The organism is Chitinophaga sp. W2I13 (genome assembly GCF_050434005.1).
Lineage (GTDB): Bacteria > Bacteroidota > Bacteroidia > Chitinophagales > Chitinophagaceae > Chitinophaga.
Map to the genome: position 1 here is coordinate 3,228,256 of NZ_JBNPWD010000001.1, position 186,745 is coordinate 3,415,000.

At 46.6% G+C, this 186,745-nt stretch carries 159 protein-coding genes and 4 tRNA genes (2 of these 163 running past the window's edge); 96 read left to right on the forward strand and 67 right to left on the reverse strand.

Going from position 1 to position 186,745, the window contains the following annotated elements; translation table 11 throughout:
• The 3 genes in view from QFZ48_RS13345 to QFZ48_RS13355 are tightly spaced (at most 21 nt apart) and all read left to right on the forward strand, a layout consistent with a single transcriptional unit that may run on beyond the window.
• Positions 1–1,104: the 3' end of a SusC/RagA family TonB-linked outer membrane protein gene (locus QFZ48_RS13345; RefSeq protein WP_429062593.1), read on the forward strand. 2,253 nt of this gene lie to the left of the window's left edge; the window shows 1,104 of its 3,357 coding nt (coding positions 2,254–3,357); its start codon lies beyond the left edge, outside the window; it ends in the stop codon at positions 1,102–1,104.
• A 20-nt stretch (positions 1,105–1,124) separates the two neighbouring features.
• Positions 1,125–2,669: a RagB/SusD family nutrient uptake outer membrane protein gene (locus QFZ48_RS13350; RefSeq protein ID WP_429062595.1), complete on the forward strand. Its 1,545-nt coding sequence runs from the start codon at positions 1,125–1,127 to the stop codon at positions 2,667–2,669.
• Positions 2,670–2,690: 21 nt separating this feature from the next.
• Complete coding sequence (locus QFZ48_RS13355; RefSeq protein ID WP_429062596.1) at positions 2,691–4,412, forward strand: metallophosphoesterase; 1,722 nt, start codon at positions 2,691–2,693, stop codon at positions 4,410–4,412.
• A 45-nt stretch (positions 4,413–4,457) separates the two neighbouring features.
• Here the strand turns inward: QFZ48_RS13355 and QFZ48_RS13360 are convergent, their stop codons facing one another.
• The 4 genes from QFZ48_RS13360 to QFZ48_RS13375 form a co-directional block, all read right to left on the reverse strand.
• Entirely contained in the window at positions 4,458–5,201 is a 744-nt protein-coding gene (locus QFZ48_RS13360) for an RluA family pseudouridine synthase (protein WP_370908442.1), read from the reverse strand.
• Positions 5,202–5,216: 15 nt separating this feature from the next.
• The gene (locus tag QFZ48_RS13365) at positions 5,217–6,875 is read right to left on the reverse strand and encodes a pseudouridine synthase (RefSeq protein ID WP_429042242.1); all 1,659 of its coding nucleotides are present in this window, start codon (positions 6,873–6,875) and stop codon (positions 5,217–5,219) included.
• 57 nt (positions 6,876–6,932) lie between these two features.
• Positions 6,933–7,976: a 23S rRNA (adenine(2503)-C(2))-methyltransferase RlmN gene (gene rlmN, locus QFZ48_RS13370; RefSeq protein WP_370908440.1), complete on the reverse strand. Its 1,044-nt coding sequence runs from the start codon at positions 7,974–7,976 to the stop codon at positions 6,933–6,935.
• Between the two features lie 149 nt (positions 7,977–8,125).
• A complete protein-coding gene (locus QFZ48_RS13375) occupies positions 8,126–10,054 on the reverse strand; it encodes a hypothetical protein (protein WP_429042239.1) in 1,929 nt (642 codons plus the stop codon).
• A gap of 201 nt (positions 10,055–10,255) precedes the next feature.
• Between QFZ48_RS13375 and QFZ48_RS13380 the strand changes: the two genes are divergently transcribed.
• Positions 10,256–11,455 carry a thiolase family protein gene (locus QFZ48_RS13380; RefSeq protein ID WP_429062598.1) on the forward strand — a complete coding sequence of 400 codons (1,200 nt, stop codon included), beginning with the start codon at positions 10,256–10,258 and terminating at the stop codon, positions 11,453–11,455.
• Between the two features lie 292 nt (positions 11,456–11,747).
• Here QFZ48_RS13380 and QFZ48_RS13385 read toward each other — a convergent pair whose 3' ends face one another.
• Positions 11,748–12,329, reverse strand: coding sequence for an RNA polymerase sigma factor (locus QFZ48_RS13385; RefSeq protein WP_235015960.1), 582 nt, complete (start codon positions 12,327–12,329; stop codon positions 11,748–11,750).
• A gap of 286 nt (positions 12,330–12,615) precedes the next feature.
• Here QFZ48_RS13385 and uvrA point away from each other — a divergent pair, with 286 nt between their 5' ends.
• Positions 12,616–15,435: an excinuclease ABC subunit UvrA gene (uvrA, locus tag QFZ48_RS13390; RefSeq protein ID WP_429042231.1), complete on the forward strand. Its 2,820-nt coding sequence runs from the start codon at positions 12,616–12,618 to the stop codon at positions 15,433–15,435.
• A gap of 71 nt (positions 15,436–15,506) precedes the next feature.
• On the opposite strand, the gene QFZ48_RS13395 is transcribed toward uvrA, so the two are convergent.
• Positions 15,507–15,947, reverse strand: coding sequence for a DUF4293 domain-containing protein (locus QFZ48_RS13395; RefSeq protein WP_079471035.1), 441 nt, complete (start codon positions 15,945–15,947; stop codon positions 15,507–15,509).
• 145 nt (positions 15,948–16,092) lie between these two features.
• Here QFZ48_RS13395 and QFZ48_RS13400 point away from each other — a divergent pair, with 145 nt between their 5' ends.
• The 12 genes from QFZ48_RS13400 (at position 16,093) to QFZ48_RS13455 (ending at position 36,596) form a co-directional block, all read left to right on the forward strand.
• Positions 16,093–18,405 carry an NADP-dependent malic enzyme gene (locus tag QFZ48_RS13400; RefSeq protein WP_429062599.1) on the forward strand — a complete coding sequence of 771 codons (2,313 nt, stop codon included), beginning with the start codon at positions 16,093–16,095 and terminating at the stop codon, positions 18,403–18,405.
• 219 nt (positions 18,406–18,624) lie between these two features.
• Positions 18,625–19,656, forward strand: a complete 1,032-nt coding sequence (locus QFZ48_RS13405; RefSeq protein WP_370908434.1) for a hypothetical protein — start codon at positions 18,625–18,627, stop codon at positions 19,654–19,656.
• 62 nt (positions 19,657–19,718) lie between these two features.
• Positions 19,719–20,462: an MlaE family ABC transporter permease gene (locus tag QFZ48_RS13410; protein WP_370908433.1), complete on the forward strand. Its 744-nt coding sequence runs from the start codon at positions 19,719–19,721 to the stop codon at positions 20,460–20,462.
• Between the two features lie 2 nt (positions 20,463–20,464).
• Positions 20,465–21,280: an ABC transporter ATP-binding protein gene (locus tag QFZ48_RS13415; RefSeq protein ID WP_429062601.1), complete on the forward strand. Its 816-nt coding sequence runs from the start codon at positions 20,465–20,467 to the stop codon at positions 21,278–21,280.
• A gap of 226 nt (positions 21,281–21,506) precedes the next feature.
• Complete coding sequence (gene sucD, locus QFZ48_RS13420; RefSeq protein WP_370908431.1) at positions 21,507–22,394, forward strand: succinate--CoA ligase subunit alpha; 888 nt, start codon at positions 21,507–21,509, stop codon at positions 22,392–22,394.
• A 146-nt stretch (positions 22,395–22,540) separates the two neighbouring features.
• Positions 22,541–28,573 carry an alpha-2-macroglobulin family protein gene (locus QFZ48_RS13425; protein WP_429062602.1) on the forward strand — a complete coding sequence of 2,011 codons (6,033 nt, stop codon included), beginning with the start codon at positions 22,541–22,543 and terminating at the stop codon, positions 28,571–28,573.
• 72 nt (positions 28,574–28,645) lie between these two features.
• Positions 28,646–29,680 carry an NAD(P)/FAD-dependent oxidoreductase gene (locus tag QFZ48_RS13430; protein ID WP_429042217.1) on the forward strand — a complete coding sequence of 345 codons (1,035 nt, stop codon included), beginning with the start codon at positions 28,646–28,648 and terminating at the stop codon, positions 29,678–29,680.
• Between the two features lie 144 nt (positions 29,681–29,824).
• Positions 29,825–31,576 (forward strand): aspartate--tRNA ligase, encoded by a 1,752-nt coding sequence (gene aspS, locus QFZ48_RS13435; RefSeq protein ID WP_429062604.1) that lies wholly within the window; start codon positions 29,825–29,827, stop codon positions 31,574–31,576.
• Positions 31,577–31,870: 294 nt separating this feature from the next.
• Positions 31,871–32,446, forward strand: a complete 576-nt coding sequence (locus QFZ48_RS13440) for a glucosaminidase domain-containing protein (RefSeq protein ID WP_429042212.1) — start codon at positions 31,871–31,873, stop codon at positions 32,444–32,446.
• Positions 32,447–32,466: 20 nt separating this feature from the next.
• On the forward strand, positions 32,467–33,867 hold the full coding sequence (locus QFZ48_RS13445; protein WP_429042209.1) for a hypothetical protein: 1,401 nt from the start codon (positions 32,467–32,469) through the stop codon (positions 33,865–33,867).
• Entirely contained in the window at positions 33,839–35,125 is a 1,287-nt protein-coding gene (locus QFZ48_RS13450; RefSeq protein WP_429062606.1) for a GDSL-type esterase/lipase family protein, read from the forward strand. The genes QFZ48_RS13445 and QFZ48_RS13450 overlap by 29 nt, the downstream gene beginning before the upstream one ends.
• Entirely contained in the window at positions 35,112–36,596 is a 1,485-nt protein-coding gene (locus QFZ48_RS13455; RefSeq protein ID WP_429062608.1) for an MBOAT family O-acyltransferase, read from the forward strand. The genes QFZ48_RS13450 and QFZ48_RS13455 overlap by 14 nt, the downstream gene beginning before the upstream one ends.
• Positions 36,597–36,602: 6 nt before the next feature.
• On the opposite strand, the gene QFZ48_RS13460 is transcribed toward QFZ48_RS13455, so the two are convergent.
• On the reverse strand, positions 36,603–37,523 hold the full coding sequence (locus QFZ48_RS13460) for a helix-turn-helix transcriptional regulator (protein WP_429062610.1): 921 nt from the start codon (positions 37,521–37,523) through the stop codon (positions 36,603–36,605).
• Between the two features lie 172 nt (positions 37,524–37,695).
• On the opposite strand from QFZ48_RS13460, the gene QFZ48_RS13465 reads away from it, so the two are divergent.
• Positions 37,696–39,024: a porin gene (locus QFZ48_RS13465; RefSeq protein WP_429042193.1), complete on the forward strand. Its 1,329-nt coding sequence runs from the start codon at positions 37,696–37,698 to the stop codon at positions 39,022–39,024.
• Between the two features lie 5 nt (positions 39,025–39,029).
• Here QFZ48_RS13465 and QFZ48_RS13470 read toward each other — a convergent pair whose 3' ends face one another.
• Together QFZ48_RS13470 and QFZ48_RS13475 are read right to left on the reverse strand one after the other, a co-directional pair.
• On the reverse strand, positions 39,030–40,079 hold the full coding sequence (locus tag QFZ48_RS13470) for a sensor histidine kinase (RefSeq protein WP_168771500.1): 1,050 nt from the start codon (positions 40,077–40,079) through the stop codon (positions 39,030–39,032).
• A gap of 173 nt (positions 40,080–40,252) precedes the next feature.
• Complete coding sequence (locus QFZ48_RS13475) at positions 40,253–40,936, reverse strand: response regulator transcription factor (RefSeq protein WP_079471020.1); 684 nt, start codon at positions 40,934–40,936, stop codon at positions 40,253–40,255.
• 379 nt (positions 40,937–41,315) lie between these two features.
• Here QFZ48_RS13475 and QFZ48_RS13480 point away from each other — a divergent pair, with 379 nt between their 5' ends.
• The 11 genes from QFZ48_RS13480 (at position 41,316) to QFZ48_RS13530 (ending at position 53,451) form a co-directional block, all read left to right on the forward strand.
• Positions 41,316–43,514 carry a hypothetical protein gene (locus QFZ48_RS13480; protein ID WP_429042189.1) on the forward strand — a complete coding sequence of 733 codons (2,199 nt, stop codon included), beginning with the start codon at positions 41,316–41,318 and terminating at the stop codon, positions 43,512–43,514.
• Positions 43,515–43,647: 133 nt separating this feature from the next.
• Entirely contained in the window at positions 43,648–44,247 is a 600-nt protein-coding gene (locus QFZ48_RS13485) for an ABC transporter transmembrane domain-containing protein (protein WP_429062612.1), read from the forward strand.
• Between the two features lie 4 nt (positions 44,248–44,251).
• Positions 44,252–45,409 carry an ABC transporter ATP-binding protein gene (locus QFZ48_RS13490; protein WP_429062614.1) on the forward strand — a complete coding sequence of 386 codons (1,158 nt, stop codon included), beginning with the start codon at positions 44,252–44,254 and terminating at the stop codon, positions 45,407–45,409.
• 238 nt (positions 45,410–45,647) lie between these two features.
• The gene (gene atpB, locus QFZ48_RS13495) at positions 45,648–46,796 is read left to right on the forward strand and encodes a F0F1 ATP synthase subunit A (RefSeq protein ID WP_370908418.1); all 1,149 of its coding nucleotides are present in this window, start codon (positions 45,648–45,650) and stop codon (positions 46,794–46,796) included.
• A 93-nt stretch (positions 46,797–46,889) separates the two neighbouring features.
• Positions 46,890–47,147 carry an ATP synthase F0 subunit C gene (atpE, locus tag QFZ48_RS13500; protein ID WP_079471016.1) on the forward strand — a complete coding sequence of 86 codons (258 nt, stop codon included), beginning with the start codon at positions 46,890–46,892 and terminating at the stop codon, positions 47,145–47,147.
• 126 nt (positions 47,148–47,273) lie between these two features.
• On the forward strand, positions 47,274–47,768 hold the full coding sequence (gene atpF, locus QFZ48_RS13505; protein WP_370908417.1) for a F0F1 ATP synthase subunit B: 495 nt from the start codon (positions 47,274–47,276) through the stop codon (positions 47,766–47,768).
• A gap of 55 nt (positions 47,769–47,823) precedes the next feature.
• The gene (atpH, locus tag QFZ48_RS13510) at positions 47,824–48,384 is read left to right on the forward strand and encodes an ATP synthase F1 subunit delta (RefSeq protein WP_370908416.1); all 561 of its coding nucleotides are present in this window, start codon (positions 47,824–47,826) and stop codon (positions 48,382–48,384) included.
• Positions 48,385–48,466: 82 nt separating this feature from the next.
• On the forward strand, positions 48,467–50,044 hold the full coding sequence (gene atpA, locus QFZ48_RS13515; RefSeq protein ID WP_370908415.1) for a F0F1 ATP synthase subunit alpha: 1,578 nt from the start codon (positions 48,467–48,469) through the stop codon (positions 50,042–50,044).
• A 188-nt stretch (positions 50,045–50,232) separates the two neighbouring features.
• Positions 50,233–52,389: a TonB-dependent receptor gene (locus QFZ48_RS13520; protein ID WP_429062616.1), complete on the forward strand. Its 2,157-nt coding sequence runs from the start codon at positions 50,233–50,235 to the stop codon at positions 52,387–52,389.
• Positions 52,390–52,400: 11 nt separating this feature from the next.
• Complete coding sequence (locus QFZ48_RS13525) at positions 52,401–53,051, forward strand: hypothetical protein (RefSeq protein WP_429042177.1); 651 nt, start codon at positions 52,401–52,403, stop codon at positions 53,049–53,051.
• Between the two features lie 103 nt (positions 53,052–53,154).
• Complete coding sequence (locus QFZ48_RS13530; RefSeq protein WP_370908411.1) at positions 53,155–53,451, forward strand: winged helix-turn-helix domain-containing protein; 297 nt, start codon at positions 53,155–53,157, stop codon at positions 53,449–53,451.
• Position 53,452: 1 nt separating this feature from the next.
• Here the strand turns inward: QFZ48_RS13530 and pdxA are convergent, their stop codons facing one another.
• The gene (gene pdxA, locus QFZ48_RS13535; RefSeq protein ID WP_370908410.1) at positions 53,453–54,514 is read right to left on the reverse strand and encodes a 4-hydroxythreonine-4-phosphate dehydrogenase PdxA; all 1,062 of its coding nucleotides are present in this window, start codon (positions 54,512–54,514) and stop codon (positions 53,453–53,455) included.
• Positions 54,515–54,631: 117 nt separating this feature from the next.
• Between pdxA and rsmA the strand changes: the two genes are divergently transcribed.
• The 4 genes from rsmA (at position 54,632) to QFZ48_RS13555 (ending at position 57,445) form a co-directional block, all read left to right on the forward strand.
• On the forward strand, positions 54,632–55,387 hold the full coding sequence (gene rsmA / locus QFZ48_RS13540) for a 16S rRNA (adenine(1518)-N(6)/adenine(1519)-N(6))-dimethyltransferase RsmA (RefSeq protein ID WP_429062617.1): 756 nt from the start codon (positions 54,632–54,634) through the stop codon (positions 55,385–55,387).
• The gene (locus QFZ48_RS13545) at positions 55,384–56,313 is read left to right on the forward strand and encodes an NAD(P)-dependent oxidoreductase (RefSeq protein WP_429062618.1); all 930 of its coding nucleotides are present in this window, start codon (positions 55,384–55,386) and stop codon (positions 56,311–56,313) included. Before rsmA ends, QFZ48_RS13545 begins: the two co-directional genes overlap by 4 nt.
• A 185-nt stretch (positions 56,314–56,498) precedes the next feature.
• A complete protein-coding gene (gene greA, locus QFZ48_RS13550) occupies positions 56,499–56,972 on the forward strand; it encodes a transcription elongation factor GreA (protein ID WP_370908407.1) in 474 nt (157 codons plus the stop codon).
• Positions 56,973–57,055: 83 nt separating this feature from the next.
• On the forward strand, positions 57,056–57,445 hold the full coding sequence (locus tag QFZ48_RS13555; RefSeq protein WP_429062619.1) for an HIT family protein: 390 nt from the start codon (positions 57,056–57,058) through the stop codon (positions 57,443–57,445).
• 3 nt (positions 57,446–57,448) lie between these two features.
• Here the strand turns inward: QFZ48_RS13555 and QFZ48_RS13560 are convergent, their stop codons facing one another.
• On the reverse strand, positions 57,449–58,144 hold the full coding sequence (locus QFZ48_RS13560) for a response regulator transcription factor (protein WP_111579992.1): 696 nt from the start codon (positions 58,142–58,144) through the stop codon (positions 57,449–57,451).
• 186 nt (positions 58,145–58,330) lie between these two features.
• Entirely contained in the window at positions 58,331–58,891 is a 561-nt protein-coding gene (gene ruvC, locus QFZ48_RS13565) for a crossover junction endodeoxyribonuclease RuvC (protein WP_370908405.1), read from the reverse strand.
• Between the two features lie 154 nt (positions 58,892–59,045).
• Between ruvC and QFZ48_RS13570 the strand changes: the two genes are divergently transcribed.
• The 3 genes from QFZ48_RS13570 (at position 59,046) to QFZ48_RS13580 (ending at position 61,539) form a co-directional block, all read left to right on the forward strand.
• Complete coding sequence (locus QFZ48_RS13570; protein ID WP_429062621.1) at positions 59,046–59,912, forward strand: lysylphosphatidylglycerol synthase domain-containing protein; 867 nt, start codon at positions 59,046–59,048, stop codon at positions 59,910–59,912.
• Between the two features lie 9 nt (positions 59,913–59,921).
• Positions 59,922–60,713 carry a DUF3108 domain-containing protein gene (locus QFZ48_RS13575; protein WP_370908403.1) on the forward strand — a complete coding sequence of 264 codons (792 nt, stop codon included), beginning with the start codon at positions 59,922–59,924 and terminating at the stop codon, positions 60,711–60,713.
• A 124-nt stretch (positions 60,714–60,837) separates the two neighbouring features.
• A complete protein-coding gene (locus QFZ48_RS13580; RefSeq protein WP_429062622.1) occupies positions 60,838–61,539 on the forward strand; it encodes a response regulator transcription factor in 702 nt (233 codons plus the stop codon).
• A gap of 202 nt (positions 61,540–61,741) precedes the next feature.
• On the opposite strand, the gene ruvB is transcribed toward QFZ48_RS13580, so the two are convergent.
• Positions 61,742–62,785, reverse strand: a complete 1,044-nt coding sequence (gene ruvB / locus QFZ48_RS13585; protein ID WP_429062623.1) for a Holliday junction branch migration DNA helicase RuvB — start codon at positions 62,783–62,785, stop codon at positions 61,742–61,744.
• A gap of 87 nt (positions 62,786–62,872) precedes the next feature.
• Between ruvB and QFZ48_RS13590 the strand changes: the two genes are divergently transcribed.
• The 4 genes from QFZ48_RS13590 (at position 62,873) to QFZ48_RS13605 (ending at position 67,511) form a co-directional block, all read left to right on the forward strand.
• Positions 62,873–65,284, forward strand: coding sequence for a TlpA family protein disulfide reductase (locus tag QFZ48_RS13590; protein ID WP_429062625.1), 2,412 nt, complete (start codon positions 62,873–62,875; stop codon positions 65,282–65,284).
• An 8-nt stretch (positions 65,285–65,292) separates the two neighbouring features.
• The gene (locus tag QFZ48_RS13595) at positions 65,293–65,739 is read left to right on the forward strand and encodes a hypothetical protein (protein WP_429062626.1); all 447 of its coding nucleotides are present in this window, start codon (positions 65,293–65,295) and stop codon (positions 65,737–65,739) included.
• Positions 65,740–65,747: 8 nt separating this feature from the next.
• Positions 65,748–66,608 carry a M20/M25/M40 family metallo-hydrolase gene (locus QFZ48_RS13600; RefSeq protein ID WP_429062628.1) on the forward strand — a complete coding sequence of 287 codons (861 nt, stop codon included), beginning with the start codon at positions 65,748–65,750 and terminating at the stop codon, positions 66,606–66,608.
• 141 nt (positions 66,609–66,749) lie between these two features.
• Entirely contained in the window at positions 66,750–67,511 is a 762-nt protein-coding gene (locus QFZ48_RS13605) for a hypothetical protein (protein ID WP_429042154.1), read from the forward strand.
• Between the two features lie 79 nt (positions 67,512–67,590).
• On the opposite strand, the gene QFZ48_RS13610 is transcribed toward QFZ48_RS13605, so the two are convergent.
• Together QFZ48_RS13610 and QFZ48_RS13615 are read right to left on the reverse strand one after the other, a co-directional pair.
• Positions 67,591–68,442, reverse strand: coding sequence for an endonuclease/exonuclease/phosphatase family protein (locus tag QFZ48_RS13610; RefSeq protein ID WP_429042152.1), 852 nt, complete (start codon positions 68,440–68,442; stop codon positions 67,591–67,593).
• 69 nt (positions 68,443–68,511) lie between these two features.
• On the reverse strand, positions 68,512–69,123 hold the full coding sequence (locus QFZ48_RS13615) for an RNA polymerase sigma factor (protein WP_429062629.1): 612 nt from the start codon (positions 69,121–69,123) through the stop codon (positions 68,512–68,514).
• 262 nt (positions 69,124–69,385) lie between these two features.
• On the opposite strand from QFZ48_RS13615, the gene QFZ48_RS13620 reads away from it, so the two are divergent.
• From QFZ48_RS13620 to QFZ48_RS13630, 3 genes are read left to right on the forward strand one after another with little or no spacing between them, the layout of a single operon-like run.
• Positions 69,386–70,393, forward strand: a complete 1,008-nt coding sequence (locus tag QFZ48_RS13620) for a FecR family protein (protein WP_429062630.1) — start codon at positions 69,386–69,388, stop codon at positions 70,391–70,393.
• Between the two features lie 26 nt (positions 70,394–70,419).
• A complete protein-coding gene (locus tag QFZ48_RS13625) occupies positions 70,420–73,992 on the forward strand; it encodes a SusC/RagA family TonB-linked outer membrane protein (protein ID WP_429062632.1) in 3,573 nt (1,190 codons plus the stop codon).
• A 25-nt stretch (positions 73,993–74,017) separates the two neighbouring features.
• Positions 74,018–75,412 carry a RagB/SusD family nutrient uptake outer membrane protein gene (locus tag QFZ48_RS13630; protein ID WP_429062634.1) on the forward strand — a complete coding sequence of 465 codons (1,395 nt, stop codon included), beginning with the start codon at positions 74,018–74,020 and terminating at the stop codon, positions 75,410–75,412.
• Positions 75,413–75,471: 59 nt separating this feature from the next.
• Here QFZ48_RS13630 and QFZ48_RS13635 read toward each other — a convergent pair whose 3' ends face one another.
• Entirely contained in the window at positions 75,472–76,158 is a 687-nt protein-coding gene (locus tag QFZ48_RS13635; RefSeq protein WP_429042143.1) for a peptidoglycan DD-metalloendopeptidase family protein, read from the reverse strand.
• Between the two features lie 66 nt (positions 76,159–76,224).
• Here QFZ48_RS13635 and QFZ48_RS13640 point away from each other — a divergent pair, with 66 nt between their 5' ends.
• Genes QFZ48_RS13640 through QFZ48_RS13650 form a run of 3 tightly spaced genes read left to right on the forward strand, consistent with a single transcriptional unit; the run spans position 76,225 to position 78,662 of the window.
• Entirely contained in the window at positions 76,225–76,983 is a 759-nt protein-coding gene (locus tag QFZ48_RS13640; protein ID WP_429062635.1) for a prolipoprotein diacylglyceryl transferase, read from the forward strand.
• Complete coding sequence (locus QFZ48_RS13645; protein WP_429062637.1) at positions 76,976–78,385, forward strand: radical SAM protein; 1,410 nt, start codon at positions 76,976–76,978, stop codon at positions 78,383–78,385. The genes QFZ48_RS13640 and QFZ48_RS13645 overlap by 8 nt, the downstream gene beginning before the upstream one ends.
• A gap of 10 nt (positions 78,386–78,395) precedes the next feature.
• Complete coding sequence (locus QFZ48_RS13650; RefSeq protein WP_370913385.1) at positions 78,396–78,662, forward strand: hypothetical protein; 267 nt, start codon at positions 78,396–78,398, stop codon at positions 78,660–78,662.
• A gap of 683 nt (positions 78,663–79,345) precedes the next feature.
• On the opposite strand, the gene leuS is transcribed toward QFZ48_RS13650, so the two are convergent.
• The gene (gene leuS / locus QFZ48_RS13655; protein WP_429062639.1) at positions 79,346–82,111 is read right to left on the reverse strand and encodes a leucine--tRNA ligase; all 2,766 of its coding nucleotides are present in this window, start codon (positions 82,109–82,111) and stop codon (positions 79,346–79,348) included.
• Between the two features lie 261 nt (positions 82,112–82,372).
• Between leuS and QFZ48_RS13660 the strand changes: the two genes are divergently transcribed.
• From QFZ48_RS13660 to QFZ48_RS13670, 3 genes are all read left to right on the forward strand, one after another.
• Positions 82,373–83,245, forward strand: coding sequence for a cell division protein FtsX (locus QFZ48_RS13660; RefSeq protein ID WP_429042136.1), 873 nt, complete (start codon positions 82,373–82,375; stop codon positions 83,243–83,245).
• Between the two features lie 36 nt (positions 83,246–83,281).
• Complete coding sequence (locus QFZ48_RS13665; protein ID WP_079473553.1) at positions 83,282–83,557, forward strand: DUF3098 domain-containing protein; 276 nt, start codon at positions 83,282–83,284, stop codon at positions 83,555–83,557.
• Between the two features lie 75 nt (positions 83,558–83,632).
• On the forward strand, positions 83,633–84,433 hold the full coding sequence (locus tag QFZ48_RS13670) for an undecaprenyl-diphosphate phosphatase (protein WP_429042134.1): 801 nt from the start codon (positions 83,633–83,635) through the stop codon (positions 84,431–84,433).
• A gap of 179 nt (positions 84,434–84,612) precedes the next feature.
• Here the strand turns inward: QFZ48_RS13670 and QFZ48_RS13675 are convergent, their stop codons facing one another.
• Positions 84,613–85,830 carry an alanine dehydrogenase gene (locus QFZ48_RS13675; RefSeq protein WP_079473555.1) on the reverse strand — a complete coding sequence of 406 codons (1,218 nt, stop codon included), beginning with the start codon at positions 85,828–85,830 and terminating at the stop codon, positions 84,613–84,615.
• Positions 85,831–85,872: 42 nt separating this feature from the next.
• The gene (gene tsaE, locus QFZ48_RS13680) at positions 85,873–86,289 is read right to left on the reverse strand and encodes a tRNA (adenosine(37)-N6)-threonylcarbamoyltransferase complex ATPase subunit type 1 TsaE (RefSeq protein ID WP_429065500.1); all 417 of its coding nucleotides are present in this window, start codon (positions 86,287–86,289) and stop codon (positions 85,873–85,875) included.
• 227 nt (positions 86,290–86,516) lie between these two features.
• On the opposite strand from tsaE, the gene QFZ48_RS13685 reads away from it, so the two are divergent.
• Together QFZ48_RS13685 and QFZ48_RS13690 are read left to right on the forward strand one after the other, a co-directional pair.
• Positions 86,517–88,619: a heavy metal translocating P-type ATPase gene (locus QFZ48_RS13685; RefSeq protein ID WP_429042130.1), complete on the forward strand. Its 2,103-nt coding sequence runs from the start codon at positions 86,517–86,519 to the stop codon at positions 88,617–88,619.
• 245 nt (positions 88,620–88,864) lie between these two features.
• The gene (locus QFZ48_RS13690; RefSeq protein ID WP_429062641.1) at positions 88,865–90,772 is read left to right on the forward strand and encodes a RecQ family ATP-dependent DNA helicase; all 1,908 of its coding nucleotides are present in this window, start codon (positions 88,865–88,867) and stop codon (positions 90,770–90,772) included.
• 254 nt (positions 90,773–91,026) lie between these two features.
• On the opposite strand, the gene QFZ48_RS13695 is transcribed toward QFZ48_RS13690, so the two are convergent.
• The gene (locus QFZ48_RS13695) at positions 91,027–92,073 is read right to left on the reverse strand and encodes a Gfo/Idh/MocA family oxidoreductase (RefSeq protein ID WP_429042126.1); all 1,047 of its coding nucleotides are present in this window, start codon (positions 92,071–92,073) and stop codon (positions 91,027–91,029) included.
• Positions 92,074–92,121: 48 nt separating this feature from the next.
• The gene (locus QFZ48_RS13700; protein WP_429062643.1) at positions 92,122–93,675 is read right to left on the reverse strand and encodes a helicase HerA-like domain-containing protein; all 1,554 of its coding nucleotides are present in this window, start codon (positions 93,673–93,675) and stop codon (positions 92,122–92,124) included.
• Positions 93,676–93,842: 167 nt separating this feature from the next.
• Here QFZ48_RS13700 and QFZ48_RS13705 point away from each other — a divergent pair, with 167 nt between their 5' ends.
• Together QFZ48_RS13705 and QFZ48_RS13710 are read left to right on the forward strand one after the other, a co-directional pair.
• Complete coding sequence (locus tag QFZ48_RS13705; protein ID WP_370913375.1) at positions 93,843–94,325, forward strand: DUF2975 domain-containing protein; 483 nt, start codon at positions 93,843–93,845, stop codon at positions 94,323–94,325.
• A 21-nt stretch (positions 94,326–94,346) separates the two neighbouring features.
• Positions 94,347–94,550: a helix-turn-helix domain-containing protein gene (locus tag QFZ48_RS13710; RefSeq protein WP_079473561.1), complete on the forward strand. Its 204-nt coding sequence runs from the start codon at positions 94,347–94,349 to the stop codon at positions 94,548–94,550.
• A gap of 83 nt (positions 94,551–94,633) precedes the next feature.
• Here the strand turns inward: QFZ48_RS13710 and QFZ48_RS13715 are convergent, their stop codons facing one another.
• The 9 genes from QFZ48_RS13715 to QFZ48_RS13755 all read right to left on the reverse strand — a co-directional run bounded on the left by QFZ48_RS13715 (position 94,634) and on the right by QFZ48_RS13755 (position 102,504).
• Entirely contained in the window at positions 94,634–95,014 is a 381-nt protein-coding gene (locus QFZ48_RS13715; protein WP_429042122.1) for a co-chaperone GroES, read from the reverse strand.
• 57 nt (positions 95,015–95,071) lie between these two features.
• Positions 95,072–95,911 carry an MBL fold metallo-hydrolase gene (locus QFZ48_RS13720; RefSeq protein ID WP_370913373.1) on the reverse strand — a complete coding sequence of 280 codons (840 nt, stop codon included), beginning with the start codon at positions 95,909–95,911 and terminating at the stop codon, positions 95,072–95,074.
• Between the two features lie 41 nt (positions 95,912–95,952).
• On the reverse strand, positions 95,953–96,699 hold the full coding sequence (locus QFZ48_RS13725) for an MFS transporter (RefSeq protein ID WP_429062645.1): 747 nt from the start codon (positions 96,697–96,699) through the stop codon (positions 95,953–95,955).
• The gene (locus tag QFZ48_RS13730) at positions 96,692–97,231 is read right to left on the reverse strand and encodes an MFS transporter (protein WP_429062647.1); all 540 of its coding nucleotides are present in this window, start codon (positions 97,229–97,231) and stop codon (positions 96,692–96,694) included. Before QFZ48_RS13730 ends, QFZ48_RS13725 begins: the two co-directional genes overlap by 8 nt.
• Before the next feature lie 46 nt (positions 97,232–97,277).
• Complete coding sequence (locus QFZ48_RS13735) at positions 97,278–97,895, reverse strand: ABC transporter ATP-binding protein (protein WP_429062648.1); 618 nt, start codon at positions 97,893–97,895, stop codon at positions 97,278–97,280.
• Entirely contained in the window at positions 97,879–98,679 is an 801-nt protein-coding gene (lpxA, locus tag QFZ48_RS13740) for an acyl-ACP--UDP-N-acetylglucosamine O-acyltransferase (protein WP_325643621.1), read from the reverse strand. Before lpxA ends, QFZ48_RS13735 begins: the two co-directional genes overlap by 17 nt.
• A gap of 5 nt (positions 98,680–98,684) precedes the next feature.
• Positions 98,685–100,100: a bifunctional UDP-3-O-[3-hydroxymyristoyl] N-acetylglucosamine deacetylase/3-hydroxyacyl-ACP dehydratase gene (locus QFZ48_RS13745; RefSeq protein WP_429062650.1), complete on the reverse strand. Its 1,416-nt coding sequence runs from the start codon at positions 100,098–100,100 to the stop codon at positions 98,685–98,687.
• Positions 100,101–100,140: 40 nt separating this feature from the next.
• Positions 100,141–101,190: a UDP-3-O-(3-hydroxymyristoyl)glucosamine N-acyltransferase gene (lpxD, locus tag QFZ48_RS13750; protein WP_429042108.1), complete on the reverse strand. Its 1,050-nt coding sequence runs from the start codon at positions 101,188–101,190 to the stop codon at positions 100,141–100,143.
• 69 nt (positions 101,191–101,259) lie between these two features.
• Positions 101,260–102,504, reverse strand: coding sequence for an HD domain-containing protein (locus QFZ48_RS13755; protein WP_429042107.1), 1,245 nt, complete (start codon positions 102,502–102,504; stop codon positions 101,260–101,262).
• Between the two features lie 345 nt (positions 102,505–102,849).
• On the opposite strand from QFZ48_RS13755, the gene QFZ48_RS13760 reads away from it, so the two are divergent.
• The 6 genes from QFZ48_RS13760 (at position 102,850) to QFZ48_RS13785 (ending at position 109,092) form a co-directional block, all read left to right on the forward strand.
• On the forward strand, positions 102,850–104,403 hold the full coding sequence (locus QFZ48_RS13760; RefSeq protein WP_370913368.1) for a response regulator: 1,554 nt from the start codon (positions 102,850–102,852) through the stop codon (positions 104,401–104,403).
• A gap of 26 nt (positions 104,404–104,429) precedes the next feature.
• Positions 104,430–104,753, forward strand: a complete 324-nt coding sequence (locus tag QFZ48_RS13765) for a hypothetical protein (RefSeq protein WP_370913367.1) — start codon at positions 104,430–104,432, stop codon at positions 104,751–104,753.
• A 25-nt stretch (positions 104,754–104,778) separates the two neighbouring features.
• Positions 104,779–105,540 (forward strand): MBL fold metallo-hydrolase, encoded by a 762-nt coding sequence (locus tag QFZ48_RS13770; protein ID WP_429042104.1) that lies wholly within the window; start codon positions 104,779–104,781, stop codon positions 105,538–105,540.
• Between the two features lie 70 nt (positions 105,541–105,610).
• Positions 105,611–106,645 (forward strand): helix-hairpin-helix domain-containing protein, encoded by a 1,035-nt coding sequence (locus QFZ48_RS13775; protein ID WP_429042103.1) that lies wholly within the window; start codon positions 105,611–105,613, stop codon positions 106,643–106,645.
• Between the two features lie 12 nt (positions 106,646–106,657).
• Positions 106,658–107,797: an acyl-CoA dehydrogenase family protein gene (locus QFZ48_RS13780; RefSeq protein ID WP_429042101.1), complete on the forward strand. Its 1,140-nt coding sequence runs from the start codon at positions 106,658–106,660 to the stop codon at positions 107,795–107,797.
• A gap of 419 nt (positions 107,798–108,216) precedes the next feature.
• The gene (locus tag QFZ48_RS13785) at positions 108,217–109,092 is read left to right on the forward strand and encodes a c-type cytochrome (RefSeq protein WP_429062652.1); all 876 of its coding nucleotides are present in this window, start codon (positions 108,217–108,219) and stop codon (positions 109,090–109,092) included.
• Positions 109,093–109,153: 61 nt separating this feature from the next.
• Here the strand turns inward: QFZ48_RS13785 and QFZ48_RS13790 are convergent, their stop codons facing one another.
• From QFZ48_RS13790 to QFZ48_RS13810, 5 genes are all read right to left on the reverse strand, one after another.
• A complete protein-coding gene (locus QFZ48_RS13790) occupies positions 109,154–109,441 on the reverse strand; it encodes a hypothetical protein (protein ID WP_079473575.1) in 288 nt (95 codons plus the stop codon).
• Positions 109,442–109,495: 54 nt separating this feature from the next.
• Positions 109,496–110,725 (reverse strand): ATP-dependent Clp protease ATP-binding subunit ClpX, encoded by a 1,230-nt coding sequence (gene clpX, locus QFZ48_RS13795; protein WP_429065503.1) that lies wholly within the window; start codon positions 110,723–110,725, stop codon positions 109,496–109,498.
• Between the two features lie 232 nt (positions 110,726–110,957).
• Positions 110,958–111,659 carry an ATP-dependent Clp endopeptidase proteolytic subunit ClpP gene (clpP, locus tag QFZ48_RS13800; RefSeq protein WP_370913362.1) on the reverse strand — a complete coding sequence of 234 codons (702 nt, stop codon included), beginning with the start codon at positions 111,657–111,659 and terminating at the stop codon, positions 110,958–110,960.
• Positions 111,649–113,028 carry a trigger factor gene (gene tig, locus QFZ48_RS13805; RefSeq protein ID WP_429062653.1) on the reverse strand — a complete coding sequence of 460 codons (1,380 nt, stop codon included), beginning with the start codon at positions 113,026–113,028 and terminating at the stop codon, positions 111,649–111,651. Before tig ends, clpP begins: the two co-directional genes overlap by 11 nt.
• Positions 113,029–113,245: 217 nt before the next feature.
• Positions 113,246–113,327, reverse strand: a tRNA-Leu gene (locus QFZ48_RS13810).
• Positions 113,328–113,558: 231 nt separating this feature from the next.
• On the opposite strand from QFZ48_RS13810, the gene QFZ48_RS13815 reads away from it, so the two are divergent.
• Both QFZ48_RS13815 and QFZ48_RS13820 read left to right on the forward strand, forming a co-directional pair.
• The gene (locus QFZ48_RS13815) at positions 113,559–114,788 is read left to right on the forward strand and encodes an ROK family transcriptional regulator (protein ID WP_429062655.1); all 1,230 of its coding nucleotides are present in this window, start codon (positions 113,559–113,561) and stop codon (positions 114,786–114,788) included.
• Between the two features lie 58 nt (positions 114,789–114,846).
• Complete coding sequence (locus QFZ48_RS13820) at positions 114,847–115,263, forward strand: VOC family protein (RefSeq protein WP_429062656.1); 417 nt, start codon at positions 114,847–114,849, stop codon at positions 115,261–115,263.
• 66 nt (positions 115,264–115,329) lie between these two features.
• Here the strand turns inward: QFZ48_RS13820 and QFZ48_RS13825 are convergent, their stop codons facing one another.
• A complete protein-coding gene (locus QFZ48_RS13825; protein WP_429062657.1) occupies positions 115,330–117,618 on the reverse strand; it encodes a hypothetical protein in 2,289 nt (762 codons plus the stop codon).
• Between the two features lie 130 nt (positions 117,619–117,748).
• Here QFZ48_RS13825 and QFZ48_RS13830 point away from each other — a divergent pair, with 130 nt between their 5' ends.
• Positions 117,749–119,164 carry a S41 family peptidase gene (locus QFZ48_RS13830; RefSeq protein WP_429042088.1) on the forward strand — a complete coding sequence of 472 codons (1,416 nt, stop codon included), beginning with the start codon at positions 117,749–117,751 and terminating at the stop codon, positions 119,162–119,164.
• A gap of 146 nt (positions 119,165–119,310) precedes the next feature.
• On the opposite strand, the gene QFZ48_RS13835 is transcribed toward QFZ48_RS13830, so the two are convergent.
• Positions 119,311–119,712, reverse strand: coding sequence for a response regulator (locus tag QFZ48_RS13835; RefSeq protein WP_429042086.1), 402 nt, complete (start codon positions 119,710–119,712; stop codon positions 119,311–119,313).
• 158 nt (positions 119,713–119,870) lie between these two features.
• On the opposite strand from QFZ48_RS13835, the gene QFZ48_RS13840 reads away from it, so the two are divergent.
• The 5 genes from QFZ48_RS13840 (at position 119,871) to QFZ48_RS13860 (ending at position 127,054) form a co-directional block, all read left to right on the forward strand.
• Entirely contained in the window at positions 119,871–123,881 is a 4,011-nt protein-coding gene (locus QFZ48_RS13840) for a response regulator (protein WP_429062658.1), read from the forward strand.
• Positions 123,882–123,886: 5 nt separating this feature from the next.
• On the forward strand, positions 123,887–124,267 hold the full coding sequence (locus QFZ48_RS13845; protein WP_429062660.1) for a response regulator: 381 nt from the start codon (positions 123,887–123,889) through the stop codon (positions 124,265–124,267).
• Positions 124,264–125,091, forward strand: a complete 828-nt coding sequence (locus tag QFZ48_RS13850) for a CheR family methyltransferase (RefSeq protein WP_429062661.1) — start codon at positions 124,264–124,266, stop codon at positions 125,089–125,091. Before QFZ48_RS13845 ends, QFZ48_RS13850 begins: the two co-directional genes overlap by 4 nt.
• Before the next feature lie 18 nt (positions 125,092–125,109).
• The gene (locus QFZ48_RS13855; protein WP_429042080.1) at positions 125,110–125,682 is read left to right on the forward strand and encodes a chemotaxis protein CheB; all 573 of its coding nucleotides are present in this window, start codon (positions 125,110–125,112) and stop codon (positions 125,680–125,682) included.
• Positions 125,683–125,770: 88 nt separating this feature from the next.
• Entirely contained in the window at positions 125,771–127,054 is a 1,284-nt protein-coding gene (locus tag QFZ48_RS13860; protein ID WP_429062663.1) for a hybrid sensor histidine kinase/response regulator, read from the forward strand.
• 53 nt (positions 127,055–127,107) lie between these two features.
• Here QFZ48_RS13860 and QFZ48_RS13865 read toward each other — a convergent pair.
• The 6 genes from QFZ48_RS13865 to QFZ48_RS13890 all read right to left on the reverse strand — a co-directional run bounded on the left by QFZ48_RS13865 (position 127,108) and on the right by QFZ48_RS13890 (position 132,812).
• Positions 127,108–127,180: transfer RNA gene (locus QFZ48_RS13865), tRNA-Ala, on the reverse strand.
• Positions 127,181–127,236: 56 nt separating this feature from the next.
• On the reverse strand, positions 127,237–127,656 hold the full coding sequence (locus tag QFZ48_RS13870; RefSeq protein WP_370913350.1) for a response regulator: 420 nt from the start codon (positions 127,654–127,656) through the stop codon (positions 127,237–127,239).
• On the reverse strand, positions 127,640–128,737 hold the full coding sequence (locus QFZ48_RS13875; protein WP_370913349.1) for a sensor histidine kinase: 1,098 nt from the start codon (positions 128,735–128,737) through the stop codon (positions 127,640–127,642). Before QFZ48_RS13875 ends, QFZ48_RS13870 begins: the two co-directional genes overlap by 17 nt.
• Before the next feature lie 18 nt (positions 128,738–128,755).
• Positions 128,756–130,906 (reverse strand): sensor histidine kinase, encoded by a 2,151-nt coding sequence (locus tag QFZ48_RS13880; RefSeq protein ID WP_429065506.1) that lies wholly within the window; start codon positions 130,904–130,906, stop codon positions 128,756–128,758.
• Positions 130,907–130,977: 71 nt separating this feature from the next.
• The gene (locus QFZ48_RS13885) at positions 130,978–131,628 is read right to left on the reverse strand and encodes a hypothetical protein (RefSeq protein WP_370913347.1); all 651 of its coding nucleotides are present in this window, start codon (positions 131,626–131,628) and stop codon (positions 130,978–130,980) included.
• Between the two features lie 86 nt (positions 131,629–131,714).
• Positions 131,715–132,812, reverse strand: a complete 1,098-nt coding sequence (locus QFZ48_RS13890; RefSeq protein ID WP_429062665.1) for a ThiF family adenylyltransferase — start codon at positions 132,810–132,812, stop codon at positions 131,715–131,717.
• A 447-nt stretch (positions 132,813–133,259) separates the two neighbouring features.
• On the opposite strand from QFZ48_RS13890, the gene QFZ48_RS13895 reads away from it, so the two are divergent.
• Positions 133,260–133,988 (forward strand): superoxide dismutase, encoded by a 729-nt coding sequence (locus QFZ48_RS13895; protein WP_429062667.1) that lies wholly within the window; start codon positions 133,260–133,262, stop codon positions 133,986–133,988.
• 212 nt (positions 133,989–134,200) lie between these two features.
• Here the strand turns inward: QFZ48_RS13895 and QFZ48_RS13900 are convergent, their stop codons facing one another.
• From QFZ48_RS13900 to QFZ48_RS13910, 3 genes are all read right to left on the reverse strand, one after another.
• On the reverse strand, positions 134,201–135,823 hold the full coding sequence (locus tag QFZ48_RS13900; RefSeq protein WP_429042069.1) for an ArnT family glycosyltransferase: 1,623 nt from the start codon (positions 135,821–135,823) through the stop codon (positions 134,201–134,203).
• Between the two features lie 63 nt (positions 135,824–135,886).
• Entirely contained in the window at positions 135,887–136,561 is a 675-nt protein-coding gene (locus tag QFZ48_RS13905; RefSeq protein ID WP_429062669.1) for a phosphatase PAP2 family protein, read from the reverse strand.
• A gap of 28 nt (positions 136,562–136,589) precedes the next feature.
• Positions 136,590–138,035 carry an LptF/LptG family permease gene (locus QFZ48_RS13910; RefSeq protein WP_370913342.1) on the reverse strand — a complete coding sequence of 482 codons (1,446 nt, stop codon included), beginning with the start codon at positions 138,033–138,035 and terminating at the stop codon, positions 136,590–136,592.
• 132 nt (positions 138,036–138,167) lie between these two features.
• On the opposite strand from QFZ48_RS13910, the gene QFZ48_RS13915 reads away from it, so the two are divergent.
• Positions 138,168–138,782: a hypothetical protein gene (locus QFZ48_RS13915; protein WP_370913341.1), complete on the forward strand. Its 615-nt coding sequence runs from the start codon at positions 138,168–138,170 to the stop codon at positions 138,780–138,782.
• Here the strand turns inward: QFZ48_RS13915 and QFZ48_RS13920 are convergent.
• The gene (locus QFZ48_RS13920) at positions 138,779–139,159 is read right to left on the reverse strand and encodes an START-like domain-containing protein (RefSeq protein ID WP_079473597.1); all 381 of its coding nucleotides are present in this window, start codon (positions 139,157–139,159) and stop codon (positions 138,779–138,781) included. The two genes, QFZ48_RS13915 and QFZ48_RS13920, sit on opposite strands and share 4 nt — an antisense overlap.
• 363 nt (positions 139,160–139,522) lie before the next feature.
• Between QFZ48_RS13920 and QFZ48_RS13925 the strand changes: the two genes are divergently transcribed.
• The 9 genes from QFZ48_RS13925 to QFZ48_RS13965 all read left to right on the forward strand — a co-directional run bounded on the left by QFZ48_RS13925 (position 139,523) and on the right by QFZ48_RS13965 (position 147,610).
• Positions 139,523–140,389 carry a sigma-70 family RNA polymerase sigma factor gene (locus QFZ48_RS13925; protein ID WP_079473598.1) on the forward strand — a complete coding sequence of 289 codons (867 nt, stop codon included), beginning with the start codon at positions 139,523–139,525 and terminating at the stop codon, positions 140,387–140,389.
• A gap of 254 nt (positions 140,390–140,643) precedes the next feature.
• Positions 140,644–141,969: a signal recognition particle protein gene (gene ffh, locus QFZ48_RS13930; protein ID WP_370913340.1), complete on the forward strand. Its 1,326-nt coding sequence runs from the start codon at positions 140,644–140,646 to the stop codon at positions 141,967–141,969.
• Between the two features lie 109 nt (positions 141,970–142,078).
• The gene (rpsP, locus tag QFZ48_RS13935) at positions 142,079–142,543 is read left to right on the forward strand and encodes a 30S ribosomal protein S16 (RefSeq protein WP_370913339.1); all 465 of its coding nucleotides are present in this window, start codon (positions 142,079–142,081) and stop codon (positions 142,541–142,543) included.
• A gap of 130 nt (positions 142,544–142,673) precedes the next feature.
• Complete coding sequence (rimM, locus tag QFZ48_RS13940; RefSeq protein ID WP_079473601.1) at positions 142,674–143,195, forward strand: ribosome maturation factor RimM; 522 nt, start codon at positions 142,674–142,676, stop codon at positions 143,193–143,195.
• 36 nt (positions 143,196–143,231) lie between these two features.
• Complete coding sequence (gene trmD, locus QFZ48_RS13945; RefSeq protein ID WP_429062671.1) at positions 143,232–143,903, forward strand: tRNA (guanosine(37)-N1)-methyltransferase TrmD; 672 nt, start codon at positions 143,232–143,234, stop codon at positions 143,901–143,903.
• Between the two features lie 119 nt (positions 143,904–144,022).
• A complete protein-coding gene (gene rplS, locus QFZ48_RS13950) occupies positions 144,023–144,370 on the forward strand; it encodes a 50S ribosomal protein L19 (protein WP_079473603.1) in 348 nt (115 codons plus the stop codon).
• A 190-nt stretch (positions 144,371–144,560) separates the two neighbouring features.
• Positions 144,561–144,815 (forward strand): Sec-independent protein translocase subunit TatA/TatB, encoded by a 255-nt coding sequence (locus QFZ48_RS13955; RefSeq protein ID WP_370913336.1) that lies wholly within the window; start codon positions 144,561–144,563, stop codon positions 144,813–144,815.
• A gap of 61 nt (positions 144,816–144,876) precedes the next feature.
• Complete coding sequence (gene gatA / locus QFZ48_RS13960) at positions 144,877–146,322, forward strand: Asp-tRNA(Asn)/Glu-tRNA(Gln) amidotransferase subunit GatA (protein ID WP_429062674.1); 1,446 nt, start codon at positions 144,877–144,879, stop codon at positions 146,320–146,322.
• A gap of 10 nt (positions 146,323–146,332) precedes the next feature.
• Positions 146,333–147,610, forward strand: a complete 1,278-nt coding sequence (locus QFZ48_RS13965; protein ID WP_429042053.1) for a lytic transglycosylase domain-containing protein — start codon at positions 146,333–146,335, stop codon at positions 147,608–147,610.
• Positions 147,611–147,690: 80 nt separating this feature from the next.
• Here the strand turns inward: QFZ48_RS13965 and QFZ48_RS13970 are convergent, their stop codons facing one another.
• From QFZ48_RS13970 to gap, 3 genes are all read right to left on the reverse strand, one after another.
• Positions 147,691–149,103: a cation:proton antiporter gene (locus QFZ48_RS13970; RefSeq protein WP_429042050.1), complete on the reverse strand. Its 1,413-nt coding sequence runs from the start codon at positions 149,101–149,103 to the stop codon at positions 147,691–147,693.
• 138 nt (positions 149,104–149,241) lie between these two features.
• Entirely contained in the window at positions 149,242–150,435 is a 1,194-nt protein-coding gene (locus tag QFZ48_RS13975; protein ID WP_429042047.1) for a phosphoglycerate kinase, read from the reverse strand.
• Positions 150,436–150,598: 163 nt separating this feature from the next.
• The gene (gap, locus tag QFZ48_RS13980; RefSeq protein ID WP_370913331.1) at positions 150,599–151,615 is read right to left on the reverse strand and encodes a type I glyceraldehyde-3-phosphate dehydrogenase; all 1,017 of its coding nucleotides are present in this window, start codon (positions 151,613–151,615) and stop codon (positions 150,599–150,601) included.
• 140 nt (positions 151,616–151,755) lie between these two features.
• Here gap and QFZ48_RS13985 point away from each other — a divergent pair.
• Positions 151,756–151,827 (forward strand) — tRNA-Glu (locus tag QFZ48_RS13985).
• A gap of 58 nt (positions 151,828–151,885) precedes the next feature.
• Here QFZ48_RS13985 and QFZ48_RS13990 read toward each other — a convergent pair.
• From QFZ48_RS13990 to QFZ48_RS14005, 4 genes are all read right to left on the reverse strand, one after another.
• On the reverse strand, positions 151,886–153,031 hold the full coding sequence (locus QFZ48_RS13990) for a C1 family peptidase (protein WP_429062676.1): 1,146 nt from the start codon (positions 153,029–153,031) through the stop codon (positions 151,886–151,888).
• Between the two features lie 7 nt (positions 153,032–153,038).
• Positions 153,039–153,473: a hypothetical protein gene (locus QFZ48_RS13995; RefSeq protein WP_429042042.1), complete on the reverse strand. Its 435-nt coding sequence runs from the start codon at positions 153,471–153,473 to the stop codon at positions 153,039–153,041.
• 90 nt (positions 153,474–153,563) lie between these two features.
• On the reverse strand, positions 153,564–154,010 hold the full coding sequence (locus QFZ48_RS14000) for a hypothetical protein (protein WP_429042039.1): 447 nt from the start codon (positions 154,008–154,010) through the stop codon (positions 153,564–153,566).
• Positions 154,007–154,570 (reverse strand): RNA polymerase sigma factor, encoded by a 564-nt coding sequence (locus tag QFZ48_RS14005; RefSeq protein ID WP_429042037.1) that lies wholly within the window; start codon positions 154,568–154,570, stop codon positions 154,007–154,009. The genes QFZ48_RS14000 and QFZ48_RS14005 overlap by 4 nt, the downstream gene beginning before the upstream one ends.
• A 276-nt stretch (positions 154,571–154,846) precedes the next feature.
• Here QFZ48_RS14005 and QFZ48_RS14010 point away from each other — a divergent pair, with 276 nt between their 5' ends.
• The 3 genes from QFZ48_RS14010 to QFZ48_RS14020 all read left to right on the forward strand — a co-directional run bounded on the left by QFZ48_RS14010 (position 154,847) and on the right by QFZ48_RS14020 (position 159,072).
• Positions 154,847–155,533, forward strand: a complete 687-nt coding sequence (locus QFZ48_RS14010; RefSeq protein ID WP_429042035.1) for a DUF1345 domain-containing protein — start codon at positions 154,847–154,849, stop codon at positions 155,531–155,533.
• A 111-nt stretch (positions 155,534–155,644) separates the two neighbouring features.
• Positions 155,645–155,716 (forward strand) — tRNA-Glu (locus tag QFZ48_RS14015).
• A gap of 158 nt (positions 155,717–155,874) precedes the next feature.
• Positions 155,875–159,072 carry a two-component regulator propeller domain-containing protein gene (locus QFZ48_RS14020; protein ID WP_429062678.1) on the forward strand — a complete coding sequence of 1,066 codons (3,198 nt, stop codon included), beginning with the start codon at positions 155,875–155,877 and terminating at the stop codon, positions 159,070–159,072.
• Between the two features lie 41 nt (positions 159,073–159,113).
• Here the strand turns inward: QFZ48_RS14020 and QFZ48_RS14025 are convergent, their stop codons facing one another.
• From QFZ48_RS14025 to QFZ48_RS14045, 5 genes are all read right to left on the reverse strand, one after another.
• Positions 159,114–160,517, reverse strand: a complete 1,404-nt coding sequence (locus QFZ48_RS14025) for an MBL fold metallo-hydrolase RNA specificity domain-containing protein (protein WP_429062680.1) — start codon at positions 160,515–160,517, stop codon at positions 159,114–159,116.
• A 136-nt stretch (positions 160,518–160,653) separates the two neighbouring features.
• The gene (locus tag QFZ48_RS14030; protein WP_429062682.1) at positions 160,654–161,061 is read right to left on the reverse strand and encodes a DUF4442 domain-containing protein; all 408 of its coding nucleotides are present in this window, start codon (positions 161,059–161,061) and stop codon (positions 160,654–160,656) included.
• Between the two features lie 7 nt (positions 161,062–161,068).
• Entirely contained in the window at positions 161,069–161,572 is a 504-nt protein-coding gene (locus QFZ48_RS14035; protein ID WP_429042026.1) for a thioredoxin family protein, read from the reverse strand.
• A 27-nt stretch (positions 161,573–161,599) separates the two neighbouring features.
• Positions 161,600–163,591, reverse strand: coding sequence for a polyphosphate kinase 1 (ppk1, locus tag QFZ48_RS14040; RefSeq protein WP_429062684.1), 1,992 nt, complete (start codon positions 163,589–163,591; stop codon positions 161,600–161,602).
• A 6-nt stretch (positions 163,592–163,597) separates the two neighbouring features.
• Positions 163,598–164,860, reverse strand: a complete 1,263-nt coding sequence (locus tag QFZ48_RS14045; protein WP_429042021.1) for a Pycsar system effector family protein — start codon at positions 164,858–164,860, stop codon at positions 163,598–163,600.
• 162 nt (positions 164,861–165,022) lie between these two features.
• Here QFZ48_RS14045 and QFZ48_RS14050 point away from each other — a divergent pair, with 162 nt between their 5' ends.
• Both QFZ48_RS14050 and QFZ48_RS14055 read left to right on the forward strand, forming a co-directional pair.
• Complete coding sequence (locus tag QFZ48_RS14050; RefSeq protein WP_429042019.1) at positions 165,023–165,871, forward strand: hypothetical protein; 849 nt, start codon at positions 165,023–165,025, stop codon at positions 165,869–165,871.
• Positions 165,868–169,521, forward strand: coding sequence for a BamA/TamA family outer membrane protein (locus QFZ48_RS14055; RefSeq protein ID WP_429062686.1), 3,654 nt, complete (start codon positions 165,868–165,870; stop codon positions 169,519–169,521). Before QFZ48_RS14050 ends, QFZ48_RS14055 begins: the two co-directional genes overlap by 4 nt.
• A gap of 72 nt (positions 169,522–169,593) precedes the next feature.
• On the opposite strand, the gene QFZ48_RS14060 is transcribed toward QFZ48_RS14055, so the two are convergent.
• From QFZ48_RS14060 to QFZ48_RS14070, 3 genes are all read right to left on the reverse strand, one after another.
• Positions 169,594–171,927, reverse strand: a complete 2,334-nt coding sequence (locus QFZ48_RS14060; protein WP_429042013.1) for a GAF domain-containing protein — start codon at positions 171,925–171,927, stop codon at positions 169,594–169,596.
• A gap of 222 nt (positions 171,928–172,149) precedes the next feature.
• Positions 172,150–172,752 (reverse strand): diaminopimelate decarboxylase family protein, encoded by a 603-nt coding sequence (locus QFZ48_RS14065; RefSeq protein ID WP_429062688.1) that lies wholly within the window; start codon positions 172,750–172,752, stop codon positions 172,150–172,152.
• Positions 172,727–173,374 (reverse strand): diaminopimelate decarboxylase family protein, encoded by a 648-nt coding sequence (locus tag QFZ48_RS14070; protein WP_429062689.1) that lies wholly within the window; start codon positions 173,372–173,374, stop codon positions 172,727–172,729. The genes QFZ48_RS14065 and QFZ48_RS14070 overlap by 26 nt, the downstream gene beginning before the upstream one ends.
• 125 nt (positions 173,375–173,499) lie before the next feature.
• On the opposite strand from QFZ48_RS14070, the gene QFZ48_RS14075 reads away from it, so the two are divergent.
• Positions 173,500–173,700 (forward strand): hypothetical protein, encoded by a 201-nt coding sequence (locus tag QFZ48_RS14075; protein ID WP_429042011.1) that lies wholly within the window; start codon positions 173,500–173,502, stop codon positions 173,698–173,700.
• 212 nt (positions 173,701–173,912) lie between these two features.
• On the forward strand, positions 173,913–174,164 hold the full coding sequence (locus tag QFZ48_RS14080; protein WP_429042008.1) for a hypothetical protein: 252 nt from the start codon (positions 173,913–173,915) through the stop codon (positions 174,162–174,164).
• A 17-nt stretch (positions 174,165–174,181) separates the two neighbouring features.
• On the opposite strand, the gene QFZ48_RS14085 is transcribed toward QFZ48_RS14080, so the two are convergent.
• Positions 174,182–174,403 carry a helix-turn-helix domain-containing protein gene (locus QFZ48_RS14085; protein WP_336389068.1) on the reverse strand — a complete coding sequence of 74 codons (222 nt, stop codon included), beginning with the start codon at positions 174,401–174,403 and terminating at the stop codon, positions 174,182–174,184.
• Between the two features lie 532 nt (positions 174,404–174,935).
• Between QFZ48_RS14085 and QFZ48_RS14090 the strand changes: the two genes are divergently transcribed.
• Positions 174,936–175,190 (forward strand): type II toxin-antitoxin system Phd/YefM family antitoxin, encoded by a 255-nt coding sequence (locus QFZ48_RS14090; protein ID WP_429042003.1) that lies wholly within the window; start codon positions 174,936–174,938, stop codon positions 175,188–175,190.
• Entirely contained in the window at positions 175,191–175,445 is a 255-nt protein-coding gene (locus tag QFZ48_RS14095; RefSeq protein ID WP_429042000.1) for a Txe/YoeB family addiction module toxin, read from the forward strand. It abuts the gene before it with no gap.
• Between the two features lie 151 nt (positions 175,446–175,596).
• On the opposite strand, the gene QFZ48_RS14100 is transcribed toward QFZ48_RS14095, so the two are convergent.
• Both QFZ48_RS14100 and QFZ48_RS14105 read right to left on the reverse strand, forming a co-directional pair.
• A complete protein-coding gene (locus tag QFZ48_RS14100; RefSeq protein ID WP_429041997.1) occupies positions 175,597–175,995 on the reverse strand; it encodes an RNA-binding S4 domain-containing protein in 399 nt (132 codons plus the stop codon).
• Positions 175,996–176,042: 47 nt separating this feature from the next.
• Entirely contained in the window at positions 176,043–177,413 is a 1,371-nt protein-coding gene (locus tag QFZ48_RS14105) for a dipeptidase (protein WP_429062691.1), read from the reverse strand.
• Between the two features lie 232 nt (positions 177,414–177,645).
• On the opposite strand from QFZ48_RS14105, the gene QFZ48_RS14110 reads away from it, so the two are divergent.
• A complete protein-coding gene (locus QFZ48_RS14110) occupies positions 177,646–177,840 on the forward strand; it encodes a hypothetical protein (protein ID WP_429062693.1) in 195 nt (64 codons plus the stop codon).
• Positions 177,841–177,846: 6 nt separating this feature from the next.
• Here QFZ48_RS14110 and QFZ48_RS14115 read toward each other — a convergent pair whose 3' ends face one another.
• Entirely contained in the window at positions 177,847–178,311 is a 465-nt protein-coding gene (locus QFZ48_RS14115; RefSeq protein ID WP_429062695.1) for a response regulator, read from the reverse strand.
• A 388-nt stretch (positions 178,312–178,699) separates the two neighbouring features.
• Between QFZ48_RS14115 and QFZ48_RS14120 the strand changes: the two genes are divergently transcribed.
• From QFZ48_RS14120 to QFZ48_RS14135, 4 genes are all read left to right on the forward strand, one after another.
• Entirely contained in the window at positions 178,700–179,278 is a 579-nt protein-coding gene (locus tag QFZ48_RS14120) for a LemA family protein (protein WP_429041989.1), read from the forward strand.
• A gap of 86 nt (positions 179,279–179,364) precedes the next feature.
• The gene (locus QFZ48_RS14125) at positions 179,365–179,823 is read left to right on the forward strand and encodes a TPM domain-containing protein (protein ID WP_429041986.1); all 459 of its coding nucleotides are present in this window, start codon (positions 179,365–179,367) and stop codon (positions 179,821–179,823) included.
• Between the two features lie 37 nt (positions 179,824–179,860).
• Positions 179,861–180,640, forward strand: coding sequence for a TPM domain-containing protein (locus tag QFZ48_RS14130; RefSeq protein WP_429041983.1), 780 nt, complete (start codon positions 179,861–179,863; stop codon positions 180,638–180,640).
• Between the two features lie 18 nt (positions 180,641–180,658).
• Positions 180,659–181,579: a hypothetical protein gene (locus QFZ48_RS14135; RefSeq protein WP_429041982.1), complete on the forward strand. Its 921-nt coding sequence runs from the start codon at positions 180,659–180,661 to the stop codon at positions 181,577–181,579.
• A gap of 218 nt (positions 181,580–181,797) precedes the next feature.
• On the opposite strand, the gene QFZ48_RS14140 is transcribed toward QFZ48_RS14135, so the two are convergent.
• Entirely contained in the window at positions 181,798–184,350 is a 2,553-nt protein-coding gene (locus QFZ48_RS14140) for a M1 family aminopeptidase (protein ID WP_429062696.1), read from the reverse strand.
• 135 nt (positions 184,351–184,485) lie between these two features.
• On the opposite strand from QFZ48_RS14140, the gene QFZ48_RS14145 reads away from it, so the two are divergent.
• The 3 genes from QFZ48_RS14145 to truA all read left to right on the forward strand — a co-directional run.
• On the forward strand, positions 184,486–184,983 hold the full coding sequence (locus tag QFZ48_RS14145; RefSeq protein ID WP_370913304.1) for a biotin/lipoyl-containing protein: 498 nt from the start codon (positions 184,486–184,488) through the stop codon (positions 184,981–184,983).
• Between the two features lie 36 nt (positions 184,984–185,019).
• Positions 185,020–186,534, forward strand: a complete 1,515-nt coding sequence (locus tag QFZ48_RS14150; RefSeq protein ID WP_429041976.1) for a DUF4476 domain-containing protein — start codon at positions 185,020–185,022, stop codon at positions 186,532–186,534.
• Positions 186,535–186,642: 108 nt separating this feature from the next.
• Positions 186,643–186,745, forward strand: partial view of a tRNA pseudouridine(38-40) synthase TruA gene (gene truA, locus QFZ48_RS14155; protein WP_429062698.1) — the start only. It continues 662 nt past the right edge of the window; only the first 103 of its 765 coding nucleotides appear in the window; it begins with the start codon at positions 186,643–186,645; its stop codon lies beyond the right edge, outside the window.

The window sequence follows — 186,745 nt, forward strand, 5'->3', positions numbered from 1 at the left end:
AACGTGGTTACCCAGGGGCAAACCATCAACCGGCTTCCCAATAAAGACCTGAGATGGGAGCGCAACAAACAGTTTGACATTGGCCTGGAATTGGGCGTATTAGATAACCGCCTCACCTTTACTTACGATTACTACCGCAAATTAACCGACGGCCTCATTCAGCAACGTTCCATACCTACATCGTCCGGGTTTAGCCAGATCATTTTTAATGTGGGCGAACTCAAAATGTGGGGACATGAATTCTCTGTAAGTTCTAAAAACCTCACAGGCAACCTGAAATGGAACACTAACCTGGTGCTGTCTTTCGACAGGAACCTGATCACCAACCTCGTGGATCCCGGTTATATCAGGAGAAATGTAACGGTGAGTTCTGATTATTACCGTCAGCAGGTAGGGCACCATCTGGGTGAATTTTATGGATTTGTTTTTGAAGGATTGTATAAAGATGCTGCCGACCTGGCCAACTCCCCCAAGTATTTAAGTACCACCGCCAAGCCCAATGGTAACTCGGATATCGGCACTATAAAAGTAAAGGACATCAACGGCGACGGCGTAATTGACGACGTGAACGACCGCACTTTTATTGGCGATCCCACACCTGCATTTACCGGTGGCATCGTCAACAACTTCCGGTATAAAAACTTTGACCTGAATATTGACATGACCTTTTCTGTTGGCGAAAAGATCCTGAACGCCGCTAAATGGGCGTATCAGACCAACATGGACGGTTCACGTCTTCTGTTAGCCGCAGCGGCCGACCGCTGGCGCTCAGAAGAGAATCCAGGTTCCGGTATTTATCCGCGTACCAAATCAGGTACCACGGCCATGGGACGGCAGGTAAACAGCCAGTGGATTGAAGACGGATCTTACCTGACCGCTAAAAATATAACACTCGGATACACCGTGCCTTTACGAAATGCAATGATAAAGAACCTGCGGGTGTTTGCTTCTGTGCAGCAGGCGTTTGTATTAACAGGATATTCAGGGATGAATCCGGAAATAAATGTGGGCGGAGCTGATCCTACCTCAGGTGTTGGTGTAGATGAAAATGCCTACCCTATACCAAGAACCTTTTCTCTTGGATTCACCACCACATTTAAATAATCATTTAACGCTGACAAAATATGAAAAAGCTATATGCAGTGATTGCCCTTTTGTGTGCAGCAACAACATCCTGCACCAAGGACTTTATTGAACGGGCGCCGGAAGATACGTATACCGACGGCGTATTCTATAAAACAGAACAACAGTTCAGATCGGCCGTAGTGGCTGCTTATGCGCCGCTCAGAGATGTGCTTGTGAATGATTACTTTACTTCAGAGATGCACTCGGATAATACCATTTACCAGGCTATACCTGGTAACAGGGGTACTTCCATCGTGGAACGTGAAAATATCTCCGATTTTACCAATACTTCTACCAACGCTTATGTTGCCGCCACCTGGCAGCATAGTTACACCGGAATCTCCCGTTGTAATATCATTATTGAAAGATTAAAAGGCGCGGATCTTAAAGATGAAGTAAAGGCCACCCTGGATGGACAGGCCAAATTTTTAAGGGCCCTGAATTATTTTAAACTCGTACGGTTATATGGTGGAGTTCCACTGTTTATAAAAGAAGTAACCACGGCGGAAGACGCATTTAAGGCCCGCTCAACTGAAGCAGAAGTATATGCCCAGATCATTGCTGATGCACAGGACGCTATCGCCGAGTTGGCGCCGCCTTCAAAGTTTCCGCAAACAGGAGAGGCTACAAAAGGTTCGGCTACCCTGTTGCTTGCGGAAGTGTATGCCTTACAGAAAAAATGGTCGGACGCGGAGAAGCTGTTAAACAGTATGCTGGCTATGGGTTATGACCTTAACGCCAACTATGCAGATGCATTTATGCCAGCCAATAAGAATGGTAAGGAATCTGTTTTTGAAATCCAGTTTCTCGGCGGTACACTAACAGGAGCTACGCCTAATGTGCTGCCTTTTAATTTTTTACCAAGAAGTAAGGATACCAAACTGTTAACAGGTATCTCTATTGACAATACGGGCACAGGTGGATGGAATACGCCCAGCGATGATCTGATCAATGATTTTGAATCCGGCGACAAACGCCTGGATGCATCTATCGGTATTGCAGAAGGTACTTACGATGCCAGCAGGTATTTCAATTATTCAGCTGCCAAAAGCATCATCAATTACGTGCCTGCAACGGGGAAAATTGGTGTTCCCTACATAAAAAAGTATTTGCATGCTCCGTTGGAATCACCTACCGGATCTGGTGACGACTTCCCAATTTATCGTTTTTCCGACGCATTATTGTTACTGGCAGAGGCCTTAAATGAACAGGGTAAATCGTCCGACGCACTGGCGCCACTGAACAAAGTAAGGAGAAGAGCGGGACTGGCCGACTACACGAATACAGATCCAACTCAGCTGCGTGCCGCTATTTTTCACGAACGCAGGGTGGAACTGGCATTTGAAAACCATCGCTGGACAGACCTGCTCAGAAGTGGTAAGGCAATATCTGTGATCAACACCTTTGGCATAAAAATCAGGGAACAACTTCCCTATCTTTCATCAGATGCATACGTGATCGATCAGCATCACCTGCTGTTCCCAATACCACAAAACGAGGTCGGGCTCAATCCAAAGATCATCCAGAACCCCGGGTATTTTTAATAGTTTTCAAACCAGCATATTATGATGATGAAAAGAGGCTTTTGTATACTGCTACTGTTAACTACCAGTAGCTTTAGCAATACACAACAAAAAGAGGAAGACGAGTTTTCAATTGCCATACTCCCTGATACCCAGTATTACACCGCGGAGAAGAACGGTGGGAAGAAAGAAATGTTTACTGCACAAACAGAATGGATCGTAAAAAATGCAGCAAAGGAAAACATCAAATATGTGATTCACCTGGGAGATATATCTGACGACGGTGAAAAGTTTCCGCAACAATGGGTAAATGCAGCTGCATCCATGTATGTGCTGGAAAAACCGCAACCCGGTTATCCGCAAGGGATTCCGTATGGCATGGCCGTAGGAAATCATGATCAAACGAAAAGTCAGTATCCGCTAAGCGGTAAAACAGATCAGTACAATAAGTATTTCGGCATCGGGCATTTTAAAGATAAAAAATGGTATGGTGGTCACTATGGCGATAACAACGACAGTCACTATGATCTTTTTGAAGCCGGCGGCATTCCATTTATCAGCATCTTTATAGAGTACGATTCTTATGGGGAAGATATTGAAGGAATGAACAGGTGGGCCAGCCAGGTACTCGAAAAATACAGCGACAGGAAGGCGATATTGGTGAGTCATTCTATCCTTCATTTTAATAAGACGCCAGGTACCAACAGGAAGGGATTCCCGAAGTTTTCAAAACAAGCCCAACGTATGTTCGACCGGTTAAAAAGTTATCCCAACGTGATGTTAACCTTATCAGGACATGTGGGGGATAACGGCGAAGGGTATCGCCAGGATGGTTACGCAGGGAATGTTATCCGGTCGTTTTTATCGGACTACCAAAGCCGGCCAGGTGGTGGTCATGGATTAATGCGTTTGATGAAGTTTTCGAAATCAAAAGACCTGATCAGTGTCCGCACATTTTCGCCTTATACCGGCGAAGAGGAAAAGGATGCGGATAGTGAGTTTACACTTCCCTGGTTGCATCATACCACGGTAGCCCGCTACCACGATTATGACAATGACCAGCTTACGGATATCGCCTTCTTTTCCGGTGGCTTATGGAAGATAGCAGGACAGAAAGATATTGAGTTTGGCAAGGCGGGAGATATTCCAGCACCAGCTGATTATAACGGGGACGGCAAAACGGAGCTTGCAGTATTCCGGCCTTCAGAAGGTAAGTTTTATATGCAGGGCGGGGAAGTAGTTGCGCTTGGTCAGCCGGGTGATATCCCGGTGTGCGGAGATTATGACGGCGATGGTTTTGCAGAGGCGGCAGTGTATCGTCCATCTACGCTTACCTGGTATTTTGATGGCATGGACAGTATCCGGTTCGGACATAAAAACGGGATTCCCGTTCCGGCAGACTATGATGGAGATGGTATGCTGGATGTAGGCATATTTCGTACAGACAATTCATTGTGGCAAACAAGTTTGGGAAATATCCCGTTGCAGGTAAAACATGTGCCGGGTGATATCCCCGTTCCCGGTGATTATGATGGTGATGGCAGGGCTGAAATGGCTGTATTCCGACCTTCAACCGGTGAATGGATTATTGACAGGTTTAAAGCACCGGTCAAGCTGGGAAGGGAAGGAGATATTCCCGTTCCGGGAAACTATTTCAGGGATGGGAAAACATGCACGGCTGTTTACAGGGATGGTAAGATCTATCTTGAAAACGGGAATACAATAGCAGCTAATCTGGGTAAGGCCGGAGAGCTGGTAAAATAAAATATAAAAAGAAAGGGCCGTGTACATTACACGTCCCTTTCTTTTTTATTCTTCGCCTGCTGGCTGCTTACCACGGTGTTTCCGCAGTTGCGTGAGCAGGGCGCTCATGTCTTTGGGCAGCGGCGCCTCTATTGTATATTCTTTACCGGAAGGATCTTTGAAGATCAGCATGGACGCATGCAGGGCAAGCCTGCTGAGTAATGGCCGCTCTTCTTCCGTGTGCTTGCCTAATTTGAATTTTTTCTTGATAGAAGATAACAGCACCGGTTGTGCGCTGCCATAAAATTCATCTACCGCAATGGGATGCCCCAGGTACTTCATGTGCACCCTGATCTGGTGGGTACGGCCGGTATGGATCTGCATCCTCACCAGGCTGTAAAGACCAAATTCCTCCAGCACTTCATAATCTGTAGAAGATGGTTTCCCTTTACGGTTAGTAACCATCTTTCCCTTCTGTACCGGATGCTCCATGATTCCTTCGCTTACATTTCCCTGCTTAGGCATCGGCTGGCCGCTCACCAGTCCGAGGTAAAACTTTTTTACATCCCGGCTTTCAAAAAGCTGCGAGAAATATTTATGCGCTGCTTCGTTGCGGGCAAACAGGATAATGCCACTGGTTTCGCGGTCGAGCCGGTGTACCGTGAATATTTCGCCGTAAGCCTTTTTCATGATCGCTATCAGGGAGGTTAGCTCATTATCATGACGGTCGGGCAGCGTAAGCATTCCTGAAGGCTTGTTTACTACAACAAAATCAGGCGTTTCTAGTATAATATGTTCAGATAATCGCATTCCGTAATTCGGCAGTTATTTTTTAAAGTGTTTCAGCAGGATTACTTCTTTCTCATTGAGGAAGCGCCACTGGCCACGGTTCAGTGTTTTTTTGGTTAGACCGGCATACATTACACGGTCCAGCTTTTCCACTGTATACTCCAGGTGTTCAAAGATACGGCGGACAATACGGTTTTTACCACTGTGAATTTCGATGCCTACTTGCTTTTTATCTTTCGGATCTACATAACCCAGTGCATCTACCAGTGCTACGCCATCTTCCAGGGTTACGCCTGCAATGATTTGCTCGAAGTCGGTTTTAGTCAATGGTTTATCCAGTTCTACCTGGTAAATCTTTTTGATATTGTGTTTAGGATGCGCCAGGCGTTGCGCCAGTTCACCATCATTGGTGAGCAGCAATAAACCGGAAGTATTGCGGTCGAGGCGTCCTACGGGATATACCCTTTCATTTTCTGTAGCGTCCTGGATCAGGTCCATTACAGTTTTGCGGCCTTCCGGATCATCGGTGGTGGTAATGTAGCCTTTGGGTTTATTCAGGAGAATGTACACCAGGTTTTTAGTCGGGGTAATTTTTTTATCCTGCATAGTTACCACATCGCTGCTGGTTACTTTGGTAGCGGGTTCTGTAACCACTTTGCCATTCACCGTTACCTTGCCTTCTTTGATCAGGTCTACTGCTTTTCTGCGGGAGCAAAGACCACAATGGGCCACAAATTTGTTCAGCGGCATTTCACCGGGGCCAAATATGCTTTCTTTGCCTTCGTTCGTATGTTCGTGGTCGTTAGCGCCTCTTACTTTTGTGCCTTTTTTTTTATCTTGTTTATCGGCGAAGCGTTCGTTGGTTTTATCAAAGAATTTCTTGCGGTTGAAGCCACTGGGAGTTTCTTTTCCACCTTTTTTCTTTTCTCCGTGGAAATGAAAAGCGCTGCTGTCGTCAGTTTTCTTAGCTGCTCCTGCACCGTAAGTACGTTTGCGGGGAGCTCTTTCACTGCCTTCTTCTTTATCGAAGCTGCGTACGCGTTCCGGGCGTTCTCCGTCTCTTCTGAAAGCGCTGAAAGCGCGATCGCCATCTGGTTTATCTTTCCGGTCTTTAAAGTCGTTGTCGTTGCTGCGTTTGTGGAAAGGCTTTTCGTCTTTGTCGAAACGTTTGCGTGCGCCTGGTTTCTCATCGCGGCCAAAGGAACGTTTGTCGTCGCTTTTACCGAAAGAACGCTTGTCGTCACTTTTTCCAAACGAACGTTTATCGTCGCTTTTACCAAAGGAACGTTTATCATCACTTCTGCCGAAGGAGCGTTTTTCTTCGCCTTTTTCGCCGAAGCTGCGTTTGAACGGAGGTTTCTCTTCGCTGCTGCCGGTGCTGCGTTTGCCGCGTTGAGGTTTATCATTTCCAAAGCTATCGGTAGCCGGGCCTTTTTTACGGGCAGGTCTGCCGTTGCTGTCGAACGTACGTTTGCGGAAAGCAGGTTTTTCGTCACCAGCGCTTTCGCCACCAAAGCGGGGCTTGCGGGATGAGGAACTGTCGTCAGCGCTGCGGTTATCTTTTGCAGATGCTCTTCCTGGCCTTTCGCCATCAGCGGAGGAGCGATTGCGGTTGCCTGCTGGTTTGTCGCTTTTACCAAATTTGTTATCCCTTGATGGACCAAACCCTTTTTTAGCAGGTTGTTTTTTCTTCATAAATTATTATTGATTGATGATCATGCGTACATGACCAGTAGATATATTATTATAGAATCAGCCTTTATTGGCGAGTTGTCCGCATGCAGCATCAATATCTTTACCACGGCTGCGACGCAACCTTGCATTCACCCGGTTTTTGGCAAGATATTCCATGAACTCTTCTGCTTTTTTGGCGTCCGGTTTCTGGAACCGGGCCATATCAATCGGGTTGTATTCGATGATGTTTACCAGATCAGCAGGGACCTGCCTGTATATTTTAATCAGCTCATCAGCATCTTCTTTTGAGTCGTTAAAATCTTTGAAGAGGATATATTCGAAAGAAATTTCGTTCTCAGTAGCCTTGTAGAAGTAATTCAGCGCGTCTATCAGTTCCTTCAGGTTGTTGGAATCGTTGATAGGCATAATTTCGCTGCGTTTCTTATCGTTGGCGGCGTGTAAAGACAATGCCAGGTTAAAACGTACTTTATCGTCGCCCAGCTGGCGGATCATTTTAGCCACGCCGGCGGTTGAAACAGTAATACGTTTTGGCGACATGCCCAGGCCGTCGGGGGAAGTAATGCGTTCGATGGCCTGTAATACGTTCTTGTAGTTGAGCAGGGGTTCGCCCATGCCCATGAATACAATGTTGCTCAGCTTTTTGCCGGATGATTCCAGGGCCTGTTTATTAAGCAGCGCCACTTCATCATAAATTTCATCGTAGTCGAGGTTACGTTTGCGCTCCATATAACCGGTAGCACAAAACTTACAGCTCAGGCTGCAGCCTACCTGTGAGGACACACAAGCGGTTTGGCGGCTGTCTGTCGGAATCAGCACGCCTTCTACCAGGTGATTATCATGTAGGCGGAAACGGCTCTTTATGGTACCATCATTGCTTTGCTGTACGGCGTCTACCTTTACAGCAGGAAGGGAAAAATGCTCCGTTAATTTTTGTCGTAATTCTTTGGAGAGGTTGGTCATCGCTTCAAAACTATCGGCATGCCGCAGCCAAAGCCACTCGTATACCTGTTTTGCACGGAAAGGCTTTTCGCCTATTGACCCGAAATATTCCTGTAAAGCCGGTAAACTTAAATGCCGGATATTTTTATTGTCAGACTTCATTATCATTAATTGAGCAGTTGGCTGCCTTACGGCAGTCGGAAAGTAACTGCAAAGATACGTAATATTGGCGTACTGACAGAATGTCCCTTAAAACTGAATGCCACAGCCGTTTCCAGCTGTGGCATCCGCTTATATATGATGTATTCGGCTTATTTCATCCAGATAGCGGCAAAATGGGAGGAATTGTCATATCCCTGTACCCTGAACAGGCGGTATCCCTGTGCAGAGAGGTCGGTGAATTTAGCCTGGTAGTCGGATGGGGTCATATTCATGTAAGAATAGTACGCCTTGCTTTTCGGCCACCAGAGCCCACCTACGTTATTCTGGCTCCCGTTTTCCTCGATGTTTACGTTTACGGTCATCAGACCTGCTTTATTTAATTCCTCGAACTTCTTGGTGAAGTCGGTGGTATTCATGCCATAATACATGTAAAATCCTCCGGGGTTGCTGCTGCCAAATACCCCTGCATGGTAGCGTTTACCGCCTGCGTAGTATACTACGTGTTCGGTTACGCGCATTTTCTGCTGTTCTACGTATGTTTTCCATTTAGCGGCATATACTTCGTCTGTAGCATTGTGTACGGCGGCGAAGTTTTCATTGCCTCTTTTCTGCCAGATGGCGGTAAACAGCGGATTACCAGCATTATCGTTGGTAACGGAGATCTGGCGGGGAATATATCCTTTTCCGTAATACTCGTCGAAGTATTGCTGGTACTGGGTGCTGTTCATGTTAATGCGGCAATACCAGGCGCCGGGAAGTCCCTGCTGGAAAGAGCCGGATGCCAGGTACTGGTTACCGGATTTATGTACGCTCAGGGTTTGCAGCGCCATGCCCATGCCGGTATAATAGCCCCAGTATTGGGTAATATACTGCACTGGTACATTATGAAAAGAAGGATAGAAAGGTGCAAAGAAGCGGTTGAATCCGCCGTTGGCGCCTATTTCATAGCAGGAGCTGTTGCTGCTTTCTGAGGTAGCATACACGCCATAAGGGTCTACTTCCATCCAGTCGGCGCCGGTACCCGGGCTTTTCACCCACAGCATAAAATGAAGGTGGTTGTTGCCGGTATTGGGATTGGTAGGGGTACCATCCTGGTTAAGTCCCCAGCCGGCGCCACCAAAGCCTGTATTGCCCGCCCAGGCAATTTGCTGGCCGGCGTATACATTATCTCCTGCTTTTACCTTCAGCTTTTGGGCGTTGGTACCCCATAGTAACTGCGACGGGTTGGGCAGGTTGGCAAATTTTTTATACTTGGTATCGCGGGCATCTTTATCATTGGGGTCATTCACTTTAATAACTTTCGCATTGGCCACATCATGATCAAAGCCGCCACGGAGATGGAAGTAACCGGTGCGGTAAGATGTTCCGTCTGCCGCTTTGTGTTCAATGATCACCACGTTGCCGAAGAAGGGATCCCACATGGCGGTCACCACTTTTCCGGAGGCGGAAGCATATACGCCAAAAGTAGGATCGATGCCGGCGCCGTAGGCGTCGCTGGTTTTAAGGAAGTCTACAGAGCCGTGACCGCTGCCGTTATCATATTTCCATGCGCCGGCCGGGTATACTTTGCTGTTGGTATACGGCAGGAAGAACGGAACTTTTGGCGACAGGCTGCTGGCAAAAGTGCGGGCATCGGTTTCGTTGCTGAACACTGCTGCAGGAGAGGCATACATCAGGTTTTTATTGGCTACTTCGTCTTTGATGGAATAGCTGCAGCAGCCGATGGTTACTGTTGGAGGCGTGCAATACAGAGGTGCATTCACTTTCTTAACAGTAATCACTTTTTCCGGCAGCAACTGGAGGTTGTCGATATTGATTTGTTGTGCCGTGTTATTGGTAACCAGGTTCCACTTAGGGGCGGCGCGTAGGTTTCTCACGTTTACGGCGCCACGGGGAGTTGCTACCTGCCGGGAAGGTTCCGTGCCTTCCATGATTTTGGCAGTGGGTTTAATCGGTCTGTACAAAAGTTCGGAGAGGTTTGTCTCATTTTCGCCCGCGGGTTGTTGGGCTTTCACAATTACAGGTGTAGTGCTGAGCATACAGGCTGCCAGCCACACCACGCTACTAAGGTGTTTCATTTTTGGGGTTATTTTTTGATAGAATTAATGACAGCGGCAAAACTAGGCCCGGCAGGGTGATGAGTCAAGCGACAATTACTGGAAGGCGGGAATAGGGTTATATCTGGCGGTTTTTGTGAATTTCTGTACAAAAGGGGGATGATGTTTTATTGGTTGAGTTGGCGGGATGTGTTTTATTTGCATATAAACCAAAACAACCACATGCAAGTTGCATACATTGTAGATGCGGTGCGTACGCCGATAGGCCGTTACGGGGGCGCATTGAGTACTGTCCGCCCGGATGACCTGCTGGCTCATCTGTTGAAGGCGCTGATGGAAAGAAATCCTTCTCTCGATCCTGCTGTAATAGAAGATGTAATTGCCGGCGCTGCCAACCAAGCCGGGGAAGATAACCGGAATGTGGCGCGTATGGCTGCGTTGCTGGCTGGTTTGCCGGTAACGGTTGCCGGCAATACGGTGAATCGTTTATGCGCTTCCGGTATGCAGGCCATCATGGATGCCGCCCGTGCAGTGATGTGTGGTGAAGGAGATGTATACCTGGCCGGCGGCGTGGAAAGCATGACGCGCGCGCCTTTTGTAATGAGTAAATCGGATGGTGCTTTCAGCCGCAAAACAGAGATGTATGACTCCACCATCGGCTGGCGTTTTACCAATAAAAAACTGGCTGATATGTACTATCCTTTTTCTATGGGAGAAACTGCGGAAAATGTGGCGAACCAATGGAATATTGGCCGGGAGGAGCAGGATCTTTTTGCCTTACGGAGTCAAACCCTTTACAGGCAAGCCCTGGATGCCGGCAAATGGCAGGATGAAATTATCGCAGTGCCCATCACGCCTAATAAAGAAGAGCAGGTTATTTTTTCAAAAGATGAACATCCCCGCGATACTACGCTGGAAAAGCTTTCAGGATTACGCCCTGCATTTGCAAAAGGCGGCTCGGTTACCGCCGGTAATTCTTCCGGCATCAATGATGGAGCCGCAGCAGTATTAATTGTATCTGAGAAAGCGTTGAAGCAATTTAATCTTCAGCCGCTGGCCCAAATAAAAAGTATGGCGGTAGCCGGCGTGGATCCTTCCATTATGGGGATAGGCCCGGTGCCGGCCTCCAGAAAGGCTTTGCAGCGTGCCGGTATCACAGCTGCCCAGCTGCACCTGGCAGAACTGAACGAAGCCTTTGCTGCCCAGTCGCTCGCCTGCATGCGTGACCTGGCATTGAATCCCGACATCGTAAATGTAAATGGCGGCGCCATTGCCATTGGCCACCCGCTGGGATGCAGTGGTGCACGTATCACAGCCACCCTGCTGCATGAAATGAAACGGAGAAGCGGCGCCAAATATGGTTTGGCCACCATGTGCGTGGGAGTAGGACAGGGCGCGGCAATGGTGTTCGAACGCGTTTAACGCGGATGTTGTCTTTCTCGCTGATTACGCTGATTATACTGATTAGTTTGATTTTTACTTTTGGATTTTTTTCTGATTTTCTTAAAAATTGATATGATTAAGGGAGATAAAAGCGAATATATCCGCTTCTATCTCCCTTAATCCTTTATAAAATCCAAAAGTAAAAATCAAACTAATCAGTATAATCAGCGTAATCAGCGAGAAAGACAAAATCCGCACCCCCCTAAAATAGCGAGCGGTCGGACATTACATCCGGCCGCTCGTTGCTGGCAAGCAAAAAAAAAAGGGTTCCTCATAGACAGATTTGCTTCTCCGTCATCATTTTCCGGAGATTGATCAGACCATAACGCATCCGACCCAGTGCGGTATTGATACTCACTTGCGTGAGATCAGCAATTTCTTTAAAACTTAATTCTGCATAGTGTCGCAGGATAATCACTTCCCGCTGCTCTTCCGGCAGCATGTCCAGCATTCTGCGAACGCGGTCGTGACTCTGACGGGTAATCAGCTTCTCCTCTGCACAGCTGTCGCTGAAGCCCAGTACATCAAAGATGTCTTTGTCATCTCCGGTCCTGATCATTGGCGTACGCTTGATCTTCCGGAAATGATCCACACACAGGTTATGCGCAATACGCATTGCCCAGGGTAAAAACTTTCCCTTTTCAGTATAACGTTCAGCTCTGATGGTGTCAATAATCTTAATGAAAGTGTCCTGGAAAATATCTTCCGCAAGGAATGAATCTTTAACCAGTAACAGGATAGAGGTGAACACCTTATCTTTATGACGGTGAACCAACTCTTCTAATGCGGAAGAATGCCCCTTTTTAAAGAGGGTAATCAACTGCTCATCGCACAATTTGTACATTACTTGCATAAACTTCTACAACTAGGCGGGTTAGTAAATAAATTACAGACTTTACAGCCAGTTTGGTTGTTTTAATTAAGTAGAGTTTAGGCGATACGAACAGTTTTTAGTTAATGATGATTTTTGGAATATCCAGCGAGATAGATCTGGTCCTATGCAAATATAGAAGATTAGTTCAATAAAACAAATAATAAAAATAGCTTTCCGGGCTTAGGTATTAGCTTTTAGCGTATTGCAGACGCGTGTAAAAAGCAAGCGACCGAGCTAACATCTTTTCCCTTAAATTTGTTCTGTCATGGCAACAAAAGTAAAGAAACAAACAAGCATAATTGATCCTCAGGAAGTTAGCCCACAGGACCAGATTTTCATAAAAGGAGCCAGGGTACATAATCTTAAGAATGTAAGCGTCTCCATTCCCCGCAGTAAACTGGTAGTTGTTACCGGTGTGTCCGGTTCCGGGAAATCCTCCCTCACCATGGATACCCTGTACGCGGAAGGACAGCGCAGGTATGCCGAAAGCTTAAGTTCTTATGCCCGCCAGTTCCTGATGCGGATGAACAAACCGGATGTAGATTACATTAAGGGAATTTGTCCCGCGATCGCAATTGAGCAGAAAGTAATTACACGCACGCCCCGCTCCACTGTAGGGTCGATGACGGAAATATATGACTATCTGCGGCTGTTGTATGGAAGAGTGGGTAAAACCTATTCCCCCATCTCCGGAAAACTGGTAAAAAAACATGAAGTAAGTGATGTGGTAGATTATATCACTAAACTGAAAAATGGCACAAAAGTGTTACTGCTCGCTCCCTTCCGCAGGCATGCCAAAAGAGAGGTGAAAGAAGAACTGAACATACTGGTGCAGAAAGGCTTCTCCCGTTTATATATGCCCGGTAGTGAAGGCACCGGGTTGGTACGCATAGAGGAACTGCTGGAACAGAAAAAAATCACTGTTCCCGCCGACGCCTGGGTGCTCATAGATCGTTTGGTAGCAAAGGATTTTGAGGAAGATGATAAACATCGTATAGCCGATAGCGTGCAAACCGCTTTTTATGAAAGTGAAGGCGATTGCTACGTGGAAATTGATGGTAAAGAGATGCAGCATTTCGCGAACCGCTTTGAACTGGATGGTATTCAGTTTGAAGAACCGGTTCCCAACCTCTTCTCTTTCAACAATCCGTACGGTGCATGTCCTACCTGTGAAGGATTCGGACAGGTGCTGGGCATTGATGCCGACCTCGTGATCCCCGATAAACGGTTAAGCGTATTTGAAGGCGCTGTAGCCCCGTGGCGCGGAGAAAAGATGGGAGAATACAAAGAAGCGCTGATCAAAACTGCGCGGAAATTTGGTTTCCCGGTGCATAAGCCCATCGCAGAGCTCACCGATGAACAGGTGAAATTACTCTGGACTGGTAACGAACACTTTTATGGACTCAACGAGTTCTTTAAAATGGTGGAACAGAACCTATATAAGGTACAATACCGCGTGTTACAGGCCCGCTACCGCGGACGCACCGTGTGCCCGGATTGCGGTGGCGGACGGTTACGCAAAGAAGCGCTTTATATAAAAGTAGGCGACCGCAGTATCGCCGAACTGGTAGATATGCCGGTATCCAACCTGAAAGAATGGTTTGATAACCTGCAACTCAATGAGTTTGAACAACAGATCGGGAAACGTATCCTGCTTGAAATTAACCACCGGATTAAAACCCTACTGGATGTAGGTTTGGGATACCTTACCCTGAACCGGGTGGCCAATACCCTCAGTGGTGGCGAAAGTCAGCGCATTCAGCTTACCCGCACACTGGGAAGTAACCTCACCAATTCCATGTATATTCTTGATGAGCCGAGCATAGGATTGCATGCAAGGGATACACACCGCTTGATTGCCGTATTGAAAGAATTGCGCGATCTCGGTAATACGGTAGTGGTAGTGGAACATGATGAGCAGATGATGGAGGAAGCCGATTATATCATCGATATGGGGCCACTGGCCAGTCATTTGGGTGGTGAAGTTATTTTTGAAGGTACTTATCCGCAGATCTTAAAAGATAGTAAAAGCCTCACCGGTAAATACCTCAGCGGTCAGTTTACCATTGATCCGCCGGCGAAAGTACGCAAATGGAAAAAAGCGATTACCATTGAAGGCGCCCGTCAGCATAACCTGAAAGACATCACAGTTGATTTTCCGTTACAGGTACTAACAGTGATCAGTGGCGTGAGCGGATCGGGTAAAACCACGCTGGTTAAGCAGATCCTGTATCCTGCGCTGATGAAGCTGAAAGGCGAATTTGCAGAAAGGGTAGGCAATCACAAAGCGCTCAAAGGGGCACTGGATGATGTTACACAGGTGGAAATGATTGATCAGAATCCAATTGGTAAATCGTCGCGTTCCAACCCGGTAACTTACATCAAAGCGTATGATGAGATCAGGGATTTGTACGCCAAACAGCCGCTGAGCAAGATGCGCGGCTTCCAGCCAAAACATTTCTCCTTTAACGTAGATGGCGGCCGCTGCGACGCATGCAAAGGCGAAGGGGAAGTGATTGTGGAAATGCAGTTCCTGGCAGATGTACATCTTACCTGTGAAAGCTGCGGTGGTAAACGCTTTAAAGACGAAGTACTTGAAGTGACCTATAAAGGGAAGAATATTTACGAAGTACTGGATATGGGCGTAGACGAGGCACTCGACTTTTTCAAGGATGAAAAAGATGTGTGCAACAAAATACGCCCGTTGAGCAGTGTGGGATTAGGATACGTAAAACTCGGACAAAGCAGTGATACCCTGAGCGGCGGCGAGGCACAGCGTGTAAAGCTGGCTTCCTTCCTGGGTAAGGGAAAGGCACAGGGGCATATCATGTTTATTTTCGATGAGCCTACTACCGGTCTGCATTTTCATGATATTAAAAAATTACTGGACTCCTTTAATGCCCTCATCGAACAGGGACATACGGTACTGGTGATTGAACATAACCTTGATGTGATCAGGAGTGCCGACTGGGTAATAGATCTTGGGCCTGAAGGTGGTGCTGGTGGCGGTAACCTGCTGTATGCCGGCGTGCCGGAAGGACTGAAGAAAGTAAAAGAAAGTTATACCGGGAAGTTCCTGAAATAATGATGTACATAAAAAAGCCATTGTCTTTACGTGTGTAAAGGCAATGGCTTTTTTGTGGGAATAATGTTGTGTTATCTGAGCCTGTCCAGTGACTTGATCAGTTTCTCATCTTTATAAATTCCCCTGGCGGCGAGGAATAAAAGTATGATGACAACAATCGGTAAGAAGGAGGCAGGCAAATAAGATGCAGAGGTAATAGTAATGCCGCCGGTATTCAGTTTATTAGCCGTTTGCTGCACTACATAATATTGATAGGCCAGTGCTCCAAAACCAAAAAGAATATTAAATATTGTCAGCCGGAACTGCAGTTTACGTTTCTTAAAAAGAAAAATGGTAACGAGGGCCAGCAGGATAATAATAATATACAGTACAAACAGGAGATAGTTGCTGGAGGCGTTTACAGATTGTTTTACACCATTGGAAAGGGTAGCTCTCCACAAATCGAAAGACAGAGCAGCAGCGCCTGCGGCGGCAGCCAATAGCAGATAGAGACTCTGGATGCGTTGTATCATGATATTTACGAATGTTTAACGCTGTAAAAGTAAGTAATTTTAATGGTTAGCATGCTTAATTATGAGAGGATATCCCACTATTTGGGTGGCTGCCCTTAATTCAATACTTCGTATATTGCACGCCCAATAACAATCTTATATTTATATGGCAAAGAAACTGAATAAGCAGGATGCGTTGGATTATCATGCAAAGGGCAGGCCGGGCAAAATAGAAGTCATACCTACGAAAGACACAAAATCACAGTGGGATCTCTCCCTCGCATACTCTCCCGGAGTGGCAGAGCCATGCAAAGAAATTTTCAATGATGTAGAAAACGTTTACAAATATACCGCTAAAGGCAACCTGGTGGGCGTTATCAGCAATGGTACCGCTGTATTGGGTTTAGGAGATATTGGCCCTGAAGCCGGTAAACCGGTGATGGAAGGGAAAGCAGTATTGTTTAAGATATTCGCTGACATTGACGTATTTGATATAGAGCTGAATGCAAAAGATCCGGATACCTTTGTGGCCGCTGTAAAGGCACTGGAGCCAACTTTCGGGGGTATTAACCTGGAAGATATTAAAAGCCCGGAGTGTTTTGAAATCGAAGACAGGCTCAGGAAAGAGCTGAAAATTCCGATCATGCACGATGATCAGCACGGTACGGCCATCATTTCCTCTGCCGCCCTGCTGAATGCACTGGAACTGGTTAAAAAGAAAATAGAGAAAGTAAAAATAGTGGTGAATGGCGCAGGAGCCGCTGCCATGGCTTGTGTAAAGCTGTATGTGGCACTGGGCGCCAAACCGGAAAACTTTATCATGTTTGATAAAGACGGTGTATTGAACAAAGACCGCCAGGATCTTTCCGACAGGCATAAACAATTCACTACCAACACGAAAGTTAAATCGCTGGCAGAAGCCATGAAAGGCGCGGACGTGTTCCTGGGATTGTCTGTAGGAAATGTGGTAACACCCGAAATGATCAGGAGCATGGCTAAAAACCCGATCGTATTTGCCATGGCAAATCCGGATCCGGAAATTGCCTACGAAGCAGCGATCGCAGCCCGCCCGGATATTATCATGGCTACCGGCCGCTCCGATTATCCCAACCAGGTGAACAACGTACTGGGCTTCCCTTACATTTTCCGTGGGGCCCTCGACGTGAGAGCCACACAAATTAACGAGGCCATGAAACTGGCAGCAGTAAGGGCTTTGGCCGATATGGCAAAGTCGCCGGTGCCAGATATCGTAAACCTGGCCTATAATGAAAGAAATATTTTCTTCGGACCGAAATATATCATTCCCAAGCCACTGGATCCACGCCTGCTCAGCACAGTAGCGCCTGCCGTCGCCAAAGCGGCAATGGAAAGCGGTGTAGCGCACCAGCCCATCACCGACTGGGAAGCATACCGGAATGAACTGAATCACCGCCTGGGACTGGACAATCAGCTTTTCAGGATCATTGGTACCAAAGCCCGCCGCGACCCGAGAAAGGTTGTTTTTGCGGAAGCAGATAACCTGAAAGTGCTGAAAGCCGCACAGGTAGTGAACGACGAAGGTATCGCCTACCCGATCCTGTTGGGTAACGAAGCCCGCATCCGTGAACTGATGCTGGAAAACGCCATCGAAATTGATGATGTGGTGATCATAGATCCGAAGAGCGAACAGATGAAGGAAATGCGTCACCGCTTCGGTGACCTGTTTTTCAAGAAACGTCAGCGCAAAGGACTGAACCTCTACGAGGCGCGTAAAATTATGCGGGAACGTAACTACTTCGGCTGTATGATGGTAGAAACCGGGGAAGCAGATGCCCTCATTTCCGGCCTCACCCGTAAGTATCCTGATACCATCCGCCCGGCGCTGCAGGTAATTGGTATGGAAGACGGCGCAAAGCGTGTAGCCGGCATGTATATCATCCAAACCAAACGCGGACCGCTATTCCTCGCCGATACCACCGTAAACTTCAACCCCACGGCGGAAGAACTGGCGGATATCACCATGATGGTAGCAAAGGAAGTGAAGCATTTTAATATGACACCGCGTATTGCCATGCTGTCGTATTCCAACTTTGGCAGCAGCCAGACGCCGGAAGCGCAAACCATGAGCAAAGCCCGCGAAATAGTGAAGCAACGTGATCCTTCCCTCATTGTAGATGGAGAAATCCAGGCCGCCATGGCTTTCAATAAGGAAATTCTGAAAGATAATTATCCGTTTACGGAATTACTGGAAGAAGAAGTAAACACACTCATCTTCCCTAACCTGGCCGCCGGTAATATCGCTTACAACCTGTTGCAGGAAGTGGCCGGATTTGATGCCATCGGTCCCATCCTGTTGGGAATGAAGAAGCCGGTACATATTCTCCAGCTGGGCAGCACCGTACGGCAAATCGTAAACATGGTAAACATCGCCGTGGTAGACGCCCAGGAGAAATGCTGCAGAGACGAGAAGAACGGGAAGGATAAGAAGAAAAAGAAGTAAAATGCAGCGGGTTTTGTCTTTCCCGCTGATTACGCTGATTATACTGATTTTTACTTTTGGATTTTATAAAGGATTAAGGGAGATGGAAGCGGAGATTCGCTTTTATCTCCCTTAATTATTAAATCTAAAAATCTTAAAAAAATCAAAAAAAGTAAAATCAAACTAATCAGTTTAATCAGCGTAATCAGCGGGAAAGACAAAATCCGCTATATTTATCCCATGCAAACCATCTCCCGAAAGAAGATATTTTTTCCGATTAACTCTGCTTTCCGCAATTACCTTAAAATGTATGAGCGGGAAGTGAAGCTGCCGATATCTTACGAGGAACTGCGGTATTACGATCAGGCGATATCGGTGTACGACAAGGAAGGGAAAGATACTTTGTGGGAAACCGTTTTTTATCCACAGAGTATGGTAGGGTCCATTCATGCAGGGTTAAAACGGGTGTACTCCATTCTGAAGGCCGGTGGCGACCAAACGGCGGAAGAGCACCTGCATATTGAGCGGATCGACTACTGCACCTTTGGGAATTCCCATCCTTTCCGGATTAAGATTGTTAATAATTACAACGAGGTATACGATTATTTTTATATCAAGATCGCCGATGCCTCCCGTATTTATGGATTGGAACTGGAGCATATTTTATCCCCCTACTGGATGAACTTTCTGATCGATGGTAATACCCTCGTGGAAGAACATATTGCCGGGGTGCCTGGCGATCAGTTTATTCTTCACTACCTGAACAGGCCCGAATTTAACCCGAAGCGTATTGCCAAGGAATTTGTAAAGTTCAATGAACGGTGCTTTGTCCGGTTGCTGGGCGACATGCGTTCCTATAATTTCATTTTTGATATTACCCCGGATTTTGATGATGTACAGTTCCGTATCCGTGCCATTGATTTTGATCAGCAGTTTTACGAAGGCCGGCGTACTTTATATATGCCGCAGTACTTCAAAGAGAACCGGATATTCGTGGACCTTGCCATTAAACATCTCAATGCAGAAGTGGTAAAACAGTACCAGCAGGAAGAACGTGCGGTAATTGCCCGCCGCATTAAAGTGCAGCGGCATCGCATCAAAGACCTCAGGGATGTAATCATGACAGACCGCGTTTCTTTCCCCGAAAAGATCCAGCAACTGGGCGATGAGCTGGCAGAATATTATCATGATGCCGTATTTTCCCGTTGCAAAACGATGGGAGAGATCATTGAACGCAGTTTGAAGCGTTTGCTGGTAAGTAGTTTACGCTAAGCCCTGCATTAAATCTTAAATTAGGATATGATTGAAAAAATCCTTCCTATCTTTGATCAGTTATGGAGTTCAAATTCTTCTATCATTTCGGAAACTTCCTGCTCATGCTCAAAGGCATGTTTTCCCGCCCGGAAAACATGAAGATGTACTGGAAGCAATTTATGCAGCAATGTGTGGATATCGGCGTAGGGTCGTTTGGGATAGTATTTATTATTTCCCTGTTTATGGGAGGGGTAACTACCTTGCAAACCGCCTATCAGCTGGTAAGTCCTATCATTCCAAAAAGTACCATCGCACAGGTGGTAAGAGATACTATTATCCTGGAATTTGCGCCAACGCTTACCTGTATTGTACTGGCCGGCGTAATCGGATCAAAAATAGCTTCGGAACTGGGTAACATGCGGATATCCGAACAGATTGATGCCCTGGAAATTATGGGGATCAATACCAAAGGATACCTGATAGCGCCTAAAATTATGGCCGCCATACTGATGATACCGGTACTGGTAGCCATTGCGGGTTTCCTGGGTATCTGGGGTGGCAAGGAAGCAGGCGTGCTTTCGGGCATTATATCTTCCGAGCAGTTTATGCAGGGGCTCCGCCAGGAGTTCAAGGCATACAACGTATTTTTTGCGATGGCCAAATCCTATACTTTCGGGTTTATTATTGCCAGCGTATCAGCTTATTACGGCTATAACGTAACCGGCGGCGCACTGGAAATAGGTAAAGCCAGCACTACTGCCGTGGTGGTAAGCTGCGTGCTGATATTATTCATGGACTACGCATTAACGGCCATATTACTGTAATCATGATTGAACTGCAAGACATAAGAAAGGGTTTTGGGGACAAGGAAATACTGAAGGGCGTATCAACCATAATGGAACCCGGTAAGGTAAATCTCATCATTGGCGCCAGCGGTAGCGGTAAAACCGTGATGATGAAGTGCATCGTAGGACTGATGGGAGTGGATGATGGAAAGATACTGTACGATAAGCAGGACTTTACCGCCATGGATGAAAAAGAGAAAAAGGTAATACGCCAGGAAATAGGCATGCTGTTCCAGGGTTCCGCCCTGTTCGACAGTATGACCGTTGAACAAAATGTGATGTTTCCCCTGGAAATGTTTGGAAAAGGCACGCTGAAAGAAAAGAAGGCCAGGGTAGCAGAATGCCTCGAAAGGGTACAGCTGAAAGAAGCCGCAAAGAAATTCCCCGCTGAAATCAGCGGCGGGATGAAAAAAAGGGTAGGCATCGCCCGCGCCATTGTGCTCAACCCGAAATACCTTTTCTGCGATGAGCCCAACTCCGGTCTGGACCCGCAAACCTCCCTGCTTATTGATAAGCTCATTACAGAACTCACCCAGGAATACAATATTACTACTGTAATTAATACCCACGACATGAACACCGTAATGGAAAGCGGCGACCATATTGTATATATGTACCAGGGCCAGAAACAGTGGGAGGGTAGCAATAAAGATATCGTGTTCAGCAAGGACCAGAAATTAAACGACTTCATTTTCGCCTCCGAATTCCTGCGGGAGGCAAAAGAAATGCGGCAGCTGGAATTATTTAAAGATGGAAAGTGGCGGGATCAGCTGAAAAAGGAACAGGGAGGACAGTAATGTTTATATGTATATGATTATCAATAAAAAAGATAATATATAGTATTTAAATCTGTTGTTATTGGCACTGCCGGCCCGGGTATTCTCCTCATTTATTGCCAATTATTTTCCAAACCAATTGGTAGCTTTATCTTAAAGGCACTAAATTGCAGAATTATGGAAATCGGCTTATTTTTGCCGTCCAGAAGAATCAGACATATAATATTAAACCAATAAAACAAGCGCGATGAGTGTTTTAGTTAATAAGGATAGCAAAGTGATTGTTCAGGGATTTACCGGTACTGAAGGTACTTTCCACGCTACACAGATGATCGAATACGGTACCCAGGTAGTGGGTGGTGTTACACCCGGTAAAGGTGGCAGCACACACCTGGAACGCCCGGTGTTCAATACGGTAGCCGATGCAGTAAAGGCAACCGGAGCGAATGTTTCTATCATTTTTGTACCTCCTGCATTTGCAGCTGACGCAATCATGGAAGCTACCGAAGCAGGTATTGCTCTGGTGGTATGTATCACAGAGGGTATTCCTGTACAGGATATGATCAAGGCGAAGAATTTCCTGCAGGGTACAACTACCCGCCTCATCGGGCCAAACTGCCCTGGCGTTATCACGGCAGATGAAGCTAAAGTAGGTATCATGCCTGGCTTTATCTTCAAAAAAGGTAAAATCGGTATTGTATCCAAATCCGGTACTTTGACCTATGAAGCAGCCGACCAGGTAGTAAAAGCCGGCTTAGGCGTTTCTACTGCCATCGGTATTGGCGGCGATCCCATCATCGGTACACCTACCAAAGATGCGGTAGAACTGCTGATGAATGATCCTGAAACAGAAGGTATCATCATGATCGGTGAAATTGGCGGAAGCATGGAAGCGGAAGCTGCCCAGTGGATCAAAGCAAACGGTACTAAACCCGTAGTTGGTTTCATCGCTGGTCAAACCGCGCCTCCGGGACGCCGTATGGGGCACGCCGGTGCTATCATCGGTGGTGCTGAAGATACCGCTGCTGCGAAAATGAAGATCATGGCAGAATGTGGTGTTCACGTAGTGGAAAGTCCTGCTAACATTGGTAAAACAATGGCAGAAGTATTAAGCAAAACTGCAGCCCTGGCATAATTATCTGCCGGTAAAAATATATAAGGTGAAAAGTGAAGGGGATTTATTCCAACACTTTTCACCTTTTTTGTTCCCCTTTATGGAAACCATGCCTGCACCGGCATCCTTCAGTAAAAGAATTAACTTACTGTAAATAACGATCCCATATGCGTTTATTCATCGGAATATTCATTGTTTTAATCTTTAGCAACAATAAGATGATGGCCCAGTTCAACTACGATAACTCCTGGAAGAAAATTACAACACTGGAAGATAAGGGATTACCTAAATCAGCCCTGGAAGTAGTCAACGATATTTATGCCCACGCAGTAAAAGACAAGGCAACGGCACAGCAAATCAAAGCGCTCATCTACCAGATGAAGTACAACGCGCAGATCAACGACAGCAGCACCCTGCTCAATATGCAGAAAATCGACGGGGAAATTACTACTGCTTCCGGCGCGCAGAAAGCTATCCTGCAAAGCATCAAAGCAGAAATGCTGTACCGGTATTTTCAGAATAACCGCTACCGGTTCTACAACCGCACCGCCATTGCCGGCGATGAAGGAACAGATGTAAGCACCTGGGGAGCCGGCCGGCTGCACCAGGAAATTACCGCCGCCTACCAGGCGTCGCTGTCTGACCGGGAATTACTGGAAAAAACAAGCCTCACTTCCTTTGAACCCGTTATCGTTAAAGGAAATACCCGGCCACTGCGGCCAACCCTGTACGATCTGCTGGCTCACCGCGCCCTGGATTATTTTAAATCCGGGGAAGCTACCATTACCAACCCTGCCAACCAGTTTGAACTTACGGACCCTGCTGCCTTTGCGCCCGCCGCCACCTTTGCAGTACATCACTTCACCAGCGCCGACAGCACTTCCCTGCAATATCAAGCCCTGCTGATCCTGCAGGAACTGATCCGTTTGCATGCCGGCGATAAAGCCGCCTTACTGGATGTGGATGTGGAAAGAATGGCCTGGATAAACCTGGTGGCAGTAATGGAAAATAAAGAGGCGCTTTATCTCCAGGCGCTCGACCAGATGGCATTAGCCTACGAGGGGCAAAAAGAGGTGACCACTGTAATGGTAATGCAGGCATCTTATTATATGCAAAAGGCAGATGACACGGAAAACGGGAAAGGAGATAATATGCAGAAAGCGAAAGCTATCTGTGAAAAGGCGGTGGCGTTGGCGCCTGAATCGGGCGGTGGCGCATCCTGCGCTTATATGCTGGACCAGATTAACGAGCAATTCCTGGAACTGGCAACAGAAACGGTGAATGTACCGGAGCTGCCGTTCAGAACACTGGTGAGGTATAAGAATATTAATAAGATCTACCTGCGTGTTTTTAAAATAGATGAAACCTTCCTGAAGCTGTTACGCAAGGCGCAGAGTAACTACCGCGACCAGGGCAATACTTACTGGCAGCTGATGCTGTCGCGCCCGGTCATCAAATCCTGGGAACAGGCCCTGCCCGATCCGGAGGATTATATCACTCACAAGGCGGAAATCAAAATAGATGCGCTGCCAACCGGCCATTATATGCTGTTGTCCAGCGCTGATCCGAAGTTTGCACTGAAAAATAATCCTATGGCCATGCAAATGACCTGGGTATCCAATATCAGCTATGTGGAAAACGGTACTACCTATTATGCCTTGCATCGTACCACCGGTAAGCCACTGGCTGGTATCAACCTGCAATTGCTGCGGAATAAGAACAACAATACGGAAGAATGGACGCTGGTGGAAAACCTTACTACCGGCAACGATGGCCGCGTAAAGCCAGCTCCCATAAAGCAAAATAATAACCTGCGGTTGCATTGGAAAAATGGTCAGGATGAGCTGTATATCGACTCACATCGTTACTATTATACCAATAATGAGCGGAAAGAGGAACCCAAGGCCCAAACATTCCTGTTTGCCGATAGGAGCATTTACCGCCCCGGGCAAACCATCTACTTTAAAGGAATTGTTTTAAAGAAACGCACCAACGAAACCGGCAGTGACATACTCACGGATTACAAAACTACCTTGTCGTTGTTCGATGCCAATGGCGATAAAGCAGATTCCATTAAAGTAACCACCAATGAATTCGGCGCATATTCCGGGAAATTTATATTGCCAGAAGGACGTATGAACGGCGGTTATAGCCTGAGAGACGAGGTCGGCAACGGGTACCTCGCTTTCCAGGTAGAAGAATACAAACGCCCAAAATTCTATGTGCAGTTTGATACCATAAAAAGTACTTATCGTATAGGGGATACCGTTACTGCCAATGCAAAAGCCCTGGCCTTTGCAGGTAACAATATCGACGGCGCCAAAGTAACCTACCGCGTGGAGCGGCGGGTGCGTTATCCTTACCCATGGTTATTTTATAAGATAGCCGCCCCGTACGGTTCTTCCCGTGAAATTGCTCATGGAGAAACAACTACAGACGCCAACGGCGCTTTCCATGTACAGTTTCCAGCACTCAGCGATAAATCTGTAGACCCGGCCACCAAACCGGTATTTACCTACGTAGTACATGCCGATATAACAGATCTTAACGGCGAAACCCGCAGTGGCGACCAAACAATAAGTGTGGGCTACCAGTCGATGGAAATTGTGGTAAACGCGCCGGCTCGCCTGCAACGGGATGATTTCAAAGACGTAAGGATTTATTCCCGCAACCTGAACGGCGCATTTGAACCAGCTAACCTTACGGTGCAGATAAAACCGCTCACTCCCAACAAGCGCCTGTTGCGTCCCCGCTACTGGGAAGCGCCCGATCAGTTTGTAATGGACGAAGCCAGCTACGTGCAGGCGTTCCCGGTAGATATCTATAAATCGGAAGATGATCATAAAAACTGGCCCCGCCAGGCGGCAGTGATCCAGGAAACGGTTAAAAGTAACCCCGAAGGGAAAGCAGTGCTGGATATCAAAAAGCTGGCCCCTGGATTTTATGAACTGGAAGTAAGTGCAAAAGATAAAAACAACGAACTGGTTGTTCAGAAAACAACCTTCGAGTTGATAGACGCTCATCCGAAAACGTTACCAGCGCCGGTATATTTGTGGTCCTATCCTGCTGCTGCAGTAGTGTCGCCGGGTAAAACGGCCACCATCCTGCTGGGTTCTTCTGCAGGTAGCGTGCACCTGATTCAAACAAAGAAAACGGTAATTGCACCGGAAGTACTTTCCACATTGGAACTCTCCGGTGTAAAGCAGCTGGATTTTCCCGTTACAGAAAATGACCGGGGAAATATATCGCTGGCCTATGTGTTTGTAAAAGATAACCGGGTGTTTACCGTTGAGCCAACCGTAACAGTCGCCTGGGACAATAAAGACCTGCAGATAAAACTGGGCACCCATCGCGATAAATTATTACCGGGAGAAAAAGAAAAATGGACCGCACAGATATCCGGATATAAAAACGAAAAAGCCGCCGCTGAAATGCTTGCTTCCATGTATGATGCATCCCTGGATGAGTTTGTGCCACACAAATGGTACCAGCCAGCTATCTACCCTTATGTAAATAATATATTGAGGTTTAACGGGGGGGAGAATTTCAAAATGGATGTGTCTACAGGACTGTATGACCGTGATGGAAAAGTACATCCGGCGGAGGAAAAGAACTATGAAATGCTGAACCTGTTCGACTGGAACATGATGGATGGCGCCGGCGGAGAACGGATCATGATACGGGGGGCTGCCACTACAAAAAGAATGAAAGCATCTGCCCCGGTAGGTGGCTTCGCACCCGGTGTAGCCCTGCAGGAAATGGCGCCAGCTCCGGCAGCAGCAGTGGCCAATGACGCCATGGGTTATAAAGCCGTTGACACCCAATCGGCCAAAGAAAAAGCGCCGGCAGGCGGCGAGGAGCCAACCGCTCCTGCTATCCGTAAAAACTTCCAGGAAACTGCCTTCTTCTTCCCGGATCTCCGCACGGATAAAGACGGCAATATCACCTTTGAGTTTACTGTTCCGGAAGCCCTCACCAAATGGAACTTCCAGGGTCTGGCACATACAAAGGATCTGGCTTTCGGTTATACCAACGCCAGTATTGTTACACAGAAAGTGCTGATGATCCAGCCCAATACACCCCGGTTTGTACGCGAAGGAGATAAAATGGAATTCACCGCTAAGGTGAGCAACCTGTCGGACTCCCAGTTGATAGGCCAGGCACACCTGGAACTGCTGGATGCTACTACCATGCAACCGGTGGATGGATGGTTCCAGAACATTTTCCCGCTGCAACATTTTACGGCCAAAGCAGGACAAAGTACCGTGGTAAGCTTCCCGATCCAGATCCCGCACGGGTTCCAGAGCGCGCTCATTTACCGGGTTACTGCCCAGGCAGGGAATTTCAGCGATGGAGAAGAAAATGCATTGCCCGTGTTAACCAACCGGATGCTGGTCACAGAATCGCTTCCATTACCGGTTCGCGGTGATGGCAAACACGACTTTACCTTCGGTAAATTACTGCACAGCGATTCTTCCCAAACCATTGTACAACACGGCGTTACCGTGGAGTATACCAGCAATCCCGCCTGGTATGCGGTACAGGCGTTGCCCTACCTGATGGAATTTCCGTATGAATGCGCCGAGCAGGTATTTAACCGCTATTATGCCAACGCATTGGCTACACATATTACCAATGCCACTCCCGGTTTAAAGGACATCTTTGATAAATGGAAGATCACCGATACGGCCGCATTGCAGAGCAACTTGGCGAAGAACGAAGAGCTGAAATCAGTGTTGCTGCAACAAACGCCGTGGGTACTGGAAGCAAAAAATGAAGCGCAGCAGAAAAAGAATATCGCGCTGCTGTTCGACCTGCAACGGATGCAGAAGGAAAGAAAATCAGCACTGGATCAGCTGGCAGCGAAACAATTGCCGGATGGCGCTTTCCCATGGTTTACCGGTATGTGGAAAGACCGTTTCCTTACACAATATATTGTTGCAGGCTTAGGTCATTTGCAGCAGCTGACTTCAGAAAAAGATCCGGCAGCTACCGCAATGGCCATGAAGGCCATCGACTACCTCGATAAAGAGCTCGATGCAGATTACTATAGATTGATCAAAGCAAAGGCTAACCTGAAAGAAGAACAGATCAACCAGGTGCAGATCCACTACCTGTACGCCCGCAGCTTCTTCGACAAACCCGTACCGGCTGCCATGAAGAAGTCGTTTGACTTTTACTACGCCCAGCAGCAGAAATACTGGACGAAGCAAAGCCGGTATGCACAAGGCATGATTGCATTATCGCAGTTCAAAAAGAATGACCAGGTAACGCCGGCGGCTATATTAAAATCGCTGAAGGAAAATGCCATGAACAGTAAAGAACTGGGTATGTACTGGAAAGATGTAACCGGTGGTTACAACTGGTACCAGGCGCCTATTGAAACACAGGCATTACTGATTGAAGCCTTCCAGGTAGCAGGAAAAGACGCGGGGGCAGTGGCAGATATGAAAACCTGGTTGCTGAAAAACAAGCAAACTAATAACTGGCATACCACCAAAGCGACCGCAGACGCCTGCTACGCCATGCTGCTGCAGGGCGCTAACTGGCTGGCTGCTTCTCCCGAAGTATCCATTCAACTTGGAAATACTACGGTGAAACCCGCTGCCAAAGAAGCCGGTACCGGCTATTTTAAAGAAAGGATAGACGCCAAAGCCGTGAAACCGGATATGGGCAACATCAGCGTAACTGTTAGCGGCAGTAAAGGTCAACCTTCCTGGGGCGCCGTGTACTGGCAGTACTTTGAAGACCTGGATAAAATTACTGCTGCTGCCACGCCGCTGGTACTGGAAAAAGAACTGTTCAAAGAAGTGAACAGCGACAAAGGACCGGTACTTACTAAAATCACCGATGGCAACGAACTGAAAGTAGGAGACAAAGTAAAAGTGCGGATTGTGCTGCGCGCCGACAGGCAGATGGAATACATCCACCTGAAAGACATGCGGGCGGCTTGTTTTGAGCCTACCAATGTAATCAGTGCCAGCAAGTGGCAGGATGGATTGAGCTATTATGAAAGCACCCGGGATGCCTCCACAGATTTCTTTTTCAGTTATCTGCCCAAGGGAACTTATGTGTTTGAATATACATTGTTTGTTACCCATCAGGGTAAATTTTCCAACGGTATCAGCACCGCCCAGTGTATGTATGCGCCGGAATTTTCCGCACATAGCAGCGGCCTTAATGTAAAAGTAACCGAGTAATAACAGTAATATAGTTCAGAAGGGCTGGTGGACATCTCCATCAGCCCTTTTTTTATTGCTAATTTTGAGGCTATGAGGAAAGCAGATTACCTTATCATAGGGCAGGGAATTGCGGGAACCATGTTAAGCTGGTTCCTCTTGCAGGCAGGGAAAAAAGTAATTGTTATTGATGATGCAAAGCCAAACAGCGCTTCCAGGGTAGCTGCCGGGATCATGAACCCGGTATCGGGCCGCAGGTTTGAACCGGCCTGGATGTATGATACCATTTATCCTTTCGCAAAAGCCACGTACACAGCGTTGTCGGATCTGCTGCAGGTGCCGGTTTTCACGGAACGTCAGCTGTGGACGGTTTTCCCTTCGCTGCAAATGCGGGAAGCTTTCCTAAACAAAACTACCGGCAATGAATATACGGAGCTGCCAGCGGCACTGAAATATGAAGCCTTCCTGGATCAGCCCCATGGTGCAGCCATTGTACATGGCGCTACGGTGAACCTCCGTGCATTGTTGCCGGCTTACCGGCAGTATTTAAAGGCACAGGAGGCGCTGCTGGAAACTCACCTGGATGTGGCGGACCTGGAAATTACGGAAGATGGGGTTACCTATAGAGATATTGCCGCCGCCAAAGTTATCTTCTGCGATGGAGTAGGTACTACCGGGCTTTCTTTTTTTAAGGAGATAAAATTTTTACCCAATAAGGGAGAAGTATTACTGGTGAAGATACCTGGGCTGGAAACCGGGGACATTATAAAGAAAGGCATTACGCTGGTACCGCAGGACAATGGATTGTTCTGGGCGGGGTCTTCTTTCGTATGGGATTACGAGGATGACCACCCAACGGCAAAGCAGCGGGAAGTGCTGGAAAAAAGCCTCGCACAGCTGCTGAAGGTCCCTTATGAAATAGTGGACCAGTTATCGTCGGTGCGGCCATCGGGAAACGACCGGCGACCAATAGCGGGTTTTCACCCTGCGTTACCGTCTGTGGGCTTATTTAACGGGCTAGGCACAAAGGGATGCTCGCTGGCGCCTTTTATGGCGGCGCATTTCAGGGATGTGCTTGTTGCTGATGCGCCACTGATGCCGGAAATAGACCTCGTACGATATTTTTAACATACATCGGGCATAAAATGCCCGATCCAAACCGTATCTTTGCCCCCCTTATGGGTATAAGTGAACAACTGGATAGTGGTCGCCAATTGATGATTACTTATCCCGTAATTCAACCATAAAACTAACTAAATCAACTATTTACGCATGTATAGGACGCACACTTGCGGGGAATTACGAATGGAACAGGTGGGCCAGGAAGTAACTTTGGCCGGATGGATACAGACAGTAAGAAAGTTTGGCAGCATCAATTTTTTTGACCTGCGGGACCGTTATGGTATTACTCAACTGCTGTTCGGTGAAAGCCTGAACGCAAAACTGGATGCACAGCCACTTGGCCGTGAATTTGTGATCCAGGTAAAAGGTACCGTAACCGAGCGCTCCAGTAAAAATAAAAACATTCCCACTGGTGATATTGAAATCACCGTGAGCGATTTTACCATCCTCAATGCGGCTAAAACACCGCCGTTTACTTTGCAGGATGATACCGACGGAGGTGATGAGCTGCGGATGAAATACCGCTTCCTCGATCTGCGCCGTAACATCGTAAGACAAAACCTGGAACTGCGCTACCAGGTAGGACGTGCTGCACGTAACTACCTGCACACTGCTGGTTTTATGGATATAGAAACGCCTTTCCTGATCAAATCTACCCCGGAAGGCGCCCGCGATTTCGTAGTACCGAGCCGCATGAACGCCAATGAGTTCTATGCACTGCCACAGTCGCCGCAAACCTTTAAGCAACTGCTGATGGTGAGTGGATACGATCGCTACTACCAGATCGTGAAATGCTTCAGGGATGAGGATCTGCGTGCAGATCGCCAGCCGGAGTTCACACAGATCGACTGTGAAATGAGCTTTGTGGACCAGGAAGATATCCTGGCTACCTTTGAGCATATGCTGAAGCATATCTTCAGGGAAATAAAAGGAATCGAATTCCCGGATGCTTTCCCAAGGATGACATTCGATGATGCCATGGAATATTATGGTAACGATAAACCGGATATCCGCTTTGAAATGAAGCTGGTAAACCTGAACGATACGGCTAAGGATAAAGGCTTTAAAGTATTTGACGACGCGGAACTGGTGGTAGCGATTGCAGCTAAAGGTTGTGCCGAGTACACCCGCAAACAGCTGGATGAACTGACCGACTGGGTAAAACGCCCGCAGATAGGCATGAGCGGGCTCATCTATGTCCGTTATAACGCGGATGGTACATTGAAGAGCTCTGTGGATAAGTTTTTTGACGAAGAACAACTGAAATTATGGGCGCAAAAATGTCAGGCGCAACCCGGAGACCTTATCCTGGTGCTGGCTGGCAAGGAGGAGCGTACCCGTAAAGCAGCCAGCGAACTCCGCCTGGAAATGGGTGAACGCCTCGGTTTACGCAACAAAAACGACTTTAAACCGTTGTGGGTAATAGACTTTCCGTTATTTGAATACGCCGAAGAGGAAAACCGCTGGGTGGCCCGTCACCATCCGTTTACATCACCAAAGCCGGAACATATCTCGCTGATGGATGATCCTTCACAATACGCTAAAATTAAGGCTAACGCCTACGATATAGTTTTAAATGGCACAGAAGTAGGTGGTGGCTCCATCCGTATTTTCCAGCGCGACCTGCAGCAGAAAATGTTTGCAGCTCTGGGAATGAGCCGGGAAGAGGCAGAACATAAATTTGGCTTCCTGTTAGGCGCCTTTGAATATGGCGCACCGCCGCATGGAGGCATCGCTTTCGGATTCGACCGCCTCTGTTCGCTGCTGGGTGGCAGTGAAAGTATCCGTGACTTTATCGCCTTCCCGAAGAATAATTCCGGACGCGATGTAATGCTGGATGCGCCTGCTGCGATAGACCAGGTACAGCTTAACGAATTGAAGATCAGCCTGGTAAAGCAATAAGGCACTGATTAAATGGCAGAAGCTGCTATTGCCGGCATGGTCTTTGCAAAAGAGAATGCTTTTTGTCGCTAAAATCCCCTTTGATATGGCCAACTGCTGCATCAAAGGGGATTGACACAAATATGAGGTACAATTTTTTTTAACAAGAGATTAACGGGTTAGATAAGAAAAAGAGAACGACGTATTATTTAAATTTTTAAAGTAATATTGCGGTGTGATCATCGTTGATATGTGAGGTAAGAAATGATGCTGAAAACAAAGAAGGAACTATCACCTGTATCAAAAAATACTACCATGAGAATTTCAACATTCTTTAAGAGGACAGTATGGTTATGTGCGGTGTTATTATTGCTAATGCTCAGCAATGTTGGGTTTGCACAACAATCCACAAACAGTTATTTAAAGAAATTTAAACCGGTTTCTGTAGAATTAATGCAGGAAACTGGTATTCCGGCAAGCGTTATCCTCGGAATAGCGATGCTGGAATCAGGCACCGGAACAAGTAGAAACGCAAAGTTGTTGCACAACCATTTTGGAATTGTAGGGAAAAATAGCATTTCCAAGGCAAAACCAGGAGCACGGTCCGTGTACAAACAATATGTGTCAGACATGGCTTCCTATGAGCATTTTGTGGAAGTACTGGCACGCAAAAAGTGGTTCGGCGAAATGAAGGGAAACCCCGAATTTACACTGTGGCTCAAGAAAATGAACCATAGCGGTTATTCATCTGCCGGCCATGAATGGATCAGACGAGTGACAAATATTATTAACCGCTATAAATTGTATAAGCTGGACGCAGGTATGGATAGCGTGGCAACGGAATCAGAAAAATGGTTAACCGTAGGCATGCCGGCAGCAGGCGATCAGTGATGTGCAACAGATCATAAACTATGTCCGGCAAAAATAAGTCTGCCTATCCGTTCTATATTATTCTTGGAACTTTAGTTTGCGTAGTAGGGCTGTCACAGCTCAATTACACCTTTTCATACAAAGACTTTCAATTCCGGAAGCTGGATATGTTGTCAGATCTGAGAACAAATGCTACTTCCCCGGACCAACAAAAGCTTACTGCAGCCGGCAACGACAGCAGTAAGCTTTCTGGTTTAGACAGCACCGGCGCTAATCCGCATGTGCCTAATCCGGATCATACCCACGACTTTATGTCGTATACCGGTATCATGGAATACGCTTCCCCCGTACCTGGCGACTCCATTGTAGGAATGAAACAATTCCTCGCTGCCCTCAAAGAACTGAAAGCCGGTAAACGCCGCAAAGTAAGGATCGCCTATTTCGGCGATTCCATGATTGAAGGCGACCTGATTACCGGCGACCTGCGCGACAGCTTGCAACATTACTTCGGCGGCGGCGGCGTGGGGTTTGTTCCCGTAACCTCTGTGGTAGCATCTTTCAGAACTACCATTACACATACCTTTTCAACCGACTGGAAAGATTATCACTACAAGAATTCACCACCATCCAACGTTACCCTGGGTTTATCGGGGCATACCTTTTATCCGGGCGGAAACAGCTGGGTGAAGTATTCTCCTGTGAAAAAACCGTTGCTCGACAAATTCCGGGAGGTCTCCATACTGTACGGCCCTGCTGAAGCCGGCGCGGTTACTATTAACGACAAAGCCTACACGCTTTCTGGTGCAGCACCGGTGAATCGGCTGGACCTGCAACAGGATACCGGCGCTACTTCGGTAACGCTCCGCAACGCCGGAAGCGCTATGCCTTTTTATGGCGTTTGTTTTGAAAACGGGGATGGTGTTTATGTGGATAATTATTCGTTCAGAGGTATCAGCGGCGTGGAACTGGGCCGCTTGTCCGCCAGTATGGTCCGCCGCATGCAGCAGGAACGTCCTTACGACCTGGTAGTAATGCATTACGGCGCCAATGTATTGTTCCGCCCGGAGCTCACTGACTACAGCTGGTATGAGCGACCGATGAAGAAAGTAATGGACTCACTTCGCCAGGACCTGCCGGCAACTTCATTCCTGATCATTGGTACTGCCGATAAATCTTACAGAAAAGCTGATAAATATATTACCGCACCCGGTGTGGAAGCATTGCTGAAAGTACAGCATAACCTGGCCGCCGGTCATGGTACAGCCTACTGGAACCTTTTTGCCGCTATGGGCGGAGAAGGCGCCATGGTAAAGTGGGTAGAGGGAGACACGGTGATGGCCAACAAGGACTATACACACTTTAACAGGACGGGAGCAGCCAAAGTAGGATCGCTGCTTTACAAAGCTATTATGAATGAATACAGTCAGGCACAACAACCTTAGCACAAAATGGGTGGCAGTGCTTTTACTGATACTCAGCGGGTTTAGAACTTATGCGCAACAATCAGCAGATGCCGGGGCTATCCAGCAGGACACTGCCTTGTACAATGTATTTTCCCTGCTCCATGAGGCAGATAGTAACGTGATATCCATTCTGCATCTGGGCGATTCCCACGTGCAGGCAGGATTTTTTTCACTAACGGTGGCGTCCCTGTTGCAGAACCAGTTTGGTTATGCGGGCAGGGGATTTGTTTTTCCATATAACCTGGCCGGCACCAATGGCCCAGAGGATTTCAAGTGGAACAGCACTGCGAGATGGGCATCGGAGCGGGTGGTAGACCGCAATAAATCTGATGTGCTGGGTCCTGGCGCTATTACCATTATTTCCCAGAACGATGCGCCTACCTTGTCTTTCTCCGGCAAAACGGACGGATCTATGGACAATAACTTCCGTAAAGTAACCCTGCTGTATGATGCCGGAAATACCAACAACACATTGGTAGTACCGGATGCTACTGTAACGGTAACGCCTGCACCTTTTCCCGGCTCTTCCACTCTAAGCAAAGCCACCCTCGATTTTTTACAAACGTCGCAATCTTTCCAGGCAAGATGGGAAGGCACGGGGAGCGGTCCTTTCCGGTTTTATGGCGCCATTATGGAAAACAGCCGCAACGGAGTGCTGTATCACAGCGTTGGCATCAACGGTGCGATGTTTCAACATTACAACGAAATCAGCAACATCCTGGTGGCACAAATGGCCGTGCTGAAACCAAAACTGGTCATCATTTCCCTGGGTACCAATGAAGCCTATGGCGGCAGAATGGACCCGCTGGCCTTCAGGGATGAAATAGATAAAACGGTAACACTCATCCGCGAACAAGATCCTTCCGTAAATATCCTGCTGACCACACCACCGGATTGTATGCGCGCAGTGCGGAAAGCCACCCGGAAGAAAATAGGCAAAAAGAAATACAGAACAATATATCATACCGCGTATTATCCCAATCCATATATCTCTATGGTGACGCAGCAAATCATGGGCTATGCCCGTCAACATGGTATTGCCTGCTGGAATTTTAATGCGATGAATAAAGCACAGAAAGGTAGATTTGCAGGAACATGGGCGCCCGACCATATTCATTTTAATGCACGGGGATATCAGTTACAGGGACAACTATTGTATGAAGCCCTGCAACGTTCTTATACACATTATCTACAGCAAACAAAGAAAAATCCAGTAACCTCCGATGATCGACATTAATAAACTGTTATACGAACTGTCGTACCATGAGTCAGACCCGGTCCTTTTTAACAGTGGGTTCTTCTTTTATTATTTTGCGCTATTCCTGATGTGTTACCTGCTGGTAAGCAGGAGTAAAACCGCAAGGGTATGGGTGTATACAGTATTCTCGCTTTACTTCTTTTATAAAGCCTGCGGCTATTATGTAGGACTGGTCATACTTTCAGCGATTGTGGATTTTAATTTGTCGAGATGGATCCATGAAAGCCCCGACAAAAAAGTGAAGAAATCGTTGCTCATACTGAGCATCTTTTTGAATATAGGGTTGCTGTTTTATTTCAAATACACCAACTTCTTTATAGGGATGATCAACGACGTTACAGCGGGGCATATTTCCACGCTGAAGCTGATCCTGCCCATTGGTATCTCCTTTTATACTTTCGAGAACCTGAGCTATACCATAGATGTTTACCGGGATGAAATTAAGCCGGTGGATAATTTCATGGATTATCTTTTCTTCCTGTCTTTCTTCCCGAAACTGATGATGGGGCCTATTGTGCGTGCGGCAGATTTTATCCCGCAGATCTCTATGCCTTACCGTCTCAGTTCTGAAGACATTGGCAAGGGGATGTACCTGATCATGGGGGGATTGTTCAAAAAGATTGTGATCTCAGATTTCATTTACCAGAACTTCGTACAATACATATTTGATGATCCCAGCAAGCATACGGGTTTGGAATGTTTGATAGGTGTGTATGGTTATGCGCTGGTGATTTATTGCGACTTCTCCGGTTATTCCGATATGGCGCTGGGTATTGCCCGGTGGACCGGCTTTAAGATTCCGCCTAACTTCGATTCTCCTTACCAGAGTTCTTCCATTACAGAGTTCTGGCGCCGCTGGCATATCTCGCTGTCCAGCTGGTTGAGAGACTACCTGTATATACCACTGGGTGGTAACCGCAAAGGCAGGGTGCGCCAGTATGTTAACCTGGCGTTGACGATGCTGATTGGTGGCTTCTGGCATGGCGCCAGCTGGAACTTCATTTTCTGGGGGGCGATGCACGGCGGTGCGCTGGCACTGGATAAAGTGCGTATCGACTATCTGAAGAAAAGTAAAACAGTGATCACCGGATGGAAAGCCAGTTTCCTGAAGGTTATGGGAGTGCTCATCACGTTCCACTTTGTGTGTTTCTGCTGGGTGTTCTTTAAGGCATCTACCTTCCACGATGCATGGTCGCTGATCCACCAGGTGGTATACGACTTCCAGCCTGAAATTGCCCTGGAGTTATACAATGGTTATACCGCTGTATTCTGGGTAATGGTACTGGGCTTCATCCTGCACTTCCTGCCTTCAAAAGTGGAATTTTCTGTAGAGAAAATACTGGGACGCATCCCTGTAGCCGGGAGCATAGCTATCATGGTAGCTTTCATCTGGTTGCTGGTGCAGGTGAAAAGCACGCAACCTATGATCCCGATTTACTTCCAGTTTTAATATGATTTATCTTTTTTGCCAGGGGATGTAGATTTCAGATTCGTTTTCGCCGGTGAGTGAAATAAAGAAATGGTTACCGCTCATTTTGAAATATCCTGCCCGGCAGCTGTTGTTAATGAACTCGTACATGGGCAACCCTGCGGCTGCAAAGCTCATGGGCACCGGTAGCTTTTTGTAGTTGCCTGCCGGAACACGTTTCGTAAAAAGACTGAAGGGCTCCTGGAATGAACTCCGTACCTGGTTATGCGCTTTATCGTATTCATTTTGCAGGGGAATCATAATACCTACATACATCAACATCCTTGAATAGTCGGTAACAGGTACGATATCCAGTGTGCCGGTGATGATCATGGCGCCGGGCAGTTCCAGGGAAGTTTTAATAGCATACAGCTGCTTTTGGTAGTTGCCGAGGTAGTCCACCATTGTTTTCACCGGATCGCCGGTCCGTGGGAGGATATTATAATACAGCTGGTAATCCTGCAGTTTTATGTCCTCGGTCCGGTCCGGGGTGAAAATAACATGCTGCGGATCATCATGCGGAGTAGAAGCAATTTTTGTGCGTGCCAGGGTATTCTTTTCATTTATCAGGTAAAGCCTGTTGCGGAAGCTGATGGGCGCTTCGTCAAAGAATTCCCGGAAAGCTTTGGTAAAGCTGGATTGCGTGTATCCGCACAATTCACTGATCATTCCTACACTGTAATCGCTGTGACGCAGGTACCCTGCGCCCGCTTCCAATCTTCTTAGCTTAGTAAAATGGATATAAGACATCCCATACATTTCTACAAACTTGTGCGAGAAGTTGCCAACAGATTCGCTGATCAGCGCAGCTACTTCTTTCAATCCGCGATCCCCCTGCGGATCGTCATGGGAAAGGGCAATCGCCTGTTGTATTTTCTTCTCCCAATGGTTAAAAGTTGATGTTTTCATGGACGCATATTTTTGGAGTAAACTAATTTACACGAAAGTCTGCCGGCAGCAGGTGAGCCGGCCGGAACGGGAGCGGATTAACGAGCTATTAACGATTTAAGCCCTTCCGGTTTAAACAACTGGATTAAATAAAGGCTAATTCTATACTTTTGCGCAATAATTTCAGAACCTGATGCGCACTGCCAGAATTATTCCGATCGTTATTTTGATGTTATGTTTCACGGGAACTGCCCGTGCGCAATTCCTGATGGATATGATAGACACTACCACTGAAATGGGAAAGGGGATGATATCCATGTACATGAAGTACGATGCACTGCGTTTTAGCGGCTATATCCAGCCCGAATTCCAGATGGCGCAGTCGAGGGGTGCCCAGGGGTATGCGGCGGGAAATTTCCCCGCGGCAGTGGATAATCGCTTTACCCTGCGACGGGGGCGTATCCGGGTGGATTATGAGCGCTACAACAAACAGGATATGCCGGTAGTGCAGTTTGCTTTCCAGTTTGATGGAACAGAGCGGGGAGTGAACATCCGTGATTTCTATGGTCGTTTTTTTGAGACGAAATTCAATTTATTCTCGCTGGTGGGAGGGATGTTTGCCCGTCCTTTTGGTTATGAGGTGAACCTGTCATCGGCGGATCGTGAAACCCCTGAGCGTGGGCGGATGTCACAGATCCTGATGAGAACGGAGCGCGATCTTGGCGCCATGATATCTTTTGAACCCCGCCGCAAGGATCATCCGCTGCGCTTCCTGAAAATAGATGCGGGTGCTTTCAACGGGCAGGGGCTTACAGCTACCACTGATTTCGACAGTCATAAAGACTTTATAGGCCGCATATCTATTAAGCCACGGAAAATAAAGGGCACCAAAAGCCAGTTATCGGGCGGTGCATCTGTACTGTACGGCGGCATGCAGCAGTTTACAAAACAGATCCATACCATGGGTACCGCCAATGGGCAGCCCGTCTTTACAGTGGATTCGTCCGTATCCAATGTAGGAAAAATTGCGCCCCGGCATTACTACGGCGCAGATGTGCAATGGAAAATTTCCAACGGGGAAGGGAAGGGATTCACCCAGTTCCGGGCGGAGTATCTCCGCGGACGGCAAACAGCTACTGCACTTACCACGGAAACGCCGGGCGTTATACCGGTTGGACCGGAAGGAAGACTGCTGCCCCTTTATATCCGCAATTTCGACGGGGCCTATCTCTATTATATTCAAAACCTCGGCAACGCAAAACACCAGGCCGTATTGAAGTATGACTGGTACGATCCCAATACAAAAGTAAAAGGTAAAGATATCGGCGCTCCGGGCGCAGGACTCACCCCCGCGGATATACGCTACAATACCGTAGGCATCGGCTACCTGTATTATGCAAACGAACACCTGAAGTTCATGGTGTATTACGATTGGGTGACCAACGAAAGCACTGAACTGGAAGGGTACAGGGACGACCTAAAGGATAATGTGCTTACCTGCAGGATGCAATACCGTTTCTGATTATTTTATTCTCTTCCGGATTCCATGGTAAATCCAAACGTACTGCCTATTTCAGGTTTGCTGCGTACGGTAATGGACTGGTCGTGGGCTTCCACAATGTGTTTTACGATGGCAAGACCAAGCCCGGTGCCGCCAATATCGCGGCTGCGCGCCCTGTCGGTACGGTAAAACCGCTCAAATACACGCGGCAGGTGTTCTTCCGCCATCCCGATGCCATCATCGGAAATTTCTATCAGCACCCTCTTTCCATCCATGCTGTAAACGCTGGCAATGGTATGTCCGTCGGGTTTGCCATATTTTATGGAGTTATCTACCAGGTTAATGAGTACCTGGCGGATCTTTTCTTTATCGGCGTATACCGGCTGCGGCGCTTCACAGCCCTTTTTGATACTGAACTTAATGCCTTTGGTATTGGCTTTCAGCGACAGGGTATCAAATACATCTTTGATCAGGTCCTGGATCACAAATACTTCTGCGTTCACGGTCATTTCGCCGCTTTCCAGCTTGGATATTTCGTCCAGGTCGTCGATCAGCCGGCAAAGGCGGTCGATGTTCTTGGTGGCGTTTTTCAGGAACAGCTTATTTACATTGGGATCTTCCAATGCGCCGTCGAGGAGGGTGTGAATATAGCCCTGAACGGCAAAAATAGGCGTTTTGAGCTCATGGGAAAGGTTCAGCAGGAACTCCTTACGGAACTCTTCATTCCGGCGCAGGTTGTCCAGTTCTTCTTTTTTCTGGCTGGCCCATTTTTCCACATCTTCACTTACTTCTTCAATGGTTTTCAGGGGAAGAATATTCTTTTGGAAAAACTCCTCTCTCTTGGACGCTTTTGTTTGGTAGATGAATTTATAGATCAGCTTTATCTTCCTGTAAATAAAATTCTGCAGGGTATAAAGATAGAGGTAATAGGATACCAGGAAAGTCAGCACAAAGGCTCCCACTACTACTTTCCAATTGCCATCTATCACCAGGCTGCCCAATGCGATGACGGCTGATATCACAAGGGCTGTAAATCCCGCTAACTTCTGGGGGGACAGGTTTTTTGCTTTAAACATACTCCAAAGTGAGTAATTAAGGTAATAATGGGAAATTACTTTAAATTTTTTACTTGACAACAGTAATGGCTTTTGACCGCCAGCATTCAGCTGCCGGAGAACAATGTTTGGTGGGATCTGGACAGGCTGCCGGCACTGAAAGGCCAACAGCCAAAGGCTAACAGGGCGGATGACTACATCTCAAATTTATAGCCAACGCCTTTTACGGTAGTGATCAGGTCGATGCCTATTTTCTGGCGTATTTTGCGGATATGCACATCGATGGTACGGTCGCCTACAATCACTTCGGTACCCCATACCTGGTTAAGGATTTCGTTGCGCAGGAATACACGGCCGGGTTTAGATGCCAGCAACTGCAGCAATTCAAATTCTTTTTTTGCCAGGATGATTTCCTGTCCTTTGTAAGTAACCGTGAATTTTTCCCGGTCGATGATCAGGTCGCCCAGTGTTACGCGGGTTTCCTCGGGTTTGTGCAAACGGCGGAAAAGCGCGTTGATGCGGCTTACCAGCAATTTGGGTTTAATGGGCTTGGCGATGTAATCGTCGGCTCCCATGTTCAATCCGTCTACTTCGGATTTCTCATCGTTGAGCGCAGTTAAAAACAATACCATTGTATCTTTGAACTCAGGGATTTTCCTGATTTCGCGGCAGGTATCAATCCCGTTCTTGTTCGGCATCATGATATCCAGCATAATCAGATCCGGTCTGAATATTTTTGCTTTCTGGATAGCCTCGCTGCCGTCTTTCGCCGTTACGGTATCGTAACCCGCTGTTTTGAGATTGTAACTGATGATTTCGAGAATATCCAATTCGTCATCTACTACCAGAATTTTTCCTGCAACCGCTTGGTCTATCATAAATTTTGCTTTTAAAAAGACGGGACAAAATTATAAAGCCATCTCCGTGATTAATGGAAAATTAACATTATGAAATTGTTAATTCAATATCAGACTGGTTTTCCGCGCTCCACGGCAAGGTACGTCAAATAACAATGCTGCATTAATATGTCAATTATCCGCCATCCATAGGAAGGTGATTATGATCATGCTGAACAACGGCCTTCTTTTTCGTGTTTATTTTAAATCAGATGTTGGTCATGGATAACAGTTTTAGTTATAGATAGAATAATTAAGATATATTTCCCGCTAAAAAACAAAAGATAGCAACGAAGTGCTGGCAAACTCTGTATTTGGTTGTAAATTTGCTATCTGGTCCTTGCGAAAAGATCCATTTAGTATGAGAAGATTTTTATTAATAGTGACGCTGACGGTCCTGGCAGTCAGCCAAATACAGGCACAAAGCAGCCACCATCCGATTCCAATCAGCAGACAGGGATTTCATGATAACATCGATAAAGAACAGGCCGCTGCCGCCAAGTTCGATGGTAAAGCAGATGATCTCGTAAAAGTATCTGATGATCAAACCACCAACTTGCAGGTAACCAACGCCCTGATCAAGGAAGTGGACGATATGCAGCAGGAGATAGAGGATAACGATTCACTGGATCACCGGCTGAAAGTAAAATACCTTTCTGCTATCTACGTAACGTTGAAAGATTATAATCAGAAACGGTCGCGCCGTAACATCGATCCGGAAGAAGCGCCTGCTATGATAGCGGCTTTCCGCAATATGATGCGTGCAGATATCAAAGGTCAGAGCATTTTGCCCTACATCAGCAATCTTTCCTTCGAGGCATCCGAAAAGATCATCGAATCCTTCCAGGATAATCCCGGCTACAAAGAAGCCAGGGGACAGGTATTCACTAAATATGCCTTCAATAACCTGGAAACTGTAATGCCTAAGCTGGGAGACTATCTCAACTATCCGGGCACCGATTCCATTGTAGCCGCCGTAGCCCGTAAATACCCCAACCAGGTACTTACCTACGCCACCTCCTATACGCCAATGGCTAATGCCGTCAAGCGTAACCAGGATCCTATTGTACAGCAGATCGTACGCATTGGGCAGTCGTCCCAAAGCACCAAGATATTACCCTTCATAGATGAGCTTCTGGCAGGCACCACTACCGTTGAGAAGCTGGAGGCCGTTGTGGATAACGACTACCAGTATTTCAAGCAAATGGTGAAGTCCAATATCGCCCTGCAGAAGCTGAAAGCTGATGGACAAAACCCATTCGGCCTGAAAGCCATGATGGAAAACATGCAGGCAAAATCATTACTGTATATCCGTACGGTAAACGACCTGCATGAAGAACCTGCCCCAGTGAGGTTTGCCATCGTTAAAAATTTCACACCGGAAGAACTCTACTACCTGATCATCAACGGCCAGGAAGAACTGTATACCTCCAGCTACACCAATCACAGCAACGCGGGTTTATACGACCAGATGATGCTTCGCATGAAACCTCCGCGCGGCGACAGCTTACTGATGGTAGTGAATTTCGACCGCTTCAAAAAGTTTATTGCCATGGCGGCCGGTTTCAATACCCTGGATCATTTCCTGAAATCCATGGCGCCGGAAAATTCCAATTATCTCATGCAGAAATATGTGCAGAACCTGGAAAAAACCGAAGACCTGGAAGATGCGGTAGACGTGGCCAACTCCTTTGGTAGTATCCGCGATGAGAAACTGCTGGAATTCCTCCGTGTAGAAGTAAAGAAGAACCTGAACTATGTAAAAAAACACAGTGATAAACGCGGTACAGTGATTTATCAACTGCTCAGCAGCCTGTTTGAAACGGAGTCAAAATCAGAAAACGATTCTTCCAAAGCCACCGATATGGCTGCCAAGCTCCAGCTGCCGCCTATCAACTACGTTACCTATAACACATTGGAAAGCGACAGTGGCAGGGTATATCAGCAGGTATTTTTTTATGGAGATAAGGACGGGCAGGAATCTTTCGCCAGCTTCATGACTAACTTCCCTTCGTCCGACTGGAAAGTGAGCAAAAATAAATACTGGGCCACCATTACTTCGCTAAAAGGGAAAGCCACTACTATTTATGCGAACCTGCCCACCGATGAACCTGCGGATAAAGAAGCAATATCCAAACTGTCGGAATACCTGGATGAAAACGATATTCACCCTACCATTTTCATTCACCGTGGCCACAGTTATCATATCAATACCACCCTGGAAAACCTCCAGAGCTCCGCTAAGATAGTCGTGCTCGGTTCCTGCGGCGGTTATCATAACCTGGCTACTGTACTGGAAAAGTCACCCGAAGCGCATATCATTTCTTCCAAACAGGTAGGTACCCGGTTTGTAAATGAACCGATCATCCACAGCCTGGAAGATCAGGTACGTTCCGGTAAAAATGTGGATTGGGTGATCATGTGGGCCCAGCTGACAAAGAAATTTGCAGGAGATGCCCGCAACAAGGACCTTTTCAGCGATTATGTACCACCTCATAAAAACCTTGGAGCTATATTCATTAAGGCTTACAAGCAAATTATGAAGGACGAAAAGAAGTAAGTTATTTATCAGCATATTTCCGGAAGGCGCAGGACCCCTGCGCCTTTCTTTTTTTGTATTCCGGTGTTGCCTGCAAACCTCCGGCGTAATTATTTTTTATCGTAGGTTTGTTGAGTAGTTTAAACCTGGCACATTGGAAAATCTTGCGGTAAAGAAAGTATTTGATTTCAGTTTATTACGGCGCATATTCTCATTCGCGGCCCCTTACAAACGATCCTTTTACATCTCCATGATATTAACGGTTGTACTGGCCGCTATTTCCCCGTTGCGCCCGTACCTGATCCAGGTAACGGTAGATAAGTATATAGCGGGGCAGCTGATGCAGATGCTGATCCTGGTGACCATTGTACAGATAGGGTTGTTATTGCTGGAAACAGTGGTCCGCTTCTATTTTTCCTACCTCACCAACTGGCTGGGGCAGTCAGTAGTAAAGGACCTGCGTGTAACTGTCTATAAAAAGATCGTACACCTGAACCTGGCATTTTTCGACAAAACCCCCATTGGTACGCTTACCACCAGGACCATCAATGATATTGAGGCGATCAATGATGTGTTTTCCGAAGGGATTATTTCTATAGTGGCGGATCTGCTGATGATCATCGCCATACTGGCGGTGATGTTTATGGAAGACTGGCGTCTGACGCTCATCAGCCTTTCGCCTTTCCCTATACTGATCTTTGCTACTTATATTTTTAAGGAAAGTGTGAATAAGTCGTTTTTACCGGGTCCGTAATGCGGTGTCGGCGCTCAACGCCTTTGTGCAGGAACACCTTACAGGAATGGTGGTGGTGCAGGCATTTACAGCGGAGAAAAGGGAGTTTGCCCGTTTCAAACATATTAACAAGGAACACCGTAAAGCGAATATTGACGCTATTTTTGCCTATTCTGTTTTCTTCCCGGTTGTGGAAATTATCCTGGCCATTTCATTGGGGTTAATGGTATGGTGGGGCGCTAATAAAGTGCTGAACTACGAGGTTACTCAGGGGGTGATGATCGCTTTTATCATGTACCTGAATATGTTGTTTCGCCCGCTGCGGATGCTGGCAGATAAGTTCAATACGCTGCAGATGGGTATGGTAGCCAGTGAACGGGTGTTTAAGGTAATTGATAACCAGGATTATATCCCGGACAGAGGTCACCAGAGCGCTGAGAAGATGAAAGGCGCCATTACTTTTGATAATGTAAGCTTTGCGTACATAGATGATCGTTATGTGCTGAAGAATATCAGCTTTCATGCAAACCCGGGCGATACAGTGGCCATTGTAGGGCATACCGGGTCCGGTAAAACCACTATTATCAGTATCCTGAACAGGTTGTATGAAATTCAGAAAGGAAGTATTAAGATCGATGATATTGATCTGCCGGCTTACTCCCTGGAGTCGTTACGCAGCAAAATAGGCGTGGTATTGCAGGATGTGTTCCTGTTTGCCGGGTCCATTTATGATAACATTACGTTGCATAACAGCAATATCAGCAGGGCGAAGGTAGAGGAGGCTTCCCGGCTGATCGGGATCCACGATTTCATTATGCAGCTGCCCGGCGGCTATGATTACCAGGTGATGGAGCGGGGAAGCACCCTTTCCCTGGGGCAGCGGCAGCTGATTTCGTTTGTACGGGCTTTGCTGTACGATCCGGCTATCCTGGTGCTGGATGAGGCTACATCTTCTGTGGATACCGAGTCGGAAATGATGATCCAGCAGGCGATCGACAAGCTGATAGCCGACCGTACCGCCATCATCATTGCCCACCGCCTTTCTACGATTAGCAAGGCCGATAAAATTATCGTGCTGGACAAAGGGGAAATTAAGGAGATGGGTACCCACGAAGAGTTACTGAAGCTGGAAGGGTTTTATTTCAAACTGCATAGTATGCAGTTTAATGTGAGTAAGGTATAAGAAGGGCAAAATGAATTAGAAAAATATTAATATGAAATACTTTAACGGGCTGTTGATTTCAACGGCCTTTTTTTATGGAAAAAAACGGGCGTTTTTTAATTACAAGCAACTGGTTATCAGTATAATTACGATATATCTTACTTTTTTTCCGTAGTCGCTTAATTTTGAAGATAAAAACGAGTATCTTTGCGCAAAATTTCAGAAAACGGTGATTTCTTTCAATTGGTTCAAACATAGAATGGTAGCACTTGTGTTGGTTTTAGGCCTTCACAGTTTTAGTAATTTTTCCTTTGCACAGGAAGTTTCCCACCATGAAACGGCAGCAGCTGCACCTCATGAAGGAGAAGAAGGTAAGGGGGGAGAAGAAGGTGAGCCTAAAAAATTTGATGCTAAGGAAGTTATTCTGGGACACGTAAAGGATGCCCACGACTGGCACCTGTTCAGCATTGGAGATAACCATGTAACTGTTCCGTTACCGGTGATCATTTACAATCCTGCACGGGGCACGTCAGTATTTTCGTCTTCTAAATTTGAGCATGGTCATGCAGCGTACGATGGTTACCAGCTGGTAAACGCGCACTACCTGCACGAAAAAGGACTGGATCCGGCCAAATACATGGATGGCAAAGTGATCGCAGTAGACGCCAATGGCAATCCTACAGATGAGCCAATCTATGATTTCTCCATGACGAAGAACATCACTTCCATGATCATTGCCGCCGTATTGCTGGTAATCCTGATGCTGAATGTAGCGAAGGCTTACAGGGTACGTGGTTCCAAGAAAGCCCCTAAAGGTTTCCAGAGCCTGATGGAACCGGTGATCATCTTTATGCGTGATGAAGTGGTAAAGCCTAATATTCCCGGTAAACATGCAGAAAGGTATACGCCTTTTATTCTGACTATATTCTTTTTTATCCTGATAAACAACCTGTTAGGTCTGTTGCCTGGTTCTGCCAACGTAACGGGTAACCTGGCGGTAACGGCAGCACTGGCCATCATCAGCTTTATTGCTACCATGTTCAGCACTAACAAACATTTCTGGGGTCACATTTTCAATCCTCCGGTTCCGTTTGGGGTTAAGTTTATCCTCGCGCCGGTAGAGTTGATCGGCGTATTTACCAAGCCAGTATCACTGATGATCAGGTTATTTGCCAATATCCTGGCAGGTCACATTATCATCCTGAGTATTATATCCCTGGTGTTCATCTTCGGATCTTTAAATAAGGTAGCTGGTTACGGCTTCCTGCCTATCACTGTTCTGTTCAACATTGTAATGATGATGCTGGAATTGCTGGTAGCATTTATCCAGGCGTTCATCTTTGCTAACCTGACAGCCGTATTTATTGGCCAGGCAATGGAAGGTGCGCATGACGAAGCACATCACTAAGCATACGGGAATTAGCTTTTAGCCTTTGCCAAAAGTTAAATGCCAACCGCTTTATTAAATCGAAATTTTTTATAATTCAAATACATATTCATTATGGCACTTTTGTCTATTTTATTGCAGGCTGCTGCTGCATCTGGTCTGGCTAAAGCTGGTGGTGCTGTTGGTGCTGGTATCGCGGCTATCGCTGCTGGTATTGGTGTTGGTAACATCGGTAAGAGCGCGCTGGAGTCTATCGCTCGTCAACCGGAAGCTGCTAACGACATCCGTGCGAACATGATCCTGGCTGCTGCGCTGGTTGAGGGTGTTGCTCTCTTCGGTGTAATCGCTGGTCTGTTGGCGGTAGTTCTGTAAGCCAAACTTTTTACTGCATCCGGCGCACAGGGCAATGGATGCAGTAATCTTTTGTTACAGACAAACCATCAAACTACCTGAAATCAGAAAATATCAACATCAAAAAAATAATAAAATTCTAATTATATGGATCTGTTGCAACCCGCGTTAGGCTTGTTTCTTATTTCATTATTCATTTTCATCGTCGTTTTCCTGATTCTGAAAAAATTCGCCTGGACTCCCATCCTCGCTACCCTGAAGGAAAGGGAAGGTTCCATCACTGACTCTATCGCCACTGCAGAAAGAGTAAAGGAAGAAATGGCCCAGATGAAAGCTGAACATGAACATGTGCTGGCGGAAGCTAAAGCTGAAAGAAGCAAGATCCTGAAAGAAGCGAAAGACGCGAAGGATATGATCATCAGCGAAGCCAAAACACAAGCGCAGGCAGAAGCAAAGAAGATCATCAGTGAAGCTTACACCGCTATCGAAAACCAGAAAATGGCTGCGTTAACGGATGTAAAGAACCAGGTAGGTAACCTCGTGATTGAAGTGGCTGAAAAAGTGCTGAGAAGAGAACTGGCTGATAAAACAGCACAGGAAGGTTACGTGAAACAACTGGCAGGAGAAATCAAATTGAACTAAGATATTAGCCATTAGCTCTAAAGGCTAACAGCTAAAAGCTAAAAGCTTTTTTAATATGCAGAATCCCCGTTTAGCATCCCGGTATGCAAAATCATTGATAGGTCTGGCTCAGGAACTGAACCAGCTGGAAGTGGTGCATACAGACATGCTGTTCTTACAACAGGTGATGAAAAGCAACCCCGATGTGGTGAGTTTGCTTAAAAGCCCTATCATAAAGGCCGATAAAAAGCAGAAGATACTGGCTGCCATATTTGAAAGCCGCATCAGTGCTACTACCATTTCCTTTATCAACCTGTTGGTGACCAAAGGTCGTGAAAGCGCACTGGCTGAAATGACCACTGAGTTTGCACGCCAGTACATGGTACTGAAAAACATCAGCCCGGTGAAGATCACCACGGCTGTTGCTTTGGATAATGCTACCCTGGACGTGATCAAACAGAAAATTGCCAGCGAAACAACGCAGCAGATCCAGCTGGAAACAGCCGTGAATGCTGACCTGATCGGAGGTTTTGTACTGGAAGCAAATGACCAGTTGTTCGATGCTTCTATCCTGCGTGATCTGAAAGATATTAAACAACAGTTTAACAAGAATATTTACGTATCTGACTTACGTTAATCTATACAGCAGCCGCTGCGTACACGCAAAGCTGTTGTCGTTATACTAATTTTCTCTAACGACTTTTTTTAAAATCATAATTATGGTTGATATTAAACCTGATGAAATTTCGGCGATTTTACGCCAGCAGTTAAGCAACTTCAATGCTTCTGCCGACCTGGAAGAGGTAGGTACTGTATTACAGGTGGGTGATGGTATTGCCCGCATATACGGATTGGGCAATGTAGGTTATGGTGAACTGGTTGAATTCAGCAATGGCGTAAAAGCAATTGCACTGAACCTGGAAGAAGACAACGTGGGTGTGGTATTGATGGGTCAGTCAGCAGGTATTAAAGAAGGTGATAAAGTACGTCGTACCAAAAAGATCGCTTCCATTAACGTGGGAGAAGGTGTTGTTGGCCGCGTAATCAATACACTGGGTGAACCTATCGATGGTAAAGGCCCTATCAAAGGTGAATTGTATGAAATGCCGCTGGAGCGTAAAGCACCAGGTGTTCTGTACCGTGAACCAGTAAAAGAACCACTGCAAACAGGTGTAAAAGCAATTGATGCGATGATCCCTGTTGGTCGTGGTCAGCGTGAGCTGGTAATTGGTGACCGTCAGACAGGTAAAACAGCTATCTGTATTGATACGATCATCAACCAGAAAGAATTTTATGAAGCAGGTAAACCTGTTTATTGCATATACGTAGCAATTGGCCAGAAAGCATCTACTGTTGCCGGTGTAATGAAAACATTACAGGAAGCAGGCGCTATGGCTTACACTACCATCGTAGCTGCCAACGCTGCTGATCCTGCACCGCTGCAGTTCTACGCTCCATTTGCCGGCGCTGCTATCGGTGAATTCTTCCGTGACTCAGGTCGCCCTGCACTGATCGTTTATGATGATCTGTCCAAACAGGCAGTTGCTTACCGTGAGGTATCCCTGTTGCTGAAACGTCCTCCAGGCCGTGAAGCATATCCTGGTGACGTATTCTACCTGCATAGCCGCTTACTCGAGCGTGCTGCGAAAATCATCAGCAATGATGCCATCGCAAAACAGATGAACGACTTACCTGAATCTATCAGACACCTGGTAAAAGGTGGTGGTTCCCTGACCGCATTGCCTATCATCGAAACACAGGCAAGTGACGTATCTGCTTACATCCCTACCAACGTAATCTCCATCACCGATGGCCAGATCTTCCTGGAAGGTAACCTGTTCAACGCCGGTATCCGTCCTGCTATCAACGTAGGTATCTCTGTAAGCCGCGTGGGTGGTAACGCGCAGATCAAATCCATGAAGAAAGTATCTGGTACCCTGAAACTCGATCAGGCACAATACCGTGAAATGGAGGCTTTCTCCAAATTCGGTGGTGACCTGGATGCTGCTACCAAAGCAGTTATCGATAAAGGAGCCCGTAACGTGGAAATCCTGAAACAGGCACAGTTCAGCCCGTACGCCGTAGAAAAACAGGTAGCTATGATTTACCTGGGTACAAACGGTTTACTGCGTGATGTTCCTGTTAAACAGGTACGTGCTTTTGAAGAAGCTTTCCTGAATGAAATGCAGGTGCGCTTACCGGAAGTACTCGGAGAATTCAAGAAAGGTAACCTGCCGGAAGATGGCCTGAAGAAAATGGTTACACTGGCAAATGAACTGAAGCCAAGATTCGCATAAATAACAGCGTTCATCGCTAAAAATATAAGCACCTTTTACCGTCAGGTAAAGGGTGTTTTTTTGTGCATGTACTGTAATAAATTAATCAAAGGTCAATACCGGAGAAACCAGCGTTTATCCGTTTCCTTTGGATTATTTGGTTTATAAAATAAACTAGTTTACATTTGTTATGTAATTAATCCCTGAATATGTCGAATATCAACCGCTATCTGTGTCTCTTCATCTTTACACCCCTGTTCTCTTTGGCGCAGCATAAAATCAGCGGCAAAGTAACTGATACAAAGAAGCATCCTTTACCCGGTGTGAACATAGCAGTGAAAGGCTCCTACGATGGCGCCACCACCGCAGCAGATGGTTCTTTTTCCTTTACCACCACCGCCACAGGCGACCAGCTGTTATCGGCCACGCTCACCAATTACCAGGCACTGGAACTGAAAATAAATACCGCCGCAGGAGAACAACTGAACATTGTGCTGAAAAGTGCGGTGAATGCACTAAGAGTTGTAACCATTTCTGCCGGCAGCTTTGAAGCCAGCGATGATAAGAAAGGTACAGTGCTGAAGCCGCTGGATATCGTAACCACAGCTGGCGCCGGCGCCGATATTGCCAATGCCATTAAAACATTGCCGGGCGCCCAGCAAACCAACGACCGCGAGGGCCTGTTTGTACGCGGTGGTACCGGCTATGAAGCACAAACCCTCATCGATGGCATGCTCGTAAGGAATCCTTTTTACAGCAGCCTCCCCGATATCCCGGGACGCGGCCGCTTTTCTCCCTTCCTGTTTAAAGGAACCACTTTCAGCAGTGGCGGCTACTCCGCGCAATATGGCCAGGGACTGTCCTCTGCACTGATCCTTGAATCCATCGATCTGCCGGAGCGCTCGTCTTCTTCTGTCGGGGTATCGGTAATAGGTGTGAGCGCGGGGCTGGACAATCTCTCAAAAGATAAAAAAACTTCCTACGGTATAGAAGCAGATTATACCAATCTGTCGCCCTACTTTAATATCGTTAAGCCTAAAAACGCACCGAACCTGGGACCGGAAATCATCGGCACCTCCGTAAACTTCCGGCATAAAACCTCCCGTACAGGCATGCTCAAATTTTACGGGTATGGCAACTGGACCAAAATGGGATTTAACTCCAACAGCCTGGAGTACCCGGGTTATACAGAGTCGTTTAAGCTGCATAACAATAACGTATATACGAATCTTACCTACCGGGAAAATATTGGTCACGACTGGCACTTATATATCGGCGCTTCTTTCAGCAGCAACACGGACAATATCAATGCAGATACCCTGTTAAAGAATCCGGCGCCCTCACTGATTAAAGTGCGATCGGACCTGAGCCAGACGCGGGTGATGTTTTACAAAAACCTCGGGCGCTTCTCTGTATTGCGGCTGGGAGGAGAGTATCAGTATGCGGAAGAAAGATCGGCCTTTAATGAAAATAAAGCTAATTTCTCAGACAACTACACCGCTGCTTTTGCAGAGGGAGATATTTACTTTACCCCAAGTTTCGTAGGGCGTGTAGGAGGTCGTGCGGAATACAGTTCTGTATTGGGGGAAATGAATTTTGCACCCCGTGTATCGCTGGCATATAAAATGAATAACTACAGCCAGTTTTCCGTAGCCTATGGCGATTATTACCAGACGCCGGAGCCGCAGTATATCCGCTTCAACCGCAACCTGGGCTATATGAAGGCCACCCATTATATCCTCAGCTATCAGCGGGTGGCAACGGATTATACGTTCCGTACTGAGGTGTTTTATAAGAAGTATACCGACCTGGTGAAAACAACGCCGGCGTATAACAACAATGGCAGCGGGTATGCGCAGGGAGTGGAGCTTTTCTGGCGCGACCGGAAAACGTTTAAGAACGTGGATTACTGGGTGTCGTACTCTTACCTTGATACCAAACGCGACTACCTGAACTATCCGTTCCGGGTACAGCCCGACTTTGCGGCCAATCATACTGCCAGCATTGTATACAAGCATTTTCTGCCAAAGCTCAGCACCAACCTGGGGTTAACGTATTCGTTTGCCACAGGCCGTCCTTATTACAATCCCAATCAGCCCACTGACAAGTTCATGTCCGACAGAACAATGACCTACAACTCCGTAGGCGTGAGTGCCAGTTACCTCACCAGTATCCGGAAGGCATTCACCATTTTTGTGTTGTCGGTGAGCAACGTATTGGGCAATAAACAGGTGTTCGGATACCATTATTCTACCGATGGATTGCGCAGGGATGAAGTAGTACCCAACGTACCGAGATTTATTTACCTCGGCATGTTTATGAATTTTGGTATCGACAGAAGACAGGATGTTATTAATAACCTCTAATCATAATAAATATGAAACGATTATTTCTTGCTTTTTTATTTACCGGTAGCATAACTACTGCCCTCATGGCGCAAAGCGCCCAATACACAGAGGCCATGACGAAGCAAACGTCTGACCTGGACAGCAGCAGCATTTTCACGCCTGATGGATTGCAACAAAAGGCCAATACTTTTGAGCGTATTGCGGATGCAGAAAAAAGCCAGTGGTTGCCTTACTATTATGCTGCCTATATGGAGGTAATGCAGGCACTTACGTTGAAAGATAAAAGCCAGATAGATCCGCTGGCCGACAAGGCAGAGGCCAACCTCGACAAGGCCGAAGCGCTGAGTCCAAAGAACTCTGAAATTGCCTGTATCCGTTCACTGGTGGCCACCGCCCGGTTAACAGTGGATCCTATGAGCCGTGGCATGAAGTATGGCCCTGAAGCAGCTTCCCTGCTGGAACAGGCGAAGAGCTTTAATCCGGAGAACCCGAGAATCTACATGTTACAGGGACAATCATTATTATTTACACCTGAACAATGGGGTGGCAGTAAATCAAAAGCTAAAACAACCTTGGAGCTGGCGTTGGAAAAGTTCGCGGCCTTCAAGCCGGAAAGCAGTATAGCACCGCATTGGGGAGAACCATATACCCGCAAGCTGCTGGAACAAAGCCAGCAATAATCAGGTAGTATTTATTCAGATATTTAGTTATTTTGTTTCCGTGATAAAACCATTGAAACAAAATAGCTAAATATTAAAATAGCTGTATAAGAAAATTAAGCTCATGGATTTTAAAGATCTGGACCCGGTATTACATTCACAGTTGAGGCTGGCTATTATGTCCGTGTTGATCAGTGAAAAAGAAGCAGAGTTTACGCTGCTGAAAGAAAAAACAAATGCCACAGCAGGTAATCTGAGTGTACAGATTAATAAATTACGCGATGCGGAATATATTTCCGTAGTAAAACAGTTTAAGGATAATTATCCGCAAACCATCTGCAAGATAACCTCCACCGGCAGGAAAGCCTTTGAAAACTACGTTACTTCCATACAATCTTACCTGAAAGCCGGAAGGCCCTGAGCTATTCCGATGCCAGTTCTGTTTTCTTGAGTGGGTTCCGGGTGTTCTCGGCATAGCGTTCCCGTTGTTCCAGTATTTCCAGGCAGGCAAAAATCGCTTGTCTGAAAGAATCCGGGTCCGCCAGGTTTTTGCCGGCAATATCGAATGCCGTGCCGTGATCCGGTGAAGTACGCACAATGCCCAGTCCGGCAGTATAGTTAATACCGTTGCCGCTGGCCAGCGACTTAAACGGTATCAGGCCCTGGTCGTGATACATAGCCAGCACACCATCAAATTGCTTAAACATTTCCCTTGCAAAGAAGGCGTCTGCACTATACGGTCCGAAACACAGGATACCATTGCCTTTCGCGTGCCTGATGGCAGGGGCAATGTGTTCAATTTCTTCGCGGCCAATCAGTCCTTCGTCGCCGGCGTGCGGGTTAAGTCCCAATACGGCAATACGCGGCTGGTCCACACCAAAGTCTTTTACCAGGCTGTCTCTCATCAGGTGCAGCTTGCCCAGGATATTTTCTTTGGTAACATATTTTGCTACGTCCGCCAGGGGTACATGTTCTGTGAGCAGGCCCACACGCATATTGTCGGCGGTCATGAACATGAGCACATCCTTTGCATTGAAGGAATCCCTCAGGTAAGGCGTGTGGCCGGTATAGTTAAAAGTTTCGCTTTGAATATTGTTTTTATGGATGGGGGCTGTCACCAGGCCGGTGATATACCCGTCTTTCAAACAGTTGATGGCAGCTTCCAGTGCCCGTGCGGCGTATTTGCCACCTGTTTCATTCAGTACTCCGGGGGTGATTTGCACTTCTTCTTCCCAGCAGTTATACACGTTTACCTGCTTATGGTTAAGGCGGGTAAAGTCCTTGATGCTCTGGTAGTTAAAATTATTTTCATTCATCAGCTTCCGGTAAAAGTTGATGGTTTTGTTGGATGCAAAAATCACCGGCGTACAAAATTCCATCATACGCGCGTCCATAAACGTTTTGATGATAATTTCGGCGCCAATGCTGTTGATATCACCGATGGTGATGCCGATTACCGGTTTGTTGATCTGAATAGTACTCATGCTGAATTGCCTCAATGAATGGCAAATATAAAGTATTTAGCGGTTAGCTTTTCGCTTTTAGCCGGGGGCATTTTCAAAAGCTAAAAGCTAATAAATGCTTTATCTTTGCGCTTCACAATGTATACACTAAAAAAATCACTCGGCCAGCATTTCCTCACAGATGAGAACATCTCGAGGAAAATTGTGGAGTCGCTACCTGTAATCGAAGGCCAGCAAGTGCTGGAAGTGGGTCCCGGCGGGGGCGCCATCACAAAATACCTGTTGCAGCTACCAGGCATTCATTTCAAAGCTATTGAGCTGGACAGGGAAAAGGTGGAGTTCCTGGAAAAAACGTACCCCGCTATCAGGGGGAAGCTGATCAACGAAAGCATCCTGGATGCCGCCCTGCCTTTTGAAGGCCCGTTCCGCCTCATCGGCAACTTTCCCTATAATATTTCTACCCAGATCATGTTTAAGCTGCTCGATTGGCGTCAGCAGGTGGATGTGGTAGTGGGCATGTTCCAGAAAGAAGTGGCACAACGTATTGCCGCTCCGCATGGAAATAAGGAATATGGTATCCTGAGCGTGCTGTTACAGGCTTATTATAAGATTGAATATTTGTTTGAAGTACATGAAAACTGCTTCAATCCGCCGCCAAAAGTAAAATCTGCCGTCATCCGCCTCACCCGGATGGAACAACCGGTAGATATTGCCTCTGAGCGTAAATTTCTTGTATTGGTGAAAACAGCTTTCGGACAACGGCGCAAGCAATTGCGCAATCCGCTGAAAACGATGTTTGACAAGGAACTGCTGGCACAGGACCCCATCTTTACAAAAAGAGCCGAGGAGCTGAGTGTGGCTGATTTTGCAGCATTATCCCATAAGATGATATGACCAGGAAAGTATTAGTTACGGCAAAAACACATCCGTATTTGATTGAACAGCTGGAAAGCAAAGGGTACGAAGTCACCTACCTGCCGGCTGTTACGTATGATGAAGTATATCGTGAGATCGGTGAATGCACAGGGCTGATCGTTACCACGCGTATTCATGTGGACAAGCAGTTGATCGACCAGGCTAAACGCCTGCAGTGGATCGGCCGCCTGGGTTCGGGAATGGAGCTGATCGACGTACCTTATGCAGAAAGTAAGGGCATCCGTTGTGTGAGCAGCCCCGAAGGTAACCGGGATGCGGTAGGAGAGCAGGCGGTGGGCATGTTGTTGTGCCTGTTGAACAATGTGCTGAAAAGCAGCCTGGAGTTACGGCAGGGTATCTGGGAGCGCGACGGCAACCGGGGTTATGAGCTGAACGGCAAAACGGTGGCCATCATTGGCTATGGTAATACAGGCAGCACCTTTGCGCATAAGTTGCAGGGGTTCGACGTTAACATACTGGCGTACGATAAATATAAAACAGGCTTTGGTACGGCTGCGGTAAAGGAGTCGACCATGGAAGAAATATTCCGGGAGGCAGACGTGGTAAGCTTACACCTGCCACTGACCACCGAAACGAAATACCTGGGCAATGCGGCGTTTTTTGCTTCTTTTGCCCGGCCGGTGTGGTTCATGAATGTGGCCAGGGGCAAGCTGGTGAGTAACCGCGACCTGATTGCCGCACTCAATAATGGCGTGCTGGCAGGGGCCTGCCTGGATGTGCTGGAAAATGAAAAACTATCTGCTTATAACGAAGAAGAAAAAGAACAACTGGCCTGGTTGCTGAAGGCTGATAATGTAGTAGTAACCCCGCATATTGCCGGTTACTCTCATCAGGCAAGCATTAAAATGGCCCGTATTGTATTAGAGAAATTAAATATACTTTAAACCTGGTCAAACAGGTGTGTTTTTCGGATATAAATGATTGATTATCAATTTATTTATAACCGAAATAAGGGGCTTTTTTCTTTATACAAATTTCATTATATTTGCAATAATACCAGTAAACAACGCTTCTGTGCAAATGGAGGCGTTGATTTTTTTTTCTTATAACCAAAAAAACACAACAGGTTATGTCTGGCATAAATTACGTTACGAAAGAAACCCTTGATCAAATGATGAGCGAACTGACCCAGCTTAAAACCAAAGGAAGGGCAGAGATTGCACGTGCTATTTCAGAAGCAAGGGAAAAGGGTGACTTAAAGGAAAATGCCGAATATGATGCCGCTAAAGAAGCACAGGGTTTGCATGAAGCGAGGATTGCCACACTGGAAAATGCGATTGCAGCTTCCCGGATAGTGAGTGCAGATGCTATTGATACATCAAAAGTGTCTATCCTTTGTAAGGTAACTATTACAAATGTAGCTAATAAGAAGACTGTTACTTACCAGATCGTTTCTGAAACCGAAGCAGATCTGAAGGCTGGCAAAATTTCGGTAACCTCCCCCATAGGCAAGGGCTTGTTGGGTAAGCAGGTAGGTGAGGTAGCTGAAGTACAGGCGCCAAACGGACAGATTAAATTTAAGATCGATAATATAACTGCATAAGCCCACTTTTTCATGATATTTGCAGGGGTTGCATTCATTTGCAGCCCCTGTTTTTTTTATCATGTTACTAAGAACTACATACTATGACCATCTTCACGAAAATTATCAAAGGCGAGATTCCGAGCTATAAGATAGCAGAGAACGAACATTTTTATGCTTTCCTGGATGTTTTCCCGCTGGTAAAAGGGCATACCCTGGTGATACCCAAAACAGAAACGGATAAGTTCTTTGACGTCGCAGATAACCTGTTGCGGGAGTGGTTATTGTTTGCCAAGCCGATTGCACAGGCCATAGAAAAAGTGATTCCCTGTAATCGTATAGGCATTAGCGTGGTAGGACTGGAAGTGCCGCATGCGCATATGCACCTGATCCCGATTAATTCGGCAGATGATATGAATTTTTCCCGCAGTAAGCTGAAGCTGTCTGTAGAAGAATTTAAGGCAATACAGGCGCAGATTATTGCCGCAATGTAACGGTTATTTGGAAGGGATATTAAACCGGAATCCCACACCGTGCACGGTTTCCAGTTTGATTTGAGGATCTGATTTGAAGTGTTTCCGCAGTTTGGTGATAAATACATCCATACTGCGTCCGAGGAAATAGTCGTCTTTCCCCCATACATTGGAAAGTATATCTTCTCTTTTGAGTGTTTTATTGGGATTATTACAGAAGTATTTCAGCAGGTCCGCTTCTTTTTGTGTAACGGATATGGATATATCTCCATTGGAAGTATAGAGGCGGAGATCTTCATAATCAAAGGTAAGCTGGCCTATTGTATAGAGGTTCAATTTGTCTTTCCCGCGGCTCATGGTCCGTTTCAGGAAAACTTCTATGCGCAGGATCAGTTCCTGCATACTGAAAGGTTTGCTGATATAATCATCCGCACCGGTTTGGAGTCCGGCTATTCTGTCTTCTTTTTCATTTTTAGAAGTGAGGAATAATATAGGAACATGGTCATTGAGTTCGCGGATCTGCTGCGCAAGTTGTAGGCCGTCTTTTTTGGGCATTACCACGTCCAGCAGGCAAATATCGAATGAGCGTAACTGGAACTGTTCCCAGGCCGCCTGGCCGTCTATACTGTGCACTACATCATAGCCCGCTTCTTCCAATCGTTTCTTCGTAACCGCACCAATATTTTGATCATCTTCCACCAATAGGATTCTTGCTTTCATATCTGCCTGATGCTGATTAATATAAAAAAGCTTGTTATACAATTTCCATATAACAAATGATGGTCACTTTTCATAGTTAAGCTGTTGTCCGGACGCATGGCCGTTAGCTTTAATTGGGTTATTGAATTTAAACCAAAGTAACTACAATTTACGGATTTATGAAATAACCTTTTAACCCGGTAACTTTTATCTGGAAATCCTTTCCGGGTGCTGCTGCAGGAATTTCTCCCAGCCTTTTGCTTTGCCTGGTCCTGCGAGCGGATTACCTTCCTGGTAAAAGTGGCATACTGCCACTGCGAGAGCGTCTGTAGCATCAAGGTAATCAGGGCGTTCAGAGATACTGAGGATGCGTTGCAGCATCAGCCAAACCTGTTCTTTATCAGCATTACCATTGCCTGTAACAGATTGTTTTACTTTTTTGGGGGAATATTCGGTGACCTCCAGACCGGCCTGGATAGCCGCTGCAATAGCCACGCCCTGGGCACGGCCCAGTTTCAGCATACTTTGCACATTCTTGCCAAAAAAGGGCGCTTCAATGGCAAAACTGGTTGGTTGGTGCTCTTGAATAAGTTCCTGTACCCTGCAATGAATCAGCTGTAGTCTTTCGTAGTGATCTTTGAATTTAGAGAGTTTCAATACGTTCATCTCCAGGAGGCTGGCCTTTTTTCCTTCGATAAGTATAAGCCCATAGCCCATTACAAGGGTGCCAGGGTCAATGCCGAGAATTATTTTTGACTTGTTTGCCAACAGGAGTTTATTTTTGCCAAAATTTGACTGTCTGAACAAAAGTACCAAAATAATTCTCAATTACTTATTAGGGGCAGGGCTTTTTACTTGGCTGGCATACTCTATCTACTCGCAACTCATCCACCGTGATAACCTGCAACAATCCGTGCGGCACATGTGGGGAGCCTTGCAGGAGAAAGGCTGGGTGGGCATTTTCCTCGTTACGGTACTGATGCTGTTCAACTGGGGACTGGAAGCCCGTAAGTGGCAGAAGCTGGTGAAACCCCTCGAAGAAGTGTCGTTCCTCCGGTCGTTCAGTGCAATCCTTTCCGGCGTATCCCTGTCTATAAACACCCCCAATCGTGTAGGCGAATACGGTGGACGCATACTTTACCTGAAAAACCATAATAAGCTGAAAGCCATTGCGGCAACGATAGTAGGAAGTTTCAGCCAGCTGATCGTCACTATTATTTTTGGGTTAATTGGTTTGCTCTATTATATCAACAACTATGCGCTGGCAAAAGAAAGCGGCTTCCTTACACCTTCTTTATGGCAGAAATTAGTCCTGATTACCGGCACAGTAATTTGTGGCCTGACGATATTGTTATATTTTCGGTTACAAATCATTCTGTCTGTATTTGAAAAGATACCTTTCCTTCGTAAAGCGAAGGTGTTTGTGCAGATCATTGTTAAGTACTCATCCGGCGATTTACGTTACCTGTTGCTGCTTTCAGCCCTGCGGTACGTGGTCTTCTCGGCACAGTATTTGATTTTGTTGGACGCACTTGGCATGGAATTCCTATGGTGGCAGGCCTTCTTACTGAACAGCGTCATCTACCTGGTAATGGCAGGAGTTCCTACCATCGCTATCGCAGAATTAGGAGTCAGGGGGAAAGTGAGTATCTTTTTTCTTGGGTTGCTTAGCTCCAATACCGTGGCCATCGTAGCTGCCACTGCAGGTATCTGGCTGATTAACCTGGTAATACCGGCCGTTTTGGGAAGTGTGCTGTTGTTAGGAGTAAAAATTTTTAAGGAAAAATAGCTTCCATCAATGAAGTATTTGCTACTCATAATTTTAGGACTTTCCTGTATTCAACCCGTTGAAGCACAATCCGATTTCTGCTCCATCCGTAACAGCAGCTTCAATGCTGGTGAAAGTATTACCCTGAAAGTATTCTATAATCTTGGTAAAATGTACGTAGGCGCCGGGGAAGCCACTTTTAACGTGGCACTGGAACGCTTCGCCAACCGCGATGTTTATCATGTGGTAGGCGATGGCAAAACCTACCGTGCATACGACTGGATCTTTAAAGTACGCGACAAATACGAAAGCTACATAGATACCGCCACCCTGCAACCCCTCAAATTTGTCAGGAATGTAAACGAAGGCGGGTACAAGATCTTTAATAACGTAGTGTTTAACCAGGCCGGCCACCAGGCTATCAGCACAAATGGCACCTTTACCGTACCCCCCTGCGTACAGGACGTGATCAGCGCTATCTATTATGCCCGTAACATCGACTTCAACAAATACAACGCAGGCGATAAAATCCCCTTCGCCATGTTCCTCGACGACCAGGTATATAACATCTACATCAGGTACATGGGGAAAGAAGAAGTAAATACCAAGTTCGGGAAGTTCCGGGCCATTAAATTCAAGCCCCTCCTCATTAAAGGCACCATCTTCGAAGGCGGCGAAAAAATGACCGTGTGGGTAAGCGACGACGCCAACAAAGTACCGCTACGCATCGAAAGCCCCATATCTGTAGGGAATATCGTGGTAGATATGATCAATTATACCAATCTCCGTTATCCCTTCACTTCGCTGTTAAACAAGAAATAATAAGACTTTAGCCCAACCAGCCACCGTAAGTTTAACAAATCATTTGAGAGCCGGCGCCCAAATTTTACCGACCTTTCGTGCCGCAGAAAAACTTTATATTTGTTGTAATCAACCCTTTATGATTATGGAAGAACGTAAACCGAAAATATTATTGGCTGAGGATGATACCAATCTGGGTATGGTGCTGAAAAATTACCTGGAGCTGAATGACTATGATGTGGAATTATGCCGCGATGGTATCCTGGCCCTGGCAGCCTTCCGCCGCGAAAAATTTGACATCTGTCTGCTGGACATTATGATGCCCAATATGGACGGATTTAAACTGGCGGAAGAAATCAGGGACGTAGACCCCGATATTCCCCTCTTCTTCCTGTCCGCCAAAACCATGAAGGAAGATATCATCCAGGGCTACAAACTGGGCGCGGATGATTATATCTCCAAGCCATTCGACAGCGAACTGCTGCTGCTGAAAATAAAAGCCATCCTGAAACGCAACCAGGAACTGAACAATAAGGAAGAAGAAATTCACGAATTCGTGATCGGCTCCTACTCCTTCAATTCCCGCCTGCGCACCCTGGCCCATAACGGTGAAACACATACGTTATCCCCTAAAGAAAACGAATTGCTCCACATGTTGTGCGAACATAAAAACGATCTCTTGCCACGCGAACTGGCACTGAAGAAAATATGGGGCAGCGATACCTACTTCAACGGCCGCAGCATGGACGTATACATCGCCAAACTGCGCAAATACCTGAAAGACGATAGCAATATCGAAATCGTGAACATTCATGGTAACGGCTTCAGGCTGGTAGTGAAAGAATAGCGGATTTTGTCTTTCTCGCTGATTACGCTGATTTTACTGATTACCTGGATTTTTACTTTTGGATTTTATAAAGGATTAAGGGAGATAGAAGCGGATAGATTCGCTTTTATCTCCCTTAGTTATTAATCTAAAAATCCAAAAGTAAAAATCCAGGTAATCAGTAAAATCAGCGTAATCAGCGAGAAAGACAAAATCCGCGGCATTAAAACAACATATTGGACCCGCCCCTGAAGGGAGTTTTCCCCAGGTGGATATAAGCTTTCTCCGTTACTTCCCTGCCCCGCGGGGTACGTTTAATAAAACCTTCCTGGATCAGGAACGGTTCGTATACTTCCTCCAGGGTGCCTGCTTCTTCTCCTACGGCGGTGGCAATAGTAGTGATGCCAACCGGCCCTCCCTTGAAGTTTTCAATGATCGTATTGAGAATACGGTTGTCCATCTCATCCAACCCATATTCATCTACATTTAACGCTTTCAGGCTCAAAAGCGCTATTTCCATATCAATAACCCCGTTGCCTATTACCTGGGCAAAGTCGCGTACGCGGCGCAGCAACCCGTTGGCAATACGTGGCGTTCCGCGCGACCGGCGCGCTATTTCGGTGGCGGCGTCAGAAGTGATCTTCGTATTCAGCAAACCGGCTGCCCGCCAGATGATCTTATGCAGGGTGGCGGCATTGTAGTATTCCAGCCTCGACTTGATCCCAAACCGCGACAGCAGCGGGGCAGTAAGCAACCCCGACCGGGTAGTAGCGCCTATCAGCGTAAACGGTTGCAGGTTAATCTGTATGGCGCGCGCACTCGGACCCGTATCAATCATAATATCAATACGGTAATCTTCCATGGCGGAATACAGGTATTCCTCCACCACGGTGCTTAACCGGTGAATTTCATCAATAAACAACACGTCTTTATCTTCCAGGTTGGTGAGCAGACCGGCGAGGTCGCCGGGCTTTTCAATCACCGGCCCGGAAGTTTCGCGGATATTTACACCCAGTTCATTCGCTACAATACGCGACAGCGTGGTTTTGCCAAGCCCCGGAGGGCCATGGAACAACACGTGGTCAAGCGCTTCCCCACGCATTTTTGCCGCTTTAATGAATATCTTCAGGTTCTCGATAATTTGGTCCTGGCCGGAAAATTCAACGATCTCCCGCGGACGTATACTGTTCTCGAACTCTTTCTCAGCGGCACTGAGCTTATTATCTTCTGGTCTTAAAGGCTGATTGGACATAATTGTATATGCCAAAAATACACAAATATTCAAAGGTAGCAGGCAGCTATTGTTTGTTCGTTTTTATATGTTTACTTTAATAGATTAAAATCACCCCGTCATATGCGTAAGTTCCTGTTGCTCCTTGTTTACCTGACCGTTGCTTGCAGCCCCCTTGCCACCATAGCCCAGTTAAAGTTTAAAAAGAATGATTCCTGGCGCTACCAGTTAATATTAAAGGATAGTCTTCAGGGTGGCTACCAGATGGAGATAAACAAAACAATGAGGATCACCATCACCGGCGTAAACCCGGATGGTAGCGCCAACCTTGTTTACGAGCTGGAAAGTGCGGCCGCACGGAGGCCAGATGCCCGATTTAATTCAGCAGATCCTGATACCTATCTGCAGGATTGGCAAATGATGAGTCTCATGCTGCTGATGCACCGGCCGGTGGTGTTTAAAATATATTCCAATGATAGTATCAGCGCTCCCGTGAATATTGCAGCCATTGCCAGCGAGGCCGGCGCCTCCCTCGCCCTGACTGACGATGCACTGGCTGCCATAACGAACAACTGGAATTACCTGAACTTTGAACTGAAGTGCTTTTTCCCGGCTGCGCCCAAGGCACTTACTGCAAATAACGAATGGAAGGAAAGTCCCTGGAACTTCCGGGTTACAAGCGGCGATAAAGAACTGGTGGAAGTAACCGGCACGCCGGAAGAAAATAAGACAGATAGTGTACGGGTAGCCGGTGAAATTTCGTATAGCCTGATCCGTAATAAGGGAAATGTACAAACCTTTAAGTCGCTGAGCCGGCAAGTACAGTCAAATGGTACCGCTTTAACAGCGCGGGAAGTCACCGTATCACCCGCCACCGCTAAAGTATTACCGGCCGACACGGCCTGGTTCAATACGCTGATGCGTATGAGCAGAATGAGTAACTGGCTGGAAGTAAACGGAGAACCTGATTCAGCAAAAATTGCCCGGTTCCTGGCAATGAGTGCTCCTCTGTATGGTAACCGCCTGGCCTTTAAACTGGCAAAGCTGAGTATCTATGGCAGCGGTTCGGAATACATGTATGAGCAATACCAGAATGCACTGAAAGAGGTTCCTTCAGCAGCACTGGCCGGATCATCCTCCCATCTGTTTAATAAATTACAGCATACTTATTATGAAAACCCAGATAGTGCAATGGTATTGCTGAAACTCCTGTCGGCCGACAGAAGGTCACTCGACTCCTGGCTGGATCAATCCTTCGCACAATATCTACCACAGCATGACTTTGATACTATAGAAGCACGTAAGGAGTTTCGCGGCAGAGGCGTCAGTGAAGCACGCATTGCAGAAATATTTGAAGAAAGCAGGAAAGCCCCTGCCGGCGCCCAGTTGCTGCTGACCAGGATATTGGCGGAGAACGACAGTATTTTCCAGGTATCTGTAAGGCCGATGTCGTTATGGAATAAAGCAATGCATACAACGGATACGGCTATATTAAAAAGTATTGCAGCAGATTTCGGGCAAATAAGCCCGGCAGAAATGACACTGGGTAAGGCGGCCCGTTATGAATTGCTGGTACAGGACATCCTTCGCAAATCCAATATGCCGGCTGCCGCGGATGCTTTGCTGGATAAGGCATTGAGCGATCTTAAAAATAACCAGGCCGACACCGCCTTCTGGACAGCACACCCGGAATTGCAAAGCAAGAAAATAGCAAATAAAAACATCCTTTCACACGCTTATTACCTTAAATACGAACAGACAAAGACAACGGATAAAAAAGCGGCGCTGAACTACCTGGCACTGGCCGCTGGCACTGCCCCGAAAAGCAATGCGGACAAAGCGTATGAGAGTTTTTATGATCGCGCTTTTCTTCACTCGGAAGAAAATTACAGCGCCCGTTTTGCCAAAGAACTGGACGCACTCGGCAAGCCCGAAGAAGCAATGAAAGTGCTGTCGCGGCAACTTGCCGCCCAGCCGGATATGCTGGATAGTACACGGGCCTTCTTTAATGCACACTTCCCCGGCAAATCTTTCAATGCTTACTTCCGCGATGTATTATTGAAAGAATGGGAGGATGCACCGGATTTCACACTGAAAGGAATGAACAATGAGAACATCCGCCTGGCAGATTACCGGGGAAAATGGTTGCTGCTGGACTTCTGGGGTACATGGTGCTCACCCTGCCGGAAAGATCTGCCTCACCTTAATACACTGGCCCAGGATATAAACGCCGGGAAGTACCCGGGAAACGCTGTCCTGGCCATTTCCTGCCAGGAGCCGATGGAAACATCACGGAACTTTATAACCGCCAATAAATACGTTTTCCCGGCCGCCCATGCCGATGATAAGATCGAAAAATCTTACAAAATAAAAGGTTATCCTACCAAAGTGTTAGTTTCGCCTGATGGGAAAATGCTAGACTTGCAGTTCGGAGCAGATTATGCTGCTATCCTGCAGACATATAGCAATGCCTATTTCACACAGGAAAAAGAACAACCGTCAACCATCAAAATAGACAACAAGAAAAAGGATTAACCGCTTATATGAAGAAATCACTGTTATTATTATTGGCTGCCGGCAGTCTTGCTGCTACCGGCTACGCCCAGGATATTAAAGAGAAAGAAGTGGCACGTGTTATCGCTACCCTGGCTGCGGACGACATGCAAGGACGTTACCCCGGCACACCCGGTATTGAAAAGGCTGCACAGTTTATCAGCAGCGAGTTTGAGAAAGCAGGCATTCAGCCGCTGCCCGGCGAAAAAAGCTTTCTGCAGGAATTCGGCAAGTTCAGTTTAAAAACTTCCAGTGTATCCCTCACCGTTAGTGGAGAACTGAAAGACTGGCCCGTTGTTGCCGTAGGCACCGGTCGCAGCTTCGATTGGGAAAAAGACAGCAGCTACAATGTTGCTTATGCAAATGAACCTGCTGAACTCATGAAAATATTGCGTGACCCTGCCGCCGTGCAAAAGAATACCCTCGTATATGGGTAGGCGCTGATATGGCCGGTTACATCAGCAATATTGCCGCCTCGTTTTCAGAACGGAGCTATGATACAAAAAGTGAACTGGAAGCAGTACCGCCTGCTGAAAAACAAATCATACTGGTATTCGGAAAAGAGCCGGTAGCAGATACCGCCTCGTGGAGCATTCATCTCCGCCGTGAAGTTACCAGCCAGCACTTTGCCAACGTAGCCGGTATGATTAAAGGAAGTACCAAACCGGATGAGTTCGTGATCTTCTCCGGTCACTATGATCACCTGGGTATATTGCCTTCAGAAGCAGGCGACAGTATCGCCAATGGTGCAGATGATGATGCCTCCGGCACCACAGCAGTGATCATGCTGTCGAAGTATTTTAAAAAACATCCACCTCAACGCTCCGTAATTTTTGTGGCCTTTACAGCGGAAGAATCCGGCGGACATGGGTCCCGTTATTTTTCAGAACACCAGGATCCCGATAAAGTGGTAGCAATGTTTAATATCGAGATGATTGGTAAGGAATCCAAATTCGGTAAGAACAGCGCCTTCATTACGGGGTATGAAAGATCCAGCTTTGGCCCTATCCTCCAGCGCAACCTGAAAGGATCCAGCTTTACTTTCCATCCGGACCCGTATCCGGAGCAAAACCTGTTTTACCGGTCAGACAATGCTACCCTTGCCAGGCAAGGGGTTCCGGCGCATACCATTTCCACCACGCAAATAGATAAAGATCATTTCTATCATACAGTGAGAGATGAATTATCGACACTGGATATTAAAAATATCACAGATATTATTAAGGCAATTGCCATCAGCGCCGGTACTATTGTGAATGGTACGGACACGCCTACACGAATTGAGAAGGCGTTGCTGAAGAAGTAACCTCATATATTGATCCGGTTGAAGCGAAGCTCAGCCGGATCATTCTTTTTAAATTAACAGTGAACCTATTTTTTTCTCCAAATTCTTTGTTAAATTTACCCCACGAATTTCCCCAATTAGTCATTTAAAACCATATCGATAATGAAAACCGGAATCCTACATTTCTGCGGTGCCATAGGCATTGCCAGTATCTTACTATCCTCCTGCTCCAATACGGACATGGCAGGACCAGATACTAATCAACCAATCGACGACGCGGACGCTGCCAGCGTGAACTACGAAATCTCAGCCATCAATCCAACTGCCACGTTATCTCCTGATGCCTCAGGACGCTTATCTGCTATCACAGGTGATGCATCCATGGCAAAAGCAGCGTCTGGTGGTTTCGACATCACCTGGGACACAGCAACCGCCCGTTTAAGAGAAATCCGCTTCGATGCCAGACGTGGTAAAGATGAAGTGGAATTCAAATTAAAAACAGACAGGCAAATTGACCTTAAGCAAGTACCTGCTGTAATTGGCGCCATTAAAATTCCCAAAGGAACTTACCAGCAGGTAAAAGTGTATGCGAGAGTGGAAGGGGATAAGAAAGATCCGGCAGTAAGACTGAAAGGTTTTATTACCTGGGAAAGCAAGAAAATTCCCGTTGAAATCCTGCTCTCCGGCAAGATTGAACTGCAGGCACACGGAAAAGATGTAGTGGTAACCGACACCAAAATTGATTGGAAAGGTTCCCTCAAAATTTCTATGGACCTCATCCTCACCAAACTGCAGATCGGCGACTTCACCGGCTCCTTTGCTGATGGCAAGTTAAAGATCAGCATAGACATTAACGGCAACCTCCATAACAAGGTGGTGAATGCACTGGAAAACAGCATGTCAGTGGAACATACCCACGACTAAGTAGCAACGGCTTTTAACGTAACGGATCTGTAGGAGATACACTGTTAGTATCTCCCCACAGATCCGTTGTTTATTTTTATTACCTGATATTGATCTCCGAATACACCGCAAAATGATCGGAAGCATATCTTCCTTCCCACGTTTCAGAAATGCTGGCATGTTTTAAAACATCCATCTTCCCTTTCAGAAAGATATAATCAATGGGCTGGTTATCCATTTCTGCGATATTCCATCCGTTGAAAGTACCGGCAGGGCCAAAGTGCGCCGTTTTGCTGATGGCTTTACTATCGGTTAAATGCAGCGGATCATTTGGATTCATAACAATCTGAATAGGTTCATCTGACGGAACAGCGTTGAAGTCGCCGGTAATAATGGCGGCATCTTTTCCCGCAATATCATGTACCCGTTGCAGCAATAACTTCGCACTTTCCCTGCGCGCAATTTTCCCCATATGATCAAAGTGAGTATTGAAGTGATAAAAAAACTTGTTTGTTTTTTTATCCCTGAATTTTCCCCAGGTCACAATACGGGCGCAGGCGCCGTCCCATCCGATATGACCCGCCACGGAAGGCGTTTCCGACAGCCAGAAAGTTTCGCTGTTTAACAACTGCAAACGGGTGGTATCGTAAAATATAGCGGAGAATTCTCCTTTTGTTTTTCCATCATCCCTGCCCACACCAATCGTTTTATATTGTGGTAACCTTTGCTGAAGGTCCTGCATCTGGTCATACAGCGCTTCCTGTACACCCAGTGTATGGGCGCCCAGGAACAGGATTTCGGAGGCCGCTTTATCTTTCCGGTGCGGCCACGCATTGGCGCTGTCGTCCGGGTTATTATACCGGATATTGAAAGTCATTACCTTCAATGGAACCTGTGCAGCCAGTGCGCCTGCAAGCAGGCAGCAAAAAACTGTTAGCCATATGCTTCTCATACCAATTCAATTTTAGCCTGTAAAAATAATACGGTGAAGCGTAAATCCTACTGAAGCGGAGATAATTTACTATTTCATCATCTCCAAACGCAAATTGGTAAGCAGCGTAATAAGCACTGCGGAAGATACCTGGAGGATGTCTCTCATATTCTGAAGCGCACGCGCAGAGAGCTTATAGGCGCCTTTTACAGAAATATTCATGATGGTGGCAATACTCTCGTAATCCAGTTCTTCAAAAAAGCGGAGATACAATATCTCCTTTTGCCTTGCATTTAACTGGTTAAGTGCATTCAGCAGCTGCTGGTGTTGCGCCTGTAATTGCTCTTTCTTTATATAGGCCGATTCAGGAGAAAAGTGGGCGAGGAAGTCGTGTTGCTCCTGGTCCAGGGAGATCACAATTCTGTTCTTATGTGGACGTAACCGGTTATAAATAGTACTTCGGAGCGCTACAAGCAGGTAGGGACGCGGATTTACATTGGTGCTCAATGTATCCTTATTAGTCCATAATTTTATAAAAAGTTCCTGTATCGCATCTTTTACCAGGTCATCATCAGGGTGTAACCGCATACCATACTCATATAACCGCTCAAAGTAACGGTCATAAATTGTAGCAAAGGCCTGTTGACTGCCCTGTTGAAGTGCTTCCCAGATTGTGGCGTCGGTAGTTGCAGAAAAATCCATCTCCCAGTTGATCGGCTAAATGTACAAAAAAATAGTACAGCGCCGGGGCAAACTCCTCCTACGTAGGGGTATTACCAAATATGAAAAATTTATCTGCATATAAAGTCACTAAAATCAATACTTCTATAAGGTTTAATAAAAAAATTATAAAATAATTGAAAAAAAGTGGGGTGTTTTGCGGATTCTTTGTGTTCTGTACTGGAGCAGCAAAGTTCCTTTTTACTTTCCTGTGATGATTTTTGAGGAGCTAATGGATATTTAATTGGAGACCGGTTATCATTTATTTACAAAAGAAGATTTCCTGGAAGATGCGTTCTTCCGGGAATGGGTGAAGCATGCCACACCGGCCGCAACGGCTTTCTGGACGGGCTTCCGGGACAGTGCGCCTCCGAATAGGAAAGCGTTTGAGCAGGCAGTGGTTGCACTGGAAGCTATCCTTAGCCTGCAAAGAATTACGCCGGCAGCAGCCGCAAAAGCCATCGTATGGGAAAGGATACAGCAACAACTGCAGCAACAACAGGTAGTGCCCATTACCCGGAACCGCCGCTGGTACCGGCTGGCAGCAGCAGTGTTACTGCCGCTGCTGATCGTCACCGCCTGGTTCCTGCTTCGTCCGGAGAAAATGAATAAGGTGGTCAGTGCCTATGGTCAACAACTCCGGGTAACATTACCGGATTCTTCTGTAGTCATCTTAAATGCTCATTCGGAGCTGAGTTATTATAACTGGAAAGATGGGAAACGGGAAGTATGGTTACAGGGAGAAGCACTGTTCAACGTTTCCCGCAGGGCCACACCCTCCTTTACAGTGCATGCGGGAAAAGTACAGGTGGAAGTGCTGGGTACCATATTCAACGTGAAGGAAAGAAGGGATAAAGTGGAAGTATTCCTGAAAGAAGGAAAGGTAAAAGTATCAGCTGCAAAAGGTACCGCCTCACTGATCCTGCAACCGGAAGAACAAGCGGATTATGATGCCGGTAAAGGACTGCTGCGGAAAGCTGTTGCTAAAAAAGAAGTAGCGCTGGCATGGACAGAAAGCAAAATGCAGCTACAACAAACCGCTGTAAAAGATATTATCAATACACTGCAGGATACATATGGATTTACTATTATAATAGAAGATACTACTGTGGCCAACCGTACAATAGATGGCGTGTTACCGCTGAATAACGTGAACAATGTATTGTTTGAATTGTCAGCCATACTGAACATGAAAATTGAAAAGAACAATGATACGCTGACCTTTAAGAGCGCCGGTCAGCGCGGCTTTTAAACACATATTATCAAAAACCAAGATCGATGAGGATTTGTATCAAACAAAGCCTGTATGGCTTCCTGTACCTATGCGTGTTGTCACTGGGCAGTTCCCGGGCAATAGCGCAACAACCAGCCGGTAAACGTTCGCCTGTTGTTTCTGTTAAAGAAGCCCTGGATAAGGTAACGGCATTATACGGAACTACCTTTATGTATGAAGGCGTGCTGCTGAAAAACAAAACCACCACGGTAAATGTAGCTGCCATGAAGGGCAGGCCGGTGGAGGATGTACTGAAAAGTATCCTGTATCCCCGTGATTTGTTGTTTTTGTATGTAGATAAAAATCACTACACCATTGTACCCCGTCAAAGAAAAGATATGCAGACCAGTAACCTGGTACAGTCATCACCGGCTGCAAGCGCCGATTCCTTTGAGGAAACAGGAACCCGCACGGTGAATGGAACAGTGAAAGACCAGCGTGGTAGCGTCCTCCCGGGCGTTACCATCCAACTGGAAGGACAAAGAAAATGGACAGTAACCGATAACAATGGCTACTTCCTGATCACCATTCCCGCAGATGCCGGCGTCCTGTTATTTTCTTACTCCGGTATGGAAGCAAAGAAGGTTGCATTGGGAAGAAGTAATACGCTGCAGGTAGTAATGGAAAACAAAGTGCTCAATGAAGTGGTGGTAACAGGTTATCAAACCCTGTCGAAAGAACGCGCCACCGGCGCATTCGCCACTGTAAAAGCTGCTGACCTGGAGAAACGCCGCATTTCCAGTCTCGCGCAGGTACTGGAAGGTACACTTCCCGGCGTAGTAAGTTATAAAGGCGATATCAATGTGAGGGGAACCAGCACCTTTAACGCTACCAGCGCACCGCTGTATGTGATTGATGGTTTCCCGGTAGAAAACATCGCCTACGACGATAACAGGAGACTGAGGGATTATGTGCCGGATATTAACCCGGAAGATATAGAAAACATCACCGTACTGAAAGATGCGGCGGCAGCCTCCATCTACGGCGCCAGGGCGGCTAATGGGGTAATTGTTATCACCACTAAAAAAGCGAAATCCGGCCCGGCACGCATCAGCTTTTCCGGTGATTTTGCCATGACGCCAAAGTACGATCTCTCTTACCTGAAGAGAGCTGACGCCAACGAAATAATAGACCTTACTTACGATTACTTTGATAATGACCCTGCATTTAAAACAACACCGCTCACGGAAGCCGCACGCCTCCGCGCCGGCGCAGGAATAGTAACGCCTGCGCTCGACTACCTGCTACAGGTGGCAGAAGGAAAAATTACCCGTGCAGAAGCAGATGCAAAGCTGAACGAAATGCGTCATCAAAACGTATTCAATCAACAGATCCTGGATCACCTGGTGCGCCCCGCAGCTAATCAGCAATACAACCTGTCGGTATCCAAAGCCTCCGCAGGCAACGCTTTCAGTTTCTCTGCCACTTTCAGAAATGACCAGGGGTACAACAAACAGGATGTAAATAAATCACTGGGATTGAATTTTACCAACACGCTCACCATCAACAAATGGCTCACGGCTACCGCGGGCATATACCTGAATTATGGTGATAATAAACGTACGGGCGCCGATGGAATGTCTGCTACCGGTTTATTTAATAGCATGATGCCCTTTGAATCCATTTATGATGCACAGGGAAATGCATTGCCGTTAAGGAACACCCAAACTGCAGATGACAAGGCTATTTATGACAAATATGGTCTCTATTCTATCGATAGAATTCCGGAACAGGAAATGAACAAAAACCTGCTCTATACCCGTTCCATTAAAACCCGGGCCTATGGTAAACTAAACGCAAAGATTACTTCGTGGCTCAACTATGATATCATGTTCCAGTATGAAAAGAACAGTGGCAAAACGGAGCAGCTAATGGATGTTACTTCCTATTACATGCGCGATAAACTCAACACATTTTCCGCATTGGATACAAGGGGAAATACTACCTATAAATTACCGGTGGGAAACGCATTCCGCAACACGGGCGATTATTTGCGGGCTTATACATTCCGTAACCAGTTAAACTTCAGCAAAACATTTAATGAACGTCACGAAATAATAGCGATTGCCGGTTCTGAAACCAGGGAAGTGAAGAACAACCGCGACTTCAGTGGCATGTTCGGGTATGATCCGCTCACGCTGAGCTACATGCCGGTTAATGCACTGGAGCTCAGTAACCGCTTCATTGGCCTCAATGGAAGACCAGCATCTTTAAGCCCTTCTGAACTGGCGTATTTGAATGAAGTAACCAACCGTTATTTTTCTTTCTATGGAAATGCAGCCTATACCTATAACGACAAATACATGGTGAATGGTAGCGTAAGGTATGATTTGTCGAACCTGTTTGGAACCAATCCTACCTACCAGTACCGCCCTTTATGGTCTGTTGGCGCCAGCTGGATTATGAGCCGGGAACAGTTTATGGAAGGTATCTCCTGGCTGGATATCCTCAAGCTGAGGGCATCTTACGGAATTAATGGCAACGTGGCAAGGAACGCCGGTCCTTTTATGGTGGCATCGTATGGCATCAATACTATGACAGGCAACACCACCGGCTCTATTAATAATCCGCCGAACCCTAACCTGCGTTGGGAAAAAACTGCTACCACAAATGTGGGTATTGATTTCAGCGTATTGAAAAGCAGGCTGTCCGGATCAGTAGATGTATATAATAAGAAAAGTAATGACCTTCTGAGTACCGTGACCATTAACCCCGCGCTGGGCTTTGCCACTGCTTATGTGAACAACGGCGCTATGCAGAACAGGGGAGTGGAACTGATGCTCAAGGGACTGATCGTCCGCCGTCGTAGCTTCGACTGGGATGTTACCATAAATTCATCTTTCAATAAAAACAAAGTTACCAGGGTAGACTATAAGCCCAGAACGGCCAGTGAACTGGTGCCGAATGCAAACGGATACTATGTGCAGGGCGATCCGTACAGAAGTCTTTACAGCTACGCATATGGCGGCTTAAACAGCATCGGTGAACCACAGATCTACAACCAAAAGAATGAGCTGACGGATAAGCTGATCACTACGCCGGATGCAGTGCGTTACAGTGGTACCTATGTACCTGTTTACAGCGGTGCGTTAATCAATAATTTCCGGTATAGAAGTTTCCAGTTCTCTTTCCTGTTTGTATATAACGCAGGGCATGTAATGAGAATGAATGTGCCTTATATCAATGGCAGGTTCCCGAACGCAGTGATGCCGGCAGGCAATACCAATGCGTGGAAGAAACCGGGTGATGAACTGATCACCAATGAGCCGCGTATTACATGGGACTATGATAAAAATGGCAACAATTACAGGAACAGTTATTATATCTATGGCGATCAGACAATCGTAAGTGCTGCTTACATCAAGGCGAGAAATCTCTCCGTGAGTTATTCCCTTCCGAAAAGCTGGTTACACCGGTTGAAAATTGCAGATGCCAGGATCCGTTTACAGGCCGATAACCTGTTCTACATTGGGTTCAACGGAGAAGATATTGATCCGGAAGCGACCGGCTACAATGGTTCAGGGCTTACGCTGCCCATCATGCCAACCTATAATGTTGGATTTAATATTTCACTTTAATTCATGAGGTTGTAAAGATTTGTATATGAAAAGGATCATTCATTTTATATTATGCGGATTGGTGATTACCGGAACGATCAGTTGTAAGAAGTACCTGGAGATTGTGCCGAAGGGACAAAAGATCCCGCAGAGTTTTGAAGATTACAAAGCATTGGTGGAAAATGCCAAAGCGCATTCTTTCGATTACGATAATCAGAACCAGGTAGCCAATGATTTCTATTTAATCGCCAACGGGCAGGCTACGCTTAATTTAACCAGTATTAATTTCAACTGGCAGGAAACCCAGGACCGGTTGCAATATACTTCTGATGATGCAGGGTATAATGGTGCCTACACCGGCATCTTTATTTATAATGTGCTGGTGAATAATGTACAGAACGCCACTACCGGTACCCAGGCGGATAAAGACCGTTTAATAGCGCAGGCGAGGGTAGGCAGAAGTATGTTGTACTTCTACCTGATCACCAGCTATGCTAAAATGTATGATCCGGCCACTGCCGCCACGGATCCGGGCGTATTCCTGAATACATCGGATAATATGGAAGCATCCATGAAACAGGTATCGGTAAAAGAGATGTATGAATTTATCCTGAAAGATCTGAATGCGGCGATGCCTTATTTGCCTGTACGTCCGGACAATCCTTACTTCTCAGGTAAAGGCGCGGGGTACGCATTGCTGTCGAGGATACATTTATTTATGAAAGACTATGCCTCCGCCGCTTCCTTTGCGGAGGAAGCCTTAAAACAGAACAGCGAACTGTTTGACTATGTGAATTATTATAACGAGAATAAAGTATTGGCAGATGGTACGAGCCCTTCTATCAATATCCCGAAGTATGAATTCAGGAACCCGGAGAATTATAACTTTCACTACGGCAGCTCTTATATGCAGGTACAGGGCATGTATATTTCTATGCTGCGGGAATCCGATTCAGCGCAGTATGATAAAGGAGACGCCCGGTTTAAAGTTAATTTCACAAAGCGGGCCCTTGGTTTGGAAACCATCTGGACCTACCGCAGAAGGGATGATGTAAATGCCGCAGGGCTTCGCACGCCGGAAATGTACTATGTAAAGGCTGAATGCCTGGCCCGTGCCGGGAAAATTGCAGAAGCCATGAACGTACTAAATACCGTGCGCCGTAAACGGATCCTGCCGGAGTTTTATGCAGATGTAACTGCCACTGACCTGGCTGGCGCCATTGCGCTGATCCGCAGGGAGCTGAAGTGTGAATACAGGGGCACCGGGCTGGTATATCTTGATTTGCGCAGGTTTAACAACGATCCGCAATTCAGGGCCACCATCACGAAGCAGGAAGGTGATAAAACCTATTCCATTACGCCTGATTCCCATTTATGGATTATGCCGTTTTCGCTGAATGCGATGGCGTATGGCGAAGGGCTGATACAGAATTCAAAGTAAGATATTAAAACCAACCATTACCATCAGGTTGCCGGTATATTGCCGGCAGCCTTTTTTATTTAATGGGTGTACTGGTTGAGCTGGAGGATTATATCGGGGTCGGGGCAGTTTTGTAGGTATTTCTCTTTTTCGCTGTAGCGGCATACGCCGGGATAATCGCCGCGGAAACCCTGCATATCTTCAATTACCTGGAAATGCAGATGTGGCGGCCATCCGCCGTTTTCGGCAGGTGTGCCGAAATGGGCCAGCGCCTGACCGGCAGTGATGGGCATATTTTCATACAACCCCTGCAGGTTGGAAATGCTGAGATGACCGTACAGCGTGTAAAAGGTATATCCGTCCAGCTGGTGCTGCAAAATGATGGTGGCGCCATAATCACCGAAATGATCATTAAAACGGAAGCTATGTACATGCGCATTCATAGGGGCATACAGCCGGGTGCCCGTTTCTCCCCATACGTCGATGCCAAGGTGCAGCCGGCGTGGTTCTTCCCCGGCGTCAAAATGAGGACTTACCGCATAAATAGTACGATGCTCTGCATAGCCGCCAATTCCCAGCCGGCAGCCACTTTGTTCCAGCGTATTGTCGATATACCGGCTGAAGCGGTTAATGTCCTGCAGTATGTTTTTGGTGAGGGTCGTGTTATTGGCGGTGAAATCCATTACCAGCAGGGGCTCATGATCTCCCAGAAGCGGAATAACCGGCTTAAAGGTGGACTGATATTTCTTTAATACCTCCTGTAACATATTTTGTAGTGCTTGACTTTCGTCTAAATATAAATATTAATTTGTGTATTAAATAATGCTGGTCCTTTGCAGTTCCCCGTTTATATCAATTTGTTTTCCTTACATTTTCCGCTGCACGCAGTAATGGAAACCCTGGGTATGTTTATTGGCTTCCGGTATTTTTTATACCTGCGGAAGCAGCAGGGCGACCGGATAGAAAGCAGTAACCGTCTCTGGGCCATTATAGGCGCCATTTTCGGCGCTTTGTTCGGCAGCCGGCTGTTAGGGGCGCTGGAGAACCCGCCGGGGCTGTATCATGCCCATAACCTGCTGTTTTATATCTATCAGAATAAAACCATCGTGGGAGGACTGCTGGGAGGTCTTGCCGGAGTAGAACTGATCAAGAAGGTGATCGGCGAAAAAGATTCTACCGGCGACCTGTTTGTTTATCCGCTGATACTGGCCATGATCATAGGCCGTATAGGTTGTTTTACGATGGGTATTTATGAAGAAACCTATGGGCTGCCCACTTCATTGCCCTGGGGCATGGATCTGGGCGATGGCATTCCCCGGCACCCGGTATCTCTCTATGAAATTGTTTTTTTAATATTATTATGGCAAATGTTAGCCGGCATCAGCCGCCGCTATTCCCTGGCAAACGGCGCACGGTTTAAACTTTTCATGATTGCCTACCTGCTGTTCCGTTTCGGGCTGGATTTTATCAAACCAGGATATCGCTTCGCTTTCGGGCTGGGATCTATACAGCTGGCCTGTTTGGCCGGGTTACTCTATTATTCACCGGTGATTATTTTTCCGTCACGACTAACACAAAAACAATATGCCTGAAAAAAATTACACCTACTACGATTTTACACTCAGCATCTGCAGTACCTGTTTGCGCCGTGTAGACGCGAAGGTGATATTTGAAGATGAAAAGGTTTTCATGATCAAGCATTGCCCGCATCATGGAAAAGAAAAGGTGTTAATCGCTACCGACATCGACTATTACAAAAATACCCGCAACTATAACAAACCATCTGAAGCGCCGCTTAAAACCAATACCAGCACACACTATGGCTGTCCTTATGATTGCGGCCTCTGTAAAGATCATGAGCAGCATTCCTGCCTGAGCGTCATTGAAGTAACAGACCGCTGCAATCTTACCTGCCCCACGTGTTACGCCATGTCGTCACCGCACTATGGCCGGCACCGTACCCTGGAAGAAATAGAGCAGATGCTGGATATCATCGTGGAAAACGAAGGTCAGCCCGATGTAGTGCAACTCAGCGGGGGAGAACCTACTATCCATCCGCAGTTCTTCGAAATACTGGATATCGCCAAAACAAAGCCGATCCGGCATCTCATGATCAACACCAATGGTGTGCGCATTGCAAAAGATAAAGAATTCACCGCACGCCTTGCTACCTACATGCCGGATTTTGAGGTATATCTTCAGTTCGACAGCTTTAAGCCGGAAGCGCTGGAACGTATGCGGGGAAAGGATCTGACCGATGTGAGAAAACAGGCGCTGGAAAATCTTAATGAAGTAAATCTAAGTACTACCTTAGTAGTAACCCTGCAACGCGGCGTGAATGAAGAAGAAATGGGCGCTATCATCGACTATGCCCTGAAACAACCCTGCGTTCGCGGTGTTACGTTTCAGCCGGTACAGGTGGCCGGCCGCACCGATGGCTTCGATCCCGCTACGGATCGTATTACCCTTACAGAAGTGCGGCAACGTATCCTGGAGCAATCACCCATCTGGAACGATCACGACATTATTCCCGTTCCCTGCAACCCGGACGCTTTAGCAATGGCCTATGCCCTCAAAATAGAAGGACAGGTATACCCGCTCACCCGCTACGTGGATCCTGCTGTGCTGCTGAATAATTCAAAAAACACCATCGTGTATGAACAGGACGAAAGACTGCATCAGCACATCCTGAAAATATTCAGTACCGGCATCTCCACCGATGCTGCGGTAAATGATATGCAGTCGCTGCTTTGCTGCCTGCCACAGGTACAGGCTCCCGGTCTCGACTATACGAACCTGTTCCGCATTGTGATCATGCGCTTCCTCGATGCTTATGATTTTGATGTGCGCGCCATTAAAAAATCGTGCGTGCATATTGTGCATAAAGATGGCCGCATTATCCCATTTGAAACCATGAACCTTTTTTACCGTGATGATAAAGAAGCCTATTTAAAACAACTCCAGGAAGAACGGACCTTTATTCCTATTGTTTAAATAATTGTATATGAATAAATTTTTCAAAGATGTACTCTTGTTTACCCTGATACCACTGGGCATTTTCCTGCTGATGTGCGTAGCCGGCGATGAAGGGATCATTGCTGCGGGACTGATAGCAATGTTTTTGGTAGGGGGTTATTTTATAATCGGACTGATACTGATCATTGCTAATAAGAACCACATAGGGAAAGTATTATTATTATCGTCGGGGATTATTTTGCTGGTGGGGTTGTCCACGTGTGGGATTATTTTAAGCGGGTTGAGTATACGGTAAGGAGGTTGTCTTGGACGCTGATTACGCTGATTTTACTGATTAATTTTTGGGATTTTTGGAGATGAGTGCATTGGCCGGATTTTAATTCAGTAGCTGATATTCTCTATTGAAAATTGATTTAAATTTGGCTTTTCATTGAATTTTTGGAAAATTCCGTGAAATTCAGCAGCTCTTACCAACAGTATTCCTTAAATAATTAAAAAAGTTGAGCGGCATTTAATAAGCTATTGCTATTAAATGCCGCTCACACTATATCGGGTATACATTTCATTAATAAGGAAGTGCCGCGTCTAAACACCCTGCACTTTTTCGTCTGTAACGCCCTGTGATAAACGATCTTAGATTCAAGTCCACGTCACTTCCACATCACCTCCGGGTCATCTGCATGTATTAAGCATATGCTAAGTATGAACGAAGTATTTCCCGGTCAATCTTTAAGTAATCTTTATTCATCCCCAACTCCTCCATCAATCTCCCAAAATCACAAAAAGATTAATCAGTAAAATCAGCGTAATCAGCGTCCAAGACGACCTCCGCTCTTATCTTCCCAAATCCCAAAAAGCTAATCAATAAAATCAGCGTAATCAGCGTCCAAGACGACCTCCGCTCCGATCTCCGCAAATCACAAAAGGTCTAATCCATTAAATCAGCGTAATCCTGAGAAAGACAACCTCCGCGCGGCATTATATCACCACATTGATCATCTTCCCTTTTACGATAATCACTTTTTTAGGCGCCTTCCCTTCCAGCCATTTCTGCACTACTTCGCTGGCCAGTACTTCTTTTTCGATGTCAGGAATAGCGGCGTCCAGTGAGAAGCCCATTTCAGAGCGGGTTTTACCGTTGATCGCAATAGGGTAATTGAAAGCGCTTTCTTTTGTGTATTGTTCTTCATACACCGGGTAAAGTGCATTCAGAATGCTTTCATTATTGCCTATATACTGCCACAGTTCTTCACACAGGTGAGGTGCATAGGGGGTGAGCAGGATCAGCAATGGTTCCAGGATGCTGCGTTTGTGACAACGCAGGGTAGCGAGTTCATTTACGCAGATCATAAACTGGCTTACAGCTGTATTGTAGGAGAAGCTGGATGTATCGTGATCTATTTTCTGGATCGTTTTATGCAATATTTTCAGTTCTTCCGGCGTAGCTGGTTGTTCATTTACCAGGATGCCTTTTTGCTCATCGGCAAACAGGCGCCACAGTTTTTTCAGGAAGCGGTGTACGCCTTCAATACCTTTGGTATCCCAGGGTTTGGATTGCTCTACTGGTCCCAGGAACATTTCGTACATACGGAAAGTATCAGCGCCGTATTTTTCCACCAATTGGTTTGGATTAACGGTGTTGTACTTGCTTTTGCTCATTTTCTCTACTTCCGCTCCACAGATGTACTGTCCGTCTTCGAGAATGAAGGTGGCAGCATGATAATCAGGTTTCCATTTACTGAAGGCTTCTGTATCTAATATTACTCCATCAACGAAACTCACATCTACATGAAGTCTGTCGGTTTGATAATTGTCTTTTAAGCCTGCAGAAACAAATTCATTTGTTCCATGAATACGATATACGAAGCGGGATGAGCCCTGAATCATCCCCTGGTTAATCAGCGATTTAAACGGCTCATCAAAACCGATATGTCCCAGGTCGTACAGCACTTTCGTCCACATGCGGGAGTAGAGCAGGTGTCCTACGGCATGTTCGGTGCCGCCTACATACACATCTACCTGGTTCCAGTAATCGGTGGCTTTACGGTCTGCAAAGGTGGTGTTATTATGTGGATCCATATAGCGCAGGAAATACCAGCTGCTGCCGGCATAGCCGGGCATGGTGTTGGTTTCGCGCTTTACGCCGGGGGCTACGTTCACCCAATCGGTGATGTTGGCCAGCGGGCCTTCACCTTCTTCACCGGGTTTATAGTTTTCCACATGCGGTAATTCCAGCGGCAGGTCTTTTTCGTCCATCGCGTAAGGAATACCGTTTTTATAAATGATCGGGAAAGGCTCGCCCCAGTAGCGCTGACGACTAAAGCCGGCGTCACGCATTTTATAATTGATCTGGCGTTTACCGATACCCAGTTCTTCCAGTTTGGTGATCACCACATCCATAGCAGGTTTCATGTCCATGCCATTGAGGAAGCCGCTGTTTTGCAGTTTGGCTTCTTTGGTTGGATTGGCTTCCTGCCCGTTGAAGGCGTCGCCAATGATGTTGGTGATAGGGATATTGAAATGTTTGGCAAAGCCAAAGTCGCGTTGATCGCCGCAGGGGACCGCCATAATGGCGCCGGTACCATAGCCGGCCAGTACGTATTCCGCAATCCACACCGGTATTTCGCGGCCATCAAACGGGTTGATGGCGTAGGCGCCGGTAAAGCAGCCGGTAATTTGTTTTACATCGGCCATGCGCTCCCGCTCGGAGCGGCTTTGCACGTATTCGAGGTACTTATCAATTTCAGCTTGCTGATCCGGGGTGGTGATCCGGGATACCAGCTCATGTTCAGGCGCTATCACCATGAAGTCCACGCCGAAGATGGTATCGGGGCGGGTGGTATATACCTCCACATGTTCGGTGGAGTTTTTCAGGGCGAACTTAATTTCGGCTCCCTGGCTTTTGCCGATCCAGTTGCGCTGCATTTCTTTCATGGCATCGCTGAAGGATACTGTTTCCAGTCCTTCCAGGAGACGGTTAGCGTATTCGGTGATACGCAGGAACCACTGGCTCATCTTCTTCTTTACTACAGGGTAACCGCCGCGTTCACTTACGCCGTTCACTACTTCGTCGTTGGCGAGTACGGTGCCCAGTGCTGCGCACCAGTTAACTTCCGCATGCGCCAGGTAGGCGAGGCGATACTGCATCAATATGTTGCGCTGTTCCGGCTCACTATAGCTTTTCCAGTTGGCCGCCGTGAATTGTATACTCCGGTCGCCGGGGCAGATATGACCGGCGTTACCTTCTTTCTCAAAAATAGCTACCAGGGAAGTGATGGGTTCTGCTTTCTTTGTGCTGCGGTTGTACCAGCTTTCAAAGATCTGCAGGAAAATCCACTGCGTCCATTTATAGTAGGAGGGATCGCTGGTAGTTACCTGGCGGTCCCAGTCGTAGCAAAAGCCGATGTTATCCAGTTGTTCACGGAAAGCCTTGATATTCTGTTCGGTGGTTACTGCGGGATGCTGACCTGTTTCGAGGGCATATTGTTCTGTTGGCAAGCCGAATGCATCGTACCCCATGGCATGGAGTACATTAAAGCCTTTTAGTCTTTTATAGCGGGAGTAGATGTCCGTTGCAATGTATCCCAGCGGGTGGCCTACGTGTAAACCAGCCCCGGAAGGATAGGGGAACATGTCCAGTACATAACATTTGGGCTTTGGACTGTTATTGCTCACACGGTAAGCATGCGATTGCTCCCATTGTTGCTGCCATTTTTTTTCGATTGCCCTGAAATTGTATTCCATATCTGTTGTAGATGAACCTTAATTGTCCGGATATAAACAATACGTCCGGTCATTAAGGCGTTATCAGTTATAATTTAAAAAGTTGCTATAATGCCTGTTCAGCAAAATAATGTTAAATTCATTAATACTCCAATGTCATTCCCCAACATCTCTATATATTGCCATTCTATTGGCCGGAAAGGGTCTATTACCTGACCGGGTTGGCAAAATTAAACACATAACTACTAATTTTTATTATTTTCGCCGATAAACTGCAGATTAATGGCGCAATCCGGGAAATCATCAGCAAAGAAGTCGAAACCATCCTACCTGTACTCCATCATTGGTGTAGCACTGGTATTGTTTTTACTGGGCACATTGGGTCTGGTGGTAATACATGCTAACAAGCTGAGTGTGTATTTTAAGGAAAGCATAGAAATACAGGTCATCCTCCGGGATAACGTGAAAGAAGCACAGGCCACGGCCCTGCGCGATTCAATGGCACACAGGCCATATATTAAGTCAATTGAATATGTGTCGAAAGATATGGCGGCACAGCGGTTCAAAAAGGATTTCGGGGAGGACTTTATCACCCTTCTGCAATATAACCCGCTGTACAGCAGCATTAACATAAAGGCAAACGCCAATTATGTAAACAATGATAGTTTGAAGATCATTGAAAATAACCTGTCACAGCAAAGCATCGTAAGGGAAATATCCTATCAACGTATGCTGGTGAGCAAACTGAACGAAAACGTTAACAGGATTGGATTAATTATCCTGATCATCAGCGGATTATTATGCCTGGTGGTGATTTTCCTGATCGACAATACCATTCGTTTGGCCATGTTCAGCAACCGGTTCCTGATCAAAACCATGCAAATGGTGGGAGCTACCCGCTGGTTTATTGCCAAGCCCTTTGACCTTCGCAGCATTGCCAATGGCGCTATCGCCGCGGTAATCGCCATCGCAGGCCTGATCGGTATTATGTCAGTATCCGATAAATTATTGCCGGAACTGGCAGGATTGCGTGATAACCTGATGATAGCGTTCCTCTTTATAGGCATGATCCTCATCGGGATCAGTATTTCCCTGGTGAGCACACACCGCTCCGTAATGAAATACCTGCGCCTGAAACTGGACGATCTGTATTAACTTTAAATCTTTAACGAAGATATAATACCAAACACTATGGCTAAAACAGCTTTAAATAAGGAGGCAGAAAACACATTAGCCGACAGCCGCCCTATTTTCCCAAAAGAAAACTACAAATTTATGCTGGCTGGTATTGTGGTGATTATCCTGGGCTTCCTCTTCATGATGGGAGGAGATTCCAGCGATCCCAACAGCTTCAAACCGGAACAGGTATATAGCTTCCGCAGAATCACCCTGGCGCCTATCGTTATTGTACTGGGCCTGGTGATAGAAGTATATGCTATTATGCACCGTCCGAAACCAAAGGCATAATTGCTTCTATAAAAGTATTTTAACAGCGATGATCCCTCATCGCTTTTTTTTTAACTTTTAACCATATTAAATTCGATGAATGTTTTTCAGGCTATCATTATTGCCATCGTGGAAGGCCTAACGGAGTTTCTGCCGGTTTCCTCCACCGGGCATATGATCATTGTGAGCGCGCTGCTGGGTATTGGTAAAGACGAATTTACCAAGTTATTCGAAGTAGTGATCCAGCTGGGAGCGATCCTGGCAGTGGTGGTATTTTATTGGAGAAAGTTCCTGGTATTTGATAAAAACCGGTTTAGCTTTTACCTGAAACTGGCCGTCGCCGTAATTCCGGCGCTGATCCTCGGTTTCCTCTTCAGCGACAAGATCGATGCCATGCTGGAAAGCCCGCTAACAGTAGGAATTACGCTGCTGGTAGGTGGTATCATCCTCCTGTTTGTAGACGACTATTTTAAAGAACCCACTATTACCACAGAAGAAAAAATAGACGTTTTTACCGCTTTACGCATAGGTTTTTACCAGTGCCTGGCGCTTATTCCCGGCACCAGCCGCAGTGCCGCCTCTATCATCGGTGGTATGCAGCAAAAGCTGTCCCGCAGTGTAGCAGCCGAATTCTCTTTTTTCCTGGCAGTACCTACCATGGCAGCAGCCACCGGCTACAAACTGCTGAAAGGACGGGAGTTGTTAACCGCGCATCCCGAAAACCTGAAGCTCCTGCTAATCGGCAACATCGTGGCCTTTGTAGTAGCCCTGGGCGCCATCAAATTCTTTATAGGGGCGGTAAAAAAGTACGGATTTAAAATGTGGGGATACTATCGCATCGTGGTGGGCATTATCATCATAGCGGCCATATTGATGGGCTACCAACTCGAAGTGTAGAGCGGATGTTGTCTTTCTCGCTGATTACGCTGATTATACTGATTTTTTGATTAATAATAATTAAGGGAGATAAGAGCGAATATCCGCTTTTATCTCCCTTAATCCTTTATAAAATCCAAAAGTAAAAATCAAAAAAATCAGTATAATCAGCGTAATCAGCGAGAAAGACAAAATCCGCTCTATCCTTTTACCGCCAGCAATAACTCCAAATCGGTGTATTTAAGCTTGAACTTTTCGCTCAGGTGGTAGTTCGTTAATGCGCCTTTATAAAGATAGATGCCGTTACGTACACCGCGTTTAATCCATACAAGGTTTTCGAATCCGCCGTCGTCGGCAGCTTCCACGAGTAAGGGCATCAGCACATTGCTGATGGCCTCAGAGGCGGTGCGGGCAAAACCGGATGGAATATTGGGTACGCAGTAATGTACCACATCGTACTTTTTAAATACCGGGTTTTCGTGTGTAGTGATTTCCGAGGTTTCAAAACAGCCGCCCCGGTCGATGCTCACATCCACAATAACGGAACCCGCTTTCATGTTGCTCACCATCGATTCGCTGACAACAATCGGCGTCCGCCCGCTTTGTGACGACAATGCGCCTACTGCTACATCGGCATTGCGCAGCTGCTCTGCCAGCACTTTAGGCTGGATAACGGAGGTGAATACACGTACCCCGATATTGTTCTGCAGCCTTTTCAGCTTATAAATGTTATTATCAAATACTTTTACGGAAGATCCCAATGCGAGTGCCGTACGGGCTGCAAACTCACCCACGATACCAGCGCCTATGATCACTACTTTCGTAGGAGGAATGCCGGTAATACCTCCCAGGAGGATACCTTTTCCTTTGTTGTCGTTGCTCAGGTACTGTCCCGCAATCAGCATACAGGCGCCCCCGGCAATTTCGCTCATGGCCCTTACAATAGGGTAGGTGCCTGCATCGTCTTTCAGGTTCTCAAAAGATAACAGCGTAATACGCTTATCCATCATTTTTTCTACCTGTGGCGCTTTCAGGGCAGCCAGGTGGATGGGAGAAATAACGATCTGGTGCGGGTGCAGCAGCTCTATCTCTTCATCGTTCAGCGGTGCGGATTTTACAATGATCTCTGCTTTAAAGACCTCCTTTTTGTCGTATACAATTTCCGCCCCGGCTTCCGAATAGTCGGTGTCATAATAATGCGACCCGTCGCCGGCTTTATGCTCTACCACTATGTGATGTCCGTGTGCCGCTAGAATGCTGACTGCATCGGGCGTAAGGGCAATCCGGTTTTCCTGGAAAGATGTTTCTTTCGGGATACCTATAAACAAACGGGAATTTTTCTGCGGAATATCCAACGTTTCTTCCAGCGGTGAATAGGTAAACCCAGCACTTACTACAGGTTTTTGCCTCTGCTCCATATGCGTGTTCAGTTTTTTTAAATCGAAGTATCCAAAGATACATCATTTGAGAGATGAAGCGATTTCGCGCAGGACCCTTTTTTGATCCGGTTGTACCTCCAGCTGGAGGTGAATGGTATCCGGTGGTAGCATATGCGCTATTATTTCCGGCCACTCCACAAAACAAATGGCATCCTGGTAAAGTGTGTCTTCCACGCCGGCGCTGATGGCGTCGTCTTCATCCCGGAGCCGGTACAGGTCCAGGTGGAAAATGCGGCGGGGTGTTCCCGCTGCGTCGGTGTAGGCATATTCATTTATGATTGAAAACGTAGGGCTGGCAGTAGCATCCTGCACGCCTTTGGCGGCGCATAAAGCCTTTACCAGGGTAGTTTTCCCGGCCCCCATCGGGCCTTTAAGGGTGAAAAACCTGTTTACCGGTGAAATGATCCCAGAACTGCCGGGCTGTTTCCGGCAGTTGATCCAGCGTAAATGTCCATTGCATCCCCAAAAATAAGGAGAAAGCGGAAAGCAAAAGCGATTGTCACCAGATTTTGCAAAAGTTGCAGCACTGCGTCAAAAATCGGGTAAGGCCCTTGTCCGGCCTGTTTCGGGCTACCCGTACGGCACTTCTGCCGCTTCGTTGCATTAATATTTTACCTGCCTATTTCATCCGCTGCTAACTTTGTATGCAGGAGGAAAGATGTCAGATGACAGCCATTAATTGCAAGGTGGAAGGAATGCATTGCACCAGTTGTGCACTCGGCGTTTCCAAATACCTGGAGAAAAAGGGAATGCAGGACGTTAACGTCAGCTTTGCCACGGAAGAAGTTAGTTTCAACGCACCGGAAGGCGCCAACTCAACGGAAATACTCAACGGTATTACCCAAATGGGATATCGCGTAGTGTTGCCGGAAGACAAACCCGCAGAAAAGAAAATATATACCACCCTTACATTCAAATTTGTTTTTTGTCTCATATTTACGTTGCCCCTGCTCCTGCATATGTGGGTCAGCTGGTCGTGGTTACACCATCCCTGGGTACAGTTCTGGCTTACGCTGCCAGTATACCTCGTGGGAATGTGGCACTTCGGCCGTAGCGCGATGCGTTCCGTCATCAACCGCATGGCCAATATGGACGTGCTGGTATCGATCGGCGCCACCGCAGCCTTCGCATACAGTTTTGTAGGAACCGTTGTGTACGGCAACCCCGATTATATGTTCTACGAAACTACGGCAGCCATTATCACCCTGGTATTCCTGGGAAATATGCTGGAGGAAAGGTCCGTGAAACAAACCACTTCCGCGATTGCCGAACTGGCACGCATGCAGGTCACTACAGCCCGGCTTATTAACACCGATCACGGCCACGAACATATCCATGAAGTGGATAACCGTACCCTGCGTACGGGCGACTGCGTACTGGTGAATACAGGTGATAAAATACCCATGGACGGTACCATCTACTGGGGCAGCGGCCATGCCAACGAAGCCATGATCACCGGCGAAAGCGCGCCTGTCAGCAAAAAAGAAAAGGACAAAGTAATTGGCGGTACCATACTGGAAGACGGCAGCATCAAAGTATATATCACGGCCACCGGTAAAGACACCGTGTTGTCCTATATCATAGAACTGGTAAAACAGGCGCAGTCGGACAAACCGCCGATGCAGAAACTGGCCGACCGCATCAGCGCCATATTTGTGCCACTGGTACTCGGCATAGCCCTGGTTACCTTCCTTGGATGGTATTTTATAGGGCATACCACGCTGGCCACTGCCATGATGCGCAGTGTAGCCGTATTGGTTATTTCCTGCCCCTGCGCTATGGGCCTGGCCACACCCGCCGCCGTGATGGTAGGACTGGGACGCGCCGCACGCAACGGTATCCTGATCAAAGGAGGTCACACCCTGGAAATGTTTAAGGATATCAGGCAGGTAGTATTTGATAAAACAGGTACCCTCACCACCGGTAAATTACAATTGGGCGAATACCGCTTTTTTGATATGCCGGAAGAAGATTTTAAACAGATAGTATACAGCCTGGAAAAATATTCTTCCCATCCCATTGCCCGCTCTATTGCTTCGCTCTGGAAATCTGCCGGAGAAGTGCCGCTGCAGCAGGTCCGCGAACACAAGGGTCTTGGCATGCGTGCCAGCGATAAAGCAGGTAACCAGTGGCAGTTAGGCTCTTTCCGCATGACAAATGGTATTACAGAAGATGACAGCCATAACCTGTATCTCCTGAAAAACGGCCTGCTGGCAGGATGGATCGATTTTACAGATGAAATAAGACCAGAAGCCGCACAGGTAATTATACAACTGCAGCAATCCGGTATCAAATCCATCTTACTAAGTGGCGACACTACCCGCAAGTGCCGGGAACTCGCCGCCAAACTGGGTATTACGGAAGTGTACGCGGAGCAGTCGCCCGAACAAAAATTACAAAAGATAGATGCCCTCATGAAAACCGCCCCCACCGCTATGGTGGGCGACGGTATCAATGATGCGCCTGCACTGGCTAAAGCTACCATCGGTATCTCTCTCAGCGATGCCACCCAGGTAGCCATGCAAAGCGCTAACGTAGTATTGCTCAATAACAACCTAGGCTCGCTGCCACTGGCGCTGGGACTGGGAAAACATACCTATCTCACCATCAAACAGAATCTTTTCTGGGCATTCATCTATAACGTAGTGGCGATACCGGTAGCCGCCCTCGGATTCCTCAATCCCATCGTAGGCGCCGGCATAATGGGCCTCTCCGATGTGGTGCTGGCAGTAAACTCTATACGCCTGCGCTACAAAAACGTGATCTAAGCGAATGTTGTCTTACTCACTGATTACGCTGATTATACTGATTACTTTGATTTTACTTTTTGGATTTTTAATGATTTGTGAAGATATAAGCGGGTATACCATTCGCTTATATCTTCGCAAATCCTTTAAAATCCTTTCAAAATCCAAAAGATAAAATCAAAGTAATCAGTATAATCAGCGTAATCAGTGAGTAAGACAAAATCCGCTCTAATCGCGTATCTTCGCACTAACCATTAAATTTTTATTTGAGTACGCCCGTAGCCATATTACAGCAATACTGGGGATACGAACAGTTTCGCCCGTTACAGGAAGATATCGTGAATGCTGTACTGGAAGGACAGGATACACTGGCCCTGCTGCCCACAGGTGGTGGTAAGTCCATTTGTTTTCAGGTGCCGGCCATGATGAAGCCAGGGCTATGCCTGGTCATCACTCCGCTCATTGCGTTGATGAAAGACCAGGTGGCCAATCTCAAAAAAAGAGGGATCACTGCATACTCCATCTATTCCGGTATGCCTTACCAGGAGGTGGAAAGGGTCCTGGAAGCCGCCCGCCGCGGTGGATGCAAGTTTTTATATGTATCTCCCGAAAGATTACAAAGCAAACTTTTTCAAACCTATTGTGATGGCCTCCCGGTAAGCCTGCTGGCGATTGATGAGGCGCATTGCATCTCGCAGTGGGGATACGATTTCCGTCCGGCATACCTGCAGATCGCAGATATCCGCAGCTTCTTCCCGGAAGCGCCGGTACTGGCACTCACGGCCTCGGCTACACCAAGGGTACAAACGGATATCTGTGAGAAACTGCTGATGAAGGACGCCAAAGTTTTTACAAAAAGCTTTGCCCGCTCCAACCTTTCTTATAGCGTGCTGGAAGAATCTACCAAAATTGATAAGGTAAAACATATACTGGACCGCGTACCCGGCTGCGGCATCGTTTATTGCCGTAACCGTAAACGCACCAAGGAAATTGCTTCCCTGCTGGAACTACAGGGCATCCCTGCCAGTTATTACCATGCCGGTTTACCACAGGCAGAAAGGGCGGCCCGGCAGGAAGCCTGGATCAATAATGAAACACGCATCATGGTTTGTACCAATGCCTTCGGCATGGGAATCGATAAACCGGATGTACGCATAGTAGTGCATTACGATATGCCCGACGGACTGGAAGCCTACTACCAGGAGGCAGGCCGCGCCGGCAGGGACGAACAGAAAGCATATGCCGTGTTGCTCTATAACGAAGAGGAACTAACGGATATGCATGAACGGATTGCGTTGCAGTTTCCCTCGCTGGAGCAGATCCGTGAAGTATACCAGGGCATTGTTAACTACCTCCAGGTGCCGGTAGGCAGCGCGGAAGGCATGTACTTCGATTTTGACATCAACGATTTTGCCCGCACCTTCCACCTGAACCTCACCATTGCCTACAGCGCGGTGCGCGTGCTGGAACAGGAAGGCGTGCTGCAGCTCAGCGAAAGCGTATTCCTCCCTTCCCGGGCGGAATTCGTTACCAATAAAGAATCACTGTACGAGTTTGAAAATGCGTATCCTGCATTGGAAGAAATTATCAAAACTTTATTGCGTACCTACGAAGGGATCTTCGATAATGCCGTACCCATTTACGAACGGCAGATAGGCCGCATCATGCTGATGGAAGATGATGATATTGCCGCACAGCTGCACCAGCTGCACCAATACGGCATCCTGCATTATCAGCCCCGCCGCGACGAACCCCAGCTGTGTTTCCTCCAGGAACGGGTATCCTCACAAAACCTGCGCATCAATATGGCCAGGGTGGAAGTACGCAAGAAAGTTTATGCGGACAGGCTCGCCGCCATGTTTGCGTATGTACGTAACCGTGATATGTGCCGTACGCAGCAACTGGTAGCCTATTTCGGCGAAAAGGATGCCACTCCGTGCGGCGTATGCGACATCTGCTTAAAAAAGAAATCACAGCCTATGGACGCCGCCGGATTCAAGCGTATATCCGACCACGTTATCACCATGCTGAAAGAAGAACCACTGCTGTTTAACATGCTGCAAACCAAACTACCCGATGTAAAAAGAAGCGACCTGATGGAAGTCCTCCAGTTCCTGAACGAAGAAGGCATCGTGGTGCGGGATGAGGCGGGGCGGCTATCTTGCGCACGGTGAGAGCGGAGTTTGTCTTACTCGCTGATTATACTGATTACTTTGATTTTACTTTTTGGATTTTTATATGATTTTTAAAAAGATTTGGGGAGATATAAGCGAATGTAACCGCTTGTATCTCCCCAAACCTTTTTTAAAATCAATGTGCTCAATCCCAGTTAATCGCTTATATCTCCCCAAATCCTTTGAAAATCCAAAAAGTAAAATCAAAGTAATCAGTATAATCAGCGTAATCAGCGAGTAAGACAAACTCCGCGTTAAAGATCAATCACCCTGCCCTCCTTACTGCTCTCGAAAGCAGCTTCGATTACTTTGATCACTTTAATGGCGTCCTGCGGTGGTACCGGGTTGGCAGCTTTATTTACTAAGGCTTCGTAGATGCCCTGGTAGTAGTCCATATAGTTGCCGCTTCCACCGGGAACATATTTCTTTACTACTTTGCCATCAATTTCCGTGTGGAGCAGGCCCCATTCATGCGGCTGTTCGGCGCCCCAGTCGGGGCTGTTGGGGAAAAGCCCTCTTTGCAGCTGCGCTTCCTGTATATCAGATTTTGTTTTGATAAAGGAGCCGATACGGCCATGCAGCTGGTAGGCTGGCAGGGCTTCGCGTACCAGGTAGTTGCATTTTACACGCGCCCGCAGATGATCATAGTAAAGTACCAGTTCAAAATAATCGTCTACAATGGAGTCGCGGCGGATCACGCGGATGTCTGCCCAGATGCGTTTGGGCATGCCAAACAAGGTAATGGCCTGATCGATCAGGTGTGAACCCAGGTCGTACAAAGCGCCGGTGCCGGGGCCTCCCAGTTCTTTATGTTTTTTATAACTCAGCTCTTCCTTGAAGCGGTCGTAGTGTATTTCTGCTTCCAGTACATCACCCAGCTGACCGGACTGCAATACCTCTCTTACTACTTTATAGTCGCTGTCGTACCGGCGGTTGTGGTAAACACTGAGCAATAAACCTTTCTCGGCCGCTAAGGCTGCAAGTGTTTCACCCTCTTTGGCGTGTACGGTGAAAGGCTTTTCCACAATCACATTCTTTCCTGCCTCCAGTGCTGCTTTTACAAAGTCGAAGTGCGTGTAGTTAGGAGTGTTTACTACGATCAGTTCCAGGTCTTTGTCTGCCAGCATATCCTCTACGCTCGTATATACTTTAACGTTAGGATAGCGTTGCTGCGCCAGGTTTTTACTTCTTTCTACTACCGCTGTAAATTCAAATCCCGGGTTTACGTGCAGGAACGGGGCATGAAATATCTGTCCAGACATGCCGTACGAGCATACGCCCGTTTTAATAATTCTACTCATACTTTTGATATATTGATGTAAACTGACAGCGTGGCTGTCGTTGCATAATTAAAACCAGCTTTTACTTTTACTGCTTTTTCCACCCAGGCCCAATGCGCCCAGTAGGCTACGGGTGATGATGTTGGCAGCGGTACGACCCACCTGCCGCGCTACAGAGCTATCCATCACCTGCTCAAGAACGCCTTTTTCCTGTTTTTGTTTCCCGGAAGATTTTGGCGCAGCTTCAGTAGCAGCTGTTTTCTCGGCGGCTTCCTGCAGCTTGGCGGTGAGGATTTCATACGCGCTTTCGCTGTCAATTTCCTGCCCGTATTTCTTTACCAGTTTAGAATTGTTCACCAGTCCGTCAATTTCCGCCGATGTTAATACATCCATACGTGACCGTGGAGATACCAGCATGGTAGCGGCTAACGGGGTAGGAACACCTTTTTCATTCAGGCAGGTAATGAGCGCTTCACCAATACCTATCTGGGTTAGCAACTCATCTGTTTTATAGAAATCTGATAACGGGTAGTTCTCCGCCGTTTGCTTGATTGTTTTGCGGTCGTTGGCGGTAAAGGCGCGCAGGGCATGTTGTACTTTAAGACCCAGTTGTCCCAGCACGGAAGGAGGTACATCCATCGGGTTTTGGGTACAGAAGAAAATGCCGACGCCTTTTGAACGGATCAGTTTAATGATGGTGTCTATCTGTTTCAGCAAGGCGTCGCTGGCTTCATTGAAAATAAGATGTGCTTCATCAATGAACATCACCAGCTTGGGTTTATCCAGGTCGCCTTCTTCCGGAAGGGTCGCGTATAATTCTGCCAGCAGGCTGAGCATGAAGGTAGAAAACAGTTTCGGACGATCCTGTATATCATTTACGCGCAGTATGGATATGATACCGCGGCCATCGTCGCTGATGCGCATCAGGTCATCTACTTCAAAAGATTTCTCTCCAAAAAACAATGCAGCGCCCTGTTGCTCCAGTTCAATCACTTTGCGCAGGATCGTGCCTGTCGAGGTAGTGGATATCTTTCCGTAATCCTTTTCCAGCGCTACTTTGCCTTCATCGCCGGCAAATTGCAATACTTTTTTAAAGTCTTTCAGATCCAGTAAAGGCAGTTTGTTATCATCGCAATATTTGAAAAGCATGGCTACAAGGCCAGCCTGCGTATCGTTCAGTTCCAGGATCTTCGACAGGAGGATGGGACCAAACTCGCTGACGGTAGCCCGTAAGCGCACGCCCTTTTCCTGGCTGAGGGATAACAGTTCTGATGGATAGGCCGCTGCACTCCAGCTGCCACCTATTTTCTGATAACGCTCCGCAATTTTCGGGTTGTCGCTGCCGGCGGCTGCAATGCCGCTCAGATCTCCTTTGATGTCCATCAACAATACCGGCACGCTGGCATCGCTGAGTCCTTCGGCGATCACCTGCAGCGTTTTGGTTTTACCGGTACCGGTGGCGCCGGCAATCAAACCATGACGGTTAAGTGTTTTGAGTGGCAGGAAAACATCCGCCCCGGTTACTACTTCGCCGTTCAGCATGGCACATCCCAGCTTGAAATGCTCGCCTTTAAAAGTATAGCCGCTTTTAATATATTCCAGAAATGCATCCTGATTGGGCATGACGTAATTTTTTTTATGAAGATAATAAAAAGCAACAAGCGGTTGAGCTTCAAATTATTATCCGTCTGTACATACCGATTATCGATCATTAATTATTGATAAACGATAAAATTATTTTGATTTTCGATAAAATGAAAATACCTTTGAGGTATTAAACAGGGCGTAACATGAAAATCAGTAAGTATCTTCTCCCGTTGAAAATCGTGCTGCTCATTTCTGTATTGATCAGTGTTTACATCACGATCTTTAATGGTGTTGCTTTTTTTCAATCACGTTTCAGTCCTGATACCCCCGGTTTAAAAGCAGCCGTTCTTCAAAATACCATACTGGGTTTATTGTACCTGGTAATGACCTGGTATCTTTTCAGGTTATTGATCGGCGCCGGGAGTGAAGATATTATCTCCCGTAAAAATCTTAGCGCGGTAAAAGGGATCCTGCTGGTATTATCGGGACTGCTGCTCACTAAAATCGTTTTTGCCTGGATAGCGGGCGACAGCATAAAGGTGTACAACAACCGGCTTTATTTCCGGCTGCTGAGCGTATTGGGCGCTTCCTGGGAACTGCTGATGGCTTTCATGGTGATCCTGGCGCTGGCCATCGTTTTCGAAAGGGCGGTGAGCCTGAAGGAAGAACAGGCGTTGACCATTTAATGATCTAAATAACAATATACAATGGGGATAATCGTCAATCTGGACGTGATGCTGGCAAAAAGGAAGATGTCGCTGACGGAGCTGAGTGTACAGGTGGGTATTACGATGGCAAATCTCAGTATACTAAAAAGTGGCAAAGCAAAGGCCATCCGGTTTTCCACACTGGAAGAGATCTGCCGGGTACTGGAATGCCAGCCGGGCGATATACTGGAATACAAAGAATAGATTGCTTTTTCATACATGATAGACAAAAAAAAATCTGCTATTCGTTAGCAGATTTTTTTATTTATAAGATAACAGAAGATGATCTACAGATCTTCTTCTCTTTCCAGCATCAGGATAGCAGCCTGTGGTACGATATAATAGGTTTCTTCCTCGTACACTACCGCGGTGGAACCACTGACCAGGAAAATAGCCAGGTCGCCTTCTTTCACCTGTAACGGAATATATTTTACTTTCTCTTCTTCAGGCTTCCAGGCCTCGTCATTGTCCACAGGCACAGGTATAGCATACCCCGGCCCCGTTTTAATAACATAGCCGCGTTGAACCTTTTCTTTTTCCTGAACCCCGGGAGGCAGGTATAATCCACTGCTGGTGCGCTCGTGGGGTGTAGCTGGCTTTATCAGCACGCGGTCGCCCACAACGATCAGTTTTTTCAATTTATTATCTGTTGTTATGTGTATAGCCATACAGGATTGCTATCAAATATAATGCAGCAGCCATAATTGTGACAGACTGACAGTAATTTAAATACTGCTGAGTGAAAAAGTTTCACCTGCACGGATGCCTTTTTCGGTTTGTTGCAACACACAGCATTCATTTACCGGGTCGTGCTCGAAGTAAAGGATGTATTCTTTATCTGCAGCCTCCTGTAGAAAGCTCTTCTTTTCCTGCAATGTTTTCAGTGGAAACATGTCATACGCCATTACATAGGGGAGTGGTATATGACCAGTGGATGGCAACAGGTCGGCCATGTATATAATGGTTTTGCCCTTATAGCTGATCTGCGGCAGCATCATGGCATCGGTGTGCCCGTTGGCAAACCGGATGGAAATGTTATCAGTGAAGTTGACGCCTTCAAGATGATTAATAAATTTCAGTTGACCGCTTTCCTGGATGGGAAGGATATTCTCTTTCAGGAAAGATGCCTTCTCCCGGTCGTTGGGTTGTGTAGCCCATTTCCAGTGATCTTCATTACTCCAGTAGGTCGCATTTTTAAAAGCAGGCGCCAGCTGTTCGCCCTGGCGGATAATACTGCCGCCACAGTGATCGAAGTGCAGGTGGGTGAGGAACATATCGGTGATATCATCCCGGTGGAAACCATGTGCCGCCAACGATTTATCCAGGGTCGCATCTCCGTGCAGATAATAATGACTAAAGAATTTTGCATCCTGCTTATCGCCAATGCCGTTGTCTACCAGGATGAGGCGGTTGCCGTCTTCGATCAGCAGGCAACGCATGGCCCAGCTGCATAAATTGTTTTCATCTGCCGGATTCAGTTTATTCCAGATGGTTTTAGGCACTACGCCAAACATCGCGCCGCCATCCAGTTTAAAGAATCCTGTTTCTATGGTGTATAATTTCATTATCCTTGAATTTTGTTGGATAGTTCTATTTTGAAAGATACCTAATTCTGCGATAGCTGCTTTTGTTTGCGCAATGCGGAAATGATCCATATCAGTCCGATCACAAAAAATACCACCAGTGCCAGCACGGAATTCCGCATGTCTTCCGTGAGATCATCTATATAGGCAAACGAAAACATACCAATTACTATGGACAGTTTTTCAGTAACATCATAATAGCTGAAGAAGGACGTAGTGTCCTCTGTTTCGGGCATCAGCTTGGCATAAGTAGACCGGCTGAGGGATTGGATACCGCCCATTACCAATCCTACCGCAGTGGCCAGTAAATAAAAATGCATAGCCGTTTGCATTTTGTAACCGGCAATACAGATGCCTATCCAGAATATGACAACGGCAATCAATACACGTAAATTACCAAACCTTGTGGAAAGCCTGGCCATGCTCCATGCACCGGCAATAGCCACAATCTGGATAATCACCACGGTAACGATCAGCATTTCATCCGGAAGCTTCAGCACCTTGCCACCAAAGATGGTGGCGGCCATCATCACGGTTTGTACCCCCATACTGTAAAAGAAAAATCCACGCAGGAATCTTTTCAGCACCGGCAGTTGTTTTACCTGGGCATATACTTTTCGTAATTCCGTAAATCCTTCTGTGAATGCGTTAACTGTGTGTTTGGTGACCGCGGTGCTTTTGGGTAGGCGGGCAAAGGTGATCTGTGCAAAGCCAAACCACCAGATACCTACCAGCAGGAAGGTAAGCTGCACCGGCTGACTTTTACCCATGCCCATTTTGGGACCCAATACCACCAGGCCAAAACCCCAGCAGTTGTAAAATCACGCTGCCTACATAGCCCATGCTGTAACCCCGGGCGCTGATACGGTCCCGGTCTTCCGGCGCTGCAATTTCAGGCAGGTAGGAGTTGTAAAATACGAGCCCACCGCAATACCCGATCGTAGAAAGGATAAAGCAAATCACGCCCAGCAGGAGATGATCCCCGTCGAAAAAGTAGAGGGCGCAGCAGGAAAGTGCCCCCAGTATGGTAAAGAAGCGCAGGAAATTCTTTTTATTACCCCTGGTATCCGCAATAGACGACAGGATAGGAGAGGCAAGGGCTACCAGCAGGTAAGCGGCTGCCATAGAATAATTGTACAGTGCGGAGTTTACAAAGTTCATCCCGAGAAAGGAAACATGTTCGCCTGTAACCGCTAAAAAATAGATAGGGAAAAAAGTAGTGGTGATAACGAGGTTGTACACGGAATTAGCCCAGTCGTACATGGCCCAGCCATTAATCACTTTCTTACTGGCAGTCTTCATATAGCTTTTAGCTTTTCACGAAGATAATATTCCCGGTGATTTTATCTTATTTATAATCCAGGATATGGATATGTTCGCGGCACATGAAGTATTCCTGTTCATCGTTGGAGCTTACAATAATCAGGCGGTTGCCGCCATATTCATTGATGAGTTGCTGGTATACGGCGATACCGGCGGCATCCAGGTTAGTACAGGGTTCATCCAGCAAAAGAACGGGGACATCAGACAGGATGGCGAGGGCCAGCTTGATACGCTGTTTCATCCCGGAAGAAAAGTTACGGAGTTGTTTGTTGGCGGCTTTTTCCAGTCCTACCAGCTGCATGGCAATGGCGGGAGTGATTCCCGGCAGGAAGCTTTTGAACTGTTGATGGAACTGGATGATTTCTGTGAGGGTGAACTCTTCGATGAGTTCAAGATAAGGAGCAGCGATGGCGCAATACTGGAAAAACGCATCGGGAGCGATGGGTTTTTCCGGCGTGCTATAGGTAACGGCGCCTTCATTGTGTTGAATGGCGCCGCTGATTACCTGTAATAAAGTGGATTTCCCTGAACCATTGGGACCCAGTATGGCATAACGTTGTCCTTCACTAAAGGTGAGGGTTACCCGACGGAAAATCCAGTCGTAGTTAAAACGCTTACCTGTCTGGTTAAGAGATATCGTCATTGGTCCTGGAAGTATAGCCTCTCATGATGCCACGTCCTGATTCACGGATGAACGACAGGATTTCATCTCTTTCATCGGTAGCAGGAAATTCTGCTTCGATGATATTCACGGCTTTTGATAATTTATAACCTTTTACAAAGATGACACGGTAAATGTCCAGGATAGAGTTGATCTTTTCCAGGGAAAAGCCTCTTCTCTTTAACCCTACGGAATTTACGCCCACATAGGAAAGTGGTTCACGTGCTGCTTTTACGAAAGGAGGCACATCTTTACGCACCATGGAACCGCCGGTTACAAATGCGTGATCGCCTACTTTACAGAATTGTTGAATGGCTACCATTCCAGCCAGTACCACGTGGTCGCCCACGGTAATGTGACCGGCAAGGGTAGTATTATTTGAAAATACGCAGTAGTTGCCTACTTCGCAATCGTGTGCAATGTGGCTATATGCCATGATCAGGCAGTTATTCCCGATGGTGGTTTTCCATTTGTCTTTGGTACCGCGGTTGATCGTCACATATTCACGGATAGTGGTGTTGTCGCCGATTTCAACGGTAGTTTCTTCACCCGCAAATTTCAAATCCTGGGGGATGGCAGAAATAACAGCGCCTGGAAAAATACGGCAGTTTTTGCCGATGCGGGCTCCTTCCATAATAGTTACGTTGGAACCTATCCAGGTACCATCACCGATTTCTACGTTTTTATGTATAACGGTAAATGGATCAATTTTTACATTAGGCGCAACTTTGGCGTCCGGATGTATGTATGTAAGCGGGTGGATCATTGCTATTATTTGCCTTCTCTTGTTTTTATAATTTGTGCGATCATGTCGGCCTCAGTAGCTACTTTGTTGCCGATGAATACTGTCCCCCGCATTTCCACAAGTCCTCTTCTGATAGGACTCAGCAACTCCATTTTTAATATCATGGTGTCGCCCGGAACTACTTTCTGTTTGAATTTACAATTATCTATCTTCAGGAAATAGGTATCATAGTTTTCAGGATCAGGTACGCGGTTCAATGCAAGAATACCGCCTACCTGCGCCAGCGCTTCCAATTGCAGAACGCCCGGCATTACAGGATTTGAAGGGAAATGTCCCTGGAAGAAATGCTCGTTGAAGGTAACATTCTTGATACCTACCACTTTTTCTTCTCCCAGTTCAATGATCTTATCAACCAGCAGCATCGGGTAACGGTGCGGCAATGTTCTTTCAATACGTGGTGTATCAAATACAGGTGGCTGATTAGGATCGTAAACAGGTACGTCTTTATTATGTTTGTTCTTTTTGATATACGCTTTGATCGCACGGGCAAACTCCACGTTGGAGGCATGTCCGGGACGGTTGGCAATGATATGCGCATTGATCGGATATCCGATCAGGGCCAGATCACCCACCACGTCCAGCAGTTTGTGACGTGCCGGTTCGTTCGGGAAACGTAATTCTATATTGTTCAGGATACCTTCTTTCTGTACAGAAATGGTTTCCCGGTTAAATACCTTTGCTAAACGTTCCAGCTCCTCTTCGGTAACCGGCTTGTCCACTACCACAATCGCGTTGTTGATATCCCCGCCTTTAATGAGGTTCAGCGACAGCTGGTATTCCAGTTCATGCAGGAAGCAGAAGGTACGGCAGGGTGCAATCTCTGTTTTGAACTCTTCGATACCCTTCATTTTCGCGTGCTGGGTACCTAATACCGGTGAGTTGAAGTCGATAAGACAGGTAATGCGGTAATCCAGGGCCGGCATCGCCACCATTTCTACCTTTTTCTTCTCATCATAGTAAGTGATGTTGGTATCAATAGTATAGTATACTTTCTTGGCATCCTGGTTTTGCAGACCGGTTTTTTCTATCGCTTCAATAAACGCGTAGGCGCTTCCGTCCATGATAGGAATTTCGCCACCATCCAGTTCCACCAGTACGTTGTCCACACCGGTTCCTGCCAAAGCAGCCATAATGTGTTCTACGGTACTCACTCTGGCGCCGTTGTGCTCGAGCGTGGTGCTGCGGGTTGTTTCTACCACATAATCCACATCTGCTTTCACGATGGGTTGTCCCGGCAGGTCTACACGTTGAAACTTAATCCCATGCCCCGGCGTAGCCGGTTTAAGGGTCATATTAACATAGGCGCCTGTATGCAAGCCAATACCCGACAAGGTGATCTCACCCTTTAAGGTATGCTGGTATTGCAACTGTTGATTTTCCATAATAAGGTAACTAATATATAACTATTTAACCAGTAATCATTTATACACCTGCCCGCTCTTGCAGCAGTTGTTTAACCATCTCTTCCAGCTCCTTTACGCGCTTTTCAAGGTCCGGCAAATTTCTAAAAATTGCCTGACTTTTCAGCGAACTTTTATAATCATACGCCGGAGAGCCTGTCAGAGAGGTATTGGGTACTGTAATCGACTTGGATAAGCCGCTCTGTGCATTGATTTTGGTATTGTCGGCTATGTGGATATGACCAACCATCCCTACCTGGCCACCGATCACGCAGTTCTGGCCGATTTTGGTGCTGCCGGAAACCCCGGTTTGTGCCGCAATCACCGTATTAATGCCGATGTCCACATTATGTGCCACCTGGATCAGGTTATCCAGCTTCACACCCTTACGGATCACCGTACTACCCATGGTAGCGCGGTCGATAGTAGTGTTTGCGCCGATTTCCACATCATCGTGGATCACCACGTTGCCAATCTGGGGTACTTTTTTATAGGAACTATCCGGCTGAGGAGCAAATCCAAAGCCATCGCCGCCTATCACACAACCTGCATGCAGCATTACGCGGCTACCCACAATACAGTTGTCGTATACTTTTACGCCCGGATACAGGATGGAATCGTTATTAACGATCACATTATCACCCAGATATACGCCAGGGTATATTTTTACGTTGTTGCCCAGCACCACATTTTCACCGAGGTACGCAAAAGCACCCACAAACACGTTTTCCCCCATCTTCACAGATGCAGGAATGTAAGATGGCTGCTGAATACCGGATTTATTGCCGGTCAGGTACCTGTACTGCTCCAATAACAACGCAAAGCTGCTATAGGCATCCTTCACCCGGATCAGGGTCGATTTGATCGGACGCTCAATCACCAGGCTCTCATTCACGATCAGAATGGAGGCATTGGTGGTATATATGAATTCTTCATACTTAGGATTGGCAATGAAACTGAGCATGCCCTCGCCAGCTTCTTCAATCTTGGCGATGTTGCTCACCTTTACGTCCGGATTTCCCTCCAGCTTACCATCTAACATGGTAGCTAATTGTAATGCGCTAAACTGCATAGTTTAAAATTGTAATGTTTTCCAGGCTACACCGGATAGTATGAACTTATTTATTTAACATTTTATTCCTTATAAAACGTTGTTAGCCTGAATTTTTGGATGACAAATGTAGAATTTTTTTACCGGTATCGCCAGTGTATGGCTAATCAGTGCATTGTCGATGGAGGAAATGTCTTTTACAGTTCCATCTTTAAATAGGATATTGATCTTCTCGTCATTAACGTTATAAGCCCTTAACGAGGCCGCACCGGAAAAAACGAAGTAGTCCAGATCCGCTCCTTCAATCCCCCATTTTTGTCTGACCTGTTCCTTCAATAATAGTGCTGCACTTCCGTCAAACGCCTGATTACTTAACACAACCTTGAATAAGTTCCTGTCTATCAGCCACTTGCATAAAAGGGACAAAACCTTGTCCTCGTGTGTTGTCCAAACTTTAATCGCCCCCATAATATCATAGTCGTCCAGTTGGCAAAATAACTCCAGGCATTCCGGTCCGCATTCAAAATTGTTCTTTGTAATGGTATTGTACAGGAAATATGACAGGGCAGGAGAGCAAAACAGCTCCTTTCCCTCCTGTGCCAGCGCTTTAGCCCTGATCAGGATTTTTACCAGCATGTTTTCGGCGCTGAGCACCGTTTTATGCAGGTATACCTGCCAGTACATCAGCCGCCGGGCTATGATAAACTTCTCAATAGAATAAATTCCCTTTTCCTCTACCATCAGCTCCCCCTTATGTACAATCAGCATCTTGATAATGCGGTCGTACCCGATGGTGCCCTCGGCCACCCCGGTATAGAAGCTGTCGCGGTTCAGGTAGTCCATTCTGTCTACATCCAGCTGGCTCGACACCAGCTGATGCAGGAATTTTTTATGATAACGTCCATTGAAAATATCCAGTGTAAGGGACAGGGCGCCATCCATCTCCTTGTTCAATGCCTCCATCAGCCACTGGGAAATCTCTTCATGAGATACCCCTTCAATAATGCCATTCTCTAAAGCGTGGGAATAAGGCCCATGCCCTATGTCATGCAGTAAAATGGCCATTTTGGCCGCTACTTCCTCTTCCGGGGTAATGTCTGCCCCCTTGCTCCGGAGTTCCAGCAGCGCCATACTGATGAGGTGATAGGCGCCCATGCTATGATGAAACCGCGTATGCATAGCACCAGGATACACCAGGTGCGCCAAAGCCATCTGGTGTATGCGGCGGAGCCGCTGGTAATATGGATGTGAAATGAGGTTAAGAATCAACGGGTGATCTATGGTAATAAAGCCATACACCGGATCATTAACAATTTTTCGCTTGCGTTCGGTCATTGCATTTAATTATACGATTTCAGACGGGGGCGTCCGCGTCTGAATCCCTGGTGCCTGTATGCAAAACTACACCCGAAATTAATTATATGTAATTTTTTTACTTATAATGACGCGCGGCATCCACGATACCCCTATGACAGTTCAAAACAATTGGTAGGTTACAGGTAATTAAAGTTATGGATGCGAAGGTAAATAACTTTATCAGCCTGTTCACTTTTTCCTGCTATGATTTTACCGTGTTCAGCCCTTTTTAACATATAATTACCGGCAAATGATAGACGGGGAATGATATTTGCAAAAAATTAGGGGTAAATTCCTTTTTTTACCGGAACCTTAAATCTTATTATGAGTCAGATAAATATACTATGGGTAGATGATGAAATAGAGTCCCTGAAATCGCAGATTATCTTCCTGGAAAGCAAAGGCTACAAAGTTTCGGCCCTTACCAACGGATATGACGCACTCGAATTTTTGAAAGAACAGGTGGTAGATGTAGTATTACTGGACGAATCCATGCCAGGCATCACCGGACTGGAAACACTCGGTAAAATCAAGGAAATTGATCAGCAGATTCCCGTGGTAATGATTACCAAAAATGAAGCGGAAAATGTCATGGACGATGCTATCGGCTCCCAGATCACCGACTACCTTATCAAACCGGTAAATCCAAACCAGGTATTATTATCTCTCAAAAAAATAATTGATAACAAAAGACTGGTGGCCGAAAAAACCACTACCGCCTACCAGCAGGAATTCCGCAGCCTGTTTATGGCGCTGAGCTCCAACCCCGACTTTAATGAGTGGATGGACATTTACAAGAAACTGGTGTATTGGGAAATGGAAATGACAAAAACCAACAGCCCGGAAATGCTGGAAGTGTTCAATGCCCAGAAAACCGAGGCCAACAACGAGTTTTCCAAGTTCATCAGCCGTAATTACAGCGACTGGCTCCATCCAAAAACAAAAGAAGCCCCGGTGATGTCCCATACCCTGTTCCGCGATAAGGTAGTGCCTAACCTGGACCCCAACGTGCCCAACGTATTCCTGCTCATCGATAACCTGCGGTACGACCAGTGGAAGGCGATCCAGCCTATTTTCCAGGAATCGTTCCGGCTGGTGGAGGAAGAGTCTTTTTACAGCATTTTGCCTACCAGCACACAATACAGCCGTAATGCCATTTTTGCCGGCATGCTGCCCATAGATATTGAACACCGGTTTCCCCAGGAATGGAAGAACGACGATGAAGAAGGCGGGAAAAACCTGTATGAAGAGCATTTTTTTGCAGCCCAGCTGAAGCAGATGAAAATGGATCCCCGGTTTTCATACACCAAGGTGACCAATCACGCCGATGCCCAAACCATGCTCAATAATATCCATAACATGCTGGATTACCCGCTGAGCGTAATTGTATACAACTTCGTGGATATGCTCAGCCATGCCCGCACCGAAATGGAAGTGCTGAAGGAACTGGCCGGCGATGAAGCCTCTTACCGCTCTATCACTGCCAGCTGGTTTGAACACAGCCCGCTGCACCAGGCCCTGAAACGTATCAGCGATAAAAAAATAAACCTGATCATCGCCACAGACCATGGCAGCGTAAGGGTAAAAACACCTGTAAAGGTGATCGGAGATAAACAAACCACTACCAACCTGCGCTACAAACACGGCCGTAACCTGAACTATGAGCCGAAAGAAGTGCTGGCCTTCCGCGATCCCCGTGATGCCGGATTGCCAAAGCCCAACGTCAACTCTTCCTACATCTTTGCAAAAGGAGATGGGTATCTCTGTTATCCCAACAACTATAACTATTTTGTGAACTATTACCGGAATACCTTCCAGCACGGCGGTATTTCCCTGGAAGAAATGATTGTGCCTTTTGCCAGGATGGTAACAAAGTAACAACAGCTTTTTGCTATTTTTGCGACATGAATATCAAAATCACACCTAATAACCTGACTAAACTGGAAAAGATCTTCGACGAGGCCAAATATGTATTGCGCTTCGAAAAAGGTAGTTTCCTGTCCGGTTACTGCATCCTGGAACACAAGAAGGTGGTAGTGATCAACAAATTCCTGAACCTCGAAGGGCGTATCAATACGCTGATCGATATTTTAACGACGCTGCCGTTGGATGAAGAAGCGCTGACGGCAGAGTCGCATAAGCTCTATAAACAGATACAGGCCAGCAAACCGATCCCGGAAGCGGGGGAGGAAGAAGGCGGGGCTTCGGAAGAACACGCAGCAGAATAGGCAAAAACAGACAAATGATGTTGGGATGAAAGTTACATTCTTAGGTACAGGTACGTCGCAGGGAGTTCCGGTTATAGCTTGTGGTTGCGAAGTTTGCACCTCGGCCGATAAAAAAAATAAACGCTTACGCAGCAGTATTATGATCTCGGCGCCCGCCGGTAATATCGTAGTAGATACCACCCCGGATTTTCGCTACCAGATGCTGCGCGAAAAAGTCGGGCACCTGGAGGCAGTACTCATCACCCACTCCCATAAAGATCATATCGCCGGCATGGACGATATCCGCGCCTTTAACTATTTTCAGAAAAGCGCCATTAATATATACGCCACCGAGTTCTCGCAAAGTGTGATCAAACGTGAGTTTGCCTATGCTTTTTCTGATTTTAAATACCCTGGCATCCCGGAAATAAACCTGCAGACCATTGCCGCCGATCCTTTCGATGTAAACGGACTAACGATTACACCGGTACATGTCATGCATCATCAGATGCCCGTGCTGGGCTTCCGCATCCATGATTTCACCTATATCACCGACGCCAACTACATTGCGCCGGAGGAAAAAGAAAAGATCCGTGGTTCTAAGATCCTCGTACTGAACGCCCTGCGCCGCGAAAAGCACATTTCTCATTTTACCCTGGAAGAAGCCATCGCGCTGGGAAAAGAGCTGGAAGTGCCGGAAGTATACCTCACCCATATCAGCCATCAGCTCGGGCTGCATGAAGCGGTATCAGCAGAGCTGCCTGCGGGTACCCACCTAGCCTACGACGGCCTTAGCCTCGAAATTTAGAGGCGTTTTATTTCTGTTAACAAAACACTGTATACATAATCCTAGCTTGGTCAAAAATTGTTGTTGACCCATGTGGAAATCATTTGTCCGCGAATATCTGCGGTTTTCCCGGAAAGAGCGGCTAGGCATATTAACGCTGGCGTTGCTCATGATATTAACCAGCTATATCCCCGACCTGGTTTTTTATTTTCAGCGTACGCCCGTTGCCGGTAGTGATAACCTGAAAGCGGCCGTAACGGCCTTTGAAGCCAGGCTGGCAGCAGTGGAGAAAGAACCGGCTTTTACCCGGCGGAGTAATGCACACACAGATAGCCTGTTTTACTTCGATCCCAACACGTTGCCGGCAAGTGGCTGGCAGCAGCTGGGTGTAAGCGAACGCACCGCTGTTACTATTGGTAAGTACCTGGCCAGGGGCGGGTATTTCAGGACGCCGGCTGATCTGGGCAAGATATATGGGTTGCCTCCCGTCTTATGCACACAGCTGATACCTTATGTGCGCATTGCGGGTAAGGAAAATAACCGGTTTTCCGGGAGATATGGTCCGCGGAGCGGACCCGGAAATAAAAACTATGGCAGGGAATCATACTACGGGGACAGCGTTGCCCTGCATGAAAGATTTAAAAAAGGACGTCACTATTACCGGGACAGCACATTTGCCAGGTATGATACGTCGTTTACCCGTTATCGTAAGAAAGCCCCGGCTGCACCTATTGATATTAACACAGCAGACAGCATCGTTTGGCAGTCGCTGCCGGGCATCGGAGCGGGCTTCGCGCGGCGGATTATTGCCTTCCGTGAGCGGCTGGGAGGTTTTTATGCCGTGGAACAGGTGGCGGAATGTTATGGCTTACCCGACTCCACATTTCAAAAAATTCAACCGTTCTTACAGATAGGTAGCAGTTCTCTAAAAAAACTAGACCTCAACCTCACAGATGAAAAATCTTTGGCAGCTCACCCATACATACGCTATAAACTGGCCCGTCTCATTGTGCAGTACCGCAGTAGCCACGCGGGTTTCAGGGCAGTATCGGACCTCCGCAACCTGCCGTTGGTGGATGAGATTATTTATCGTAAAATTGAACATTACATTGAGATCAAATATTAAAGCCACACGTTTATGAACTTTGCGCCTACGGAGATGCAACAACAGATTGCACAAATGATCCGGGATTTCGGGAAAACACATATTCAGCCTCACGTGATGGAATGGGACGAGCAGCAGGAGTTCCCGGTACATATATTCAAACAGCTCGGGGAACTGGGATTGATGGGCGTACTGGTGCCCCAGGAGTACGGTGGCAGCGGGTTGGGATACCTGGAATATGTAACCGTGGTGAGTGAAATTTCACGCATCTGCGGGGCGATCGGGCTAAGCGTGGCGGCCCATAACTCGTTGTGTACCGGTCATACGATGCAGTTTGCCAATGAAGCGCAAAAACAGCGTTACCTGCCTAAGCTGGCTACCGGTGAATGGATCGGCGCCTGGGGGCTCACGGAGCCTAACACCGGTTCCGATGCCATGAATATGAAATGCGTGGCTAAAAAAGACGGCAACGACTGGGTGCTGAATGGCACCAAGTGCTGGATTACCCACGGGAAAAGCTGCGATGTGGCGGTAGTAATAGTCCGTACCGGCGACGTGCGCGACAGTCATGGTATGAGCGCTTTCATTGTGGAAAAGGGTACTCCCGGCTTCAGTGGAGGCAAGAAAGAAAACAAACTGGGCATGCGGGCCTCCGAAACTGCGGAAATGGTATTCGACAATTGCCGCATTCCTGCAGATAATATGCTGGGCGCAGAAGGCGACGGCTTTATCCAGTCCATGAAAGTATTGGACGGGGGCCGGATTTCCATTGCCGCATTATCGCTTGGCATTGCCAAAGGCGCTATGGACGCTGCCCTGAAATACTCAAAGGAACGGTACCAGTTCGACCAGCCCATCTCTAATTTCCAGGGCGTGTCCTTTAAACTGGCGGATATGGCCACAGAAATAGCTGCTGCAGAATTGCTCACCATGCAGGCGGCAGATATGAAAAACCGCAAGGTAAAAATGACCCAGCAGGCAGCTATGGCTAAATATTATGCGTCGGAAGTGGCCGTGCGGGTTGCCAACGATGCCGTACAGATTTTTGGCGGTTATGGCTATACAAAGGACTTCCCGGTGGAAAAATTTTATCGAGATGCAAAATTATGTACCATCGGGGAGGGAACTTCAGAGATCCAAAAGATTGTAATTGCCCGGGAAGCCCTGAGATAGAATAACGATTTTGCAATTGATACTGATTCTATTGAGATAGCAGGATTTTTATAATTTATGAAAAGAGTATTTATAAGCCGTTCATCATTTTTTCAAAATAATTGAATATTACCCCTTTAGTGTTATTGAATATTGCAAAAGGAACGTTAAATTTGGGTTAATTCATCACTCTTTACCGTTTATCAACCTTAACACACAAAATCAAGAAAGATTTGAAACACTTTTACGCAATGAAAAGCACCCTGTAATACGGGTGCTTTTCTATACCGGGTCTGAACTGGTTTATCCCGTATAAAGATGCTTAGTAAAAATGTGAAGCCTGTAATCCACGTTATGATTCTTCTTTAATTCAGTAGTTCTACTGATACCTGTAATATTTATCCCTATTACTTTTACAGCTGAAATATTCCTTAATTGTTATGTTCTCCAAAAGTCTTAAGTGGGCCACACGTATCGTGTTGGGCCTGGTAGTGATCGTATTAACGGCATACGGCGTTTTTACTTTTCTCTTCCATCAGCATGCCAGCAAAAAATATACAGTTACAGTAAGAAACATTCCCATCCCCACCGATTCAGCTACTATTGCGGAGGGCCGGCACCTCTATGAAATAAAGGGTTGCGGCGAATGCCACGGGACAGACCTGCGCGGAAAAATGGTGGTGGATGACCCGGCTATCGGCCGTATTGCGGGTAATAATATCACCTATGGCCTGGGAGGGTTGCCGGAAAGCTATGATAACACCGACTGGCTAAAGGCATTGCGGCACGGTTTAAACACCGCAAATAAGCCATTATTGCTGATGCCTTCAGAGGAGTTCACCCGAATGGATGATCACGATATTGCGGCTATAATTGCGTTTTGCAGGGCACAGCCAAAAGTAGATGCGCCTTCCATTCCTATAAAAATAGGACCGATGGGAAAAGTCCTGTCTGTAATGGGTAAAATACCCTTGTTCCCCGTGGAAAAAATAGATCATCACCGGGAACAGCCTAACCAGGTGGCAAAGGCGGCAACAAAAGAGTACGGCCAGTACCTGGCGGTTTCCTGCACTGGTTGCCACAAGCCTACATTGACCGGCGGCGATAACCCGGTTCCGGGCGCTGTGCCGGTAGCCAATATCACCTCTACCGGGAACCTCGGAAAATGGAGCCAAAATGATTTTATTGCCACGCTGCGTACCGGTAAAACGCCGGAAGGAAAGCAGCTGCTGGTAAAAGATATGCCGTGGAATATGACTGCACAGTACACGGATGAAGAGTTAACCGCGTTGTATCTTTATCTCAGAAGCCTCTAAAAAAGAAGAAGGGCTTTCCGGGGAAATACCTCCGGAAAGCCCTTCTTCACTGTATTTTAAACTACTTTTTATCTTTGTTGAAGAAATCGGACACTTTATCCTTTGCTTCTTCGGCCCAATCCTCCGCTTTATCTTTCACGTTATCCAGAAAATCACCTGCCTGATCCATCAGACCAGCCTTTTTTCCTTCGGCTTTATCCGACATGCCTGCAAACCAGTTATCAACTGTACCGGCAATAAACGGAGGTAATTTGCCCTTCACATATTCTTTGATCACATCGATGGACTGTGCGGCCTGTTCGGCGGTAAGTCCGGCTTTTTCCTGTAATTGCTGAATGAGTTCCTGCATAAATAGCGTTTTATAGTTAGCGATAGTATTGCTGTTAACGGATTACCGGAACAGTTATGCCACTTTCAGTTTAATGAGGGTCGACTGCTCCAGTTTTGCCTGTGCATATTCCCTGGTAAGATGAAAGTGTGTTTCATTGGCAGACGGCAGTTCATACATCGCATCGCTCAGTACCACCTCACAGATGGAGCGTAAACCACGCGCACCCAGTTTGTATTCCATCGCTTTGTCCACGATATAATCTATTGCTTCTTCTTCTATCTGTAAATCGATATTTTCTACCTTGAAAAGTTTCTTGTATTGCTTTACCAGCGCGTTTTTAGGCTCAGTAAGGATCAGTTTCAGGGTATCTCTGTCGAGCGAGTTGAGATAGGTAACCACTGGTAAACGGCCCAGTAATTCAGGAATCAGACCAAAGGATTTCAGGTCCTGGGAGTTGATATAACGCAGGATCTGTTTTCTGTTTTCCTCTTCTTTTTCCTTGTTTACGGTAAAACCGATAGAGTGGGTCTGTACCCTTCTGCTGATGATTCTTTCCACGCCGTCAAATGCACCACCGCAGATAAAGAGAATATTCTGCGTGTTCAGCTTGATCAGTTTCTGTTCAGGATGTTTACGGCCGCCCTGCGGAGGTACCAGTACTTCGGTGCCTTCCAGTAATTTCAGGAGACCTTGTTGAACGCCTTCGCCGCTTACATCGCGGGTAATGGACGGGTTATCATTTTTACGGGCAATTTTATCGATCTCATCGATGTAAACAATGCCACGTTCAGCAGCTTCCACGTCGTAGTTACATACCTGTAACAGGCGGCTGAGGATACTTTCCACGTCTTCACCCACGTAGCCCGCTTCTGTGAATACGGTCGCATCCACAATAGCAAAGGGAACGTTTAATTGTTTGGCGATGGATTTAGCCAGCAAGGTTTTACCCGTACCGGTTTCGCCCACCATGATGATGTTGGATTTTTCAATCTCTACTTCGTCATCACCAATCTGCTGGTTAAGTCTTTTATAGTGGTTGTATACAGCTACTGCCAGTATTTTCTTTGCATCATCCTGGCCAATTACATATTCGTCCAGGAATTTCTTCATGTCAATTGGTTTAGACACTTTGGGTGCAAAGTTGGGGGCTACGGCTGCAGCTGCTTTTTTGCCGGGGGTGAATAACTCCTGGTCAATTATCTCCTGTGCGTTGGCTACACAGTTTTCACAGATGTGTCCTTCAGCGCCTGCAATCAGTATCTGCACTTCTTCTTTGGAGCGGCTGCAAAAGGAGCATCGGATTTTAGATTTCTTTCATTTCGGAATAGATTATTTTTCTACGAAACTATCATTGCCTGCACTGTTATTGCAGGGTTACAAATTTACACTAAATAGCCGAAAGCGTAAGTCTTAATAGAGTAAAGCTTATCATCTCACAAAACAAAAGCTATTGTAGCGAAGATAATAGCGTTTTTTAATATGTATCGCTGTAATCTTCGCTACAATAGCTTATTTATGCCTGGTGCTTTAAGCTTTACTGAGGTGTTTCCAGGTTTTTCTTTGGATTTTTCTGGAGTACGTCATCAATGATGCCGTATTCTTTTGCTTCATCCGCAGTCAGCCAGTAGTCACGGTCAGAATCTTTTTCCACTTTTTTGAGTGGCTGTCCGCAATGGCCGGCAATGATTTCGTTGAGTTCCTTTTTCAGTTTCACGAACTCACGTGCAGTGATTTCGATGTCTGAAGTCTGGCCTTCTGCACCGCCATGAGGCTGGTGAATCATTACACGTGCATGTTTCAGCGCGGTACGTTTTCCTTTTGTACCTGCTACCAGCAGTACAGCGCCGAAAGAGGCCGCCATACCGGTACAGATAGTAGCTACGTCAGGAGAAATGATCTGCATAGTATCATAAATACCCAGGCCGGCGTAAACGCTTCCTCCCGGGCTATTGATGTACATCTGTATATCACGGTTACGGTCGGAAGACTCAAGGAACAACAGCTGCGCAGTAATCACGTTTGCTACGTAGTCGTTCACGGGATCTCCCAGGAAAATAATACGATCAGCCATCAACCTGGAGAAAACGTCCATCTGGGTCATATTCATCTGGCGTTCTTCAAGGATATAAGGAGTCAGACTGTTGATCTGGTGGCTTTTGGTGTAACTGTCTACTACCAGGCTGCTGATTCCCCGATGCTGGATGGCATATTTTCTGAATTCATTATTAATGTTCATGATGGTGATGTTTATGAGGTAAATTAACAAAATCTTCTGCTTTGATTTCCTCTTCTTTCACGTTCACCTTAGCCTCAGCCCAGTCAAATAACTTGGCAGTGATCATTTCACGGTAAGTCTGGTCTACAAATTTCTCATCCTGTAACAGGCGATCCAGGTAGCTGTCTAACCATTCTGCTCCATCAGCAGCGGCGCCGCCATAGTAGCCTAATACTTTTTGTTTGGCATTTTCCTTCAGATCTTCGAAAGAAACTTCCAGTTTATTTTCTTTAACCAGTTTATCGCTGATGAGTGTCCAACGTAATTGATGATCAAAACTAGGGAATTCTTTTTCCGCTTCTTCCGCAGTTTTTGGCTTTTCACCGCCTACCTGCAGCCAGCGTTTGAGGAAATCCTTTGGCAATTCAATCGGCGTTTCGTGTACCAGTACTTCAAACAGGTCGTTGTGAAGGTGGTTGCGGCTTTCAGAATCCCAGTATTTGCCGATTTCTTCTTTCAGTTTAGCGCGGAAAGCTTCTTCAGTAGTGATTTCTTCTCCCGGATAAACTTCTTTGAAGAACTCTTCATTCAGTTCTCTTTTCTCAATCAAACCAACTTTCGTGATGGTCAGTTTGAAATATTTGTTTGCTGCTTCCTTGTCGCCTGCTTCAAAGCCCAGATCTTTCAGGATCCAGCCCAAACGCTGCTCGTCAAAGGAAGTAGCCAGTTGGAATACAATGCTGTCTTCATTCTTTTTACCCTGCAGCTCAGCCTGGATAGCCGGTGCAAAGTATTTAACCAGTAAGGCGTTTTCTTTTACGATACCGCCTTCCACTACATTACCTTTCTCGTCAGACTCTTCGAATTTAACGTTAATCACGTTATCTTCTGAAGTAATTGTTTCAGGTTCTGTTGTTTTTCCACCTTTCAGCTGTAAACGCTGTACTTCATCGTTCACCATTTCGTCGGTAACGGTTACTTTATATTTTGTAAGGGTGGTTTTGTTATCTTCCAGGGGAGTAACGCTGAAGCTGGGTTTCAGCCCCACTTCAAATTCGAAGGCATAATCAGCAGGCTTGTTGAAATCCAGGTCTTTTGCCTGTTTTTCCAGGGACAGTGGCTGGCCGAAGATCTCCAGTTTTTCTGCCTGCACATAACCCATTAATTCTCTCTCAACAGTTTTCAGAATTTCGTCGCCAAAGATAGCCTGACCGTGCATCTTCTTAACCATACCTGCAGGTACCATTCCTTTACGGAAGCCTGGTATGTTCGCATTTTTGCTGAATTGCTTTACTGCTTTGTCAAAATTAGGAAGGTAATCTTCCTGGTTCACTTTCACAGTGATCTTATCGTTCAATAAACCAATGTTTTCTCTCGTAACGGTTGCCATAATTGAATTGTATAAAGTGTTCTTTAAGAAGCAATAATGATTCCTTGTTTATTTTTCTGCCATGAAGTCACAACGGCAAGTAGGAATGGCAGGAAACTATTTTTGAATAAAATCAGGTGAAACTGTGTCTGAATAAGACAGGAGTGACAATGAAAGTGAGGGAGAGCATAGCATTATCACGTTGCCATATTGACGCATTGCCACATAATATTATATGTGCGGATGAAGGGACTCGAACCCCCATGCCTCGCGGCACCAGATCCTAAGTCTGGCATGTCTACCAATTTCATCACATCCGCAATAAATAAAAAGAACTTACTCTTCCCAGTGTTCAACCGGCCCGGAAACCCTATCCGGCTATACATGACAAGAGCCCCTTTTTGACTCAAAAAGGATTGCAAAGGTATTATTTTTTGCGAATTAACAAAATCATTTATATAGAGAAACATTCCCCTGTTTCTACCCCTAAATTTTAAAAAATCAGAATTAAGCTGTTAAATTGGTGAGCAATTACTGTAAAAGTCTATCTGATGGCTATGGCTAAAACCTTTTTTGAAGAACTCAACAGCGCAAACGCTACCGGTGTAGCCTATAAGAATATCAACCTGAAAAAGGCGGCGCTGGCCTATTTTGCCAATACCGGCAACGCCACTATCGCCGATCTGTGCAAAGAGCTCAACCTCAGCACACCCAAAGTTACCAACCTGGTGAATGACCTTATTGTCGACGGCCTCGTAATGGACTATGGCAAAATAGAATCCACCGGCGGCCGTAAACCCAACCTGTACGGACTGGTACCGGATTCCGCCTTCTTCATCGGGGTGGATGTAAAACAGGATCATCTCAACCTGGGCCTGTCGGACCTCCACAAAAACCTGGTCACCACCGTGGAAGGACTCCCCTACGAACTGGATAATACCAAAGCTTCCCTGGAACAGTTGTGCCTCCTGATCAACAACTTTATTGACGGCCTCACCGTTCCCAAAGAAAAGATCCTCGGCATCGGTATCAATATCCAGGGACGCATCAATTACGCCACCGGCTACAACTACAGCCTTTTCTATTTCGACGATGAACCCCTCAGCAAAGTTATCGCCGCCAAAGTAGGCATCCGCGTTTTCCTGGAAAATGACTCACGGGCAATGGCTTACGGAGAATTTTGCTCGGACCTGGTAAATGGCGAACGTAACGTGCTGTTCCTCAACCTCGACTATGGTATAGGTATGGGCGTACTCATCAACGGGGAGCTATACTACGGTAAATCCGGCTACAGCGGCGAGGTAGGGCATATCCCGATGTTCGACAATGAAATCATCTGCCACTGCGGGAAAAAAGGATGCCTGGAAACAGAAGCCTCCGGATGGGCGCTGGTGAATATGTTCCGGCAAAAGCTCGCCGCAGGTTCTTCCTCTATGCTGAGCCGCACGCATCAATCCCCCGAAGATATCCACCTGCACGATATTATAGATGCAGCCAACAACGACGATATGCTGGCCATAGAACTTATTGCCAAAGTAGGAGAGAACCTGGGTCGCGGCGTTGCCCTGCTCATGAACATCTTCAACCCCGAACTCGTCATACTTGGTGGCGCCCTGGCTGCTACACAGGACCACATCCGCCTGCCCATAAAAAGCGCTATGAAAAAATATTCCCTCAGCCTGGTAAGCAACGATTCCAAACTGAAAATGTCGAGGCTCGGTGAAAGCGCCGGTATCATCGGCGCCTGCCTGCTGGTAAGAAATAAGGTGTTGATAAGTTAGTTTTTGCCTAACTTTAGGAGCTACCCAAATTCCATTTTCTTACCCTAAAAAGATTGTTATGTCCACCACATTAACACCTTATCTCACTTTTGGAACTAATTGCCGCGAAGCCATGAACTTTTACAAAGACATCTTCGGAGGAGAATTGTTTATCATGACAATGGGCGAGGCGCCTGAAAGCGAAAACGTACCCGCTGCGTCCAAAGACCTGGTGATGCATGCGTTTTTGAAAACATCTTCTTTCGAGCTCATGGCCTCTGATGGCATGGGAGGCCAGGCGCCCAAAAATGGTGACAACGTTACACTGACGCTGGGCACTGAATCAAACGAAGAATCAGAAAAATTATTCAATGCGTTATCCGCCGGAGGGAAAGTTACGATGCCCCTGGCAGAAACCTTCTGGGCGTACCGCTTTGGCATGTTAACCGATAAATATGGTTTCCCCTGGATGGTGAGCTTTAACAAGCCCATGTAAAAGGACCAAGATCTTTTTCAGCTGTTTACCTGCTGCAGTTTGTGCAGAAAGTAAACAGCTGAATTATTATTTCTTCTTCCTGAAAAAAGAAAATAATCCTCCTCCTCTCAGTTCATTTTTTTTCTCTGCCGCAGGCCTGAATTCCGGATCATTCGCCACAATCAGGTCAATGATTTTTTTGCAGGTACCGGGGTCATCTTTTGCTTCATAAGCCAGCGCCATCGTATATCTTACGGCAGACGCCTCTGTATCCCATGCCCAGTTGTTGCCGGCATAAATATTCAAACACTGCGTGGCATATGCCAGGCACTCGTCATATTCTTTCTCTCCCAAATATGCCTCTGCAAGAAAAGCGTATACCCCAAACCGGTAGTTGGGGGCATTGTCTGCAGCGTCGCCGTTAGACATAATCTGCAGCGTATGCAGCAGATCAGTAATCGCGGCTTTGTAGCGGCCAAGCTTTAACGCAGCCTTTCCACGGAAGTAATAGATCTTCATTTGCGAAATCACCGGCAGTTTGGTGATGCCGCCAATGGAAATGCGGTTGTTGATAGCGCCAATACAATGTTCATACTGGGCATTATCAAAATACAGGTACATCAGGTTGAAATAGGCGTCACTGTCATCCGGTTTTTCCACCAGGTGCGTTTCCAGCGCCAGTATGCGTTCAGACAAATCATCGGCGCTGTTGGTACGGATAAAGGCGCGGCCGGTTTTAATACGGTCAATGTTATACGTAATGGTTTCCCGGTCGTAATCTTCCAGTTCCTGCATATCCTTTGCAATCCAGGTATTGTATTCCGCCAGTATTTTTTCATAGAGATCCAATGCTTCGGCATGTTTCTCCAGTGTACACAGGTCGTCGATCATTCGTTCATGGATAGACACATAGTACATCAGCGGCAATACTTCTGTGAAATTTTCCAGGATGGTATGGCGGTCGGCGATGGCCTCGGCCAGCTTACCCATGCTGTGATACGCATCAGCCCTGGATTCCAGCTGTTCCCAGAAGGGCGACATATTGTAACCGATGGTGTGTACATGCGCTGCTTCCACAAAGATGCCGCCTTCATACAAGGCAATGCCATAGTTGTTACAGCACATGGCAAAATGATGAGGATGGCCTGCATAAGAGTTACCTGAATTTTCATACCAGTAGGCATGATAGATATCAAATGCATTTTTATACAGGAAGCGCTTCAGCGCGGTGGACGCCTGTTTTACGCCGTTGTCTTTTTCCAGTTGAATAATTTCACTGAAGATAACACCCGCTGCGTACCAGTCGTACGGAATGTGATGCTCCACATCCGGCCAGCTTTCGGGGAATTGCCCGTTCACTTTATAGCTCGTGAAATACCACCTCACCATGCTGAACGGATAAGGTTTTATGGCCATCGACTTTTCATACCAGGGCAATGCCTCCTGGTAACTGCCAATGTTGAAGAACGCCGTAGCGGTATAATGATAGAAGTAGGCTTCGTCGGGGTACTCAGCAATAAAGTGTTTGCCGGTGGAAATCTGTTCCAGGGTACCTTCGTCATCATCATCTCCAAAAAACTGCTGCCAGAATTCGGTAGTGCCTTTGCAGAACTCCCTTGCCAGTGCAGCATTCCGCACGCCATCCGCAAGCAGTTGCTGGATATGCCGGAGCAAACGCAGCATGTCTTCCTGTGTATTTTCTCCTGCCGTGATCATGATCTGCAGCATGCTGGCCGCAAAATCATAATCCGCCATATCCAGTGCGAACCAGGTGGTAGAGAGCAGGCGGTTGTTAAACACCGTACATTCAAAGGCCTGTTTGTAGTATTCCAGGGCGGCGGGCCTGTTTTCCGTGTGATAATATACATCGCCGATACGGGTAAAACACTGGAACCGCGCCACATTCAGCTGTGGCAGATCGTCGGCGTACAGTGATTCATATACCTGGAGGTTGCGGTGCATATCTGCCAGGGCCTTTTCGGTTTCATTTTTCAGCACCCATACCTGGAAACGGTACAGTAATGCTTTGGTAGTCAGTTCTTCATCGCCGCCGGCAATGAGGATATCACAATCGCCGATCGTTTCATCTCCTTTGTCTGCCATCACATTGGCGCCCATATAGGCGCGGTGTACACGGGCCTGCACATGTGCGGGGTCAATGGTCAGCACCTGGCTGAATGCCTCGTAAGCCTCGTTGTACATAGCGGTGGCCAGGTCGCGGTTATCAGTGGCCTTGGCGTTTTCCAGCTGGGATAAGCCCAGTAGTTGCCAGCCCCGGGCCTCGCCGGGGTTATCCTGCAGGTATATTTCCAGTTTGGTAATTGCTTCAGTATATGCCTGTTCATTATACAGCCTTTCCAGTTCGTCAAAATGCATATGCGCTTTATTAGGACATGTAATTTATTAATATTGGTGGAGGATGATAAATATTTTCTGGTAGTTTCCTCCCGAATATATATATTTAAAGATCATTTATTATCAGCCAGAAACATTCAAATCCTTTGCCATGAAAGCAATAGCAGTATTGTTATTACTCCTGTGTAATACAGTTGTAAACGCGCAGGAGTGTGATTGCAGGAAGAAATTTGACAGCGTACAGGTCTATCTGAGGAAGAATTATGCAGGGTTTATCGACAAAGTAACCCCGGTTACGGAGCAGGCTTATACTGCCATGCTGGCAAAACTACGGTTACAGGCGGCTACCATCAAGGGCGCCACGCATTGTCTCCTGCTGGTAAACCGCTACCTGCGCTTCTTCAAAGACCAGCATCTCGCCCTGCACATTGGCTACACGCCCCTCAGAGAAAAAATCACCCTCACCCCACAGCAGCTGGATTTGCTACAGAAACAGCCCGTAAGCGGTGTGGCTGGTATTTACCAGGCCGACTCCCTCTATAAAGTGGCCCTGGTAAAGAACCTGCGGGGATTGCGCACTTACGCCGGCGTAATCATGGAATCAGCCTCGCCGGATTGGAAACCCGGAGACGTATTGTTTGAACTGGCCGCTACCGGGCCGGATAAATTTGATATGATCAGCTACGCCGCGCAGGAAGTGAACTTTGATACCCTCACCATCGGAAAACAACGCGATGGCCTGTCTGCATTGGGTTGGCAGAAACCCGCTGCGGCATCGCCGCAGCAATTCACGGGCGTGAAGAAGAGTGACAATGCACCGGCGGAAATACCCGCCTTCGCCGATATGACGGCGCCTTTCTTTTTCCGGCAAATAAACGACAGCACCGGTTATCTGCGTATAAGCAGCTTTGACGCGGTGTCCTATCCGGCCGCCGATTCTGTGCTGAATGCCAGCGACGAGTACCTGCGGAGAAACCCCAACCTGGTCATTGATGTACGCAACAACGGCGCGGGCGCTGATAAACTGATTGAACGCCTGCGGCCCTTGCTGTATACCCAACCTGTAAGGATTACCGGGGCCGACTTTTATGCTACACCGGATAACATTGCTGCATGGCGCCATACCCTGGACGAACAAACCGGAAAACTACCCGGCGAATATGTAGAGCAGATCCGCACTGTAATTGAACAGGGTAGTGGTTTGCAAGGCCGGCTGGTAAGTATGGGGCCGGATGAAAACATGATCCTGCCGGCTCCTTTGCCAGCTCCGGCAAAAGTAGCGGTGCTCATTAATGGCCGGTGCAGCAATACCGCAGAACAGTTTTTACTGGAAGCGGTACAAAGTCAGAAAGTGAAGCTCATGGGAGCTCACACGGCAGGGGCGCTGGATTACTCTAATATAGCCAGGGTAAGGTTTTCAGCGCCTGATTTTTCAATAGACTATCCCGTTACCCGCTCCCGCAGGATTGCTGCAGGGCAGGGTATTGACAATAAAGGCATTCAGCCAGCGGTGAAAGTAAATTTCCATTCGGCAGGATGGCTCGAAGAAGTAGTGAAACAATTTTAATGCAGGAGTCGTTAAGATCCGGTTAACACTTGAACATAATTTAAAACCCACCTTTGAGGTATAAGCATATGCGTGAGCATATAAGGGTTTAAAAATAGTAACAATGGTAGAAAAGCTGCCTCACAATTCTTTGTGAGGCTTTTTCATTAAAATAATTTTTGCTGTAAAAGACGACCCAGTATATGTGTCAGCTCATGAAGACTGTTAGGTTTCGTCAGGAAATAAGAGGCCCCCAGTTCACGGGTTTCTTTTTTATCCGATTCATGTGAAGACGTTGAATAGATCACCACAGGGATGTGTTTTAAATGCTCCTGCTGCCGTATTTCTGCAAGAAACTGTTTCCCGTCTACCCTGGGCATATTCAGGTCCAGGAAGATAAGATCCGGCGCCAGGTTATTATTCAGCTTAAGTAGTGCGTCTTCTCCGTTGATAGCTTCATGGTAAATAATATCCGGTGCCAGCTCCTTTAATACTTCACCAAATATCATTCTGTCATCTATATCATCGTCAATTAAAAGTACTGAGGTATATTTACAACTATCGGGCATATATCGTTTTGGAATAGAGACAAATCTAAGATTTTGTTGTTATTTTATTATCATATAATTAGTTTTAGTGGTACTGTTTGGAATGAAATGTGTTAAAACCCGTTGGAAGCACAGTTTGCAGAATGGTGCCCCTGTAAAAAATAAACAAGCTCAGGCAAATGAAGAAATACTTTATGCAGCTCCCTCTTCCCAGGAAGCTGATGTTAGTTGCTGTAATACCGCTGGCGTGTCTCGTATATTTTGGTATAGCCGTATTCAATAAACAGAGTGAAGATATAGATACTATTGATAACCTGGTGCAGAAAATTACTGCTGCCACCACTATCATGAAAGTGGCCGATGAAATTCATATGGAACGCAGGAACAGCGTAAACTATGTGCTGCAAACCGGAAGCCTGAACGACCTGCTCACCCAACGCGCCAAAACCGATCTGGCCATCGATGCGGTGAAAGGCAGGTTGCTGGCCAGCGACAGCCGCTTCTTCCAATATTCACTGTTAAATACACTCCCTAAAAAGAGAAAAGATATTGATAGTAAAAGCATGCCGCAACGGGAGGTGCTGGACTACTATTCCAACCTTATTTTCCGCCTGAACAACCTGGCCAACACCAATACCCCGGATATTCCGGTATTAAAAGCCGTTCAGCAGGATATGAACGCGCAATACCTGCTGGCGCAAATGGCAGCTTACCAGGGAATGATCCGCATGGATATTTACTATTTCATGCTGAAAAAAGAAGTGTGGCCGGAAGATTTTGCCCGCATAGAAAATAATGCCGACATGTTTGCAGCCCTGCGTGCAGAACTGGTAGACAAAGCTTCTCCCGCCGTGTCAAAGGATTATCTTAAAACGGAATCCTCCAATGAAATGGTTATCACGAACGATTTTATTAAAAGCACCATCGCCTCCCGTAAAATTGATACCCTGTTTAATGCAGACTCCTGGTGGGACAATTCCACCCTGGCCGTTGATCAGCTGAAACTGCTGCAGCGCGCCGTAATGGATAAAGTAGGCAGGGACGCAAAAATTATCTCCAAAAAAGAAAATGATCTGAAAACCCGCTACCTGCTTGTATTGGTAGGTATCATAGTGTTGGTGGTGATATTTATTTCCTTTACTATTAAAGGCATCACCGACAGCCTGGAACTGCTGCAGGCAGCGGCTGTAAATATCGCGAAAGGGGTACCCGGATCGGCGCCCGAAGTACACACAAAAGATGCTATCGGAAGCCTGGGGCGTTCTTTTACAGTTATTGACCAAACCAGCCAGGAACTGGCCACTGCGGCCGACAGCATCGGCAAAGGCAATTTTAATATTGATGTAAAACCCCGCAGCGAAAATGATGTACTTGGCCATGCAATAGTGCAGATGGCCGCAGACCTGAAAACATTCCGCTATCATGCCGATCAGAAAATATGGATACAAACAGGGATTAACCGCCTTACCGAAACGTTGCTGGGTGAAAAGGACATGGAGGTACTGAGTAAAGATGCATTAACAGATGTGATACAATACATCGGCGCACAAACAGGTGTGCTGTACATCCGGTACTCCGGTGAACTTCGTTTATCCGCTGAATACGCACTGTCGCCGGCCCATCCGGCGCCGCAGGTAGTTGAAGTAGGGAAAACCTTACTTGGGCAGAGCGTGTTACAAAAAGAGACATTATATCTCCGCGAAGCGCCGGATGATTTCCTGCATATCGCCGGCGCTGCAGCCTCTGCACAACCTGGTCACGTGCTCATTATCCCGCTGATCCATGCAGGTGTTACGGAGGGCGTAGTAGAACTAGGTTCCCTGTTCCCTTTTAAAGAAAATGTGATCGACTTTGCCCAGCAAGCTGCTGTGAAAATCGCCATTGCCCTGCAAAGTACCCGGAGCCGCACCCGCCTGCAGGAACTGCTGGAGGAAACGCAGGCGCAGGCAGAAGAACTGCAAACACAACACACCGAACTCGAAAGCCTGAACGTAGAACTGGAAGCCCAAACACAAAGGCTCCAGGTGTCTGAAGAAGAACTGAAAGTACAACAGGAAGAACTGATGCAGTCGAACGCTGAACTGGAAGAAAGAAGCCGCCTCCTCGAAGAAAAAAACCAGATCATCGTGGAACGGAACCTGGATATCCATAAAAAAGCAGAAGAGCTGGCACTCAGCACCCGCTACAAATCAGAGTTCCTGGCTAATATGTCGCACGAACTGCGTACGCCACTGAATTCTATCTTATTGTTATCAAGGTTGCTCTCAGAAAATCACGATGCCAACCTTAACGGCGACCAGATCGAATATGCACAGGTGATCAATAGCTCCGGAAAAGGGCTGCTCACGCTGATAGACGAAATACTCGACCTCTCGAAAATAGAATCCGGCAAAATGGAACTGGAATTCAGCCAGGTATCCATTGCCGATATCAGTTCCAATATGCAGGCGTTGTTTGAACCAATGGCTAAAGAAAAAGGATTGCAGCTGTTGATACATAAAGACGCTGCGGTGCCGGCCAGTATTGAAACAGATCAGTTGAGACTGGAACAGATCCTCAAAAACCTGTTGTCCAATGCCCTGAAATTTACCGCCAGGGGATTTGTCCGCATGGAAATACTGGAAGGAGAAACACCCGAAACGATCCGCTTTGCAGTAAAAGATACCGGCATCGGTATACCGGCGGAAAAGCAACAGGTGATTTTTGAAGCTTTCCAGCAGGCTGATGGATCTACCCGGAGGAAATACGGCGGCACCGGTCTGGGGCTGTCTATCAGCCGGGAACTGGCCAAGCTGCTCGGCGGACATATTTCGGTGAGCAGTACCAACAATGAGGGAAGTGAATTCGTCATTACGATCCCGGTGGTTCGTAAAACGGGAGCACCCGTAAGCCAACCTTTCGTACTGCAGTCACCGGTAGTGGTAGAAACAGCCGCCGGTCCGAAACAGCGATTCCTGTCGCCCACCGTTCCGGAAGACGTTTACGACGATCGTGGCCTTATTGAGAACGGCGATTCCGTAATACTCATCGTGGAAGATGACACGCATTTTGCGAAGGCGTTGCTCGATTTCACGCATGCAAGAGGATATAAAGGAATTGTGTCAGTACGCGGTGATGAAGCCGCAGAACTGGCACGCATCTACAAACCGCTGGGTATCCTGCTGGATATCCAGCTGCCCATAAAAGATGGCTGGCAGGTAATGGAAGAACTGAAAAGCGATCCGGCCACCAGGCCGATACCGGTACATATCATGTCTTCCATGGAAGCAAAAAAAGAAAGCCTGCTGAAAGGTGCGGTCGACTTTATCAGCAAGCCGGTAGACGTGCAAAGCATGCAACTGATCTTTGAAAAGATGGAGTTTGTATTGCAACGGTCTACCAAAAAAGTACTGATCCTGGAAGAAAATGCGAAGCACGCCAAAGCGCTGGCCTATTTCCTCAGTAACTACCACGTAAGCTCCGAAATCAGCAATACCGTGGAAGATGGCGTATCGCTGCTGCAACAGCACGACGTGGACTGTGTGATCCTCGATATGGGTATTCCTGACCAGCGGGCTTATCAGGCGCTGGAAATGGTGAAAGAAATAAAGGGACTGGAAAATCTTCCTATTATCATTTTTACCGGTAAAAGTTTATCAAAGGCAGAAGAACAACGGATCCGGCAGTATGCTGATTCCATCGTGGTAAAAACGGCGCATTCCTATCAGCGTATGCTGGACGAAGTATCCCTGTTCCTGCACCTGGTATCTGAAAACGCGCCAGCTGCACAGGGTGGAAGTGGGAAGATGGGCGTATTGAATGAAGTGCTGAAAGATAAAACCGTGTTGGTAGCAGATGATGATGTACGCAATATTTTCTCTTTAACAAAAGCACTGGAAAAACACCAGATGAAAGTACTGTCTGCTATCGACGGTAACGAAGCGCTGCAGCAGCTGAAAGAGCACCCGGTAGACGTAGTGCTGATGGACATGATGATGCCGGAAATGGACGGCTATGATGCCATTGCGGCTATCCGCAAACAACCGGGACTCAAAGGGTTGCCAGTGATTGCCGTTACCGCCAAAGCGATGATGGGCGACCGGGAAAAATGCCTGCAGGCGGGGGCCTCTGATTATATTTCCAAACCAGTGGATATAGATCAGTTGCTATCCTTATTACGGGTATGGTTATACGATAAAGCCATGAAATAACTTTTATGGAACAGAAACAGGTATTAATTGTAGATGATGATGCACGCAATATCTTTGCGTTAAAGGCAGTATTGCGATCCAGGAATATCCCATGCGTGGCTGTTGGCACCGGTGCGGAAGCATTACGGGTATTATCGCCGGAGCATGCAATCGGCGCTGTGTTGATGGATATCATGATGCCGGATATGGATGGCTATGAAACGATTTCCGCCATCCGCGCCATGCCCTGGAACAGCCGCCTGCCGCTAATCGCCGTTACTGCAAAAGCAATGGTAGGCGATCGTGAAAAATGCCTGGAAGCAGGCGCCGATAATTATATTTCCAAACCAATTGATGTAGATGAGCTACTGTTGCAGCTACAACAATATTTATCTGAGCAAACGTGAGCAGGAACCCGATAAGTGAACAGGAAGTGTTGCTGTTACTGAATGACATACTGGAAAGGTATGGGTATGATTTCACAGAGTATGCGCCCGCCTCTATTAACCGGCGGGTAAACCATCTGTACCAGGTAGACCGTTTTCCCAGTTTTGCCGAATACCGCTACCGTATTATTTCCGATCCGGCATACGCATTACGTTTTGTGGAAGAAATAACGGTAAATGTAACGGAGATGTTCAGGGACCCGTCTTTCTACCAGGCATTGCGTACCCAGGTATTGCCGGTGCTGGCCACCTATCCGTCTATCCGGGTATGGCATGCCGGCTGCTCCACCGGGGAGGAAGTATATTCCTTTGCCATCCTGCTCAAAGAAGCGAAACTGCTGCACAAGGCAGTGATCTATGCTACCGATATCAATGCAGGCGTATTGGAAAAGGGACGCAAAGGAATGTTCCGGCTTTCACAAATGCAGCAGTATTCCCGCAACTATATGGAGGCCGGTGGCCGGGAAGATTTCTCTTCCTATTATACTGCCAATTATGAATATGCCAAGTTCCGGGAAGACCTCGGGGAAAAAATCATTTTTTCCCCGCATAACCTGGTAACAGATGGCTCATTTAATGAATTCCAGTTGATCATCTGCCGCAATGTATTGATCTACTTTAATAAAAAACTACAGGACAGGGTATTAACGTTATTCAGTGACAGTTTGGAGCAGCTGGGCTTCCTGGCACTGGGAAGTAAGGAAACACTTAACTTTACCAGCGTGACCGGTAAATTTAAACAACTGGAAAACCGGGAGAAGATCTGGCGGAAGGTGCAGCTGTAATAACAAAATAAGAGGCATATGACTACAGCACCGTATTTAATTGTAATAGGCGGTTCTGCCGGGGGATTGCAACCTATCCTGACATTGTTACCAGGACTTGTTGCTTCACTTCCTGCAGCCATTTTAATTGTGTTGCACCGCCAAAGCCATTATGAGTCGGTATTAACGGAGTTATTGTCTGGTAAATCCATCCTGCCGGTCAGAGAAGCTGGTGAAAAAGAACCCCTGCTACCGGCCACCATCTACATCGCGCCGGCGGATTACCATTTACTGATAGAATCGGACCATACTTTTTCCCTGGATGATTCGGAGAAAGTGAATTTCAGCCGACCAAGTATTGACGTTACCTTTACTTCCGCGGCGCTGGCCTATGGCAGTAAAATGACTGCCATACTGCTTTCCGGCGCCAACACAGATGGCACCGAAGGACTGAAAGATGTACACGAGGCGGGAGGCACCACCGCCGTGCAGGACCCGGCTACAGCAGATGTGGATTACATGCCAAGGCAAGCCATCCTCCAGGCGCCTGTTGACGCTATACTGCAGCCACAGGAAATGGCTGCCTTCATAAACCGAATGGCAGAGGTATGATTATTGAGCTGTCATTGTTTAAAAGTTTAAAAGAATAACATTGGGCCGCTTTCCACCCGTTGCCCACCTGTTATAACGAGTATGTCGTATGATCTTAATTGTAGATGATAAGCCGGAAAATATACTGTCTATCAGGAAAACCCTCGAACTATACCAGTTCGAAGTGGATACCGCGCTATCCGGGGAAGAGGCCCTGAAGAAAATACTCAAACACAGCTACACGCTCATCATCCTGGATGTGCAAATGCCCAGCATGGACGGCTTTGAAGTGGCGGAAGCACTGTCGGGGCACAGTAAAGCGAAAGACATTCCGATTATATTCCTCTCTGCCGTGAATAAAGACAAACGGTTTATTGTAAAAGGATATGATTCCGGCGGTATCGACTATATCACCAAGCCGGTAGACCCGGATATCCTCCTGATGAAAGTAAAGACATTCTCCCGCCTTTATCAGCAATCGCAGGAACTGAAGCAAATGCATCAGTCGCTCAAAGAAGAAGTAGAGGTAAGAAAACTCGCACAGGAAGCATTGATAGCACACCAGCAACAGGTAAATGATATGCTGGAACAGAAAGTAAGGGAAAGGACAGAAGAACTGAGAGAGATTAATAAATCGCTGGAAGCCAGCAACCACGATCTGCAACAGTTTGCATCCGTCGCTTCCCATGACCTGAAAGAACCCCTGCGGAAAATTCAGCTTTTCGGCGCTATTTTAAGAGATAAGTTTCTGCATACAGACCCTAACGCCCTTTCCTATATGGAAAGGATTGTAGGCTCCTCAGAACGAATGGCAAGGCTCATCAACGACCTGTTGAACTATTCCCGTTTATCCGGGGCAAGCATAAACGAAGTTACCGATTTCAATAAAATCATCCAGGAGATCCTGGTCGACCTGGAGCTGATGATCGTTGAACGGGATGCGGTCATTACTGTGGAGAAAATGCCTCAAATTGAAGCTGTGCCGGGGCAAATACGCCAGGTGTTCCAAAACATCATCAGCAACGCGTTGAAGTTTTCACGGAAAGATATACCTCCTCAGATACATATTACCGCAGATGTTGTAACGGATCTAAACCCCGACAGTGCCAGCTTTGAAGGCGGGCATTACTGCCGCATTATTATCCGCGATAATGGAATCGGGTTCAATGAAAAATATCTTTCTAAAATATTTACCATCTTCCAGCGCCTCCACACTTCGGAACTCTATGAGGGCACCGGCATCGGGCTGGCTATTGCCAAAAAAGTGATTGATAAACACGGCGGAGTTATCACCGCCAGGAGCAGGGAAGGAGAGGGCGCTACCTTCATCATCGTATTACCCCTGAAACAAACCAGGCCTGTGGCAGCTGGCTTAACTGATGTACTGGCCTGATCGCCGGCTACAGCCATAAAAAAAGCCCGACACATTGTGTCAGGCTTTACGGGTGGAGGATAACGGGCTCGAACCGTTCACCTCAAACATGCCATGCTTGCGCTCTACCAGATGAGCTAATCCCCCGTTTATTGCTTTCTTCGGGATGCAAAAATATATTTTTTCCTGTAAACACCAACATTTTATAAAAAATCTTTGAAAATTCCTTCCACGGTTTCTTTCAGATCTTTTAACAGCAAGGGTTTCCGGAGTAATTTAATTACCATGGGATTCGCGTTGGTACGGGTAATATCCCCATAATCAAGGGAAGAAGACACCATTACGATATGACATTGGGACTTAATCTTACTGGGGTAAGAATCAAATGCCTGGAGAAATTCAAAGCCATCCATTTCCGGCATCTGGATATCCAGCAGGATAACAGTGGGCGGAATTTTAGGCAAGGCAATATTGGAAGACAGGAATTCCAGTGCCTTATTGGCATTTGCAAACGAAATCACCGTTCTGCTGATTTGTTGAAATCCGATCAACTTCTCATGCAGCAACAAATCAATTTCATTGTCATCAATCAATATGACTCGCAGGTCAGGTATCGAATTCATTTCTGTTGGGGATGGTAATTTCAAATTGGGTGCCCTCGCCATATTTGGACTCCACATTAATGGTACCGCCTATTTTACTCAATGCTTCCTTTACAATATACAAGCCAATACCACTGCCCGGTTTATTATTGTTCTTGGACCGGAAGAACATCTTGAAAATATTGTTCAGATGCTCGCTTAAAATGCCGATCCCGTTATCACGTATACAGATAGTTGCTTTGTGTGGCTCTACTTTAACCGCCAGGTTAACCATCGGGTTTGTTTCCTCCGGCTTCTGGTATTTAACAGCATTTGAAATAAGATTGTTCAAAATAACACTGATCCTGAAGGTATCCCCCCTGAAATCAACGGCCTGGTCCACATTGGTTTGAAAGCGGATCTGGGTGTTCTGCGGTTTAAACGCAGTGATACAATCGTTCAGCAGGGTATTGAAGTCAATTCTCTCATATTCTATCTCCAGGCGGGAATTACGGTAATACTCAATGATCTTCTGGATAAAATCATCCAGCTTTAACACACAGGTTTCTACCATGTTTATATAACCATTGGGATCTACCACAGAATTATCCAGCCTGGACAGATTGATAATTCCCAGCACAGACATCAATGGTGAACGCAAATCATGGGAAGTGGAATAAATAAACCGGTTGAGTTCATCATTCGTTTTTTCCAGCTCTTCTATCTTCTCCCGGAGTTGCTTTCGTGTGCGGTATATTTCGTAGGCATTGTTAATGGTTTTGTGCAGCTCATGCTCATCCCAGGGCTTCTTGATATAGGAGTAGATGTGGCCCTTGTTAATGGCATCAATAATATCTTCCACATCCGTATAACCGGTCAGCAAAATGCGCATCGGGTCAGGCAAGATATCCTTTATTTCATTGAAGAATTCCACACCCGTGGCTACCGGCATTTTCTGATCGGCAATGATAATATGCACCATGATCTCCTTCAGCAGCAGTTTGCCCTCCTGCGCTGAAGTAGCCGTGTAAATTTCATAACTTCTCCGAAAGCTCGCTTTAAACGCGTTCAGGTTATGAATCTCATCATCTATGTATAATATTCTTATGCGGTTTTCTTTCATTGAAGGGCCTTATGGTTATTAGGATAAATGATTTGCGATACTAAGAGGTAAATATATAATAAATTCCGCTCCTTCACCCGGCGCCGAGTTCACAACAATCTTCCCTTTATGCTTCTCAATGATACTGAATACGATAGATAACCCCAGCCCGGTACCTTCCCCCACATCTTTGGTGGTGAAAAACGGATCAAAGATCTTTTCCCGCACGGCTTCCGACATGCCAATACCGGTATCTTTAATGGTAATAACAATGAAGCTGTTCTCCTGCCTGGTGGTAATGGAGATGAATTCATTGTGATGCTCCTTCTTGCTTTTGATAGCATTCAGCGCATTGCTGAAAATGTTCATGAACACCTGGTTTATTTTACCGGCGTAACATTCAATCTTCGGCAAGCCTGCATAATCCTTTATGATGTTCACATAAGGCGGTATGGCATTACGAAGCAGTACCAGCGTGGAGTCCAGTCCCTCGTGGATGTCAATGGATTTTACCTCGCTTTCATCGAGCCGGCTGAAAGTACGTAACCCCTTCACAATTTCGGCGGTGCGTGAAGCGCCGTCTTCTATACCCTTGATAAGCGAGGAAATTTCTTCGTGGATGTAGTCAATATCAATTTCTTTCTTGAACAGGGCAATATCCGCCAGCGATTTGGATATATCTGTGCTCACAGGTAATTCATCATAGCGGTTTAACAGCTCCCTCAGATCAGCGATATCCAGTTTCAACGGTTTGATATTGGATGTAACAAAGTTGATCGGGTTATTGATTTCATGCGCGATACCGGCCGTCAGCTGACCAAGCGATGCCATTTTCTCTTTTTCCACCAGCCGGGTTTGTGCATCTTTCAGGTTAGTTAAGGCCATGTTCAGTTCCAGGTTGGTAGCCTGCAGGTCTTCAGTTCTGTCCTTTACTTTACTTTCCAGTATGATGTTTTGTTCCCTTACCAGTCTTTCATTTTCCTGGGAAATAGCCAGGGCCATCTGCTGCGATGCTTCTTTTTCCGCCTTGAACACATTGATCTTATGGGCCAGTGCAAACGACAGCAGCAGTACTTCCACGCCGGAACCAATCTGCAGCGCATAGTAGGTAAAGTTGTTATACGGCAGGATATTGAAATTGCGCAGTACAAAAACGAAAATACTGATGAGGAATATTGACCATGCCAACAGGAAGAAACGGGCCGCGTTCACTCCCTTCATACTGATACGGTAGGCAACAACAAAGGCCATCACCGCGGCGAGGAAAGCATCCAGCTGCACAAGTATCTGCGCATAATTATACATATCCAGGAAGGTAGGTATAAAGCAAAGCATGTACAGTACAATCACGGCATTCATCAGCTTATGTCCCAGCGGGTAGTTTACCTTGGTAGACAGGAACTGCTGGATAAACACCAGCGCCGTAAGCCCGTTGAACACCGGCACCAGCACCGTGGCGTGCATAGCCAGCCATGGACTGTTGGGATACAGGAAACGGAAGGAATAACCCTGCAGCGTTACCTGGGTAAGCCCTACGCATATAATATAACTCACGTAGATGAGATAGCTGTTGTCACGGGTAGATATGTAAATAAAGAGATTATAAAAAGCCATGGCCAGGATAACGCCCACGTATATACCAAAAATCAGCTCCCGTTTGTTGTTCTTTTCAAAGATGCTTTCCGGGGTGCCCAGGTAAATCGGCAGCTGTAGCTGTTCTCCTGCCTTTACTTTCAGATAGAACTGGCGGGTTTCATTCGGTAGCAGCCGTATAGGGAAATGATAATTCTGATGGTCATATCCCCGGTTTTTGTAAGCGGTAAACTCCCCCAGCCGGGTTTGCCTGATAGTGCCATCCGGCAACAGTTCGTATAGCGTGATGTCATCTATAATAGGATATTCCACCTCCAGCAGCAGCTTCTCCGCTTTCGACTGGTTATTGATGGAAAACCTTGCCCATTGGGTATATGGCGTGATCTGCAGGTTGGGTACGTCCTGCCCGGAAGCCTTGAATGCCTGCATGGGAGCCGAGGCAATAGTGAGCGTGTCTGCCTTATCAGTGTATAGCTCTAGATAACCACCTATCTGTAACAGCGATTTGCCGTTTTTAAACACAACAGGTTGTGCCGTTACATGAAACAGGACTAACAGGGTAAAGATTGACCATAAACCAACAATCTTGGACAGCATCACGAAAATAGATTAGTATCAGGCTTGAATTTATATGTTTTTTTCAGAAATACCGGCCCCGATTAATTGTTTTAAGGGGTAAAGTGGGCGTGTGTAGGGATCCGGAGGCTGTAGTTTACCTCGTAGGAACCCTTTGGGCCCACTTCTATTTTAGATTGCATTGGATTTTCACGCAGATCTGAAATCAGTAATTTCTCCTTGGGATCGGCATGTGGCAGCTCGTAGCAATCGTTGATCACCATAGCGGTGGCCAGGAAGTCGTCTTTCGGATAAAAGAACGTACCGTTATTCCCCAGTGATTCATCTATAACAAAACCTACACGTTTCCCTACCCGGGTGGTGATGGGTGCGCATAACACGTGATAGGTGTCTATCGGTAACTGTGCACCCAATACAACACCTACTCTTGCCAGTACCTGGCTGCCGATTCCCATCCCGGCCACTTCTTTGGAATTCCACATTCCACAGATCTCCGCACTGCCTTTTTTTACATATGAATATATTTTCGGATCGTATTTGCCTATCGCCGTTTCAATGGGCAGTGGTAACACGCCGTCAGCAATCTGCACACGTGCCCCACCATATGTTTTGGTACGAGTATCGTCCTCCACTATGATCACTATTGTATTTTCATGTTGCATCCAGTCAGCGCTGCCGGATGTTACCTGGGCAATACCAAAATAAATTTCCAGCAACTTGAGGTGACCGGTATAAAATCTCATGCAAGCCTCAGGATCATCTGGAGCCCTAAATACCCTTACATTAATCATGACATTGCGGAATAGCGCTTATACAAGGCATAAGTATGTTAAACAATCAACTGCTCAAAATCTATGTAATACCTGCCTGAACTCTTTAACTGATCCAGGGCGATACGACGGCAGGTGTCGGCAACCAGGGCTCCTCCCAGTACAACTGAAGAGGCCAGCTGGGGCCACGTGGTAATAGTTTTACCAATCTCACCCAGGGAGAATTTCATCCTGTCAGATGCTTTGTCCAGCGCCAGCATGGGACTGAAGATGGGCAGCTTCTCGGCATCCGTTAAACCCTTTAAGGTATCAATATTCACCTCCGGTATCAAACCGTGCATAAGCGGCCGGTCTGGTTCAAGATCAAACCGCTCAATATCTATCATGCCCCTGTCGTTCATTTCCATAACAACCGGTATTTTCAGCGCTTTTGCCTTTATTCTGCTTAATATCTTAATATCAACGCCATCACATTCCTCCACAAAAATATCCAGCACGCCACCGCCGGTAAAGAAGTCATCCATATTGGCTTCTGTCATGCCATCCTGGTAAATGCTCACTTTAATAAACGGATCCAGCTCCGCAATTTCACGGGCGGCTATCACCACTTTCGGCAACTGTATATTGTGCACACCACAACGGATCCTGTTCATGTTGGTCAGCTCCAGCCGGTCGAAGTCCGCCAGCCGCAGTTCGCCACAGATACGCTCCATGACCAGCGTTAATGCGATCGATTGCCCAACGGATAAGCCGACAATGCCGATCTTCTTTTTTGACAATACCGCAATTTCTTCCGCAGTAATTTTATGCTGGTTCCTGCTGGTACGTAACTCAATAAACTCCGCTTCATTTACCAGGTGCACCAGCTGGTCATTCCAGGGATAGTATACCCACACGCCATATTTTTCGGGGGAAATACCACCAAGATGTGCCTGTACTTTTTCCTCGTATTCCTCTGCAGTCAAGCGTTTGGTAGGATTCCTGATTTTCATCAGCTCCTTTAACTGAGAGTCGATATGATCGTTGATGCGTAGGTGCGGATGGGTTTCCAGAAGGGTCTCGAAGGACTGAAGGTCTTGTGCGCGCTTCAAATCATAAAAAACAGGCTTGTAGTCATTGCTCTTATCCTGTTGTTTCCTGAGGTACTCTTGTATCATGTTTCCTGCTTTATCGAGGTTGGACCAGGATTGCTTGCACTGAATGACGCTAAATTATCGTGTGTAAAGCAATTCCTGTTGCTCTTTAGTATTCGCTTAAAATATTAATTATATCTGATCGGTTATTACGTTGGCGCATTGGCGGGTTAATGAACAGGTTCCTTTGTTTGCCTGCCAGGCCCGGGATAAATATATCTGGCAATCACACAATTAATTGCAACTTTTCATTACAAAAATGATATGAATGTAAGGTAAAATAGTAATTTAATATGAAAACAAAGTAAAAGTTTCCCTTTATTTTGATATTAAATCATCGTTTTTATACTTTTACCTTAGTTTTAATATTAGTTTTCATCTCTCTCCACCAACGAGATTTGGTTTAATATTTGCGGCATTCCCGGCCTGACTCGATCTTTATTACTCAATAATATATTTAAATAATAAAACATGGATAAGAGAGAATTTCTCAAGCTTACCAGTCTTGCAGGCGCCGCCATCCTGAGCGGGCCATTGAGCAGCCTGGCTACTTCTTCTGTATCCGGCCAGCCGGCCTTTGCCGATCCTAAAGCCCCCTTTGCTCTACCTGCGTTGCCTTACGCATATGACGCCCTTGAGCCTCATATCGACAAGCTCACTATGGAAATTCACCACGATAAGCACCACGCTGCCTATGTGAAGAACCTGAATGATAACCTCGCCGGTACAGCGTTTGCAACACTGTCGCTCGAAGAAATCATGAACAAAGTGACGGACAAAGATAAAGCCATTCGCAATAACGGTGGCGGACATTATAATCACTCCCTCTTCTGGACATTATTGTCTCCCACAAAAAAGACGCCTTCTGATAAGCTGAAATCAGCCATCACCAGCGCTTTCGGCAGCTGGGAAGCATTCCAGACAAAATTCAATGATGCCGCAAAAACTGTTTTCGGCTCCGGCTGGGCATGGCTCATCGTAACCCCGGATAAGAAACTGGCTGTCATCAATACACCTAACCAGGACAATCCGCTGATGCATAATATTGTGAAAGATAAGGGCACCCCCATCCTGGCGCTCGACGTATGGGAACACGCCTACTACCTGAAACATCAGAACAAACGCCCGGAATACATTGACGCTTTCTGGAATGCCGTAAACTGGGATGAGGTGGAGAAACGCTATAAAGCAGCGGTGTAATCGCCTCCGGCGCGGATTTTGTCTTAGCTCAGGATTACGCTGATTAGCTGGATTTTTACTTTTTGATTTTTTTTGATTTTCTTAAAATAATAATTAAGGGAGATAAAAGCGAGTATATCCGCTTCTATCTCCCTTAATCCTTTATAAAATCAAAAGTAAAAAATCAAAGTAATCAGTATAATCAGCGTAATCCTGAGCCAAGACAAAATCCGCTATTTCCGCTTCAGGAACACGAAGCCGTTCTTCTCACCAATCACCTCCAGGTTAGGGTGGCGCCGGTAAGGCTCACTGTCCGTAATACGGCAAATGAAGTAGGCGGGCTTATCGATCCGGCCATTCAGGAGCCAGTCTTCGTTGTAATAGTTTTTATTGGAATGTGGCAACTCTCTTGAATAGTAATGCTGCGCATAACTGTGGTATCCCAACGCTTTCACATATACGTCTTTCCCTTGCAGGGAAATGAAATAGTCTATGGCAGCGCGTTGTGAATAGGCTTCTATCTTGGGCACAAAATGTACTACTGTTACCTGTATCACCAATATGGAACTGATAAACAAACACATCAATCCTTTGCTGATCTTCCGGCGTATCAGTAATACACTGCTTATAATAACAAGTATAATATAACCCGCGCCATATCCGGCTTCTGCTACCGACCAGGGCACGGCTGCCTGCAGGTTGGCTACCGCGAATTTATCACCGATGTACGGGATCAGCATGTCTTTGTAAACACCTACCAGTGGCAATACTGCAATTGCCAATCCGAGCACAATACCGATGAAAAGTATCAGGGCAATATTCCAGCCACGCAGCCGCTGCTTTCCTTCGGAGAGCAGGTATACCTGCCAGGCCGCAAGAAAAGACAGTGGGAAATAACACAGCGAAGAATAATGTACAATCTTTGTTTTTACAATAGAGAAAAGGATCAGTACTACCCAGAATAACACCCACATCCATACTTTGAAATCCTTCAGTTCAATGGCGGCAGGAGTGGAGTAGATCGTTTTTTTCCTGCTTTGTAAATAGGTGAAAAGAAACGTGCTCGCCGGAAAACAGCCTATCAGCAATACAATCCAGTGATAATAGAAAGGGCCGCCATGACCGGCATCTTCCGTAGTAAGCAGGCGGATCTGGTAAGCCACAAATTCATTGACAAACCACCAGCCATGCGCTGCAATCTCATATCCAAACCACAACAGCGTGGTAATACAGGCAAACAAGGCAATTAAACCAAGGTGGGAAAACCGGATGCTGATCTTTCCTTTATTCCAGATCCAGTATATCAACAGGCACAATAAAGCTACCAGTATGGCTACCGGTCCTTTGGTCAATACAGCCAGTCCGAGGAATAAGCCACTGAGAATGGCCATACGGAAAGGTTTATGGTTATACCCGATGCGATAGGCAAAGTAAATAGAAAGGAAGATGAAGAAATTGAATGTAGGATCTATGATACCTGACTTAAAATAAAAATGCGGTAACCAGGAGCCCGCATATACCAGCGCCCACCAGAAACCGAATCTTTCATCCACTGTTTTTTTACCGATGGCAAATAAACTGATCAGTGTGGCAATGCCGATGATAGCATTAGGAAAACGGGCAGCAAAATCATTTACCCCAAAAAGGTGCATACTTCCCGCCTGCATCCATATAAATAAGGGTGGTTTTTCCCAGAAAGGACGAAAATCGATCTGCACCTGGCTGTAGTTGTGGCTTACAATCATTTCGCGTGCTGCTTCCGCAAAGTTGATTTCATCCCAGTCGAATAAATGTACGGCCCCAAGAAAAGGTATAAATAGTAAAGCGGCCACCAGGGCAATCAATAGGTATTTCATTGAAAGTATTTAAAAAATTGGATTACGAACGGTCAGCTTGTGACCGTTCGTAATGATGCCTTGCTATGTAGTGGCATTGGCCTGTAAAAGCGCCTCTGCACATACTTCCGGCGACGACCTGGTGTCCCGGAAACTGAAAAGTCCATACACGATGACAGTACTTAAAGTTCCCACAATGCTGCCAACATATACATCTATAAAGAAATGCTGCGCCAGGTAAATGCGGGAATAACCGGCGCCAAGCGCCATTATTAATAACAGCAATCCCAGCTTTTTATTGCGCACAATTACGGCCAGAAAACTGAACATGCCAAAAGCCGCTGCGGAGTGACCAGAAGGAAAACTGCAACTGCTGTGCACATTAACCCATCTGACCGTATGCACCAGCGTAGCCGTTTCATCTCCGAAATAGGAGATGGGGCGTGGTGCATTATAATAATGTTTGGCCATCTGTACTACGATGGTGACCAGCAGCAGCACTGCCAGCCCGATAAAGAATAGCCGGAACCGCTGGGTTACCAGCATCAGGAACAGCACTATTCCAAACATAATTCCGTCACCGAGGTAGGTAAGCCCGGTAACAATAACATCGCCCCAGCCGGAATGTTCTCTGTTAATACTGAGAAACAGGTCCCGTTGGCTGTAAGTGGCTAACATCACTCCGCCCACTATTAGCCATAGCAGGAAGGGCAGAAAGAACCAGGAGTTCTTTCTGAACAGTGTAAACAGCGTTTTCAAGTCTGTAGGTTTTAAATTGTAGGTTGCTTTAAATCTCTTTAAGAACTTCTTTCTTTCTAAATCTTTGTAAGAACTTTTTTATTTGTTGAATAACGCGAAAATAGTACTCTTTATTAAAAAGCTGTGAGTCATTCATAGCCTTAACAATAAGGAAACCTGCAATGGGGAGTAACACCATATTTGATAGCCACATGCCCGACCAGGTGAACATCACGCCATTTCTCGCCATCTTTTCACCTATCATGAAAAATACGTTAAAAATCACAAAGAAGATCACGGCAAACACCAGTGGTGTGCCCAATCCTCCTTTTCTGATAATGGACCCCAGCGGAGCGCCTATCAGGAACATCACGATACAGGCAGCAGCAAGCGTGAATTTACGCTGCCATTCTACTTTGTGCATCAGGATTACACCATGCTTGTCTTCAAACTCCTGGGTAGGCTGTTCGAGGGCGCTCTGCGTTTCACGGACATTCTGCTCTGCTCTTTCCAACACGGTACGGAGGCTCTTCTCCGGTATAATATCTTCAAATTCTTTTGCTTTCAACGGTGGGGCGCTGGCAGCCCAGGCGGAATCCTTCCATTTGAAGAAAGGGTAACGTACAGTAACATACGAATTTACGGTCTTACTGTACTGGTTCTCTATTTTCTGCAGGGAATCTATCGCTACATCCAGTTGCCTTACGTTCAGCATTTGCTGGTTGGAGGCAAAAAGATCCATGTTGAGGCGGTTAAAAGCAAATGAACTCAGGTCAAATGCTTTGCTGTATTTTTTAAAGCCCAGCCTGATCATGTCGCCGGGAACCGTGTATCCGCGGTTGTTCCGCTCTTCATAACGCCAGCCATTGTCCAGGATGAAATACAGGAAACGCTTGTTGGCCGTAAGTACCATCTGTCCTTTTTCCGCGAGGATGATGCGGTCGCCGCCACCACTCTGGTGGTCGAAGATCATCACCTGGTGGATGGTTTGGTTGTCTTTATCCTTTTGGGCTACCTTAATGGTATAGCCGGGAATATCTTTATAAAATACGCCAGCCTTGATATTAAAGGCTGGCTTGGAGTTGGTAATGTCGTAGAGCAGTGATTTGGCCTGGAGGTTGGCAACGGGGATCACATAGTTGGCAAACAAAAAGGCCAGGAAAGCGATTACGGAGCACACCAGCAGCAGCGGGCGGATAAAGCGCAACAGGGAAATGCCGGAAGATTTTAACGCCACCAGCTCGAAGCTTTCTCCCAGGTTACCAAAGGTCATAATGGAAGACAGCAACACTGCAAGGGGAAGGGCCAGGGTTACCAGCGTGGCGCTGGTATAGGCAATGAGTTGTATGATCACACCCGTATCCAGGCCTTTACCTACCAGGTCGTCCACATATTTCCAGAGGAACTGCATTACCAGTACGAATAAGGTAACAAAGAAGGTAGCTACAAAGGGACCCAAAAAGGTTTTTATAATTAGTTTGTCGAGTTTTTTCACTGATAATGCGGTATTAAAAAGATGGAATCCCGATCTTCGTATTCTACTGGTCAGGATACTCCTAAACGGTAAAGTTAGCACGAATTCACAAAGGAGTGTTAGGGAGAACCTGAAAATACCGTTAAAATTTATATGGAAAGTTTTGAATTAACACCGGAAGAAGCAGCCGTTATAGAAAGCACGCACTTTATTCTTCTGAAAAACAGTGCAATAGGGAAGGTAATGGTATTGATGGGGAAGCTGCAGGAAGCGCTGGCAGCGTACGACCGTAACAGTAGTTTCCCGTTTAAGCCTGAGTGGCTGCTGCAAGGCGGTAAAATTTCAAAGGGGGAGCAGTACAAGGGGCTGCCCTGGGTAATGCTGGACTACCCGCGTTATTTCAGTAAAACGGAAGTTTTTGCGTTTCGCACCATGTTCTGGTGGGGGCATTATTTTAGCGCTACCCTGCACCTGGCAGGTAACGTGAAGCGCTATTACAGTCCTGTTCTTGAAAGCAGTTACACAAAACTGGCGGAAGCCGGATTTCAGGTATATGTTCAGGAAGATCCCTGGGAGCATGATTTCGAAAACGGAAATTACTGTTTCATAAACACCTTAAGTTTAGATGAGTGGAAGACGCTGATTAGCCGGAACGATTTCATCAAAGTGGCTAAACCTTTCGTGATCGGTCATTGGGGCAAAATAATTACTGATGTAGTGGAGGCCTATGCTGCGCTACTCAATATACTTGAAAATAAAGGGGCTTAACTGCCGATGCGGTGGAAGAGATCTTTCACCTGGTATTCCCATAGTTGACTTTGGTCCTTCACTTCTTTCTTCTCTGCGAAATCTTTTACTACCAGGATAGTTTCATTCGTTACTTCAGAAATTTGTATGCGGAACTCAAAATATTCCTCTTTGGGAGCATGCGTCCAGTGCAGCCGGATGTACTCATCCTCTTCCTGTTCCAGTACTTCCGCTTCTTCAGCAGTACCGTTCCATGAAAAGGAAAAAACATTATCCCTGAAATCAACCCTATCGGCGAACCATTCCTGCAAACCGGCAGGGGTCGATAAGAATTCATACAGGATACCGGGTGAGCACCTTACCGGAAATTCTAACTCATAAAGCACTTTCTTAGACATCTCTCAAATAATTAGTAAATCAATATCATCCAGTTGCAATTATAGAAAATATTTTACTCTGTCAAAATAATTTACGGTTTTTTTTTATAGAATACATAAAAACTTTACACGTCTTAATAAAACTATATATATTACATTTATAATAAATATAAAACAACCACATATGATAGCGCTGTCTGCTTCGCCTCTATAGTGGCGAATTTCCGCGACATTTGCAAGCCCTTAATGATCAATCGATTTTATTTGGAAATGATTTAAAAACAATAGATTTTTTTTGGTGGCTATCTAAAAAAAGTTATTTTTGTCAGGCATTCATCAAATCTTAACTTTTTATTAACCTGTAACTGTTCCGACTCTATGTCAATGCGCCAACTTAAAATCACTAAATCCATTACCAACAGGGAATCACAATCCCTGGAGAAGTATCTGCAGGAGATTGGGAAAGTGGATTTAATTACGCCGGAAGAAGAGGTAAACCTGGCTATCCGGATCAAGCAGGGCGATCAGAGAGCGTTGGAGAAGCTTACAAAAGCAAACCTCCGCTTTGTGGTATCCGTTGCGAAACAGTACCAGAACCAGGGCCTGTCGCTCAGTGACCTGATCAACGAGGGGAACCTCGGGTTAATTAAAGCTGCTCAACGTTTTGATGAAACGCGCGGTTTTAAATTCATTTCCTACGCCGTTTGGTGGATCCGTCAGTCTATCCTGCAGGCTTTGGCAGAACAATCCAGGATTGTTCGCCTCCCGCTTAACAAAGTGGGCCTGAGCAACAAGATCAGCAAAGCGTACTCCCAGCTGGAACAGGAATATGAAAGAGAACCATCTCCCGATGAACTGGCTACCATCCTCGAAATCAATACGGAAGAAGTGGAAGCAACCCTCGGTGTTGCTGCCCGCCACGTATCTATGGACGCGCCTTTTATCGACGGGGAAGATAACTCCCTGCTGGATGTACTCGAAAACCCGAATGCAGTTAGTGCAGACGAGGAATTGGATCATCACGATTCCCTCCGCCGCGAAATCGAGCGCTCACTCTCTACTTTAACAGACCGTCAGAAAGATGTGATCATGCTGTACTTCGGCATCGCCGTTGAACATCCCATGTCACTCGAAGATATTGGCGAAAAATTTGGCCTGACCCGCGAGCGCGTACGCCAGATCAAAGACAAAGCCATCACCAAATTAAGAACTACCTCCAGGAGCAAGTTGCTGCGCAACTACCTCGGATAACGCGGATGTTGTCTTACTCAGGATTACGCTGATTAGGCTGATTACCTTGAGTTTTTAGTTGATTTTGTAAAGATTTTTAAAGATTAGCGAAGCTTGTTGCGGTAGATAATAACCACAACATTCTTCGCTAATCTTTTTTAATCCCAAATGATCAAATCCGGGTAATCAGTATAATCAGCGTAATCCTGAGTAAGACAAAATCCGCGAGAATCCGCAAAAAAATATACTTTTGCAGTCCGTTTAAAATACCAACAATGTTTGAATCATTATCAGAGAGACTAGACTCCGCGTTTAAACAGCTTAAAGGGGAAGGCCGGATTTCAGAAATAAATATCGCCTCTACCGTTAAAGAGATCCGTCGTGCATTGGTGGATGCGGATGTGAACTATAAAATTGCCAAGGAATTTACAGATAAAGTAAAGGATAAAGCGCTGGGAGAAAAGGTGTTAACAGCTATTTCGCCCGGACAGCTCATGGTGAAGATCGTAAAGGACGAACTGGCCGAACTTATGGGCGGCACCGAAGCAGAATTCGACCTCAAATCCAATCCTACCGTTGTACTGATCGCAGGTTTGCAGGGTTCGGGTAAAACCACCTTCTCCGGTAAACTGGGCAACTTCCTGAAAACAAAGAGAAATAAGAAACCCTTGCTGGTAGCAGCCGATATCTACCGCCCTGCGGCGATAGACCAGCTGAAAGTACTGGGCGAGCAGATAGGGGTGGAAGTTTACAGCGAACCGGAAAATAAAAATGCCGTTCAGATCGCTGAAAACGCCATCAAACACGCGAAAGCCAATAACTTCAACGTTATCATCATCGATACTGCCGGCCGTTTGGCGGTGGACGAAGTGATGATGAACGAAGTAGCCGCCGTAAAAGCTGCGGTGAAACCACAGGAAATCCTGTTCGTGGTGGATTCCATGACCGGCCAGGATGCGGTAAATACCGCCAAAGCGTTCAACGAACGCCTCGACTTTACCGGCGTAGTGCTCACCAAACTGGATGGCGATACCCGCGGTGGTGCGGCACTGACCATCAAATACACGGTGGAAAAGCCTATTAAGTTCGTAAGTATGGGTGAAAAACTCGATACCCTCGATGTTTTCTACCCCGAACGTATGGCCCAGCGTATCCTCGGAATGGGGGATATCACCACCCTGGTAGAACGCGCCCAGGAACAGTTCAACGAAGAACAGGCCAAAAAGCTGGAAAAGAAAATCCGCCAGAACCAGTTCGATTTCGACGATTTCAAGGAACAACTCCAGCAGATCAAAAAAATGGGTAACCTGAAAGATCTGATGGGCATGATCCCCGGCGTCGGGAAGGCAGTGAAGGACCTGGACATCAGCGATGACGCTTTTAAGGGCATTGAGGCCATGATCAACTCCATGACGAAGGCGGAGCGTGCCGACCCGGATATGATCGACGGAAGCCGCCGCAAACGCATCGCAAAAGGCGCCGGAAAAAACATCCAGGACGTCAACCAGTTCATGAAACAGTTTGAACAGATGCGCCAGATGATGAAAATGATGAATAAATTTGGCGGTGGTGGTAAGGGTTTGAAAGGAATGGTGAGATAAACGGATCAGATTGATATAAATTTTTTTTGCAAATACCAACTTACTGATTACATTTGCATCCCTAATTAAACAATATTTCCTAACTCGCAAAAAATAACTCGACTTATTTATGCCAGTAAAAATCAGACTGCAGAGACATGGCGCGAAAAAAAGGCCTTTCTATTTTATCGTAGTAGCCGACGCCCGCGCACCAAGAGATGGTAAATTCATCCAGAAAATTGGTACTTACAATCCTTTAACAGTTCCGGCTTCCATCAACATCGATACCGAAAAGGCATTGCGTTGGTTGCAGAAAGGTGCACAACCTACCGACACTGTTAGAAGAATCTTGTCATTCAAAGGTGTATTGTATTTGAAACACCTGTTAAGAGGTGTTACTTTGAACCTGTTCGACGAGCCTACTGCTTACCAGAAGTTCGCACAATGGCAAGCTGAACACGAACAGAAAGTTTCTGCCCGCCGCGACGGTCACAAGAAAGCAAGGATTGCTGCTCCAATCGTAAGAAAGGTAGAAGACACTCCGGCTGCTCCAGCGACTGAAGCACCAGCAGCAGAAGAAGGTAACGAAGCATAAAACGGCAACGTTTTAACAATACCTGAAAAAGGAAATATTTGCAACCGCAAATGTTTCCTTTTTTAATTTTTGTTAATAGCCTCATCAGCAATCAGTTACCTGATCCGCTAAAGTCCGACAGCAAAAAATTATGAGTAATTATTTCAGTATAGGTAAACTGGCCTCCGCGCACGGTTTGCAGGGCGACCTGGTTTTAAGGCACAGCCTCGGCAAAAGATCCGCGCTGAAAGGTGTAACCGTTATATTCCTGGAAGAGCGGAAAAACAGCTTTATTCCCTACTTTATACAGCAGGTAACCGTAAAGGATACAGAAAGCGTATACATCAAGCTGGAAGGTATAGATACCAAGGAAGCCGCACACAAACTGATGCCCGCTCAGGTATACCTGCAGGAAGAAGACTTCAAACAACAAACCGCTTCCTCTGCACCCCTTGCTTTGCTGGGATTTGCCGTGGAAGACCAGCAATATGGCCCCCTGGGCACTATTGAGGAAGTCATTGAAATGCCTATGCAGGTACTCGTAAAAGTATTCATCAAGGGCAAAGAAGCCCTGCTGCCGGTTAATGAACAGTCGCTGGTGAAAGTAGACAAGAAGAACCAGACGGTACATCTCAACCTTCCGGATGGTTTAATTGAATTATACACTGGTTGATCTGATGGATTCAACTGTTATAAAGGGCACACAATCATGCGAATAGATATAATCACCGTATTACCGGAATTGCTCGAAAGCCCGCTGTCACACTCTATCATGAAGAGGGCACAGGCAAAAGGCTTACTGGAAGTACATGTACATCCGCTCAGGCACTATTCCAACCTGAAACACAACCAGGTAGACGATTACCAGTTTGGTGGTGGCGCAGGAATGGTAATGATGCTGGAGCCTATTGTAAATGCGATTGAGTCGCTCCAGGCAAAAGTGCAGTACGATGAGGTAATCTATCTCACCCCCGATGGCGAAACGCTGAACCAGAAAATGGCCAACCAGCTGTCGCTCAAAGGCAATCTGCTCATGCTTTGCGGGCACTATAAAGGTATCGATCAGCGCATCCGCGATCACTTTATCACCAAGGAAATCTCGATCGGCGATTACGTGCTGAGCGGGGGAGAGCTGGGCGCCGCCGTACTGGTGGATGCCATCGGACGCCTCCTGCCCGGTGTGCTGAATAATGAAACCAGCGCCCTTACAGACTCCTTCCAGGACAATTTACTGGCGCCGCCGGTATACACCCGCCCGGAAGAGTTCCGTGGCTGGAAGGTGCCGGAAATCCTCCTGAGCGGAGATCACAAAAAGATCGACGAATGGAGACACCAGGAATCAGTAGAAAGAACAAAACAACGCAGGCCCGACCTGTTATAACTTAATGATACATAGGTCATATAGAGCGCTTTACCATTTGACAGGGATAATTTCTTGATTTTTAATTTGGTAAATGCTATTTCTTGACTTACTTTTGCACTCCCATAAATATTTGAAAGATGAACGCAATTTCGTTTGTTCACGAACAACTGACAGCTAACAAACAGTACCCGAAGTTTAAAGCAGGCGACAACGTCACTGTCAACTATAAAATCGTGGAAGGTAATAAAGAAAGGATTCAGTCCTTTAAAGGTGATGTGTTGAAAATCCAGGGTACGGGATCAACAATGTCTTTCACTGTTAGAAAAATTTCTGATGGCATTGGTGTGGAAAGACTGTTTCCGCTTTACTCTCCTCATATCGATGGTATCGTGTTGAACAAGGTAGGTAAAGTAAGAAGAGCTAAGCTTTACTATCTGCGCGAACGTGCTGGTAAGAAAGCCCGTATCAAAGAAAAAAGGGTTTAGTATAAATACAGGGAAATTTGTTAAAAGCGGGACCATTACCGGTGCCGCTTTTTTCGTGTGCTTAAAATGGTATTAAAACTAGCGCAGGATTGCCCATAACGGTAAAAAAGCCGATTATATCTGCTATCTTTGTTGACTGAACTTTTAAACATTTGAGAAGATGACTGCTGTTTTTTTAAATTCATCATTTTTGATCCTTCAGGACATTGGAATGTCCGAGCTGCTGTTGATTGCTGTGGTAGTATTGCTGCTCTTCGGAGGTAAAAAAATTCCCGAATTAATGCGTGGCCTCGGTAAAGGTATCCGCGAGTTTAATGACGCAAAGAACAATGTGCGCCAGGAAATCGAAGAAGGAATGAGGGAAAAGCCCGTTCAGGCTGCAGCACCGGCCACTACAGATGCACCACATACCAGCACTGAAGAAGCTCCACTGCCAAAAGTATAATATTGTAGCCAACTCCCTAAAAGGAGTATTTTTCTGTTAATTTAATTTAACTGGTTTAGTCTTGTCTGAATTCAGCAGTATAATCACTTTCCATAAAGCATTATACGCCGGCAGCACAAGCTGTGCGGAGAGGGTGCGTTATTACCTCGACCGTATAGCTCAGTTAAAACACTTGAATGCCTTCCTGGAAGTTTATGAAGAGGAAGCCCTGGAGAAAGCACGCGAGCTTGATACCCGCCTCAAAAACGGGGAAAAGCTGGGCGTACTCGCGGGTGTGGTGGTAGGTATTAAAGATGTGATCTGCTATAAAGGCCATAATGTAAGCGCCGCTTCCCGAATACTGGAAGGGTTCACTTCCCTGTTCTCTGCTACCGCCGTCGAAAGATTGCTGGCAGAAGATGCTATTATCATCGGTAATCTCAACTGCGATGAATTCGCCATGGGGTCTACCAATGAAAACTCTGCCTATGGCCCCACGCTGAATGCCCTGGATAATACCCGCGTACCAGGCGGCTCTTCCGGAGGCTCTGCCGTAGCAGTACAGGCAGACTTATGCCAGGTAAGTCTTGGTAGTGATACCGGTGGCTCTGTTCGGCAACCGGCCGACTTCTGCGGTATAGTTGGCCTGAAACCCACCTATGGACGTATTTCGCGCTACGGACTCATCGCTTACGCCTCGTCATTTGACCAAATAGGCATTTTTGGCAAGAATATTGCCGATGTGGCGTCAGTTCTACAGGTGATTGCCGGTCCGGATGAGTTTGACAGTACTGCTTCCCAAAAAGAAGTTCCGGATTATAAAGCAGACCTGGAAAACAATAAAACATTCAAATTCGCGTATTTAAGGGATGCACAGTACCATGATGGGCTGGACGCGGAAATGAAGAACGGCTATATTGATTTCTTTGAAAGTTTGCAGTCTTTAGGTCATACGGTAGCAGGAAAAAGTTTTGAATACCTTGACCATGTAGTTCCGGCATATTATGTACTGACTACAGCGGAAGCATCCTCCAACTTATCCCGGTTTGATGGGGTGAAATATGGACACAGAACCGCTGAAAAGAACCTGGATCTGACAGAATTTTACAAAAAAAGTAGATCCGAAGGGTTCGGAAAAGAGGTAAAACGTCGTATATTACTGGGGACTTTTGTGCTGAGTGCAGGCTATTATGACGCATATTATACTAAGGCACAACAGGTTAGGCGTCTTGTAACAGAAAAACTCAACGATATATTAGAAGAATACGACGCCATTTTAATGCCAACTGTGCCATCCACAGCATTTAAATTAGGGGAGAAGACTGATGACCCTATAGCTATGTACCTGGCTGATATTTATACGGTACTGGCAAATCTGGCAGGGGTTCCGGCTATATCCGTTCCTTTGTACCGGCATTCAAACGGAATGCCTTACGGTGTACAGATCATCACAAAGAAGTTTAGCGAAGCAAACTTGTTACATATAGCGCATCAATTGATGGCTAAGGAGCAGGTTACTGTTGTTTAAAATAAATTGTATGAGAAAAATCTTTTTACTACTGCTGTTGCCAGCAATAAGTTTAGTGAGTGTGAGTGCAATGGGAGGCAATAGCAATCCTAAAGAGATGGCGTATCCGGTATTTTCACCCGATACCTCTGTAGTAAAGCTGAATCACAAGGTACGTTTACCAAAAGATACTGCTTTATTGCCATCGCCAACATCCGTGGCAGTGAAGAAAGCTGCTCAAAGCCTGCCTAACACCATTCGCAGTGCGAAAGTGTATGAACAGATCAACAATAACCTGGTTGCCGGTTACGTAAGTAACTATGCCACCCGGTATAGTCAGCATCTGCAAATCATGATCGATAAAGGACAGCCTTATTTCAATATGATTGAAAAGGTGTTCCGCGATAATGGTATCCCTGAGGAAATGAAATACCTCGCAGTAATCGAATCCAGCTTTAACACCAATGCCCGTTCCAGGGTAGGAGCGGTAGGCGCCTGGCAGTTTATGGCCGGAACCGCCCGAATCTTTGGTTTGAGCGTAGGTAAGAAAATAGACGAAAGAAAAGATTTCTATAAATCTACCCTGGCCGCTGCCCAGTTCCTTAATCAGCTGTATGCACAGTTCGACGACTGGTTACTGGTAGTTGCCGCTTACAACTGCGGCGCAGGTGGCGTTCAACGCGCTATCAAAGCCAGCGGACGTACCGATTTCTGGGGCATGCAGTACTTCCTGCCTGCAGAATCGCGTAACCATGTTTACAAATTCATTGCTACCGGTTATATTCTCGATAAGTTCAATAACTTCTTCGGTGTAAGTGAAGATAACACCATCACTGTAAATGTGCCTGTAGCAGATAACCTGTCTGCTCCCGTTGCGAGAGGCCCGTTAACAGAAGAGGAGATCTTCAATACGGTGGAAATCAATGTAACCGGTAAATACCGCCTGGAAGCAATTGCAAAGAAACTGGATATGAACGTGGCCGAATTAGACCGCTTCAACCCGGGCTTCTCCAAAGCAATGGCCAGCGCCGAAAATAACTACGACCTGCGCATCCCTAAAGAAAAGATGAAGCAGTTCATGGCAGAAAAAAATGAAATGCTGAAAGAATCTGTTCAGATGACCCTGGACGATAAAGCAGTTGGGGTAGATAAATCCAAATTCCCGCCGCCGGTGAAAATGGCAGAAAAGAATACCACCGCTAAAAAAGCAACTGCTACCAGCAGCAAAAAACATTATTCTTCCAAAAAGCATCATTATACCGCTAAAAAGAAGACTACTGCTAAAAAGAAAACTACCACAAAGAAATAATCACCCGCAAGGGTATACGAAATAAAAAAGAGACCGGTGATCATCACTGGTCTCTTTTTTTTATTATCAATAATCTCATATCAGGTAGTAAGCAGGCCTTTACGTTTTTCACTAAAGGCTACCAGGTCCAGTAACGGTCCGGTCATAAAGGTGGTGGCCAGCGCCATCAGCACCATCATGGCAAATATCTCCGGCGATAAGATGCCGAGGTCAAACCCGATATTCAATACCACCAGCTCCATTAATCCCCGGGTATTCATTAATGCGCCAATAGAAACCGACTGCCGCCAGCTTTGACCCATTAAACGCGCTGTAATGGTACTGCCCCCAAATTTTCCCGCTACAGCCACCAGCATGATCATCCCAAATACTACCCAGAGATCACCCTGGTTCAATAAACCAATATGCGTTCTTAACCCGGTATACACAAAGAAGATAGGAAGTAGTAGTAATACGCTTACATCTTCCAGCTTATCTGTCAGCAGTTGCCTGATATTGGTGCCATGCGGCATGATCACACCCGCCAGGAACGCGCCAAACAAGGCATGTATCCCAATCACTTCTGCCACCCATGCAGATATCAGCAGCATAAAAAATATCAGGGATACTGCTGCTTTCTGATGGTCTTTCGCCATTTGTGCCTGCATGGTTCTGTTCAGCCAGGGGCGGACGAGCAGTAACATCACGGCTACAAATGCAATTGCCAGTAAAATGGTCACGAGGGCGCTCACTATCCCGCCAGCGTTCACAATGGCCACCACTACCGCCAGGATACACCAGGCGGTAATATCATCTGCGGCAGCGCAGGTAATGGCCATGATGCCCAGGGGCGTGTTGGTTAGTTTCCGTTCCTGTACAATCCGCGCCAGCACCGGGAAAGCGGTAATGCTCATGGCGATGCCCATAAACAGCGCGAAAGATAAAAAGCTGACATTGGCAGGAGCAAACTGTGTAAAAAGGAAATATGCCAGCCAAACGCCGAGGAAAAAAGGAATAATAATACTGGCATGACTGATCATCACCGCGTCATGCGCTTTATTCCTGATTTTACTGATATCCAGCTCCATCCCAACAATAAACATAAAGAAGGCAAGTCCTATCTGGCTGAGGAACTGGAGGTTTTTCAACGAATCTGCCGGAAATAAAAAGCCGGAAAATGACGGCGCCACCCAACCCAGCAGGGAAGGACCCAGCAACACACCCGCGATGATTTCACCTACCACTGCCGGTTGTTTCAGTTTATTGGCGATCAGTCCGAATACCCGCGCTGCCAGCATGATCAGGATGATTTGCAACAGTAACAGTCCCAGCGGGTGTTTCAGGTTTTCCAGGTAGCGCCACCAGCCGCCGGTGGCCATAGCCGCCGCTGCCGGTGCAGGAGTGATAACCGTGTGCGCATTCACCGGTAAAGATTGTCCCTTCTGAAGGATTACCCAGATCAGCGCCGCAAAAATGCCAATAATCACGGGGTACCAGAGAAAGCGTTTAGTCATGACAGGAAATTATTAATGGTTAGCTGCAAGATATAAAAAAGCAAAAAGCTATTACGGGGATAGACCGCTGCAGCAAGTTAAATCTTTGCATACGGTTATCGCTGTAATAGCTTTTTGTGGATATAATTAGCCGGCAGTTTAGCTGATAGCGGCAATTCCCGGCAGTTCTTTTCCTTCAAAGAACTCCAGTAATGCGCCACCACCGGTGGAAACATAACTTACTTTATCTGCAATCCCGAACTGGTTTACTGCAGCAACAGAGTCACCGCCACCCACCAGGGAGAAAGCTCCTTTGGCAGTAGCCGTTACAATGGCTTCGGCCACGCCTTTGGTACCAGCCTGGAAAGCAGCCATTTCAAATACGCCCATTGGTCCATTCCATAAAATAGTATTGGAGGCAGCAATGGTTTCGCTGAAAAGGGCTACAGACTTAGGTCCTATGTCGAGGCCCATCCATCCCGCAGGAATATTATCGTTGGAAACTTCCTGGGTATTTGCATCTGCTGCAAACTTATCCGCTGCAATGGAATCTACCGGCAGTAACAGTTGTACGCCTTTTTCCTTTGCTTTGGCTACCAGTTCATTCGCCAGGTCCAGTTTATCATTTTCGCAGAGGGAGCTGCCAATTTCTTTGCCCTGGGCTTTCAGGAAAGTGTAGGCCATACCGCCGCCAATGATCAGGTTGTTGGCACGGTCCATCAGGGTTTCGATGATCAGGATTTTATCGCTCACTTTAGCGCCGCCCAGGATTGCAGTAAAGGGAGATGCTGCGTCGTTGAGTACTTTTTGTGCACTGTTTACTTCTGCTTCCATCAGCAAACCGAACATACGGTTCTCTGGTGCAAAGTATTGTGCAATCACTGCCGTGGACGCATGTGCACGGTGAGCGGTACCAAATGCGTCGTTTACGTATACGTCGCCCAGTTTAGAGAGCTGTTCAGCGAATGCGGCATCACCTTTTTCTTCGGCTTTGTGGAAACGCAGGTTTTCCAGCAGCAGTACTTCGCCCATTTGCAGGTCGGCTGCCGCCTTTTCTGCCACAGGACCTACGCAGTCTTCCGCGAATTTCACGGTTGCGCCACCAAGTAAGGAAATGAGGTGGTATACCAGGTGTTTCAAAGAGTATTTATCAGTAGGACCATCTTTCGGGCGACCCAGGTGAGACATCAGGATAACGGCGCCGCCATCTTTCAGGATTTTCTGGATGGTAGGAACTGCTGCGCGCATACGGTTGTCATCCGTGATCTCGAATTTATCATTCAGGGGCACGTTGAAGTCCACGCGGATCAAGGCTTTGCGGCCGTTGAAGTTATAGTCAGAAAATTTGCTCATAATGTATCAATTTAAGATAACGAGAAGGGGTAAATTAAAAAACCGCGGTACCAACAGCGCAAAGCGAGTATATAACCAGGTAATGCTGGCCAATTGCTGCTATGGTGTAGTTCCGCGGAATTTAAAGGCTCCCGGTTTGCACCGGGAGTACCTGTTATAATTATTATTTGCTGATCAAACCGGCGAAGTACTTCACAGTACGCACCAGCTGAGATACATAGCTCATTTCGTTATCGTACCAGGAAACGGTTTTAACCATCTGGTGCTCACCTACAGTCAGTACCCTGGTTTGTGTAGCATCAAACAGGGAACCGAAGTGGATACCGATGATGTCAGAGCTTACAATTTCATCTTCGGTATAACCGAAAGATTCGTTGGAAGCAGCTTTCATAGCAGCGTTAACTTCGTCAACCGTTACTTTTTTATTGAGGATGGTAGTCAGCTCAGTTAAAGAACCGGTGATGGTAGGAACGCGTTGTGCACTACCGTCCAGTTTGCCTTTCAGTTCCGGTAATACCAGGCCGATAGCTTTTGCAGCACCGGTACTGTTAGGTACGATGTTGGCCGCAGCAGCACGGGCACGGCGCAGGTCACCTTTCGGATGCGGCGCATCCAGGGTGTTCTGGTCGTTGGTGTAAGCGTGAACGGTGGTCATTAAACCGGTAGCAATACCGTAGCTGTCCTGCAGTACTTTCGCCATAGGAGCGAGACAGTTGGTGGTGCAGGATGCGCAGGAAATAACTGTTTCGCTGCCGTCCAGGATTTCGTGGTTTACGTTGAAAACAATCGTTTTCAGATCACCTGTAGCAGGAGCAGAAATAACAACACGTTTAGCGCCGGCAGTAAGGTGAGCGGCCGCTTTATCCCTGTCAGCAAAGAAACCGGTACATTCGATCACTACATCGATGTTATGTTCTTTCCAGGGAATTTGAGACGGATCTCTCTGTGCATATATCTTCACATCTTCACCGTTCACATTGATTGCGCTTTCAGAATGCTTAACGTCTGCATCGAATCTACCCTGTGCTGAATCGTATTTCAGCAAATGCGCCAGCACGTTGGGGCTGGTGAGGTCATTGATAGCTACCACATCAATGCCGGGCATTTTGTAAATCTGGCGGTATACCAAACGGCCGATACGACCGAAACCATTAATACCAATTTTGAGAGTAGTTCCCATTTTACATCGTGATTTGAGTATGAAAAAATCGAGAGCGAATTTACAATCAATACCCTTATTAATCAATATAATTTTAGGTTATGAAAATATTTTTTGGAAATTTAGAATAACATCCTACATTTGCAATCCGAAAATGATGCGCCGCGTTGGTCAAGGGGTTAAGACGCCTCCCTTTCACGGAGGAGTCACGGGTTCGATTCCCGTACGTGGTACAAATAAAAAGGGTTCTTCTGTTTGGAAGAACCCTTTTTTATTTACGCTTTCTCACTCTTAAAAAAGCTTACGCCTGGTTGAATCCGTCAGTCCATCTTTGTGAAGCAGCACAGAGATTCCTTTCATTTTCATATAAGGAACGCTCAGGTAAATGAATCCATGTCTCCCTGCTTCAGGTCCCCACGAATTTTTTGCTTTATAATAGGTATTGCCGTACTGGTCTTTCAGCTTGCCGGTAATATGCACAAGGTGGTCGTCTGTAGTGCTGAAATCCTCAAAGGAAGATTGCCGCATTTCCTGGGTCACTTTCTTTTCCGGCCGGGCTTCCGTAAGTATCAGCTCCTTATCTTCCTGCTTTTCAGGTAATACAGCTAATTCTGCAGTAAACGTAGGCTCGGTCCCGTCCAGGTCGAGGGCGAGGGAAAACCCTGCTTCGATCGCGTGATCTATGTTTTCCATAAATTCATCGAGGGGCAGGTTGTAAAACCGTTCATTGGCCCAGTTCGCCGGGATACTCAGCACAAAGGGTTTATAGAAAGGAACATGCGTAAAAGATGTAATGGTGAGGTAATTACCCGGGTTTAACTGCGTATAGGCAAGAAAGCTCATAGAGGTGTATGTCTTTCCTTCATACGGGAATTCATCCGGCGCCTTTCCTAAAAAACTATCCAGTTTGGCAGGTACTTCCTTTTTCCATCCGGTGCCCAGCTTATTGGCAGGGTCAGCATATTTTTTTACGGTGCTTTCCAGCTCTTTAAACATCACGGAATGGTTATGTTCCGTATGTCCGTTTAGCAGACCGGTATATACCGTTTGCGGTAATACCCCGAATTCAACTGAGCTGATGATGGGATCATGATTAAGGCCGCCTTCAGTAAAGCGCGCAGTGCCTTGCCGCAGGATATAATTCCTGGCTTTCAGTAAATAGGCGCATCTCACAAAATACATTTCCGAAAGATCAATTTTTTCTCCTTTCAACCGGATGATCTCGGACTCCAGGAAGGAAGTGGTGGAGAAACTCCAACAGGTACCCGAGGCGTTCTGGCTGATAACCGGTAATGCAGGAACCTCCGTTAAAACAGAGAAAACGTAGCTGCTTTTTCGCTGTGGCAGCGTAGCAACCTTTTCAGGTTTACTGTTACAGGCCTGGATAGCGGGCAGCAAAAGCAGGAATAATAAAGCAAGTAGCAGATCTTTTTTCATAACGGGCTTACCATGTTTCTTTTCTCTTTTTCAGATAATAATAATACCCGGCGAAACCTAACGACAAGCTGAAGGCCAGCATGCCTGCTGAAAGCCATCCGGATGGAAAGCTGTTCACTACTGCGCAACCGATACCGGCACTCAGTAACAGGAAAAAATATTTCGCTGCATAGTCTTTACTTTCCACACCAATCCGCAGCATCTTTTCTACTTCAGTGACATCAATCCCCCGGCTGATCATCTTGCTTTTAAGACGATAATTAAGCAGCATTCGGATCAGCGTTAGCAAAAAACCCGTTACTACATAGAACAGCAGGATGATGATGACGGTACGGATAATTACATCGGGAACATAGGTGCCATTGGCAAGCGTGAAACCGCCATCAGCACTTCCGGAAGCCGTGTGCGCATTTAAAAAACGGACTAAAATTATTTTCTTCATCTGCGTAAATTGTTTAGTAATGATGAAGCCGGCATGCCCCTGATGTGTTATTTATCATTAGACCTTCATACCGGTTTTCAGGTTGCAGTTTTACTCAAGATTTAATGTCCTGATCTTTTTCCGGTAAGTGTTATATAGTTCCATAAACTGCATGATCAATACGCCGGATAACAGCAACAATCCCGGTACAAGGCCCACCGCAGCGATGCCCGAAAAGATCCAGCTGATCGTACTCCAACACGCTATTAACCCTGCGGTCACCAGGCCGATGGCGCCAAACAGCAAGCCATATAGATACCAGGCCTCTTTTCTGTCGGGCGCACTAGCTGCAGACAACAGATCAGGAATGAGATGCGCTGTTTCGAAATCCGGTAAGGGAACTTCGCTTTCTTTGATATGGTTATACAGCATTTGGTAAGTCCTGATCTGCATTTGACAGTGGAGGCAATCCGCAATGTGTCTGGCGGCCGCCGGGTCCGCGAACTCTTCAAGTGCATAGCGCTGGAGCTGTTCTTCACTTAAATGTATCTTGCTCATAAATGCTCTTTTGAGTAATAATCAAGTAATCGTTCCTTCAATACTTTTCTTGCGCGGAACAAATAGTTTTTAACTGTTCCGGCAGGAAGTCCTGTGATGTTCATGATCTCATCAATACTGAGCTCTTCTTTATGAAATAAAGTAATAAGTGTACGGTAGACAGGTGGTAACGCAGCACTAAGCTTTTCCAGGATCTCTGCTCTTTCTTTCAGGGAAAGTAGCTGGCTGGCATCTAATGTATCCTTGTTGATTTCCTGCCAGGCGCTTTCGCGTAAAAGCAATTTATCATCATCAGGAATGTCGGTCAGTTCCGGCCTGTATTTTTGCAAATGGTCTAAACAGGTGGTGTAGCTGATTTGCGCAACCCAGGTAGACAGCCGGGATTGAAAACGGAATTTCGGAAGATACCTGAATACCTTGAGATAGATATCCTGCATTATGTCTTTTCTGTCCGACGGGTTACTGATCATCTTAAAGATAATATTTGCTACCAGTTTTTCGGTGCTGCGGAGCAATAGGGTAGCCGCATGAGGGTCGCCCTCCATGATTTTTTTTATCATGTCTTCATCCGAAAGAATAGGAAGGCGTCCTGGGTACATCGTATATATCAGACGTCATAAACAAAAAAAGGTTGCAGGAAGCAGTTGTTTCTAATGCCGGGTTTCTCAGATTTCTTCCAAAGTGTTTAACAAAGATCTTACCCGTTCAGTCATTTTATATGCTACGAAATATCTGTTGGATATTATTTTAAGAGAATGGATAATGCCAAGCGAACTTCCTTGCGGCAGGTAAGATGCTCTTATTTTTAGGTATCTTTAGAGATCAAGTTGTCTGCTATGAAAAAAAAGAAAGTCGCTTCCCTGTTGGTGAGTATGCATCCGTTACAACGGGTGCTGGTAAGTTTGGGATTCACGCTCCTGGTGTTTATTGCGTTTTTATTACTGAAGATAACAATGCATCCGTTGGTGCTGACTGCATTGTTATGGAATATCTTCGCCATTTCCTATATCACCACCGGGTGGATTGTTTTTTTCAACCGTACCATTGAAGAGATCCGCACCTGGGCGAGGATAGATGATGGCAGCCGCACTTTCGTTACATTAACAGTGGTAGTAGCATCTGTAGCGAGCCTGGTACTGGTATTGTTAATGATGTTGTCAAAAGAGCTGACCGGTCTTTCAAAGATCCTGTATCTCCCGGTGGCCGTTTCCGGCATGCTGGCTTCATGGACAATGGTACATACTACGCTCACTTTTCATTATACCCATTTGTATTACGACGATGCAGAAGATGACAATACCAAACAGGCAGAAGGACTGGAGTTTCCCAAAGAAAAAAAACCGGACTATATCGACTTCGCTTATTTCGCTTTCGTGATCGGTATGACCTTCCAGGTTTCCGATGTGGAAATCACCGGCAGAGTGATCCGGCGCACGGCATTGGCGCATGGTTTATTGTCCTTTTTGCTGAACACGTTTGTAGTAGCATTAACGATAAATTTAATTGCAGGATTGAAACAATAAGTCAGCCTGGCTACCGTGTTTTCTTCATAATCTTCTTACCTTTGATAAAGAATCGAAAAAAAGTTTTGGTTTGTAAAACATTTTCCTATCTTTGCAATCCCAAACGAAAATGCCGCGTTGGTCAAGGGGTTAAGACGCCTCCCTTTCACGGAGGAATCACGGGTTCGAATCCCGTACGTGGTACAAAAAAGAAGGACTTCTGCAAAGAAGTCCTTCTTTTATTTCAGACATTTTATGCTCATTCCCCCGCGAAAGTTTTGCTACAAAGTTGCCTCCTGCAACAAATTCACAACAACATTTAGTACATTTATTCCAACAGCACTCCTTTCCCTGAAACTGAAATGATTAATGGTCCTATAAAGGCACACGACCAACGATGGCAAACTGTAGTCAGGTATAGCTTTTACCTGCTGTGGATGATATTGTCCCTCACCAACGCCAATGCCCAGAAACGGGGAAATGCTACCTACAACTTCACCCACCTCGATATCAGCAACGGCCTGGCCAGCAACCACGTTTCCGCAGTAATGCAGGACCGGAAAGGGTTTATTTGGATTGCCAGCACCGCATTACAACGTTACGACGGCACTAACCTGGTAACAGTGGCCAGTTTCGACAGGGTACCCGGCTCTATCTATTACGACGACATTTGCCTTTGTGAAGATAAAAAAGGCCGCATCTGGATGGGAACACCCGATAACATCCGGTTATATGACCCCGCTACCGACCAGGTAAGAGCCCTCCTGGTAGCCGGCAGGGACGTCCGGCCGGAAGGACTGCAATGCAGCCAGATCCTGGAAGATCATGATGGCGTAATATGGGCCACCACGCACGACGGACTGCTACGCTTCGATGAAAAGTTATTTCACTTTCAGAAAGCGTCTATCATCCCTGAAGAAGACCGCATCCAGATGATGGATGCCATCATGGAAGACGAAAGCGGTAACCTCTGGATCAGCGGAAAACACGGTGTATATATCCTTGACCGCCAACGGAAAAATTTATACAATGCGGCCAATAACCCGCAGCAACTGCCGGTACTCAACATCGATAACACCTTCAAGAAAATATTTACCGATCCCTATCACCAGGTATGGCTGGCCGGCAGACACGGACTTTTGTATAACTACGATCCTGCTTCCCGCCAACTCTCGCATTATACCTTCGATGCTCCGGAAGGCAAAAAATATAATGAAGCTTATGATGCCATCTTCGACCTGGTAACCGACAGCGATAAAAACCTCTGGATAGCCACCGAAAAAGGAGGCATATTCCGCTATAACCGCGAACTGAAACGCTTTGATCTGAACATCGCCGCCGACAATGCAGACGAAAAAGGATTTCATTATACCTACGAAGCGAATTGCTTTCTCAGCGACCGCGAAGGCCACCTCTGGATCGGTACCGACCTGGGAATAAATATCCTTAGCCTGCACAACAAAACATTCCGTATCCTCGACAACAGAACCACTTTCGCCAACACCCAACAACACCTGCCGGCAACGGAAGTAACCGGCGTTTTCCAGGCTTCCAACGGCGATGTGTACATAGGATACTGGGGAAAAGGCTTCAGCCGCTTAAATGCCAACCTGGAACTGATCCGCAACTATGTACACGATAATGGCGACCCCGCATACACACTCCCGGAGGAACGGGGACTGGTATGGACTTTCGCAGAACTGAAAGACGGGACCATCCTCGTCGGACAGGAAAATGCATTCGTCTCGCTGTTTAATCCCGCCACCGGGAAATTCATAAAACACCTCACGTCGCCCGTACTCTACGAACAAACAATACTCAACCTGAAACCACAACACGATTCCACCGTTTGGATAGGATTATACAAACGCGGACTCGCCAGCTGGAACCCTCAACAAAATACTTTTCAACACTATCATGAAATAACAGATTCCCTGAAAAGACCCGTTTCTGTAACGGATATCGTTCCGGATGGAGATTCCCTCCTGTGGCTCGGCTCCAGCAGTGCAGGTCTTATACAGTTCAATACCCGCTCACGCCGCATCACCCACCGGCAAACATTTGAACTGGATGCAAAAGTATACAGCAATATTACCTCCCTCCGCCGTTTTAACGACACCACATTACTGGCCGGCACCGATCACGGACTCTGGGTTTATAACACGCTGCGCCATACTTATAAACCGCTCCTCATTAACACTAAGCTGTTTGATCAGTGGGTACTGAGCATGGAAGAAGATGGGCCAGGCAAAATATGGTTTACCACCCAATACGGATTTTATCGCTATCATGTGGCAGACAACCGGGTGGAAACCTTCATCGAGGGTGATGATATCATCGATAACACCCGCAAAGTAAGACGCCGCATCGTAAAACTGGATGATGGCAACCTGCTCGTAGGCGCATCTGATCATATTGTTACCTTCGACCCCACCAGCCTGCGCGTAGCGCCGCCACCACCGGATGTTACTATTGTAAACCTTAAAGCACTCGACAGTATTGTACTGATCCATGCCGCACTGCAGGACAGCGTGCCGGTTACACTCAGCTATAAACAAAACTTTATCAGCATAGAGTTTAAAAGCCTGCAATACCACCAAGAAAAGATCCGCTATTACTATCAGCTGGAAGGCGTAGATGAAAACTGGGTGCTTACCGATAATTTACTGGTAGCAAAATATACCAACCTGCCTCCCGGTAATTATACCTTCCGCGTACGTGCTGTAAATACCGCGGGCACCTTCTCTGAACATATCACTGCATTACAGATCTTTATTAAACCCGCCTTCTGGCAAACCTCCTGGTTCCGGCTATTATGCCTGCTGCTGGCAGCTTCACTGGTATACCTCTACTACCGCCTTCGCATTGCAGGTATTAAAAGAGAAGCAAAACAACGCGAAGCTATTCAACAACAAATTGCCCAGCTGGAAATGAAAGCGCTGCGCGCCCAGATGAACCCGCACTTTATTTTTAATGCGCTGAACTCTATCCAAACCTTTATGATGAAAAGCGAAACAGAACAGGCCCTGGCCTACCTGAGCCGCTTCGCAAAACTGATCCGCAACGTACTCGATAATTCACAACTCAATAATACCACCGTAGCCCAGGAAATCAGTGTGCTGGAAAATTATATGGAATTGGAGAAACTCCGCTTCAGCGACGAGTTTGAATACGAAATCATCGTCGACCCCACTCTCGACGCCAACATGGTGGATGTACCCACCATGATCATTCAGCCATTCGTGGAAAATGCCATCTGGCACGGGTTACTGCACGATAAAGGGAAAGGCAAAGTAACCATCACCTTTAAAAAGGTAGATGACCGCATTTTATGTACCATAGAAGATAACGGTATCGGAAGAGAAAAATCTGCAGCCATGAAGCGCCTGAGCAAACCCCGTCACCAATCCCGCGGACTGCAAATTACCCGCGACCGCCTCTCTCTGTATAACAGCCGCTTTAATGTGGATGCCAGCTTCGATATAGAAGACCTGACAGATGAAGAAGGGAAAGCACTGGGAACAAGGGTGAACCTGTGGTTCCCGTTTGTGGAAGAATAGCAAATGGGAAAGTAGCAAGCCTTCCCATTTGCCGGAATATTTTAGGCAAGACCGGTTTCATAATGCCGTTCCGGAATTTCAATATCCAGGAAGCCTTTTTTAAACAACCATGCCTTGAAGATTTGCTGCACATCATACTCTCCATGTACCAGGAAAAGTTTTTTCACCTCTTTCGGTTGCTGACACGCCAGCCACTGGCTTAGATCTTCATAGTCGCCGTGCGCACTCATAGAACGGATCACGCCTACCGCCGCATTTACATGGAAACGGGTACCATAAATAGATACCTCCTTGGCCCCGCGCATCAGCTTACCACCGAGCGATTGCGGCTCACAATAACCCACAATCAGGATGGTATTACGGGCATTGTCGATGTTATTGGCGATATGATGCTTCACACGCCCGGCTTCTGCCATGCCCGATGCGGAAATGATCACGCAAGGTTCCTGGCGGAAATTCAACGCTTTGGATTCATCTACCGTTTTAATGTAATGCAGCCCGGGGAAGTCAAACGGATCATCATCCTTTTTCAGAATAGCAGCCACCTCCCTGTTAAATACTTCGGGATGCGCTTTGGTAACCGCAGTTGCTTCTGTCGACAGCGGGCTGTCAACAAAAATGTCAACCTTTGGCAGCTTGCCCGCCAGTTGCGCATTGTTCAACGCGTACAGCAATTCCTGTGTACGGCCTACACTGAAAGCCGGAATGATCAGCTTCCCTCTTTTTTCCATACAGGTTTCCCGGATATGCCGCAGCAGCTCAGCATCAGCGGGAGCGGCGTCTGCATGCAGCGTGCTGCCATAGGTAGATTCTATCAGGATGTAATCTGCCTGTGGAAACATCTCCGGCGATTTCAGTATCGCATCGTTATAGCGGCCAATATCGCCGCTGAAAGAGATCTGCTCTGTTTTACCGTTTTCCGTGATACGCAGGTGTACAGACGCGGCGCCCACAATATGCCCGGCGTCGGTGAACATCAGCTGTATGTCCTTATCAATGTTCGTCCAGGTACGGTAATCCATGGGCTTCAACCGGTCAATGGCCAGTTTGGCATCATCTACACTATACAACGGCTCTATAAAAGGAAGTCCTTCTTTCGCCATTTTTTTATTGGTGTATTTCGCATCATCGCGTTGTATTTCGGCAGAGTCGAGTAACAATATTTCCGCCAGGTCACGGGTGGCCGGTGTGCAGAAAATATTCCCTCTGAATCCAAGTTTCACCAGTCGCGGTATAAGTCCGGAATGGTCGATATGTGCATGCGACAACACCATATACGTTACTTCCTGCGGATCAAAACCAAAGTCCCTGTTAAGAGCATCTGTTTCATGACCCATGCCTTGGAACATACCACAATCCAATAAAATCTTTTTGCCATTCTTAAGTGTGATCAGGTGCTTTGATCCCGTAACAGTGCGTGCAGCACCATGAAATGCAATTTTCATATCTGAAATTTAGCGTGAACGGAGTTCAACATTTTACGATTTACATTTAAACGACCAGGTGATCGCGAAGGAGGCAATTAATATGCCGTCTTTATCCCTGCCTTCACTGTGCAGGGTTACCGTTTCTGCGGAATTATCATTTAACGCCCGCTCTATAGTAGCCCTCAGCAGCGGCAGTTCGGAGCAGGTAAAGGTGGTAAGGCCCGTGGCCTTTTTTTACAAAAGTGGATTCCATGCCGGTAACGAGCATGGATACACGCCGCGGAGCGCTGCGCACATACATCATGGCGGGTAAACCGGTGCTGAGTTCTGCAGCCATCGCCAGGCAGGCAAAGTAGGTAGACCTGAACGGGTTTTGCGACAACCACCGGAAAGGAACCGTGGTTACACAGCTATTGGTTGCCAGCGATTTTAACCGCACCCCTGAAAGCCAGGCTGCCGGCAGCTTCCAGAACAGGTAGGCCGAAAACTTAAACGGATGCTGTGCAAACTTCTGAAAAGATTGCACAGCATCCGTATTAAAAGTGGTAATGCCGTTATCCATGACGATGCTATTCGTTGATATAATGGGAAGGCTGCAACGCAGCGGGTGACCATTGTTTCAGGAACTCCTGCACTTTCTTTTTATCATAGGTATCTGCCGATTCCAGCAAACCGGAATTCTGCGTATGCAGCCGGTTACCTTTCGCATCCAGTATTACCAGCACCGGGAAACCAAAGCGCTGCGGATAACCCAGCTCTTTCAGCACAGGCAGGTTCTTGTTTTCCTTGCTGTAGTTAAGATGATACACTACATAATTATCATTCAGTGCCGCTTTCAGCTCGGCATCATCTTCTATAAATTTATATAATCGTTTACACCAGATACACCAGTTACCACCAATTTGCAGCAACACATGTTTCTGTTCCTTCGCTGCCTTTTTTACAGCAGCGGCCATATCTGCCTTGGCATCAGCAGCAGGATTGTAAATATGCTCCAGGTCATGTGTTTGCGCCTGTGTGGCAGGAATCGCAAATGCCATACTCAATAACAACGTCCAAACAAACTTCTTCATAAAAAACAATTAATCAGGATATCTAATTTACACTATATTTTGCACATACTGCTGGATGGCCAGCTGGGCTTTGGCAGGGTCCTGCAACTGCAAAAGAACAATATCTTTCAGCTGTTGCTGCAACGCCGGATCATATACCGGCACACATACCTCTATCCTGCGATGGAGGTTACGGTTCATCCAGTCGGCCGAACCCATATATACTTCTTCCTGGTTATTATTATGGAAGATGAATACCCGCGCATGTTCCAGGTACCGGTCTACAATACGCGTAATGCGGATATTTTTACTTTCCGGGATATCCGGTACCAGACAATTGATACTGCGCACAATCAGGTCTATCTGTACGCCTGCTTCGCTGGCTTCATACAGTTTACTGATCATCCCTCTTTCCTGCAGGTTATTTATTTTGATGATGATCCTGCCGGGTTTCCCTTCTTTTACGTGAACAATTTCCCGGTCTATCAACCCGGAAAAACGCGTTGTCATATTAAACTGCGCTACCAGCAAATGCTGGAACTGTAAAAACTGGTAACCGGCTGGTTGCTCCCTGCTTTGAAGATAGAGGAACAGCAGTTCCATCTCCCGGGTAATTTCCTTATGCCCGGTAAACAAAACATGATCAGTATAAAAACGTGCGGTGCTTTCATTAAAATTACCGGTAGCAATAAGGCCGCAATAATCCCACTGGTATCCACGGTTACGTTTTACCAGTGCTGTTTTGGCGTGTACTTTCATGCCCGGAATACTATAAATAAGTTTTACGCCGGCATCCTTCATTTTCTTTGCCCAGCGGATATTATTGGCTTCGTCAAAGCGCGCTTTCAATTCCACAAACACCGTTACCTTTTTCCCGTTCTTAGCCGCGCTGATAAGCGCCTGTGCGATCTGTGAACCGGAAGCAATGCGGTACAGCGTTACATATATTTCCGCCACATCCGGGTCTGCGGCGGCTTCGTTAAAGAAGCGCAGGATGTAATCATATCGCTGATAGGGGAGATGTACCAGCAGGTCCTGTTGTAATACGAGGTCCAGCAACCGGTCGGTAGCCACAATGGCTTTGTTTTCGGCAGGTATTACTTTGGGATAATCCACCTGTTGTAATCCTGCCGGTGCGGGCAGGTTAGCCAGGTCTTTCAGGTTATGATAACGTCCGCCCATTACCTGTTCATCCTCCTGTACATCAAACTGGATGGCCAGGAAATGCAGCAGTGACCGGGAAATGGCGGCGTCATACAGGAAACGGGTAGGTACGCCTAACTCACGTTTACGGATCAACGTTTCCACTTCTTCCAGGATATCGCCTTTCATTTCGTCCATATCCATTTCAGCATTGCGGGTAAGCTTCACACTATGACAACTTTCCACCGTATAGCCCGGGAAAAGGTAGGACAAATGAGCACGGATAATATCGTCGAGAAAAGCAATGTAATGAATACCATCCAGCGATGGCAGCTGCTGAAAACGCGGCAGGTCGGCAGGAATATTCACAATTACAAATTCCTGTATGCCCGTATTATTTTCAGGTACCAGCGTTACCGCCAGGTACAGCTGATTGTTTTCAAGAAATAATTTTTTATGTTTCCCATTGAGCCATACTGGCTGCAAATAGGCCAGTACAGTAGTAAGGAAATAATATTTTGTAAAGGAGAGATGAGCAGTTTGGAAGGGTTGATTATAATACAATTGTACGCCCTGTGCCTGCAGGTCCGGCAACACGCTGCCGGTGAAGATCTGGCCGTATTCCTGTTGCTGCCGGTTTATTTCCTGCAGCACCTGTTGTAAGGTATCGCTGCTGATGGATTCATTTTCACCGGCTGCCGGATCATTTTCCAGTACCCGGTTAATTGTAAGTATAGCCGGCATTCTCACCCGGAAAAATTCATCGAGGTTGGAAGAAAAGATGGAAAGGAATTTAATCCTTTCGTATAGTGGTACCTGTTGGTCTGCCGCCATCAACAACACCCGGTAATTAAAGGATAACCAGCTGAGATCGCGGTTATATAAAGGAACACCCATGAATCATTATGCTTTTACCGGGAAGAAAATTGCTGCAATCAGGAAAGCGAATACAGAAATGATAAGACCAAACATGAAAATATTATAGGAAATACGCAGCAGTTTGTATTTATGACCCAGCACTACGCCGAGGTAATAAATGTCTCTTGTCATGCTGCTGTACAGGAATTCAGAGTCATCCATCATCTGTTTTATTCCCCACTGGTATTCTTCCAGGTGCATCTTATAAAAGTTGCCAAAGAACAGGAGGTTGGCATCTTTCTTTTCGATATCCGCTTTGGTGAAGATGCCACTGGTTACATTCGGGCGGGTGGCCAGCACCGAAAAGATGACCGTGAGTACTGCCGTGAAAAGGAAAATAATAGACGGGATCACCATATTCGGATAATCTTCCAGTCGCCTTACCAGCACGCTCAATATCACCGAAATGATAATGGAATTCACCGAAATCATGATATGCGCTTTGCTGTCGGCCATGGAGCTGAGGCGGATATGATTGGTGGAAGTGGTTCTGAACATCGTTTCCACGCCACGTTCCGATTTGCCGGCTTTGTCCTTGCCCTTGTCTTTTTTCTTTTTTTCAGTGGCGGTAGCAGGCGCCTCGCCGGAAACGTCTGTACCGGGAATGGCGGTGACAGCAGGGATATTATTTTCAGCTGCTTCTTTTGTTTTTTTCTCCAGCTTCTTTTTCAGCTTCTCCAGGTTCTCTTCTTTCTGTTGTTTAAACAAAGTTTGGGCATAGTCGGTCCAGTAATGATGGTCCGTTAAAAAGGTAATATTTGTATTCAGCCATTTGATGGCGGGAATATCGGTTTGGTAGGTGAGCTCCATTTCGTGCCGGAGCAGTTTGTTCCGGTCGGGGAACTCTTTGGACCCCAGGTGAGAGAGGTCGGCGTCACAAACAATCTGTTCCACCAGGTTGTGCGGCGACTGGGGCATTTTGGTAGCCAGGATAGCGCCCTGCACCATCGACTGAACATTTTCAGGCGCCTGTTGTTGCTGTAAGAATTGCAGGGCCTCTTTGGCGCCGTTTTCTTCGTGGGCGCTGCCTTCGCCCAGGAGATACCCGGCGTCATGAAACCAGGCAGCCACATATACTGCCGCTAATTCGTCGTCCTGCAGGCGGTAATGAGCCGCAATTTGCCCGGCAGCCTGTACTACCTGTTGCGTATGTACGAGATTATGATAAACCAGGTTAGGGCGCGGGTGTTGCTGATACTGGGCTAAAACATAGTCCCGGGCTGCATCTATAATAGCATTCTTTTGCATAAGGAAGACGAAAATTAAGATAAGGAACTGCGAAATACGCTTTATACTTTGTACTTTTTATCGTACTAATAACGGTATGTTCGCTATTTCGCGTATTACAAATCGCAAATTGAGCCTAAGTTACTGCATTTTTGAGTTAAATTTATGCCATAAAGTTACACTATGGATGTCCGCATCGGGTTAATATTTCTCCTTTTCTTACTGTCATGTAATCTGAGCGACAGGGAACAAAAAGTATACGCCTCTCCCCGTGGTTACGATTTAAAAGAGCCGGTACGCTACCGGGTCAGGGAATCTATGCAGGAAATCTCGGGTATAGAATTATTCCCCGATGAGCACAAGATCATGGCCATTAACGATGAGGAAGGCCGCATCTACCAGCTGGATGTATTGGCAAAAGAACCTTATCCCCATTTTAAATTTGCAAAAGACGGGGATTATGAAGATATCTGTCATACAGATAGCGGCTGGTTTGTGTTGAAAAGCAACGGCTCCCTGTTCCAGGTCCACGGCCTGTTCACCGACAGCGTTTACAGCGATCATCACAAAATGCCCAAAACCGGGAAGAAGGAGTTTGAAACCACCTACTACGATTCGGCTCATAACGGGATTGTGATGATCTGTAAGAACTGTGAAGATGATAAACGCCTTGGCGTAACCAGCGCCTACCGCTTCGATCTGGCTACCAAAACATTTGATACCACAGCTGTCTATAAATTCAATAACCAGGAAATTGCCCGCCTGGCCGGTTCTGATATGCGGTTCTTCAAACCATCTGCAGCAGCCATTCATCCCATTGAAAAGCGATTGTACATCATCGCCTCAGTAAACGGACTGCTCGTAATTGCCGATCTTCAGGGTCACGTGCAGGAAGCCTACAACCTTAAACACCGCCTGTTCCTTCAACCGGAAGGACTGGCCTTCGCGCCAAACGGCGATATGTATATTTCCAATGAAGGCGGATACGACGGTACCGCCAATATTCTTAAATTTACCTACAAGACCAAATGATCAGATCAACCATCATCTATATTGCCCTGCTAATCTTCACAGGTACTGCCACCTACGCCCAGTCGCCGCAGGTAGTGAAACGTGTAATCCTTATCGGCGACGCCGGGGAACTGCACGACAACGGCAAAAACTCCGTAGTGGATGCCGTACGCAATACCTTCGACCTCCAGGACAGCCGCAATACCATCCTCTTCCTGGGCGATAACGTATATCCGCACGGGTTACCCGACTCCGCCAGCAGCAAGTTCCAGGTAGCCAAAGAAATCATCGACTACCAGATCAACCTGGTACGCGGTACCAAAGCCCAGGGGTATATTATTCCCGGTAACCACGACTGGGACAAAAGCAAACCCGATGGATGGGATATTATCCGCAACCAACAACAGTATGTGGATTCCCAACACCTCGATAACGTACAGTTTGAACCCAAAGAAGGATGCCCCGGCCCCATAGAAGTAAAGATCTCTGATAATATTACCCTCATCATTATGGATAGCGAATGGTGGGTGTTCCCTTATCAGAAACCCGGACTGGAATCCTCCTGCGATTGTAAAGACAACGACGAGATCCTTACCCGGCTGTCGGAAATAGTGGCTACCAACCGCAACAAACTGATCATATTTGCTACCCATCACCCTTTCCGCAGCTACGGCATCCACGGAGGATATTATACGATCAAGCAACATATTTTCCCGCTAACAGACCTGCGCCCCGCACTGTATGTGCCTCTGCCGGTGATAGGTTCTATCTATCCCATTGCCCGCGGCGTTTTTGGTACCCCGGAAGATATTCCCAATCCAAAGTACCAGCAGATGATCAAAGGAGTGGAAGCTGCCCTGAAGCCACATGGCCCCGTTGTATTTGTGTCCGGTCATGATCACACCCTACAGCTTATAAAAGATCAGCAGAACGCCTATGTGGTAAGTGGCAGCGGCGCAAAAAATAACCGCGTAAAAAAAGGCGTTAAATCCCTTTTTGCCAGTACAGATAACGGTTTTAGCACCATCGAATTAATGTCCGACAGCACTGTGCGCGTCCAGTATTATACGGCTGATAACGGCGCACAACCCGTTTTCAGTAATAACCTGTTCCGCCTGCAGGACATTCCGCAACAGGCGCTTACCTATACTCCGCCGGCATCACTGCCTCCCTTTATCAGGGTAGCTGCCGATACACAGTATGTACAGGTCTCTAACTTTCATAAAAAATTGCTGGGAGAAAATTACCGGAAAGTATGGGCCACGCCGTTGAACTTCCCGGTACTGGACCTTAAAATCGCTAAAGGCGGCCTGAAGATCCTGCAACGCGGCGGTGGAAAACAAACACACTCCCTCCGCCTGGAAGACAGCACCGGCACCGAATGGTCCATGCGCTCCCTGAAAAAGTTCCCGCTGGCAGCTATTCCTGAACAGCTGCGCGAAACCATTGCCCGCGAAGTAGTACAGGACCAGATCTCCGCCGCCAACCCCTATGCCCCGCTGGCAGTAAGCGTATTGGCAGAAGCCGCCGGCGTGCCGCACACCAATCCTACTTTTGTATACCTCCCCGCCGATAGCTCGCTCGGCATCTATGCAAACGACTACGGAAACGAAGTATTCCTCTTTGAAGAAAGGGAACCCGTTACCGGCAGCAACGATAAAACTTACAACACACCAAAGGTACTGGCAAAGATCTGGGGAGATAATGATGAACATATAGATCAGAAATCCGTGCTCCGCGCCCGCATCTTTGATATGTACATCATGGATTTCGATCGCCACGATGACCAGTGGCGCTGGTATAAGGAAAAGCACAAAGGAGAAGAATTTTATTACCCGGTACCCCGTGACCGCGACCAGGCGTTTTTCCTGAACGGAGGTTTTATTCCCCGCCAGGCTGCCCGCCCATGGTTCATGCCGGCTATCCAGGGCTTCCGGAAAAACATCCCGGATATCAATGGCTTCAACTTCAGCACCCGTTACTTCGATCGCTCTTTCCTCAACGAAATGGATGAAGAAGATTGGAAGAAACAAACAGATAAGCTTTTAAGGAAGATGACCGACAGCGTGATCAACGCTGCTGTAAAAGCTTTTCCAGATACTATCCAGTCGCTGGTAGGGCCCATGATGATAGAAAAATTATCTGCCCGCCGTAACATCCTGGAAAAAAATACACTGAAATACTACCGCTTCCTCGCCAAAGGCGTTGACGTGCCGGCCACAGAAAAGAATGAACTCATCTCCGTGGAAAAACAACCGGGTGGTAAAGTAGCCCTGGATATATTCAAGATCAGCAAGAAAGGAGCCGTTCAGCAAAACATCTACTCTCGCACCTTCGACCCCACTGTAACCAAAGAAGTAAATGTATATGGCATGGGTGGCAACGATCGCTTTGTGATAAAAGGCGATAACGCAACGCCCATACGCATACGTCTCATCGGCGGCAAGGAGGCAGATGCCTATATCGACAGCACCACCAGCAGGGCGGGCAAACGGGTACGTATATACGATCAGCGATCCGGCAAAGATAGTTTCGCCCTCACCGGCAATGAACAACGCCGCCTGTCCAACGATCCTGCTAATATCAAATATAACCGCAGCGCCTTCCAATACGAAAAAACAATGCCGTTACTGGCCGGTGGCTACAACCGCGACGATGGTTTGCTGCTCGGTGTAGGCTTGTCTATTACCCGCCACGCATGGCGCCGGGAGCCGTTCTCCACTAAACACCTGTTCACCGCCACCCACGCAGTAGCCACCCGCGCCTGGAACTTCCGCTATGAAGGAGAATATACAGACGTCATCGGGAAATCTGACCTGCTGCTGTTTGCAAGAGCAAAAGCGCCCAACAATACCATCAACTTCTTCGGGTATGGAAATGAAACCGTATTCGATAAGTCGGATAATAAAACCATTTCCTACTATCGCGCACGGTATAACTTTTATACAGCAGAAGCATTGCTGCGTACCAGCATAGGAAATCATATGACCATTGCGTATGGTCCTACATTCAATAACTACGCTTTTAATAAGGATGAAAACCACGACCGTTTCATTACCGACTTCAAAGACAACGGCCTGGATTCTGCTGGTATCTACGCCAATAAAGCATATGCCGGTGGTAAAATAGTGGCTACTATCGATACCCGTAACAACAAGATCATTCCTACCCGCGGTATCCTGTGGACTACCACCTACGCAGGTAACTTTGGTGTAAATGATAACAGTCACAATACTACTTCGCTGCAATCGGATCTGAGCTTATACATGAGCTTCCGCATCCCGGCAAATTTTGTAATCGTCAGCCGTTTTGGTGGTGGTAAACTTTGGGGGAACTACGAGTACTTCCAGGCACTCACCGTAGGCGGCGTTCAAAACCTGCGCGGGTACCGCAATTTCCGCTTTGCCGGCGACGCCAGCGTGTATAACAATACAGAAATACGCGTGAAGTTATTCGACCTGAAAACATATCTGCTGCCCGCAGGCGTAGGACTGATAGCCTTCAATGATATAGGCCGCATATGGCGGGAAAATGAAACCTCCCACGTATGGCACGATGGATATGGCGGCGGCGTTTATATTGCGCCCATCAACGCGCTCATCATCACCGCAGTGGTAGGGCATTCCAAAGAAGAAACAGTACCCTACATAACCTTTGGGTTTAAATTCTAAATAAAAAAAGAGGCCGGCTCATTTGAGCCAGCCTCTTTTTTTGTGTCACCCAATGGGCAACGTATCCTCGCTTCACAGCGGAGCTTCCATATTTACTTTCACGCGGAGCGCTTTCAATCCACTCACACCTTGTAACTCTTCCAGGTCCAGCATTTCAATTTCCGGCAGCAGTATTTTCTTGCTTTGCAGGAAAGTGATATACTTTTTCAGTTCCTCCATTTCCCTCACATAAGAGTATACCATTGCAATGGTACCAGGCTGCGTTAACCGCTCGCCGGTATCTTTTATGTGTACTTTATCAATGCGTTTTTTGATGATCTCATAACGCACATTGTAAGCGCCTTCCACATCAAACCGGCGTTCATCGCTGCGGAAGCTGATGGTAATAGGAGCGCTGTGCATCAGGATCATCTGGGTGGTTTGCAGCGGCACTTTTAATTTAGGCCCCAGTTTATGTGTAAGTCTTGCGATATGCGCCATGGAGGAAAGCTGCCACAGGCGCAGGTTGCGCAGGTATAACTGGTCAAACTTCTTTTCCTGGGCAATCGACTGCCCAATATAAATAGTATACTCCACGCCATCGGTACGGTACTTTTCAAAGTAGCAGGGGAAAGAATGCTGGATATACTGGCGTTCTTTCTCCAGGTACTGGCTGATGGCTGTGTTGATGCTGGCTAAACTGTCTTCGTACTCCCTCCGGTGATGATAAACATGTCCTTCTGATTTGTCCATCTGGGCAAAATAGCTGGCCAGTAAGGGTTTCAGATCTTCATTATCTTCACAGAGATGTTCCAGTACAGGCTGTATCTCCTGGTCCATGAATTCATTCACTTTCAGGTCTTCGCCCGCCTGCAGGCTGTTACTGAGATTGTCGAGCAGGTCATTTGTTTTAAACTGCAGCTCTTCCAGTAAAGGCAGGTGAATGGTTTTACCGATGGTTTCAAGGGTATCACGGATCAGCTCCAGCTGTTCCTGCAAATCCTCGCGGATGGCAGTGCCTTGCTGTACAGATGAGTTGCGGATATCCACAGCGCCATAAAGCGGGTATACCTCATCAAAGCTGATGCTTTCAATATCTTTCCTTTCTTCTTCGGGTGTCAGCAGGTAACTCCAGGCAGCGTCTACAAACTTCCATTCTACGGAAGGCTGTAATGCGGTAAACTGGTCTTTGATCACTTCATTCAGCCGGTTCTCGAGGATGTTCATGCTGCGGTTCAGCATGAGCACCAGCAGGGGATAGGTGTTTTGCAGCTTCCACAGCGGGTCAGCCGACAAGCGGTTGGGAGTGGAAGAGGCCAGCTCCAACACGCCCAGTATTTCCTTTTTATGGGTGATCGGGAGTATCAGAAAACTCCGGATGTTCTTGATCGGCAAATATTTCAGGAATGCGTGGGGCGCAATAGACGCCTCATTTACATCCGGAACAATCAGCGGCGCAGGGTTTTGCTGCGAATGCTCCAGCAGCAGCTGGAAAAAGTGTTGCTGTTGTTTTTTGTTGCCAACCCCCAGGATCGGATCAGTATTGGAAAATTGTTCTTCCAGCACATTCTTGCCATTCACTTTAGGGAAAGGTACCAGGTGGGCGGTTACATCAGGTATGCCCAAAATAACCGGGATCATTTTTTCCAGGGTACGGTAGCTCTCTACCTCGTTGCTGGCGCGCATGTTCATCACCAGGCTCTTGATATTATTGAGCGTTTCCGATTGGGTTACATCTTTCACGGTCCAGATAACAAAGCCTTCCAAAGAAAACATACTGGTAGGCAACAACTCCTGCAGGGCATCCGGCGTGATCTGCTTGGAACAGAACATATCATAGTTCAGATGCGGCAGTTCACCGTTTACCTTTACATCCACAAACCTGGGATCAATATTTACTTTCACATAACGTTTACCACCATCCGGCGTTTCCAGCGTATGGATGATATCGTTCTTATAGTTCATGGGAAAGTGGAATACCTTTTCCAGGATCAGTTTATATAACCAGGTGATCTTGTCTTTTTTTACCTGTGCAATGGAAATGCCGTCCGGAACGGCCGATAACTCGGAGCCGTTTTCTGCAAATAGCTGTTTAAAGAGATCAGAATAATGGAAGATGGCGAACTTAAACGGAACACCTATGCCATAGATGTCTTTGCTGGAATCCGTGGTCACCGGGAAAATGGCGGCTATCAATAGATCCAGGTATTCCTTATAAGCGCTCAGATCACCATTGCCAGGAATGGGTTTGAGTATTTCCGGGTTACTTTCAAATTTATCAATGATCAGTTTATAGAAAGACGAACGGGCTTCTCCTTCATGTGTTACCTTTTCCTTCAGATAATTGAGGAAGGGTACGAATGATATATTGGATTCAATTACTTTATCATCGTTAAATATACCGGGGTGTGCAGTTAAAACTTTCATATTATCGTACAATTATAACCAAAGGCTGTCCTTTTAGTGCCAGTAATAAATTCTTATTACAATTTACAGTAAAACATTGCAGGAATAACAGAGGAGGGTACTAATGTAGACGCAAAGGTAGGGGAAATATTGTATCAATATTGAATTCCGGGATTCAGGTATTTGTCAAATCTGGTATACACCTGATAATCAAATACCTGAATCCGCGGAAATCCGGAAGATTTATTGCAATTCGATCTGGTTTTTAAGCAGATCTTCCAAAGTATCACGCTTGCGGATCAGGTGTGGTTTGCCTTCTTTTACCAGTACTTCCGCCGGTTTCAGGCGGGAGTTAAAGTTAGAGGACATTTCAAAACCATAGGCGCCGGCGTTATAAAACACCAGGTAATCGCCTTCCCTTACCTCATTGATCTTACGGTCCCATCCAAAGGTATCTGTTTCACAGATATTACCTACCACTGTATAGATCCGCTCCGTGCCCTTCGGGTTGGAAATATTACGGATCAGGTGGAATGCCTCGTAAAACATCGGCCGGATCAGGTGGTTGAAGCCTGAATTCACCCCTACAAATACGTTAGCGGTAGTTTGCTTGATCACGTTGGCCTTTACTACAAAGTAACCGCTCTGGCTTACGAGGAATTTTCCTGGTTCAAACCACAGCTGCAGCGGGCGCACGTATGATTTAGCAAAGTTATTGAACGCTTCGCTCAGTTTTTTGCCGAGCAGGTCGATGTCTGTTTCAGGATCTCCCTGCTGGTAAGCTACCTTAAAGCCGCTGCCCAGGTCAATAGATTCCAGGTCAGGGGAAGTGTTGCACCATTTCAAACATCACTTCCACGCCCCGCAGGAACACGTCTACATCCTTAATTTCAGAGCCGGTGTGCATGTGTAACCCGGTCACTTTCAGTTTAGTGGAATTGATAATGCGTTCGATATGCCGCATCTGGTGGATGGAAATACCAAACTTACTATCGATATGCCCGGTAGAAATCTTGAAGTTTCCGCCCGCCATAATATGCGGGTTCAGGCGGATACAGATCGGATAACTGCCACCGAACTTGTTGCCAAACTGCTCCAGGATGGAGAGGTTGTCTATATTAATGATTACGCCCAGGTCTTTCGCTGCAATAATTTCCTGCAGGTCCACACAGTTAGGCGTAAAGATGATATTCTTCGGATCAAAGCCAGCTCTCAGGCCCAGTTGTACTTCCTGGATCGACACCGTGTCCAGGCCGCAACCAATAGAATTGATGTACTTAAGGATATTGATGTTGGTCAATGCCTTACAGGCGTAGAAAAAGCGGGTGTCAGACTTATGAAAGGCCTTTTGCAGCTTTTCATACTGGGTTTTAATCTTTTCTGCATGGTATATATATACCGGGGTACCAAATTCTTCTGCTACTTTCACAAGGAAATCGGCAGTAAGTACGTCGCTTTGTTTAGGCATTGAAAATCCTTAGTTTAAGAATGAGGATGCAAAATTACTACGCAAAAGTGAGAAATTGTAGAAAAAAGGGAGAATGTCAGTAGTGGCGGGATAAGTATCTTTGTTATTAGTAAATTCACATATTTATGGAACCATACAGATTTGACAGAACAGCCTTCAAAATCAAGACATTTGCTGAGTCGGATGCGGATAATGTTGATTTAAGCCTTTCGCTGGAAGAACGGGTCCGTCAGGCATGGTATCTTATTTCAAAAGCTTATGGTTTTGATTTGGACAACCCGCCACGGATGGATAAGACTGTATTTTCATGTAGAAAACAGAAATAATAATGCGGTCGATATTTAATGACGGTTTTAGGGATTTCATCAGAGCTTTGAATAACAATCAGGTTGAATATATTCTGGCAGGTGGCTATGCCGTTATTCGCCAATGGCTATAGAAGGGTAACAGGCGATATGATATTTGAGTAAATAGGACCAAAGAGAATTATTTAAAGCTGACCAGAGCGTTTGCTGATTTTGGACTACCTGTTTTTGATATGACAGAAAGTAAATTTTTAGACGTAGAGAAGGCTGATGTATTTTCATTTGGTCGTTCTCCCGTAGGAATAGATATCCTGACGAAACTAAAAGGCGTGGATTTCGAAGAAGCCGCTGCTTCAGTTCAAATATTTATTGATGGAGATCTGGAGATAAAGTATTTGCATTTAAATAATCTCATACAGGCTAAGAGAGCCGCTGGTCGCCATAAAGACCTGGATGACATTGATAAATTGGAAGCACGAAATTGATCTGTTTATATATGGGTCTAACAATCAAATAGATCACACGGGGTAACTTCTAATACTTTAGCGAGTTCAATAATTGTAGAAAATCTTACATCTACTCTGCCCTTCTCCATCTGTCCCAGATTAGAAAAATCAATACTGCAATTTGTCGCCATCTGGCGCAAACTCCATCCCTTTTGCTCTCGCAACTGGCGTAATTTATTGCCAAATTGTTTTAATTCCTCTTGCTTATTGATATCCATATTCAAGTCGAATATGAACAAAATGAATAGAAAATATGTGTGCGAATAAACACACAGTAATATAAAAAGCATTATCTTTAAGGCATATTAACAGGCTAAAAGTCTTGTTATAATTCAACCATGTTAACCAAAACCATACATATCATGCAACCGACAAAAACTGTACAAAACCAATCCGCTCCGTTCTCTCTTCGAAGGCTTCGCCGGCAGCGCCGTTAAGTTTCGTGAAAAAGTTTGTGAAGAATGTGGCTGGAGCGAAAGCACCTTTTACAAAAAAGCGCGCGAAACACGCCATCATACAGCGGTTTTCAGTATTGCCGAAATGGAAAAAATAAAAGACCTCGCCTGGGAAGTACAGCAGGAGCTGAAAGACCGGTTATGAAAAATAAATTGCTAAAGCTTTACCGGTGTGAGGTCTTAGCAATTCAGCCTCGCAAATATATTTGGAAGGTTCATATAAACGAACTAATTTTACAAGAATGAGTACAATATTAGGTACGTTTAAAAGTACCTATTACATAAATAGCATCATATGCAAGTAGTAAATTATAGTGAGTTCAGGCATAAAATGAAAGCACATCTTGATAACGTTTCGGATAATCATGATGTTCTCATTGTGCCGCGTGGTAATGAAAAAAGTGTTGTAATCATTTCTCTGGAAGAATACAATTCTATCCAGGAAACATTGCACCTCATGAGGTCAGAGAAGAATAGAACTCGTTTGATGGAGGCTCTGGAAAGGGCAGATAAAGGTATTAGTGAGAAACATGACCTAATTGAAGATTAAATGACGCTTACATGGGATAGTAATGCCTGGGAGGATTACTTATATTGGCAACACCATGATCGTAGGATCATGAAAAAGATTAATGAATTACTGAAAGACACAATGAGACAACCTTTTGAAGGTTTGGGAAAACCTGAATTGCTCAAAGAGAATCTGGCTGGATGCTGGTCCCGAAGAATTGACCAGGAACACAGATTAGTGTACAAAGTAATAGAAGATTCTATCTACATTCTACAATGTAGATACCACTATTAAAAAGGTCAAACCAGCTGGTTTGACCTTTTTAGCTCTTACTAATTTTTAGCCAGGTCCGATAAATCTTACTATCCTTTATCAGCCTGATTAAGAATAACTTGCTATTCACTTTGCACAGAAACTTTTTGAAAGATGACCTTCACTAATTACACTACTCCTCTTCATCCCCTTCCATAAACCCTTCAATACTCCTCCGGTCTTTCTTCGTGGGCCGGCCAATCTTACTCTGTCGCTTACCTGTCTGAAACACAGACGCAACAAAAGCGGGCGCCAGTTTATCCTCATCAGGAGTGGTGTCTATATAATGTTTAATGGCTTCACTATACGGCACCCGGTTGGAGATAACGCTCACCACTTCAATCACCCACTTACGGGCTTCGCTCCTGATCTCAAATTTATCCCCCGGATTTACGGGCTTAGCGGCTTTCACAGAGGAGCCGTTCATCTTCACTTTACCGCCGTCGCAGGCATCTGCAGCCTGGCTGCGGGTTTTAAACACCCTGATAGACCAGAGATATTTATCTACGCGTACTTTTTCGGTATTACTCATATTCAAAAACTTTAAGCCGGCGGCAACCGGAGCTGCCGCCAGTTTGGCTATTTACTCATCTCCGCAAAAAATTTGTGGAAATAAGGAATGGTTTCAATGCCTTTGTAATAATTGGCTAAACCATACTTCTCGTTGGGAGAATGCAGGTTGTCGCTGTCCAATCCAAAGCCCATCAGTACTGTTTTCAGCCCCAGTTCCTTTTCAAACAGTGCCACGATAGGAATACTACCGCCACCGCGCACCGGGATAGGATCTTTGCCAAAAGTAGCGTGGATAGCTTTGTGCGCTGCCTTAAATGCCACCGAGTCGATTGGCGTAACATACGGGCTGCCGCCATGATGCTTGGTTACTTTCACCTTCACACTCTTAGGTGCAATGGCTTCAATATGTTTGGTGAACAGATCTGATATTTCGTGCCAGTCCTGGTTAGGGACAAGGCGCATGGAAATCTTGGCAAATGCTTTTGATGGCAATACGGTCTTGGAACCTTCGCCGGTATAACCACCCCAGATACCATTTACTTCCAGCGTTGGCCGGATACCGGTTCTTTCGATCGTCGTAAATCCTTTCTCTCCCCAAACATCCGCTACACCCAGGTCTTTTTTATATTCTTCTTCATCAAAAGGAGCGGCATTCAGCGCGGTCCTCTCTTCTGTACTTAGTTCCTGCACTTTATCATAGAAGCCGGGAATGGTGATGTGATTATTTTCATCATGCAGGGAAGCAATCATTTTCGCAAGGATAGTAGCCGGGTTAGCTACAGCGCCACCGTATACACCACTGTGCAGGTCGCGGTTAGGACCGGTTACTTCCACTTCCATATAAGCCAGTCCGCGCAGGCCCGTATCAATGGAAGGGTTTTCCAGGCTAATCATGGAAGTATCTGAAATCAATACCACATCCGCTTTCAGGCGTTCCTTGTTATCTTTCAGGAAGATGCCCAGGTTAGCAGAACCTACTTCTTCTTCCCCTTCAATCATAAATTTGATGTTGCAGGGAATCGTGTTGGTTTTGTTCATGGTTTCAAAAGCCTTTACATGCATGTAAAACTGGCCTTTGTCATCTGCACTGCCACGGGCATATATATTGCCATCTTTAATTACAGGTTCAAACGGACCGCTGTGCCACAGCTCCAGCGGATCTGCAGGCTGTACATCATAGTGGCCGTATACCAGTACGGTGGGTAAGGAAGGATCTATGATCTTTTCGCCATAAACGATCGGGTGACCAGCAGTCTGACATACTTCTACTTTATCTGCGCCGGCTTCTTCCAAACGTACTTTTACCGCTTCCGCACATTGCTGGGTATCTTTATTGTGACGGGAATCCGCACTCACAGAAGGAATGCGTAACAGCGCCAGTAATTCATCCAGGAAACGATCTTTGTTCTCTGCCTGGTAATCTTTCCAAACTTGCATGATTCTAGGAAATTAAGTTCACAATGTGGTGCAAGTTAAAGGAAAATCAACATTTACAGATTTAGATAGTTTCGAATGGTAGTCCATGCCGTTTTAGAGAGAAGTGAACCGTTATCCCTTCCCGTTTGAATAACATCCAATACACGATACTCTCCCGTTTGTCAATCTCAAAATTCTGACCGGATACCCTGCTAAGCTTTTATCTTATTTTCAGTAAAAAAATTAATCTATTATGGGAAAACAAGTCGGAATAATCAGCTTCACGGGCAAGCTGGGTAACCTGATCGGTTACCGGAGGAACGGGCAATACTTTGTCCGCACCATGCCCGAAACGGTGCGGCAAACCGCCGCGTGCAAGGCAAAAGTAAGGCATAAGCGGGCCTGTCCCCATTTTCCAGGAACGCCTCGTTATCTTCACTGCCTCTAATAATGATCAGGAAATTAGTTTCTGTCTTACCAGGAACTCCAGTTTCTGGTTTACATCGAGCAATTTGGCGGTTAACTCTTTATTCTCTTTGCGGAGGGCGTACACTTCATATGCCTTTTCGATATTGTGTTTCAACTCCTCTTCATTCCAGGGTTTGGAGAAATATTTATATACCTGTCCTTTGTTAATGGCATCTACTACCGCGTTGATATCGGCATAGCCGGTCAGCAGCATGCGTATAGGCTCGGGGTACTTTCCCAGTATTGATTCAAAAAACTCTATCCCGGTTGTCTTTGGCATCCGCTGGTCCGAGATAATGATGTGAAATTCCTGTTCTGCCAGCAGCTTTTCCGCGTCCTCCGCAGAACTGGCTGTAACCACGTTGTACAGCCTTCTGAATGAAGCTTTGAAAGCATTCAGATTGTGTATTTCATCATCAATATAGAGAATATGGATGTGTTGTGCACTCATTTAAGCAGACTTAGTTCCAAGTTATTGATAATAAATGAGTTAGAAACAATGAAACTTTCGATATCGATTTTGTATCCATTCTGCCCCATTCACCTTAAATCTTACGGTAAAACGTTCAATGTTTTACGCTCAACAAAGGTACATATAAACATACTGTTTTATGATGAATATTTCAAGGATGAATGAACTTTTTTAAAAAATAGCCGTTTCCTTATCCAATAGCGATTTAGTGGGGGAGTTTCCATATTTTCGTGTAGTTATGAAAAGCGTGCGTTAACCGCTTTTTTTATAGCGTTCACCGGTGAAAAAACTACTTACACCGGCAAGCGTAAAATCGGGAATACCTTTTGCACATTTGCCGGCACTTAAAACTTAAATTTAAATTCAGATGAAAACAGGAATTATTGTTATTGTAGTACTCGCGTTATTGGTCATGTTAGGTTGTGGTAAATACAACGGCCTCGTTACTAAAGACGAAAATGTGAAAAATAAATGGGGAGTGGTACAAAGTAGCTATCAACGCCGTGCTGATCTGATCCCTAACCTGGTGGCCACCGTGAAAGGCGCCGCTAATTTCGAAACTGAAACCCTCGAAAAAGTGATCCAGGCACGCGCCAGCGCTACCCAGATCAAAGTAGACGTGAATGATCTCAGCCCTGAGAAAATTCAACAATACCAGGCTGCACAAGGACAGTTAAGCCAGGCACTGGGCCGCTTACTCGCCGTATCTGAAGCCTACCCCGACCTGAAAGCAAATGCTAATTTCCAGAACCTCCAGGCTCAACTTGAAGGAACGGAAAACAGGATTAACGTAGCCCGAAATGACTTCAACGAAGCGGTAAATGCTTACAACAGCTCCGTTCGTACTTTCCCAAACAACATTATAGCCGGTATCACTGGCTTTAAACAAAAAGGTTATTTCGAAGCAGCCGCAGGTGCCCAAAATGCTCCCGAGGTTAAATTCTAAAACAACCCTTACAAGATAAGCTGTCTCCGGGATGCTGGTGCAATACCGGCATCCCCCGGAACAGCAATCCAAAAATTATATTCAGCATGCGCATTTTCCCTTTTAAACGAAAAGAGATTTTTTCAGAAACGGAGAAAGAAAGACTCGTGCAGGCTATCCGGGTAGCAGAACGGCTTACTTCCGGAGAAATCAGGTTGTTTGTAGAAAGCCATTGCAGCTATGTGGATCCTATGGACAGGGCGAAAGAAGCTTTCGTGTCACTCGATATGGGAAAAACAAAATTGCGCAACGGCGTTTTGGTATATGTGGCCATCAAAGACCGGCAGTTTGCTATCCTGGGCGACCAGGGCATACATGAAAAAGTAGGCGACGAATTCTGGGTGAAGGAAGCAGCATTGTTAATCGACCACTTTCAGCGCAATCGTATTATCGATGGCATCGAAGCATGTATAGCGGAAATAGGCGCCTCACTCCGTACCTTTTTCCCGCATGAAGCCGGTAATGATGCGAATGAACTGCCCGACGATATCGTCTTCGGCAAATAAAAGCCACTCTTTTTAAAACGATTTTAGCTTTGATACAATGAGGATACTACGCTGGTTTTTACCGGGATTATTAATGATGGCGGGTTTGCTGGCAAATGCCCAGAATATACCGCCCCGGCCTAATCCTCCCACTTTAGTCAATGACTTTGCAGGCGTGTTGCTGAAAACGGAAGATGATGCCCTCGAACAAAAAGTAGTGGCCTATTTCGACAGTACCTCCACGCAAATAGCAATTGTTACACTCAAGTCCATCGGTGACTACGATATCAGTCAGGTATCATTAAAAATATTGCGCGACTGGGGAATAGGTACCAAAGGCAAGAACAATGGTATACTTATTCTTGTTTCAGTGGAAGACAGGAAGATCAGGATTGAAACAGGCTATGGCATGGAAGGCGTAGTACCCGACGCTACCGCCAACCAGATCATTTCACAGATCATAAAGCCAGCTTTCCGTGAAGGACACTACTACCAGGGCCTCGACGGCGCTGTGGAAGCCATTCAGAAAGCAGCCGCCGGCGAGTACCGTGCAGACCCGCGGCAAAGCAAACCCGGCGTCAGCCCGGGAGCCGTTTTCCTGATCATCATGGTAATTGTAATCATTGTTTCCATCATCGGCCGTGGCGGTGGCGGAGGCAGAGGTGGCGGTACCACCTATAACAGACGGGGCGGATGGATATGGCCGGTAATCGGCGGTATGGGAGGCTTCGGCAGTGGCAGCAGCGGAGGCGGATGGTCCGGTGGTGGAGGAGGTGGCGGCTTCGGTGGCTTCGGAGGAGGTTCCGGTGGTGGCGGTGGCGCCAGTGGCAGCTGGTAAGAGCAGGAAAACTATTTTATGTCATATTTGCATGTGTTAAATGGAGATGCTACCCTTGCCCTGTTCCGGCAAAGCAAGGTGCCGGGAGAGATAGTGGTGTGCCGGGAAATGATGTGCGAAGGCAAAGTAAAATATACCAAAGACCTCACAGAATTCTTTGAAAGCCGCGCTAAGCATCTCGAATTCCATTACGGGATCGATAAGCAAACCTATTATACCAATGTAGTACAGGAGCTGGAGAAATTAGCACTCTCCGGCTCCGCTGCAGAGGAAATCGTATTGTGGTTTGAATATGATCTGTTTTGCCAGATCAATATGCTGTTCATCCTTTACTATCTCAGCAGCCGGCTTACTATCCTTCCCCCCATCACCCTGGTAGATCTGCACCATCACCCCACTGCGGATGAATTCCCGCAGATATTTGAACAACGGACACAGCTTCAGGCTGAAGACCTGCTTTGGGCCGCCGACGTATGGGACGCCTGGTGCCTTAGCACCCCACAAGCGCTGGAAACCATCAGTAAGCTGCCCGCCGGAAATCTTAAATACCTGCCCGAAGCTATCACTGCACATCTCAAACGCTTCCCCGATATCAATACCGGCCTGAACACCATTGAAAACTATTTCCTGCTCCGCCTCGTGCTCGGAAGCTACCGCTGGTACGACCTCTACATGCTTTTCTGGAACGAACTCGAAATATACGGCTTCACCAACTTCCAGCTCGATGTTCTCATCCACCGCATGGCCAATGCCGGCGTCATCGAAGAACACGACCAAATGCTGAAAATCACCAGCCTGGGAAAGGAAATACTGGAAGAAGAAGAAAACTACCTCGACTACATATCGCTCGAACACCGCTGGCTCGGAGGCGTAAAACTCGCCAACACTCCCTGGCGCTGGGACCCGCAACTCAACGCCCTCGTGGAGATTGAAGCGTAGGTTGTCTTTCTCAGGATTACGCTGATTTTACTGATTTACTTTTTTTGATTTTTTTAAGATTAAAAGATAATGGGAGATAAAAGCGATGTCCGGCTTCTATCTCCCATTATCAGTTATAGATATCAGTTAAAAAAAATAAATCAATTAAAAATCATAAAGCAAATCCAAAAAGTAAAATCAGTAAAATCAGCGTAATCCTGAGCAAGACAACCTACGCGTTACTTAATACTCGCTTTAATCTCCTCCGATGCCTTGCGCAGATAGTCCGCCTGTTTCAGCAGCTCGTCGCGGTTAGCGCCAGTTACGGCAGTGGCTTCCTGCGATTTGCTTTTGCTGATTTCCTGCATCCAGTTACTGATGTAGGTGCTTACCTGTGAGTTATTAAATTGGGCGGTCATGGCTTTTACCTGGTCCACACCTTTTGTTACAGCAGGGGTGTTGTTGATCTTGGATAAGAAGCCCAGGTAGTCGAAAGCTGCATTCAGCTTGTCCTGGCCGGAGGTTTCATCAAATTTTGTTGCCACAAAAGTAACATCGGAAGCGTTGCCTTTCCTGGCATATACACCTGCGATAGCATTTACCAGCTTGCCTTTGGTGTCGCTTTCCAGCTGTTTGGCGATGGTGTATGCTTTTTCCAGATCCAGGGTGGCTAAGCCTTCCAGGCCGGCGGCTTCTACAGCATAGGATTTGTCTTTTGTTGCTGCTTCAAACAAAGCGGCGTACTGCGGATCTTTTAGTTCACCCAGTTGCAGCAGTGCTGCTGCACGTACCAGGGAGCTGGGATCTTGTTTGGCAAGGTCCGTCAAAACAGGCAGGGCGGCTGTTTTCACAGCTGCATTGCTCAGGTTCAGCTTTCCGATGGCATACGTTCTTAAGCCGTGATATTTATCTTTCAACGCCAGCTGCAACAGTTTCACTGCTTCAGGATTGGTGGCCTGTGCATCTGCTGCTTCATCTATAGCAATATGGCGGTCCATATAATTAGGCGCGTGGGCATATTGATAAGCATAAGTGCTAAACGCCCGGTGGTCGTCTATCTTGGCTAAAACTACCTTATCTGCATCTACATTTACCAGGTCTGGTTTAGCCGTGTAAGAGAAGGTAAAGGAATCAACCCGGTGTTCCATGAAGATGTTATGCCTGTTTGCTTTGCCGCCTTCATAGATGTCAATGGCCATGGGGATGTGCCATACTTTATCTTCTTTCTGGATCTGCTGTAATATAACGGTCACCGTGTTGGCGGCATCATTATACTTATAGCTGATATCCAGCTGTGGGAAGCCTTTACCAAAATACCATTCGTTGAAGAACCAGTTCATATCCCTGCCGGTTACTTCTTCTACGGCTAAACGCAGCTGATGCGCTTCGGTAGCTTTAAAGGCGTTTGCTTTCAGGTAAACGTTCAGGGATTTGAAGAAGGCAGAATCTCCTATGGCATTGCGGAGCATATGCAGGATACGGCCACCTTTCTGATAGGTGATCTGGTCAAACATATCTTCCTTGTCGTGATAATGGAAGCGTACCAGGTCTTTATCGCCGGCATACTGCACCATCGACATATACGACTGTGCCGCTTCCAGGCTGTGTTCATCGGCAGCGTCCTTACCATATTTATGTTCCAGCCACAGGTATTCGCTGTAGTCTGCGAAGGATTCATTCACAGTAAGATTGCTCCACGACTCTGCGGTGGCCAGGTCGCCAAACCAGTGGTGGAACAGTTCATGCGCAATTACGCCTTCATTGTAGTTGTTATTGTCCAGCAGCTCCCGGTCCGTTTTCTGTATAAACTCCCCGTGAAGAGTGGCGGTGGTGTTTTCCATAGCGCCGGAAACGTAGTCGCGGCCGGTGATCTGGGAGTACTTCACCCAGGGATAATCATATCCCAGTATTTTAGAGTAGAAGGTGAGCATTTCAGGCGTATTACCAAAAATGTTTCTGGCATATTTCTCAAAAGGCTTTTCCACATAATAGCTTACTTCTTTGCCGCGCCAGGTATCTTTTACAATGGCATATTCACCTACCGCCATCATAAACAGGTAAGGGGAGTGGGGGAGATCCATCTTCCAGGTATCTGTACGGGTACCGTCGGCATTATTTTTCTGGCTTACCAGCTTACCATTGGAAAGGGTAACATATTTCTTTTCAACGGTCATGCTGATTTCCTCGGTGCACTTCTGGTTGGTTTTATCGATAGTAGGAAACCAGGCAGAAGAACTTTCTGTTTCGCCCTGCGTCCATATCTGGGTGGGCTTTTTAGGATCTTTGCCATCGGGATTGATAAAATAGAGTCCTTTGGCATCAGAAATAGCGGCGCTTCCCTTTACTTTGAGTTCATCGGGTTTTGCTGTATAGCTGATATAGATGATATATGATTCGGTGGCTTTGTAGCTTTTATCCAAAGCGATGTGCAGTTGGAGGTCGTCGTAGCTGTATTTCAGCGGACTGCTTTTACCTGCTTTAACTACGGCCACTTCTTTAATATCCATGCCTTTGGCGTCCAGGGTGAGGGAGTCGGTGGCATAAAAATGCGGCTTGAGGGTTATCCAGGCTTTGCCATAGAGGTACCGCTTGGCGTAGTCGAAACGTACGTCCAGCTTAGTGTGTACCAGATCGTTCACTTTAGTGGCGGATGCGCGGTATATCTTTAGTGCGGGGGGCGGGTCTTCCTGGGCAGCTTTGTCAGATTGGGCCATCAGGGAAGTGCTCATCCCGAGTCCGGCTATTCCTCCGATCAGCATCCCCATCAGGGATTGCTTCAGATGTAGATTCATGTAAAAGACTGTTTTAAACAAATGTATCGGCTTGCGCCAATTAAAAAGAGTCAAATTTAAACAAATGGGCCAAATATGAGGTAAGTGGTTAAAAATGCTATTTTTGTTGAGCTTACAGGCCAATAAAACAGCATTATGATCAAAGCAATAGTGAATGGTAAATCTACATTTGCCGTTAATAACGATACCAAACTTACCTGCGATAACCAGGAAGTGGACTGGTCGGCAGTGAAGCTGCCTACCGGCGATTACAGCGTTATAATGGACGGCCGCAGCTACCAGGCGCAGGTGTTGAGGATAGAGAAAGATACTAAAACCGTGGTATTACAGGTAAATCAGCAACAGTTTGAAGTGGTGATAGAAGAACCGATCGACCAGCTGCTGGCCTCCATGGGGATCAAGGATGCGATGACCAAAAAGGTGAATGACATCAAGGCGCCGATGCCCGGACTGGTGCTAAAAGTGCTGGTAACCGCAGGTCAGGCCATCAAAAAGGGCGATCCGGTGCTGATCCTGGAAGCCATGAAAATGGAGAACGTGTTCAAGGCCGGCTCAGATGCTATCGTAAAAGAAATCAAGGTAAAAGAGCGCACCGCCGTGGAAAAAGGTGAGGTGCTGATCGTGCTGGAATAATATTTGCACAAGGACAGTTTTATACCAATATATAGTATGCATCTCAAATACAGGACAGTAATATTCGTATGGGCATGTCTGTTACTATGCGGCCGGCTGTGGGCGCAGGAACAACTCCACTACGTGTATATTCAGAGCGAGAAGGGACAGCCGTTTTATGTAAAACATAACGGCAAAGTGCTGAGTTCCACCGAAAGGGGCTACATCATTATCCCGCGGTTGGAAACAGGTACGGCGCCCATTACGGTGGGTTTTCCAAACAAAGAATCCAAGGAAGCACAGTTTAACCTTAGAATAACAAAAGGTGATCAGGGCTTTCTGCTGAAACAGTCCGGCGAAGCCGGTTATTCTTTATATAACCTCCAAACTTTCCGGGAACTGAAATCGGATGCCGGCGAAACGGCACTGGCAGCAGCGCCTCCCGCCGCAGATTCCATTGTGCCGGAGCTGGACACGGCCAAAAAGGAAATGATGACCAACCTGCAGAAAGACCTGGAAACTACTTTCGCCGATAAAGCAATTGTAACCGGTCCTGCTAAAACGGCTCCCGCTAAATCAGGCAATCCTTTTGCTTCTGCGCTGGATAAGGTAGTGGTAGGCGGCGACGACAGGAATGAGCCGGAGCCGGAGCCGGAAGTAAAAAAAGAAGCAGCTCCTGCGGAAGAGGCGCCGGTGGCTGCCGAAGCAGAGGTGAAGAAACCCCGGAAGAAGCGTAATAAAGGAGAAAGAGAACCTTTAACAGAAGAGGAACAGGCGATTTTGAGCAATGTATTGGCAGAAGAAGGTAAAACCGCCGCCAGCGAAGCTGCTGTGGCAGCTGAATCCACCACCGCTCCTGCCGGAGAGCCGGTGAAAAAGAGATCAAAGAAACATAAAGCAAAAGAAGGAGATCCTGACTTTATAGAATTCCAGGATGATGCGGCACCTGCAGCAGCTGCTGCTACTACTACGGAAGCTGCTGCGCCGGTAGTGGTGGAAGTGCCGGTAACCGCTACAGAAGAAGCGCCGGTGCGCGCCAAAAAGAAGAAGAAAAAGATCTTTGATGATACAGAGCATCCGGCAAATATCATCACCGATTCCAGTGGCTATGGCATTGCTGTTACAGAAGAAGAACCGGTAAGAAGCAAAAAGAAGAAGAAACGTAATGAAGAAGAAGTGGCGACTGCAGATGCAGCAGGAGCACCGGTGGGAGCAGAAGTGGCGCCGGAAATGACGACCGCTGAAAAGAAGAAAGCCGATGCACGCCTGATCAACTCGGATTGCACCAATGTAATGGACGATGATACTTTCCGCAAGGTGTTACGCAAATTCGTAGCTGCCAGAACGGATAACAGTATGATCGAAGTATTTAAGAAACAAACCCGCAACTATTGCCTGCAAACAGTTCAGGTGAAAACCCTGGTACAGTTGCTCACGGCGGATGATACGCGCTATCGCCTGCTGGATACAGCCTATTCCAAAACAGTGGATACCGAGAAATATGGCTCCCTGGAAACCCTTTTAATAGATGACTATTACAGGGGCCGGTTCAAAGCCATGTTGCATAAATAATATAACCTTCATTATTACGGAGTTATAGGAAGATGGATCACAGGATCATCTGACTATAACTCCGTAATTCATTCCGGATAGTCCGTAATTCTTTATTTTCGCCCCCATATGAACAGGTACTTTATTGAAGTTGGATATAAAGGGGCGCAGTACAGCGGTTTCCAGGTACAGGAAAATGCACATACCGTGCAGGCGGAAATAGACCACGCGC

Coding starts and splice junctions, on each gene's coding strand:
- QFZ48_RS13350 (WP_429062595.1), top strand. CDS start 1,125: ATGAAAAAGCTATATGCAGTGATTGCCCTTTTGTGTGCAGCAACAACA.
- QFZ48_RS13355 (WP_429062596.1), top strand. CDS start 2,691: ATGATGATGAAAAGAGGCTTTTGTATACTGCTACTGTTAACTACCAGT.
- QFZ48_RS13360 (WP_370908442.1), bottom strand. CDS start 5,201: ATGCGATTATCTGAACATATTATACTAGAAACGCCTGATTTTGTTGTA.
- QFZ48_RS13365 (WP_429042242.1), bottom strand. CDS start 6,875: ATGAAGAAAAAACAACCTGCTAAAAAAGGGTTTGGTCCATCAAGGGAT.
- rlmN (WP_370908440.1), bottom strand. CDS start 7,976: ATGAAGTCTGACAATAAAAATATCCGGCATTTAAGTTTACCGGCTTTA.
- QFZ48_RS13375 (WP_429042239.1), bottom strand. CDS start 10,054: ATGAAACACCTTAGTAGCGTGGTGTGGCTGGCAGCCTGTATGCTCAGC.
- QFZ48_RS13380 (WP_429062598.1), top strand. CDS start 10,256: ATGCAAGTTGCATACATTGTAGATGCGGTGCGTACGCCGATAGGCCGT.
- QFZ48_RS13385 (WP_235015960.1), bottom strand. CDS start 12,329: ATGCAAGTAATGTACAAATTGTGCGATGAGCAGTTGATTACCCTCTTT.
- uvrA (WP_429042231.1), top strand. CDS start 12,616: ATGGCAACAAAAGTAAAGAAACAAACAAGCATAATTGATCCTCAGGAA.
- QFZ48_RS13395 (WP_079471035.1), bottom strand. CDS start 15,947: ATGATACAACGCATCCAGAGTCTCTATCTGCTATTGGCTGCCGCCGCA.
- QFZ48_RS13400 (WP_429062599.1), top strand. CDS start 16,093: ATGGCAAAGAAACTGAATAAGCAGGATGCGTTGGATTATCATGCAAAG.
- QFZ48_RS13405 (WP_370908434.1), top strand. CDS start 18,625: ATGCAAACCATCTCCCGAAAGAAGATATTTTTTCCGATTAACTCTGCT.
- QFZ48_RS13410 (WP_370908433.1), top strand. CDS start 19,719: ATGGAGTTCAAATTCTTCTATCATTTCGGAAACTTCCTGCTCATGCTC.
- QFZ48_RS13415 (WP_429062601.1), top strand. CDS start 20,465: ATGATTGAACTGCAAGACATAAGAAAGGGTTTTGGGGACAAGGAAATA.
- sucD (WP_370908431.1), top strand. CDS start 21,507: ATGAGTGTTTTAGTTAATAAGGATAGCAAAGTGATTGTTCAGGGATTT.
- QFZ48_RS13425 (WP_429062602.1), top strand. CDS start 22,541: ATGCGTTTATTCATCGGAATATTCATTGTTTTAATCTTTAGCAACAAT.
- QFZ48_RS13430 (WP_429042217.1), top strand. CDS start 28,646: ATGAGGAAAGCAGATTACCTTATCATAGGGCAGGGAATTGCGGGAACC.
- aspS (WP_429062604.1), top strand. CDS start 29,825: ATGTATAGGACGCACACTTGCGGGGAATTACGAATGGAACAGGTGGGC.
- QFZ48_RS13440 (WP_429042212.1), top strand. CDS start 31,871: ATGAGAATTTCAACATTCTTTAAGAGGACAGTATGGTTATGTGCGGTG.
- QFZ48_RS13445 (WP_429042209.1), top strand. CDS start 32,467: ATGTCCGGCAAAAATAAGTCTGCCTATCCGTTCTATATTATTCTTGGA.
- QFZ48_RS13450 (WP_429062606.1), top strand. CDS start 33,839: ATGAATACAGTCAGGCACAACAACCTTAGCACAAAATGGGTGGCAGTG.
- QFZ48_RS13455 (WP_429062608.1), top strand. CDS start 35,112: ATGATCGACATTAATAAACTGTTATACGAACTGTCGTACCATGAGTCA.
- QFZ48_RS13460 (WP_429062610.1), bottom strand. CDS start 37,523: ATGAAAACATCAACTTTTAACCATTGGGAGAAGAAAATACAACAGGCG.
- QFZ48_RS13465 (WP_429042193.1), top strand. CDS start 37,696: ATGCGCACTGCCAGAATTATTCCGATCGTTATTTTGATGTTATGTTTC.
- QFZ48_RS13470 (WP_168771500.1), bottom strand. CDS start 40,079: ATGTTTAAAGCAAAAAACCTGTCCCCCCAGAAGTTAGCGGGATTTACA.
- QFZ48_RS13475 (WP_079471020.1), bottom strand. CDS start 40,936: ATGATAGACCAAGCGGTTGCAGGAAAAATTCTGGTAGTAGATGACGAA.
- QFZ48_RS13480 (WP_429042189.1), top strand. CDS start 41,316: ATGAGAAGATTTTTATTAATAGTGACGCTGACGGTCCTGGCAGTCAGC.
- atpB (WP_370908418.1), top strand. CDS start 45,648: ATGGTAGCACTTGTGTTGGTTTTAGGCCTTCACAGTTTTAGTAATTTT.
- atpE (WP_079471016.1), top strand. CDS start 46,890: ATGGCACTTTTGTCTATTTTATTGCAGGCTGCTGCTGCATCTGGTCTG.
- atpF (WP_370908417.1), top strand. CDS start 47,274: ATGGATCTGTTGCAACCCGCGTTAGGCTTGTTTCTTATTTCATTATTC.
- atpH (WP_370908416.1), top strand. CDS start 47,824: ATGCAGAATCCCCGTTTAGCATCCCGGTATGCAAAATCATTGATAGGT.
- atpA (WP_370908415.1), top strand. CDS start 48,467: ATGGTTGATATTAAACCTGATGAAATTTCGGCGATTTTACGCCAGCAG.
- QFZ48_RS13520 (WP_429062616.1), top strand. CDS start 50,233: ATGTCGAATATCAACCGCTATCTGTGTCTCTTCATCTTTACACCCCTG.
- QFZ48_RS13525 (WP_429042177.1), top strand. CDS start 52,401: ATGAAACGATTATTTCTTGCTTTTTTATTTACCGGTAGCATAACTACT.
- QFZ48_RS13530 (WP_370908411.1), top strand. CDS start 53,155: ATGGATTTTAAAGATCTGGACCCGGTATTACATTCACAGTTGAGGCTG.
- pdxA (WP_370908410.1), bottom strand. CDS start 54,514: ATGAGTACTATTCAGATCAACAAACCGGTAATCGGCATCACCATCGGT.
- rsmA (WP_429062617.1), top strand. CDS start 54,632: ATGTATACACTAAAAAAATCACTCGGCCAGCATTTCCTCACAGATGAG.
- QFZ48_RS13545 (WP_429062618.1), top strand. CDS start 55,384: ATGACCAGGAAAGTATTAGTTACGGCAAAAACACATCCGTATTTGATT.
- greA (WP_370908407.1), top strand. CDS start 56,499: ATGTCTGGCATAAATTACGTTACGAAAGAAACCCTTGATCAAATGATG.
- QFZ48_RS13555 (WP_429062619.1), top strand. CDS start 57,056: ATGACCATCTTCACGAAAATTATCAAAGGCGAGATTCCGAGCTATAAG.
- QFZ48_RS13560 (WP_111579992.1), bottom strand. CDS start 58,144: ATGAAAGCAAGAATCCTATTGGTGGAAGATGATCAAAATATTGGTGCG.
- QFZ48_RS13570 (WP_429062621.1), top strand. CDS start 59,046: ATGTGGGGAGCCTTGCAGGAGAAAGGCTGGGTGGGCATTTTCCTCGTT.
- QFZ48_RS13575 (WP_370908403.1), top strand. CDS start 59,922: ATGAAGTATTTGCTACTCATAATTTTAGGACTTTCCTGTATTCAACCC.
- QFZ48_RS13580 (WP_429062622.1), top strand. CDS start 60,838: ATGGAAGAACGTAAACCGAAAATATTATTGGCTGAGGATGATACCAAT.
- QFZ48_RS13590 (WP_429062625.1), top strand. CDS start 62,873: ATGCGTAAGTTCCTGTTGCTCCTTGTTTACCTGACCGTTGCTTGCAGC.
- QFZ48_RS13595 (WP_429062626.1), top strand. CDS start 65,293: ATGAAGAAATCACTGTTATTATTATTGGCTGCCGGCAGTCTTGCTGCT.
- QFZ48_RS13600 (WP_429062628.1), top strand. CDS start 65,748: ATGGCCGGTTACATCAGCAATATTGCCGCCTCGTTTTCAGAACGGAGC.
- QFZ48_RS13605 (WP_429042154.1), top strand. CDS start 66,750: ATGAAAACCGGAATCCTACATTTCTGCGGTGCCATAGGCATTGCCAGT.
- QFZ48_RS13610 (WP_429042152.1), bottom strand. CDS start 68,442: ATGAGAAGCATATGGCTAACAGTTTTTTGCTGCCTGCTTGCAGGCGCA.
- QFZ48_RS13615 (WP_429062629.1), bottom strand. CDS start 69,123: ATGGATTTTTCTGCAACTACCGACGCCACAATCTGGGAAGCACTTCAA.
- QFZ48_RS13625 (WP_429062632.1), top strand. CDS start 70,420: ATGAGGATTTGTATCAAACAAAGCCTGTATGGCTTCCTGTACCTATGC.
- QFZ48_RS13630 (WP_429062634.1), top strand. CDS start 74,018: ATGAAAAGGATCATTCATTTTATATTATGCGGATTGGTGATTACCGGA.
- QFZ48_RS13635 (WP_429042143.1), bottom strand. CDS start 76,158: ATGTTACAGGAGGTATTAAAGAAATATCAGTCCACCTTTAAGCCGGTT.
- QFZ48_RS13645 (WP_429062637.1), top strand. CDS start 76,976: ATGCCTGAAAAAAATTACACCTACTACGATTTTACACTCAGCATCTGC.
- QFZ48_RS13650 (WP_370913385.1), top strand. CDS start 78,396: ATGAATAAATTTTTCAAAGATGTACTCTTGTTTACCCTGATACCACTG.
- leuS (WP_429062639.1), bottom strand. CDS start 82,111: ATGGAATACAATTTCAGGGCAATCGAAAAAAAATGGCAGCAACAATGG.
- QFZ48_RS13660 (WP_429042136.1), top strand. CDS start 82,373: ATGGCGCAATCCGGGAAATCATCAGCAAAGAAGTCGAAACCATCCTAC.
- QFZ48_RS13665 (WP_079473553.1), top strand. CDS start 83,282: ATGGCTAAAACAGCTTTAAATAAGGAGGCAGAAAACACATTAGCCGAC.
- QFZ48_RS13670 (WP_429042134.1), top strand. CDS start 83,633: ATGAATGTTTTTCAGGCTATCATTATTGCCATCGTGGAAGGCCTAACG.
- QFZ48_RS13675 (WP_079473555.1), bottom strand. CDS start 85,830: ATGGAGCAGAGGCAAAAACCTGTAGTAAGTGCTGGGTTTACCTATTCA.
- QFZ48_RS13685 (WP_429042130.1), top strand. CDS start 86,517: ATGACAGCCATTAATTGCAAGGTGGAAGGAATGCATTGCACCAGTTGT.
- QFZ48_RS13695 (WP_429042126.1), bottom strand. CDS start 92,073: ATGAGTAGAATTATTAAAACGGGCGTATGCTCGTACGGCATGTCTGGA.
- QFZ48_RS13700 (WP_429062643.1), bottom strand. CDS start 93,675: ATGCCCAATCAGGATGCATTTCTGGAATATATTAAAAGCGGCTATACT.
- QFZ48_RS13705 (WP_370913375.1), top strand. CDS start 93,843: ATGAAAATCAGTAAGTATCTTCTCCCGTTGAAAATCGTGCTGCTCATT.
- QFZ48_RS13710 (WP_079473561.1), top strand. CDS start 94,347: ATGGGGATAATCGTCAATCTGGACGTGATGCTGGCAAAAAGGAAGATG.
- QFZ48_RS13715 (WP_429042122.1), bottom strand. CDS start 95,014: ATGGCTATACACATAACAACAGATAATAAATTGAAAAAACTGATCGTT.
- QFZ48_RS13720 (WP_370913373.1), bottom strand. CDS start 95,911: ATGAAATTATACACCATAGAAACAGGATTCTTTAAACTGGATGGCGGC.
- QFZ48_RS13725 (WP_429062645.1), bottom strand. CDS start 96,699: ATGGGTAAAAGTCAGCCGGTGCAGCTTACCTTCCTGCTGGTAGGTATC.
- QFZ48_RS13730 (WP_429062647.1), bottom strand. CDS start 97,231: ATGAAGACTGCCAGTAAGAAAGTGATTAATGGCTGGGCCATGTACGAC.
- QFZ48_RS13735 (WP_429062648.1), bottom strand. CDS start 97,895: ATGACGATATCTCTTAACCAGACAGGTAAGCGTTTTAACTACGACTGG.
- lpxA (WP_325643621.1), bottom strand. CDS start 98,679: ATGATCCACCCGCTTACATACATACATCCGGACGCCAAAGTTGCGCCT.
- QFZ48_RS13745 (WP_429062650.1), bottom strand. CDS start 100,100: ATGGAAAATCAACAGTTGCAATACCAGCATACCTTAAAGGGTGAGATC.
- lpxD (WP_429042108.1), bottom strand. CDS start 101,190: ATGCAGTTTAGCGCATTACAATTAGCTACCATGTTAGATGGTAAGCTG.
- QFZ48_RS13755 (WP_429042107.1), bottom strand. CDS start 102,504: ATGACCGAACGCAAGCGAAAAATTGTTAATGATCCGGTGTATGGCTTT.
- QFZ48_RS13760 (WP_370913368.1), top strand. CDS start 102,850: ATGAGTCAGATAAATATACTATGGGTAGATGATGAAATAGAGTCCCTG.
- QFZ48_RS13765 (WP_370913367.1), top strand. CDS start 104,430: ATGAATATCAAAATCACACCTAATAACCTGACTAAACTGGAAAAGATC.
- QFZ48_RS13770 (WP_429042104.1), top strand. CDS start 104,779: ATGAAAGTTACATTCTTAGGTACAGGTACGTCGCAGGGAGTTCCGGTT.
- QFZ48_RS13775 (WP_429042103.1), top strand. CDS start 105,611: ATGTGGAAATCATTTGTCCGCGAATATCTGCGGTTTTCCCGGAAAGAG.
- QFZ48_RS13780 (WP_429042101.1), top strand. CDS start 106,658: ATGAACTTTGCGCCTACGGAGATGCAACAACAGATTGCACAAATGATC.
- QFZ48_RS13785 (WP_429062652.1), top strand. CDS start 108,217: ATGTTCTCCAAAAGTCTTAAGTGGGCCACACGTATCGTGTTGGGCCTG.
- QFZ48_RS13790 (WP_079473575.1), bottom strand. CDS start 109,441: ATGCAGGAACTCATTCAGCAATTACAGGAAAAAGCCGGACTTACCGCC.
- clpP (WP_370913362.1), bottom strand. CDS start 111,659: ATGAACATTAATAATGAATTCAGAAAATATGCCATCCAGCATCGGGGA.
- tig (WP_429062653.1), bottom strand. CDS start 113,028: ATGGCAACCGTTACGAGAGAAAACATTGGTTTATTGAACGATAAGATC.
- QFZ48_RS13815 (WP_429062655.1), top strand. CDS start 113,559: ATGGCTATGGCTAAAACCTTTTTTGAAGAACTCAACAGCGCAAACGCT.
- QFZ48_RS13820 (WP_429062656.1), top strand. CDS start 114,847: ATGTCCACCACATTAACACCTTATCTCACTTTTGGAACTAATTGCCGC.
- QFZ48_RS13825 (WP_429062657.1), bottom strand. CDS start 117,618: ATGCATTTTGACGAACTGGAAAGGCTGTATAATGAACAGGCATATACT.
- QFZ48_RS13830 (WP_429042088.1), top strand. CDS start 117,749: ATGAAAGCAATAGCAGTATTGTTATTACTCCTGTGTAATACAGTTGTA.
- QFZ48_RS13835 (WP_429042086.1), bottom strand. CDS start 119,712: ATGCCCGATAGTTGTAAATATACCTCAGTACTTTTAATTGACGATGAT.
- QFZ48_RS13840 (WP_429062658.1), top strand. CDS start 119,871: ATGAAGAAATACTTTATGCAGCTCCCTCTTCCCAGGAAGCTGATGTTA.
- QFZ48_RS13845 (WP_429062660.1), top strand. CDS start 123,887: ATGGAACAGAAACAGGTATTAATTGTAGATGATGATGCACGCAATATC.
- QFZ48_RS13855 (WP_429042080.1), top strand. CDS start 125,110: ATGACTACAGCACCGTATTTAATTGTAATAGGCGGTTCTGCCGGGGGA.
- QFZ48_RS13860 (WP_429062663.1), top strand. CDS start 125,771: ATGATCTTAATTGTAGATGATAAGCCGGAAAATATACTGTCTATCAGG.
- QFZ48_RS13870 (WP_370913350.1), bottom strand. CDS start 127,656: ATGAATTCGATACCTGACCTGCGAGTCATATTGATTGATGACAATGAA.
- QFZ48_RS13875 (WP_370913349.1), bottom strand. CDS start 128,737: ATGAAAGAAAACCGCATAAGAATATTATACATAGATGATGAGATTCAT.
- QFZ48_RS13880 (WP_429065506.1), bottom strand. CDS start 130,906: ATGCTGTCCAAGATTGTTGGTTTATGGTCAATCTTTACCCTGTTAGTC.
- QFZ48_RS13885 (WP_370913347.1), bottom strand. CDS start 131,628: ATGAGATTTTATACCGGTCACCTCAAGTTGCTGGAAATTTATTTTGGT.
- QFZ48_RS13890 (WP_429062665.1), bottom strand. CDS start 132,812: ATGATACAAGAGTACCTCAGGAAACAACAGGATAAGAGCAATGACTAC.
- QFZ48_RS13895 (WP_429062667.1), top strand. CDS start 133,260: ATGGATAAGAGAGAATTTCTCAAGCTTACCAGTCTTGCAGGCGCCGCC.
- QFZ48_RS13900 (WP_429042069.1), bottom strand. CDS start 135,823: ATGAAATACCTATTGATTGCCCTGGTGGCCGCTTTACTATTTATACCT.
- QFZ48_RS13915 (WP_370913341.1), top strand. CDS start 138,168: ATGGAAAGTTTTGAATTAACACCGGAAGAAGCAGCCGTTATAGAAAGC.
- QFZ48_RS13920 (WP_079473597.1), bottom strand. CDS start 139,159: ATGTCTAAGAAAGTGCTTTATGAGTTAGAATTTCCGGTAAGGTGCTCA.
- QFZ48_RS13925 (WP_079473598.1), top strand. CDS start 139,523: ATGCGCCAACTTAAAATCACTAAATCCATTACCAACAGGGAATCACAA.
- ffh (WP_370913340.1), top strand. CDS start 140,644: ATGTTTGAATCATTATCAGAGAGACTAGACTCCGCGTTTAAACAGCTT.
- rpsP (WP_370913339.1), top strand. CDS start 142,079: ATGCCAGTAAAAATCAGACTGCAGAGACATGGCGCGAAAAAAAGGCCT.
- rimM (WP_079473601.1), top strand. CDS start 142,674: ATGAGTAATTATTTCAGTATAGGTAAACTGGCCTCCGCGCACGGTTTG.
- trmD (WP_429062671.1), top strand. CDS start 143,232: ATGCGAATAGATATAATCACCGTATTACCGGAATTGCTCGAAAGCCCG.
- rplS (WP_079473603.1), top strand. CDS start 144,023: ATGAACGCAATTTCGTTTGTTCACGAACAACTGACAGCTAACAAACAG.
- QFZ48_RS13965 (WP_429042053.1), top strand. CDS start 146,333: ATGAGAAAAATCTTTTTACTACTGCTGTTGCCAGCAATAAGTTTAGTG.
- QFZ48_RS13970 (WP_429042050.1), bottom strand. CDS start 149,103: ATGACTAAACGCTTTCTCTGGTACCCCGTGATTATTGGCATTTTTGCG.
- QFZ48_RS13975 (WP_429042047.1), bottom strand. CDS start 150,435: ATGAGCAAATTTTCTGACTATAACTTCAACGGCCGCAAAGCCTTGATC.
- gap (WP_370913331.1), bottom strand. CDS start 151,615: ATGGGAACTACTCTCAAAATTGGTATTAATGGTTTCGGTCGTATCGGC.
- QFZ48_RS13990 (WP_429062676.1), bottom strand. CDS start 153,031: ATGAAAAAAGATCTGCTACTTGCTTTATTATTCCTGCTTTTGCTGCCC.
- QFZ48_RS13995 (WP_429042042.1), bottom strand. CDS start 153,473: ATGAAGAAAATAATTTTAGTCCGTTTTTTAAATGCGCACACGGCTTCC.
- QFZ48_RS14000 (WP_429042039.1), bottom strand. CDS start 154,010: ATGAGCAAGATACATTTAAGTGAAGAACAGCTCCAGCGCTATGCACTT.
- QFZ48_RS14005 (WP_429042037.1), bottom strand. CDS start 154,570: ATGATAAAAAAAATCATGGAGGGCGACCCTCATGCGGCTACCCTATTG.
- QFZ48_RS14010 (WP_429042035.1), top strand. CDS start 154,847: ATGAAAAAAAAGAAAGTCGCTTCCCTGTTGGTGAGTATGCATCCGTTA.
- QFZ48_RS14020 (WP_429062678.1), top strand. CDS start 155,875: ATGATTAATGGTCCTATAAAGGCACACGACCAACGATGGCAAACTGTA.
- QFZ48_RS14025 (WP_429062680.1), bottom strand. CDS start 160,517: ATGAAAATTGCATTTCATGGTGCTGCACGCACTGTTACGGGATCAAAG.
- QFZ48_RS14030 (WP_429062682.1), bottom strand. CDS start 161,061: ATGGATAACGGCATTACCACTTTTAATACGGATGCTGTGCAATCTTTT.
- QFZ48_RS14035 (WP_429042026.1), bottom strand. CDS start 161,572: ATGAAGAAGTTTGTTTGGACGTTGTTATTGAGTATGGCATTTGCGATT.
- ppk1 (WP_429062684.1), bottom strand. CDS start 163,591: ATGGGTGTTCCTTTATATAACCGCGATCTCAGCTGGTTATCCTTTAAT.
- QFZ48_RS14045 (WP_429042021.1), bottom strand. CDS start 164,860: ATGCAAAAGAATGCTATTATAGATGCAGCCCGGGACTATGTTTTAGCC.
- QFZ48_RS14050 (WP_429042019.1), top strand. CDS start 165,023: ATGGATGTCCGCATCGGGTTAATATTTCTCCTTTTCTTACTGTCATGT.
- QFZ48_RS14055 (WP_429062686.1), top strand. CDS start 165,868: ATGATCAGATCAACCATCATCTATATTGCCCTGCTAATCTTCACAGGT.
- QFZ48_RS14060 (WP_429042013.1), bottom strand. CDS start 171,927: ATGAAAGTTTTAACTGCACACCCCGGTATATTTAACGATGATAAAGTA.
- QFZ48_RS14070 (WP_429062689.1), bottom strand. CDS start 173,374: ATGCCTAAACAAAGCGACGTACTTACTGCCGATTTCCTTGTGAAAGTA.
- QFZ48_RS14075 (WP_429042011.1), top strand. CDS start 173,500: ATGGAACCATACAGATTTGACAGAACAGCCTTCAAAATCAAGACATTT.
- QFZ48_RS14080 (WP_429042008.1), top strand. CDS start 173,913: ATGACAGAAAGTAAATTTTTAGACGTAGAGAAGGCTGATGTATTTTCA.
- QFZ48_RS14085 (WP_336389068.1), bottom strand. CDS start 174,403: ATGGATATCAATAAGCAAGAGGAATTAAAACAATTTGGCAATAAATTA.
- QFZ48_RS14090 (WP_429042003.1), top strand. CDS start 174,936: ATGCAAGTAGTAAATTATAGTGAGTTCAGGCATAAAATGAAAGCACAT.
- QFZ48_RS14095 (WP_429042000.1), top strand. CDS start 175,191: ATGACGCTTACATGGGATAGTAATGCCTGGGAGGATTACTTATATTGG.
- QFZ48_RS14100 (WP_429041997.1), bottom strand. CDS start 175,995: ATGAGTAATACCGAAAAAGTACGCGTAGATAAATATCTCTGGTCTATC.
- QFZ48_RS14105 (WP_429062691.1), bottom strand. CDS start 177,413: ATGCAAGTTTGGAAAGATTACCAGGCAGAGAACAAAGATCGTTTCCTG.
- QFZ48_RS14110 (WP_429062693.1), top strand. CDS start 177,646: ATGGGAAAACAAGTCGGAATAATCAGCTTCACGGGCAAGCTGGGTAAC.
- QFZ48_RS14115 (WP_429062695.1), bottom strand. CDS start 178,311: ATGAGTGCACAACACATCCATATTCTCTATATTGATGATGAAATACAC.
- QFZ48_RS14120 (WP_429041989.1), top strand. CDS start 178,700: ATGAAAACAGGAATTATTGTTATTGTAGTACTCGCGTTATTGGTCATG.
- QFZ48_RS14125 (WP_429041986.1), top strand. CDS start 179,365: ATGCGCATTTTCCCTTTTAAACGAAAAGAGATTTTTTCAGAAACGGAG.
- QFZ48_RS14130 (WP_429041983.1), top strand. CDS start 179,861: ATGAGGATACTACGCTGGTTTTTACCGGGATTATTAATGATGGCGGGT.
- QFZ48_RS14135 (WP_429041982.1), top strand. CDS start 180,659: ATGTCATATTTGCATGTGTTAAATGGAGATGCTACCCTTGCCCTGTTC.
- QFZ48_RS14140 (WP_429062696.1), bottom strand. CDS start 184,350: ATGAATCTACATCTGAAGCAATCCCTGATGGGGATGCTGATCGGAGGA.
- QFZ48_RS14145 (WP_370913304.1), top strand. CDS start 184,486: ATGATCAAAGCAATAGTGAATGGTAAATCTACATTTGCCGTTAATAAC.
- QFZ48_RS14150 (WP_429041976.1), top strand. CDS start 185,020: ATGCATCTCAAATACAGGACAGTAATATTCGTATGGGCATGTCTGTTA.